The 175346-nt window shown below is 71.8% G+C and carries 144 protein-coding genes, 2 tRNA genes, 1 pseudogene and 1 riboswitch; of the genes and pseudogenes, 94 read left to right on the top strand and 53 right to left on the bottom strand.

The window, feature by feature from the left end; all coding sequences use genetic code 11:
• The first annotated feature begins 293 nt into the window (after window positions 1-293).
• The 3 genes from ACZ4VW_RS21810 (at window position 294) to ACZ4VW_RS21800 (ending at window position 3915) form a co-directional block, all read left to right on the top strand.
• Window positions 294-1064, top strand: coding sequence for a restriction endonuclease (locus tag ACZ4VW_RS21810; RefSeq protein WP_467964795.1), 771 nt, complete (start codon window positions 294-296; stop codon window positions 1062-1064).
• Window positions 1065-1192: 128 nt separating this feature from the next.
• A complete protein-coding gene (locus ACZ4VW_RS21805; RefSeq protein ID WP_467964793.1) occupies window positions 1193-2377 on the top strand; it encodes an FAD-dependent monooxygenase in 1185 nt (394 codons plus the stop codon).
• Window positions 2377-3915, top strand: coding sequence for a hypothetical protein (locus ACZ4VW_RS21800; RefSeq protein ID WP_467964791.1), 1539 nt, complete (start codon window positions 2377-2379; stop codon window positions 3913-3915). The genes ACZ4VW_RS21805 and ACZ4VW_RS21800 overlap by 1 nt, the downstream gene beginning before the upstream one ends.
• A gap of 94 nt (window positions 3916-4009) precedes the next feature.
• Here the strand turns inward: ACZ4VW_RS21800 and ACZ4VW_RS21795 are convergent, their stop codons facing one another.
• Window positions 4010-4990, bottom strand: coding sequence for a TIGR03557 family F420-dependent LLM class oxidoreductase (locus ACZ4VW_RS21795; RefSeq protein WP_467964789.1), 981 nt, complete (start codon window positions 4988-4990; stop codon window positions 4010-4012).
• A gap of 153 nt (window positions 4991-5143) precedes the next feature.
• Between ACZ4VW_RS21795 and ACZ4VW_RS21790 the strand changes: the two genes are divergently transcribed.
• The gene (locus ACZ4VW_RS21790; protein ID WP_467964787.1) at window positions 5144-5905 is read left to right on the top strand and encodes a class I SAM-dependent methyltransferase; all 762 of its coding nucleotides are present in this window, start codon (window positions 5144-5146) and stop codon (window positions 5903-5905) included.
• A 110-nt stretch (window positions 5906-6015) separates the two neighbouring features.
• Here the strand turns inward: ACZ4VW_RS21790 and ACZ4VW_RS21785 are convergent, their stop codons facing one another.
• Complete coding sequence (locus tag ACZ4VW_RS21785; protein ID WP_467964785.1) at window positions 6016-8382, bottom strand: Tex family protein; 2367 nt, start codon at window positions 8380-8382, stop codon at window positions 6016-6018.
• A gap of 204 nt (window positions 8383-8586) precedes the next feature.
• Window positions 8587-9450, bottom strand: coding sequence for an SCO6745 family protein (locus ACZ4VW_RS21780; protein WP_467964784.1), 864 nt, complete (start codon window positions 9448-9450; stop codon window positions 8587-8589).
• A gap of 123 nt (window positions 9451-9573) precedes the next feature.
• On the opposite strand from ACZ4VW_RS21780, the gene ACZ4VW_RS21775 reads away from it, so the two are divergent.
• Complete coding sequence (locus ACZ4VW_RS21775; protein ID WP_467964782.1) at window positions 9574-10542, top strand: GlxA family transcriptional regulator; 969 nt, start codon at window positions 9574-9576, stop codon at window positions 10540-10542.
• A gap of 11 nt (window positions 10543-10553) precedes the next feature.
• A complete protein-coding gene (locus ACZ4VW_RS21770; RefSeq protein ID WP_467964780.1) occupies window positions 10554-11195 on the top strand; it encodes a DJ-1/PfpI family protein in 642 nt (213 codons plus the stop codon).
• Window positions 11196-11213: 18 nt separating this feature from the next.
• On the opposite strand, the gene ACZ4VW_RS21765 is transcribed toward ACZ4VW_RS21770, so the two are convergent.
• Window positions 11214-11957: an enoyl-CoA hydratase/isomerase family protein gene (locus tag ACZ4VW_RS21765; RefSeq protein WP_467964778.1), complete on the bottom strand. Its 744-nt coding sequence runs from the start codon at window positions 11955-11957 to the stop codon at window positions 11214-11216.
• A 63-nt stretch (window positions 11958-12020) separates the two neighbouring features.
• On the opposite strand from ACZ4VW_RS21765, the gene ACZ4VW_RS21760 reads away from it, so the two are divergent.
• Together ACZ4VW_RS21760 and ACZ4VW_RS21755 are read left to right on the top strand one after the other, a co-directional pair.
• Window positions 12021-12680, top strand: coding sequence for an HdeD family acid-resistance protein (locus ACZ4VW_RS21760; protein ID WP_467964776.1), 660 nt, complete (start codon window positions 12021-12023; stop codon window positions 12678-12680).
• 131 nt (window positions 12681-12811) lie between these two features.
• Window positions 12812-13375 (top strand): ATP-binding protein, encoded by a 564-nt coding sequence (locus ACZ4VW_RS21755; protein WP_467964774.1) that lies wholly within the window; start codon window positions 12812-12814, stop codon window positions 13373-13375.
• On the opposite strand, the gene idi is transcribed toward ACZ4VW_RS21755, so the two are convergent.
• The 3 genes and pseudogenes from idi to ACZ4VW_RS21740 all read right to left on the bottom strand — a co-directional run bounded on the left by idi (window position 13341) and on the right by ACZ4VW_RS21740 (window position 16543).
• The gene (gene idi / locus ACZ4VW_RS21750; protein WP_467964772.1) at window positions 13341-13949 is read right to left on the bottom strand and encodes an isopentenyl-diphosphate Delta-isomerase; all 609 of its coding nucleotides are present in this window, start codon (window positions 13947-13949) and stop codon (window positions 13341-13343) included. The genes ACZ4VW_RS21755 and idi overlap by 35 nt on opposite strands.
• A 142-nt stretch (window positions 13950-14091) precedes the next feature.
• Window positions 14092-15361, bottom strand: a pseudogene (locus ACZ4VW_RS21745) (class I SAM-dependent methyltransferase).
• A gap of 240 nt (window positions 15362-15601) precedes the next feature.
• Window positions 15602-16543 (bottom strand): cation diffusion facilitator family transporter, encoded by a 942-nt coding sequence (locus ACZ4VW_RS21740; protein ID WP_467964770.1) that lies wholly within the window; start codon window positions 16541-16543, stop codon window positions 15602-15604.
• Between the two features lie 406 nt (window positions 16544-16949).
• On the opposite strand from ACZ4VW_RS21740, the gene ACZ4VW_RS21735 reads away from it, so the two are divergent.
• From ACZ4VW_RS21735 to ACZ4VW_RS21645, 19 genes are all read left to right on the top strand, one after another.
• Complete coding sequence (locus tag ACZ4VW_RS21735) at window positions 16950-18773, top strand: DUF5941 domain-containing protein (protein WP_467964821.1); 1824 nt, start codon at window positions 16950-16952, stop codon at window positions 18771-18773.
• On the top strand, window positions 18770-19507 hold the full coding sequence (locus tag ACZ4VW_RS21730; RefSeq protein WP_467964768.1) for a phosphocholine cytidylyltransferase family protein: 738 nt from the start codon (window positions 18770-18772) through the stop codon (window positions 19505-19507). The genes ACZ4VW_RS21735 and ACZ4VW_RS21730 overlap by 4 nt, the downstream gene beginning before the upstream one ends.
• The gene (locus ACZ4VW_RS21725) at window positions 19495-20556 is read left to right on the top strand and encodes an iron-containing alcohol dehydrogenase family protein (RefSeq protein WP_467964766.1); all 1062 of its coding nucleotides are present in this window, start codon (window positions 19495-19497) and stop codon (window positions 20554-20556) included. Before ACZ4VW_RS21730 ends, ACZ4VW_RS21725 begins: the two co-directional genes overlap by 13 nt.
• Complete coding sequence (locus ACZ4VW_RS21720; protein WP_389163839.1) at window positions 20534-21313, top strand: CDP-alcohol phosphatidyltransferase family protein; 780 nt, start codon at window positions 20534-20536, stop codon at window positions 21311-21313. The genes ACZ4VW_RS21725 and ACZ4VW_RS21720 overlap by 23 nt, the downstream gene beginning before the upstream one ends.
• Before the next feature lie 20 nt (window positions 21314-21333).
• Window positions 21334-22212 carry a glycosyltransferase family 2 protein gene (locus ACZ4VW_RS21715; protein ID WP_467964819.1) on the top strand — a complete coding sequence of 293 codons (879 nt, stop codon included), beginning with the start codon at window positions 21334-21336 and terminating at the stop codon, window positions 22210-22212.
• Between the two features lie 50 nt (window positions 22213-22262).
• A complete protein-coding gene (locus ACZ4VW_RS21710; RefSeq protein ID WP_467964763.1) occupies window positions 22263-23192 on the top strand; it encodes an ABC transporter permease in 930 nt (309 codons plus the stop codon).
• Window positions 23185-23970: an ABC transporter ATP-binding protein gene (locus ACZ4VW_RS21705; protein WP_467964762.1), complete on the top strand. Its 786-nt coding sequence runs from the start codon at window positions 23185-23187 to the stop codon at window positions 23968-23970. The genes ACZ4VW_RS21710 and ACZ4VW_RS21705 overlap by 8 nt, the downstream gene beginning before the upstream one ends.
• Window positions 23971-24099: 129 nt before the next feature.
• Window positions 24100-24753 carry a TetR/AcrR family transcriptional regulator gene (locus ACZ4VW_RS21700; RefSeq protein WP_467964760.1) on the top strand — a complete coding sequence of 218 codons (654 nt, stop codon included), beginning with the start codon at window positions 24100-24102 and terminating at the stop codon, window positions 24751-24753.
• Between the two features lie 315 nt (window positions 24754-25068).
• The gene (hpnC, locus tag ACZ4VW_RS21695) at window positions 25069-25980 is read left to right on the top strand and encodes a squalene synthase HpnC (RefSeq protein ID WP_467964758.1); all 912 of its coding nucleotides are present in this window, start codon (window positions 25069-25071) and stop codon (window positions 25978-25980) included.
• Entirely contained in the window at window positions 25977-26927 is a 951-nt protein-coding gene (gene hpnD, locus ACZ4VW_RS21690) for a presqualene diphosphate synthase HpnD (protein ID WP_467964756.1), read from the top strand. Before hpnC ends, hpnD begins: the two co-directional genes overlap by 4 nt.
• 82 nt (window positions 26928-27009) lie before the next feature.
• Entirely contained in the window at window positions 27010-28605 is a 1596-nt protein-coding gene (hpnE, locus tag ACZ4VW_RS21685; RefSeq protein WP_467964754.1) for a hydroxysqualene dehydroxylase HpnE, read from the top strand.
• A complete protein-coding gene (locus ACZ4VW_RS21680) occupies window positions 28602-29702 on the top strand; it encodes a polyprenyl synthetase family protein (RefSeq protein WP_467964752.1) in 1101 nt (366 codons plus the stop codon). The genes hpnE and ACZ4VW_RS21680 overlap by 4 nt, the downstream gene beginning before the upstream one ends.
• A 120-nt stretch (window positions 29703-29822) precedes the next feature.
• Window positions 29823-31829, top strand: a complete 2007-nt coding sequence (gene shc, locus ACZ4VW_RS21675; protein ID WP_467964750.1) for a squalene--hopene cyclase — start codon at window positions 29823-29825, stop codon at window positions 31827-31829.
• Entirely contained in the window at window positions 31829-32488 is a 660-nt protein-coding gene (locus tag ACZ4VW_RS21670; RefSeq protein ID WP_467964748.1) for a phosphorylase family protein, read from the top strand. The genes shc and ACZ4VW_RS21670 overlap by 1 nt, the downstream gene beginning before the upstream one ends.
• Before the next feature lie 7 nt (window positions 32489-32495).
• Entirely contained in the window at window positions 32496-33518 is a 1023-nt protein-coding gene (hpnH, locus tag ACZ4VW_RS21665; protein ID WP_467964746.1) for an adenosyl-hopene transferase HpnH, read from the top strand.
• An 80-nt stretch (window positions 33519-33598) separates the two neighbouring features.
• A complete protein-coding gene (dxs, locus tag ACZ4VW_RS21660; RefSeq protein ID WP_467964744.1) occupies window positions 33599-35479 on the top strand; it encodes a 1-deoxy-D-xylulose-5-phosphate synthase in 1881 nt (626 codons plus the stop codon).
• Window positions 35476-36861, top strand: coding sequence for an aspartate aminotransferase family protein (locus ACZ4VW_RS21655; RefSeq protein ID WP_467964742.1), 1386 nt, complete (start codon window positions 35476-35478; stop codon window positions 36859-36861). The genes dxs and ACZ4VW_RS21655 overlap by 4 nt, the downstream gene beginning before the upstream one ends.
• 68 nt (window positions 36862-36929) lie before the next feature.
• Window positions 36930-37565 (top strand): XRE family transcriptional regulator, encoded by a 636-nt coding sequence (locus ACZ4VW_RS21650; protein WP_467964740.1) that lies wholly within the window; start codon window positions 36930-36932, stop codon window positions 37563-37565.
• Window positions 37566-37585: 20 nt separating this feature from the next.
• Window positions 37586-37741: a DUF6126 family protein gene (locus ACZ4VW_RS21645; protein ID WP_467964738.1), complete on the top strand. Its 156-nt coding sequence runs from the start codon at window positions 37586-37588 to the stop codon at window positions 37739-37741.
• A gap of 14 nt (window positions 37742-37755) precedes the next feature.
• Here the strand turns inward: ACZ4VW_RS21645 and ACZ4VW_RS21640 are convergent, their stop codons facing one another.
• On the bottom strand, window positions 37756-38568 hold the full coding sequence (locus ACZ4VW_RS21640; RefSeq protein ID WP_467964736.1) for a tyrosine-protein phosphatase: 813 nt from the start codon (window positions 38566-38568) through the stop codon (window positions 37756-37758).
• Between the two features lie 381 nt (window positions 38569-38949).
• Window positions 38950-39104, top strand: a riboswitch (cyclic di-AMP (ydaO/yuaA leader).
• 4 nt (window positions 39105-39108) lie between these two features.
• Here ACZ4VW_RS21640 and ACZ4VW_RS21635 point away from each other — a divergent pair.
• Both ACZ4VW_RS21635 and ACZ4VW_RS21630 read left to right on the top strand, forming a co-directional pair.
• The gene (locus ACZ4VW_RS21635) at window positions 39109-40080 is read left to right on the top strand and encodes a M23 family metallopeptidase (protein ID WP_467964734.1); all 972 of its coding nucleotides are present in this window, start codon (window positions 39109-39111) and stop codon (window positions 40078-40080) included.
• 149 nt (window positions 40081-40229) lie between these two features.
• On the top strand, window positions 40230-41024 hold the full coding sequence (locus ACZ4VW_RS21630; protein ID WP_467964732.1) for an SGNH/GDSL hydrolase family protein: 795 nt from the start codon (window positions 40230-40232) through the stop codon (window positions 41022-41024).
• Here ACZ4VW_RS21630 and ACZ4VW_RS21625 read toward each other — a convergent pair.
• Genes ACZ4VW_RS21625 through ACZ4VW_RS21605 form a run of 5 tightly spaced genes read right to left on the bottom strand, consistent with a single transcriptional unit; the run spans window position 41011 to window position 46275 of the window.
• Window positions 41011-41901 carry an STM4011 family radical SAM protein gene (locus ACZ4VW_RS21625; RefSeq protein ID WP_467964729.1) on the bottom strand — a complete coding sequence of 297 codons (891 nt, stop codon included), beginning with the start codon at window positions 41899-41901 and terminating at the stop codon, window positions 41011-41013. The two genes, ACZ4VW_RS21630 and ACZ4VW_RS21625, sit on opposite strands and share 14 nt — an antisense overlap.
• Window positions 41902-41913: 12 nt before the next feature.
• Window positions 41914-43272: an STM4012 family radical SAM protein gene (locus tag ACZ4VW_RS21620; protein WP_467964727.1), complete on the bottom strand. Its 1359-nt coding sequence runs from the start codon at window positions 43270-43272 to the stop codon at window positions 41914-41916.
• On the bottom strand, window positions 43269-44090 hold the full coding sequence (locus ACZ4VW_RS21615) for an STM4013/SEN3800 family hydrolase (protein WP_467964817.1): 822 nt from the start codon (window positions 44088-44090) through the stop codon (window positions 43269-43271). Before ACZ4VW_RS21615 ends, ACZ4VW_RS21620 begins: the two co-directional genes overlap by 4 nt.
• A gap of 20 nt (window positions 44091-44110) precedes the next feature.
• Window positions 44111-45319: an STM4014 family protein gene (locus ACZ4VW_RS21610; RefSeq protein ID WP_467964725.1), complete on the bottom strand. Its 1209-nt coding sequence runs from the start codon at window positions 45317-45319 to the stop codon at window positions 44111-44113.
• The gene (locus ACZ4VW_RS21605) at window positions 45316-46275 is read right to left on the bottom strand and encodes an STM4015 family protein (RefSeq protein WP_467964723.1); all 960 of its coding nucleotides are present in this window, start codon (window positions 46273-46275) and stop codon (window positions 45316-45318) included. Before ACZ4VW_RS21605 ends, ACZ4VW_RS21610 begins: the two co-directional genes overlap by 4 nt.
• A 176-nt stretch (window positions 46276-46451) precedes the next feature.
• Between ACZ4VW_RS21605 and ACZ4VW_RS21600 the strand changes: the two genes are divergently transcribed.
• The 3 genes from ACZ4VW_RS21600 to ACZ4VW_RS21590 all read left to right on the top strand — a co-directional run bounded on the left by ACZ4VW_RS21600 (window position 46452) and on the right by ACZ4VW_RS21590 (window position 48818).
• Window positions 46452-46778, top strand: a complete 327-nt coding sequence (locus ACZ4VW_RS21600; RefSeq protein WP_467964721.1) for a hypothetical protein — start codon at window positions 46452-46454, stop codon at window positions 46776-46778.
• Window positions 46779-46789: 11 nt separating this feature from the next.
• Window positions 46790-47818: a DUF6745 domain-containing protein gene (locus ACZ4VW_RS21595; RefSeq protein WP_467964719.1), complete on the top strand. Its 1029-nt coding sequence runs from the start codon at window positions 46790-46792 to the stop codon at window positions 47816-47818.
• Between the two features lie 127 nt (window positions 47819-47945).
• Complete coding sequence (locus ACZ4VW_RS21590; protein WP_467964717.1) at window positions 47946-48818, top strand: SIMPL domain-containing protein; 873 nt, start codon at window positions 47946-47948, stop codon at window positions 48816-48818.
• Window positions 48819-48941: 123 nt separating this feature from the next.
• Here ACZ4VW_RS21590 and ACZ4VW_RS21585 read toward each other — a convergent pair whose 3' ends face one another.
• Together ACZ4VW_RS21585 and ACZ4VW_RS21580 are read right to left on the bottom strand one after the other, a co-directional pair.
• Window positions 48942-49589: a TetR/AcrR family transcriptional regulator gene (locus ACZ4VW_RS21585; RefSeq protein ID WP_467964715.1), complete on the bottom strand. Its 648-nt coding sequence runs from the start codon at window positions 49587-49589 to the stop codon at window positions 48942-48944.
• 107 nt (window positions 49590-49696) lie between these two features.
• Window positions 49697-50875, bottom strand: coding sequence for a Glu/Leu/Phe/Val dehydrogenase dimerization domain-containing protein (locus tag ACZ4VW_RS21580; protein WP_467964714.1), 1179 nt, complete (start codon window positions 50873-50875; stop codon window positions 49697-49699).
• A 151-nt stretch (window positions 50876-51026) separates the two neighbouring features.
• On the opposite strand from ACZ4VW_RS21580, the gene ACZ4VW_RS21575 reads away from it, so the two are divergent.
• From ACZ4VW_RS21575 to ACZ4VW_RS21535, 9 genes are all read left to right on the top strand, one after another.
• Window positions 51027-52226 (top strand): MBL fold metallo-hydrolase, encoded by a 1200-nt coding sequence (locus ACZ4VW_RS21575; RefSeq protein WP_467964712.1) that lies wholly within the window; start codon window positions 51027-51029, stop codon window positions 52224-52226.
• 1176 nt (window positions 52227-53402) lie between these two features.
• On the top strand, window positions 53403-54689 hold the full coding sequence (locus ACZ4VW_RS21570) for a chymotrypsin family serine protease (RefSeq protein ID WP_467964710.1): 1287 nt from the start codon (window positions 53403-53405) through the stop codon (window positions 54687-54689).
• Window positions 54690-54786: 97 nt separating this feature from the next.
• Window positions 54787-55299 (top strand): hypothetical protein, encoded by a 513-nt coding sequence (locus ACZ4VW_RS21565; RefSeq protein WP_467964708.1) that lies wholly within the window; start codon window positions 54787-54789, stop codon window positions 55297-55299.
• 552 nt (window positions 55300-55851) lie between these two features.
• A complete protein-coding gene (locus ACZ4VW_RS21560) occupies window positions 55852-57018 on the top strand; it encodes an ATP-binding protein (protein ID WP_467964706.1) in 1167 nt (388 codons plus the stop codon).
• On the top strand, window positions 57015-57416 hold the full coding sequence (locus ACZ4VW_RS21555; RefSeq protein WP_355115089.1) for a roadblock/LC7 domain-containing protein: 402 nt from the start codon (window positions 57015-57017) through the stop codon (window positions 57414-57416). Before ACZ4VW_RS21560 ends, ACZ4VW_RS21555 begins: the two co-directional genes overlap by 4 nt.
• Window positions 57413-57790 carry a DUF742 domain-containing protein gene (locus ACZ4VW_RS21550; protein ID WP_467964704.1) on the top strand — a complete coding sequence of 126 codons (378 nt, stop codon included), beginning with the start codon at window positions 57413-57415 and terminating at the stop codon, window positions 57788-57790. Before ACZ4VW_RS21555 ends, ACZ4VW_RS21550 begins: the two co-directional genes overlap by 4 nt.
• Window positions 57765-58358, top strand: coding sequence for a GTP-binding protein (locus tag ACZ4VW_RS21545; RefSeq protein ID WP_467964702.1), 594 nt, complete (start codon window positions 57765-57767; stop codon window positions 58356-58358). The genes ACZ4VW_RS21550 and ACZ4VW_RS21545 overlap by 26 nt, the downstream gene beginning before the upstream one ends.
• An 8-nt stretch (window positions 58359-58366) precedes the next feature.
• Window positions 58367-59716, top strand: a complete 1350-nt coding sequence (locus ACZ4VW_RS21540; RefSeq protein ID WP_467964700.1) for a cytochrome P450 — start codon at window positions 58367-58369, stop codon at window positions 59714-59716.
• A gap of 103 nt (window positions 59717-59819) precedes the next feature.
• Complete coding sequence (locus tag ACZ4VW_RS21535) at window positions 59820-61097, top strand: tryptophan dimethylallyltransferase family protein (RefSeq protein ID WP_467964698.1); 1278 nt, start codon at window positions 59820-59822, stop codon at window positions 61095-61097.
• A gap of 39 nt (window positions 61098-61136) precedes the next feature.
• On the opposite strand, the gene ACZ4VW_RS21530 is transcribed toward ACZ4VW_RS21535, so the two are convergent.
• Window positions 61137-62462 carry a flavin-containing monooxygenase gene (locus ACZ4VW_RS21530; RefSeq protein ID WP_467964696.1) on the bottom strand — a complete coding sequence of 442 codons (1326 nt, stop codon included), beginning with the start codon at window positions 62460-62462 and terminating at the stop codon, window positions 61137-61139.
• Between the two features lie 579 nt (window positions 62463-63041).
• Between ACZ4VW_RS21530 and ACZ4VW_RS21525 the strand changes: the two genes are divergently transcribed.
• Genes ACZ4VW_RS21525 through ACZ4VW_RS21505 form a run of 5 tightly spaced genes read left to right on the top strand, consistent with a single transcriptional unit; the run spans window position 63042 to window position 66935 of the window.
• A complete protein-coding gene (locus ACZ4VW_RS21525; RefSeq protein WP_467964694.1) occupies window positions 63042-64952 on the top strand; it encodes a sensor histidine kinase in 1911 nt (636 codons plus the stop codon).
• A gap of 7 nt (window positions 64953-64959) precedes the next feature.
• A complete protein-coding gene (locus ACZ4VW_RS21520; protein WP_467964692.1) occupies window positions 64960-65394 on the top strand; it encodes a roadblock/LC7 domain-containing protein in 435 nt (144 codons plus the stop codon).
• A 2-nt stretch (window positions 65395-65396) separates the two neighbouring features.
• The gene (locus ACZ4VW_RS21515; protein ID WP_355115101.1) at window positions 65397-65768 is read left to right on the top strand and encodes a DUF742 domain-containing protein; all 372 of its coding nucleotides are present in this window, start codon (window positions 65397-65399) and stop codon (window positions 65766-65768) included.
• On the top strand, window positions 65746-66369 hold the full coding sequence (locus ACZ4VW_RS21510) for a GTP-binding protein (RefSeq protein WP_385139232.1): 624 nt from the start codon (window positions 65746-65748) through the stop codon (window positions 66367-66369). Before ACZ4VW_RS21515 ends, ACZ4VW_RS21510 begins: the two co-directional genes overlap by 23 nt.
• On the top strand, window positions 66366-66935 hold the full coding sequence (locus ACZ4VW_RS21505) for a GAF domain-containing protein (RefSeq protein WP_467964688.1): 570 nt from the start codon (window positions 66366-66368) through the stop codon (window positions 66933-66935). Before ACZ4VW_RS21510 ends, ACZ4VW_RS21505 begins: the two co-directional genes overlap by 4 nt.
• An 87-nt stretch (window positions 66936-67022) precedes the next feature.
• Here the strand turns inward: ACZ4VW_RS21505 and ACZ4VW_RS21500 are convergent, their stop codons facing one another.
• The gene (locus ACZ4VW_RS21500) at window positions 67023-68222 is read right to left on the bottom strand and encodes an acyl-CoA dehydrogenase family protein (protein ID WP_467964686.1); all 1200 of its coding nucleotides are present in this window, start codon (window positions 68220-68222) and stop codon (window positions 67023-67025) included.
• Between the two features lie 550 nt (window positions 68223-68772).
• Between ACZ4VW_RS21500 and ACZ4VW_RS21495 the strand changes: the two genes are divergently transcribed.
• Window positions 68773-69141, top strand: a complete 369-nt coding sequence (locus ACZ4VW_RS21495) for an MmcQ/YjbR family DNA-binding protein (RefSeq protein ID WP_467964684.1) — start codon at window positions 68773-68775, stop codon at window positions 69139-69141.
• A gap of 4 nt (window positions 69142-69145) precedes the next feature.
• On the opposite strand, the gene ACZ4VW_RS21490 is transcribed toward ACZ4VW_RS21495, so the two are convergent.
• Both ACZ4VW_RS21490 and ACZ4VW_RS21485 read right to left on the bottom strand, forming a co-directional pair.
• Window positions 69146-70039, bottom strand: a complete 894-nt coding sequence (locus ACZ4VW_RS21490; protein ID WP_467964682.1) for a transketolase family protein — start codon at window positions 70037-70039, stop codon at window positions 69146-69148.
• Window positions 70040-70077: 38 nt separating this feature from the next.
• Entirely contained in the window at window positions 70078-70764 is a 687-nt protein-coding gene (locus ACZ4VW_RS21485) for a transketolase (protein ID WP_467964680.1), read from the bottom strand.
• 127 nt (window positions 70765-70891) lie between these two features.
• Here ACZ4VW_RS21485 and ACZ4VW_RS21480 point away from each other — a divergent pair.
• The 5 genes from ACZ4VW_RS21480 (at window position 70892) to ACZ4VW_RS21460 (ending at window position 77091) form a co-directional block, all read left to right on the top strand.
• Window positions 70892-70965 (top strand) — tRNA-Pro (locus ACZ4VW_RS21480).
• A gap of 299 nt (window positions 70966-71264) precedes the next feature.
• On the top strand, window positions 71265-72773 hold the full coding sequence (locus tag ACZ4VW_RS21475) for a DUF4246 domain-containing protein (protein WP_467964678.1): 1509 nt from the start codon (window positions 71265-71267) through the stop codon (window positions 72771-72773).
• A gap of 412 nt (window positions 72774-73185) precedes the next feature.
• On the top strand, window positions 73186-74046 hold the full coding sequence (locus ACZ4VW_RS21470) for an ABC transporter ATP-binding protein (RefSeq protein ID WP_467964676.1): 861 nt from the start codon (window positions 73186-73188) through the stop codon (window positions 74044-74046).
• The gene (locus ACZ4VW_RS21465; RefSeq protein WP_467964674.1) at window positions 74043-75023 is read left to right on the top strand and encodes an ABC transporter substrate-binding protein; all 981 of its coding nucleotides are present in this window, start codon (window positions 74043-74045) and stop codon (window positions 75021-75023) included. The genes ACZ4VW_RS21470 and ACZ4VW_RS21465 overlap by 4 nt, the downstream gene beginning before the upstream one ends.
• Before the next feature lie 4 nt (window positions 75024-75027).
• Window positions 75028-77091: an iron ABC transporter permease gene (locus ACZ4VW_RS21460; RefSeq protein WP_467964672.1), complete on the top strand. Its 2064-nt coding sequence runs from the start codon at window positions 75028-75030 to the stop codon at window positions 77089-77091.
• Window positions 77092-77139: 48 nt separating this feature from the next.
• Here ACZ4VW_RS21460 and ACZ4VW_RS21455 read toward each other — a convergent pair whose 3' ends face one another.
• From ACZ4VW_RS21455 to ACZ4VW_RS21410, 10 genes are all read right to left on the bottom strand, one after another.
• Window positions 77140-77814 (bottom strand): glycoside hydrolase family 16 protein, encoded by a 675-nt coding sequence (locus ACZ4VW_RS21455; protein ID WP_467964670.1) that lies wholly within the window; start codon window positions 77812-77814, stop codon window positions 77140-77142.
• Window positions 77815-77931: 117 nt separating this feature from the next.
• Window positions 77932-78678, bottom strand: coding sequence for a hypothetical protein (locus ACZ4VW_RS21450; RefSeq protein ID WP_467964668.1), 747 nt, complete (start codon window positions 78676-78678; stop codon window positions 77932-77934).
• Complete coding sequence (locus tag ACZ4VW_RS21445; RefSeq protein WP_467964667.1) at window positions 78671-83299, bottom strand: putative T7SS-secreted protein; 4629 nt, start codon at window positions 83297-83299, stop codon at window positions 78671-78673. Before ACZ4VW_RS21445 ends, ACZ4VW_RS21450 begins: the two co-directional genes overlap by 8 nt.
• Window positions 83299-83856: a hypothetical protein gene (locus tag ACZ4VW_RS21440; RefSeq protein WP_467964665.1), complete on the bottom strand. Its 558-nt coding sequence runs from the start codon at window positions 83854-83856 to the stop codon at window positions 83299-83301. Before ACZ4VW_RS21440 ends, ACZ4VW_RS21445 begins: the two co-directional genes overlap by 1 nt.
• Complete coding sequence (locus ACZ4VW_RS21435; protein ID WP_467964663.1) at window positions 83856-84251, bottom strand: hypothetical protein; 396 nt, start codon at window positions 84249-84251, stop codon at window positions 83856-83858. Before ACZ4VW_RS21435 ends, ACZ4VW_RS21440 begins: the two co-directional genes overlap by 1 nt.
• A gap of 255 nt (window positions 84252-84506) precedes the next feature.
• Window positions 84507-85085, bottom strand: a complete 579-nt coding sequence (locus tag ACZ4VW_RS21430) for a hemerythrin domain-containing protein (protein ID WP_467964661.1) — start codon at window positions 85083-85085, stop codon at window positions 84507-84509.
• 96 nt (window positions 85086-85181) lie between these two features.
• Complete coding sequence (locus ACZ4VW_RS21425) at window positions 85182-86081, bottom strand: oxygenase MpaB family protein (protein WP_467964659.1); 900 nt, start codon at window positions 86079-86081, stop codon at window positions 85182-85184.
• 134 nt (window positions 86082-86215) lie between these two features.
• Complete coding sequence (locus ACZ4VW_RS21420; protein WP_467964657.1) at window positions 86216-86983, bottom strand: DUF6766 family protein; 768 nt, start codon at window positions 86981-86983, stop codon at window positions 86216-86218.
• 82 nt (window positions 86984-87065) lie between these two features.
• The gene (locus ACZ4VW_RS21415) at window positions 87066-87554 is read right to left on the bottom strand and encodes a hypothetical protein (protein ID WP_467964655.1); all 489 of its coding nucleotides are present in this window, start codon (window positions 87552-87554) and stop codon (window positions 87066-87068) included.
• 109 nt (window positions 87555-87663) lie between these two features.
• A complete protein-coding gene (locus ACZ4VW_RS21410) occupies window positions 87664-88110 on the bottom strand; it encodes a DUF6098 family protein (protein WP_467964816.1) in 447 nt (148 codons plus the stop codon).
• A gap of 335 nt (window positions 88111-88445) precedes the next feature.
• Between ACZ4VW_RS21410 and ACZ4VW_RS21405 the strand changes: the two genes are divergently transcribed.
• The 5 genes from ACZ4VW_RS21405 (at window position 88446) to ACZ4VW_RS21385 (ending at window position 95867) form a co-directional block, all read left to right on the top strand.
• Window positions 88446-89768 (top strand): cytochrome P450, encoded by a 1323-nt coding sequence (locus ACZ4VW_RS21405; protein ID WP_467964653.1) that lies wholly within the window; start codon window positions 88446-88448, stop codon window positions 89766-89768.
• 107 nt (window positions 89769-89875) lie between these two features.
• Window positions 89876-91702, top strand: coding sequence for an ABC transporter ATP-binding protein (locus ACZ4VW_RS21400; RefSeq protein WP_467964651.1), 1827 nt, complete (start codon window positions 89876-89878; stop codon window positions 91700-91702).
• Between the two features lie 226 nt (window positions 91703-91928).
• A complete protein-coding gene (locus ACZ4VW_RS21395) occupies window positions 91929-92732 on the top strand; it encodes an ABC transporter ATP-binding protein (protein WP_467964649.1) in 804 nt (267 codons plus the stop codon).
• Between the two features lie 61 nt (window positions 92733-92793).
• Window positions 92794-93789, top strand: a complete 996-nt coding sequence (locus ACZ4VW_RS21390; RefSeq protein ID WP_467964647.1) for an ABC transporter substrate-binding protein — start codon at window positions 92794-92796, stop codon at window positions 93787-93789.
• Window positions 93789-95867, top strand: coding sequence for an iron ABC transporter permease (locus ACZ4VW_RS21385; RefSeq protein ID WP_467964645.1), 2079 nt, complete (start codon window positions 93789-93791; stop codon window positions 95865-95867). The genes ACZ4VW_RS21390 and ACZ4VW_RS21385 overlap by 1 nt, the downstream gene beginning before the upstream one ends.
• A gap of 157 nt (window positions 95868-96024) precedes the next feature.
• On the opposite strand, the gene ACZ4VW_RS21380 is transcribed toward ACZ4VW_RS21385, so the two are convergent.
• Window positions 96025-97560, bottom strand: a complete 1536-nt coding sequence (locus ACZ4VW_RS21380) for an MFS transporter (protein ID WP_467964643.1) — start codon at window positions 97558-97560, stop codon at window positions 96025-96027.
• A 191-nt stretch (window positions 97561-97751) separates the two neighbouring features.
• Here ACZ4VW_RS21380 and ACZ4VW_RS21375 point away from each other — a divergent pair, with 191 nt between their 5' ends.
• From ACZ4VW_RS21375 to ACZ4VW_RS21355, 5 genes are read left to right on the top strand one after another with little or no spacing between them, the layout of a single operon-like run.
• Window positions 97752-99563, top strand: a complete 1812-nt coding sequence (locus tag ACZ4VW_RS21375) for an IucA/IucC family protein (RefSeq protein ID WP_467964641.1) — start codon at window positions 97752-97754, stop codon at window positions 99561-99563.
• 12 nt (window positions 99564-99575) lie between these two features.
• On the top strand, window positions 99576-101114 hold the full coding sequence (locus ACZ4VW_RS21370) for a pyridoxal phosphate-dependent decarboxylase family protein (RefSeq protein ID WP_467964637.1): 1539 nt from the start codon (window positions 99576-99578) through the stop codon (window positions 101112-101114).
• Window positions 101111-102895: an IucA/IucC family protein gene (locus ACZ4VW_RS21365; RefSeq protein ID WP_467964635.1), complete on the top strand. Its 1785-nt coding sequence runs from the start codon at window positions 101111-101113 to the stop codon at window positions 102893-102895. The genes ACZ4VW_RS21370 and ACZ4VW_RS21365 overlap by 4 nt, the downstream gene beginning before the upstream one ends.
• Window positions 102892-103479 (top strand): GNAT family N-acetyltransferase, encoded by a 588-nt coding sequence (locus tag ACZ4VW_RS21360; protein WP_467964633.1) that lies wholly within the window; start codon window positions 102892-102894, stop codon window positions 103477-103479. The genes ACZ4VW_RS21365 and ACZ4VW_RS21360 overlap by 4 nt, the downstream gene beginning before the upstream one ends.
• Window positions 103476-104792, top strand: a complete 1317-nt coding sequence (locus ACZ4VW_RS21355; RefSeq protein ID WP_467964631.1) for a lysine N(6)-hydroxylase/L-ornithine N(5)-oxygenase family protein — start codon at window positions 103476-103478, stop codon at window positions 104790-104792. Before ACZ4VW_RS21360 ends, ACZ4VW_RS21355 begins: the two co-directional genes overlap by 4 nt.
• A gap of 73 nt (window positions 104793-104865) precedes the next feature.
• Here ACZ4VW_RS21355 and ACZ4VW_RS21350 read toward each other — a convergent pair whose 3' ends face one another.
• The 4 genes from ACZ4VW_RS21350 to ACZ4VW_RS21335 form a co-directional block, all read right to left on the bottom strand.
• On the bottom strand, window positions 104866-105150 hold the full coding sequence (locus ACZ4VW_RS21350) for a hypothetical protein (protein WP_467964629.1): 285 nt from the start codon (window positions 105148-105150) through the stop codon (window positions 104866-104868).
• A 240-nt stretch (window positions 105151-105390) separates the two neighbouring features.
• On the bottom strand, window positions 105391-106452 hold the full coding sequence (locus ACZ4VW_RS21345) for a trypsin-like serine peptidase (RefSeq protein WP_467964627.1): 1062 nt from the start codon (window positions 106450-106452) through the stop codon (window positions 105391-105393).
• A 174-nt stretch (window positions 106453-106626) separates the two neighbouring features.
• Entirely contained in the window at window positions 106627-112065 is a 5439-nt protein-coding gene (locus ACZ4VW_RS21340; protein ID WP_467964625.1) for a trypsin-like peptidase domain-containing protein, read from the bottom strand.
• Between the two features lie 198 nt (window positions 112066-112263).
• The gene (locus ACZ4VW_RS21335) at window positions 112264-113160 is read right to left on the bottom strand and encodes a DNA/RNA non-specific endonuclease (protein WP_467964623.1); all 897 of its coding nucleotides are present in this window, start codon (window positions 113158-113160) and stop codon (window positions 112264-112266) included.
• Window positions 113161-113266: 106 nt separating this feature from the next.
• On the opposite strand from ACZ4VW_RS21335, the gene ACZ4VW_RS21330 reads away from it, so the two are divergent.
• The gene (locus ACZ4VW_RS21330; RefSeq protein ID WP_467964621.1) at window positions 113267-114079 is read left to right on the top strand and encodes a caspase family protein; all 813 of its coding nucleotides are present in this window, start codon (window positions 113267-113269) and stop codon (window positions 114077-114079) included.
• Window positions 114080-114155: 76 nt separating this feature from the next.
• Here ACZ4VW_RS21330 and ACZ4VW_RS21325 read toward each other — a convergent pair whose 3' ends face one another.
• The 7 genes from ACZ4VW_RS21325 to ACZ4VW_RS21295 all read right to left on the bottom strand — a co-directional run bounded on the left by ACZ4VW_RS21325 (window position 114156) and on the right by ACZ4VW_RS21295 (window position 124196).
• Entirely contained in the window at window positions 114156-117116 is a 2961-nt protein-coding gene (locus ACZ4VW_RS21325; RefSeq protein WP_467964619.1) for a helix-turn-helix transcriptional regulator, read from the bottom strand.
• 204 nt (window positions 117117-117320) lie between these two features.
• Window positions 117321-119021 (bottom strand): S8 family serine peptidase, encoded by a 1701-nt coding sequence (locus ACZ4VW_RS21320; RefSeq protein WP_467964814.1) that lies wholly within the window; start codon window positions 119019-119021, stop codon window positions 117321-117323.
• A gap of 484 nt (window positions 119022-119505) precedes the next feature.
• Complete coding sequence (locus ACZ4VW_RS21315; protein ID WP_467964617.1) at window positions 119506-120414, bottom strand: hypothetical protein; 909 nt, start codon at window positions 120412-120414, stop codon at window positions 119506-119508.
• Window positions 120411-121418: an SPFH domain-containing protein gene (locus tag ACZ4VW_RS21310; RefSeq protein WP_467964615.1), complete on the bottom strand. Its 1008-nt coding sequence runs from the start codon at window positions 121416-121418 to the stop codon at window positions 120411-120413. The genes ACZ4VW_RS21315 and ACZ4VW_RS21310 overlap by 4 nt, the downstream gene beginning before the upstream one ends.
• A 121-nt stretch (window positions 121419-121539) precedes the next feature.
• A complete protein-coding gene (locus tag ACZ4VW_RS21305; RefSeq protein ID WP_467964613.1) occupies window positions 121540-122223 on the bottom strand; it encodes a MerR family transcriptional regulator in 684 nt (227 codons plus the stop codon).
• A 99-nt stretch (window positions 122224-122322) separates the two neighbouring features.
• A complete protein-coding gene (locus tag ACZ4VW_RS21300) occupies window positions 122323-123393 on the bottom strand; it encodes a DMT family transporter (protein WP_467964611.1) in 1071 nt (356 codons plus the stop codon).
• Window positions 123390-124196, bottom strand: a complete 807-nt coding sequence (locus ACZ4VW_RS21295) for a phosphatase PAP2 family protein (protein ID WP_467964609.1) — start codon at window positions 124194-124196, stop codon at window positions 123390-123392. The genes ACZ4VW_RS21300 and ACZ4VW_RS21295 overlap by 4 nt, the downstream gene beginning before the upstream one ends.
• A gap of 146 nt (window positions 124197-124342) precedes the next feature.
• On the opposite strand from ACZ4VW_RS21295, the gene ACZ4VW_RS21290 reads away from it, so the two are divergent.
• The 3 genes from ACZ4VW_RS21290 to ACZ4VW_RS21280 all read left to right on the top strand — a co-directional run bounded on the left by ACZ4VW_RS21290 (window position 124343) and on the right by ACZ4VW_RS21280 (window position 126740).
• The gene (locus ACZ4VW_RS21290) at window positions 124343-124957 is read left to right on the top strand and encodes a TetR/AcrR family transcriptional regulator (RefSeq protein ID WP_467964607.1); all 615 of its coding nucleotides are present in this window, start codon (window positions 124343-124345) and stop codon (window positions 124955-124957) included.
• Window positions 124958-124986: 29 nt separating this feature from the next.
• On the top strand, window positions 124987-125361 hold the full coding sequence (locus ACZ4VW_RS21285; RefSeq protein WP_467964605.1) for a DUF488 domain-containing protein: 375 nt from the start codon (window positions 124987-124989) through the stop codon (window positions 125359-125361).
• A gap of 128 nt (window positions 125362-125489) precedes the next feature.
• Window positions 125490-126740 carry a cytochrome P450 gene (locus ACZ4VW_RS21280; RefSeq protein WP_467964603.1) on the top strand — a complete coding sequence of 417 codons (1251 nt, stop codon included), beginning with the start codon at window positions 125490-125492 and terminating at the stop codon, window positions 126738-126740.
• 19 nt (window positions 126741-126759) lie between these two features.
• Here the strand turns inward: ACZ4VW_RS21280 and ACZ4VW_RS21275 are convergent, their stop codons facing one another.
• Complete coding sequence (locus ACZ4VW_RS21275) at window positions 126760-127230, bottom strand: DUF309 domain-containing protein (protein ID WP_467964601.1); 471 nt, start codon at window positions 127228-127230, stop codon at window positions 126760-126762.
• A 140-nt stretch (window positions 127231-127370) separates the two neighbouring features.
• Between ACZ4VW_RS21275 and ACZ4VW_RS21270 the strand changes: the two genes are divergently transcribed.
• Window positions 127371-127444 (top strand) — tRNA-Pro (locus ACZ4VW_RS21270).
• 100 nt (window positions 127445-127544) lie between these two features.
• Here the strand turns inward: ACZ4VW_RS21270 and ACZ4VW_RS21265 are convergent.
• From ACZ4VW_RS21265 to ACZ4VW_RS21255, 3 genes are all read right to left on the bottom strand, one after another.
• On the bottom strand, window positions 127545-128987 hold the full coding sequence (locus tag ACZ4VW_RS21265) for an endo-1,4-beta-xylanase (RefSeq protein ID WP_467964599.1): 1443 nt from the start codon (window positions 128985-128987) through the stop codon (window positions 127545-127547).
• Window positions 128988-129629: 642 nt separating this feature from the next.
• Window positions 129630-131849: a glycoside hydrolase family 3 N-terminal domain-containing protein gene (locus ACZ4VW_RS21260; protein ID WP_467964597.1), complete on the bottom strand. Its 2220-nt coding sequence runs from the start codon at window positions 131847-131849 to the stop codon at window positions 129630-129632.
• A gap of 9 nt (window positions 131850-131858) precedes the next feature.
• The gene (locus ACZ4VW_RS21255; protein WP_467964595.1) at window positions 131859-132872 is read right to left on the bottom strand and encodes a LacI family DNA-binding transcriptional regulator; all 1014 of its coding nucleotides are present in this window, start codon (window positions 132870-132872) and stop codon (window positions 131859-131861) included.
• Between the two features lie 232 nt (window positions 132873-133104).
• Here ACZ4VW_RS21255 and ACZ4VW_RS21250 point away from each other — a divergent pair, with 232 nt between their 5' ends.
• The 6 genes from ACZ4VW_RS21250 to ACZ4VW_RS21225 all read left to right on the top strand — a co-directional run bounded on the left by ACZ4VW_RS21250 (window position 133105) and on the right by ACZ4VW_RS21225 (window position 141033).
• On the top strand, window positions 133105-134397 hold the full coding sequence (locus ACZ4VW_RS21250) for an extracellular solute-binding protein (RefSeq protein ID WP_467964593.1): 1293 nt from the start codon (window positions 133105-133107) through the stop codon (window positions 134395-134397).
• A gap of 85 nt (window positions 134398-134482) precedes the next feature.
• Window positions 134483-135379: a carbohydrate ABC transporter permease gene (locus ACZ4VW_RS21245; RefSeq protein WP_467964812.1), complete on the top strand. Its 897-nt coding sequence runs from the start codon at window positions 134483-134485 to the stop codon at window positions 135377-135379.
• Window positions 135376-136206, top strand: a complete 831-nt coding sequence (locus tag ACZ4VW_RS21240) for a carbohydrate ABC transporter permease (RefSeq protein WP_467964591.1) — start codon at window positions 135376-135378, stop codon at window positions 136204-136206. Before ACZ4VW_RS21245 ends, ACZ4VW_RS21240 begins: the two co-directional genes overlap by 4 nt.
• 104 nt (window positions 136207-136310) lie before the next feature.
• On the top strand, window positions 136311-137783 hold the full coding sequence (locus tag ACZ4VW_RS21235) for a non-reducing end alpha-L-arabinofuranosidase family hydrolase (RefSeq protein WP_467964589.1): 1473 nt from the start codon (window positions 136311-136313) through the stop codon (window positions 137781-137783).
• 309 nt (window positions 137784-138092) lie between these two features.
• Window positions 138093-139259 (top strand): aldose epimerase family protein, encoded by a 1167-nt coding sequence (locus ACZ4VW_RS21230; protein ID WP_467964587.1) that lies wholly within the window; start codon window positions 138093-138095, stop codon window positions 139257-139259.
• Window positions 139260-139677: 418 nt separating this feature from the next.
• A complete protein-coding gene (locus ACZ4VW_RS21225) occupies window positions 139678-141033 on the top strand; it encodes a flavin monoamine oxidase family protein (protein WP_467964585.1) in 1356 nt (451 codons plus the stop codon).
• Window positions 141034-141263: 230 nt separating this feature from the next.
• On the opposite strand, the gene ACZ4VW_RS21220 is transcribed toward ACZ4VW_RS21225, so the two are convergent.
• A complete protein-coding gene (locus tag ACZ4VW_RS21220; protein WP_467964583.1) occupies window positions 141264-142616 on the bottom strand; it encodes an acyl-CoA dehydrogenase family protein in 1353 nt (450 codons plus the stop codon).
• A 170-nt stretch (window positions 142617-142786) separates the two neighbouring features.
• Between ACZ4VW_RS21220 and ACZ4VW_RS21215 the strand changes: the two genes are divergently transcribed.
• Entirely contained in the window at window positions 142787-143407 is a 621-nt protein-coding gene (locus ACZ4VW_RS21215) for a TetR/AcrR family transcriptional regulator (RefSeq protein WP_467964581.1), read from the top strand.
• Window positions 143408-143416: 9 nt separating this feature from the next.
• Here the strand turns inward: ACZ4VW_RS21215 and ACZ4VW_RS21210 are convergent, their stop codons facing one another.
• On the bottom strand, window positions 143417-145555 hold the full coding sequence (locus ACZ4VW_RS21210) for an ATP-binding SpoIIE family protein phosphatase (RefSeq protein WP_467964579.1): 2139 nt from the start codon (window positions 145553-145555) through the stop codon (window positions 143417-143419).
• 312 nt (window positions 145556-145867) lie between these two features.
• On the opposite strand from ACZ4VW_RS21210, the gene ACZ4VW_RS21205 reads away from it, so the two are divergent.
• From ACZ4VW_RS21205 to ACZ4VW_RS21190, 4 genes are all read left to right on the top strand, one after another.
• Window positions 145868-146194 carry an enoyl-CoA hydratase-related protein gene (locus ACZ4VW_RS21205; RefSeq protein ID WP_467964577.1) on the top strand — a complete coding sequence of 109 codons (327 nt, stop codon included), beginning with the start codon at window positions 145868-145870 and terminating at the stop codon, window positions 146192-146194.
• A gap of 206 nt (window positions 146195-146400) precedes the next feature.
• Window positions 146401-146715, top strand: coding sequence for a hypothetical protein (locus ACZ4VW_RS21200; RefSeq protein WP_467964575.1), 315 nt, complete (start codon window positions 146401-146403; stop codon window positions 146713-146715).
• A 4-nt stretch (window positions 146716-146719) separates the two neighbouring features.
• Window positions 146720-148324: a sodium/solute symporter gene (locus tag ACZ4VW_RS21195; protein ID WP_467964573.1), complete on the top strand. Its 1605-nt coding sequence runs from the start codon at window positions 146720-146722 to the stop codon at window positions 148322-148324.
• Window positions 148321-148464 carry a DUF6126 family protein gene (locus ACZ4VW_RS21190; protein ID WP_467964571.1) on the top strand — a complete coding sequence of 48 codons (144 nt, stop codon included), beginning with the start codon at window positions 148321-148323 and terminating at the stop codon, window positions 148462-148464. The genes ACZ4VW_RS21195 and ACZ4VW_RS21190 overlap by 4 nt, the downstream gene beginning before the upstream one ends.
• 124 nt (window positions 148465-148588) lie before the next feature.
• On the opposite strand, the gene ACZ4VW_RS21185 is transcribed toward ACZ4VW_RS21190, so the two are convergent.
• From ACZ4VW_RS21185 to ACZ4VW_RS21175, 3 genes are all read right to left on the bottom strand, one after another.
• Window positions 148589-148969 carry a hotdog fold domain-containing protein gene (locus ACZ4VW_RS21185; protein WP_467964569.1) on the bottom strand — a complete coding sequence of 127 codons (381 nt, stop codon included), beginning with the start codon at window positions 148967-148969 and terminating at the stop codon, window positions 148589-148591.
• A complete protein-coding gene (locus ACZ4VW_RS21180; protein ID WP_467964567.1) occupies window positions 148966-150630 on the bottom strand; it encodes a flavin-containing monooxygenase in 1665 nt (554 codons plus the stop codon). The genes ACZ4VW_RS21185 and ACZ4VW_RS21180 overlap by 4 nt, the downstream gene beginning before the upstream one ends.
• Window positions 150631-150802: 172 nt before the next feature.
• On the bottom strand, window positions 150803-151777 hold the full coding sequence (locus tag ACZ4VW_RS21175) for an alpha/beta hydrolase (RefSeq protein ID WP_467964566.1): 975 nt from the start codon (window positions 151775-151777) through the stop codon (window positions 150803-150805).
• A gap of 159 nt (window positions 151778-151936) precedes the next feature.
• Between ACZ4VW_RS21175 and ACZ4VW_RS21170 the strand changes: the two genes are divergently transcribed.
• Genes ACZ4VW_RS21170 through ACZ4VW_RS21160 form a run of 3 tightly spaced genes read left to right on the top strand, consistent with a single transcriptional unit; the run spans window position 151937 to window position 154735 of the window.
• Entirely contained in the window at window positions 151937-152602 is a 666-nt protein-coding gene (locus tag ACZ4VW_RS21170) for a hypothetical protein (protein WP_467964564.1), read from the top strand.
• Window positions 152595-153965, top strand: coding sequence for a glutamine synthetase family protein (locus tag ACZ4VW_RS21165; protein ID WP_467964562.1), 1371 nt, complete (start codon window positions 152595-152597; stop codon window positions 153963-153965). Before ACZ4VW_RS21170 ends, ACZ4VW_RS21165 begins: the two co-directional genes overlap by 8 nt.
• A 26-nt stretch (window positions 153966-153991) precedes the next feature.
• Window positions 153992-154735, top strand: coding sequence for a gamma-glutamyl-gamma-aminobutyrate hydrolase family protein (locus tag ACZ4VW_RS21160; protein ID WP_467964560.1), 744 nt, complete (start codon window positions 153992-153994; stop codon window positions 154733-154735).
• Between the two features lie 126 nt (window positions 154736-154861).
• On the opposite strand, the gene ACZ4VW_RS21155 is transcribed toward ACZ4VW_RS21160, so the two are convergent.
• Entirely contained in the window at window positions 154862-155455 is a 594-nt protein-coding gene (locus tag ACZ4VW_RS21155) for a TetR/AcrR family transcriptional regulator (protein WP_467964558.1), read from the bottom strand.
• A 208-nt stretch (window positions 155456-155663) separates the two neighbouring features.
• Here ACZ4VW_RS21155 and ACZ4VW_RS21150 point away from each other — a divergent pair, with 208 nt between their 5' ends.
• The 9 genes from ACZ4VW_RS21150 to ACZ4VW_RS21110 all read left to right on the top strand — a co-directional run bounded on the left by ACZ4VW_RS21150 (window position 155664) and on the right by ACZ4VW_RS21110 (window position 168390).
• On the top strand, window positions 155664-156362 hold the full coding sequence (locus ACZ4VW_RS21150) for a transporter (RefSeq protein ID WP_467964556.1): 699 nt from the start codon (window positions 155664-155666) through the stop codon (window positions 156360-156362).
• Between the two features lie 135 nt (window positions 156363-156497).
• Complete coding sequence (locus ACZ4VW_RS21145; protein WP_467964554.1) at window positions 156498-158831, top strand: AMP-binding protein; 2334 nt, start codon at window positions 156498-156500, stop codon at window positions 158829-158831.
• 58 nt (window positions 158832-158889) lie between these two features.
• Window positions 158890-159987, top strand: coding sequence for a Zn-dependent alcohol dehydrogenase (locus ACZ4VW_RS21140; RefSeq protein WP_467964552.1), 1098 nt, complete (start codon window positions 158890-158892; stop codon window positions 159985-159987).
• Window positions 159988-160013: 26 nt separating this feature from the next.
• The gene (locus tag ACZ4VW_RS21135; RefSeq protein ID WP_467964550.1) at window positions 160014-161477 is read left to right on the top strand and encodes an aldehyde dehydrogenase family protein; all 1464 of its coding nucleotides are present in this window, start codon (window positions 160014-160016) and stop codon (window positions 161475-161477) included.
• A 63-nt stretch (window positions 161478-161540) separates the two neighbouring features.
• Window positions 161541-163088: a long-chain-fatty-acid--CoA ligase gene (locus ACZ4VW_RS21130; RefSeq protein WP_467964548.1), complete on the top strand. Its 1548-nt coding sequence runs from the start codon at window positions 161541-161543 to the stop codon at window positions 163086-163088.
• A 61-nt stretch (window positions 163089-163149) separates the two neighbouring features.
• Window positions 163150-164496: an NAD(P)/FAD-dependent oxidoreductase gene (locus ACZ4VW_RS21125; protein WP_467964547.1), complete on the top strand. Its 1347-nt coding sequence runs from the start codon at window positions 163150-163152 to the stop codon at window positions 164494-164496.
• A 229-nt stretch (window positions 164497-164725) separates the two neighbouring features.
• The gene (locus ACZ4VW_RS21120; RefSeq protein ID WP_467964545.1) at window positions 164726-166255 is read left to right on the top strand and encodes a Re/Si-specific NAD(P)(+) transhydrogenase subunit alpha; all 1530 of its coding nucleotides are present in this window, start codon (window positions 164726-164728) and stop codon (window positions 166253-166255) included.
• Window position 166256: 1 nt separating this feature from the next.
• Window positions 166257-167675 (top strand): Re/Si-specific NAD(P)(+) transhydrogenase subunit beta, encoded by a 1419-nt coding sequence (gene pntB, locus ACZ4VW_RS21115; RefSeq protein WP_467964543.1) that lies wholly within the window; start codon window positions 166257-166259, stop codon window positions 167673-167675.
• A 148-nt stretch (window positions 167676-167823) separates the two neighbouring features.
• Window positions 167824-168390 carry a HutD/Ves family protein gene (locus ACZ4VW_RS21110; protein WP_467964541.1) on the top strand — a complete coding sequence of 189 codons (567 nt, stop codon included), beginning with the start codon at window positions 167824-167826 and terminating at the stop codon, window positions 168388-168390.
• An 84-nt stretch (window positions 168391-168474) separates the two neighbouring features.
• Here the strand turns inward: ACZ4VW_RS21110 and lepB are convergent, their stop codons facing one another.
• Window positions 168475-169242, bottom strand: a complete 768-nt coding sequence (gene lepB, locus ACZ4VW_RS21105; RefSeq protein ID WP_467964810.1) for a signal peptidase I — start codon at window positions 169240-169242, stop codon at window positions 168475-168477.
• A gap of 123 nt (window positions 169243-169365) precedes the next feature.
• Entirely contained in the window at window positions 169366-170013 is a 648-nt protein-coding gene (locus ACZ4VW_RS21100; RefSeq protein ID WP_467964539.1) for a class I SAM-dependent methyltransferase, read from the bottom strand.
• Between the two features lie 171 nt (window positions 170014-170184).
• Here ACZ4VW_RS21100 and ACZ4VW_RS21095 point away from each other — a divergent pair, with 171 nt between their 5' ends.
• From ACZ4VW_RS21095 to ACZ4VW_RS21080, 4 genes are all read left to right on the top strand, one after another.
• Entirely contained in the window at window positions 170185-170745 is a 561-nt protein-coding gene (locus ACZ4VW_RS21095) for a CchlQ (RefSeq protein WP_467964537.1), read from the top strand.
• A gap of 214 nt (window positions 170746-170959) precedes the next feature.
• Window positions 170960-173095, top strand: a complete 2136-nt coding sequence (locus ACZ4VW_RS21090) for a SpoIIE family protein phosphatase (RefSeq protein WP_467964535.1) — start codon at window positions 170960-170962, stop codon at window positions 173093-173095.
• Between the two features lie 295 nt (window positions 173096-173390).
• Window positions 173391-174473, top strand: a complete 1083-nt coding sequence (locus tag ACZ4VW_RS21085; protein ID WP_467964534.1) for a sugar ABC transporter substrate-binding protein — start codon at window positions 173391-173393, stop codon at window positions 174471-174473.
• A 90-nt stretch (window positions 174474-174563) separates the two neighbouring features.
• Entirely contained in the window at window positions 174564-175343 is a 780-nt protein-coding gene (locus tag ACZ4VW_RS21080; protein ID WP_467964532.1) for an ATP-binding cassette domain-containing protein, read from the top strand.
• Window positions 175344-175346: the final 3 nt, after the last annotated feature.

The raw sequence follows: 175346 nt of genomic DNA, 5'->3' as shown, positions 1-175346 counted from the left end.
GAATCTCAAGGACCGGAGGCGGTGACCAAGCTGCGGCATGGCCACCACCCTCGCACGTGGCCCGATCGACATGAAGTCAAAGAGACAGAACCTAGAGGGGGTCTTGGCGCGCGGCCCTGTCGTCCGGGTCCCCGTCGGCCGGGACCGGGCCACCGAAGCCGGGCGCGGCCGCGCCGACTCCGTACGGGAACCCCTGGGCGCGCGCCGCGCGAAGCTGTTGAAGCCGGGATGCGCGGGAAGAGGGGGTTCATGAATGATCTTGACATCCGTGCCGTAGCCGGAGGACCGCGCCCATGACCGTCCCCCGCAAACGCGTCGGCCGCGCCCGTCCGAGGCCGGCGTTCAGCCTGCGCCAGCTTCTCCTCTTCTTCGGACTGATAGCCATCGCCCTGTCCGCCACAGGGCTTCTGCTGAAGGTGATGGTCAGGACGGCCGATCGGCACCCGGACCAGGTGGTGATCGCGGTGGTGGCCATCGCCCTCGTGGCGGTGACGCTGAGAAGCGTCCGTAACCGCCGCATCGCGAGCCGCAGCGGTACGACACAGGCGGGCGTCCTCTCCCCGGGCGAGGCAACGACAGCGCACCAGGGCCTGTTCGTGGGGGAGCCGCTCGAAGAGGTCGACCCCGCGCCGCCTGCTTTCGAGGCGGACGACTACCTGGCCATGGACGCGGACGCCTTCGAGCAGGCTGTCGCCGCGTTGTGCGCACGTGACGGCTGTCTCGACGTCGAAGTCGTCGGCGGCGCGGGCGATCTGGGCGCCGACGTGACCGCGACCACACCCGACGGACGACACCTGGTCATCCAGTGCAAACGCTACGGGCCGGTCAACAAGGTCGGTTCCCAGGACGTGCAGAGATTCGGCGGCACCTGCTTCGCCGTGCACGAGGCGTCCGTCGCCGCCGTCGTCACCACCGGCGAGTTCACTCAGCCGGCGACGGAGTACGCGGAACAGTGCGGGATCCAGTGCTTCGACCACGCCGCCCTCGTCGCCTGGACGGAGGGCACCGGCCCCGCCCCCTGGGAGGCCGCACCGGTCGCGGCGGCGGGGGAGCCGGTACGTTGACAGGCGTCAGTCGACATGTTGCTATAAGGCGCCGCCCAGCCTGACCCGCACCGCACCGCGTGCCGCTCGGGCACCGGACCGGCCGCCACATGACCGGGGCGGCGCCCCAGAGACCCGAGCGAGGACCCATGCCGCAGCGCGCCGCGACCGTCGTCGGCGGCGGGATCGGCGGGCTCGCGACGGCCATCGCCCTGCACCGCCGCGGCTGGCACGTCGAGGTGCTGGAACGAGCCCCTGAGTTCACCGAGGTCGGCGCCGGCATCTCCCTGTGGCCGAACGCACTGCGCGCGCTCGAAGCGCTCGGCCTCGCCGACACCGTGCGCGCACTCGGTGCCGTCGAGTCCGGCGGCGGCGTACGCGACCGGCAGGGCCGCTGGCTCTCCCGCGCGGACAACGCCGAGTTGACGCGCCGTTACGGCCATCCCCTGGTGGTGCTGCACCGCGCGGACCTGCTGCGGGCGCTCACCGAGGCGCTGCCCGCCGACAGCCTGCGCGCGGGCCGCGAGGTGTCCTCGGTCCGCGAGGGCGGGCGGCACCTGGTCGTCGAGCACCGTGGCGGCGAGTCCCGGCCCGACCTCGTGGTCGGCGCCGACGGCCTGCGCAGCGCGGTCCGCCACGCCCTGTGGCCCGACGCGGCCGGCCCCCGGTACGCCGGCTACACCGCCTGGCGCATGGTCACCGATCCCCTCGCCGAGCCGCCCTCCGAGGGCGCGGCGACCTGGGGCCGCGGGGAGAGATTCGGCTGTACGGCGCTGCCGGGCCGGCGGATGTACTGCTTCGCGACCGCGTCGCTTCCGGCTTCGGGAGCAGGAGCCGGCCCCTCCGAACACGCCGAACTGCTCCGCCGGTTCGCGTCCTGGCCGGACCCGATCCCCGAGCTGCTGACCGCCGTCCCCCCGGACGCGGTACTCCGCCACGACCTGTACGACCTGCCGCCGCTGCCCTCCTTCGTCCGCGGCCGGGTCGCTCTGCTCGGGGACGCGGCCCACGCCATGACCCCCAACCTCGGCCAGGGCGCCTGCCAGGCCCTGGAGGACGCGGTCACCCTCGCCCACTGCCTCGACGGGACCCCGGACGTGGCCGCCGCCCTCCGCTCGTACGACGTGCTGCGCCGCCCCCGCACCCAGGCCGTCACCCGCCGCTCCGCCAGGCTCGGCGCGATCGGACAGCTGTCGTGGCCGCCGGCGGTGCTGCTGCGCGACACGGCGGCCCGACTGACGCCGACCTGGCTGACGCTGCGTTCCATGACACCGGTCCTCGGATGGACCCCGCCCGCTGAGCGAGCGACCGCGACGGAGAACGAGAGTCACTGATGCCGGACTGGACGTATCACCCCCTGCGCGGCCCGGCAGCCGCCGTCCTCGGTCTGCGCCGTTCGCAGCGCACCGCCCTGCGGCTGCTCGCCTCGATCGGATCCCGGCCGGCCGGCGCGCGGCTGATCGCCCGCGGGTTCGGTCACCGTCATCCACCGAAGACGCTCGCCGGCGAGGTCGCCGGCGTTCCCGTCGCCGTACGCCTCGGCATATCCGTCCCGCCCTCGCTCGCCCGCGAAACGGTGCGCGCCATGCACCCGCTGGGGGCCGGTGTCGTCGAGGTGGCGCCCGTCTCGGCGGCCGACGTGGAGACGGTACGGGAGGCCGCCGCCGGCCGCTCGATCCCCCTGGTCGTCCACGCCTGCGACCCGGCGACGAAGGCGGCGCTCGCACCCCATGTCGACGGCTTCACCCACGACGACGACCCCACCGTGCGCCGCCTGTCCCACCCGTCGGTCACCGCCGCCGCCGGCCTGCTCGCGGAGCCGGACGCCGTCGTGCTCGCCCGGCCCGACGTCCTCGTCGCCGCCGGTCCCGGCTGGTTCGCCCGGGTCACCGAGGCGGCCACCCCCACCGCGCCGGCTCCCGCGCTCCGGGACATCGGCCGCGATCCGCGCCGCTGGCCCGCCTGGTGGTGGGCGCTCCTCGTCGGCCTCGGCATGACGGGCGCGGGACTCGGCGCCGCGGTGATCACCCTCGGGCCGGTGCTGCTCTGGTACGACCGCGACTATCTCGGCATGACGCTGCGGGAACTGCACGCTGCCAACCACCACCTCGTGCACTTCCTCCAGCACGACCGGATCACCATGGCCGGCACCATGGTGGCGATCGGCGCCCTCTACACCGGACTCGCCGTGGGCGGCCTCAGACGCGGCTGGCCATGGGCCCGCGAGGTGTACCTGCTCTCCGGGGCGATCGGCTTCCCCACCTTGTTCTACTTCCTGGCCACCGGCTTCGTGGAACCCCTGCACACGGCCACCGCCCTCGTGCTGTTCCCGATGTTCGTGGCCGCGGTCCGCCGCACCGGACACGCACCCCGGTGGCGCCTGGCCTCCGAGGGGCCGGAGCCGGAGCGCCGGCGGGCACTGGTCGGCCAGCTGCTGCTGATCGTCACGGGAGCGGGTCTCTTCGTCGGCGGAGCGGTGATCTCGGTGGTCGGTCTGACCGGCGTCTTCGTACCGACGGACCTCGTCTTCCTGGGCACCAGCGCGCAGACGCTGGAAGCCGTGAATCCCCGGCTGGTTCCGTTCGTCGCCCACGACCGCGCGGGGTTCGGCGGCGCCCTGATGGCCGCCGCGGTGGCCATCACACTGCTCAGCGCGTGGGGCTGGCGACGGGGCGAGAGCTGGGTGTTCTGGAGCCTGGCCGCGGCGGCCGCCGCCGGGTTCCTGCCGGCCGTCGTGGTGCACGGAGCGATCCACTACACCGACTTCCTCCACCTCGCGCCGGTGTACTTCGGCATCGCCACGACCGCCACCGGGCTGCTGCTCGCGCGTCCGTACCTCTGCGCCAGGAAGCCCCCGCGCACGGACGACTGACGGCCCGCCCGCCGAGACCGTGACCGACCGGGGCCCCGCCCATGGAGGACGGGGCCCCGGTCACCCCCCGACGGCGCAAGGCGCGCGGGTGGATTCAGGCTCCCTTGCCGTTCGGCCGCAGCCCACGCATCGACTCGTTCAGCTCACGCTGGAAGAAGTCGATGAAGCCGTCCGGGTCAGGACCGGCGTTCTGCATGACCAGCCGGTCGAAGCCCGCGTCGACGAAACTCTGCGCCACCTCGGTGTACCGCGCGGGGTCGTTGCCGCAGGCGAACTTCTCGAGGATGTCCTCCTCGCGCACGGTGGTCGTCGCCGCCTCGAAGTTGACCGGATTCGGCAGCTCGCTCATGACCTTCCACCCGGTGACCGCCCAACGGGACGTCTCCAGTACGGCCTTCGCCGCGGTCTCCTCGTCGGGCGCCCACGCCATGGGGACTTCGACATAGCCCGGCCCCTTGCCGCCCGCCTCACGGTAGTGCCGGACGATCTCCGGCTTGTCCTCCGTGGCGAACAGCGCGTCACCCAGTTCGGCGGCGATGCGCGAGGACGGCTCGCCGCTCGCCGCCACCGCGATCAGGGGCAGCTCCTCCGGAAGGTCGAAGACCCGGGCGTCCTCCAAGCGCAGGTGCTTCCCCTCGTACGACCGGTACCCGCCGCGCCACAACAGGCGAATGATCTCCAGGGCCTCCCTGAGCATCTCGTGCCGGGTGCGGACGGTGTCGGGGAAGCCGCGGCCGACGACATGCTCGTTGAGCCGCTCGCCGGAGCCGACACCCAGGACGAAGCGCCCGTCCGACAGGAGGGCGAGGGTGGCGGCGGCCTGCGCGATGATGGCGGGGTGATAGCGCACGGTCGGGCAGGTGACGCCGGTGGCCAGCCCGATCCGTGAGGTCTTGGCCGCGATGCTGCCCAGCACCGTCCAGGCGAACGGCGAATGCCCCTGGTTGTCCAGCCAGGGATGGTAATGATCGCTGATCTCGACGAAGTCGAACCCCGCCTGTTCCGCGAGGACCGCCTGGCGTACCAGCTCCGCCGGTCCGAAGGCCTCGGCGGCGAGCTTGTATCCGATCTGCACGAGTCACACCTCTCCTCGTCACGAGACATCACTTTTGTCCGCGCAGAAGTACCCCGGCCCCGGCGGCCTGTAACGGGTGCGCCCGGCGCGCGACACGGCGTCCGAGGGAAAAATGTGTCGCCCGTCCCTCCGCTGAGCTGGAACGATCCAGCCATGGCACGAACGTTTGACGAATTGGTGGCGGAGGCGCAGGCGGTCTCGGTGGCGGGCTGGGACTTCTCCTGGCTGGAGGGCCGCGCCACCGAGCAGCGCCCCTCCTGGGGCTACCAGCGCATGATGGGCGAGCGGATGGCACGGGCCTCGGCCGCGCTGGACATCCAGACCGGGGGCGGGGAGGTGCTGGCGGGAGTGCCGGAGCTGCCACGGCTGACGGTGGCGACGGAGTCCTGGCCGCCGAACGTGGCCAAGGCCACCCGATTGCTGCACCCGCGGGGAGTGGTGGTCGTCGCGGACGAGGACGAGCCACCGCTGCCGTTCGCCGACGAGGCGTTCGACCTGGTGGTCAGCCGGCACCCGGTGACCGTGTGGTGGGAGGACATCGCGCGGGTCCTCGCGCCCGGCGGCACGTACTTCTCCCAGCAGGTGGGCCCGGCCAGCGTCTTCGAGCTGGTCGAGTACTTCCTCGGCCCGCAGCCCGAGGAGGTGCGCCGCGCGCGCCACCCCGACGACGCCCGCCGGGCGGCCGAGGCGGCCGGGCTGGAAATCGTCGACCTGCGCTCGGAGTCGCTGCGCACCGAGTTCTTCGACATCGGCGCGGTGATCTACTTCCTGCGGAAGGTGATCTGGATGGTGCCGGGATTCACCGTCGACCAGTACCGAGACCGGCTGCGGCAGCTCCACGAGCGAATGCGGAGCAAGGGCCCGTTCGTCGCCCACACCACACGCTTCCTGATCGAGGCACGAAAGCCGGCCTGACCCGGCGGCGCCGCGCCGCTCCCCGCGGTGCCACGCGAGAGCGGCCCCGTCACCGTCGGGGCCGCTCTCGCCCGGCACGCGTCCCGGCCGTCAGGCCGGGTCCGTCGCTGTCAGCGGCCGCCGCGTCGCTTGCCGCCGCCGCCCTCGTTCAGCAGGCCCGCCTTGCGCAGGGCGTCCGCCATCGCGCTGTTCGCGGGGGCCGGGGCCGAGCCCTGCGGCTGCGCGCGGCGCTGCTGCGGAGGCCGTCCGCCGCGCTCGCGCCGCTCCCGCTTCGGGGCGGGCGCTCCCGTCGCGTCGGCCGTCGCCTCGTCGTCGAGCCGCAGCGTCAACGAGATCCGCTTGCGCGGGATGTCGACGTCCAGAACCTTCACCCGGACGACGTCAGCCGGCTTCACCACGTCCCGCGGGTCCTTGACGAACGTCTTCGACATCGCCGACACGTGCACGAGGCCGTCCTGGTGCACACCGATGTCCACGAAGGCGCCGAAGGCCGCCACGTTCGTGACGACCCCCTCCAGGACCATCCCCGACACCAGGTCGCCGATCTTCTCGACGCCCTCCTTGAACGTTGCCGTCCGGAAGGCCGGCCGAGGGTCCCGGCCCGGCTTCTCCAGCTCGCGCAGGATGTCCGTGACCGTCGGCAGACCGAAGGTCTCGTCGACGAAGTCGTCCGCCCGCAGCGACCGCAGCACACCCGTGTTGCCGATCAGCGAGGCGACCTCGCCACCCGTCGTCTTCACCATCCGCCGCACCACCGGGTACGCCTCCGGGTGCACCGAGGACGCGTCCAGCGGGTCGTCGCCGCCCCGGATCCGCAGAAAGCCCGCGCACTGCTCGTACGCCTTCGGCCCCAGCCGCGCCACGTCCTTCAGCGCCTTCCGCGAGCGGAACGGCCCGTTGGCGTCCCGGTGCGCCACGATGTTCTCGGCCAGCCCCGCGCCGATGCCCGACACCCGCGACAGCAGCGGCGCCGAGGCGGTGTTGACGTCGACACCCACGCCGTTCACACAGTCCTCGACCACCGCGTCCAGCGAGCGCGACAGCTTCACCTCGGAGAGGTCGTGCTGGTACTGCCCGACGCCGATCGACTTCGGGTCGATCTTCACCAGCTCCGCCAGCGGGTCCTGCAGCCGGCGCGCGATCGAGACGGCGCCGCGCAACGACACGTCCAGCTCGGGAAGTTCTTGCGAGGCGAAGGCCGAGGCCGAGTACACCGAGGCGCCGGCCTCCGAGACCATGACCTTGGTGAGGTTCAACTCCGGGTGCTTCTCGATGAGTTCGGCCGCGAGCTTGTCCGTCTCCCGGGATGCGGTGCCGTTGCCGATGGCGACCAGCTCGACCCCGTGCGCCTTCGCGAGCCGCGCCAGCTTCGCCAGCGACTCGTCCCACTTGTTCGCGGGGACGTGCGGATAGATCGTGTCGGTGGCCACGACCTTGCCCGTCGCGTCGACGACGGCGACCTTCACACCCGTACGGAAACCGGGGTCGAGGCCCAGTGTCGCCCGCGTCCCGGCCGGGGCGGCGAGCAGCAGGTCGCGCAGGTTCGCCGCGAAGACCCGTACCGCCTCGTCCTCCGCCGCCGTCCGCAGCCGCAGCCGCAGGTCGATCCCGAGGTGCACCAGGATCCGGGTCCGCCAGGCCCAGCGGACCGTGTCCTGCAGCCACTTGTCGCCCGGACGCCCGCGGTCGGCGACGCCGAAGCGACGGGCGACCATCGCCTCGTACGAGGAGGGACCGGGCGTCGCGGACGGCTCCTCCGGCTCCAGCTCCAGCGAGAGGACGTCCTCCTTCTCACCGCGCAGCATGGCGAGGATCCGGTGCGAGGGCAGCGCGGTGAACGGCTCGGCGAAGTCGAAGTAGTCGGCGAACTTCGCGCCGGCCTCCTCCTTCCCCTCCCGCACCTTGGCGGCCAGCCGGCCCCGGCCCCACATCCGCTCGCGCAGCTCGCCGATGAGGTCCGCGTCCTCCGAGAACTTCTCGGTGAGGATCGCCCGGGCGCCCTCGAGCGCGGCGGCCGCGTCGGCGACGCCCTTGTCCGCGTCGACGAAGGCCGCGGCGGCGGCCGCCGGCTCCACGGACGGGTCGGCGAGGAGTGACTCGGCCAGGGGCTCGAGACCGGCCTCGCGGGCGATCTGCGCCTTGGTGCGGCGCTTGGGCTTGAAGGGCAGGTAGATGTCCTCCAGGCGCGCCTTGGTGTCGGCGGCCCGGAGCTGGGCCTCCACCTCGGCGGTCAGTTTGCCCTGCTCCCGTACGGAGTCGAGGATGGCGGTCCGCCGGTCCTCCAGCTCCCGCAGATAGCGCAGCCGTTCCTCGAGCGTGCGCAGTTGCGCGTCGTCGAGCATCTCGGTCGCTTCCTTGCGGTAGCGCGCGATGAACGGCACGGTCGACCCGCCGTCGAGCAGCTCGACGGCCGCCCTCACCTGTCGCTCGCGTACGCCGAGTTCCTCGGCGATCCTGCCTTCGATGGACGTCGTCACGGTGTCCCGACTCGCCTTCTCGCGCCTCAAGCTTGCGACTGCATTGTGCCGGGTCGCTCACCGGAATGCCGCACGCGCCCCGCCGCGCCCCGCCGCGGTCGAGGCCACGCCCACCGAAGCCCGGCGTACCGCCGCACACCGCGCAGCGGGCGAGGCCACGCCCACCGAAGGCCCCGCCGCCCCCGGCCTCCCCGCTGTCGGCCGTCAGCCCTTGCCGTTCAGGTCCGCGGGGAACGCCCCCGCGAGGAACGCCGCGTTACGGAAGGACTTGCCCAGCTCCGTCAGGCGCTCGACCCCCGCCGCACCCAGGTGCTCGTACGGAGCCGCGTCCAGGCGGTCCGTGTCCTCCTCCACGGCCTCGCGCAGCGCCGCGCCCTCGGCGGTGAGCTCGCCCTTGTCGTCGACCAGGCCGCGCTCGCGCAGCCGTGCCGCGGCGGCCTCCCAGTCGGCGCGCCGCCAGCCGCGGCTGCCCAGGACCCAGCGCGGGCTCATGCCCATGCCCGTGGCGGTGTGGCTGACCAGCGCCTCCAGGGGGTCGAGGTCCGCGCTGAGCAGCGCCACGAGGTGGCCGTCGCCCCGGTGCTCGCGCAGCAGCGTGGCGGCGTGCCAGTAGCGCAGGTGCGGCTCCTCGGGCACGGGAAGGTCGGCATGGGCCGAGTACAGCGGCCGGGCGTGCCGCGTGCACGCCTCAGTGGCGCGCAGGGCGAGCTCGGCGGCCTCGGCCATCTCGGCGGAGGCGACCGTCTCCTCGCCGAGGAGGCGGCGCAGGGTCGTGTCCACGGCCCGCAGCCGAGCCACCACCGCCTCGGCCGGCGAGGCGATGTCCCAGACGGCCGGCAGGTACCGGGCCAGCAGCTCGACGTTGTAGTTGTAGAAGGTCGCGGCGACGGTGCCGGCCCCGACGGCCCCCATCGCGGCGCTCCGGGCGGCGAGCCGCATGGCCGCCGGGTCCTCGAAGCCGAGGGCCGAGAACTCGCTCTCCAGGTCCGGCGAGAAGTACACCGTGGAGTGCAGCGGGTTCAGCATGTGATGGCAGCGGCGGCCCGCGCGGGGCGGCAGAGAGGTCATGGACGGCACGTTACCGACTGGTCGGTACGACCGGAAGTCCGGGGGCGGCTCCTCGCGGCCGATGGCAGGAAAGGTGGGGTCCTCGTCATTGCGGCCGTCCCCGGGCCCGCCAAGGATGGGTCCATGACGAATCGACCCGTGCTCGTCGTCCTCTTCGACGGCGTGCAGAGCCTGGATGTCACCGGGCCGGTGGAGGTGTTCGCCGGCGCCGGCCGCTGCGGCGGCGGCGCCTACCCGATCGTGACCGCCTCGCTCGACGGCGGCCCGGTCCGTACGCAGAGCGGCCTGCGCCTCCTCCCCGACACGACGCTCGCCGACGCGGGCCGCCCGCACACTCTGCTCGTCCCCGGGGGCGAGGGCACCCGGCGCTCCGACCCCCGGCTGATCGACTGGCTGCGCGAGAACGCCCCGCACGCCGAGCGGCTGGTCTCCGTCTGCACCGGCGCCCTGCTGCTCGCCGAAGCAGGTCTCCTCGACGGCCACCGGGCCACCACCCACTGGAGCGCCTGCGACCACCTCGCCCGCTGTCACCCGGAGGTCGAGGTGGAGGCGGAGCCCATCTTCGTCCGCGACGGCAGGATCTCCACCTCCGCCGGGGTGACGGCGGGCATCGACCTCGCCCTCGCGCTCGTCGAGGAGGACCTGGGCCGCGCCGCCGCCCTCACCGTCGCCCGCCACCTGGTCGTCTTCCTGCGCCGCCCGGGAAACCAGGCGCAGTTCAGCGCCCAGCTCGCCGCTCAGACCGCCCGCCGGGAACCGCTGCGCGAGCTGCAGCACTGGATCACCGAACACCCCGACGCCGACCTCTCCGTCGAGTCGCTGGCCGCCCGCGCCCGGCTCTCGCCCCGCCACTTCGCCCGCGCCTTCCAGGCGGAGACGGGTATCAGCCCGGGCCGGTACGTCGACCGGGTCCGGCTCGAACACGCCCGCAGGCTCCTGGAGGAGACGGCCGACGGCGTCGAGGAGGTCTCCCGGGCGGCCGGCTACGGCACCCCCGAGGCCATGCGCCGGGCCTTCGTCAAAGCCATGGACACCGCGCCGGCGGACTACCGGCGCCGCTTCCACGCCCCTGTTCCCACCACCAGCCGATAGGGATCGCAACCATGCAGATCGCCGTCCTGCTCTACGACCGCTTCACCGCCCTCGACGCCGTCGGCCCCTACGAGCTCCTCGCCCGCCTCCCCGGAGCCGAGACCGTCTTCGTCGCCAAGGAGGCCGGCCCGGTCCGCAACGACCAGGGAAGCCTCGCCCTCGTCGCCGACAAGGCCCTCGCCGAGGTGCCGCACCCGGACATTCTCCTGGTCCCCGGCGGCCCCGACTCCCGTGAGGCGATGAAGGACCCGCAGATCCTCGCCTGGCTCCGTACCGCCGACGCCACCAGCACCTGGACCACCTCCGTCTGCACCGGCTCGCTCGTCCTGGCCGCCGCGGGCCTGCTCACCGGTCGCCGGGCCACCACCCACTGGCTCGCGTACGAGGAACTCAGGGCGCTCGGCGCCGAGCCCACCGGCGAGCGGGTCGTCCTCGACGGCAAGTACGTCACCGCCGCCGGGGTCTCCTCCGGCATCGACATGGCCCTGCACCTGCTCGGCCGCATCGCCGGTGACACCGTGGCGCAGACCGTCCAGCTGCTGACCGAGTACGACCCGCAGCCGCCGTACGACGCGGGCTCCCCGGAGAAGGCCCCGGCCGAGATCGTCGCGCGCTGGCGCGGCACGGCCACGAAGGACCTCGCCGGGGGCTGAGTCCTCCCGGCCGCGGCCTCAGATCCCGTACGTGAAGCGGGGCGCGCGGCGCTCCAGGAAGGCGGCGACCCCTTCCGCAGTGTCGCCGCTGCCGCGCGCCTGCTCCGCCCAGTACGCGTCCCGGTCGGCGCGTCCGTCGGCGAACTCCTTCGCCGCCGCCTGCGTCAGCAGGGAGCGCGAGGCCAGGACGCGGGCGAACTCGCCCACCCGCTTGTCCAGGTCGCCGACCGGGAGCACCTCGTCCACCAGACCGGTGCGCAGTGCCCGCTCCGTGTCGATCAACTCACCCGAGAAGAGGAGGTACTTGGCGGCCGACGGCCCCACCAGCGAGGCCAGGCGGCGGGTCGAGGAGGACGGATAGACGATGCCGAGCTTCGACGGGGTGACCCCGAACCGCGCGCCCTCCTCGGCGAAGCGCAGGTCGCAGGCCGCGGCGAGCTGGCTGCCGCCGCCCACGCAGTACCCGCGCACGGCGGCGAGCGTCGGCTTCGGGAAGGCGGCGAGCGCGTCCTCGGCCCGTACGGCGAGCGACTGCTGCTCGTCGCCCGGCTCCCGCAGCGTCGAGATGTCGGCGCCGGCGCAGAAGGTCTCCCCGTCCCCGGTGAGGACCAGGACGCGGACCCGGGCGTCGGTCGCGAGCGGCGCGAGCAGCTCCGGCAGCGACCGCCACATCGCGGCCGTCATCGCGTTGCGCTTGGCGGGGTTCGAGATGACGACGGTGGCGATCCCGTCGACGACGCTGACGCTCAGCTGCGGCTCCATGCGGCGGATGCTATCCGGGCGGGCCGACCGTACGATCAAGAGGGGGTCGAGGAGGAGGCGCGGATGGCCCAGGGTCCCCAGGACGCGGTACGTGAGGGCAAGAAGCTGCGCCGCAGTTTCGGCTGGCTCGCCCTTCTCGGCGCCCTGCTCGTCCTCGGCGGGATCGTCGGTCTCCTCTACACCGGCCTCGCCACCCTCACCTCGATGCTCCTCTTCGGCTGGCTGCTGCTCATCGGCGGCGTCGTGGGCCTCCTGCACGCCATCGAGTCCCGGGGAACCGCCTACTTCTGGCTCGCCGTGGTGGTGGCGGCCCTGAACATCGCGGCCGGTGTCGTCGTCATCCGGCACCCGGAGGGCTCGGCCGAGGCGCTGACCATGTTCGCGGCGCTGCTCTTCCTGACCGGCGGGGTGTTCCGGCTGGTGGGCAGCGCGGTGGTGCGCGGACCGCAGTTCGGCTGGACGCTCCTCCAGGGAGCCTTCGGGCTGCTGCTCGGACTGCTCGTCCTCTTCGACTGGCCCGACAGCAGCCGCTACGTCCTCGGGGTCTTCTTCTCGCTGGCCCTGCTCTTCGACGGGCTCGGCCTGATCGCCATCGGTATCGGCGGCCGCCAGATCGTCGGCATGGTCGCTCCGGAAGCCGCCTCGGGGCGGACTTCCGCGCGGGGCGCCGCGCAGGCATCACCGAAGCCGTCAGAAGGAGATCAGGAGCAGTCGAACAACTGACGTTGGCATACTCACCCGGTCAGAAGGTGGCCGATAAGCGTCGACTTCTGGTCAGTAGGCCGGTCCGGCCCCACGGATTACCAAGACTCGACTACGTGGCGACAATCGAGCACGAGGGTGGGAGCCGGACTATGGAGAGCCGCGGGAGCGTCCCCGCACGGCCACCGTCCTACGAAGGGGTCTGGCGCTTCACCGCTCCCGCGGTCGACGTCTCCGTTCCGCAGGCCCGGCACGCCGTACGAGACCTGCTGAACCGTCAAGGTGTACCGCTTCACGAGGACACGGTCCAGGGCCTGCTCCTGATCGTCTCGGAGCTGGTCACCAACGCCGTCAAGCACGCGGCGCTGCTCTCCCCCGAAGTGGCGGTGGAGGTGGCGATCGGAGCGGAGTGGATCCGGGTGTCCGTCGAGGACAACCATCCGTACCGCCCCAAGGCCCTGGAGGCGGACTACGCGCAGACGGGCGGCCGCGGGTTGCTGCTGGTGCGGGAGACCGCGCTGGAGGCCGGCGGGGCGTGCGACGTGGAGCACACCGCGAGCGGCGGCAAGATCATCTGGGCCGCGCTGCCCCTCGCACCCCAGGTGGCGGGAGCCGGGGCGGCGCCCGGAATCGGTGCCCAGGCGCCCGCGACGGCGCCCGGCACCCCGACCCTGCCCGGGATCACCAGCCCCCGGACGGACCCGTCAGTTCCCTGACCGCCGGACGCGCCGCGTCCAGGACCGTCATGAACCAGGCGGAGAACGGCGCGGTCGCGTGCCGCTCCGCCAGCTCCTCCGCCGTGACGAAGGCGGTCTCCTCGACCTCTTCCGGGTCCGGTCGCAGCGCGGCCTGCACCAGCCCGACGAAAAGGTGGTTGTACTCCTGTTCCACCAGGCCCGACGCGGGGTCCGGGTGGTTGTAGCGGACGGTGCCCGCCTCGGCGAGCAGCGAGGGCGAGATGCCCAGCTCCTCGTACGTGCGGCGGGCGGCGGCCGCCATGGGCGACTCGGCCGGGTACGGGTGACCGCAGCAGGTGTTCGACCACACACCGGGGGAGTGGTACTTCCCGAGCGCGCGGCGCTGCAGCAGCAGCCGGCCCGACTCGTCGAAGAGGAAGACGGAGAAGGCGCGGTGCAGCTGCCCGGGAGCCTGGTGGGCGGCGAGCTTCTCGGCCGTACCGATGGTGGTGCCGTCCTCGTCGACCAGCTCGAGCATGATCGGATCCGGGACGCCGCCCGAGGAGACTCCGTTCGGCGAGCTGTGTGCCGCGGTGGCTGATGTGGTCGGCATACCCATCCTTCGCTTCGGTCCTCGCCCCTGTGGGGCACCCTCAGTCTGCCGCACAAAAGCGGCTTGTCCGTACTTCGGAGGCCGGACATGGCCGCTCCCACCGCACCGGAGTACACCCCGGCGCGGCGGGAGCGGCCACACGTCAGACCCCGAAGGCCGCCGGAAAGCGGATCATGCCCCGGCGAACCGGGCCGGAACCGTCGAGCGCCGGCACCGTCCTCGCCTCGTCCGGAACCTCGAAACCTGGCCTGATCTCGTATTCCGACGCCTGTGCGAAGCCGGAGCGCGGGTCGTGCGCCGGGTGGCCGAGCGCAGGACGGCCGCTCCCCGCGCAGCCGTACGGCGTCGAGGACGCCCCAAACAGCGGCCTCCCCGGCCCCCGCCGCCGGTGCCCCGGAGCGACGGCGACCGGTGCGAGCGCCGCCGCCGGAGCGCCGCCGGCATGGCTGGGACCGCCCCACCGAAGGCAGGGGCAGGGCGACGAGCGCGTACGCCGCCGCCGAGCCGCCGGCCGCCTCGGCGCCGTACGAGGGGCCGGGCAGCCAGGCACCGGAGACCTTCCGGAGGGTTCGATCAGCGCGGCCTCCTCCTTCGTGGCGAAGGCGGCCGCGTCGATCTCCCGTACGCGGGGGGAAGCCGGCGGCCGTCTCCTCCCGCGGGCGTCACCGCGGATCGGCCGGCCGCAGGACGTAACCGGTGTAGCCGTACTCGCCACCGTGGTCACGGCGCATCGCGAGCTCCTCGCGGGTCGCGGCGAGCGCCTCGGCCATGCCCGGAGCCGTCGGGTCGGCGGCGTCCGCCCGCTCGGCGAGCGGACCGTAGTACTCGTCCCAGTCGCTCTCGGGCTGGGGGACCACCCCGAGGACGTGGTAGCCGCCCTCGACCGCCGCCGCGGTGTTGGCGGCGGTGTTACGCAGGGCGTAGTGGCGGTCCCAGAAGGCGCGGGCCTCCTGGCTCGGGTCGTCCGCCGTCCACTCGCACTCGGTGAGGACGAGGGTCCCGCCGGGAGAGAGCAGCCGGCGCCACGCGCGCAGCGCGGTGTCGAAGCCGAGGGCGTAGGCCGAGCTCTCCGCCCAGACGAGGTCGAAGGACCCGTCGGGGAAGGGCAGGTCGCCCATGTCGGCGCGGAGCGTGCGGACGGAGCCGCCGAGCCCGCGGGCGTCGGCCGCCTGCCGGAGCTCTTCGAGGAACGGCTCATGCAGGTCCACGGCCGTCACCTCCGCCCCGGCCTCGGCGGCCAGGAGCAGGGCGGAGCGGCCGGGTCCGCAGCCGAGGTCGAGCACGCGCGGCCGCACGGGAAGCGGTCCGCAGAGCGCGAGCAGACGACGGGTGGTGGAGTCGGAGCCGGGGCCCTGGCGCGGAAGACCGTGGTGCAGGGCGAAGAAGGCGGTGTGCAGAGCGTTGTCGGACAACGTGGGAAACCCTTGTGTGAGAGGGCCCCGGCCGACGAGAACGTCAGGTCAGCCGGAAACCCGGGAACTGGGGAAGGACCGGGCGCTGCCGCACGGGGCAGCCTCCATCGCGACGGTCATCAACCTCAGCTCCTCTCCACCTCACGTGTGCGCGAAAGGCTAGCAGTCCCCACCCGGCGGTCGCAGCCGCCCGTCGAAGCCACCGGCCCCGGCAGCCGGGCGCACGCAGGTGGCCGGCGGTCACAGGCAGAGCTTCGCCTCGTGCTCGGCGTGACCGGCCGGTTCCAGCTGGAAGGTGCAGTGCTCCACGTCGAAGTGGGACCCCAGGCAGCCCTGCAGGTCGTGCAGCATCTTCTCGTGGCCCACGGAGTCCAGCGCCGCCTGGTCCACCACCACGTGCGCGGAGAGCACCGGCATCCCGGATGTGATCGTCCAGGCGTGCAGGTCGTGGACGTCCTCGACGCCCGGCAGCGCCAGGATGTGCGCGCGGACCTCCGCCATGTCGACGCCCTTGGGGGCCGACTCCAGGAGCACGTCGAGGGTCTCGCGCAGCAGCTTGAGCGTGCGCGGCACGATCATCAGGCCGATCAGGATCGAGGCGATCGGGTCGGCGTACTGCCAGCCGGTGGCCAGGATGATGCCCGCCGAGATCAGCACCGTCACCGAGCCGAGCGCGTCCGCGAGCACCTCCAGGTAGGCGCCGCGCACATTGAGGCTCTCCTTCTGGCCGCGGACGAGCAGCGAGAGCGAGATCATGTTGGCGACCAGACCGATCAGCGCGAAGGCGATGGTGAGCCCGCCCTTGGTCTCGGCCGGCTCGATGAACCGCTGGATCGCCTCGTAGAGCACATAGCCGCCCACGACGAGCAGCAGCAGACAGTTGGCCAGCGCGGCGAGGATCTCGGCCCGGGCGAACCCGTAGGTGCGGGTCTCCGTCGGCGGCCGGTTGGCGAAGTGGATCGCGAGCAGCGCCATCGCCAGGCCGACCGCGTCGGTCGCCATGTGGGCCGCGTCGGCGATCAGCGCGAGCGAGTCCGCGACGATGCCACCGACGATCTCGATCACCATCACGGACAGTGTGATCGCGAGCGCGATCCGCAGCCGGCCCTTGTAGGCCGCCGCCGCCGTCCCCGTGGGCGGCGGCCCCCCGTGGCTGTGCCCGTGGTCGTGTCCAGCCCCCATGACAGAACCTCTCCCTCGCGACGTGTCTGTGGCCCCGGTTCGCAAGTCAACTACGGGTGGGGGGTATCCGCAACACGGTACTGAACACCGTTGTCATATCGTCTGACCTGCGGTTTTCCTGGCCGCTCCCGGCGGTCTGCGGTGGGCGGTCCAGCGGCCCGGGGGGCGCGGTTTGTGGGGCGGGACGTCGATCACCCATGATGATCTCCGCAGGACGGGGCGCGCTCGCGCGGATGCGAGGGGGCCCGGGGGAGTCCGCACCGCAAAGCCTCGATGAACTCCCGCTTTCGTTCATCCGATAGCCTCAGCCGACGTGCTGCCGCCCGATGCCGGGCCGTACCGCCGTGCCCGGGGCCGTGTCATGGGCCCCGCCGGCCCGCCCGTCAGCTCCAAGGAGTGAGTTCGTCTGTCGACCGCCATCCTCACCGGTCCGCCGGTACCCGGATCGTCGCTCGACGGCGATCTGCGGTCGCTGGGCTTCGACGTCAGGGTCGCCTCCGACCCGCGTGACGCCGGCGCGCTGCTCGCCGCCGTACCGGCCGGCGAACGGGTCGCCGTGGTGGACCCCCGCTTCGTCGGACACCTCCACGCGCTGCGGCTCGCCCTCACCGACCCCCGCTTCCCCGCCTCCGCCGTGCCCGGCGCCCTCACCGCGCAGAGCGAGGCCCGCCCGGCGCTCGCCCGCGCGCTGACGGACGTCTCCGCGCCCGTGCCCGGCGCGGACCAGGACGCGGGATCCCTCTCCGTCGACACGGGCGAGGGCCTGCCGGACACGCTCGCCGACGCGCTCACCGCCGACGGCGTCGCGGTGCACCGCCCCGAGCTCGGTTCGCTGGTCGCCGCCGTACCGGCCGACGCGGAGGGCCGCCACCGGGCGCGCGCCGCCGTCGCGGCCGTCGACGACGAGGCCGTACGGCTGCGCTCCGCCGTGAAGGCCCACGACGGCTTCTTCACCACCTTCTTCATCAGCCCGTACTCGCGCCACATCGCCCGCTGGTGCGCGCGGCGCGGGCTCACCCCGAACCAGGTCACCACCGCGTCGCTGCTCACCGCGCTGATCGCGGCCGGCTGCGCCGCGACGGGCGAGCGCGGGGGCTACGTCGCCGCCGGCGTCCTGCTCCTGGTCTCCTTCGTCCTGGACTGCACCGACGGGCAGCTCGCCCGCTACTCCCTGCAGTACTCGACGATGGGCGCCTGGCTCGACGCCACCTTCGACCGCGCCAAGGAGTACGCCTTCTACGCGGGCCTCGCCCTCGGGGCGGCGCGGAACGGCGACGACGTGTGGGCGCTCGCGCTGGGCGCGATGGTCCTGATGACCTGCCGCCATGTCGTGGACTTCTCGTTCAACGAGGCCAACCACGACGCCACGGCCAACACCAGCCCCACCGCCGCCCTCTCCAACCGCCTCGACAGCGTGGGCTGGACCGTCTGGGTCCGCCGGATGATCATCCTGCCGATCGGCGAGCGCTGGGCGATGATCGCGGTCCTCACCGCCGTCACCACCCCGCGGATCGTCTTCTGGGCCCTGATCATCGGCTGCGCCTTCGGCGCCTGCTACACCACCGCGGGCCGCGTCCTGCGGTCGCTGACCCGCAAGGCGAAGAGGACGGACCGCGCCGCGCAGGCGCTCGCGGACCTCGCCGACACCGGCCCGATCGGCGAGCTGGTCGCCCGGGCAGGCCGCCGCCTCGCCCCGCAGCCCCTGCCGCCGGCCGTCGCCGGAGCCGCCCTGCTGATCGCCGTCGCCTGGACGCAGCCGGTCGGCAGCGCGCTCACGGTCGCCGCCGCCCTCGCGTACGCGATCCTGGCCGGTCTCGCCGTCGCCCGCCCCCTCAAGGGCGCCCTCGACTGGCTCGTGCCGCCCGTCCTGCGGGCCGCCGAGTACGGCACGGTCCTGATCCTCGCCGCCCGCTCCGAGGTGAACGGGGCACTGCCCGCGGCCTACGGACTGGTGGCCGCCGTCGCCTACCATCACTACGACACGGTGTACCGCATCCGCGGCGGCACCGGCGCGCCGCCCGCGTGGCTGGTGCGCACCATCGGGGGTCACGAGGGCCGCACGCTCCTCGTGACCGTGCTCGCCGCCCTGCTCGTGAGCCGCGGCACCGATTTCACCCTGGCGCTCACCGCCCTCGCGGTCGCCGTGGCGCTCGTGGTGCTCGTGGAGTCCATCCGTTTCTGGGTGTCCTCCGGAGCACCTGCCGTACATGACGAAGGAGAAACAGCATGATTGGCCTCGTACTGGCAGCCGGTGCCGGACGGCGTCTGCGCCCCTACACCGACACGCTTCCGAAGGCCCTCGTGCCTGTCGACGGTGAGACCACCGTCCTCGACCTGACGCTGAAGAACTTCGCGGAGGTCGGCCTCACCGAGGTCGCCATCGTCGTCGGCTACCGCAAGGAGGCCGTGTACGACCGCAAGGAGGCCCTGGAGGCCACGTACGGCGTCTCGATCACCCTGATCGACAACGACAAGGCCGAGGAGTGGAACAACGCCTACTCCCTGTGGTGCGCCCGTGACGTCCTCAAGCGCGGTGTGATCCTCGCCAACGGCGACACCGTCCACCCCGTCTCCGTCGAGAAGACGCTGCTCGCCGCGCGCGGCGACGGCCAGAAGATCATCCTCGCCCTCGACACGGTGAAGAACCTCGCCGACGAGGAGATGAAGGTCATCACCGCCGAGGGCAAGGGCGTCCAGAAGATCACCAAGCTGATGGACCCGGCCACCGCCACGGGCGAGTACATCGGCGTCACCCTCATCGAGCCCGAGGCCGCCGAGCAGCTCGCCGACGCCCTGAAGGCCACCTTCGAGCGCGACCCCGACCTCTACTACGAGGACGGCTACCAGAAGCTCGTCGACGACGGCTTCACGATCGACGTGGCTCCCATCGGCGACGTCAAGTGGGTCGAGATCGACAACCACGACGACCTCGCGAAGGGCCGTGACATCGCGTGCCAGTACTGACCCGGCTCATCCCCTCGCCGGTCGTCGTCGACATCCGCCGGGGAGCGCTGGAGGACCTCTCCACGCTCCTCGCGGACCAGCGGATCTCCAGCAACGGCCGGATCGCCGTGGCGATCAGCAGCGGCTCGGGCCTGAAGCTGCGTGACCACTTCGCCGCCGAGCTGCCCGGCGCCGACTGGTACCCGGTCGAGGGCGGCACCATCGACGCGGCCGTGAAGCTCGCCGACGCCATGCGCGGCAAGCGGTACGACGCCGTGGTCGCCCTCGGTGGCGGCAAGATCATCGATGTGACCAAGTACGCGGCGGCCCGGGTCGGCCTGCCGCTGGTCGCCATCGCCACGAACCTGTCGCACGACGGCATCTGCTCGCCGGTCTCCACCCTGGACAACGACAACGGGCGCGGCTCCTACGGAGTGCCGACCCCGATCGCGCTGGTCATCGACCTCGACGTGATCCGGGACGCCCCGGTGCGCTTCGTCCGCTCCGGAATCGGCGACGCGATCTCCAACCTCTCCGCCATCGCGGACTGGGAGCTCTCGCACCGCGAGACCGGCGAGCCGGTCGACGGCCTGGCCGCGGCCATGGCCCGCAGCGCCGGGGAGGCCGTGCTCCGCCACCCCGGCGGCGTCGGCGACGACGACTTCCTCGTCACGCTCTCCGAGGGCCTGGTGATGTCCGGCATCGCCATGTCCATCAGTGGCGACACGCGCCCCTCCTCGGGCGCCTGCCACGAGATCAGCCACGCCTTCGACCTGCTCTTCCCGACCCGCGCGGCCAGCCACGGCGAGCAGTGCGGAGTCGGAGCGGCCTTCGCGATGCATCTGCGCGGCGCCGCCGACGCCTCCGGGCTGATGGTCGAGACGCTGCGCCGCCACGGCCTGCCGGTGCTGCCGGAGGAGATGGGCTTCACCGTGGACGAGTTCGTCCGGGCCGTGGAGTTCGCCCCGCAGACCCGACCGGGCCGCTTCACCATCCTCGAGCACCTCGACCTGTCCACAGAAGAGATCAGGGACGCGTACGCCGACTATGCAAAAGCCATCGGTAGCTGAGCTCCGCCCGGTCGTCCACCCCGCGGGTGTGAAGGACCGGCGGAGCGGCGAACACTGGGCGGGCCGCCTGTACATGCGGGAGATCTCGCTGCGGATCACCCGGCACCTGGTGAAGACCCGGATCACGCCGAACCAGCTCACGTACGTGATGACGATCGCGGGCGTGCTCGCCGCCCCGGCCCTGCTGATCCCGGGGATCTGGGGCGCGGCCCTCGGTGTCCTCATGGTCCAGCTCTACCTCCTGCTCGACTGTGTCGACGGCGAGGTGGCCCGCTGGAAGCAGCAGTTCTCGCTGGGCGGCGTGTACCTCGACCGGGTGGGCGCCTATCTGTGCGACGCGGCCGTCCTCGTGGGCTTCGGCCTGCGCGCCGCCGACCTGTGGGGATCGGGGCGGATCGACTGGCTGTGGGCCTTCCTCGGCACCCTCGCCGCCCTCGGCGCGATCCTGATCAAGGCGGAGACCGACCTCGTCGGTGTGGCCCGGCACCAGGGCGGACTGCCGCCGGTCAAGGAGGCCGCGTCCGAGCCGCGCTCCTCCGGCATGGCGCTGGCCCGCAGGGCCGCCGCCGCGCTGAAGTTCCACCGCCTGGTCCTCGGGATCGAGGCGTCCCTGCTGATCCTGGTCCTGGCGATCGTCGACACCGTCAGGGACGACCTGTTCTTCTCGCGGCTCGGTGTCGCCGTGCTGGCCGGCATCGCGCTCCTGCAGACGCTGCTGCACCTGGTGTCGATCCTGGCGTCGAGCCGGCTGAAGTGAGGACACGCGTGAGTACGCCGATGAAGCTGGGCGCCGTCATCATCACCATGGGCAACCGCCCCGACGATCTGCGCGCGCTCCTCGACTCGGTCGCCAAGCAGGACGGCGACCCGATCGAGATCGTCGTGGTCGGCAACGGCGCCCCCGTGACCGGGGTGCCCGAGGGCGTCCACACCATCGACCTGCCCGAGAACCTGGGCATCCCCGGCGGCCGCAACGTCGGCATCGAGGCATTCGGGCCGGGCGGGCCCTGCGGCCCCGTCGACGCGCTGCTCTTCCTGGACGACGACGGGCTGCTCGCCCACTCGGACACCGCCGAGCTCGTCCGCCAGGCGTTCACCGCCGATCCGCGGCTGGGCATCATCAGCTTCCGGATCGCGGACCCCGAGACCGGGCTCACCCAGCGCCGGCACGTCCCGCGGCTGCGCGCGTCCGACCCGATGCGGTCCTCCCGCGTGACCACCTTCCTCGGCGGCGCCAACGCCGTCCGTACGAAGGTGCTCGCCGAAGTCGGTGGTCTGCCGGGCGAGTTCTTCTACGCCCACGAGGAGACCGATCTCGCCTGGCGGGCGCTCGACGCCGACTGGATGATCGACTACCGTTCCGACATGGTGCTGCTGCACCCCACCACACCACCCTCCCGGCACGCGTCGTACCACTTCAACGTGGCCCGCAACCGGGTGTGGCTGGCCCGGCGCAATCTGCCCGCTCCTCTGGTCCCGCTCTATCTCGGTGTCTGGCTGCTGCTGACTCTCGCGCGGCGCCCCTCCGGCCCCGCCGTCAAGGCGTGGATCGGCGGATTCCGGGAGGGCTGGGCCACTCCCTGCGGTCCGCGACGGCCCATGAAATGGCGTACGGTGTGGCGGCTGACCCGACTGGGACGCCCGCCCGTCGTGTGACAACGTGGTACCCGACTTGCCGCGCATCTTGGATACGAAAGTTTCGACTTGTGAGTGACACAACCCACGACGGTGCGGTCGCGACGAGCGCCCCTCCTTCCGTCGACGACGGCCTGACCCCGGCCGAACTGGCCGCCAAGTACGGTCTCGCGGTCAGTGGTGCCCGGCCCGGCGTCCTCGAGTACGTCCGCCAGCTGTGGGGGCGGCGCCACTTCATCCTCGCCTTCTCCCAGGCGAAGCTCACGGCGCAGTACAGCCAGGCCAAGCTCGGTCAGCTCTGGCAGGTGGCGACCCCCCTGCTGAACGCGCTGGTCTACTTCCTGATCTTCGGGCTGATCCTGGACGCCGGCAGGGGGATGACCACCGACGTCTACATCCCCTTCCTGGTGACGGGGATCTTCGTGTTCACCTTCACCCAGAGCTCGGTGATGGCGGGCGTGCGGGCGATCTCGGGCAACCTCGGACTCGTCCGGGCCCTGCACTTCCCGCGCGCCACCCTCCCGATCTCCTTCGCGCTCCAGCAGCTCCAGCAGCTGCTGTTCTCCATGATCGTGCTGGCGGCCGTCGCGATCGGCTTCGGCAGCTACCCCTCGCTGAGCTGGCTGCTGCTGATCCCGGCCCTGTTCCTGCAGTTCGTGTTCAACGTCGGACTGGCCATGATCATGGCGAGGATGGGCGCCAAGACGCCCGACCTCGCCCAGCTGATGCCCTTCGTCATGCGCACCTGGATGTACGCGTCCGGCGTGATGTTCTCCATCCCGGTGATGCTCGCGGACAAGCCGGCCTGGATCGCCGACGTGCTCATGTACAACCCGGCCGCGGTCTACATGGACCTGATCCGATTCGCCCTCATCGACGGCTACGGCTCCCAGAACCTGCCGTCGCACGTCTGGGCCACCGCCGTGGGCTGGGCCCTGGCGATCGGCATCGGCGGCTTCATCTACTTCTGGAAGGCCGAGGAGAGGTACGGCCGTGGCTGATTCCACTCAGGGACGCGTCCCCACCGTCATCGCCGACGAGGTCCACATCGTCTACCGGGTCAACACCGGTGGCGGCGGCAAGGGCAGCGCCACGGCGGCGCTCAGCCGGATCCTCGGACGCGGCAAGGCCGAGGTCACCCGGGGCGTCCGCAAGGTGCACGCCGTGCGCGGTGTCTCCTTCACCGCCTACCGCGGCGAGGCCATCGGCGTCATCGGCTCCAACGGCTCCGGCAAGTCGACGCTGCTGCGCGCCATCGCGGGACTGCTCCCCACGGAGAGCGGTAAGGTCTACACCGACGGTCAGCCCTCGCTGCTCGGCGTCAACGCGGCGCTGATGAACGACCTGACCGGTGAGCGCAACGTGATACTCGGCGGCCTCGCCATGGGCATGAGCAAGGAAGAGATCCGCGAGCGCTACGACGGCATCGTCGATTTCTCGGGCATCAACGAGAAGGGCGACTTCATCAGCCTGCCGATGCGCACGTACTCCTCCGGCATGGGCGCCCGGCTCCGCTTCGCCATCGCGGCCGCCAAGAACCACGACGTTCTCATGATCGACGAGGCCCTCGCGACCGGTGACCGCCGGTTCCAGATCCGCTCCGAGCAGCGCATCCGCGAGCTCCGCAAGGAGGCCGGCACGGTCTTCCTCGTGAGTCACAGCAACAAGTCGATCAGGGACACCTGCGACCGCGTGCTGTGGCTGGAGAAGGGCGAGCTGCTGATGGACGGGCCCACCGAAGAGGTCCTCAAGGCGTACGAGCGCGAGACCGGGAAGTAGTCCCGGCCCCGTGCCCCAGGGCCCCCGCCGCACCGGCGGGGGCCCTGCGCCGTGTCCGGACCCGCTCCGCGGCGCGTCGCGCCCCCCGCCTGGAATGTTCATGCGGTCAACATCGGGCAGGATGAGCGCATGGCAGCGATCTCGGGGGGAAAGTCCTACCACCATGGCGATCTGCGGAACGCGCTGATCTGCGCCGCCGTGGACCTGGCGACCGACGGTGGTCCCGACCGCGTCGTCCTGCGCGAGGCGGCCCGTCGGGTCGGTGTCTCGCCCACCGCCGCCTACCGGCACTTCGACGGCCGTGGAGAGCTCCTGCGCGCCGTCAAGATCCACGCCCAGCGCGCGCTCGCGGAGTCCATGGAGCGCGCCGCCGAGCGGGCCCCCGGAGCCGACGACGCCATCGTCGCCGCGGAGCTGCGCCTCGCCGCCCTCGGCCGCGGCTACATCGGCTTCGCCCTGGAGCAGCCCGGCCTCTACCGGACGGCGTTCTGCACCCCCCGCCCGCCGTGCGGCGAGGAATGGATGCCGGCCGGGCGAGCGCCGGAGCCCGAACCCGAGATCCGGGCGTTCACGCTGCTCACGGACGCGCTGAACGCGCTGGCCCGGGTCGGCCGCATCCCTCGCCCGACCCGCCCGGCCGCCGAGGCCGCCGCGTGGTCCGCGGTACACGGGCTGTCACTCCTGCTGCTCGACGGCCCGCTGCGCCGCCTGCCGGAGCGGCGCCGCGCGGACGTCGTCGAGTCCACCCTCGCCATGGTGGTCTCCGGAGCCCGCGCCGACTGAACGCCGGGTACGCGCGAACTTCCCTGCCCCGCCGAAAAGTTGACACATCCACCGATGTTTTCGCAGCGCGGCGCGTACCCCGACGAGGCGGCGCCCGTTGTACAACGTAAGCTGTACCGGTGCTGATTCGTGGCAAGTGGGGCGATACCCCCTAGGCATCCCGGCCGTCAGGCGGTGAGTCCTCTGGAGAGGCCCCGTGGCGTGTCCGAAATAGGATGGATTGGATCGGCAGTGTAGAACAGGAGATGTGACGGCCATGACGCAGAATCTCCAGCTCCGCGAGGGTGTCGCCGTCCCCGCGTCGGGCAGCCCCCAGTGACGGGTACCCGGCAGGTGCGCCCCGACGCCTCCTCGCGCACCACGCTCGACAAGGCCACGGACGAGAACTTCCCCGTGGCCCCCTTCTTCCTGCCGCGCGCCTGGCGCGAGGACCTCATGGCCGTCTACGGCTACGCCCGCCTGGTCGACGACATCGGCGACGGCGATCTCGCCCCCGGCGGAGCGGACGCCCGCCACCTCGGCCTCGCCCCGGAAAGGGCCGACGACCGGCTTGCCCTGCTGGACGCCTTCGAGGCCGATCTGGCCCGGGTCTTCGACTCCACCCCCCGCCACCCCCTGCTGCGCGCCCTCCAGCCCACGGTACGGCGGTGCGGGCTCACCCCCGATCCCTTCCTCGGCCTGATCGAGGCCAACCGCCAGGACCAGCTGGTACGGCGCTACGAGACCTACGACGACCTCGTCGCGTACTGCGAACTCTCCGCGAACCCCGTCGGCCGGCTCGTGCTCGGAATCACCGGAACGGCCACCCCCGAGCGCCTCCGCCGCTCCGACGCGATCTGCACCGCGCTGCAGATCGTCGAACACCTCCAGGACGTCGCCGAGGACCTCGGCCGCGACCGGATCTATCTGCCCGCCGAGGACATGAAGGCCTTCCACGTCACCGAGGACGACCTCGCCCGGCCCACCGCGGGAGCGTCGGTCCGTGCGCTGATCGCCTTCGAGGCACAGCGCGCCCGCGAGCTGCTGCACGACGGGGCCCCGCTGGTGGGCAGCGTCCACGGCAGGCTGCGCCTGCTGCTCGCCGGCTTCACCGCCGGCGGGCACGCCGCGCTCGACGCGATCGCCGCCGCGGGCTTCGACGTCCTGCCGGGGCCGCCGAAGGCCACCGGACCGAGTCTGATCCGCCAAGCGGGAGCGGTCCTGCTCCGGGCGCGGAGAGAGGGGTGAGCCGGACCGTGGAGGGACAGACGGAGACGTCCGCGCCGGTACAGGCCGCGTACAGCTACTGCGAGGCCGTCACCGGACAGCAGGCGCGCAACTTCGCCTACGGCATCCGACTGCTGCCGACGGAGAAGCGGCAGGCCATGTCGGCGCTGTACGCGTTCTCGCGGCGGGTCGACGACATCGGCGACGGCGCCCTCGCGCCCGAGGCGAAGCGGGACCGGCTGGAATCCACCCGAGCCCTCCTGGAGCGGATCCGGCGGGACGAGGTGGACGAGGACGACACCGACCCCGTCGCCGTGGCCCTCGCCCACGCCTCCCGCCGCTTCCCCATCCCGCTCGGCGGCCTCGACGAACTCATCGACGGCGTCCTCATGGACGTGCACGGCGAGACGTACGAGACCTGGGACGACCTCAAGGTCTACTGCCGGTGCGTCGCAGGCGCCATCGGACGGCTCTCCCTCGGCGTGTTCGGCACCCAGCCGGGCGCACACGGCGCCGAACGCGCCCCCGAGTACGCCGATACGCTCGGACTCGCCCTGCAGCTCACCAACATCCTCCGGGACGTCCGCGAGGACGCCGGGACCGGGCGTACGTACCTGCCCGCCGACGACCTGGCCAAGTTCGGCTGCGGCGACGGCTTCGCGAAGGAGACACCGCCGGAGGGAGCCGACTTCACCGGCCTCGTCCACTTCGAGGTGCGGCGCGCCCGCGCCCTGTTCGCCGAGGGCTACCGCCTCCTGCCCATGCTCGACCGGCGCAGCGGCGCCTGCGTCGCCGCCATGGCCGGGATCTACCGGCGCCTGCTCGACCGGATCGAACGCGACCCGGCGGCGGTGCTGCGCGGCCGCGTCTCGCTGCCCGGCCGGGAGAAGGCGTACGTCGCCGTGCGCGGCCTCTCCGGCCTCGACACCCGCCACGTGTCCCGACGCACCGTCAGGAGGCGTGCGTGAAGCGCCCGTACGAGACCGCGGGCCGGGCAACCCCCCGCCGCGCGGCGGCGTCCCTGACTGCGACGACCCGAGGGGAGGCCGCATGAGCGCGGACGAACTGGGAGCCCCCGCGCCGGCGGCCGACGCCGGTGGCGGCCGGCAGCCGTCGGACGCTACGGACACCTCCTCGGCGCGCGTCGCCCGGCCGCCGCACCTCGGCGCGGTCGGCCGCGGTGAAGACACCGGCGGAGGCCGGCAGCCGCACGCCGTCGTCGTCGGCGGCGGGCTCGCCGGCATCACCGCCGCGCTGCGGCTCGCCGACTCCGGGCTGCGCGTGACCCTCCTCGAAGGACGGCCCCGGCTCGGCGGCCTCGCGTTCTCCTTCCGGCGCGGCGAGCTCACCGTCGACAACGGTCAGCACGTCTACCTGCGCTGCTGCACCGCCTACCGCTGGTTCCTCGACCGCGTCGAGGGCGCCCACCTCGCGCCGGTCCAGGACCGCCTCGACGTCCCCGTCCTCGACGTCGGCCACCCCCGCGGCCCCCGCCTCGGACGGCTGCGCCGCACCGCCCTGCCCGTACCGCTGCACCTCGCCGCGAGCCTCGCGACCTATCCGCACCTCTCTCTCGCCGAGCGCGCGAGCGTCGGGCGGGCCGCGCTCGCCCTCAAGGCGCTCGACCCGGCCGACCCGGCGCTCGACGGCATCGACTTCGCCACCTGGCTCGGCCGCCACGGCCAGTCCCCGCGCGCCGTCGAGGCACTCTGGGACCTGGTCGGCGTCGCCACCCTCAACGCCACGGCGGCGGACGCCTCCATGGGCCTGGCCGCCATGGTCTTCAAGACCGGCCTGCTCTCCGACCCGGGCGCCGCGGACATCGGCTGGGCCCACGTGCCCCTCGGTGAACTCCACGACACCCTCGCCCGCAAGGCCCTCGACTCCCTCGGCGTACGCACCGCACTGCGGACCAAGGCCGAGCGGATCTCCCGCACCGCCGACGGCCGGTGGACCGTCGACGTACCGGGGGAGCGCATCGAGGCGGACACCGTCGTGCTCGCCGTGCCGCAGCGCGAGACCCGCGAGCTGCTGCCCGAGGGCGCCCTCGACGACCCGGACCGGCTGCTCGACATCGGCACCGCACCCATCCTCAACGTGCACGTCGTCTACGACCGCACGGTGCTCCGGCAGCCGTTCTTCACCGCGCTCGGGTCCCCGGTGCAGTGGGTCTTCGACCGCACCGACTCCTCAGGTCTGCTGAGGGGCGGGCCCGAAGGACCCTCGAGCGAGGGCGGTGATGGGCTGGGGGCACCTCCCAGCGGTAGCTGGGGGAAGGTGGGCGGGCAGTACCTGGCCGTCTCCCAGTCCGCCGCACAGGACGAGATCGACACGCCGGTCTCCGTGCTCCGCGAGCGCTACCTCCCCGAGCTGGAGCGGCTGCTGCCCGCGGCCCGCGGCGCCGGGGTCCGGGACTTCTTCGTCACCCGGGAGCGGACCGCGACGTTCGCCCCCGCTCCGGGCGTCGGCCGGCTCCGTCCCGCCGCACGCACCCATGCCCCCGGCCTGTACCTGGCCGGCGCGTGGACCGCCACCGGCTGGCCCGCGACCATGGAGGGCGCCGTACGCAGCGGCTTCAGCGCCGCGGGCGCCGCGCTCTCCGCCCTCGGCCGCCGCCATGAACACCCGCTGCAGGAGGCGGTATGAGTGTGAGTACTGGAACAAGAGGAGAAACCGTGCCGACCGTGCCCCCGGTGAATCCGGCCGTCGACACCGCGGACGTGACCGCTCTGCTGGAGCGCGGGCGGACCCTGTCCACCCCCGTCCTGCGGGCGGCCGTCGACCGCCTCGCACCGCCCATGGACACCGTGGCCGCCTATCACTTCGGCTGGATCGACGCGCAGGGCAACCCGGCCGACGGCGACGGCGGCAAGGCCGTCCGCCCCGCGCTCGCGCTGCTGTCGGCCGAGGCCGCCGGAGCCGCCCCCGAGGTCGGCGTCCCCGGCGCCGTCGCCGTGGAGCTCGTCCACAACTTCTCGCTGCTGCACGACGACCTGATGGACGGCGACGAGCAGCGCCGCCACCGCGACACCGTCTGGAAGGTGCACGGCCCCGCCCAGGCCATCCTCGTCGGCGACGCGCTGTTCGCCCTCGCCAACGAGATCCTTCTCGAACTCGGCACCGTCGAGGCCGGCCGCGCCACCCGCCGGCTCACCACCGCCAGCCGCAAGCTCATCGACGGGCAGGCGCAGGACATCTCCTACGAGCACCGCGAGCGGGTCACCGTCGAGGAATGCCTGGAGATGGAGGGCAACAAGACCGGCGCCCTGCTGGCCTGCGCCGTCTCCATCGGCGCGGTCCTCGGCGGCGCCGACGACCGCACGGCGGACAAGCTGGAGGAGTACGGCTACCACCTGGGCCTCGCCTTCCAGGCCATCGACGATCTGCTCGGCATCTGGGGCGACCCCGTGGCCACCGGCAAGCAGACCTGGAGCGACCTGCGCCAGCGCAAGAAGTCCCTGCCCGTCGTCGCCGCCCTGGCGGCCGGCGGACCGGCCTCGGAGAAGCTCGGCGAACTCCTCGCCGCCGACGCCAAGAGCAGCGACTTCGACTCCTTCTCCGAGGAGGAGTTCGCCACCCGCGCGGCCCTCATCGAGGAGGCCGGCGGCCGGGAGTGGACCTCCCAGGAGGCCCGCCGCCAGCACACCATCGCGGTCCAGGCCCTGCACGAGGTCGACATGCCCGAGCGGGTCAGGGCCCAGCTCGTCGCGCTCGCCGACTTCGTCGTCGTACGGAAGAGATGATCACCATCACCCTGATATGAGTGCGCAGTCGCCGGCCGGTGCCCTCGGGCATCGGCCGACGGCAGACCCGAGTGAAGCAGAAAGTACGCGACAGTACACCGCCTGCACGAAGGGGAAGCCATGACAGCGACGACCGACGGAAGCGCCGGGGCCGTGGGACCCCGGACGGCCGCGGCCAGCGACACCACCGACACCACCACCGACATCACTGCCGCGGCGCCCGCGGCGGCCGGCCTCGACGAGGTCGCGTCCCGCGCAGCCGCACGATCCGTCGAGCATCTGCTCGGCCGCCAGGACGCCGAAGGCTGGTGGAAGGGCGACCTGGAGACCAACGTCACCATGGACGCGGAGGACCTCCTCCTGCGGGAGTTCCTCGACATCCAGGACGACGACACGCTGCGCGCCGCCGCCCTCCACATCCGGGGCGAGCAACGCGAGGACGGCACCTGGGCCACCTTCTACGGCGGCCCCGGCGAACTGTCCACCACCATCGAGGCGTACGTCGCCCTGCGCCTCGCCGGAGACCGGCCCGAGGACCCGCACATGGCCCGCGCCGCCGCCTGGATCCGGGAGCGCGGCGGGATCGCCGCCGCCCGCGTCTTCACCCGGATCTGGCTCGCCCTCTTCGGCTGGTGGAAATGGGACGACCTGCCCGAGCTGCCGCCCGAGCTGATCCTCCTGCCGAAGTGGTTCCCGCTCAACATCTACGACTTCGGCTGCTGGGCCCGGCAGACCATCGTGCCGCTCACCGTGGTCTCCGCCAAGCGGCCGGTGCGGCCCGCGCCCTTCGAGCTGGACGAGCTGCACACCGATCCGTCCCGGCCGAACCCCGGCAAGCCCCTTGCCCCGGTGCTGAGTTGGGACGGCGCCTTCCAGCGGCTCGACAAGGCCATGCACCTGTACCACAGGATCGCCCCCCGCCGGCTGCGCGAGGCGGCCATGAACGTCGCCGCCCGCTGGATCGTCGAACGCCAGGAGAACGACGGCTGCTGGGGCGGCATCCAGCCCCCCGCCGTCTACTCCGTGATCGCCCTGCACCTGCTCGGTTACGACCTGAGGCACCCGGTCATGCGGGCCGGGCTCGAGTCCCTCGACCGCTTCGCGGTGTGGCGCGAGGACGGCGCGCGCATGATCGAGGCCTGCCAGTCGCCCGTCTGGGACACCTGCCTGGCGACCATCGCCCTCGCCGACGCCGGTCTGCCGTCCGACCATCCGGCGCTGGTGAAGGCCGCCGACTGGATGCTCGGCGAGGAGATCGTCAGGCCCGGCGACTGGGCCGTGCGCCGGCCCGGACTCCCGCCCGGCGGCTGGGCGTTCGAGTTCCACAACGACAACTACCCCGACATCGACGACACCGCCGAGGTCATCCTGGCGCTGCGCCGCGTGAAGCACCCCGACCCCGAGACGGTCGAGACCGCCATCGCGCGCGGTGCCCGCTGGACCCTCGGCATGCAGTCGAAGAACGGTGCCTGGGGCGCCTTCGACGCGGACAACACCAGCCCGTTCCCCAACCGCCTGCCGTTCTGCGACTTCGGCGAGGTCATCGACCCGCCCTCGGCCGACGTCACCGCCCATGTGGTGGAGATGCTGGCCTTCGAGGGCAAGACCGACGACCCCCGCACCCGCAGGGGAATCGAGTGGTTGCTCGCCGAACAGGAGCCGAACGGCGCCTGGTTCGGACGCTGGGGCGTCAACTACGTGTACGGGACGGGCTCCGTGGTTCCCGCGCTCACCGCGGCCGGGCTGCCCCGTTCCCACCCCGCGATCCGGCGCGCCGTCGCCTGGCTGGAGTCCGTGCAGAACGAGGACGGCGGCTGGGGCGAGGACCTGCGCTCGTACAAGGAACAGGCATGGATCGGGCACGGAGTCTCGACCGCCTCCCAGACGGCCTGGGCGCTGCTCGCGCTGCTCGCCGCGGGCGGCCGCGAGTCCAAGGCGGTGCGGCGGGGCGTCGCCTGGCTCGCCGAGACGCAGCGCCCTGACGGCTCCTGGGACGAGCCGTACTTCACGGGCACCGGATTCCCCTGGGACTTCTCCATCAACTACCACCTCTACCGGCAGGTGTTCCCGCTCACGGCGCTCGGGCGCTATGTGAACGGCGAGCCGGCCGTCTCCAGGGAACGGTGATGGGCGGCCAGGAGCCGGGCTCCTCGTCCGGCGGTGCGGCGCCGCTGCTGATCGCGTGCGCCCTCGGCATCGAGCAGCTCGCCCTGCGCAGCGGTGAACGGGGCGGCGCGTCCGGTCCGTTCACCGTGGTGCGCACGGGCATGGGCCCGGACCGCGCCCGCCGGGCCGTCGCCCGGACACTCGGCCGGGAGCCCTGGCGGGACGCCGTCGTCATCGCCTCGGGCTTCTGCGCCGGCCTCGCTCCCGGCATGCACCCCGGGGACCTGATCGTCGCCGACGAGACCCGGGGGCCCGCCGGCACCACCCCCTGCACCGGGTCCGACCTGCTGGTGAAGGCGCTGACCCGGGCCGTGCCCGGCAGGACCGTCCACACCGGCCCGCTGACGGGCTCCGGCCACATCGTGCGCGGCCACGAGCGCACCGATCTGCGGGCCACCGGCGCCATCGCGGTGGACATGGAGTCCGCCGCCACGCTCCGCACGGCGCTGGACGCCGGCCCCCGCCCTGTTGCGGCCGTACGGGTGGTCGTGGACGCTCCAGAACATGAACTGGTCCGGATCGGCACGGTACGCGGTGGAATATCGGCTTTCCGTGTTCTTCGTGCCGTCCTTCCCGCATTCTTCGAATGGCACCGTTCTTTGCTGCTCCCCAGGAGGTGAGCGAGTTATGGCCATGCCGCTCCGTCAGTCCATCCGGGTCGGGACCTATCTCATCGAACAGAAGCTCCGCAAGCGGGACAAGTTCCCTCTGATCGTCGAACTCGAGCCGCTGTTCGCCTGCAACCTCAAGTGCGAGGGCTGCGGGAAGATCCAGCACCCGGCGGGTGTCCTCAAGCAGCGGATGCCGGTCGCCCAGGCGGTCGGCGCCGTCCTGGAGTCCGGGGCGCCGATGGTCTCCATCGCGGGCGGCGAGCCCCTGATGCATCCCCAGATCGACGAGATCGTGCGCCAGTTGGTGGCGAAGAAGAAGTACGTCTTCCTCTGCACCAACGCGCTGCTGATGCGCAAGAAGCTGGAGAACTTCACCCCGTCCCGGTACTTCGCCTTCGCGGTGCACATCGACGGGCTGCGTGAGCGGCACGACGAATCCGTCGCCAAGGAGGGAGTGTTCGACGAGGCGGTGGCGGCGATCAAGGAGGCGAAGCGGCGCGGCTTCCGCGTCACCACCAACTCGACCTTCTTCAACACCGACACCCCGCAGACCATCATCGAGGTGCTCAACTATCTCAACGACGACCTCCAGGTCGACGAGATGATGATCTCGCCCGCGTACGCCTACGAGAAGGCACCCGACCAGGAGCACTTCCTCGGCGTCGAGCAGACCCGGGAGCTGTTCAAGAAGGCCTTCGCCGGCGGCAACCGCGCCCGGTGGCGGCTGAACCACTCGCCGCTCTTCCTGGACTTCCTGGAGGGCAAGGCGGACTTCCCGTGCACCGCGTGGGCGATCCCGAACTACTCGCTGTTCGGCTGGCAGCGTCCCTGCTACCTGATGAGCGACGGCTACGTACCCACGTACCGGGAGCTGATCGAGGAGACCGACTGGGACAAGTACGGCCGCGGGAAGGACCCGCGCTGCGCCAACTGCATGGCGCACTGCGGGTACGAGCCCACCGCCGTCCTCGCCACCATGGGCTCCCTCAAGGAGTCGCTGCGGGCCGCCCGCGAGACGGTCTCAGGCAACCGGGGGTGAGCGGAGGCGCCCGGGGGCCCCGTCCAGGGCCCCCGGGCGCGCAGCCGGACGCCGGGTCGACGGGCCGAAGGGGGCCGAGCATGACGATTCTGGAGAACATCCGGGGGCCGCACGACCTCCGGCCGCTGAACGACACCGAGCTCGGTGAACTGGCCGAGGAGATCAGGCGGTTCCTGATCCACGCGGTCGCGCGGACCGGTGGCCATCTCGGGCCCAACCTCGGCGTGGTCGAGCTGACCATCGCCCTGCACCGCGTCTTCGACTCGCCCGCGGACCGCGTCCTGTGGGACACCGGGCACCAGAGCTACGTCCACAAACTCCTCACCGGACGCCAGGACTTCTCCAAACTGCGCAGCAAGGGCGGGCTCTCCGGCTACCCCTCCCGCGAGGAGTCGGAGCACGACGTCATCGAGAACTCGCACGCCTCGACCGTCCTCGGCTGGGCCGACGGCCTGGCCAAGGCCAACGAGGTCCTGAAGAAGGACGACCACGTCGTCGCCGTCATCGGCGACGGAGCCCTCACGGGCGGCATGGCCTGGGAGGCGCTGAACAACATCGCCGCCGCCAAGGACCGCCCGCTGGTCATCGTCGTCAACGACAACGAGCGCTCCTACGCCCCCACGATCGGCGGGCTCGCCGACCACCTGGCCACCCTCCGTACCACCGACGGCTACGAGCGCTTCCTCGCCTGGGGGAAGGACGTCGTCCAGCACACTCCGGTCATCGGGCAGCCGTTGTACGGGTCGCTGCACGGCGCGAAGAAGGGCCTCAAGGAGTTCATCGCCCCGCAGGGCATGTTCGAGGACCTCGGCCTGAAGTACGTCGGCCCGATCGACGGCCACGACATCGGGGCCCTGGAGTCCGCCCTGACGCGGGCCAAGCGCTTCGGCGGTCCGGTGCTCGTCCACTGTCTCACCGAGAAGGGCCGCGGCTACCGCCCGGCCCTGGAGGACGAGGCCGACCGCTTTCACGCCGTCGGTGCCATGGATCCCCGTACCTGCGAGCCGCTGACCCCGCCCGGCGGCCCCTCGTGGACCTCCGTCTTCGGTGACGCGATCGCGGAGATCGGGGCCGAGCGCCCGGAGGTCGTCGCGATCACCGCCGCCATGCTGCACCCCGTCGGCCTGACGGCGTTCGCCGAGCGCTTCCCCGACCGCGTCTGGGACGTCGGGATCGCCGAGCAGCACGCCGTCGTCTCGGCCGCCGGCCTGGCGGCCGGCGGGCTCCATCCGGTCGTCGCCGTCTACGCGACCTTCCTGAACCGCGCCTTCGACCAGCTGCTCATGGACGTGGCCCTGCACAAGTGCGGTGTCACCTTCGTCCTGGACCGGGCCGGCGTCACGGGCACCGACGGCGCCTCCCACAACGGGGTGTGGGACATGTCGGTCCTCCAGGTCGTCCCCGGCCTGCGGCTCGCCGCCCCGCGCGACGCCGAGCAGCTGCGGACCCAGCTGCGCGAGGCCGTCGCGGTCGACGACGCCCCGACCGTGCTGCGGTTCCCCAAGGAGACGGTGGGTCCTCCCGTACCGGCCGTCGGGCGGATCGGTTCCATGGACGTCCTGCGGGCCTCACCGCCGGACGCGGAGGTGCTGCTGGTCGCCGTCGGCGTGATGGCCGACGTCTGCCTGCGGGCGGCCGACCTGCTGGCCGGGCGCGGCATCACGTGCACCGTCGTGGACCCCCGCTGGGTCAAGCCCGTCGACGAGGCGCTCGCCCCCCTCGCGGAGCGGCACCGCCTCGTCGCGGTCGTCGAGGACAACAGCCGTACGGGCGGGGTCGGCGCGGCCGTCGGCCAGGCACTGCGGGACGCGGGGGTCGACGTGCCCCTGCGGACGTACGGGATCCCCGAGCAGTTCCTCGCGCACGCCAAGCGCGGCGAGGTGCTCGCCGATCTGGGCCTCACCCCGGTGGAGATCGCCGGAGACATCAGCGCGGCACTGACCCGGAAGAAGGGGCGATGACCAAGGAGTTCGACCTCGCGGCGCTGCTCGCCGAACGCGGCGCCGAGCGCTACGAGCTGCACACCCGCTACCTCAACCACCAGCTCCCGCGCATGCTGCACACGATCGGCTTCGACAAGGTCTACGAGCGGGCCGAGGGCGCCCACTTCTGGGACGCCGAGGGCGGGGACCACCTCGACATGCTCGCCGGCTTCGGGGTCATGGGCCTCGGCCGGCACCACCCCGTGGTCCGCAAGGCCCTCCACGACGTCCTGGACGCCTCCCTCGCCGACCTCACCCGGTTCGACTGCCAGCCCCTGCCCGGGCTGCTGGCCGAGAAGCTCCTGGCCCGCAGCCCGCACCTCGACCGGGTCTTCTTCGGCAACAGCGGGACGGAAGCGGTGGAGACCGCGCTGAAGTTCGCCCGCTACGCCACCGGCATGCCCAGGGTCCTGTACTGCTCCCACGCCTTCCACGGCCTGACCACCGGCTCCCTCTCGGTCAACGGGGAGAACGGCTTCCGGGACGGCTTCGCCCCGCTGCTGCCCGACACCGCGATCGAGCTGGGGGACCTGGACGCCCTGGACCGGGAGCTGCGCAAGGGGGACGTGGCCGCGTTCGTCGTCGAGCCCATCCAGGGCAAGGGCGTGCACGAGGCGCCGCCCGGCTTCCTGCGCGCGGCCCAGGAGCTGCTGCACGCACGCGGGGCGCTGCTGATCGCCGACGAGGTGCAGACCGGGCTCGGCCGGACCGGGGACTTCTACGCGTACCAGCACGAGGACGGCGTCGAGCCCGACCTGGTGTGCGTCGCGAAGGCGCTCTCGGGCGGCTACGTGCCGGTCGGGGCGACGCTCGGCAAGGACTGGATCTTCAAGAAGGTCTACTCGTCCATGGACCGGGTCCTCGTCCACTCGGCCAGCTTCGGCTCGAACGCGCAGGCCATGGCCGCCGGTCTCGCCGTGCTCTCGGTCATGGAGAGCGAGGGAACGGTGGCGCACGTGCGCCGGGTGGGCGGGCTGCTGGCCGCGCGCCTGAAGGAGCTCGTCCCGCGCTACGAACTGCTGAAGGAGATCCGCGGGCGCGGACTGATGATCGGCATCGAATTCGGGCGGCCGTCCTCGCTCGGTCTGCGGAGCCGGTGGACGATGCTGCAGGCCGCCCGCAAGGGACTCTTCGCCCAGATGGTCGTCGTGCCGCTGCTGCAGCGGCACCGGATCCTCACCCAGGTGTCGGGGGACCATCTCGAGGTGATCAAGCTGATTCCGCCGCTGATCATCGACGAGGCGGACGTGGACCGCTTCATGGCCGCGTTCACGGCCGTGATGGACGATGCCCATGGCGGCGGCGGACTCATGTGGGACTTCGGGAAAACGCTAGTCAAGCAGGCGGTGGCGCAGCGGTGACGGCGGAGCTCTTTTGCCTCTGAGGCAACAAACTTGCCTCAGAGGAAAGATCCTGGCGAAATGGGTGCATGGAGATCCTCCCCGCTGCCGATGCTCCCGACGCGCCGGGCGACGTGCCGGGCGACGTGCCGGACGTCGCGCCCCGACTGCGCGCGCTGCGCCGTCGCCGCGGGCTGACCCTGGAGGCCGCCGCCCAGCGGGCCGGTCTCTCCCCGGCGCACCTCTCCCGGCTCGAGACGGGCCGTCGGCAGCCCTCGCTCCCCATGTTGCTCGCCCTGGCCCGTATCTACGGTACGACGGTCTCCGAGCTTCTCGGCGAGGCTCCGCCCGAGCGGGATCCGATCGTGCGGGCGGGCCGGTCCGAGCCCGTCGAGGCCGACGGCTGGACCTACCGCCAGGCGGGCGGCCCCGGGCGCGCCCTGCAGGCGCTCCGGGTCCACGTGCCGTACGCCACCCGGTCCGACATCGTGCGCGTCCATCCCGGGGAGGAGTGGCTCCACGTCCTGGAAGGACGGGTGCGCCTCGCGCTCGGCGACGCCGTGCATGTGCTCGACCCGGGGGACAGCGCGCACTTCGACTCGCTCACCCCGCACCGCATCGGGGCCGCCGGCCGCGGCGGGGCCGAGCTCCTCTTCGTCCACACGCTGATGCAGAGCCCCGCCGCCGAGCTGTGCCTCGGCGACGGAGCCCCGCATCCGCGCTGAGCCCTCCGAAAGGGGCCGTTATGTCCGAGAAGTCCGCACCGATCACCGGTGAGGAGCGCGACGGGGGCAAGTTCCCCAAGGGGCTCGTGCTCCGGCTCTTCGCGTACCTGGTGGCGGGGCACCTCTTCGCCGGGTTCCTGTACCTGCTGTTCCTGCTGGGCGGGCAGAACCAGTAGCGGACGGGGCGCGGTCACGCCTCGCTGACGAGCCGCTCGCGCAGGCGCTCCCGGGTCTCGGGGCTGAGCTTCAGGCCGTCCGAGAGGTAGTTCTCGACCGTGCCCCAGGTCTGCTCCATCGTCTCCAGCGCCGCCCGCAGGTACTCCACGCGCGCGTCGAAGAGCGGGCTGAGCAGCTCCATCACCTCGGGCGACATCGCGTCCGCGGAGGTGGAGCTGCGGCGCACCTTGTAGCGGCGGTGCGGATCGTTCGACTTCACGTAGTCGGCCTCGACGGCCTCGCGCTCGACGCCCACCGCGAGCAGCGAGATGGCGATGGACAGGCCCGCCCGGTCCTTGCCGGCCGCGCAGTGCATCAGCGCGGGGACGCTGTCCTCGGCCATCGCGTGCAGGACGCGGCTGTGTTCCGCCGTGCGCTCGACAATCATCTTCCGGTACGAATCGGACATGCGGTCCGCCGCCTTGCCGTCGCCGAGGGCGGCGCGGAGCTGGTCCAGATCGCCGCTGCTGACGAGCTTCCAGAACTCCTTGCCGTCGGCCGGGTCGTTGAGCGGTATGTTCACATTTCGTACACCCGGGAGCTCGACGTCCATGCCCTCGACCTTCCTGTCGGCCAGGTTGCGGAAGTCGAAGATCGTGTGCAGCCCGAGGGTGGAGAGGAAGGCGGCGTCCTCCTCGGTGGCGTGCGCGAGGTGGCCGCTGCGGAAGAGGCGTCCGAACCGCACCGATCGGCCGTCCACGGTCGGCAGGCCGCCCACGTCCCGGAAGTTGCGGACCCCGGCCAGCTCGGGTTCGGTCGACGGGACCTGCGGCAGCTGCTGCGTCACGAGTGCTCCTGAAGGTTGGCGGATCGATTCGGTTCCTGGGGCAATCATCCCGGCTGAGGTCGGCTCCGCACACCCCCGGGCAGGGGAATGGGTGTTCTGTCCGAATTGACTCCTTCGGTATAACGCGCCCTGATTGCAGGGGAGATGGGATCCGGCGCGTGAGCAGCGTCATAAAGGTCACGGAACGTGCCTGATCATTGCGGCCAATCCCCTTACCGGAAAAGGTGATCGGGGTTCCGACATCCACGGAGGGTGACCGGAATTCCGGGCGAATTGCGGGGCCGTGAATGCGAAAGAAAAACGGTGGCTTGTTCGTGCCGACCCCGCTCGTCTACGGTCACCGTCAATCCGGTCGGACCGCCGAATCCTGCCACCGTCCGGAATCCGCACCCACCCACGTATGGCAGGAGCGGGGGACCCAGGTAAGTACGCCGAACCGGTCGATCCGGACGGCTCGGGGTGAAGCCGCGTGAGAAGCGGCCGGACATCTCCAGTCCGAACCCGACAGCTCACCTCGCAGGCGACGGAGAGGAATTCGCCATGCCCGCGAAGGGTAAGCATCGCCGTCCCAAGGTCAACCCGATCACGCGCGGATTCGTCGCCGCCGGCACCGGTGGCGCCGTCGTCGCCCTGCCGCTCCTCGGTGCGACCGGAGCCCACGCCGCCGACAAGGGCGCCCCGGCCGTGACGCCCGAGCAGGCCGTCGCCGCCGTCGCCGCGGCTCCGGCCGCCGCCCCGGCGGCTCCCGCCGCCAAGCCGAAGACGTACTCCGTCGTCCCCGGCGACTACCTGTCGAAGATCGCGGCCGAGCACCACCTGGCCGGCGGCTGGAAGAAGCTCTACCAGGACAACCGGCAGATCATCGGCGAGAACCCCTCGCTGATCCTCCCCGGCATGAAGCTCACCCTCGGCGCCAAGTCGACGGCCAAGGCGCCCGCGCCCAAGGCCGCTCCGAAGGCCGCCCCCAAGGCCAAGCCCAAGGCCGCTCCGAAGGCCGCTCCCAAGGCGGAGAAGTCCTCCTCCGCCGCGGCCGAGTCGCGCAGCTCGCGCTCCACCGAGCGCAGCGCGGCGGCGCCCGCCCAGGCCGCCCCGGCGCAGGCCGCGTCCTCCGGCTGGGTCGCGCCGGTCTCCGGCGGTGTCTCCACGCCGTACCGTGCCTCCGGCTCCATGTGGTCCTCCGGCTACCACACCGGTGTCGACTTCATGGCCTCCTCCGGCACCTCGGTGAAGGCCGTCGGCCCCGGCACCGTCCACTCCGCCGGCTGGAGCGGCTCGTACGGCAACGAGGTCGTCATCCAGCACGCGGACGGCACGTACTCCCAGTACGCGCACCTCTCCTCGCTCTCCGTCTCGGCGGGCCAGAGCGTCGGCGGTGGCGACCAGATCGGCCTCTCCGGCTCGACCGGCAACTCCAGCGGTCCGCACCTGCACTTCGAGATGCGCACCGGTCCGAGCTACGGCTCCGACATCGACCCGCTGGCCTACCTGCGCCAGCACGGCGTCGGCGTCTGATCCACGCACGTCAGAGAGGCCCGGCACGCGCGTGCCGGGCCTCGGCGTATTCCGGCTTGGCGGAATCTTGACCGGTGGCATATCTCACCTGCCGTCAACCCCTCCTTACGGTCGCGTAGGTCACACGCGTAAGGGAAAGATGTGCTCCCGTGGCAGACGATTCGAGATCAAGAGACATGGGCGTGTTCGGGTCGTACGCGGCGATCGGTGACAGCTTCACCGAGGGCGTCGGTGACCCCGGGCCCGACGGGAAGTTCGTCGGCTGGGCGGATCGCTTCGCGGTCCTGCTCGCCGACCAGCTGCCGGAGCACGACGCATTCCGTTACGCCAATCTGGCCGTACGCGGCCGCCTCCTCGACCAGATCGTGGAGGAGCAGGTCCCGAGGGCGAAGGAACTCGCCCCGGACCTGGTGAGCTTCTGCGCGGGGGGCAACGACATCATCCGCCCGGGCAGTGACCCCGACGACGTGGCCGAGCGCTTCGAGCGCGCCGTCGCCGAGCTGACCTCCGCCGTCGGCACGGTCATGGTGACGACCGGCTTCGACACCCGGGACGTGCCCGTGCTGCGCCATCTGCGCGGCAAGATCGCCACCTACACGGCCCATGTCCGGGCCATCGCGGACCGCTACGGCTGCCCGGTCCTGGATCTGTGGTCGCTCAAGTCCGTGCAGGACAGGCGGGCTTGGGACGGCGACCGGCTGCACCTGTCGCCCGAGGGGCACACCCGGGTCGCGCTGCGCGCCGCCCAGGTCCTCGGCCTTCCGGTGCCGGCCGACCCGGACCAGCCCTGGCCGCCGCTGCCGCCCCGGGGCACCCTGGAGGTGCGCCGGGACGACATCTACTGGGCCAGGGAGTACCTCGTACCGTGGATCGGCCGCCGGCTGCGCGGAGAGAGCTCCGGCGACCACGTGGCGGCGAAGCGCCCCGACCTCATGCCTCTCTGACCACGAAGGGAAGCCCCTCGGGGAGCCGTGCGGGGATCCGGTCGGGGATGCGCTCCAGGACGCCGCCGGCGAACACGTCGTACAACGGCAGCGTCTCCAGGTGCACGTAGCCGATGTGGCAGTCGCAGACGGCGAGGGGGCAGGCGCGCGGGCGCAGGGCGGCGCGGTACGAACCGTCGTAGAGGCGGCCCAGCTCGGCCTTGACGAAGTGGCAGCGGCGAACCGTGCCGTCGCCGTCCACCGAGATCACCGACTCGCCGGTGCGGCAGGGCAGCCCGCCCGAGCGGTGCGGCCGGCGGCTGTAGGGGAAGAGGGGGTCGAGGGCCGTCCAGCCCTCGGCCTCCTCGTCGGTGTACGTGTGCCCCTCGGCCGCGTTCACCCAGAGGTAGACCTGGGGCGGGAGGTCCGCCCGCAGCCGCCGGGCGTCCTCCCGGTGCTCCGGCAGGCCGACGATCCCCACACTGAACCGGGTGCCGCGATCCACCAGTTCACGGCACTTGCCGAGGAAGCGGTCGTACGGAGTCTGCCCCGGGTGGTAGGTGCACCAGAGGGCGAGGGACGCAGGGTCGGCCTCGGCCAGCCAGTCGGTGCGGCAGCTCAGATTGGTCTGGATCGCCACCCGCTCGATGTGCGGGAGATGTGACAGTTCGACGAGGGCGCGCCGGTACCAGGACCGGACCAGGCCCTCGCCCCACGGGGTGAACAGGATCCTCAGCCGGTCGCCGGTCTGCGCGGCCGCCCAGGCGGAGAACCGCTCCAGCGCCGCCCGGTCGGCGCGCAGCTGCTCACGGCTGTCGCGGCGCTTGGCGAAGGGGCAGTAGGGACAGTCGTAGTCGCAGGAGGCGAGCGGGCCCCGGTAGAGGATCGTCAGGTCCATGCCGTCACTCCGTCACTTCGGCTCGTAGGCGGCCATCGCCGCCCGGACGGCGGGGGAGAACAGCGCGGGACCGAGCGCGTCCGAGTGGGCCAGGCCCTCGGAGGAGAGCCGCAGCAGCCCGGCCGGGGCCGTCGGGTCCAGCCAGCCGAGCGACTCGAACCGGGCCAGTTCGGCCGGGAAGTCCGCGAACGGAGAGGACCCGAACCGTTCCTCGTAACCGGCCGTGGCCATGCCCCGGGCCTGGAGGAGCGACTGGAGCAGATGCCGGCGACGGGCCTCGTCCGCGTCGACCCACCGGCCCACCTGGGCCCGCGTGAAGTCCTCCGCCTCCGTGTAGGTGTCGATGATCGAGCGGATCTCCCTCATGTCGACGGCGTAGTCGAAGGAGTAGTGGAGGGCCGAGGTGTACGAGCGGGCTCCGCAGCCCAGGCCGATCATCCCGTCGGTCTGGCAGGCATAGTCGTCCGCGCCCTGCGGCGGGGCGTCGGCGCGCCGGAACATCCGCATCGACACCTGCTCGTACCCCCGGGAGAGCAGATGGTCCCGGCCGTGGCGGTACAGACGCAGCCGCTGCTCGTCCCATTCCCGGTCCGCGGTGGAAGCGAGCCGGCCGAGGCCGGTGAGCGGGCGGACATAGAGGGGATAGAGATAGAGCTCCTCGGGCGCCCAGGCCAGCGCGGCGTCGAGGGAGCGGGCCCAGGTCCGCTCGGTCTGGCCGTCGATCCCGTAGATCAGGTCGATGTTGAGGACGGGGACGCCGGTGTCGCGGATGCGGGCGAGGGCGGCCTCGACATCGGCGCGGCGCTGGGGACGCACCGCGGCGCGGGCCTCGGCCTCGACGAAGCTCTGCACACCGATGCTGAGCCGGGTGGCTCCCCGCTCGGCCAGGACCGCGAGCCGGTCGGCCGTCGCCGTCGCCGGGGAGGTCTCCACGGAGAGGGGGACGGCCCGCAGGTCCGCGCCCATCCGCTTCTCCGCGATGTCGCAGAGCCGTGCCAGCTCGCCGGCGGTGAGGAAGGTGGGCGTGCCGCCACCGAACGCCGCCGTGGCGAAGCGGACCGGCCCGGCGTCGCCGAGAGCGTCCCGCACCGCGGTCGCCTGACGGTCGAGCGCGTCGAGATAGCGGGTGGTCAGCTCGTCCGGGGCGCCGATCCGGGTGAAGAGGTTGCAGAAGCCGCAGCGGACCTCGCAGAACGGTATGTGCGCGTACAGCGAGAGGGCGTCCTTCGGCTCGTCCGCCCACAGCGCCGCGAGACCGGGCGCGGGGGAGGGCAGCTTCCGGTACGCCGTCTTGTGCGGGTATGCGTAGACATAGCTCTGGTACGGGCGCGGTACCTCGGTCGTGCGCGGGCCTTCCGCCGCGGGGGTCATGCGCACGCCTCCCGCTCCGGGCCGGCCAGGAAGAAGTGCGCGTACGGAACGGTCCACACGACCTCGTGGCCCAGCCGGTGACCGGTGAAGCCGTCCTCCCCGTACGCCGTGCCGTGGTCGGAGCAGACGATCGCGAAGCAGCTCCGCCGGCTGCTCATGGCGGCGAAGAGCCGGCCGATGTGCCGGTCCACGTACTCCAGCGCCGCCGCGTGCGTGGCCCGGCTGTCCCCGGCCTCGCGGGTCGCGCCGGGCAGATGGAACCAGTTGGGCTGGTGCAGCGCGGAGACGTTGACGAAGAGGAACAGGCGCTGCTCGTGCGGGAGCGCGGCGACGATCTCCTCGGCGCGCGTCACCTGCGACTCGAAGGAGGTGGGGGAGGTGACGCCGAAGGACGGCTCCCAGTGGCTCTCCTGGAAGAGGCCGGGCAGGACCGAGCCGAGGGGGGCCTGGCCGTTGAAGAATCCGACACCACCGACGCACGCGGTGCGGTAACCCTCCTTCGCGAGCGCGGAGACGAGATCGGGGGTGTCGTGGACGAACGTGCCGTCGGCCGTGGTCTCGCTGCCCGCGAACCGGGCGGCGAAGAGCCGCGGGTGCGGGCCGGGGGCTGCCGGCGTCGGCAGGAACCCCGCGAAGATCGCCTGGTGGGAGGCGTAGGTGAAGCTCCCCGGGGCGTGCCGGCGCTCCCATTCCCCGCCCGGGAGATGCCGGGCCAGGTTCGGGATGCGACCGGCCGCTGCGAGCTCGGCCGCCACGTCGTGGCGGAGCGTGTCGAGGGTGACGAGCAGCAGGTCGTGACTGCCGACGACGTCGTTCATGTCGGGTGAGGGCGGCGGGATCACGGCGTGCTCGTTCCTGTGGTGCTGATCGTTTCGGTGGTGCGGACAAGGGCGGCGACCTGCGCCGCGTAGGTGTCCAGGCCCTCGGCGCCGCTGCCCGGCAGGCCGGTGAGCCCGGGGAGGAGGTCGCCGAAGGCGTTGACCTCACCGACGGCGAAGCGCCGCCAGCCGACGGCGGGAAGCAGATCGACGCCGACGCACCGCGTGCCGGGGAACGCGGCGGCGGCTCGCTCGCACACCTCGAGCGCGTCCGCCCACCGGCCGCCCGCTCCGGCGACCGCCGCGCGCACGGCACCCAGGTCGCCCCGGCTGCCGCCCAGATGGAGATTGGTCATGGGGGAGCGGCTGGTCCGGACGACGGCGTGCGTCGCCCGCCCGTCGATCACCACCACCCGCAGATCGGCGGCCCTGCCCGCCTGCGCCGCCTTCGGCAGCCAGCGCTCGATGTGCAGTCCGTCGGGGGCGAGCGCGTCCACGATCGCCGCGACCTCGCGCTCCGTCCTGTAGCGGCGGACCCGCAGCGAGTTGAAGAGGCGGCCGTCCGGGGCACGCTCCACGGAGGTGGTGGCCTGCACCCGGCCGGCGCCGGCGGTCTCGACCGCGAGCACACCGGACGCCGAGGAGCCGTGCGCCGGCTTCACGAAGGCCCGGCGCAGCCCCGCGCCCGCCATCAGGGAACGGACGTCGGCCCAGCCCCGTACGGGCGGCGCCTCCGCTCCGGAGGTCGGCGAGTCCGGCACGGGTACCCCCGCCTCGCGCAGCCGTCCGTGCGCGAGGCGCTTGTCGAAGAGCACCGCGAGCTCGGCGGGCTCGTCGACGAGGACCGCCCCCGCCGCGGCGACGGTCCGGGCGAGCTCCGCCGCGGCGGCCGTGAACGCCGCGTACCAGCGGCCCGTCCCCTCGACCCGCGTCGGGTCGTCCGTCCCGCGCAACAGCCGGTCCACGTCCGGGTCCTCCCCCGGCGACTCCAGACGGACCGTCTCGCCCGGCAGGAACCGCCCGCCGCCCCGCAGCACGTCCCGCCACGGCACGACCCGCGCCTCGGGCAGCCCGGCGGCCCGCACCGCGTCACGGAAGAACGCGACCCGGCGGTTGCCCGGATTGCCGACCACGACGAGGCGAGGGCGTGCGAGGGGCGGGTGCGCGGGGGACGGGTCCGCGGAGGGTGGGCGTGCGAGGGGCGGGTCGAGGCGCGGGGAGGGCGTCATTCGGCGACCGCGACGTACCGGTAGACCTCACCGTCGCCGTCGTCCTCCGCCACCTGGGCGTCGTCGATGTCGACCGACACGCCGTGCGGGGTGAGGGCGTCGACGATCCGCTCGCTCATCTTCTCGGAGAGGTAGTGGTGCGAGAGGTCCAGGTGCGAGAGATGTGTCAGGGGCTGGCCGGTGAGCAGGGCCTCGGCCCCCTCGTCGGTGAGCGTGCCCATCGACAGGTCGAGGCGTTCGAGCCGGGCGACCACCGGGGCGCTCGCCAGGGCAGCGGCGATCTCGTCCTGAAGCACGCTGTTGCGCAGCGCGAGGTGGCGCAGGGCGGGAAGACCGGTGCCGGCGAGGATCGGCTCCAGGTCGGTGACCGAGGAGTCGCCCCCGTACTCGTCCGTGCCGAGCCACAGGTCCAGGCTCTCCAGCGCGGGCAGGTCGCTGCCCGCGATGCCGCGCACGACCTCGGCACCGAGGCCGCCGGACTCCACGACGAGCGTGCGCAGCGCGGAGTGACGGATCGCCGGGAAGGCCAGCTCCGAACCTCCCCGCACGCCGAATTCCAGCAGGCGGGGAAAGGCCCTGAGCAGAGGTGTCACGTCGGACTGCTGGATCCACGAGATCTCGCAGTCCTCGAAGTCCATGTCACCGACGAAAAGGGCTTCCAGAGCCGGGAGCCGGTCCCTGGCGGCGACGAGAGCGTCGACGATCTCCGCGGACGAGTTCTCGTACGCCTCGTCCCAGGCGCCGACGATCAGCGCGCGGACCCGCGTGGTGTCGACCGCCGCGAGGAAGCGTTCGAAGATCTGTCCCCACTGCTCGTCGTCCGGGCCGCAGTACGTCGAGCCGGAGAGACGCCAGGCCACGGCGCCGGTGTCCGGGAGTTCGACCGCGGAGTCCGGCTCCGGGAAGTCGAACACAGGCAGACCGTGCAGTTCCTGCAGATGGCCCGAAATGGTCATGAGAGCTCCAGACACCGGACGGCGAAGATCGGCGGACGCGAGCAGTTCTACCAAGCGGCACCGACACCGCCGCGCGCCGGGGGCGGCCCACGGGCGTCGAGGGGCGTTGTCAGTGGCTGCGTCTAGCGTCGAACGGGTGGTCGACACACGGCGTGTTCACCACGGAGGGGAGAGCCATGTACCGGCAGGGAGACGTGCTCGTCGTGCCCGTCGCCGAGAGTGCGGTGCCCGCGCATGTGAAGGGCGCGGTGGGGGAGCCGCGGGACGCCCGGGGCCGGCTGGTCCTCGCGCTCGGCGAGGTCACCGGCCACGCCCACGCGATCCCCGGCCCGGGCCGGCTGGTCCGCGAGCCAGGGCCCTTCGGCCCGCTGCTGCTCGAACTGCCGGAGGGCGGACGGGTGGTGCACGAGGAGCACGCGCCGATCCCGCTGCCGAAGGGCTGGTACCGAGTGGTGCGACAGCGGGAGTACACGCCGGGCGCGTTCCGGATCGTCGCGGACTGACAGGGGGAGAGATGAACGGGAGAGCGACGACGGTGGTGGGGACGTCGGTGGACAGGTGGCGGGCCGCGGCGGCCGCCACGGGGGCGGCCGACCGGCCGGCCGCGGAGGCAGGGGTGCGGCTCGCCTACCGCACGGCCGGCCTCGCCGCGCCGGAGCGGATCGTCTGGGCGGACTCGCCCCGGGCGGCCGTCAGGGCCGTACGCGAACTGGCCGACGCGGGAAGGTCCGTGCGCGAGGAGGTCCGCACCCGGCCGTGGGCCGAGGAGCGGCGCCGGGTCCACGACGAGCTGGGGCCCGGCGGCTGGACAGCCCTGTGGTCGAGCACCGGGGCACGGCTCTGGGACACCACGCGCGCGCTCGCCGACCGGATACGGGCCGCCGTGGTGGACGACCTCGCCCCGGCCCCCGGTGAGGCCGCGGCGGTGCGCCAGGTACTCCTCGACGCCGTCCTGGGTCAGCACGACGCCGCGTGGCTCGCCGCCTTCGACGGCAGGGGGGAACGCCTCGCCGGGCTCGCCGCGGTCGCCGAGCAGGCGGGCTGGTGGTGGCCGTACGAGAAGGTGGTCGTCCTGTGCGAACGCCCCCTCGAGCTGCACCGGGACGAGGCCGGGCGCCTGGACCGGGGCGACGGGCCGGCGCTCGCCTACGGCGACGGTTTCGCGTTGTACGCCTGGCGGGGAATGGCGGTGCGGGCGGAATTCCTCGCCGAGCTCGACGGACTCACCCCGGAGCGGATACGCGCCGAGGAGAACGCCGAACTGCGGCGCGTGATGCTGGAGTCCTTCGGATACGACCGTTACCTGTCCGAGTCCGGTGCCCGGCCGGTGGACCGGGACGACACCGGAGTGCTGTGGCGGATCGAACTGGCCGGCGACGAGGACGTGGCCATGGTCGAGGTGGTCAACGCGACCCCGGAACCGGACGGCACGTTCCGCACGTACTGGCTGCGGGTGCCACCCGAGACCCGGACCGCTCGGGAGGGGGTCGCCTGGACGTTCGGGCTCGCGGCGGAGGTGTACGAACCCCTCGTCCAGACCTGAGCGGGTGACGGGGCAGGAGTGGCGCGCGGGAGGCGGGGCCGTGGGGTGCTGGGATGTGCGCGACGCCGGGCGGCTTTCCGGCCCGGGCCATCGCCCCAAGCCCCGACGACCCTCGAAGGGACCGCCTGTGAGGACCAGTCATCTCCCGAGCAGCCCTCTCCCGGCGCCACCCGCCGGCTCTCCGCTCCTCGTCCGTCCAGGCATCCGTCCAGGCGTCCGGCCGCTCGGCCGGGCGCTCGCCGCGGGCGCGGTGCTCGGCGCCCTGGCCCTGGCCTTGGCCCTGGGCGGCGCGGCGCCCGCCCTCGCACTGACCCCCGGCCCCGTGGCGCCCGCCACCACCGTGCCCGCCGCGATGCCCACCGCCGCGACCGCCACGGCACCGGCGACGATCACGGTGACCGGCACCGGCCGGGCCGCCGCCGCGCCCGACCTCGCGGTCCTCTCGGTCGGCGTCGAGGTGGCACGTAAGACCGCCAAGGAGGCCGTGGCCGCCCAGCGCACCACCGGGGAGGCGCTGCTCGCCGCGCTGCGGCAACAGTCCGTCGCCGACCGCGACATCCGTACCCACAGCCTGTCCCTCTCGCCGGTCTACACCCAGACCGCCGACCCGGAAGCCAAGGTGACGGGTTATCAGGCCGCGCAGTACTTCTCCGTGAAGGTCCGGGACGTCGACAGGGCGGGCCAGGTCATCGGGGCGGTGACCGACGCGACGGGGGACGCCGGCCGGGTCAACGGCGTCTCCTTCGACGTCGCCGACCCGAGCGCGCTGCGTGCCGAGGCGCGCGAGATCGCCCACAAGGACGCGCACGACACGGCGGCTCAGCACGCGCGGCTCAGCGGGCACCGGCTCGGCCGCCTCGTGTCGCTGACCGAGGGCGAGAGCGTACGGCCCGGCCCCGGAACGGCGCCCGGCATGCCGGCCGACTCACCGGCGGCCCCGCTGGCCCCCGGCGAGATCGAGGAGCAGGTGACGGTCACGGCGGTGTACGAGCTGCTCTGACCGACGGCTCACCACCCACGGCCCGACAGCCCAAGGCGTCCGGGACTCGGTAGGACGGGGCGTGCCGGGTTCCGGGACGGTTCCGGCAGATCCCGCCCGGTGCCCCCTGCCGCCGCACCCGCGCTATTTTCCGGTCGCGTCCCCGGGTCGGGTGGCCCGCGACCCGGCGCCGTCCAGGGACGGCAGGCCGAGCTCCCGGGCCAGCGCGGCGTCCGCCCACTCCAGCATGGCGGCCCGCGAGAGCGACCCGGCGTACGCGGTCATCTGCACGGCCAGACCGTCCAGGAAGGCGGTCAGCCGCCAGGCCGCCGCCGCCGGATCCGGGCACGGGAACTCACCCGCCTCCGCCCCCTCGGCGATCACCTGGGTCAACGCCGCCTTCCACTGCTGGTCGAGAGCCCCGGCCACCTCGCGCAGCGCCGGTTCCCGCAGGCAGGCCGCCCAGCCCTCGATCCACAGCCGCCAGCCCTTGGCCTGCCCGGTCGGGGCGTACCAGCGGACGGCGGCGCGGAGCCGGCGCAGGGCCGTGGTCCGCCGCCCGATGAGGCGCCGCAGATGCGCGAGGTCGGCCTCGGCGGCGTAGGCGAAGGCGGCGGCGACGAGCTTCTCCTTGGTCGAGAAGTGGTAGAGCACCAGCGCGTTGCTGACGCCGAGCACGGAGGCCACATCGGCGATCCTGAAGGCCGCCACGCCTCGTTCCTCGATCTGTTCGACGGCGGCCCGGAGCAGTTCCTCCCGCCGTTCCGCCACGCTCAACCGCACTCTCGCCACAGCGGTCAGCGTACACAGCGCCTGACAAGAGCATGATCATCGAAACGGGGCAGAGTGCCAGGTACCGGGAGCCGGCCGTGCGACCGACCCGGGCGGCTTCGGCCGGGTCAGTACCAGCCGTACCGCTCGGCGATCTCCGGCAGCCGCTCCTCCACGAGCGCGTGCGCCGCCGCGCGCGGAGTGCTTCCGTCCGCTTCGGCCCGGTCCAGCATCCGGCCCACCAGGGACCGCATGGCCCGCCGGATGTGCGCGAAGGCCTCGTCGGCGTCCGCCCCGATGTCGCCGAAGAGCGTCCACCACCACCAGGCGTTGGTGCCCGAATTGACGACGACGTCCGGGAGCACGACCACCCCACGGGCGGCGAGCAGCTCCTCGGCCGCCGGAAGGACCGGCATGTTCGCCGCCTCGACGACCCACCGCGCCCGGATCCGCCCCTGGACCCCGGTGTCGATCGCGTACGAGACGGCCGCCGGAACCAGGACGTCCGCGTCCGCCGACAGCCAGGCGTCACCGGCCTCCTCCCGGTCCCCGGGCCGCAGCGCCGCGCGGTCCACGGCCCCGTGCCCGTCACGCGCCGCGAGGAGGGCCTCGACGTCGAGGCCGTCCGGGTTGGCGATCGTGCCCTTCACGTCGGCGACCGCCACCACGGTGAGTCCGGCCCGGTCGAGGAAACGGGCGGTGGCCCCGCCCATGGTGCCGAGCCCCTGCACCGCCACCCGCGTCCCGGCGTACGGCCTGCCCGCCCGGTCCAGCGCCACGAGGACCGACTCCGCGACCCCGCAGCCCCCCACGAGCTCGTCCAGCCCGATCCCGTCCACCTCCACCGCGAAGGCGTCGGCGAGCCGCCTCCGGGCCTCCGCCTCGTCCTCCAGGAGCGGGTACACCGCCTGGACGGAGGAGACGAGCCCCGCCTCCGCCGCCGCCCGGTCGACCAGGTCCTGCGTCAGCCCCAGGTCCTCGCCCGTGGTCCAGAAGCGCTCGATGTACGGCCGCATCGCCCGCAGGTAGCGGACCAGCACGCCGTACGCCTCGGGTGAGCGCGGGTCGCAGTCGATGCCGCCCTTGGCGCCGCCCAGCGGGACGTACCGGCTGCTCGGGTCGTAGTGCAGGGCCTCCTTCATGGTCATGCCCCGGGCGAGGCCCGCGACCTCCTCGGCGGTGCAGCCCTCCCGCATCCGCAGCCCGCCGCTGGCCACCCCGCGCACCAGCCGGTCGACGACCAGATGGCCGCGGCGTCCGGTCACGTGGTCGGTCCAGTCGACGGACAGCAGGGGTGCGGCGCTCATGGGGATACTCCGTGATTCGGCATGACGCGGTGTGACTCGAACGTGACGCGGCGATAGGCGGTACTGAACAGCGGTTCAGTATCACCCATCGCCCCGCCGGGAGCGGGGCGGGCCGCCCATAATGGAACGACATCGACCCTCAGGAGGCCCCGTGACCGGCACCGGCTCCGACCACTCGCTGCGGGCTCGCCTGCGCGCCCTGCGGCCCGAGGCGTTCGGCGCCGACCCGGCCGGGGAGCGCCTGGCGCGCATCCGGCGCTCACCGCACTTCGCCGACGGCGTCTTCCGGAACCCCCAGTCCGCCCGGACCCGGCCGTCCGGCTCCACCGTCGAGTTCGCCAAGATCTACTTCCAGAAGGAGGCGCGGGCACGCCGGGCCCCCACCGGCACGATCCCCGTCCACCCGACCACCGTGGCCGACCTCGCCAAGCCCCCGGTCTCGAGCCTCCGCGTCACCTGGATGGGGCACTCCAGCGTCCTCGCGGAGATCGACGGCCACCGCGTGCTCTTCGACCCCGTATGGGGCGACCGCTGCTCGCCCTTCCCCTTCGCCGGCCCCAAGCGGCTGCACCCCGTGCCGCTGCCGCTCGCCGCGCTCGGCCCGGTCGACGTCGTCGTGATCTCCCACGACCACTACGACCACCTCGATCTGCCCACGATCAAGGCGCTGGCCGCCACGGACACGGTCTTCGCGGTCCCGCTCGGCGTCGGCGCGCACCTGGAGCGCTGGGGCGTGGCCGCCTCACGCCTGCGCGAGCTGGACTGGAACGAGTCCACCGAGATCGGTGACCTGCGGCTCACCGCGACCCCCGCCCGCCACTTCTGCGGCCGCGGTCTGCGCAACACACAGCACACCCTTTGGGCGTCCTGGGTCGTCGCCGGCCCGGACCACCGGATCTACCACAGCGGTGACACGGGCTACTTCCCCGGCTTCGCCGAGATCGGCGCCGCGCACGGTCCCTTCGACGTGACCATGATCCAGATCGGGGCGTACAGCGAGTTCTGGCCCGACATCCACATGACGCCCGCCGAGGGCATGCGCGCCCACCTCGACCTCCAGGGCGGCAGCCCGCACGGAGTGCTCCTGCCGATCCACTGGGGCACCTTCAACCTGGCCCCGCACGCGTGGGCGGAGCCCGGTGAATGGACGAAGGACACGGCCGAGGAGGCCGGCCAGGCGGTGGCGTTCCCTCGTCCTGGCGAGCCGTTCGAGCCGGCGGGGAAGTTGCCCTCCGGCGCCTGGTGGCGCGGGGCGTCCCAACCGGTCGCTCACCCGTGGCGCCGGCCTCAGCCGGCGCAGGCCCCCGCCGAGGCCCCCAGGCACGATCTCGACCTTGCGGGTGATCGGTGACGCCGAGCGAGGATGGCCTCGGCGGGCTCGTGCGCCTGCTGACACGTCTTCCGAGCGAAGAGCGAGACCGCCGGATGCGTGCGCCGACGGCGCGCCCCGCCGGGAGCGTTCGGCAGATGCCCAGCAGTTCAGGTTCTCGCCGACACTGAAGAGACCTCTTCCAGTTGTCGTCCGAACCCGCGTCGTGGGCAGCAGAGCCAGCAGGCGAAGCTGCCGATCATCATGGCTATGCCGGCGGGGTTCTCAGTCTCCTCGGCGGCAGCGAGGACGTGAGCAGGTCGAATTCAACGTTCGCACAGCGGGGCGGAGGAGAGATCCGGCGCGGGGAAGATGGGGAAAGCCCCGGAGGGATGCCGGTGAGTGGGGCCGTCAGCCCTGGTGGGTTTCTCCGAACTCGGCGGCAACGTTCTCCCGCGAGGGGAGCAATATCGGTTTGGCCCGCACACCGGATGCGTGGGTTTCATCCATGGTGTCCGGAGTCCGCCCACACGTGAAGCTGTCGAACCTGTGGAGTGCCTGGCTGATGTGGACCTGCACATCGCGATGGATCCTGATGACCGTCCGTCCGTTCGGCGGCCGGCGCGGAGGCGGGGCGGGTCCGGGGGCCGGTTGACAGGGGGTGCTGACTAACCGCCAGTTCATGTTCATTCCTGCCCCTTGGCGATTCCGGTCAGGGCAATGGCTCCGGACTGGAACAGGCCATGGAAGCGCTGTAATTCCAGTCAGCGCTGCGGATCCAGGACCACGGCACCAGCCCCCACTCTGCGAGGCCGCGACCAGCAGTCGACAGTGTCGAATCCTGAACCTCAGCACGTGCATGCGTACGGGCCGTTCGTGCCGGAAACGAAAGGGCCGTCTCTCGAGCCGTGCAGGCCTGCATCCTGGGCAGATCTCGCCTACGCCCTTCGCCCCGCCGCGTAACGGTGGGACGAAGCGGCCAGGCTCGAATCAACCAGCAGCATCTGTAAGGGGGTTGGAGCCCCCCCGTCGCCGCTGACGGTCAGTCAGCCATGTGCCCGGCCAGTCGTGGTGGTGGCTGAAAAAAACCGGCAGATGTGAACGCATATTCGATGTAGCGTGCCGCAGATCACGCCGGGGGGCGTCGTTCTCCTCGGCCCGTGCTGACCGGGAGAACACGTGAAACGTAGACTCGTATCCTTAGCCCTCGGAGCAACCGTGCTGACGCTCGTGCTGGGGATCACCCCCGGCGCTGCCGCACCTCAGCCCGACGGCCCCACGCCCTCGCAGTCCAGGCAGGAAACGGTCGCCCCGTACACGGCCATCGACCGCTCCGCCTGGACCGTGAAGCCCGGACCGCTTCCCGCCGGACTCGATGCCACCTCCCCGGCCGACGACGTCATACCCGTCGTCGCGGAACGCCTCCACGAGTTGGGGGCGGCCCGCGGATTCGCCCGCCAGGAAACCGACTACCCGGGCCGGGCGATCACCGTCCTGTGGAAGGGCACGCCCCCGGTCGACGTCACCGCCTACGCCGACAGCCGCCCCTACGGCGTCACGGTCACGATCCGCACCGGTGCGAAGTATTCCCGCGCAGAAGCCGAAGCCGCCCGTACGCGGTTGCTCAACCACCCCGCCGCTGCCCGCCTCGGCGTCACCTGGAGCGAGCTGAACGCCGACGGCAGTGGCGTCACGGTGGGCGTCGCCGCCCGTACCCGGGCCGCCGTCGACCCCATGCCCGAGCTGCGCAACGCGGCCCGCATCCCGGACGTCGCGCTGAGGCTCGGCGTCGAGAGGGTCGCCGGCGACGCCCTGTTCTCCCGGGGCAACGACTCCCCGCCGTGGAAGGGCGGTATCCGCACCGTCCACGGCGGCAGCCTGTGTTCCACGGGATTCGCCGTGCTGGCCGGGTCCACGGGAAAACTGCTCAGCGCGAGCCACTGTGACCGCTCCGGAAACCTGGCCGTGCGGGACGGGGCCGGGCAGACCATCGCCCCCGGCGGGGCGTCCGTCGCCACGATCGACAGCATCGACTCGATGCTGATCGACCCGTCCGACTCGCCCGCCACCACGCCGCGCATCTTCCGTGGTGGCCACTCTTCCACCTCCACATCGCTGGTGAAGGGCTGGTACTCCAACTGGCCGGGCGACCCGGTGTGCTCCTCGGGTGCCAGCACGGGCGAGCACTGCGGCACCGTCTATGACGACTCCGACGTCTACGTGGACGAGAACGGGGTGAGGGTCGGCGTCATTCAGGTCGCGGCCCCGGCCGGTCAGATCATGGGCGGCCAGGGCGACAGCGGCGGCCCGATGTTCAAGAACGTGACCGGCGGCGTGCAGGCCCGGGGGATCCTCATCAGTGCGGACACCACGACGGGCCCCATGACCTACTCGTGCGGTTCCGTGGCCCCCGACGCCTCGGGCATCAAGTGCTCGCGGTGGGTCAACTACGTGCCGGTCAGCACCGTTTTGAACACGTGGGGCGTGTCGCTGGAAGTCGGCTGATACGCGGCCGTGCCGCCGTACGGAACCCGTGCGGCAGCAGGGCCGTCCCACTCGGGAGCGCACACCAGTCGTGCGTCTGGCGAACGGACGGGATGCGATGAGAGACCAGCTCGACATGCGGACGAGAAGGACCGCGCACCGTGGCGTAACGGCCGTGGCGGGAATCCTGCTGCTGGCGGGGGTCACCGGCTGCGGGTTGCTCACCGACGAACCTCCGGCGGACCAGACACCGAAGACGGCCCCCGTCAAGGGGAAGACGACCGGCACGGCCAAGAACCCCGAGATGCCGCCCCGGATGATCCTGCGTGGAAAGGACGACCCCACGGCCGGCCTGCTAGCGCTCCTCCCGGGAACGCTGGTGGTCACGGACAAGAACTGCATAGCCGTGAAGTCGGAAACCGACGGAGGAACCGTTGCCCTCAACTGGGGCCACGGATGGACGTCCAGGGTCGAGGACGGCAAGGCCGTCGTCTACGACGGGCGCGGAAAGGTCTTCGCGAGAGAGGGCGACAAGGTGACCCTGGGCGGAGGGGCGTCCTCACGGTTCGCTGACCACCCGTGCGCCGGACACAACATGTTCGCGGTCAACAACGCACCCACCGAGAGGTAAAGCCGCGGCACACCGAGGGCCGCCCTTCTCCTCACGGATGCTGTTGGTTGATTCGGGCCTGGTCGCTTCGCCCCGTCGTCACGCGGCGGGGCGAAAGTGCTTCCAAAGCGCTGGTGCACGTCCATGCGTGGGGTCGGCCGGTGAGTCAGGCGTTGACGCGGCCGAGGTACGACCGTCGTGGTCACGTACGTGACCAGGCGCACGGGCCCGGGGTCGCCTTCGCGCCACCGGGCGCGCCTTCGAGACTCCCCGCACCCCGACCCGTGAGTGCGTGCGGTACAGCCCTGACCCCGGCGTCCGCCTCCTTGGGCGGCCTCCCGTCGGGCCGGTCGAATCGCGCCAATGGCCTCCGTGCGTGCCGACGTTGACGCTCGGTCACCTGTTCGTGCCCTGATACGATCATCGCGCTTGCGGGGGCGGCGGATGGCGCAAGAGGGCATCGACAACCACGACGGCCATCCGGGCGGTGCCCCCCCGGTACGGACGGTTCCGCCGGTCCACCCGCATGGACGGATGTCAGCAGCCGACCGTCAGTCGCCTGAAGAGAGTCTTATGACGCATTACGCACAGAACCCAGTGCTCTGGGCCCTCCTCGTCGCCGTCTGCGGCGCGGTCGCCGTCATCGTTCGCCAGCGCAAGGCGACGCGGGCCCTACGGCGTGAGATCGAAGAGACCAAAGCCCATTACACCGAGCTGGAGAACGGCTTCTCGAAGTCCGTCGAGGCCGAGAAGGAGCGAGCGCAGGACGCGACGAAGTCCGTCCTGAAGTCCGCCATGCGGACACTTCAGGGCCTCGCCGCCGAACAGCAGTCCGTCATCTCCGGACTGCAGAGCAAGTACGGCGAGTCCGTCATCCTCCAGGACCTGCTGGAGATCGACCACACGAACTCCCAGTTCGGACGGCGCGCCCAGTCCATCGCCGTGCTGTGCGACGGCTGGCTGGGTCGCCAGCGTGACGTCGCCTCGATCTACGACGTGGTCCGCAGCGCGCAGGGCAGGATCCGTCACTACCGGCGCGTGGAGATCCTTTCGCAGGTCGACTTCGGCATCACCAGCCGGTCCGTGGAGCCGGTGGCGCTGGCCCTCGCCGAGCTGCTCGACAACGCCACGAGCTACTCCAGCCCGGACACCGTGGTCGAGATCAACATCCGCACCGTGCCCAAGGGTGTCTGCATCGTCGTCGACGACGCCGGTGTCGGCATGAACGACGAGGAGAGGGCCAAGGCCACGAAGCTCCTGTCGACCGAGCGGGTCTCCGGCGTCTCGGGGCTCGGCAGCCCCCCGCAGTTCGGCTTCGCGGTGATCGGCGTGCTCTGCGAGCGCTTCGGCTTCGAGGTGTCCGTGGACTCCACGTCGCCGTACGGAGGCGTCCGCGCGGTTCTCCTCCTGCCGCACGACCTGCTCACGGCCATGCCGGAGAAGAAGGTCCCCGCGGCGCCCGTCCCCGCCGTCTCCGGCACGGACCCGGGCGGCCCCGAACCCGCCGTGAGCACGGCCTCGACCGCCGACGGACTGCCCCAGCGCCGCCGCAAGCGGCCGATGGCCATCGTGCCCGGCGGCACGGCCACGCCCGCCCCGCACCGCTCCGGCGCGGAAGCCGCGGCGATCATGGGCGCCTTCCAGCGAGGCACGCAGTCCGGGCGGGCCACCCGCCCGGACCCGGCGGATCAGACGAGCAGCACACGTGATGCGAGCAGCGAAGGGCATGAGATCTCGTGAACGACGATCTGTCATGGATGCTTGACAGCGCCTTGGAGATACCCGGGGCGCTGCACGCGGTCCTGGTCTCCGCCGACGGTCTGCTGATGGCCCGGACGAAGGACTTCGACAAGGACAACGCGGACACGGTCGCCGCCGCGATGAGCGGTGTGCAGTCCCTCAGCCGCTCGCTCGGGTTCTTCGTCGACGGTGGCCACCTGCGGTGGCGGCAGACGCTGGTCGAGTTCGACGGCGGCTGGGTCTTCCTGATCTCCGCCGGCGAGGGCGCCTACCTCGGTGTCTCGGCCTCGCCGGACGTCGACATGCAGGACATCACCTTCCGGATGCAGCAGCTCGTCGGTCAGCTGGGCAAGGCCCTGACGACGCCGCCGCGCGAGAACCTCGGCGTCCGCTCATGAGCGGCTTCGACGAACTGGAGTCCGAGGCCGCCGCCTTAGTCCGCCCGTACGTCATCACCAAGGGACGCGGCCTGCCCGACGAGGAGCAGCTGTCCCTGATCACCCTGGTCACCGCGGCGGGCGACCACCAGCAGCGCCCGACCCGGCTCTCGCCCGAGGAGCAGGGCCTGCTCGACCTGTGCACGGCCGGCTATCTCTCGGTCGCCGAGATCGCGGGTCACACCCGCCTGCCGATGGGCGTGGTGAAGATCCTCCTCTCCGCGCTCACCGAGGGCGGCTACCTCATCACCCGTCCGCCCGTGCAGCGTGCCCAGCTCGCGGACCGAGACATCCTCGAGGAGGTGCTGAATGGGCTACGCACCAAATTTGGGTGAACAGGCGTACGTCCGTGGCGGAGCGACGCAGATCGCGGTGAAGATCCTGGTCGTCGGCCACTTCGCCGTCGGCAAGACGACCTTCATCGGTGCGATATCGGAGATCCCTCCGCTGTCCACCGAGGAGACGATGACGGCCGCCGGCGAGTCGTTCGACGACCTCAAGGGTGTCCGCGGCAAGACCACCACCACGGTGGCCATGGACTTCGGCCGGCTGACCATCAGCGATCGCGTCGTGCTGTACCTGTTCGGAACGCCCGGTCAGCAGCGCTTCGTCCAGATGTGGGAGGACATGGCGCGCGGCGCCCTCGGCGCGCTGGTCCTCGTCGACCCCGAGCGGCTGGCGGACTCCTTCGCCGTGATCGACCTGATCGAGCAGTACGGACTCGACTACGCGATCGCCGTCAACCGCTTCGACGGCACGGCGGACCGGGAGGAACGGGCGCTGCGCGAGGCGCTGGACCTGCTCGACGACACCCCGGTCGTCGCCTGCGACGCGCGCGACGAGCGGTCGTCCGCCGACGCGCTGATCACCCTTGTCCGGCATCTGCTGGACCGCGCTCACTAGGAACCGACATGGACGCTCAATCCCCCACCCCCGTGCCCCCGCCCGGGTGCCCCGCCCACGCCGACGGCGCCCGGGTACCGCTGTACGGCCCGGAGTTCGCGGCCGACCCGCAGGCGTACTACTCCTATCTGCGTCACTTCGGTCCGACCGCGCCCGTGGAGCTCGCCCCGGGGGTGGAGGCCACCCTCGTCACCGACTACGCGACCGCGCTGCAGCTCCTCCAGGACTCCGGCTCCTTCCGCAAGGACGCGCGCCGCTGGCGGGATCTCAACGAGGGCCGGATCAGCCCGGACAATCCGGTCGTGCCCGCGCTGGCGTACCGGCCGAACAGCATGTTCAGCGACGGCGCCGAGCACCTGCGCCTGCGTCAGGCGATCACGGACAGCATGGCCCGCGTCGACGCGCGGAAACTGACCCGGACCACGGACCAGGTCTCCGAATACCTCATCTCGCAGTTCGGCGCACGCGGCTCCGCCGATCTGCTCGGTGACTACGCCAGGCAGCTGCCGCTCTTCGTGTTCAACGAACTCTTCGGCTGTCCCGCCGACATCGGTGACCGGGTGCTCTTCGGCATCACCGGCATGTTCGACGGCATCAACGCCGAGCGGGCTGTCGAGGTCCTGTTCGGGGCCGTCGGCGAACTGGTCGCCCTCAAGCGGGCCAGGCCGGGCGACGACGTCACCTCGTGGCTGATGCAGCATCAGGCTCAGTTGACCGACGAGGAGATGGTCCATCAGGTGGCCCTGCTCCTGGGTGCGGGCACCGATCCGCTGGGCAACCTCATCGGCAACACCCTGCACCGGCTGCTCACCCACGACCGGTACGCGGACGGGGGCGGTCTGATCGACGAAGCGCTCGACGACACCCTCTGGGACAACCCGCCCATGGCCAACTACGCGGCGCACTACCCCGCCTCCGACCTGGAGTTCGCCGGGCAGAAGTTCCTGGCGGGTGATCTCGTGCTGGTCAGTTTCGCGGCCGCGAACACGGGGCCGAAGCTTTCGGCCGCACGCCAGGCCGGCAGCAACCGGTCCCATCTGGCGTGGAGTGCGGGCCCGCACGCGTGCCCGTCGAAGGAACCCGCGCGGCAGATCACCGTCACCGCCATCGAGAACCTGCTCAACCAGCTCCCCGATGTCGAACTGTCCGTACCCGAGGACAGCCTCGTCTGGCGCCCGGGCCCGTTCAACCGAGGTCTCGCCACGCTGCCCGCCCGGTTCACCCCGGTGGCGGCCGTGCGCCGCACCGGTACGCAGGCACGTAGCGAGGAGTCCGTGCCGGCGCAGGCGGCGGAAGCGGGCCGCAAGCGTGAACGCGGCGGAATGTGGAGCCAGTTCCTCACCTGGCTGGCCAAGTGACGGACGCAACTCCCTCGGCCCCCCGACCCTCGCATGATTGATCAGCCACGGGGGTAGTGAGCATCGCGTTGTTCTGGCGTGCTTACGAGGCGAAGGAGGTGCCGTGGAGCACATATCCACGGATGCCGGTTTCATTCATGCTCCCATCGGGCTCGGCTCCCTCGATACCCGCCCATCCGGGCGGGTATCTTCTTGGGCGCTCAGCCGACGTACGGAGACACTCGGCGGTCACGCGGCGAGACAGGTCCTGCGGCTGTGCGAGGCCGTGGGGCTGAACGGGGCCGACTCCGCCGAGTACGCGCAGACGCTGCTCACCGTGCTGGGCCCCGCCGCCGAGCGGCCGCTCGATGTGCCGCCCGAGGAGACCTTCCTCTCCGACGATCACACACCGGTGGAGTTCTCGCTCGCCTTCGTCCCGCAGGCGGTCCCGACGCTGCGGGTGCTGCTGGAGCCCGGTTACGGCGCGGGCGGCCTGGCGGAGAACGGGCGCGTCGGGCTCCGGGTCGTGCGCGAGATGGCGGGGCGATGGGGGTTCGGCACCGAGCGGCTGGACGAGCTCGAGGACCTGTTCTTCCCTCCCGAGCCCGAGGGGCCGCTGGCTCTCTGGTGCGCGCTGGAGCTGCTGCCCGGCGGGGTCCCCAGGGCCAAGGTGTACCTGAACCCCGCGGCGTCCGGGCAGGAACGTTCCGCCGCCACGGTGCGTGAGGCACTGCGCCGGCTCGGCCACCGCCAGGCGTTCGCGGCGCTGCCCGAGGGCGACCGCCCTCTGTTCTTCGCCCTGGACCTGGGGGACTGGGAAGAACCCCGGGCGAAGGTCTATCTCGCGCACCAGGATCTGTCGGCAGCGGCGGCGGCCGGTCTGACCCGCCTGGGCGGCGGCCGGGGGCGGACGGAGATCAAGCGGTTCTTTCGCACGGCGGCCGGGCACGACCTCGGCCTCGGCGCGGAGGCGTTCGACACCGACGGCTTCGACGAGGACGTACCGCTCGACCGCCGTCCCGGCCTGAGCTGCCATGCCTTCACCGAGAGCGGGACCGGTCTGCCCAGCGGGTTCACCCTGCACATCCCGGTCCGCGACTACGCCCGCCACGACGGGGAGGCCCTCGACCGGGCGACGGCCCTGCTCCGCCGCCACGGCATGGACCCGGCCCCGCTCGTCCGGGCCCTGTCCGCCGTCACCTCACGTCGGCTCCAGGACGGCGTGGGGCTCATCGCGTACCTGGGACTCGTCCAGCAGAGGGGCCGGCCACCGCGGATGAACGTGTACATCTCCTCGGAGGCCTACGAGGTGAGGCCGCCGGTCACCGTGGCCCCGTCGGTCACCGTGGCCCCGTCGGTCACGGTGGCCACGCCGGCCCCTCGGCCGGAAGCCGTCCACTGAGGCTCACGCGCCTCCCGGGGCGAGATCCGAAGGCAGGCCCTACGCGTCCTGCAACTCCCGCAACTCGCGGAGGTACGGGCCGACATCCACCTGGATGGAGGCACCCTCGGTCCGCCCGTAGCGCTCCTCGACACGGCTCAGGTACGCGCTGATCTCCTCGCGCATGGCGTCCGCCGACGGCAGGGCGACGTCGCCGTCGACGATCCGCGCCACCCACCGCGCCTGCGCTTCCACCAGACGCGTGATCGAGCCCACGGGACGGATGAGACCGACGAAGTACAGCCCGGGCCGGTCGGCCGCGACCACACGTCTGTACAGCTCGACCGCCCCCTGCCCCGCCGGACACCCGGCGGGCAGGAAGGGGAAGGCCATGCGGAACCCGGTGCAGAAGACGATGGCGTCCGCCTCCTCGGAGGTCCCGTCGGTGAAGGACACCGTGCCGCCGTCCAGGGCGGCGATCGCGGGCCTCGGGACCACCCCGCCGTGCCGTATGCGGCTGAGGATCTCGTCCGAGATGGTCACCGCCGAGGAGAAGACGGGGTGGTCGGGCTCGGGGAGGCCGTAGTCCGACAGCCGTCCCCGGGCCACGAGCAGCGCCTGTTCGACGAAGCTGCGCTGCTCGGCGAAGGACATCTCGTTCCACCACGGCGCGTCGGCGATCAGGTCGACGGACGTGCCGAAGAGCTGCTTGGGGACGACGTGCAGTCCCCGGCGGACGGAGAGCACGGTGCGCGCGGCGTGCCGGGAGAGATCCACGGCGATGTCCACGCCCGACGCCCCCATCCCCACCACGACGACCCGCTGCCCGGCGAAGTCGCTGCCGTCCTGGAAGTCCATCGAATGAAGAATCCTTCCGGCAAAGGACTCGGCACCGGCGGGGAGCGGATCGGGCAGCGCCGCCTCCGTGTTGTGGCCCGAGGCGACGATCACCTGCGCGAAGCGCCGCTCCCTCTCCACCCCGTGCACGTCCCGGCTGACCACCGTCCAGCTGCCGTCGCCACCCTGCCGTACGGAGAGCACCTCCGTGCGCAGTTCGATGTGCGGCAGCAGTCCGGCCCACTCGGCGAAGGAGCGCAGATAGGCGGCGACATCGCTGTGGCGGGGGTAGAGAGGCAGTTCGTCCGGCATCGGGAAGTCGGCGTAACCGGTGAGCTGCTTGGCGGTGTTCAGATGCAGCGACCGATAGGCCGGCCCCCGCTCGCCCGCTCCCGGCCGGCGCCAGATCCCGCCGACATCCGGTGACTTCTCCAGGCAGACGTAGTCGATTCCCCTGACCGCGAGCGCGTGGGCGCTCGCCAGCCCCGACAGACCCGCACCGATGACGCACACGGTCGCGGCGGGGGGAACGTCACGTGACCCGTCCAAGGAAGCCTCCACAGAACACCATCCGTCCTCGCGCCGGGCGTCGCCCGCAACGGATGTCGCGGCGGTCCCGGCGCACCGGGAGCCTCACGATACCGATCGGCTTTCGCAGGTGGGTGGCGTGGTTCCGGTCGTACGGACAGTCACACCGGCGGTCCGGACGCCGGGGCGAACGCAGCACCCGCGAACGCGAATTCGAAAGCCGAAAAGGTGGCTGGAAAGAGGCGTACGCGAACGGCCCGCGGCGCTCGCGGCGGAGCGCGCACCTCCTCGCGCGGGGCCGCGCCGGCTGATTCCGGTCAGGGGCCGATTCCGTGGCAGGCGGAGGCGTGTACGTGCCTCGATCCTCTTCCGCTCCGGTGGGCCCACACGGCCCCACCGGGTTTCGGCCATGCGTTCTCGGCCGGTCGTGCGAAGGGTGATACCAGAGTCGGGCGCTCTCCGGGTAAGTTTGCCAACTGCGCACCGCACATGAACGGTTGACGACTACAGTGTGTGGTTGGTGATCATCGGTAGGCTCATCAGACCCACGTAGGACACTCCCGTAGTACGCCGATTCCTGGGCACGTACCAAGGACACTCATGTCTCAACTTCGCGCACCCGCCGGGCGGTCCGAACGCCGTGAGGGCGGGCGGCACGGCCGGTCAGGCGCCCGTCCCGTTCCCGCGGGGACTTCCACCCCCGCGCAGAATCCCGCGCCGCTCCTGCCGGAAACGCGCATACGCCCCCTACTCCTGCGTACCTCCGTGCTTCCGGCGATCGCCGTGGCACTCGGCGGCGCGGCCGCCGTCCTCTTCACCATCCGCTCCACCGGAGCCAGCCCCTCACCCGGACTCTGGGCGGCGCTCACGGGCGCCGCCGCCCTCACGGTCGCCTCCGTGACCGCGGCCGCGCTCGGCGCCGACCGGGCGGCCAAGTCCGTGCTCGACCGCTGCAACGCCCTGCGCCGCTCCAGCGCCCGCGGTCAGAGCGAACTGCGGACGGTCGTCGAGCAGCTGCGCCGCGGCGAAGGCGTCCCGGCCCGCCAGGTCACCCCGCCGGCCGGTGCGTCCGGCGACGAGTTCGACCTGCTCGCACAGGAGCTGAACCGCTCCCACGAGGCCGCCGTGGCCGCCGTGGTGCAGGCGTCCCGGCTCTCCAGCAGCGTCGGCAACGAGCAGAAGGTCGAGGTCTTCGTCAACCTCGCCCGCCGTCTCCAGTCCCTCGTGCACCGCGAGATCCAGCTCCTGGACGAGCTGGAGAACGAGGTCGAGGACCCCGAGCTGCTCAAGGGCCTGTTCCACGTCGACCACCTGGCGACCCGCATCCGCCGCCACGCGGAGAACCTCGCGGTCCTGGGCGGCGCCATCTCCCGCCGTCAGTGGTCGAACCCCGTCACGATGACCGAGGTGCTGCGCTCCTCCATTGCCGAGGTCGAGCAGTACCCACGCGTGAAGCTCGTCCCGCCGATCGACGGTACGCTGCGGGGCCATGCCGTGGCCGACGTCATCCACCTCCTCGCCGAACTGGTCGAGAACGCGACGCTGTTCTCCGCTCCGCACACCACGGTGCTGCTGCGCGCCCAGTACGTCACGGCCGGCCTCGCCATCGAGGTCGAGGACCGCGGCCTGGGCATGCCGGTCACCGAGCAGAACAAGATGAACGCCCTGCTCGCCGACCCCGATCAGGTCAACGTCGCCCATCTGCTCCAGGACGGCCGCATCGGCCTCTTCGTGGTCTCCGCGCTCGCCCGGCGCCACGGCATCGCGGTACGCCTCCAGTCGAACATCTACGGCGGTGTCCAGGCCGTGCTCGTGCTGCCGCAGGGACTCCTCGGCGCCGACCCGGAAGGGCTCGCGCGCAGCCAGGGTCAGGCGGGAGCCGCAGCCGCGGGCCAGGCGGCCCCGGCGCCGCAGGTGTCTCAGCAGGCGGCGCCTCCGGCGGTCCACGCGGGCCCCGCGGCCCAGGGGCGCCCGGCCCAGGCTCCCGGGACGCTTACCCCCGGGACGCACTCCACCGGGGCGCCCGCGCCGGTCCCCGCCCCCGTACCGGCGCAGGCGCCCGCGCCCGCCCACGCGTCCGCGCACCCTCCCGTACGGCCGCCGGCCCACGCGCCGGAGCCCGCTGCCGCACCGCAGCACCGGCCGCTGACGTACACCACCTCGGCACCCGCCCTCCCGCTCCAGTCGGCCGAGGCGGGGACACCCGCTCCGGGCGGACCCGCGTACGAGGCGCCCCTCCCCGTACGGGGAGAGCACGCTGAGCGTGCCCGCCCAGGCAACACCCCCCAGGCCCCCCGCCCCGAGGCTCCGGGCCGCCCCCTCCTCCCCAAGCGACGGGCCCAGGAGCACCTCGTCCCGCAGCTGCGCGACGAGCCCGTGGCCCGCCGGGCCGAGGAGCACGCTCTGCACGACCCGGGTCTCATGGCCGCGTTCCAGCGCGGCATCGGACTCGCCGAATCCCAGCCGTCCCCCCATGAACCGCTGCGTCCCGGTGACGCGCACAAGGAGTAGATGCACCATGGCGAGCAATGCGCCGAACGGCCATTCCTCGGATCTCGACTGGCTGCTGAGCGGTCTGGTCCAGCGGGTCCCGTACACCCGCAACGCGGTTCTGCTCTCCTCCGACGGCCTGGTCAAGTCGGTCCACGGCCTCGACACCGACGCGGCCGACCACATGGCCGCGCTGGCCTCCGGGCTGTACTCGCTCGGCCGCAGCGCCGGCGCGCGGTTCGGCGACGGCGGTGAGGTGCGGCAGGTGGTCGTCGAGCTCGACTCCACCCTGCTGTTCGTCTCCACCGCGGGATCGGGCACCTGCCTGGCCGTCCTCGCCGGGCGCGAGGCGGACGCCGCCGTTCTCGGTTACGAGATGGCGATGCTCGTCAAGAGCGTCCGGCCGTATCTGATCACGCCCGCGAGACAAGCGGCGGGCGCGGCGGGCAGCACAGGGCAGTGAGCGTGACGTCCCCTCAGGAGGGGCCCTGGCTCGACGACGCGGCCGGGCGGCTGATCCGCCCCTACACCGTGAGCGGCGGCCGGACCCAGCCCACCACCGCGCTGGACCTCCTCTCCATGGTGATGGCGACCGGCTCCTCACCGCAGCCCCACATGGGTCCGGAGCACAGCCTGGCCCTCGGGCTGTGCGACGGACCCACCTCGGTGGCGGAGATCGCGGCGCACTTACGGCTCCCGGCGGTCGTCACCAAGGTTCTGCTCTCCGACCTCGTGGACTGCGGGGCGCTGACCGCCCGGGCGCCCCGCTTCCATGCCAACCCAACCGACCGTTCCTTGCTGGAGGCAGTGCTCGATGGCCTACGACAACGGCTCTGAGCGCCACGAGAGTTTCGCGACCGACCCGTTCCCCACCGCGCTCAAGATCCTGGTGGCGGGCGGCTTCGGCGTGGGCAAGACGACCTTCGTGGGCGCGGTCAGCGAGATCGAACCGCTGAGCACCGAAGAGCTGCTGACCCAGGTCAGCGCGGCCACCGACAGTCTGGAGGGCGTGGAGTCCAAGACGACGACGACGGTCGCGATGGACTTCGGGCGCATCACGCTCGACGACCGGAACGTCCTGTACCTGTTCGGGACCCCGGGCCAGGAGCGCTTCTGGTTCATGTGGGACGAGCTCTCCGAGGGCGCCCTCGGCGCGGTCGTCCTCGCCGACACCCGGCGCCTCCAGGACTGCTTCTCCGCCGTCGACTTCTTCGAACGGCGCGGCATAGGATTCGTCGTGGCGGTCAACGAGTTCGACGGTGCGTACCGCTATGAGCCGGACGAGGTACGGGCCGCGCTCGACCTCAAGCCCGAGGTGCCGGTCGTGCTGTGCGACGCCCGGATCTCCAGCGCCGGCATCCGCACCCTCCTCACCCTCGTCCAGCATCTGCTCACCACCATCCCGGCCGCCGTGCCGAGCTACGGAGCACCGTCATGACCTACGACCCGACCGGTCATCTGCTGCTGACCCCCGTCGACCGGGAGGCGCCCGCCCGTGTGCGGCGCCTGCGGGAACTGGGGATCGGGGAGCGGCCGGAGGCGGCGTTCGACGAGTTCGCCCACCGGCTGGCGGAGGTGACCGGCGCCCCGTACTCGATGGTCAACTTCATCGACGAGAACCGCCAGTTCTTCGCCGGGCTGCACACCCCGGCCGGCACGCACTCCGGCAGCGACCTGGGCGCGGCGGCGGCGGGCGCGAACGTCGGCCGCTTCATGGCCCGTGACCACGGCTACTGCCCGCACGTGGTGGTGCGCCGCAAGGCGCTCGTCCTGGAGGACGTCTGTGACTACCCGCGGTTCGCGGGGAACCCGGTGGTGGACGAGATCGGCATCCGTTCCTACATGGGCGCGCCGCTGATCGACCGGACGGGCATAGCGCTGGGGACGATCTGTGTCGTCGACACCGATGTACGACCGTGGGGGCGGGCCGGGCTGGAGACGATCAAGACGCTCGCGGCGGAGCTGGTGGAGCAGATCCACCGCCGCGAGGAAGGACTGATCTGACGCACGGGACGCCCCGGGACGGCTGCACGGCCGACCGGGGCGCTTCTGTGTCTGTCGTGTGTGTCTCCGCGTTCCGCCGGGACCGTGTCAGGCGTGGACGGGCTCCAGCTTGACCAGGTCCGAAAGCTTCTCCGACCAACTGCCCTTGTCCTGGCCGAGAGCGACCTCGGCCAGCCGCAGCAGCTGGATGTCGGAGGTGCCCGCCGGGGCGAAGATGTGGTGCGCGTCGCGGAGGTAGCGCTCGATCGGACGGTCCGTGAAGAGACCGGCGGCCGCGTGGATCTCCATGGCGTTGCGACCGGAGTCGATCGCCGACTCCACGTTGACCAGCTTGGCGTTCATGAGCTCGGCGTCGCAGGACATGCCCTGGTCGAGCAGATGCACCGCGTGGTACGCGGCGAGCCGCGCCGTCATCAACCGGGACTGCATCTGCCCCAGCTTCAGCTTGACCGTCGGCAGGTGGTGCAGCGGCTTGCCGTAGCGGTGGCGCTCCGCGCAGAAGCGGGTCGTCTCCTCCAGGATCGCCTGGTGGATGCCGAGCGAGACGGCGGTGAGGTTGGCCCGGCCGTACAGCACGCTCGAGGAGTACGCGACGGACAGACCGTCGCCCTCGTCACCGAGCCGGTTGGACGCCGGGACGCGGCAGTTCTCGAAGATGAGCTCGCCGAAGCTGAAGCCGTGCAGCCCCATGGCCGGCTGCTGGGGGCCGAGCCGGAAGCCCGGGCGGTCGGACTCCACGAGGAAGGCCGTGAGGCCCTTCGACCCGGGGCCGGTCCGTACGACGACACCGTGCAGATCGCCCACGTGGCTGTTGCCGACGAAGACCTTGCTGCCGTTGAGGATGTAGTCGTCGCCGTCGCGGACCGCGTCGGCGGTCATGCCGAGGACGTGCCCGCCCGACTCCGGTTCGGTGACCGCGATGGTCGGCAGGCACTCGCCCGCGGCGATGGCGGGAAGCCACGTCTTGCGCTGCTCGTCGCTGCCGAAGTGCACGATCTTGGCGGTGCCGAGCTGCGAGGCCTGGACCATGGCGCCCATCGCGCCGCTGACCCGGGAGAGCTCCTCGATGATGATGGTTTTGGCCAGATGCCCGGCGCCCATGCCGCCGTACTCCTGGCTGATTGTGGCGCCCAGCCAGCCCTGCTCGCAGATCCGCCGGGACAGTTCGTGGTGCACCGAGCGGGAGGCTTCCATCTCGGCTATGTGTGGCCGGACCTCACTCTCCGCGAAGTTCCTGACCGTTTCCCTGAGCTGATGATGAAGTCGGCTGCTGAAGTAGCCGTCCATACGAGTCCCTCCCCTGCGAAACGCCTGCTCGTTCGGTTGTTCGAGCAGGTGGTGCATCGGCAGTGGCCCCGTCCCGAACAGGCCGACACTCCATGGTGTTGATCTTTCTGAGGCGGATCAATATCGCCACGGAGTTTGTCCGAAACACAGGCGGTTGACGTTTCAATCTGACTGTGTTTGGTGGGGAGTTAGCCTGTTCGAGCGGGCCCTCAGGGCATTCCCCGTGGGCTTCTTTCTGCCACATGCCAACGGCAAACAATTGTCAGGCATATGGCAGCGAGGGGCGCCGGGTCGCCACATACGCCCCCTCTTCCCCAGAGATGCGTCATGCCGGAAGAATCGCCGAGCCCGCGGAGGGCCGGGGGGCGCCGTAACCACGGGGGTGGCGCGCGCTCGAAGCCTCGGAGCGGAGGGCGGCATGGGGCGTGCGGGAGTACGTGGAGGCGCCGGGGTGTGTCACGAGGAGTAACCGGCGTGCGCTCCGGCGCGTGCGCCCCCTCGATACGCCGACGGGGCGGTCGGTGTCGGTGGCGGGCCGTACGGTCGAGGTATGGCCACCGCCGACGACGTACGCAGAATCGCGCTCTCCCTGCCCGGGGCGGTCGAGAAGCTCGCCTGGGGCATGCCCACCTTCCGTGCCGGCCCCGGCGGGAAGATCTTCGCCTCGCTACACGACGACGACCAGGCGATAGGGGTGAAATGCCCCAAGGAGGAGCGTGCGGAACTCATCGCCGCCGAGCCCGCCAAGTTCTTCGTGCGGGAGGGGCACGACGACGGCTATGCCTGGGTACGCGTCCGGATCGGCGCCCTTGACGACGAGGAGGAGCTGCGTGCGATCCTCGCCGACTCCTGGCGTCAGGTGGCTCCGCGCAGGCTCCAGGAGCAGTACCCGCGGTCGGGGCCCGCGGAGGAGACGTGAGCGGTCACCGGCCGAGGAACGTCGTGACGCGCTTCCGCAGTCCGGCCGGGTCGAGCCCCTGGCCCGCCAGGTGCTCGTCGACGCTGCCGTATGTGCGCAGCTCCCGGCGGGAGACCCCGAGACCGCGGACGCGGTGGGGGACATCGGCGAGGGCGTCGTTGGCCGCCGCCGTCGACGTACCGGCGAGGTAGGGCTCGACCAGGACGACGTCCGGGCGTGCCGCGGCCGCCGCCCTGCGCAGGCCCGCCGCGTCGAAGGGGCGGATCGTGGTGGCGTACAGCACCGTCACGTCGAGCCCTTCGGTGGCCGCCAGAACGTTGTCCAGCAGGGGCCCGACCGCGACGACGACGCCCGACCGTCCCTCGCGCACGGTGTGGAAGCCGGGCGAGACCGGGCGGGGCGAAGCGTTGGACTGGAGCGAGAGCCGTACGTAGACGAGATCGTCTCCCGCGACGGCCTGCCGCAGCAGGGCCTCGGCCTCGTCCGGGTGGCCGGGGACGTGGATCGTCCAGCCGTCGAGGGTGTCGAGCAGCGCCACGTCGCCGGGCGACATGTGCGTGAAACCGCCGGCCGGCCAGTCGTACGACGCCCCGGCGCTCACCAGGACGCCCGTCACCCCCTGATGTCCGAAGTCCAGCTTGAGCTGCTCGAAGGGGCGCTCGACCAGGAAGCTCGCGAAGGTGTGCATGACCGGTCGCAGCCCCGTCAGCGCCAGCCCGCCGCCCGCACCGATCAGTAGCTGCTCCCGGATGCCGACGTTGATCACGCGGTCCGGGTGGCGCCGCTCGGCCTCCTGGAATCCGTCCCTGCTGATCTCGGCGAGGACGAGCGCGAGGCGGGGATCCTCGTCGAGCAGGCGGCTGGTGGTCGAGATGAAGCGGTCACGCATGGTGTCCATCGCGGGGCACTCCTCATGGGTCGGGCAGACGGCTCTGATCAGGCGTTCTTGGGCTCGACGCGGGCGACGACGGCGCGCGGCCGGCCCGGGTGCGGGGCGGTGAAGGCGGCGTACAGCGCGTCGTGATCCCGTCCGTCGACGGTCTCGGCGGACCATCCGGCGGCCTCGAAACGGGAGGCGATCCCGCCGGGCCAGCCGTATGTCGCGGATCCGTTGTCGATCACCAGCGTGTGCAGCTGCTCGAGACCGGCGGGGCCCGCGTAGGCGATGGCCTCGTGATTGCTGCCCTCGTCCAGCTCGGCGTCCCCGATGAGGACCCACACCCGCGGCTCGGTCAGCCCCTGGGCGCGCAGCCCGAGCGCGCTCCCCACGGCCAGCGGCAGCCCGTGACCCAGGGACCCGCTCCCGATCTCGGCGCCGGGCACGAGCGTCCGGTCGGGATGGTGCCCGAGCGGCGAGTCGTACGAGCCGAAGCCGGTCAGCAGCTCCTCGGCGAAGAAGCCCTTGTCGGCGAGGACCGCGTAGTAGGCCATGGGTCCGTGCCCCTTCGACAGCAGGAACCGGTCCCGCCCGGGGTCCCCGACCGTATCGGGCGCCACCCGCAGCACGCGGTCGTAGAGCACCCAGAGGGCGTCGAGGGTGGAGGTGGCGGCGGGCGAGTGCTTCTCGTCGCCGGTCATCAGCGCCATCAGGCCGTGGAGCCGGTCGATGTCCGTGTTCGTCATGCCACTCACCGTGCAACCTCAAGCGAGGTCGAGGTCAAGCGGGAAAGCCGTTCGTGATCACCCGGGGAAGTGCGGTATTGTTCTCATGCACGTTCGGCCAGGGGAAACCCCCAGGTCAGACGGGTGCCGGGACGTGGCGCAGCTTGGTAGCGCACTTGACTGGGGGTCAAGGGGTCGCAGGTTCAAATCCTGTCGTCCCGACTGTGCGGAAACGCAGGTCGGAGGCCGTTCTCTCATGATGAGAGGGCGGCCTTTGGTGCGTTCGAGGGGTGTGGTGGTCGCGGCCGCGCCAGTCGCGAGGGTGTGGCTCAGAGCCGGCCGGCGACGAAGGCGGCGATGGGGCGGTGCGCGGGCTGAGGCGCACTCTGCGCCTCTGTCGTGGCCGGCGCGGGGCGAAAGGGCGAGCGACGCGACACCGGCGGACCGGGGTCACGGCTGCGGTGTCGGTCTGCTCGGCTATCGTTCCCGCCACCGCACACCGACCGTGAGGATCACCAGAGTTGACCGGCCTGACCGCTTTCCCGCTGCCCTTTCAAGCCTCGCGTTCCCTGCCGTTCGCGACCCCCCGAACGCTGCGGGAGCTGCAGATGATGCAGTGCAGCGCGCACATCCGGGAGAAGCCGCGGTGGTTCGACAAGATGCACGATGCCGACATCGTCGCCAGGTGGACGCGGGAAGCGGTGGCGCAGGGCCTCACCGACGCGCAGGTTCGGTATGTGCTCGACGAACTCGTGCACTACGCCGCGCTGCGGGACGGACGAACCGGCGTCGAGGTGTCCGCCGTGGACGGGGTGTGGCAGTCGGACACACTGGTCGACGACAAGCTCAGGTCCCGGCTGCGCGAGGCGGTTCGGGTTCTGGAAGAGGTCCCCGAAGCGGAACGGGACTGGCATCCCGGTTCCGACGGTCAGGTTCTGGATCTGGTCCATCCCTCACTGTTCTGCCTGGTGAGAGAGGTGAGCGGCGGGCCCGAGCGGGCTTGGCGGAACCCGACGGACCGCTATTCGACGTACGAGTTCTCGGAGAAGTTCCAGTGGCTGCCCACGGACGTCGACGTCAGTGACGACGGCGATGTCGCCTTCCGTTCGTACGTCAACAACGTCCACCCCGAGACGCATCACGAACTGGCCTCCGTGCTGCCGGACGTGTTCGCGCGCTTCCGCCCGCTGCTGGAGAACGTGCTCACGGATCTGCGCCATCCGCGGCCCCTACGGATCGAGGCCGATCCCTACGGGTGGTACGACTCCGAGCCGGAGTATCCGGACAAGTCCGCCTATGGTGATGAGGGGGCCTACCGGGAAGCCCTCCGTGCCTGGGAAGTGGCCCAGGACGACTGGTGGGAGAACCGCCTCCCCGTCGTCCCGGACGCCCCGGTCTTCACCCCGCCCGAGCGGCCCGACGAAGCCGCCCGGGTCGACCTGCGCGGCCGCGGTCCTCAGGTCATCGTCAAGCTCGCCGCGATCCACCTCACCCCGGACAAGCCCGAGTACCCCGGCGGTTCCTGGCATGTCGAGGGGATGCTGAACGAGCGGATCGTCTCGACCGGCATCTACTACTGGGACAGCGAGAACATCACCGAAAGCCGGCTGAGCTTCCGGGCGGCACTCGACGACCCGTCCTACGAGCAGAACGACGACAACGGTCTGCGCGAGGTCTACGGCCTGGAGGACGAGGACGCGCTGAACCAGGCGCTGGGCTCGGCATCGACGCCGGCCGGTCGCTGCCTGGCGTTCCCGAACATCCTCCAGCACCGCGTCGGCTCCTTCCGCCTCGCGGACCCGGCCCGCCCGGGACACCGCAAGATCCTCGCGTTCTTCCTGGTCGACCCGTCGGAAAAGATCGTCTCGACCTCCGATGTGCCACCGCAGCAGCCGTGGTCCGACACCTCGACCATGACCCTGGAACAGGCGAAGGACTACCGCGAACAGCTCATGAGGGAACGCAAGTTCTTCGTCGACGAACACAACGAGCAGCTCTACGAGCGAGAGTTCTCCCTCTGTGAGCACTGAAGCTCCTCCGTCCTTGGGGCTTTCGGTAGGGAGCGTCACACGTCGGCCGCGGGCACCGAGGTGAGCTTGCAGAAGTCGGCGTAGCGGCCGCCGCGGCGCAGGAGCTCGTCGTTCGGTCTGCCATCAGGCGCTCGACGCCGGCGTGGACGGCCGCCTCGTTGACGGGGTGCGCGGTGGTGACTTCGTCCAGCAGCGCGATCGGGCTCGCGCGGTCGCGCACCGAGGGCTCGACGTCAGGGGGTCGCGTCGCCTAGACCGGGAGGCGGGAGGCGGGAGGCGGGAGGCTGAGGTGGGGAAGCGGGCGGCCGGCCATGGGCGGCTGGAACCGGCTGAGGTCGGCTGATTTTCGTCTTGCGCTCGACAGTCGAGACCCTGTTCCGTCCAGTGCTTAGGTTAGGCTAACCTCTGCTGCGTGCGAGTTGTTGAAGAGACCACCACGGACGTCCGCCCACGCGGTCATGAGCTGTCGGCCACGGGTGTCACCGTGGCGTACGACGGCGTCGACGTCGTCCACCACGCCTCCCTGACCCTGCGGGCCGGCGAAGTGACCGTCCTCGTCGGGCCGAACGGAAGCGGGAAGTCCACGCTGCTGCGCACGGTCGCCCGGCTGCAGCAGCCCCGGACCGCCGCGCTCGTCATCGACGGCGCCACCGACGGCCTCGCCCTGAGCCCCCGTGAGTTCTCCCGGCACGTGGCGCTGCTGACACAAGGCCGCCCCACGCCCAGCGGGCTGACCGTGCGGGACGTGGTCGAGTTCGGCCGCTACCCCTACCGGGGGCGCTGGGGGAAGGCCGACCCCGGAGGGCGGGCGGCCGTGGACCGTGCCCTCGCCCTGACCGGCGCCGTGGAACTCGCCGACCGGGGTGTCGAGCACCTCTCGGGAGGGCAACTCCAGCGCGTCTGGCTCGCCGGCTGCCTCGCCCAGGAGACCGGCGTACTCCTCCTCGACGAGCCGACCACCTATCTCGACCTGCGTTACCAGGTCGAACTGCTCGACCTCGTCCGGGACCTGGCCGACGAGCACGGCATCGCCGTCGGCGTCGTCCTCCACGACCTCGACCAGGCCGCGGCCGTCGCCGACCGGATCGTCCTGCTCCACGCGGGACGCGTCGTCGCCGAGGGCCGCCCCGAGGACGTGCTCACGGCCGAGCGCCTCACCGAGACGTACGGCATCCGTGTCGACGTCGACACCGACCCCCTGACCGGACGGCTCCGCACCCGAGCGGTAGGCCGCCACCACACGCGAAGCGAAAGGCTCAGCCCCACCCCATGAGACGCCTCCTCCTCACCGCCGCCGTCGCCACCACGGCGGCGCTCACTCTGACCGCCTGCGGGACGACCGAACCCGCCAAGGACGACGCCAAGAAGTCCGCGGCGCCCATCACCCTGACCGACGCCTCCGGCGCGAAGGTCGAGCTCGACGGGCCCGCCAAGACGGTCGTCGGCACCGAGTGGAACGTCGTCGAGAGCCTGATCTCGCTCGGCGTCGCCCCGGCCGGCGTCGCGGACGTCAAGGGCTACAAGACCTGGAACTCCGCCGTCCCGCTGAAGAACGACCCGAAGGACATCGGCACGCGCGGCGAGCCGAGCATGGAAACGATCGCCGGCCTGAAGCCCGACCTCATCGTCGCCACCACCGACCTGCCGCCGGCCGCCGTGAAGCAGCTGCGCGGGGTCGCCCCCGTCCTGGCCGTCAAGGCGGCCGACGCCACCGACCCGGTCGGCCAGATGACGAAGAACCTCGACCTCATCGCCCGGGCCACCGGCACCACGGAGAAGGCCGACCTGCTCAAGAAGCAGTTCGAGACGAAGCTGGCCGAAGGCAAAAAGGCCCTGGAAGGCGCCGGTCTGGCCGGGGCGTCGTACGCGTTCGCCGACGGCTACGTCGTCTCGAACCAGGTCTCGATCCGGCCCTACACCGGAGGTTCGCTCATCGGCGGGGTGAACGAGAAGCTCGGCCTGAAGAACGCCTGGACGGTCAAGGGCGACCCGGCCTACGGCCTCGGCGCGACCGACGTCGAGGGCCTCACCAAGCTCGGTGACGTGCACTTCGCCTACATCGGCAACGACGGCGACAAGAACAGCACCCCCTTCACCGGAGTGCTGGCCAAGGACAAGGTGTGGACCTCGCTGCCGTTCGTGAAGAAGGGCCATGTCCACCGACTGTCCGACGGCATCTGGATGTTCGGCGGTCCCGAGTCGATGAGCGCGTACGTCGACTCCGTCGTCGCCGCGCTGACGAAGAAGTAGGACCATGGCCGTCACCGCGACCACTCCCGCCACCCGTCCGTCGACGGCCACGTCCCGGTCGGGCGCGGCCGCGGTGACGGCCGCACTGTTCCTCCTCGTCGCGGGCCTCGCGCTCGTCGACATCACCCAGGGCACCGCCGCCGTCGGCGCGTCCGAGGTCGGGAAAGCCCTCCTCGGTCACGCCGACCCCGACGACGCGTCCGTCGTCATCGCCTCGCGACTGCCGAGGATGGCCGCGGGCCTGCTCGTCGGGGTCGTGCTCGGCATGGCGGGTGCCGCCCTGCAGGCGGTGAGCCGCAACGTCCTGGCCGCGCCCGACACCCTCGCCGTCAACGCCGGCTCGTACTTCGCGCTCGGGCTGACCGCCGCCACCGGCGTCTCGCTCCCGCTGCTCGCCTCCTCCGGCATCGCGTTCGCCGGCGGCCTCACGGCCGCGGCCGTGGTGCTCGGACTGTCCGGGCTCGGCACCGGAACCGTCCGCCTCGTCCTCGCCGGCAGCGCCCTCACCCTCGGCCTCACCGCCGTCACCGAGGGACTTCTGCTGATGTTTCCCCAGCAGACCGAGGGCGTCTACCACTGGAACCAGGGCAGCATCGCCCAGAACGGGTTCGACGGCGTGCTGCAGATGGCGCCCATCGGGGTCATCGGCCTCGTCGGTCTGCTGCTGCTCGCCCGCCGGGTCGACGCCCTGGCTCTCGGCGACGACGCCGCCCGCGGCCTCGGCGTTCCCGTACGCTCCACCCGCGTCACGGCCGTCGTGCTCGCCGCCCTCCTCTCCACGGCCGCCGTCACCCTGGCCGGTCCGGTCGGCTTCGTCGGCCTGTGCGCCCCGGCGCTCGCCCGCGCCCTCGCCCGTCGCTTCCGCGGGTTCACCCGGACCCGCGTCGGCATTCCGGTCGCGGGGCTCGTCGGCGCCGCCCTGGTGCTCGGCTCGGACGTGCTGCTGCGCACCCTCGTACCGGCGGACACGGCGGTCGCGGTGCCGACGGGCGTCGTCACCAGCCTCGTCGGGGCCGTCTTCGTGATCGTCATGGCCACCCGGCTCCGTGACACCGCCGGTGTCGCCGCCGACCGGCTGCGCATCAGGAGCCGGTCCGTCTTCCTCACCGTCACATCCGTCCTGGTCGTCGTGCTCGTCGGCGTGACCATCGCCGCCGTCCTGCTCGGCGACGCCAAGCTGCTGCTGGGCGACGTGACCAACTGGGCGCTGGGACAGGCCGGGCAGACCGTCACCTTCGTCCTGGACACCCGCGTGCCCCGGGTCCTCGCCGCCCTCCTCGCGGGCGCCGCGCTCGCGCTGGCCGGGACACTCGTCCAGGCCGTGACCCGCAATCCGCTCGCGGAGCCCGGCATCATGGGAGTCTCCGGCGGCGCCGCGCTCGGCGCCGTGCTCCTGGTGACGACGGTGCCCCTGGTCGGGGCGTGGAGCGTGGCGGGCGCCGCGTTCGCCGGCGCGGCGGTCGCCTCCGTCATCCTCTTCGGGCTCGCCGCGCGCGGCGGATTCCAACAGACCAGGCTCGTCCTCGTGGGATTCGCGATCCACACAGGGTCGGCCGCCCTGGTCAGCCTGCTCATCATCCTCACCGACCCGTTCAACGCCACCAAGGCCCTCACCTGGCTGTCGGGTTCCACCTACGGGCGCACCCTGCCCGACGTGCTGCCCCTCGCCGTCGCACTCGCCGCGGGCGTGGCCGTCGCGGTGGTACGGCGCACCGAACTCGACCTCGTCTCCCTCGACGAGGACACCCCGAGGCTCCTCGGCCTCGACCTCGGACGCGGCCGCCTCGGCTTCCTCGTCCTGAGCGTGCTGCTCGCCGCCACCGCCGTGGCCGCCGCCGGCACCATCGGCTTCGTGGGACTCGTGGCCCCCCACGCGGCGCGGGCCCTCGTCGGCCGGCAGCACGCTCGTGTGGTGCCGGTCGCGGTGCTCCTCGGGGCGGCGCTCGTCTGCACGGCCGACCTGGTGGGCCGGACCGTCATCGCGCCGGCCCAGTTGGGCGCCGGCCTCATGACGGCGGTGGTCGGCACGCCCTACTTCCTCTACCTGCTCGTGCGCAGCCGCCGGTAGGACGCCCACCGCTCCCCGCCGCCCGCACGGGCCGGCGGGGAGCGCGCGTCACCCGCCGCCCCGGAACACCCGCAGATCACGCACCTCGAACGACATCTCGTTCGTCTCCGCGTCGGGCGCCGGGTGGTAACGGCCGGCGCAGACCGAGAGGTTGACGATCAGATAGGCGTGCCAGGACCGGCCGACCCCGCGACCGTCCGCGAACACCTCGGTGTCGTCGACCCACCACACCACGGAGCGCGCCCCGAACTCGGTGCGCAGATCGACCCAGCCGCCGGGGCGCACGCCGGGGGAGCGGTGGTAGTGGTGGGCGCCGCGCACACGGTTCGACAGTTCGAGCAGGTCCGGGTTGTCGGTGTGGTACTCGAAGACGTCGATCTCCTGCCCGCCGTCGCGCCACGTCCAGATCGCGGGCCAGGCTCCCGTCTCCTCGGGCAGCCTCACCCGCGCCTCGAGAACGTCACCGGCCCGCACCTCGAACCCCTGGGGGCTGCCCTCCGTCGTCAGCAGTCCCGCGTCCCACAGTCCGTCGCGGCGGCGCGTCGCACGGAAGACCCCGGAGCGGCTGTAGTCGGGGTCCTCCACGAGGTGATCCAGCTTGTTGTCCCGCGGGTTGACCGGTCCGCCGTCGGGATAGGCCCACGAGCGGCCGGCGGTCCACTGCTCGGACGAACCGAAGTCGGCGGTGAGGACCGGCCTGCCGGCCGGCGTCGAGTGCGGCATGGTCAACTCCTGGCCGGGTGAGACTTTTCCGTCACCCGACGTTCTGCCCCCGGCCGCTCCGCGCAGACCGAACCCCCGCTCCTTGTCGAGAAGTCGCCACGCCTTCGCCTCGGGCCGTCACGACGCCGATCCGGTGTCCCCCCGTGCGACGCGGTCCAGCAGCGGGGCCGCCCAGCCCGGGAGCGCGGAGGCCGGAGGGCGCTGCGGACGGGGGTCGGCGGTGATGCCGAGGCCCCCCGCGGGGTCGCCGTACACGAATCGCCCCGACCACTCGAGCCACGAACGGACGAACAGGTTCGCGCTCCACGCCAGGGCCAGCGCGCCGCGCCGCTCGGGAACCTCGTACCAGTAGCTGGTGAGCACCACGGCGCGGGAGACCGCCACGTCCGGGTCTCCCGGGCGCGAATCGGCGGTGAGCCCGGCGGCCAGCACCGATGCCGCGAACCGGTTCTCCGTGAGCAGTCCGCCGCTGTCGCACACGACCGCGTCCAGCAGATCCGCCGGCAGGTCCGACGCGGCCCGCTCCAGCCGCGCCAGCAGCTCGGGCAGCCCCGCGTCCCCGGCCGTCTCGAGGCCGGGCACCACCCTCAGGTCCGCCGACAGCCGCTCGTCCGCCGTACGGGTGGCCAGCAGGTGGACGTACGCCAGCGCGCGCAGCGTCTGCCAGCGGCAGAGGGTGTCGAGCAGCGCGGTCCGGGAGGCCCGGAAGGCGAGCCGCACCGGCCAGTCCGCCGCCCGGACCTCGGTCCCGAGGGCCCGCAGTTCCGGCGGCACCGGGGCCGGGAAGACCCGGCTCTGGCCGGGGTCGTAGGACGGCTCGGCACGGTACCCCGGCCAGTCGTCGCGTGTGCCGGGGCTATTCATTCACTTCGTCCGGTTTCGGGGTTCGCCACTTCGCCTCGTCCTTGCCGTCCCGCGGAGTGATGTAGTTGGAGAGGTCCTCCGGATCGATGTGGTACGCGTGGATCATACGGTCCTGGCGGATGATCGCCACCGGCCTGGACGGGTCGAGGCTGTGGTCGATGATGATGCGCGCCCCTGTCGCGTCGTCGACGTAGTTGGCCGGGGACTGCAAGTGGCCCCGCAGGTACTTCTCCAGCTTCACCTCGTCCCCGCCGATGCCCTCCAGGTAGTGGTTCGACTTCCCGCTCTCCGCCTCGTTGAGCTGGTGGTCGACGCCCTGCGCCGCCCTGGTGCTGTCCGAGTAGGGGGCGAGACCGAAGGGGTCGCACCACCCGAGGGGGTTGGAGACGTACGCCACCGGGTTGGGAGCGGCCCTCAGGCCCAGCGGATCCGGGCTCAGGTAGCGGGCGGTCTCGGGGTCGTAGACACGGAAGTAGTTGTGGTGCAGGCCCGATTCCGTGTCGAAGTACTGGCCGGGGAAGCGCAGCGGCGTGTACGCCGTGGCGTCGCGGTTCCAGGCCGTGGAGCCCCAGAGCGTGGACCGGCTGCGCCAGGCCGGCACGCCGTGCTCGTCGACGAGTTCGGTGGGCGCTCCCACCAGGTCGGTGACGATGGCGTAGAACCGCGCGTCCACCACGTCCTGGTCGGCGTCGAGGATCCGCTCCGTCTGCGCGAGCGGCCGCAGACCCCGGTGGTCCCAGGTCACGGCGATCGCCCGGTCGGCCTCCGCCGCGCTGCTGGTCTGCTCGCACAGCACGCTGCCGTCCCAGGTGAAGACCGTCCGCTCGGCGACCTCGCGACCGTCCGGGGACATCCGCTCCTTGGCCGTGCGCCGTCCCAGCGGGTCGTACGTGTACCGCCAGCGCGTCCCGTCCGGGGTGGTGACCGCCGTGACGCGGTCCTCGGCGTCCCACTCGTAGCGCCAGGTGTCGGGCTTGCGGGAGAGCCGGGCCTTCTGGCGGAGCACGACGCGGCCGAGGGCGTCGTACTCGTGCCGGACCCGGCCGGCGCCGATCAGCCGGGTGCCCTCGTAGGTGCGCGGTCCGGTGGCGTCCTGGCCTCCGGGGTGGGAGCCGGGCCAGGACGCGGAGGTCTGGTTGCCCGCCTCGTCGTACGCGTAGCGCTCGGTCCAGTTCTCGGCGTGCACCGCCGTCACCCGGCCGCGCGGGTCGAGTTCGAAGCCGCGCGGTCCGGTCAGCAGATCGTCGATCCCGGTCAGGACGCCGTCGGACCGGTAGCTGTACCCGCGGCGCTGCACCACCTCCTGCCCGGGGCCCGTGAGCCGCTGTTCGACCAGCCGGCCGGCCTCGTCCCACGCGTGGTCGAGGGCGACGGCGTCCCCGTAGGTGCGACGGAGCTCCTGGCCCGCCGCGTCGTGCGTGAAGCCGATCCGCCGGCCGGAGGTGGTCAGGGCCTCGTGGCGGCCCGCCGCGTCGTACGCCCACACGGCGACGGCCCCCGTCGGGGTGGTCCGGCCGGTGCGCCGGCCCGCGGCGTCGTAGGAGTAGGTGAGGGTGCGGCCGTCGACCGTCTCCTGGAGCAGCCGGCCGGCCCGGTCGCGCAGCCGGGTCAGCACACTGTTTCCGCACACCGCTGCGGCCAGCCGGTCGAAGACGTCGTACTCGTACGTCGTCACCGTGCCGCCCGCGTCCTTGCGGACGGTGTGCCCGAGCGCGTCGCGCTCGTACGTGATCCGCTGCCCGAGGGCGTCGGTGCGGGTGCCGAGCCGGCCGGCGGCGTCGTAGGCGTAGTCCAGGGCGCGGCCGTCGAAGTCGGTCTCCCGGACGAGCCGGCCCGCCGGGTCGTAGGCGTACTCCCAGGTCATCCCCTGGGGGTTGCGGACGCGGGTCAGCCGCAACTCGGCGTCGTACGTGTACTCGTGCCGCGTGCCGTCCGCGTCGGTCCGGGCGGCGAGCAGGTCGAAGTGGGTGTACTCGAAGCGCACCGTGCCGCCGTCGGGGCCGTCGGAACGCGTCAGGCAGTTGCCCTCGCCGTCGTACGTCCACGAGCGCCGCACGCCGTCCGGGCCCGTCCGGTGCAGCGGCCTGCCCTCGACCGTCCACTCCGTGCGCGTGACCGCGCCCAGGGGGTCGGTGACCGCCGTGGCCCGCCCGAAGGCGTCCCGCTCGTACGTCGTGGTGGCGCCGAGCCGGTCGGTGACGGCGAGCGGCAGCCCCGCCCGGTCGGTGCGGACGCGCGTGACCGCTCCCATCGGGTCGGTCACGGTGCTGAGATGGCCGCGTTCGTCGTAGCCGAACCGGGTGACCGTCCCGTCCGGGCGGCTGACCGAGGTGCGGTTCCCGCGCTCGTCGTAGGTCTGGCGGACGACCGAGCCGTCCACGGCGACGACCTTGACCGGCCGGCCGTGCTCGTCGTACTCGGCGCGCGCCTCCCGGCCGTCGGGCCGGACGTAGGAGACCAGGCGGCCGGCGTCGTCGTAGGCGGTGCGGGTGGTGTGGCCGAGCGGATCGGTCTGCGCGACACGACGGCCCCGGACGTCGTAGGCGTACCGGGTGACCGCGCCGAGCGGATCGGTCTCGGCCACCACCCGGTACCGCTCGTCGATCAGATAGCGGCGGGTGTGCCCGGCGGCCGTGGTCACCCGCGTCACCCGGTGGCCGGTCCCGGGGTCCGGCTCGTCGTAGCGGAAGGTCAGCGCGATGTGGCCCGCCTCGCCGGCCTCCGCGACGCACCGGTCGAGATCGTCGTAGGCGTACTCGTAACGGCGGTCGTTGGTGTCGGTCCAGGAGGTGATGCGGGCGCGGTCGTCATAGGTGAACCGCAGGGGCAGCCCGGAGGAGTTGGTGACCTCCGTCAGGTTCCCGTCGGTGTAGCCGTACGCGAGGACACGGCCGCCGCCGGTCAGGTGCAGGGCGGTGATCCGGCCCTCGGCGGTCTCGAAGCGCAGCTGATAGCCGCCGGAGTGGGCCAGGCCCAGCGGAGTGCCGTGCTCGTCGTACTCGAAGGTGACATGGTGGCCGCCCGGGCTCTCCAGCTGGACGATCGGCGCGATGCCGTTCTCGGCGCCGCCCGCCGGCGGGGCGAAGCGGCGGACGTGGCCCGTCAGCGGGTCGGTCAGCGTCCAGTCGCCGTCCGGGGTCCGCTCCAGGGCCTGACGGGGCCCCGACGGCGAGACCGGCAGGACCGGCACTCCGGGCGCGGGGTGCGGGTAGCCGACGAGGAGACCGTCCTCGGACACCAGGACGACTCCCTTGGCGTCGATCTCCAGGTGCTGGTCGATCGTGGACGACCAGGTGGGGCCGAACCAGCGGCCCGCCCGGTAGCCCGACTCCGCACGCCGTGTGAACGCGAAGGGGAAGGTGCCGGGGAGGACCACGTCCGTCTGCGGGAGGTACATCCGGCCGGTGGCGAGGTCGACCGGGTCGGTGCCCTCACTGGCCTTCTCCGGGTCGGGCCGCTCGCCGTGGTGCGGGCCGTTCCGGTCCGTGTCCTTGCGGCCCGGCCCGTCAAGGTCGTCCAGGTGCTGGGCGACCGAGCCGCCCTTCTTCGCCGCGCCCAGCCCCTTGGTCCCGAGCAGTTCGGGCAGGAGCTTGCCCACGCCCTCGTTCGGGTCCTTCATGAACTCGTCGAGCATCTGCTTGCCCGCGCCCCACGGGTCGTTGGCCATGGTGACGAGGCCCGCGGCCGTCGAGTTGAGGTTCATCACGTACTCGGCGGGATGGGTCAGGTTGTACGGGTCGGTCGGGTTGAGCGCGCGGGCGAAGTTGACGAGACCGGCCGCGCCCTTGATGACACCGCCCGTCAGATGGGTCTTGGCGAGTTCCAGGTAGTCCAGGCCGTCGACGAGCTGCTCGGCGTACGAGGGTTTGGGCGGGGCCGCGTCACGGGCCGCGCGGACCGCCGTTCGGGCCGTCTCGGCGACCTCGTTGCGCTGCTTGCGCGCGTTGTCGAGCTTGTCCTGGGCTGCCTTGGCCAGCGCGACACCGGGATCGGTGAAGGTCGCGGACGGCCTCGGCGGCAGGGTGTCGCTCTTCGCCTCGACCGCCGCGTTGTAGTCGTCGATCGACTTGTTGTAGGCGTTCCGCGCGTCCTGCGAGACCTTCTTCGCCTTGTTGTACTCCTCCAGGGCCTCCTTCGCCCTGCCCTGCGCCCACTCCACGGTGTCCGCGAACCGGTTGATCGCGTCGGCGGCCTTGCCGAAGGCCTCGGCCGCCTTGAACCACTTCGGCGGCTCCTGCGCGATGGACTCCCGGAAGGCGTCCGCCGACTCGCCCTTCAGACCGTCGCCCTGCAGGGCCTTGATGCCGTTGCCGACGAGGGTGAACGACAGCTCGAAGTCGCTCAGGTGCGAGACCTGCGCGCGGATCTTGGAGGCGCTGCCGTAGACCAGCTTGGCCGGATCCTCCGTCTGCCCCAGCTCCAGTTCCGCGACATCCGCGCCGAGCTGGTTCGCCGCGGACCGGCTCTTGTCGCGGATCCAGTCGCCCGCCCCGTCGAGACCGACGTCCTCCGCCAGGTCGGCGACCTTGTCGCCGGTCCACTCGACGGCGTCGCCGACGTCCTCGGCGCGGTCCTCGACCCAGTCCTCCACCGAGTCCGGTACGAAGTCCCTCCAGCCCATCAGTTACCATCCCCGTCGGCCTGGTCCAGCAGGTCCTTCAGCGAACCGATCTTTCCCGTGGACGACACCTTGTCCGCGGTGTCCGACCAGGTCTGCTCGATGTCCTTCTGGCTCTTCTCGAAGGACTCCAGGCTGTAGTCCGGCTTGTAGACGTCGGCCCGGAAGATGTCCCCCCACGCCTTCTGCTCGATCTCGTCCTCGCTCGCGTGCGGGTTGCCGTACGCGGCGTTGGCCACGACCTTGAACGTGCCCTGGATGTACTGGTCCTCCTCCCACACCTGACCGGCGGCGATGCCGAGGGAGCGGGCGAGGATGCTCGCGTTCTGGACCAGGCTGCGCACCCCCCACTCCCAGCGCTCGCAGAAGTCCTCGAAGTCGGTGGCCAGACCCATGTGCCCGGCCTCCATGCCGGTCATGGACAGGTCGCTGAAACCGGCTCCCTGGGAGGCGCCCGCCGCGTCCGACGACTCGCGCAGCTCCGCCATGGCCGCGCGCAGGCCCTTCTGGATGCCCGCGACGGCCGCGGGCGACAGCCGGAGATCCGGATCGCCGGCCATCAGGCGGCGTCCGTCCGGTCGACGGCGCAGGTCTCGGGCACGATGCCCAGGACCGGCGGGAAGAGCATCGAGCCGTCCTCGTCGGCCACGTTCACCGCGACCCCCGCCGGACCGTCGACCATCGGGACGATCGTGTCGACCAGACGCGCGCCCAGGATCGCGAGGTACTCCCACTCCCGGTCCCCGGCCCCTCGCGCCTGTGCGAAGCGGGCCAGCGCGGCCTCGTCGGTGAACGCGTACAGCCAGCGGATGCCGCCCTGCACGGCGGACATCACGCCGCCTCCGGCCCCGGCCGCCAGCGGGGCGAGCAGCACCGCCCGCCGGAACTCGCCCACCAGTCGGCCGGGTTCCCCCCTGCCACCCCGGAATGCGGCGATTTCTTCGCTCAGTTCCATGGCGCGTCTCCCCTCCGTGCGATGAGTGGCTCCGAGGAGAGACGGTACTCACGCGCCCGGCGGTTCCTCCAGGACGACGCGTGCCCCGGTGACCGCGGAACGGGCACGGCACAGCGCGGAGGCCGTCCTCTCGTCCGAGAGAACGGCCTCCGCGCGTCAGGGGTGCGCCCCGGGCGGGCGTCGAGCGGACCCGGCGGCCGAGGCCGCCTCGTCACAGCGGTCCGGCGGCTCAGCCGGCCCGGTCCGCGGCAGCGCTCACTGCCCCGGCCTGCTGAACGCGTCCTTCGCGCGGTCGAGGAGCGAGGCGAACGGGCCCACCGCCCACTGGGCGGCCGGGGAGCCCGCGGTACCGGGGTGCGGATGGGTGGGCGCGATGCGCTCGGCCATGCGGAGCCGCCGTCCCATCGAGCGCCGGTCCTCGATGTCGCACTCGGCGCGGATGACCGGGAACTCCTCCTGCTCCTCGTGCCGCGCGTGCGCCTCGACCTCCTGCTGGAACGCGAGGAGACGGGCGTCGAAGTCGGCGCTGTGCACGTCGAGTTCCTCGAGCCGGGCGAGCGCCTCGTTGGCCCGGGACTCCTCCTCGTTGCGCGCGTCCGCCTCCTCCTGCCCGGCGACGCGCTTCGCCACGGGCCTCAGGATCATCTCCTCCGCCGTCTCATGGACCGCGAGCAGGGCGCGCAGCTCGTCGAAGCACTGCTGCTTGGTGTCGCCCTCCGAGTCCGCGGTCTCCGCGAACAGCTGTCGGATCTGGTCGTGCTGCTGGATCAACTGCTCCAGGATGTCGTCCTCGGCTTCGGGTGTGTACCGCGATCCGGCGGTCGTGCTGCTCATGATCGTTCCTCCGGTGTCACCTCGCGTGACAGGCGCCGCCGCGCAACCTGTCCGGTCTCCACGGCGCCTAACCCGCCGGGGCGCGGGCAAACACGGTCATCCGGCGGCGGAGACCGGAGGACGGTCCGGTGACGGCGGAGGGGGCGGAGTCACCCACCGGACGGCCGCGGTGATCGCACGGCCCCCGAGCCGTGCCACCGGCAGCATCAGCCGCGTCAGCGGTGGCGGGTCGACCATGGCCCTGGCCCAGGGAGGCAGCAGCTCGACCGCCGCGGCGGCCAGGAACGCGTACGGAAGCCGCGCCGCGGCCGGCAGGGGAGGGTGCGAGAGCAGGTACCGGGCCGTCGCGCGGGACGCGGGAGTGGCACGCAGTTCGGGACGGTACGCGCGAAGGAGCTCCGTCAGCTCGGCGCGGGTCTCGGGCGGCCGCTCGGCGCCCAGCCGCCGCGCGATCCGGGCCATGTCCGCCACGTAGCCGTCCTCGCCGGACGCGTCCAGGGGACGGCGCCCGTACCTTTGGTGCGCCCGCAGGAAGCAGTCCGCCTCGGCGATGTGCACCCAGGTGAGCAGATGGGGGTCCGAGGCGCGGTACGGCACGCCCGTGGACGTCGTCCCGGTGATCCTCCCGTGCACCTGCCGTACCCGCTCCACCGCTCGCGTCGCGTCCGCCTCGACCCCGAACGTCGTGACCGCCAGGAAGGTGCTGGTGCGCTGGAGCCGGCCCCACGGGTCCCCCTGGAACCCGGAGTGTGCCGAGACCGCCGCCATCGCGACCGGGTGCAGCGACTGGAGCAGCAGGGCCGCGAGTCCGCCGATGTACATCGAGGCGTCGGCGTGCACGGTCCGTACGGGCCGTTCCGGACCGAACCAGCGTGGCCCGGGCGTGCCGTGGATGCGGGCCCGCTTCTCGTACGCCGTGGGGCCCGCGACCCGGTGCAGCAGGGCGTCCCCGGCGCGCTTGCGCAGCTCGCCGGCGAGCGGCGGTGGCCAGACCATGAGCCCAGTATCGCCCGCCGGTCCCCGGCCCGAGAAGGCCCGCGACGGTGGTGGCGTCGCTCGCGAGCGGCCGGCGACGGCCGGTGAGCGGGAGCGGACCCGCCGCCCACGAGACAGCCGGGGCGTCGTCGGGGTCAGCCCTCGACGCCGGTGGCGGTGTGGGAGGAACCGACCGGCTTGGACTCCGGTGATCCCCGCTGGCGCAGGTACACGGAGAGAATGACCATGGCCGCCACGGCCAGGAGCTCCGACTGCCAGTTCTGGAGCGTCCGGCTCCAGAAGTCCGGTGAGCCCAGGTACTCGCCCCATCCGATCGGGTCCTGGAGTTGCCGCAGCTGCTGTTCGTCGTAGGCGGCCAGGCCCGAGATCGACTGCGCGAGCCAGGACAGGACGAACACGCCGCTCATGACCAGACCCAGCGAGAGCGAGTACACCCGCTGGCGCCAGTCCTTCGCCGCGGCCCAGCGGGGAGCGTCCTCCCCGGCGTGATCGCCGACGCGCTGGTCGTGGTCGGACTCGGTACCGATCTTGTGGAGTTCCTTGGACTCCGGCGACCCCCGCTGGACCAGCCACACGGTGCCGAAGATGAAGAGGAAGAACTGCAGAAACTCCGACTGCCAGTTCTCGGTGACGTCCACGGCGAAGTCCGAGGACATCATGTACTCGCCCAGGCCGATCCGCTGAAGACCGTCGTCGGTGAGCTGCTCGTTGAACTCGGCGTGCCCGGCCAGGGCCTGGCCGAGGAGGGCGAGGAGGAACGCGGCCCCGAAGGCCAGCGTGAGGCTGTTGTCCCTCCAGAAGCTCCCGCGCTCCTGCTCTCCCTGTCGCCCCTGCTCCTCCTGTGGCCCCGGCTCCTCCTGCCGTCCCTGCTCCTCCTGCGGCTCCCGTTCGTTACGGCTCATCGGTGCATCGCCCCGATCACGATGAAATACCCGAGCCCGCCCAGGATCACGACCAGGCAGGCGACGAAGAGACCGCGCATGGTCAACCGCCCTTCACGACACACTGGTAAGGCTTGTCCTCCTGTGGCGTGCAGCCGGCCGCGACCACGCGCCAGCCCGGGGAGAACTGCGACAGGAACAGCGTCTCCTCACCGGCACGGACCAGGGCCTGTCGCCCGTGGACCTCCGTGTCGTCCACGGTCTGGGACACCGGCAGCTCCTGACCCTCCAGCGCCCGCGCGCACGCCTGCTTCTCGTTCTCCTCCAGCGCCGTACGGGTGTCCGGAGCCAGGAGCCGGCACGCCGCCGCGTAGTCCCGTGCGGCAAGCGCCCGCTCGAAGGCGCGGCCGGCGTCCCGGGCGCCGTTCACCCGCGCTTCGGCCGCGCCGCATCCGGACAGCAGCAGCCCGAGCACACCGGCCAGGGCTCCGGCACCGGCCGCGCGCCCGATGCCCCGGAGGGGGCGGACCACCGAGGGCCACGGCTCTCGGCGAGGGGCGTGACCAGCGGATCGTTCGTCGGCCGCGTTCATGTACGTCCTCCAGGCCATGTCCAGGCGTCTGAATCGGTTCTTTCCGTTCATTCCCTACCCGAAGGGAGCGGTTCACGCCGCCCGGGCGGGTGATTCCGCCCGGGTGGGCCTACGCGGCATGCCCGCCCCGCGGGCTGCGGTCCAGGGGGCCCCAGGGGCCACGCTGCCGCCCGATCTCCTCGGTGGCCTCCTCGATCACCGCGCCGTCGATCCACCCCAGCGGTTCGACGTCGGTGACGAGGGGCTCGTTGTCCGGACCCCGCCCGTTCTCCTTGCCGTGCAGGAGCCAGGGCCGCACCCGGCGGTCCTTGACGTGCGGCAGGTGGGCGTAGTCGTACAGGCGACGGGCCGCCCAGAGCCGGAGCGGGCGCTCGCCCCACCAGGCCTCGACGTCCAGCGGGTTCGCGGAGAGGCCGGGCATCGGGATCCCGGTCAGGTCGTCGCGGCTGGCGAGGTCGGGGAGGTCCGCCGACGGCCCCCGTGACCAGCGGACGTACACGCCCGTGCGCCGGGCGACGAGACCGGTCAGCTCGTCGAGCGACCGGAACACCGGCATGGCCGAGGCGCGGTCCTCGTGGCCGTCGTGGCCCTCGTACGTCGTCCCCGCATGCGTCTCGGGGCCCTCGCGCCGGTCGCGGCTCTCGCGGTTCGCGCGGTACTCGTGGTTCTCGTGGTTCTCGGAGTGCACGAACCGCGCATACCCGGCTCGCGAGCGGTCACTCGGCGCTGTTCGGCAGAGCCTCCCGCCCCGACCTCGCCGCCTGGTGCCTTGATGCCGCGCCACCTCGCGGCCGGATACAGCCTGTCGCCTCTCGTGCCGCCTCCCTTACAGTGCGTGATGACCGCACCGGCCCGATGGCGACGTACCACCGCCGAAGAGGAGCAGACCCCGTGGCCACCGACGCCCGACCCGGCTCCCTCCCGAGCCCGTCCCCGGCAGGCCGCCGGGTCCCCGAGCTGGATCCCGCCCTGGTCGGGCAGTGGCAGGCCGGGGGAGGGGACCTCGTCGACCTCTTCGCCCAGGCACGCGAACGCCTCGGCGGCGTCGCCGCGATCCGGCTCGGCCCCCGCCCTACCGTCCTGGTCACCGGTCCCCAGGCCGTGCAGCACGTCCTCGCGCTCCGCCCCGAGCGGTACGTGAAGCGCTCGCACCGGGCCCGACTGCTGATCGGTGACGGCGTCCTGGCCGCGACGGGCGAGGCATGGCAGCGGCAACGGCGGCTGCTGCAGTCGCAGTTCACCGGCCGGGGAATGCGCCGTTACGAACAGCGGATCACCGGGGCCGCCCGGACCACCGCAGCGCGCTGGGCCGCGTACGCCCGTACCGGGCAGGTCCTCGATGTCGGTGACGAGATGCGCCGCTTCGCCCTGGACACCATCTGGCGGTCCCTGACCGGACACCCTCTCGACGCCGGTACGGAGCGTGAACTGGCCGCCGTCCCCGCCGTGGTGGCCGCGCTGCCCGGCCTGCCGGCCGACGGGAGCGCCGCCCGGGAGGCCGTCGCCGCCGAGCTCGCCCGGATCGACGCCGTGGCGAGCCGCGCCATTGCGGTCGCCCGCGACGCCGGGCCGGGACCGGAAGGACCGGGCCTGCTGCACGTCCTGCTCGACGCGGCCGGCACGAGCCCGGAGTACACCGACCGGCTGATCCGCGACGAGCTGGTCACCCTGCTGGTCGCCGGTCATGAGACCACCGCCACCACCCTCACCTGGCTCCACCTCCTGCTCGAGGGCGCCCCCGAGGCACGGGAGCGGGCCCTCGCCGCGGGCCCCGAGGGCTCGGCGGAACGGCGGCAGGCCGTCCAGGCGCTCGTCCACGAGACGCTGCGCCTCTACCCGTCCGCCTGGATCCTGCCGCGTTCCGCGGCGGAGGACGACGTCCTCGCCGGATACGCCATCGAGGCCGACACCGACGTCATCGTCTGTCCCTACCTCACGCATCGCGACCCCGAGCTCTGGGACGACCCCGAGCGGTTCGATCCGGCGCGCTTCACCACCTCCGGGCGGCGCCCCGCCCACCCCGGGAGTTACCTCCCGTTCGGCATCGGCCCCCGGGCCTGCCTGGGGCTGCGGTTCGCGCTCCTGGAGTCGACCGTCCTCCTCGAACACCTGCTGCCGGCCCACACCCCGCGCTTCCACTCCACGCCGTCCGGGGCGGCCTACGGCATCACCGTCCGCCCCGACGGGCCGACCCCCGCCGTGCTGGTCGGCTGAAACCCGCCTGTCGGTTCACGCCCCGGCGAAAAACGCTTGGACCCTGCGGACACCCCTGCGGGAGACTGCTTTTTCCTGGCTTTCCGGTCCAAAAACACAGGATTGGTATGGACTCGCCTCAATCGCACGATAGTTCGCCGGGCAAAGGCCCGGTCATCCTCGCTCTCCGCTATTACGGCCGGGAGTTGGCCCGGCTTCGCCGGCTGACGGTTCCCGGGATGCTGCTCCCCGCGCTGGGCAACATCGGCATCAGCTACATCGCGCCCCTGGTCGTCGCGAAGCTCGTCGGCCGGATCGCGGGGGACGACGGCACCGGCACCGGCATCGGCTGGGCCCTGCCCTACGTCCTCGCCTTCGCCGGTGTCCTCCTCCTCTCGGAGGCGCTGTGGCGCGTCGGACTGCACTGTCTGAACCGCCTCGACGCGCGGGGCATCGAGCGCCTGTACATCATCGGCATGGACGAGCTGTTCGCGAAGGACGCCGCGTTCTTCCACGACAACTTCGCGGGATCGCTGACCAAGCGGGTCCTGAGCTTCGCCTCCCGCTTCGAGGACTTCGTCGACACCCTGACCTTCTCGGTCATGGGCAGCTTCGTGCCGCTGCTGTTCGCCTCGGTGGTGCTGTGGCAGTACGACCCGATGCTCGTGGTCGGCCTCCTGACGATGATCCTGTTCACGGCGCTGTGCGTGGCACCCCTGATCCGGCGCCGTCAGGCGCTCGTCGCCCGGCGCGAGGCGGCCATCGCCCGGGTGTCGGGCCACGTCGCCGACAGTCTGATGAACATGGACACGGTCCGGTCCTTCGCGGCCGAGGAACGGGAGGCCGCCGAACACCGGTCCCGGGTCGCGGAGTCGCGAAGGTTCACGCTGGCTTCCTGGGACTACGGCAACCTGCGCATCGACACCCTGGTCGCGCCGATGTCCGTGCTGACCAACGTGCTGGGCCTGCTGGTCGCCCTCGCGCTCGGCGGGGGCGGGCTCGGCGTCGAGGCGGTCGTCGTGGCCTTCACGTACTACGCCAACGCGACGCGCATCATGTTCGAGTTCAACCAGATCTACCGGCGGCTGGAGAGCTCGATGACGGAGGCCGCGCAGTTCACCGAACTGCTGCTGGACCCGCCGACCGTGCTCGACCCGGTGACCCCGGAACCGCTGCTGTCCGAAGGCTCCGACGTGCGCTTCGAGAAGGTGACCTTCGCCCACGCGGGCGGGGAGCCGCTCTTCGAGGGCCTCGAACTGACGGTGCCCAGCGGGACGAAGATCGGGCTCGTCGGCCGGTCGGGCGGGGGCAAGACCACGCTCAGCCGGCTGTTGCTGCGGATGACGGACATCGACGGCGGCAGGATCATGATCGGCGGGCAGGACATCAGCCGGCTGCGCCAGGCCGACCTGCGCGGTCTGATCGCCTACGTGCCGCAGGACCCGGCGATGTTCCACCGCACGCTGCGGGAGAACATCGCGTTCGCCCGGCCGGACGCCACCGAGGCCGAGATCCGTCGCGCGGCCGAGGCGGCGCACGTCACGGAGTTCGCCGATGCCCTCCCGGACGGCTTCGACACGATGGTGGGCGAGCGTGGGGTGAAACTGTCCGGAGGGCAGCGCCAGCGAGTGGCACTCGCAAGGGCGATCCTGCGCGACGCGCCGATCCTGCTGCTCGACGAGGCGACCAGCGCCCTCGACTCCGAGAGCGAGATCCTCGTCCAGGACGCGCTCTGGCGTCTCATGGAGGGGCGGACGGCGCTCGTCGTGGCGCACCGTCTGAGCACGGTCGCCACCATGGACCAGCTCGTCGTCCTCGACCACGGACGGATCGTCGAGCAGGGCACCCACCAGGAGTTGCTCGCCACGGACGGCGCCTACGCGAAGCTGTGGCAGCACCAGTCGGGCGGTTTTCTCGACGACGAGCCCCTGCGGGCCGAGGGACGAGCGGGCTGACCGGACCGTCACCCCGAAGGCCGCGTGAGGCTGGGGGCGATCTCGTCCCTAGCCTCAAGTGGGCATCTCCGCAAGGGGGTTCTGCGACTTTCGGGGGCGCATGGTGGTGCGGGAGATCTCGACCTGGTCACAAGCTGCGGTCCGAGCCGCTGAGGTCTAAGGCGTGCCTTACCTAAGTTGTATGGTGGCGCCGTCGGTTCGGCGGTGGTGAAGGGATGTGGTGTCCGTGGGTGATGTCCGCCTGGTGGCGAACGGCCTCGATGTCGGGCATGGCGGCCGTCCGGTGCTGAAGCAGGTGGACGCGTCCTTACGGGCCGGCGGGATCACCGTCCTGGTGGGTCCCAACGGATGTGGGAAATCAACCCTCTTGCGGACGATGGCCGGTCTTCTCCCGCCCCTCGGCGGCGAGGTGAGGATCGACGGAGAGCCGATCGGCTCCCTCGGGCGCCGTGCGCTGTCCCAGCGCCTCGCGTTCCTTCCCCAGTCGTCCCAGGCGCCGGCCGGCGTCACCGTCCGGGAGCTCGTACGACACGGCCGGTACGCTCACCGCGGCGCCCTCGCCCGTCACACCGACGCGGACACGGAGGCGATCGACTGGGCGCTCGACGTCACGGACGCCGCTCCGCTGGTGGAGCGCCGGCTCGACGAGCTGTCCGGAGGCGAGCGCCAACGAGCCTGGCTCGCAATGGTGTTGGCCCAGAAGGCGGGCGTGCTCCTGCTGGACGAGCCCACCACGTACCTCGACATGCGCCACCAGTTCGACGTGCTCGACGTCGTACGGCGCCTGGCCCGTGAGCACGGCATCGCCTGTGGTGTGGTGCTGCACGACCTGATGCAGGCGGCCGCCTACGCCGACGAGGTCGTCGTCGTCGCCGACGGCGGGATCGCGGCCTCCGGAACCCCGGACGAGGTGCTCAACCCCGAGGTCATCCAGCGGGCCTTCGGGCTGCGCGTCAACGTCGTCCGCGACCCCGCGACCGGGTACCTCGCCTGCTTCCCGCAGCGGTCCGAGGCCACCGCCGCGTCCTGACCCAGGGCGCACCCCCGACAGCGGTTTCCCGCACTGCCCCGTACACAAGGAGATGCTCACCATGCAGAGAATGCTGCGCGCCCTCGCGACCGGCGGTACCGCCGTGGCCCTCATGCTGACGGCCGTCGGCTGTGGATCCGGCACGGTCGGCGACACCACCGACGACAAGACGGGCGGCAAGCAAACCACGGGCGGCAAGATCACCGTGGACACGGCACTGGGCAAGGTCAGCCTGGACAAGGCCGCGACGAAGGTCGTGACGCTGGAGTGGACCTACGCCGAGGAACTCGTCGCTCTCGGCGTCGCCCCGGCCGGCAACGCCGACAACAAGGGGTACGGCACCTGGATCACCGCACAGGGCGCGGCCCTGCCGGCCCAGGTCACCGACGTGGGCAGCCGCAACGAGCCCAGCCTGGAGAAGATCAAGGCGCTGCAGCCCGACCTCATCGTCGTCGACAACGAGCGGTCGAAGGCCAACCTCAAGCAGCTCCAGGACATCGCGCCGGTGCTGGCGTTCACGTACACCACCAAGCCGCAGCTCGACACGATGAAGAAGAACTTCACCGAACTGGCGAAGGCGGTCGGCAAGGAGGCGAAGGCCGCCGAGGTGAGCGGGCAGATCGACGCCAAGGCCGCCGATCTCAAGGGCCGTCTGGACAAGGCGGGCAAGGGCGGGATGAAGTACGCCCTCGCCCAGGGCTTCACGGCCAACGGCGCCGCCTCCATCCGCATGCTCACCGACGACGCCATCGCCCCGCAGGTGCTGAACCTGGCCGGGCTGAAGAACGGCTGGAAGGGCCAGGGCGACGCCTGGGGCATGACCACGGTCGGCGTCGAGGGCCTGACCCAGGCGGAGAAGGACTCGACCTTCCTCTACGTGGCCGCGGAGAAGGACAACCCGTTCACCGGTGACCTCGCGGACAACGCGGTGTGGAAGGGCCTGGACTTCGTCAAGAACGACAAGGTCCTGCCGCTCGACCCGGGCACCTGGCTCTTCGGCGGGCCGCTGTCCGCGCTCCACATCCTGGACGAGACCGGCAAGGCCCTGAAGGTCTGATGGCCTCGGAAGGACTGACGGCCGTCCCGGCCCGTCCGCTCGGCAGCCGCCCACGAGCCCTGCTCGTGGGCGGCGCCCTGTCCCTCGTCCTGTGCCTGGTCGGCGTGGTCCACCTCGGTCTCGGCGCGTCCGGGGTCGGCATCGGCGACATCGTGGACCTGCTCCTCGGCCACGGCGACGCCCGGACCGAGGACGTCCTGGTCGGCAGCCGGCTGCCGCGCACCCTGACCGGTCTCGTCGTCGGCATCGCGCTCGGCGTCTCCGGAGCGCTCGTCCAGGGAGCGACCCGCAACCCGCTGGCGGCGCCCGACACGCTCGGTGTGAACGCCGGAGCGTACTTCGCCGTGGTGCTCGTGGCCTTCACCGGCGTGAGCCTGGGCCCGATTCCCGCCGGCGGCGCCGCGTTCCTCGGCGGGCTCCTGGCGGTCGGCCTGGTGTACCTGCTGACCAGCGGCGGTGTCCTGACGCCGGGGCGGGTCCTGCTCGCCGGGGCGACCGTCGCCCTCGCCGCCACCTCGGCGGCCGAGTTCCTGCAGATGCTCGACGTGCAGGCGACCCGCGGCCTGTTCTTCTGGGGCAACGGCACGCTGCTGCAGTCCGGTCTGGAACGGCCGCTCACCCTCGGCGCGGTCGTGGTCGCCGGCGCGCTGCTCGCCCCGCTGCTCGCGCGTCCGCTGGATCTGCTGGCGCTCGGCGACGAGACGGCCCAGGCGATGGGCGTACGGGTCGAGCGGATCCGCCCCGCCGCCTTCCTGCTCGCGGTCCTGCTGTCCGCCGCCGCCGTCTCCCTGGCCGGTCCGATCGGTTTCGTCGGACTGATCGGCCCGGTCATCGTGCGGCAGCTGGGATTCCGCAAGCACGCCCTGCTGATCCCGGCGGCGGCGCTGCTGTCCTGCGCGCTGGTGCTCGGCGCCGACGCCGCGGCCCAGCTGATCGTGTCGCCGTCCGCCACACAGCCCGCGGAGATCCCCGTGGGCGTGGTCACGGCGCTGATCGGCGGCCCCGTCTTCATGGCGCTGGCCCGCCGCGTGAGCACCGGCGACGCCGACACCGGCGCGGCCGTCGTGGTCTCGGACCGGCGCCGGGGCCCCACGTACGCCGTCGCGCTCGGCGGCGGACTGGTCGCCCTGGCCGCCGCGATGGCCGTCTCGCTGCGCCTCGGCGACGTCGAGATCAGCTGGAGCCAGCTCGGCGCGGCGCTGTTCGGATCCGCGGAGCAGATCACCACGGCGGTGGTGGACTTCCGGCTGCCGCGCATTCTGCTCGCGGCCCTGGCCGGCGCCTGCCTGGCCGTCGCCGGCGCGGCCGTGCAGGCGGTGGTACGCAACCCGCTGGCCGAACCGGGGCTCGTCGGTGTCACCGGCGGGGCGTCGCTCGGAGCGATCACCATCATCCTGCTCGTCCCCTCGGCGCCGCTGGCGGCCCTGCCCGCGGCGGCAGCGATCGGCGGTGTGCTGATGCTGGTGCTCGTGGTGTCCGTGGCCCGGGGCACCAGGAGCGGCGGACGGTCGGGCATCGACCCGACCCGGGTGGTGCTCGTCGGCATCGGCGCCGCCGCGACGTCGATGGCGCTGGTCAACATCATGGTCGTGGGCGCACAGATGAACATCGCGTCCGCACTGGGCTGGCTGGCCGGCAGCACGTACGGCCGTGACTTCTCCGCACTCGGCTGGCTCGCCGTTCCCGCCCTGGTCGCGGTGGTGCTGGTGATCGCCGCCCGGCCGGTGAACCTGCTCGCCCTGGGCGAGGAACTGCCGCGTGCCCTCGGGCTCGAACTGGGCCGCGCCCGGCTCCTCGTCCTGGGCGCGGGCGCCGTGCTCGCGGCCGGTACGGCCGCGGCGGTCGGCGCCGTCGGCTTCGTCGGGCTCGTCGCCCCGCACCTGGCCCGGCGCATCGTCGGCAACCACGCCGCGCGCATGGTGCCGATGGCCGCCGTCCTGGGAGCGGTCCTGGTCGTCTCCGCGGACGCCCTCGGCCGCTGGCTGCTCGCCCCGACGGAGATCCCGGTGGGCATCGTGACCGCCCTGCTCGGCGCGCCCTACCTGGTGTGGCTGCTGCGCCGTACGCGTGACGTCTGAGACGCCGGACGACGGAGGGCGCCCGCGCGGTCCGGCCGGCCGTACGCGGCGGGCGCCCGCCGCCGCGAGAGCGACCTGCCGTGGAAGGCGGGGCTCCCGCGGGCGGCTGCCCGCCGGACAGGCCGCGCGCCCCGAACGGCGGCGGCCTGCCGGCGTGTCACGAGGTCTGTGGAGCGTGGGACCTGGGGCGGTCCGCGGCCGCGGTGGCCGGCTCCGGGGCGGGCCTGAGCGTGCGGGCGGTCAGGACGCCGATCAGGCAGACGAGTGCGGAGGCCAGGCACACCGCGCCGAACGCGCCGGAGAACGCCGATCGGGCGAGTGGCTGGAGCGCGGGGGAGAGAAGTTCGAACCTGCCCGTCTCGACCGCCTCCCGCATCGGCGCGCCGGCGGCGGCGTCGCCCAGACCGCTGTCCAGGCGGGCGGCGAACACCGCGCCGAAGAGGGCGACTCCGGTGGCGGTGCCGAGCGGATAACAGGCGTTGGTCAGGCCCGAGGCCATCCCGGCCCGGTCGGCGGGCACGGTGCTCACCGCCACACCCATCAACGGTGGGAAGATGACGGCCCCTCCCGCGCCGAGCAGCACCAGACCGGCGACCGTGGCCGCCTGACCGCCACCGGCGGAGCCCCAGCCGCCACCCCAGCCGGCCGCGGCGGCCAGCCCGACCAGCCCGAGACCCTGCGCGGCGAAGCCCCAGGCCACCAGCACGTCGGCCGCCACCGCCCGCTGCAGCCGGGAGACGAACATCCCGGTCAGCAGCAGACTGCCCGTCAGCGGCAGCAGGTGCACACCGACTTCGAGCGGCGAGTACCCGTGCGTGCTCTGCAGCCACAGGGTGGTGAAGGCGAGCACGCCCAGGCTCGACAGCCGGGCGAGGAAGCCCAGGACCGCCGCCCCCGTGAAGGACCGGATCCGCAGCAGGGCCATGTCGATCAGGCCGCCGCCGCGGCGCTGACTCGCCACCAGGGCCACCGCGAGCACCACGCCGACGGCCGCGGAGACCAGCACGCCCGGCGCCAGCCACCCGGTTTCGGGACCGGTGACCAGCGGGTAGTGCAGCGCCAGGAGGACGCCGACGGCGAGCACCGCCCCCCACGGATCGACGCGCCGCCGAGTGTCGCGGGGCGCGGCGGACTCCGGCATCCGCATCAGCGCGCCGACCACGGTCAGGACGCCGATGGGCACGTTGACCAGGAAGATCCAGCGCCAGCCCAGCAGATGGACGAACACCCCGCCGACGATGGGGCCGAGCGCTCCCGCCGCGGAGGCCACCAGGGCGTACGCCGCGATCGCCGCCTGGCGCCGGGCTCCCTCGTACGCGGCGGCGATGAGGGCGAGGGTCGGCGCGAACACCATGGCGCCGCCCAGTCCTTGGGCGGCGCGGGCGGCGATGAGGGTCGACGCGTCGGGCGCGAGGCCGCACGCGGCCGAGGCGAGGGTGAACAGCGCCATTCCGCCGGTGAAGACCGCTCTGCGGCCGATGCGGTCGGAGAGCGCCCCGGCGGTGAGGAGCAGCGCTCCGAACGCCAGCGAGTACGCCGAGACCGTCCACTGCACCCTGCCCAGCCCGGCGTCCAGGTCACGCGCGATGCCGGAGAGGGCGACGTTCACGACGGTCACGTCCAGCGTCATCATCACGCCGCCGGCGCTGACGAGGGCGAACGTCCATCGAGGGGTACGGGGGCGGGACGGCACCGCTGCTCACCTCCGGGTGAGGTCCGGAAGGACGGCCCTTTTGAGACGGGGGCGATCGCGCCACAGTCGTCAACTGGCCATCCCTGTCCGAAAGTTGACCTTGTTCATTAGGTAAGCCTAACCTAATGTAGCTGCGCTCGGACGTCCAGGCGTTCGAGCGCCCTGATCCAGACAGATATCGGAGCCGCCTGATGCCCCATCACGCCGACCACCCCGTGCCCGCGCTGCCCGACGTGGCCCCCGCGGCCTGGCGTGAAGCCAACCGACGACTTCTCGCCAAAGCGATCGGCGAGTGGTGTTTCGAAGACATGCTCAAAGCGGTCGGGACGGGTGACGGCGGCTATCGCGTCGACCTCGACAGCGGCACGACCTACGCTTTCCAGGCCACGCCCGGCGCCTTCGGCTGGCTGCGTGTCGACCCCGAGTCGATCACCCGCACCGCCACCAGCATGCTCGGCAACGCCATCGCCCAACCCGCTTGGGACGCCCAGCAGTTCCTCATGGAGGCGGCCTCCACGATCGACAGCGACGCGTCCACCGTCGCCACGTACTTCACCGAACTCTCCGCCACCCTGGCCGTCGACGCGGCCCGCCTCACCCACGGCGGCGAAACCGTCGCCGAGCTGCGGGCACTGGGCCACACCGAGCTGGAGTGCCGCATGACCGGGCACAACCTCCTCGTCGCCAACAAGGGCCGGATCGGCTTCTCGGCCACCGACGTACGCCGGTTCGCCCCGGAGTCGGCCCAGCGGGTGAACCTCCTGTGGGTCGCCGTCCACCGCGGACTCGCCGAGTTCCGGGGCACGTCGGAACTGTCCGAGGAGAGCGTCCTCGCGGAGGAGCTCGACGAGGGGACCCGGAGCCGCTTCACCCAGGTCCTGGCCGACGCCGGAGTCGATCCGAGCGGCTACGTCTGGATGCCCGTACACCCCTGGCAGTGGGACCACGCCGTCCAGACCCTGCACGCCGCCGACGTGGCGCAGCGCCGCATCATCCCGCTCGGCGAGAGCCCCGACGCATACCTGCCCGGCCAGTCCATCCGTACGATGGCCAACGTCACCACGCCCGGCCGGTACGACGTCAAACTCCCGCTGAAGATCCTCAACACCCTTGTCTGGCGCGGCATACCGCCGCACTGCACCATGGGCGCCCCCGTCGTCACCCAGTGGCTCCGCGGCCTGGTGGAGCGCGACCCCTTCCTCACCGACGAGTGCCGGACCGTCTTCCTCGGCGAGGTCGCCTCGGTGACCGTGCGCCACCCCTACCTCTCCACACTCGAGGAAGCGCCCTACCAGCACCTGGAGACCCTCGGCTGCATCTGGCGCGAATCGGTGACCTCGCGCAAGGACCCGGACGAGCGGGTCCGCACCTTCGCCTCGCTCCTCCACGTCGACCACACCGGAGACGCCTTCGTCGCCGAGCTCGTCCGCGCCTCCGGCCTGGACCCGCAGGACTGGCTGCGCCGCCTCTTCGACACCCTCCTCGTCCCGGTCCTGCACGTGCTGTACCGGTACGGCGTCACCTTCAACCCCCACGGCCAGAACACTCTCATCGGCTACGACGAGAACGACGTACCCACCCGCCTGTACCTGAAGGACTTCGTCGACGACGTGTGCGTCTCCTTCACCGACGTGCCCGAGCGCGGCCCGGAGCCGGACGGGCACGACCACGTCCTGCCCCGCAAGCACCCGTCGATCATCAAGCAGCACGTCGTCGACCAGGTCTTCGTCGGCCACTTCCGCTACCTCGCGCCGCTCTGCGCGGACCAGCTGGGCGTGCCGGAGAAGACGTTCTGGCGGCTGGTCCGCCGGACGATCCTCGACTTCCAGAAGCGCTTCCCCGAGCTCGCCGACCGGTTCACCGAGTACGACCTGCTCACCCCCGAGATCCCCCGGTACGGCCTCAACCGCGACCGGATCGTCGTCACCCGGTACGGCGACCGCGCCCTGCGCCACGCGCTGTACCCGAACGGCACGCACCCCAACCCGCTCGCCGAAGGCTGAGGAGTACCGGCCGTGACACCGCTGACCCGTACACGCCCTCCGCGCCCCGACTTCCCTCGCTCGCTGCTCGCCGGCTCCCACGACGGACTCGCCGAAGCCCTCGCCGTCCTGACCGAGGCGGTCGACGCCGCGTCGGCCGCCCGCCGCCCCGCCGGCCCCCTGCCGGCGGGCACACCCGCCGAGGTCCTCGCCGCCGCCGCCCGCGCGCTCGGGCCGGCCGAGCTGCCCGCCGAGGGCCTCGGGGCCAAGGCGGCGCTCGAACTCCTCGCCACGGTGCTCGTCGAGCACGGCATCGACCTCTCGCACCCCCGGGCCGCCGCCCATCTGCAACCACCGGCGCTCGCCGTCGCCGTCGCCGCCGACACCCTGGCGAGCGCGGGCAACGCCTCGCTCGACACGTACGACTCGGGCCCCTCGGCCATCGCCGTCGAACGCTGGCTCATCGGCACACTGATCTCCCTCGCCGGACTCGGGGAGCGCGCCGACGGCGTCCTCACGCCCGGTGGTTCCCTCTCCAACCTGATGGGCCTGCTGCTCGCCCGGGACGCCGCCGCCCACCGGCGCGGCATCGACGCCCGCGAACACGGCGTCGCGGCGCTCCCGAGGCCCGTGGTGTTCTGCTCCGAGATCGCCCACTTCTCCACCCACCGGGCCTGCGCCGCGCTCGGGCTCGGCGAGGCCGCCGTCCACGTCGTACCGGCCGACGCGCACCGGCGGATGCGGCCGGAAGCCCTGGCCGCGGCTCTGGACTCCCTCGGTCCCGACCGGACACCGGTCGCCGTGGTCGCCACCGCCGGCACCACGGACTTCGGCTCCATCGACCCGCTCCCGCAGATCGCCGAGATCGCCTCCGGGCACGGCATGTGGATGCACGTCGACGCCGCCTACGGCTTCGGGGCGCTCTTCTCCGAGCGCCTGGCCGGCCGGCTGGCGGGCTTGGAGCTGGCCGACTCGATCACCCTCGACCTGCACAAGATCGGCTGGCAGCCCGCCGCGGCGAGCGTGCTGCTGGTGTCCGACACGACCGCCTTCACCGCCCTCGACCGCGAGGTCGCCTACCTCAACCCGACCGACGACTCCGAGGCCGGCTACGACGGATTGCTCGGCCGCAGCCTCCAGACCACGCGCCGGCCGGACGCGGTGAAGGCCGCCGCCACCTTCCTGACGTACGGCCGAAGCGGCATGGGGCGCATGGTCGACGCCTGCCACGACCTCGCCCGCCACGCCGAGCGCCGCATCCTCGCCGAACCCGAACTCGAGCTGGTCTCCCCGGCGGAGCTGACCACCGTCGTCTTCCGCTTCCGCGGCGCGGACCCCGCGCGCTCCGACGCCCTCAACGGCGCCCTGCGCAGACGCCTCCTGGAGTCCGGCGACGCCCTCATCGGGCGGACGGAGGCCGCGACGGAGGGCCCCGGCTCGCCGAAGCGGGTGTGCCTGAAGTTCACCCTGCTGAACCCCACCACGACCACCGACGACATCGACGGCCTCGTGGACGCCGTCCTCGACGCCGGCCGCACCTGTGAACGCACCATCGAGGAGGACGCCGCATGAGTACGACCACCACGGCGGCAACCACCCGGACCGACCCGCTGCACGACCTGGACGCCCGGGGCGCGGCCGAACACGCCCACATCGAGGCGCTGCTGCGCTGCTGGCTGCGCGAGACCGGCACACCCGTCGTCCCCGGCCCGCTCCGCGTCGAGCTGCCCACCGCCGGCCTCGCCCTCGTCACCGAGGTGACGCACTGTTCGCCCACCGGCTGGCACCGCTTCGCCCCCGCCCGCCTGGAAGGCCCCGGAGGCCCGCTCGGGACGACCGCCGACCCGGTCACGGCCGTCGCGCTGCTCTCCACCGAGGCGGCGGTCAGCGGCGGCAGCCGCCCCGGCGGAGTCCCCGCCGGGGAGGTCGCCGACCTCGTGGAGCGCACCGCCGAGTCCGTACGCCGCGTCGCCGCCTTCGTCTCCGACCGCCGCGCCCACCCGAGTCCGCCCGCCGGAGTGGACGGCTTCCTCGACGCCGAACAGGCTCTGCTGCTCGGGCACCTGAACCACCCGGCGCCCAAGAGCCGCGACGGGATCTCCGACCACGACGCGGCCGCCTTCTCACCCGAACTGCGCGGCTCCTTCCGGCTGCACTGGTTCGCCGCCGACGCGTCGGTCGTCTCCCACGACGCCGTCGAAGGAGCCCCCTCGCTGGCGGGCCGGGACACGGTCGCGCTCCTCGCCGATCTGGCCGGACAGCGCCCGGACGACGGCCGGATCCTCGTCCCCGCCCACCCCTGGCAGGCACGGGACCTGCTGCACCGCCCCCGTATCAAGGCCCTCGTCGACTCCGGCGCGCTGGTGCCGCTCGGCGAACAGGGCCCGGAGTGGTGGCCCACCTCCAGCGTCCGCACCGTGTACCGGCCGGACGCCGACGTGATGCTGAAACTCTCCCTCGGTCTCCGTCTCACCAACTCCCGCCGTGAGTCGACCCGTACGGAACTGCGCCGCGGCCTGGAGATCAACCGGCTGCTCGACGCCGGGTACGCGAAGAGCACCTTCCAGGCCCACCCCGGCTTCGCCATCACCCGCGACCCCGCCTGGATCGCCGTCGACGAGCCGGGCCGGCCCGAAGGCCCGGACGTCACCGGCCTGGACGTCGCCGTACGCGAAGTGCCCGAGGGAATCGCCGACCTGCGCTGCCTCGTGGGCCTCGTCGCGCCGCGCCCCGGCCTCGGCCGCAGCGCCCTGGGCGAACTGGTCGCCCGGCTCGGCCCGGGAGCCGCCGAGCGGTGGACGGCCGACTACACCGACCACGTCCTGGTCCCCATGCTGCACCTGTACGCGGCCACCGGCATCGGCTTGGAGGCACACCAGCAGAACACCCTCGTCCGGCTCGACGAAAGCGGCCGCGTGACCGGCGGCACCTTCCGCGACAACCAGGGCTACTACCTGGCCTCCTCGTACCTCCCGAACCTCCTCGAGCGGCTCGGCGCCGGCTCCTCCACGCTCGCCGTCGTCGACGACGCACTCGTCGACGACCGGCTCTCCTACTACCTCCTGCGCAACCAGGCCCTCTCCGTCGTCGGCTGCCTCGCCGTCGACGGCCTGGCGGACGAACGCGACCTGCTCGCCGTCCTCGCCGACCGGCTGCGCGCGGCCCTCCCCGCCCTCGCCCAGGCGGGCCCCGACGGCGACCGGCTCGCCCGCCGCTGGCTGGAGGCCGACACCCTGCCCTGCAAGGGAAACCTGCTCACCCGCCTCCACGGCATCGACGAGGTCCTCGCCCCGCTCGACGCCCAGTCCGTCTACCTCGACGCCCCCAACCCCCTCCAGGAGGCCGCCTCATGACCTCGGTGGACCACAAGCCCGGCGAGACGATCCCAGGCCCGCCGCTCCCGCTGCTGAGCGGCCGGTGGACGGCCCGGGTCGCCCGGGCCGAGGGCGCCGACCTGGACCTCGTGCACGGCTGGATGCAGTCCCCGCACATCGACGCCTTCTGGCACCAGGCGTGGCCGCGGGAGCGCTGGTACGAGGAGATCGCCGGCCACCTCGCCGGCGACGCGATCCTGCCCGTCCTCGTCGACCTGGACGGCCGGCCGCTGGCGTACATCGAGGTGTACCGGGTGATCCGCGACCGGCTCGCCGGGCACTACCCCGAACTCCCGCGCGACCTGGGCGTCCACATCGCCATCGGGGAGGCCGAGCGCACCGGCAAGGGCCTGGGCCGGACCCTGCTGCGGGCGCTCGCCGAGGGGCTGTTGGCGGCGGACCCGCGGTGCACCCGGGTGGTGGCCGAACCGGACGTCACCAACGGGCCCTCGCTCCGGGCGTTCGAGGCCGCGGGCTTCCGGCCCGCGGGCAAGGTCGTCTTCCCCGACAAGACGGCCGCCCTGATGATCCACCCGCGCCGAGAGGAGGACATGCCCCGATGAGCGACCTCACCACCACCCACGACGTGGTGGCCATCGGCTGCGGCCCCTTCAACCTGGGCCTCGCCGCGCTGGCCTCGACCGTGGACGACCTCGACCTGGTCGTCCTGGAGGAACGCCCCGAACTGACCTGGCACCGCGGCATGATGTTCGGCGACGCCTCGATGCAGGTGAACTTCCTCGCCGACCTCGTCACGCTCGTCTCGCCCAGCCACCCCCTGTCGTTCCTGGAGTACCTCCACGACATGGACCGGCTCTACACCTTCACGGTGCGGGAGAACTTCTTCCCCTCCCGCCGCGAGTACGAGGACTACCTGCGGTGGGCGGCCGCCCGGCTCCCCTCGGTCCGCTTCTCGCACCGCGTCGAGGAGGTCCACTGGGATGCCGGAGCCGAACTCTTCACCCTGCACGTCGTACGCGGCGACGGCACCCGGCTGCGGATGCGCGCCCGCGACCTCGTCCTCGGCATCGGTACCGCGCCGTACGTGCCGGACGCCCTCGCGGGCCTGCCGTCCTCCGCACTGCTGCACACCTCCGACTACCTGTACCGGGCGGACGACGTGGCGGCCGCGGGCAAGGTCACCGTGGTCGGCTCGGGCCAGTCGGGCGCGGAGGTCGCCGTCGACCTCCTCACCCGCAACCTGGACGGCGGGCCCGCCGTGAGCTGGCTGACGCGCACGACCTCTTTCGCGCCGCTCGACTACACCAAGATGGTCCTCGAGATGACCACCCCGGCGTACATGCAGTACTTCCACTCCCTGCCGGAGGACGTACGGGACCGCCTGGTCGGCGAGCAGTGGCAGTTCTACAAGGGCATCTCCACCGACACGCTGGAAGAGGTCCACGAGCTGCTCTACCGGCGCCAGCTGGACCACGGCCTCGCCGATGTGGAACTGCGTTTCGGGATCACGGTCGAGGCGGCCGAGGTGGACGCGGCGGGGCGGACCGTGCTGACGTGCCGGCACCGCGACTCGGGGGAGCGCTTCGAGCACACCACCGACCTCGTCGTGGCCGCCACCGGCTACCGCAACCGCACGCCCGCCTTCCTGGACCCGGTCGACGAACTGTTCCTCCGTGACGGCCGAGGCCGCCCCCGGGTGCGCCTCGACCACTCCGTGGAGCTCGCGGAGGGCGTCGCCGGCCGCGTCTTCGTCGCCAACGCGGAGGTCCACTCCCACGGCGTCTCGGCGCCGAACCTGGACATCGGCGCGATCCGCAACGCCACGATCCTCAACGCGATCACCGGCCGTGAGGTCTACCGCCTGCCCAAGCGGAGCGCCTTCACGAGCTTCGACGTCCCGAGACGGGCCGTGTGACCGAAGAGCGCCGACCGGGGCGCCTCCTGCGCACGAAGGCGGAGGAGGCGCCCCGGTCGCGTACGGCCGTACGTCAGGCCAGGAGCTGACGGACGAGGCGGAGCGGCAGCCCGGACGAAGGAGCCAGGGCGAAGGGGATGCCGAGCGTGCCGCAGAGACGCTCCGTACGCAGCAGGGCGCTGAGGGTGGCGGAGGACGGGGTGGTGTTCGGGGGCAGCTCCATCACGACGCGTGACGGGCGGTGGGCGTACAGCAGGGCCTGGATGTCGAGCACGGCGGCGGCGCGGTTCGTGACATCCAGCTGGCAGCAGACCTTCAGCGACAGGATGCCGCTCTCCATGGTGTGCCTGATGAGCATGACGACCTCCAACCCGCCCCATGGGGCGGCGCCGGTGTCCTGGGGACGCCCGGCGACGTCACCTCTCAGGGGCAGGCGATGCGCGGCGCCATCGGTGCGTCTTCGGGATCAGTGTCCCCCGAGGTCGGACGGCTGTCGCGTCCAGCCGCCCTGACCCCGCCCCACCACGGACCCGGAGGTCTGTCCACCGGACGAGGGCCATGGGCCTCTGTCCACCGGACGAGAGCTGTGGGACATGGGCTAGACCCAGTTCACCTCCGCCCGGGCCAGCAGCGGGTCCTCGACCAGCTCCCACAGCGGAACGGCGAAGTTTCCGAGCCGGTAGCGGCCGCCGAAGTGCAGGCCGAGGACGCGGTGGTCCGTCAGGTCGAACACCGGGGAGCCGCTGTTGCCGCCCAGGGTCGAACAGTCGTGCTTCATCACCAGGTTGCCGGGGGTGAACTCCGTCGCGGTGCCCGGCTGCAGGCGCTTCACGTTGTACACGTCCATGAAGATCCGCCGCATCGACTCGGGCTCGTTGCGGCGGCCGTCCCAGGCCGGGTAGCCGATGACGTACACCGGCCGGCCCGGCAGGCTCGCCGGCGCGTCCGCGGCCAGCGCGAGCGGGGAGGGCAGGGCGCTCCCGGCGGGCGGGGCCACCCGCAGCAGCGCCATGTCGACGTCCGGGTGGATGCCGATCACCTCGGTCACCTCGTACGTGGGCGGGCCGGCGGCCGGCGCGGGGCTCGCGGACAGCTCCTCGCCCGGGTCGACACGGGCGGACATGCCCTGCTGGAAGGACCAGCCGGCGTCCTCGGTACGGCTGAACTCCACGGCCACGTGCCGGTTGGTCATCACCGTCTCCGGACCCACCAGGAACGCGGTGCCGACCCAGTCCAGGCTCGGGTGGCCGGTCACCTCGACCCGCCCGACGCGCGCGATGGACTCGCGGATCGCCGCCCGGCCGGCGTCGAGGACGGACCAGTCGCCGTCCTGCGCGACGAAGTCCTGCCCCTGCACCAGGATCGCCGGCCTGCCCTCCAGGAGGACGATCGCCTCCACCCCGAAGTACTCGTCCTCGTCGATCTCGTCCGCGCGGCCACCGGCCAGCTTCTCCAGACCGGCGACGCCGGCTTCGAGCACCCGGGCCCGTTCCTCCTGCGCGAAGCGGGAGATCTGGCCCGCCGGAGCCTCGCCCGCCGGCAGCTCCTCCACCGACTCGGAGATCTCCGCCTCCAGGTGCGCGCGCACGCGGGCGGCGACGCCCCGCAGGTCGTCGAAGACCTGCTCGGGTCCGGTCGCGACCGGTGATCCGTACCGCATCTCCCGCCACCTCCTCCTCGGTTCCTCGTACGACGGTTCCTCACGCCTCGGTCCTCGCGCGGCCCACGCTCCCGCGGCACAGGCTCGCACGGCCCACGCTCACGCGGCCCACGCTCACGCGGCCCACGCTCACGCGGCCCACGCTTACGCCGCCCACGCTCACGCCGCCCACGCTCACGCCGCCCACGCGTGGTCCCGTGCGGCCGGTGCCGACTGTGCCCGGGTGATCTCCTCGTGCACCGCCGGGCTGTTCTCCCGCAGATGCGCCAGGATGCGGCTCAGCTGCGTGCCCACGTTCACGAACGCCGTCTTCCGCCCCTGGTAGTGGACCTCCTCCATCCGGCGGGTGCCGCGGTGCAGCGCCACCACGGTCCAGTCGTCGGTGAAGACCGGTGAACCGGACGATCCGCTGCGGGTGTCGGTGAAGTACCGGACGTCGCGCTCGTCCGCCTCGAAGACCAGGTTGTTGCGCAGCGCCACGCGCTTGGGCTGCCCACCGGGGTGCTGGATGATGTTCACCGCGACCGGTTCGGTCCCGTTCAGCAGCAGCGGCGCCGTCGCGATCCGCAGCACCGGACGCGGCGCCTGCCCGGCGGAGAGCCGCATCAGCGCGTAGTCGAGCGCCTCGTCCCAGGCGACCAGGTCGCCCGCCGTCAGCTCCTCGGTCTCCGTCTCGTCGGCGCCGTAGTCGAACCGCGAACGGGAGTTGCGTACCTGGAGCCGCAGATCGTCGTCGGCCACCCGCGGCCGCGATCCGGGCGAACGCGTACGGGCGTTCACCACATGGTGGTTGGTGATGAGCAGCCCCGGGGCGATCAGCCAGCCGGTCCCGGCGTGCGGGTAGGCGGGCTGCTGCGGCCGGCCGAACTCGTACGGCGGCACCTTCAGCCGGGCGACCGACGCGCCGGCCAGCACACCGCCGTGCAGGAACTCGAACGGCACGGTGTCGTCCCGGAAGATGATCTCCTCCTTGGTCTCGGCGGGCATCATCTCCAGCGGCAGGTCCGGCTCACCGGCGGCGTCGCGCGCCACGTCGTCCAGGGCGCGCTGCAGGACGGTGAGCGGGCCCGCCTCGACGGTGTGGGCGATGGCGTTGCGCAGCCAGACCTCCAGCGGCACCGTGCCGTCGATCAGCCGGTCCACCTGGTTCATCGTGTGCAGGTCGGAGTGGAGCTGCCGCAGCGGGCTGTCCATCGTCGGCAGGCTCGCCCGGAAGTGCGCGGTGGTGCCCGCGAAGAGCAGCGGACGGACGGTGTTCTCGGCGAGCCCGGCGTCCAGCGCGGCGTTGCGGACCCGTACGACATCCTCGGGGGAGAGGTACGGAACTCCCCGCACCGCTCCCTCGGCCGCGTCCGGCGGCGGCGGCGACCACAGGCCCGCCCCGGCCGGGGGCCCGGCCGTGGCGCCGACCGCGAGCCCCGCCCTGGACACCGGGCCGGCGCCGGCTTCCGGGCCGGGACCGCGTGCGGAGGACCCCACGTCCATGGCGGCCGCCACACCCTCGACCAGATCGCCGCTCCCGTCGCGGAGCGTGAGGGCACGCCAGGCGAGGCTGTCGAGCGTGCCGCGCCTGCGCGCGTCCCACAGGGCCCGCTCCACCGCCGCGTGCGGCATTCCGGGGTTCGCGTCCGGGGCCCCCGTGGCGCCGGGCGCGGCCTCCCGGGCCGGGGCTCCCGCCGCCGACTCCAGGATCCGGGTCAGGGGTTCGCGCAGCTGCGGCTCGTCGGCCATGGCGGTCTCGATCCAGCGGGCGAGCGCGTCGACCACCGCCTCGTCGTCCGCCGGGAGCCCCACCAGCCGCAGGGTGTGCTCCAGGAGCTGCGGATCGACCCGGGAGGCCGTGGCGGCCGCGGCCCGTGCAAGGGCGGGCTGCCGGGCCAGTTCCTCGTCCGGCATGCCGCGCAGCGCCCCGGCCAGGCGGACGTCCGTCTCGGCGGAATCCTCGTCGGAGAGCGCCGCCAGCTGCGACCGGGCCACCAGGACCCCCATCGACTCGTGGGCGAGGCCGAGGGCGGTCGCGAGATCCTCCGCCTCCTGCAGATCGTGGTCGGCGTCCGCGAAGGCGCCCTGGTCCTGAGCGAGCCGGGCGGACAGCTGCAGCAGCTCCAGCTGTGTCTCCGGGCATCCCGCCTCGCCCGCCCGGTCCACCGCCGCCTCGGCGCTCTCGCGTGCCTCGGCGACCCGCCCGGACCTGGCCAGCGTCTCGACCAGGAGCGCGTGCAGTCTGCTGCACGGAGTCCAGGGCCGGCGCTCGGCCAGCCGCTCCGCGGCCGTCTCCACGTATCCCTGGGTGAGCAGGTCCTCGATCTCCCGGGCGGCGATCCGTTCCCAGTCCTCCTGGTCGGCCTCCGCCATGATCCGGTCCGGCACGTGACCGCCGAGCCTCCCGAGCAGGAACGCGGCCGAACGGGCCGGCATGTCTCGGTCGGCGCCGACCAGGTGTCCCGCGACGCCGGACACCCAACGCCGCTCCACCGCCCGGGGGTTCTGGCCGAGACGCAGCCGGTGGTAGATCTCCTCGGCGCGCGCGGCGGAGCCTTCCCGCGCGGCGTAGTGCTCCACCGCCCGCTCGTCGACGGCGCGCATGAGATCCGTGCGCGCGGCGTCGGAGAGCCGCAGCATGATCGTGCGCAGGTCCGCGCGGTGGCGTACGGCCTGGGGCCCGGCCGACTCCATCAGATCGAGCCGTGACACCAGACGTCCGAACAGGGAACGGGCCTCCTGAGGGGAGGCGATGCGCAGCCCGGCCGGCTCGGCGAGGACGTCCTGGATCAGCTCCGGCGTGATGACCCGCAGGGCCAGACCCGCCTGGACGAGGGCACGGACGTCGCCGTCCGCGATGTGCTTGAGGATGCGGTCGTACAGGGTGCCCTGGATGAGCATCTGGTCGACCTGGTGGTGGAACCAGCGCCTGCGGGACGGCAGGCTCGACAGGAGGTCGCCGAGGGACTCGGACCGCGCGCCCAGGACGACGGCGGTCCGGGCCGCCAGTTTCAGGCTGAGCGGATGGCCGCCGACCCGGTCGGCGAGGTCCTGGGCGACCGCCTCGTCCTCCACTCCGCAGGACATCAGCAGGTCGACGGCGGCCTCCCGGTCCAGTTCACCGATCTCCACGGTGCGCAGATCGAGCACCCTGGCGGGGTGGTCGACAGGGGCCCGCCCGGAGACGATGAACCGCAGCCGGGGATAGGCGGCGCGCAGCGCGGTCCAGATCGCCCACATGCGGCCGATCGCCGGCGAACCGCGGTACTGCGCCTCCTCGAAGGAGTCCACGACGATCACCAGCGGCGGGTCCGTCCCGCCCGCCGGGCCGCGCACCGCCTCCGCGGCGAGCTCGGCGACCTGCCCCGCGAGCTCCTGCTCGCGGGCGCTGGCCCGGGAGTGGAACCCGGCGGAGTAGTCGCGGCCGAGGGTCGCACGGGTGGCGGAGAGCTGGAACAGCTCGTCCAGTCGGTTGCGTTCGCCGCGCTGCGCGGCGGCGGTCTCCTCGCACTCGTCGGCGAGGGCGTCGAACGCGGCGCGGTGGCGCGGGTACTGGATGCCGAGCTGGCGGGCCACCTCGGCGATCAGGGTCGACGGTTCGTGGATGGAGAGCGTGGGCCGCTCGAAGTCGATGGAGGCGAAGGGGAATCCGGTGGGCGACGCGTTCAGGCTGTCGACGAGGAACTTCGCGAGAAGGGTGCTCTTGCCGACGCCGCCCACGCCGTGGATGATCACGGGCGGCTCGGCGGGCTCGGCCGGCAGGCCGATGTAGGTACGCAACAGGTCGAGTTCGCGCTGCCGCCCGTGGAAGGTGCCCTGGGTCAGCCGCCGCAGCGGCTGGAGCAGCCGTGCCCGCTCCAGACGGTGCTGTACGTCGTCCACGTCGGGCAGCCCGGTCGTGCCGGGTATCCGGCTCAGCCACAGCACGGCCCGCAGGGTGTCCGCGAGCGCTTCGACCTCCTCCGGCTGCCCCGGAGCGAGCGATACACCGGGAGAGTGCGCGTCAGCGGGGCGCGTGTCGGCGGGGTGCGCGTCAGCGGGGCGAGTGCCGTCGGGGTGTGTGCCGGGCGTGTGCGTGTCGGGCGGGTGCCCGGCAGGGTGCGTGCCGGCCCGGTAAGCACCGGCCGGGTGCGTGTGCGTGTCGGGCGGGGCGCCGGTCAGCAGAAAGAGCGCGGTGCGCTCGGGGCCGGGCCCGTCCGGGACGAGCCCGATGTTGGCTTCCAGGGCGCGCCGGGCCACCTCCGGGCCGGCGAGTCCGCTCAGTGTCCGCTCCCGGACCTCCGGCTTGAGGGACCACGCCTGCGAGGGATGCGGGGGCAGGGCCGTGCAGTCGTCGACGAGCGCGAGGGCGGCCCGCCCCGTCGGCTCGCTCTCGTCGGGCAGCCGCAGCCGGGCGGGGTCGAACTCCTCGAGCAGACAGGCCGCTTCCCGGTACGCCCTGCGCAGGTCGGGGAGGACGGGCGGGGACGCCCCCGTGGTCTCCCGCATGCCCCGGTGGAGCGCTCCGGTCAGATCGCCGTCGGGGGCGAGCGAACGGGAGAGCCGTACCGTCTCCTCCACCGCCGTGCACACCCGGCGCATGTAACTGTCCGTGGAACCCGGGGCGTCGACCGCCCGCAGCACCTCGGCCACCGCCACGTCCACCAGCGCGGGCACCGCGGTGCCGTCCGACGCGGGGTGCTCATGGGCGAAGAACTCGCGGAAGAAGTGCCGCAGATCGTCCTCCCCGACGACGCGGGACGTGTCCCGGCACTGGTTCTTGCGGATGTCGTACGGGAGCTGGCGCATCGTGGGCGAGTAGCCGAGCAGGACGAGTCGCGGCACGGCCTCCCTCCGTACCGGCGTGTGCTCGTAGACGGCGAGGGCCAGCTTTCCGATGCAGTCCCAGACGTCCGCGTTGGGGTCGAGCTTGTCGCACTCGTCGAGCACCAGCCAGAAGCGGTCCTCGGCGGCGGTCGCCCGGCTGACGATGCGGTGCACGGCGTCGTCGATCGCGGGCAGTGGATCGTTCAACTGTGTGGGGTTCAACGGTGTCCGGTCCCCGCCCGGACCCGTCACGAAGTCGTCGAGGCGCTCCACCAGCCGCGCGGCCGTCGAGGTGCGGGAGAGGGTCACCCGTACCGGGCGGAAGCCGCAGTACTGTCCGATATGGCGGATGAGGCGGTACGAGTACGAGCGGCCGCTGTCGGGCTCGCCGTCGACCACCAGCACGGTCTGCTCCGGATCGGCGACGAAGGCGCGCAGCTTCTCCCGCAGCCCCTCGCGGTCGATGAACACCTCGGTTCCGTTGGCGAGGACGAGGGTGCGGAAGGGGTCCTGGGCGGAGTGCAGGGCCGCCTCGTCCTCCCGCAGCCGGGTCAGCAGGATCCTCGCCTCGACGTACCCCCCGCCCGTGAGCGCGTCGAGCCCGGTGAGTACGTCGAGGAGCATGCGCTGGTGGGCGACGTCCCGGCGTGCGGCCCGCACGACCAGCCGCGCGTTCTCGTCGCGGTCCGGGGTGAGCACGAGATCCGCCACGAAGTCCTGCGAGAGTCCACTGTGCCGCAGCCGGGTGAGCGGATCGGGGGTGTCGAGAAGGAACTCCCGCACCCAGCTGGTGACGAGTCCCCATTCCGTTTCGGTGAGCGGCATACGCACCTGCCCGGCCGTCCCGTCGGGGGAGCCGGGACGGACTGACTGAGTGACCGAGTGAGTGAATGTTCGACAGACTCACTGCCTGACCGGCGAGCTGAGTGACGGGCCGGCCGGCTGAAAACCTGCCAGGTCAATCGTTTCACCGGCCAGGGACCGTGGCAAACGGGCGATCCGCGCGCCCGTTCGCCGACGGACTCAGCCCTGCATCACGATGTCGGCGTACGACTCCAGACGTCGCCAGCGGTCCTCCGGCGCCCGCGAGACCGGCATCAGATCCACATCGGGCAGCGGCCCGAACTCCAGCTCGGTGAGCTCCGCGACGTCCGAGACCGGCACCTGGTACGTCCGGAACGGGCCGAGCGGCGGCGGCGCGCCCGCCGTCGCCCCGGCGAGCGCCCGCTCGGCGTCCCGGCTCAGGTCGGGGCTCTGGTCGAGGACGTACGCGGTCGCCGCCAGCGCCCCGTCCTGCATGAACGCCGCCACCTTCCAGAAGCGCAGCGGCACCTGCACCCCCCGGTAGGGCGGGTCCGAGTCGTGCAGCACCGGACCGGTGAGCACCGTCAGCTTCCGGTCGAACTCGGCCGCGTGGTCCAGGAGGTAGTTCTCCAGACCCTGCCAGACCTGTTTGCCCTGGTTGAACACGTCCGACTGGGGCGCGGCGTTCGTGTAGTGGAAGGTGTCGGTGTTGGCCCGGCTCGCCACCGCGGCGGGACCCCACACCGGGTCGAGCCGGCGCACCAGATGCCCCCGGTCGAGGCTGTTGTTCCGGTAGATGTCGTTGCCGGCCTGGTGCTCCACCGGCACGCGCGGGTCGAACTCCCAGACGTCGTCACGCGGTACGTCCTCGGCCAGTTGCGCGCCTTCGATGCACACGGCGGTCGACGCGGCGAGCCGGCGGTCCGGCCGGAAGACGACGGTGAAGTGGGTGTACGGCAGGATCACCGTCTCCACCGAGGCACGGACGGGCATCGGCAGCGGCACGACGGGGCCGAGGAACGCCTCGTCGTAACCGGTCCGGTCGGCGAGCGAGTCACGGCGCGGCCCGCCGGCCCTCGGCGGCGGTGGAACAGGCGGCGGATCGGTGGGTTTCATACGATGTAGGTACCGCGCAGGAAGGGCCGCGCTCGGCACCGGGCCGCAGGCCACTCGATCAGCCGCCCCCCGGAGCCTCCCTCCCTCACTCCCCAGGAGGCACCTCATGGCCGCAGGACTGTCCCTCCACGTAGGACTCAACACGGTGGACCCCGAACGGTACGAGGGCTGGGACGGCGCCCTCGTGGCCTGCGAGAACGACGCCCACGACATGGCCAGGACCGCTCGTGCCGCGGGCTTCTCCGAGACCGTGCTGCTGACCGCCGACTGCACCGTGGACAACGTGACGGCGGCGCTGCGCGAGGCGGCGGGAAAGCTCGTCCCCGACGACATCCTGCTCTTCACCTACTCGGGTCACGGCGGACAGGTCCCCGACGTCACCGGCTCGGACGACGAGCCGGACGCACTCGACGAGACGCTGGTGCTCTACGACCGGCAGTTCCTCGACGACGAGCTGCACCAGGAGTTCCGGGGCTTCGCCGACGGCGTCCGGATCTTCGCCCTGCTCGACTGCTGCCACAGCGGCAGCGGCATCGAGCTGCCCGGCGCGCCCCTGCCCGAGAGCGACGTCCGGCTGATGCCCGTACCGAAGCAGCAGCAGATCTACGAGCGGGACCAGGGGTTCTTCGAGCAGCTGCAGCGCTCCCTGGTGAAGGCGTCGCCCGGCGCGGAGGCGGCGGGCCCGGACGCGATCCTCGTCTCGGCCTGTCAGGACAACCAGGTCGCCTCCGACGGCCCGGTCAACGGCGCCTTCACCGGGGCACTGCTGGAGGTCTGGGACGAAGGGGCCTTCCGTGGCGGATACCGGTCCTTCCACCGCGCGATCCAGCGCCGGCTGCCCGCCACCCAGAGCCCGAACCTCCATCTGACGGGCAGTCCCTCGCCCGCCTTCCTTGGCCAGCGGCCGTTCACCATCTGACCGGCCGTTCACGGTCCGGCCGGCGGTTCATGGTCCGGCCGGGCGTCACGGTCCGACCGCCACCGCCCGGTCCGGCTCAGCCCCGGAGCGCGGTCGCCAGCTGCGCCCGGGAGCGGACGTCCAGCTTCTGGTAGATCCGGGTGAGGCGCGCCTCGACCGTCTTCACACTCAGGTAGAGCTTGGCCGCCGCCTCCTGGTTGCTGGCCCCCTGCCCGACCAGATGCGCCAGCCGCAGCTCCGCGTCCGTCAGCGAGGACAGCGCCGGCAGGGAGTCCTCCCCGGCGGGCGTCTCGCTCGTCAGGGCGAGCCAGGGCGCCGCCCCGGCGCGTTCGAACACGACCGCCGCCGCCTGGAGCGCGCCCTGCGCCGCCGACCGCCGACGGCGCCGCCGCTCCACCCGGGCCAGCGCGATCAGCGCCCGGCCGTGCTCCAGCGGCAACCCCGCGTCGGCGAACCGCTCGGCGGTGCGGGCGAGCAGATCCGCCGCCTCGTCGGTCTTCCCGCAGGCGGCCAGATGGAGGGCGTACGCCCGGTCACAGCCGAGGAGTACGGTCGTACGGCCCAGCCGCTCCGCGACCGGACGCACCTCCGCCAGCAGGTCCGCCGCCTCCCGCGCCGCGTCGTTGGCGAGCAACGCCTCGGCCAGCTCCTCGTGCCAGCGCAGCATCGACGGGTCGACGGTCGACTGCGCCCGCTCGTTGGCCTGCACCCGCCGCAGGGTCTCCAGGGCCGAGGCGACGTCCCCGTTGACCAGCTGGACGCGGCCCAGCGCGTAGAGGCTGCGGGAGAGGAAGACCCGGTCGCCCTCCTCCTCGGACGCCTGGACGCTGCGCCGGGCGTAGCTCGCGGCCCTTCCGAAGCTTCCGCCGGCCGTCTCCGCGAGCGCCAGCGTGTACCAGGCTGGGCCGGGGGAGAGGCCCGCCTCCAGGGTCAGCGCCAGGGACTGGCCCGCGTGGACGAGGGCCGCCGGGCAGGCCCCCATCCGGGACTCGATCGCGGCGAGCGTCGAGAACAGCTCGATGGTGTCCTCGACCGAGCCCCGCCGCTGCACCAGCGGAAGGAGGGCGTTCAGCTGGTCGCGGGCGTCGGTCAGCCGGTCGTCGAAGAGGGCGTGCCGGATCGTCAGGATCTGGGCCGCGTTGCGGATGCCGAGGGGGCGTTCGGCCATCTCCAGGCCGCGCGCCTGGGCGAGCACGGACTCCGCGTCCGACGCGCCGAGCGCCCGGTCCATCCGCGCCTGTACGGTCAGCGCCTGGGCGGCCGTCCGGGGGTCGCCCATGGAGGCGGCCAGCGCGGCGGATTCCACGGCGGCGGCGCGTGAGCGCAGCGGATCACCGTCGGCCAGCACGTACTTGACGGCCAGGCGGAGCAGCACGCCCGACCGCAGCGCGGTGTCGCCCTCGGAGTCCTCCATGGCGTGCACGTACATCTCGTCGAGCCCGGTCAGCCCCTGGCCCGCGGTGTCGAGGACGGCGAGCCGGGCCCGTACCCGGTCGGAGGGGGACGCGTCCCGGGCCAGCAGGTCGGTCGCCGCCCGCATCGCGAGGTCCGCCCGGGCGGCCCGGGCGGCCTCCTCGGCGGCGTCGACGAGCCGTGCGATCCGCTCCGCGCCGTGCTGCACCGGCGTCGACTCGGCGGCCAGCAGTGCCAGTTCGGCGGCGAGCGCGCTGTTGCCGCGGCGCCGCGCGAGATCGGCGGCGGCGGCGACCTCGGCCGCGAGCGCCTCGTCGGGGATGTCGGTGGCGAGCGCCCGGTGCCGTACCGCCTCGACGGGGTCGTCGACGACCTCGGCGAGCGCGGCGTGCCCCGCGCTGCGCTCGGCCCAGCAGGCGTCGTGGACCAGGGTGGAGGGGAGCAGCCCGGCGGTGAACGCGACCGTTCCGTCCTCGGCGAGCGAGACCAGGTCGGCGCGTTCGGCGGCGGCGAGGTCCGCCTCCGCGTTCGGCCGCCCGGCCCGCCGTATCAGGGCGGCGGTCGGGCGCAGCGCGAGCGCGGCGAGGAGCAGTGTCTCCCGGACGTCCGGCGGCGCCGTGCCGAGGAGTTGCCGGGCCAGATCGCGGGCCCGCCCGGACAGGGTGAGCGCCTCGGCGTGGTGCACGGGGGTGCGCGCGTCGGCGAGCGAGCGGCCCACCGCGAGGGCGAGGCGGGGGTTGCCGCCGCTCGCCTTGTGGATGCGGCCGGCCATCCGGGACGGCAGTCTGTGGTGGAAGAGCAGCGCGGCGATCTCGTCGGCCTGCAAGGGCGGAACGAGCAGGATGTCGGCCTCCGACGGCACCCACAGACGCGTGCCGTGGATGTCCTCCGAGCCGTACGCCTCGGGGGTCTCGACGGCCACGACGCGCAGGTCGGGCGGGGCGAGATGCAGGGCGAAGCGCAACAGGTCGGCGCTGTCCGCGTCGATGTGCTGCGCACCGTCGACGACGAGCAGGGCGGGGCCGCGCGCGGTGAGCGCGCGCAGGATCTGGGCGATGCCGAGCCGCAGGGCGATGGGGTCCCATCCGCCGTCGTGCAGCGGCGCCTCGCGGCAGAGCATCGCGACGGCGGTCCGCTGGGGACCCGGCAGCCCGTCGAAGACCCCGGAGGAGGTGACGCCCGTCGGTCTGCCGTCCGGAGCGCCCGCACGGCCCGGGGCCGGGACCGTCGCCGTGGCCGTCGTGGCGGATGCCGGTTCGGAGCCACGGGCCCGGTGCGGTGCCTCGGGATGCGAGGGGTGGGGGATCGCCGGCGCGGCACTCACGCCCGGCCACGTCACCGTCGAGGCGACCGAGGCCACGAGCGCGGCGGCCACAGCGCCCGGAATGTCACGGTCGGCGGGCAGGGTCGGCAGCCACAGAACGGTTTCCCCGCGGGCCTCCGCGCGGGCTGCCTCGGCCAGGGCCACCTCGGTCTTGCCGACGCCGGCGGGGCCGGTGAGCAGGGCGCGCCCCCGGGCGTGCAGGACGCGTTCGAGACGGGAGAGCAGTTCCTCCCGGCCCACCGGGGCCGGGAGACTCCCGACGCCCCCCGGGCGTACGGGAAGGTGCGACGTCGTCGTCACGTGTCCACCACCCTCCCGGCACTCGGGCCCTGCCCGTGAGCCCCGTGGGGCAGAGGATACGGAGCGTACCGGCGCAGTCCAGGCCTCCTGTCCGGCATACGGACAGCGCGTGCCGGTGACCACGCCAGGACGCGCCCGTGGTGTAGACCACGAGCGCGTCGCTGACCAGCAATGATGCTGATGTGGGGGGTGGTTCAGGGGCGATCAGAAGGTCAGGCTCCACGAGTCGATGTAGCCGGTGTCACCCGAGGCCACATCGCGGACCTGCAGCTTCCAGGTGCCGTTGGCGACCTCGCTCGACGCGTCGACCGTGTACGTGGTCAGGACGTTGTCGGCGCTGTCCGAGGAGGAGGACGCCTTCAGGTTGCGCACCGTGCCGTCGGGGGCGATCAGGTCGATGACCAGGTCCCCGCGCCAGGTGTGCTTGATGTCCACGCCGACCTTGAGGGCGGCGGGGGCGTTGCCCGTGCGGCCGGTGACGGCGATCGAGGACGACACGGTGGTGTTGTCGGAGATCGTCACGTTCGTCGCGTTGGTGAACACGGAGCCGGTCGGCGGCGTCGTGGTGCCGGTGACGGCGTTCACCGTCTTCGCCGTGTCGGCGATACCGGTGCCGCAGCCGCCGGTGCAGGTGCCGGGCAGCGGGCGGGCGTTGGTCTTGATCGCCGACTCGATCTCGGCCGGCGTGAGGGTGGTCTTGGCCGACTTGAGCAGCGCGGCGAGGCCGGCGATGTGCGGCGCGGCCATCGAGGTGCCCTGGTAGGGCTTGTAGTTCTCCAGCGACTGGGTGGTCGTGCCCGAGTTGAGCGTGGAGTGGATGCCGTTCTCGGGGGTGGTCACCGTGCCGGGCGTGTCGGTGGCGCGGCGGGTCTCGCCGCCCGGGGCCGCCACGTCCACGATGGTGCCGTAGTTCGAGTAGTACGAACGGTTGCCCTCACGGCTGGTCGACGCCACGGTGATGACGTTCGAGCAGTTCGCGGGGGTGAAGCCGGAGGTGTTGGCGTTGCTGTTGCCCGCGGCGACGACGACGGTGGTACCGCGCTGGACGGCGCCGTTGATCGCGGTCTGGTAGACGCTCGGGCAGGTGGAGCTCGCGCCGCCCAGGCTCAGGTTGATGACCTTCGCCGGGGTGGGGTTGGCCGCGACGCCCGGCACGGTGCCGCCGGACGCCCAGGTGATGGCGTCGGCGATGTCCGCCGAGGAGCCGCCGCACTTGCCGAGGACGCGCACGGGCTGGATCTTCGCGTTGTACGCGATGCCCGCGATGCCCTTGGTGTTGTGGGTGACCGCACCGATGGTGCCGGCCACGTGGGTGCCGTGCCAGGAGGAGTTGGAGGCCCGGGAGCCGGTGCCGCACTCGCCGTCGGTGGCGTTCCAGTCGCCCTCGTCCTTGGCGTCCGCGTCACGGCCGTTGCCGTCGCGGGCGTCGGCCGAGGAGGAGATGAAGTCGTAGCCGGACACGACGTTGGCCGCCAGGTCCGAGTGGGCCGCGTAACCGGTGTCGATCACGGCGACGGTGACGCCGGAGCCGGTCGTCTTGTCCCAGGCGGGCGGAACGTTCATGCCGCCGGTGGCCTCGAAGAGGTCCCACTGCTTGGCGTAGTCCGTGTCGTTCGGGGTGACCGCCATCGCGTACGCGCGGATGTCGGGCTCCACGGAGGCGACCGAGGGGTCGGCGCGGAAGGCGTCCATCACCTCGGTGACGTCCTGCTTCGTGGCGCTGTCGCCCAGGTCGACCAGCGCGGCGCCGCCGGCGAGGCGGCGCTCGAAGGCGAGGCTCTCACCCGTCTGGGCGCCCTTGGCGGCCGCGTCGCTCTTGGCGGCGGCGTTCGAACCGGCCTCGGCGGCCTGGGACTTGTAGGTGACGATGACCTTCTCGACCGGCGCGCTGGGCAGCGTGGTCATCGTCTGGGAAGCCGGAGCCGGCTTCGGGGTCGCGGCGACCGGGGCGGCGGCGAACGCCCCGGTGGAGGTGGCAGCGGCGCCGAGGATCGCGGCGCTCGCGACCACGACGGATATGACTCTCCGCCTGGAACTGTTCAAGGTGTTCCCTTTCAAGCACGACGTAGGTGCGGAGCAGTGGCGGCGGCGCGGGAGCGGGGTGCGATGTGGGGTTGCGGTCCGCCGGTCCCTGGGCTTGGGGGGCCCTTGCGCCGCCACCGGCGCGACGGCCCGGGTCAAGGCCGTCACCGGCGGACACCACCCACCTCTCCACATGCACCTGACAGGCGCGGTTCGGGGGATGGGATCTGCCGGTGCGGCAGACAGTAGGGAAAGGCGAGATGAACCCGATACGGGGAAAACCCTTGTCACCCCCCGAGGGGGGTGGGGGAGGGCGAGGGGTGGCGGCGAGGGTGGCGCGGTCCGGACCCCGTCCGGACCCCGGTTCTCACCCCACCAGCCGGAGCGCCGTGCCCGCCACCCCCACGCGCACGGTCTGGCCCCAGGTCAGCTCCAGCGCGTCCGACTCCATCCCGTCACCGAAGGCGACCAGGCGGTCCGACTCCACCGCGAGGCGGAGGGACTGCCCCGAGCCCAGTACGCCCTCCACGCGCGTCGTGCCCGTGGTCGGCGACGGCCAGGCCTCGCGGACGAACCACGCGAGGCGCGGGTCCGTCGGCGCGGGAAGGCTCAGCCGGCTCGAACGCTGCTGCCACAGCGAACGCAGCCACCCCGTCGCGCCCGTCCCCGTGCCGATCAGGACGCCCGAGGACGCCTGCGGTTCGGGCGCCGGTTCCGGATCCTCCACGGCGAGGGTGTAGCGCGCCGTCTGATGCCCGGGCGGGCCGAGGTAGATCTCGTTGAGAGCGAGGAGCCGCTGCGCGTCGTCGGTGACCGCCTCCACCATCGTGAGCTCCTCCGCCCCGCTCCCCGAGGCCCCGGCCCGTTCCGCCGCCGCCAGCAGCGCCCGGGAGTCCCTCGCCCGGTGGCGCACCAGGACTCCCGCGTTCCGCCCGGGATCGGCGTCGATCCCGATCACGGGCTGCCCGGCCAGGTACTTCGCCACATTGGCCACCAGACCGTCCTGCCCGACCACGACGACCACGTCCTCCGGGCCGAACAGGAAACGGTCCAGGTCCGCCCGCTCCACCCGGGCCTGCCTCCACTGGAGCGGCACCGATGCCGCCACCTCCGCGAGCGCCCGCCTGTTCCGCTCGTACCGTTCCCGTACGTCCTCGATGCCACGGCCCCGGCTGGACAGGAAGAACGCGGCCTGCCCGTGCGTGCCGTGCCGGGCGAGCAGCTCCTCGTACTCCGTGGTGCGGTGCACGAGCACCGCGCGAGGCGCCAGACTCACGACGTCGTGGTCCCGCCGCCGAGCTTCGCCAGAAGCCCGGTCAGTACGTCGGGCGAGAGCGTCAGGTGCTCGACGCGGGGCAGGTTCTCGGCCGCCCGGGTCGCCGCCAGCGCGTGCAGCGTCGCCGTGTCGACCTCCCCGTGCACCCGGAGCCACGCCGCCTGGGCGGCCGCCCGCGCCTCGCCGATCTCCCGCGCCGCCTCCGCCTCGGCCCGTGCCAGCCGGACCTTCCGTACCGCTTCGGCCTCCGCCCGTACGGAGTCGGCGGCGGCGCTCTCCTCGGCCTCACGGCGCGCGTTGGTGCCGCGCTGGTCGACGAGCCGCTCCTCCTGGCGGGCCAGCTCGATCTTGCTGGCCAGCTCGTTCTCGGCGATGGTCCGCTCACGCTCGACGGCCACGGCCCGCCGCTCGTAGGTGGCCCGGTCCGCCTCCTGCTGGATCAGCTCGCGCGCCGGCGTGCGCAGCGCCCGTTCGACCTCCGGCTCCGGACGGATCGCCACCACCCGGACCGCCACCACCTCGATCCCGGTGTCCGGCAGGCGCGGCTCGGCCGCGAGCCCGTCCGCGATGCGGTCCCGTACGGCGGCCACACCGTCCACGAGGGCGGCGGCCAGCGGGGTGCGGGCCAGCACGTCGAGGGCGTGCTGCTGCGCGGTCTCGGTGAGCAGGGTGGCGATCTGCTCCAGCGGGGCGCCGCGCCACGCGCCGGTGTCCGGGTCGATGGAGAAGTCGAGCCGGGTGGCCGCGGCCTCCGGTGCGCCGATCCGGTACGTGACGGTGGACTGGACGCTCACGTCCTGGAAGTCGGCGGTCCGCGCGTGGAAGGCCATCGCCAGCTCCCGGTCGTTCACCGGTACTTCGGAGAGCGCGGCCGAGAGCGAACGGAACCAGAAGCTGAGCCCCGTCCCGTCGTGGACGAGACGTCCGCGACGGTGGTGGCGGATGTGCGAGGTGGGCGCGGAACGCAGATGGCGCCAGCCGGCGCGGCGGGTGATGTCGGCCATGGGAACTCCCCCTTGTCGTCATGATGACGATATCCAGGAGGCTTATTCTCGTCAAGGTGACGAAAGGGGCGGCTTCTGGCTCGGCCCCGGACCTCGGCCCGGGTTGCGGCCACGGGTCCCGCTACGGCCGCGGCTCCGTGGCGGGCTCCGGCTGTCGCGGCGTTCCCGGTGCGTTCAGGCGGGCCGAGACGTCCTCGTGGGCCAGCCGTCGCAGCGCGAGGAGGATCGGCTCGTAGAGCATCGTGTAGGCGACGGTCGCCTCGATCGCCTCCTCCAGGACCGGGTACTCCTCCATCGCGGCGTACTCCTCCGCCGCGATCGGGTGCATCGCCAGCGCGTACCGCCGGATGTGGTCGACGCCGCTCCGGTACCCCAGCTCGCGCAGCGTCACCACGGCCCGGGTCAGCGCGGCGAGCGCGGGCGCCTCCTCGTGGACCTGCCAGCCCAGCTCGGACAGCAGTCCGCGCAGCTCGGCGAAGACCTCGTCCCACAGACGTCGTGCCGGGTCGGACCCCTCCGGCGGTGCGACCCGCGGGCCCAGCATGTACTGGGCGGCGCCCAGCCGTTCATGGCGGCCGAAGGCGGGGTCGTCCGCGACCGCGAGCACGTCCCGCGCCTGCTGGACCGTCATGCCGCCGACCGTCAGCAGCGCGCGGATCAGCCGCAGTCGGCGCAGGTGCTCCTCGCCGTAGTCGGACTGCCGGGCGGTGACGGGGGTGCCCGGCGCCAGGAGCCCTTCGCGGAGGTAGTACTTGACCGTGGCCACGGACACGCCGCCGCGGTCGCTCAGCTCGGAGAGGCGCAAGGAGTCTCACCGTTCCCATCGTCTCGACACGTCACAAACGGGAGTTCTGCTCCGCCCCTCAAGGATAGTTCAGTTATCCATCTATGGAGCGGGGGTGGGTCAGCCGGGGAGCGCGGCGGGTTCCGCCGCGGGCGCGGGGGTGGGGACACCCCCGTCGGTACGTGAGGAGGGGAGCGGTTGCCCGAAGGCGCCCACCGGGGAGGCGGCCGGATACGCGACCGGCGAGGCGACCGGCGCTCGGGGCGGGGAGTCGGAACGGGACGGGAGCGGCGTACTGGTGGCCGTTCCCGCGCCCGTCGTCAGCAGCACGACCCCGCGGGCCGCGACCCCCGACGCGGCGGCCGCGATCAGCCAGCCCCACACCCCCGCACGGAACGTCTCGCCGAGGAGGGCCACGCCGATGACGGCGGCGGCGGCCGGGTTGGAGAGGTTCACCACGGCCAGCGGCGCGGCGAGCCCGCCCCGGTATGCCGTCTGCGAGAGCAGCAGACCGCCGACGGCGAAGGCGGATATCAGCACCGCGATGAGGGCCGTCTGCCACCAGACGGTCGTCCCGCCCGGCCCCTGGCGCGTCATGGCGGCGGTCAGCGTCTGCGTCAGGGCTGACGCCACTCCGGAGGCGATGCCGGACGCCGTCGCATGCCCGAGCCCGAGCCCGAGCCTCGCCCTCCGGCGTGGCGTCCGGACGGGGGAGCCCGCATCCCTTCGCCCTCCCGAGGCGAGGGCCACGATCAGCAGCGCCGTCGACGCCGAGACGATCGCGGCCTCGCGCGGACTGAGCGCGTCGCCCGGTGTCGCCGGGCCCGTGACGGCGATCAGCCCGACGAGGCCCGCCAGCGTCCACAGCGCCCCGCGCCACTCCGCGCGGGTCACCCGGCGCCGGGCGCGGTACGCCCCGAGCGGCAGGGCGGCCACCAGCGTGAGGGCGCCCAGCGGCTGGACGAGCGTCAGCGGTCCGTAGTGCAGCGCGGCCACATGGGCGAGCGCGCCGGCGGCGTTGAGGCCGACCGCCCACCACCACTGACCCCGGGCGAGCAGGGCGCGGAGCGCGCCGCTTCCTCCGTCGGAGGCCGAGGCGAGCCGGGACTGGGCGACGGCGGCGAGCGCGTACCCGGCGGCGGAGACCAGGGACAGGAGCACGGCGAGGAGGAGGCCGTCGGGGGTCGTCATCGCAGCGCTCCTGCCGGGAGGGGCGCGGCGGCGCGCCGGAGCGGGCCGGGTCCTGCGGGACCGGCGCCCGGCGCCCGTACCGCCGTGAGGGCGAGAACGAGGAGCGCACCCGCGGCGAGGGCGTCGAACCAGTAGTGGTTGGCCGTGCCGACGATGACGACGAGCGTCAGCAGGGGGTGGAGCAGCCACAGCCATCGCCACCGGCCGCGGGTGGCGACGATCAGCCCGATCGCGACCATCACCGCCCAGCCGAAGTGCAGCGACGGCATCGCGGCGAACTGGTTGGCCATCGAGTCCGTCTCGGGGCTCGCGCCGTACACCGAGGGGCCGTAGACCCGGGCGGTGTCGACGAGTCCGGTCGCCGCCAGCATCCGCGGCGGGGCCAGCGGCATCAGCAGGTGCAGGGCGAGCGCGGCGGCGGTGAGCAGCGCCAGGACGCGACGAGACCAGAGGTAGTGGTCCGGGCGGCGCCAGTAGAGCCAGGCGAGGAAGGCGATCGTGGCCGGGAAGTGCACGGCCGCGTAGTAGGTGTTGGCGGCCCGGACGAGCGGCTCGCCGTGCAGGAGGAGGGCCTGTACGGACCCCTCGCCCGGCAGATGGACGGCCCGCTCCGCGTTCCATATCCGGTCGGCGTTGTGGAAGGCCCGCAGCTCATGGCCGTTGGCGAACAGCCGCCCGAACTTGTACACGAGGAACAGCGCCGTGACGAGCAGCAACTCGCGCGGCAACGGCGGTCTCGGGGTAGCGGTCGGCCCCGGTCCTGCGGGAGGTGTCCCTCGTGTCCCGCGTATCCCGGCAGCCATGGCGCGGCCCCTTTTTCCGTCAAATCAGCAGCAAACGGAGGAAGCCTAGATCCGATTTTATCGAGACGCAAGCGTCTCGATACGTTTGCGTCTCGATTGTGCGCCCCCTACTCTCGTATGTGCAGAGAGCTGTCCGGGAGGAATGGATGTCCACACAGGCCGCGACCGCCGCCGCCCGCCGCAGCAAGATCACGCCGGAGCGGGAGAGCGAGCTCTACGAGGCCGTTCTCGTCCTGCTCCGGGAGGGCGGCTACGACGCGGTGACCATGGAGGGCGTCGCGGCACGCACCAAGTGCGGCAAGGCGACCCTCTACCGCCAGTGGGGGTCCAAACCGCGGCTCGTCACGGCCGCCCTCGCCAAGCAGCGCTGCACGTTCTTCGCCGGCATCGACACCGGATCGCTCGCCGGCGATCTGCGCGAGGCCGCCCACGTGGCCGCCACCCGCCGCGACCGGGACGCCGAACTGATGGAGGCCGTCAGCCAGGCGTACATCCAGCACCCCGACCTGCGCGAGGCGCTCCGCGAGACCGTCATCAGCCCTGAGGTCGCGGCCCTCGACGAGATCCTGCGGCGGGCGGCCGAGCGCGGCGAGATCGACCCCGACAACCCGGCGATCGGCTTCGTCGCCCCCTGCTTCCTCGGGATGCTCCGCATCGAGCGGCTCTTCGAGGAGCGCTTCGCCGACGCGTCGACAATGCGCGTCTTCGTCGACTCCGTCCTCCTGCCGGCGCTGCTGCCCGCGGGGTGTGTCGAGGTGTGACCCACCGGCCCCTCCGGCACCCTGGACCCATGCCAGCCGCCGCCCCCGACGTCCGCGTCCGCCGGATCTACGAGCCGCCCTCGCCCGACGACGGGGTTCGCGTCCTCGTCGACCGCCTCTGGCCGCGCGGCCTCGCCAAGACCGACGCCCGCGTCGACGAGTGGCCCAAGGCCCTCACCCCCTCCACCGAACTGCGGCGCTGGTACCACGGCCCCGACGGCACGTACGAGGAGTTCCGCCGGCGGTACGAGGAGGAGCTCGCCGCACCGGCGGCCGCCGAGGCCCTCGACCGGCTGCGCGACCTCGCCGCCCACGGCACCGTCACCCTCCTCACCGCCGCGAAGGACCCCTCCGCCGGTCACACCTCCGTCCTCCTCCACGCGCTGCAGACCTCGCGGGCGTAGTCCTCCCCGCAGGGCCCCCGCATCAGTCCTCCCGCAGCCCCTCCAGGCCATAGCCAGGAACCCGCGGCGCCGGTCACCATGACCGGACCGCACGAGTTCCGCACCTTCCCCTGCCCCGGAGACGCCGCGTGGACCCGACAACGTACGCACGTCACGAACTGCTCGACGCCCTGCAGCGCGACCCGTACCCCCTCTACGCACGTGCGCGACAGACCGCCGGTCTGACCTTCGTCCCCGAACTCGACGCCTGGCTGGTCGCCCGCGACGCCGACGTCCGCGAAGTCCTGCTGCGGCCGGAGGACTTCTCCTCCGCCCAGGCCCTGCGGCCCGACGTGATGCCCTCGGCGGCCGCCCTCGGGGTCCTCGCCCGGGGTTTCGGCCCCCGGCCCACCGTCGTCTCCACCGACGGCGCCGCCCACCGCCGCCACCGCGCCCCGATCAACAGCGGCCTCTCCGCGGCGCGCGTCGCCGCCCTCGCCCCGTACACCGCCGAGGTCGCCGCCTCCCTCGTCGACGGCTTCGCCGACGACGGCCGCACCGAGCTGATGTCCTCCTACGCCCGCAGGCTGCCCGGTGCCGTCATCGGCCGGCTCATCGGCTTCGACCCGGCGGACGTACCCGCCGCGGTGCACGGAGGGCACCGCGCCGAGCAGCTTCTCTTCCGGCCCCTGTCCGAGGACGAACAGCTCGCGGCCGCCGAGGACGTCCTCGCCCTCCAGCATCTCCTCGACCGTTACGTCCGCGCCCGGCGCACCCACCCCCGTGACGACCTGTGCTCGGCGATGGTCGCGGCCCTGGCCCCGGACACCGGCCTGGGGCCGGGCGGCCGCGAGCTCACCTCGGACCAGCGCGGCGAACTCGTCTCCAACCTGCAGAACTTCCTCATCGCCGGCCACCTCACCACCACGGCCCTCATCGGCACCGCGTTGTTCCACCTGCTGCGCCGACGCGACCAGTGGGAGCTGCTGTGCGCCCGGCCGGACCTCATACCCGGGGCGGTGGAGGAAGCCGCCCGCTTCGACACCGCCGTCCAGGGATTTCGCCGCACCACGACCCGTCCGGTCGTCCTCGCGGGCACGGAACTGCCCGCGGGGGCCACCCTCTTCGTGGCCTACGGCTCCGCCAACCGCGACGAGGCACGCCACGAGGACGCCGACGTCTTCGACATCACCCGTCCCCCGGCCCCGACCCGCCACGTCAGCTTCGGTCGCGGCTCCCACGGCTGCCCCGGCTCCCGGCTCGCCCGCACCCAACTCCGTCTGACCCTGGAACTGTTCGTCCGCCGCTTCCCCGGGCTGCGGCTGGCCCGGGGCCGGGAGGTGGTGATGCGGCCGACCCTGATCCACCGCTCACCCAGGGAGCTGCACCTCACCTGGTGACCGACCGGAGGCGCCGCGGCTACTCCGGGAGCAGGCGCGGCGCCTCGTCGGCCACGTCCGTCACGCTGTCCGCGCGCGCCGCCAGCCCACGGGCCCACCGGACGAGTCCGACGACGTCGACACCGTACGGATCGGGCTGCCCGGAGATCCGCTCGGCGCCGCGCAGCAACAGCCGCGCCCCGCCCGCCGCGTTGCCCCGCGCGGCATGGGTCAACCCCACCGCCAGCTGGGCGAGGCCCTGCCACAGCTCCCGCTCCTCGGCGGGCCCGCTCTTCCAGGCGTCCTCGAAGACCTCGTGCGCGTGGAACGGCATCCCGGCGTCGAGCAGCCGCTGCGCCTCACGGAGCGTCTGCGCGGGCGTCCGCACCACCCCTTCCGGCTGCCGCGCCACCCCCTCGACCCCGTACGGCAACGGCCGCCCGAGCCCGTCGCGCGGCCGCGCACTGCGCGCCCGCCCCTCCTCGTCCCGGTCCCTCGGCGTCCTGTTCACGTGCCCATTGTCCCCTTCGCCAGCCCGGCCTGCGGATATGCCACACGCCGCAAGGGCGGGGCTGCGTCCACCCGCCCCGCGAAGTGAGGTAATGTTCTCCTGCACGCAGCCGCCGGGGACAAACCCGGGGGAACAGGCATCGGGACGTGGCGCAGCTTGGTAGCGCACTTGACTGGGGGTCAAGGGGTCGCAGGTTCAAATCCTGTCGTCCCGACTCGAAAGAGTCGCAGGTCAGGGGCCGTTTCAGAGCAATCTGAGACGGCCCCTCGACCGTTGTCCCGCCCCGTGCCTCCACGGCCGTTCCGCTGTTGCGGTCAGGCGCGGGCCCAGCGCTGGTTGTCGCCGCCCCAGCAGGAGTAGAGCTGGATCAGCGTGCCGTTGGCGGTGCCGTTCGCGGCGGCGTCCAGGCACAGGCCGGACTGGACGCCGACGATGGATCCGTCGGAGGCGAGGCGCCATTTCTGGTTGTCGCCGCCCCAGCAGCTGTAGATCTGGACTTTGGTGCCGTTGCCGGTGCCGGCCGCGTCCAGGCACTTGTCCCCGTAGACCCGTAGCTCGCCGGCGGCGGTGTGCGTCCACTGCTGGTTGGTGCGGTTGTTGCAGTCCCACAGCTGGAGCTGGGTGCCGTCGGTGGTGCCGGCGCCGGGCACGTCCAGGCAGCGGCCCGAAGCGACGCCCTTGATCGATCCGGAACCGGGCGTCGGGGGCGGAGTGGGGGTGGGGGAGGCGGCGTTGAGCGCGTTGAGGACGGAGGTGTAGGCGGGCTTCTTGCTGCCGTCGCCGTTGAACAGCAGCGGCGTGTGCTCCGCTCGCCAGGAGTCGGTGTCGCGTACACCCCAGACGGTGATGCCGACGCAGCGCGGGACGGCGAGGCAGTCGTTGGTCACGTTGGCGAACGTCGCGGCCGAGGCCCCCTGGATGTCGAGTTCGGTGATGGCCACATCGACGCCGAGGGCGGCGAAGTTCTGCAGGGTGGTGCGGAAGTTGCTGTGGTAGGGGCTGTCGTTGTTGAAGTGCGACTGGAAGCCGACGCAGTCGATGGGCACGCCGCGCTGCTTGAAGTCCCGGACCATGGCGTACATGGCCTGGGTCTTGGCCCAAGTCCAGTTCTCGACGTTGTAGTCGTTGTAGCAGAGCTTGGCCGCCGGGTCGGCGGCGCGTGCGGCGCGGAAGGCGACCTCGATCCAGTCGTTGCCGGTGCGCTGCAGGTTGGAGTCGCGCCGCGCCCCCGAGCTGCCGTCGACGAAGGCCTCGTTCACGACGTCCCACTGGACGATCTTGCCCTTGTAGTGGGCCATCACGCCGTTGATGTGGCTGATCATCGCCTGGCGCAGCGTGTTGCCGCTGAGGCTCTGCATCCAGCCGGGCTGCTGGGAGTGCCAGGCCAGTGTGTGGCCACGCACCTGCTTGCCGTTCTGCACCGCCCAGTTGTAGACGCGGTCACCGGCGGTGAAGTCGAACTGGCCCTGCCGGGGTTCGGTGGCGTCGATCTTCATCTCGTTCTCGGCCGTCACAGAGTTGAACTCGCGGGCCGCGATCGTCGTGTACGCCGAGTCGTTGAGCCTGCCCGACGCGATGGCGGTGCCGAAGTAGCGGCCGCTCTGCGCCGCCGCGCTGCCGAGGGTGTTCTCGGCGGCGTGCGAGGCCGGGGGCGCCACCAGCACGGTGGCCGAGCCGAGGACGCCGACGATCAGCGCCGTACACAGGCCGGTGACCCTCCGGCGGAGGGCGGACGGGGGATGGGCAGGTGAGCGCATGACGGAACCTCCAGGACGGAAATCACGGAAGGATTCGAGCGCGGCAGAATGAATCCGCGTCGGCGAAGTCCGCGTCCTTGCACAGAAGGACGCGCCGCACGTGACGATTCAAGGCCGGCACCCGGCACTCGAGCGGAGGGGCGAAGCCGCCTCGGACTCAGTGTGGAAACCTTGCAGGGGCATGTCAAGAGTTTCGAAGGCTTTCGATGATCCTGCCTTCGATGCGGACCGATAATGGATTTCGGGGGCGATCCTCGTCGAAAGTATTTCGATGAGAGGGGCCTCTGATCTGGGGTTTCGTTATGGCGAAGGCAAGATCAGCCGATGCTGTGACGCCCCCGGTCACCGCATGGTGAATCCTGGACATTCACCACCGGTGGCATTCAGGCACACCGAGAGGAATGTGGCCGGCTTCGAAGGTGGATGCGGAAAAAATGCGCGCTGGAATCTGAGCGGCTACTCCTGAGGAGAGATCCCGCCATAAACGCGACTATTCCTTCGGTTGAATCTCCGGGACGCTGATGTCCGTCGCCCCGGAGCAGCCGCCTCGTGGCTACCTTTTCGCGGGCGGATACGTGAGGGCGAACCAGACGGACGGGTCGGGCCGGAAGCCGGGCGGCACGGGATCACCGGACGACGGAGTCACGGAACCGGGACGATCTCGACCGGCACGGACAGCACCCGGTCGGCCCCGGGGTGACGTACGGGGCCTCGCAGGGTGAAGGAGCCCTGGAGCGGAAGATCGCCGCTGGACCGTCCGACGGCCACGCCGATCTCCCCGGGCTCCACTCTTCTCCGCAGGTCGACCCCGGTGAAAGAGGTCCGGTCGGCGTGGACGGTGAAGGTGATCCGGGCCGCCGCGCCCGGCCGCAGCTCGACCCGGGAGAATCCGGCGAGCCACCGTTGCGGCCGGACGACGGACGCCACGGGGTCCGAGAGGTAGAGCTGCACCACCTCGGTCCCGGCCACCTCGCCGACATTGCGCACGGTGACCGCGACGGAGACGGCTCCGTCCGTCGCGGCGACGGGATCCACCGAGAGCTCCGAGCAGGTGAAGCTGGTCCAGCTCAGTCCGTGCCCGAAAGGGAACAGCGGGGTCGGATCCACCGAACTCCAGTCGGTGTGCCCACCGAGCCTGGAGCGCAGATAGGTGCCGGGCTGTCCGCCGACCTGGCGAGGGATGGAGACGGGCAGCCGCCCGGACGGTTCCGCGGCCCCGCTGATGATCCGGGCGAGCGCCGTCCCGCCCTCCTCGCCGGGGAAGAACGCCTGCAGCACGGCGGACGCGCGCTCGGCCAGCGAGCCGAGCGCGTACGGCCGTCCGGAGACGAGGACCAGGACGGTCGGTACCTCGGAGTCCAGGACGGCGGAGGCGAGCGCGGCCTGGTCACCGGGCAGGTCGAGGGTCTCGGCGTCGCAGCCCTCTCCGGAGGTGCCCCGGCCGAACATGCCGGCCCGGTCCCCGAGCACCAGCACGTTCACGTCCGGATCGTCCGCGGTGACCGTGAACCCGGCAGCGGTGAGCGCCTCGCCGAGCGTGGGGATCTCCAGTCCGAGGTCGCCGGGGAGTGCGACGTGGTTGGGGAAGGAGTAGCAGCCGAGGAAGGACTGAGGGTCGTCGGCGTACGGACCGCTGATCGCGACCCGGCACGGGCGCAGCGGCAGGGTGCCGTCGTTGGCGAGCAGCACGGTGGACCGTTCGGCCAGAACCCTGGCCAGTGCCCGGTTCTCCGGCGGGTCGAGGTCGACCGGCTCGGGCTTGACGGGTTCCCAGTCCGGGTCGAGCAGGCCGAGTTCGGCCTTCTGCGACAGAACGCGCTCCGCGGCCCGGTCGATGAGCTCTTCGGGAACGCTTCCCGCCCGCACGAGTGCGGTCAGCGGCTCGCCGTAACAGCGGGCCGTGGGCAGCTCGACGTCGATTCCGGCGGTCAAGGCCAGCGCGCCGGCCGCGCCGCGTGATCCAGCGACGCCGTGCCGGGTCTCCAGGAAGGAGACGGAGTAGTAGTCGGCGACGACGACACCGCTGAAACCGAGCTCATCCCTGAGCAGTTCCGTCAGCAGCCGTTCGTCGGCGGCCACCGGGACGCCGTCCACGTCGGTGTAGCTGTTCATCACCGACCGGGCGCCTCCCTCGCGCAGTGCCCGGACGAAAGGCTCGACCAGCACGTCGGCGAACTCACGCGGCCCCGAGGCGACGGGAGCCATGTTCCGGCCGCCGAGCGAGGCCGAGTATCCGGCGAAGTGCTTGAGGGTCGCCACGATTCCGGCGCCCTCCAAGCCCTGCACGTAGGCGGTGCCGATCGCTCCGACGAGATAGGGGTCCTCGCCGATGCACTCCTCGGTTCTGCCCCACCGGTAGTCGCGGACCACGTCGAGCACCGGGGCCAGCCCTTGATGGACGCCGACCCGCCGCATCCCCGCGCCGATGGCCGCCGCCATCCGGCGCACGAGCCCGGGATCGAAGGACGCACCCCAGGCCGGCGGCCCGGGGAAGACCGTCGCTCCGAACGTCATGAATCCGGTCAGGCACTCCTCGTGGGCGACCGCCGGGATCCCGAACCGGCCGGATCCGGTCACCTGCCGCTGGAGCGAGGCGAGCCGCTCCATCCCGGCTTCCGCGGTGATCGGCGCGGTGCCGTACACCCGGGTGAGCTGGCCGAGCCCGTGGGCGACGATGTCGTCGAGGCCGGGCGCGGACTCGCCGGAATCGTCCTCCATCGGCGCGACAGGTGCTCCCGGATTCGAGGGCAACGCCCAGAAGCCGGCGAGTTGACCCGCCTTCTCCTCCAGAGTCATCCGTCTCAGCAGATCGGCGACTCGCACGGACGCGGGCAGGAGGGGGTCACGCCAGGGCTCGGTCAAGGGGTTCTCCTACGGACGAGGCGGGGCGGTGGAGAGCCGGACCTTGAGCTCGGTCGAGAGCTCCATCCGGGGGCTGACCAGGGGCTGGTCCTCCAGAAGCTGGAACAGTGTGCGGGCGGCGAGCCGGCCCATCTCCTCCAGCGGCTGACGCACCGTCGTCAGCGGGGGTGACAGCCATTCGCACATCGGCAGGTCGTCGAAGCCGACCACGCTGAGGTCCCGCGGGATGCTCAGCCCGCTCTGCCGGGCGGCTTCGTAGACGCCCATCGCCTGCTGGTCGCTACCGGCGAAGACGGCGGTCGGTGGCTCGGGGAGGGCGAGCAGTTCCTGGGCCCGGCGGAACCCGCCCTCGTGCTGGAAGTCGCCGAACCGGATCAGGTCGCGGTCCACCTCGATCCCGGCCCGCTCCAGCGCGGCCCGGTACCCGTCGATGCGGGCCTGGCTGCAGAGCATCTCCCTGCGCCCGCCGATCGCGGCGATCCGGCGGTGCCCCAGCTCCAGCAGGTGCTCGGTGGCGGCGAGACCGCCCGCCCAGTTGGTCGCGCCGATGCTCGGCACCCCGTTGCCCGGCAGGTCGATCGGGTCGATGACGACCAGCGCCACCCCGGCCCGTTCGACCTGGGCGCGCTGGGCCTGGGTGACCGAGGCGGTGACGAGGATGACGCCGTCGCTGTGGTGCAGGACCGGCAGGGCGGCCCAGCTCGACGGCGTGGCCTCGCCCGGCGGCACGAGCGACACGACGGTGCCGACGCTCCGCTGGGCGCACTCCGCCTCGACCCCGCGCAGTATCTCCACCGCCCACGCGCTGTCCAGACCGCCGATGATCAGGTCGACGAGGCCGGATCTGCGAGCCCTGCCCTGCCGGCCCGGCGGGAGGTAGTTGTGCGATCGCAGCAGGCCCTCGATCCGTTCGCGTGTCGTGGGCGCGACATCGGAGCGGCCGTTGATCACCTTCGAGACGGTGGCCTGGGAGACCCCTGCCTCCGCGGCGATGACGGCCAGGGTCGGACGCTGCTCGCTCAACTGCTCTCCTCTGCGCGGACGCCTGGGACGGCGACATGTATCGCAAACTTTCGAAGAGTTTCTGGTCGCCGCGGTGTGCTTGTCAAGCCTGCTAACAGCCGCTGTTTTCAAATAAGTCGGTGACGGGTCTTGACCGAGAAGCGTCGCGTTCCTAGTTTGTGGCAGCACAGAATTCGAGAGTATTTCGAAATGTTTTCGGGCCAGAACTGGCATTCCCCACCCCGGAGGTCCCATGGCCAGCACCCCCCCGAGCCGACGAAGCTTCCTGGCGCTCTCGGGCTTGACCCTCCTGTCCGTCTCCATGGCCGCGGCCTGCGGATCCGACGGATCCGACAGCAGCCCGGCGGGCGACGGCAAGGTGACCTTCGCGTGGTGGAACATCGCCACGACGGAACCGGGCAAGTCCCTCTTCCCGGAGATCTCCTCGGCGTACACGGCCGCTCACCCGAACATCACCATCAGGACGACCTCGCTGGAGAACGAGGCGTTCAAGTCCAAGCTGACCGCCACCACTTCTTCGGGCAGGCTCCCCGACGTCTTCCAGACCTGGGGCGGTGGCGTGCTGCAGCAGCAGGCCGACGCGGGCCTGGTCGAGGACCTCACCGACGTGCTCGACTGGTCGTCCGAGCTCACCCCCGTCTCCCTGCGGCCCTATCAGTTCGGGGGCCGGACCTACGCGGTGCCGTACGACATCGGCATGGTCGGCTTCTGGTACAACAAGAAGCTCTTCGCCAAGGCCGGGATCACCGCTCCACCGGCCACCTGGGCCGAGCTTCTCGAAGACGTCAGGAAGCTCAAGGCGGCGGGCGTCACCCCGATCGCCCTCGCGGGCAAGGAGAAATGGCCGGGCCACTACTACTGGGCCTACCTCGCGATGCGCGTCGCGGGCCTCCCCGCGCTGCAGCAGGCCGCGACCATCAAGGACTTCACCGGCGCCGGCTTCGTCCAGGCCGGTACCCACCTCAAGGAACTGGTCGACCTCCAGCCGTTCCAGGCGTCCTTCCTCGGCGCCGGCTACGCCACCCCGGGCGGCCAGGCCGCGACCATGGGCAACGGCAAGGCCGCCATGGAGCTGATGGGGCAATGGGCACCATCGGTGCAGAAGGACGCGGGCGCCGATCTCGGAGCGGACCTGGGCTTCTTCCCCTTTCCGACGGTGGACGGCGGAGTCGGCCGGGCCACCGAGGTGTTCGGCGGCGGCGGCGGCTTCGCGCTGCGCAAGGGCGCCCCCAAGGAGGCGCTGGACTTCCTGAGGTTCTTCGTATTGGAGAACGAGTCGAAGCTGCTGGCCTCCAACGGCTACCTGCCGGTGGTCAAGGGCGCGGAGCGGCAGCTCACCGACGCCAACAAGAAGGTGGTGGCCGACAGCCTGGTCAAGGCGACGGGCTTCCAGCTCTTCCTCGACCAGGCATATCCGCCGGCGGTCGGCCAGGAGGTCAACGACAGCGTCGCCGACCTCATCGCGGGCAAGAAGACGCCCGAGCAGGTCACGACGTCGATCACCGAGGCTGCGAAGGGTGCCTAGCGCCGTGCCCACCCTGACCGAGGAGCGGACGGAGGACGCCGTGCCGGTGCGCCCGCCCGCCCCTGCCCGGTCGTTCCCGCGCGAGCTGGGAAGCTGGGCGTCGATCGCCTGGTTCCTCGTCCCGGCTCTGGTCCTCTTCCTCGTCTTCGTCCTCGCCCCGATCGCCGTCGCCGTCCACACCAGCTTCTTCAAGTGGGGCGGAATCGGCCCCATGGACACCTTCGTCGGCTTCGAGAACTACACCAGGCTCTTAGCCGATCAGGTCTTCCTCGGCGATCTGGGGCGCGGGCTGTACCTGATCGTCCTGTCGGTCACGGTGCAGTTGCCCTTCGCGCTGTTCACCGCGGTCCTGCTCAACCAGAGGCTGCGCGGCCGGGCCGTCTACCGGATGCTGTTCTTCGCGCCGTACATCCTGTCCGAGGTGGTCACGGCGGTCCTCTTCACCATGATCTTCCTTCCCGGCGACGGTATGGCCGACCATCTCGCCGGCGTCCTCGGCCTGGAGGGACTGCAGGGCAAGTGGCTCGCCGATCCCTCGACGGTCATGCCGACCCTCTTCGTGGTGATGACCTGGAAGTACTTCGGCTTCCACATGATGCTCTTCCTCGCCGGGCTGCAGAGCATCCCGCGCGAGATCCTCGATGCCGCCGCCATCGACGGCGCCGACGCCTGGCAGCGCTTCCGGTACATGACGCTGCCGCTGCTCGGCCCGACGATCCGGATCAGCGTCTTCCTTTCGGTCATCGGGGCCATCCAGCTCTTCGACCTCGTATGGGTCATGACCGCGGGCGGGCCCAACCACTCCTCCGAGACGATGGCGATCTCGATGTTCCAGTTCGGCTTCAAGCGCTACCAGGTCGGCTACGCCAGCGCGATCAGCGTGGTGCTGTTCATGATCAGTCTGGTCTTCTCCCTCTTCTACCAGCGGTATGTGCTCCGCCGTGACCTGAGCGGGGCCGTCACGACGGGAGGTGGCCGGTGAACGCCCGGCGGACAGTGCGCGGCCTTTCGCTGCACGCCGTGGTCTGGCTGATCGGCGCCTTCGTCGCGGTGCCGCTGATCTACGCGGTGCTCTCAGGGTTCAAGAGCACCGGCGAGCTGACGACGAACCCGTTCGGGCTGCCGAAACAGTGGAGGACCGGCAACTACACCAGCATTCTCGGCGAGGGGATGTTCTGGCGTCAGATCGTCAACAGCGCGGGCGTCGCGATCGGCACGACATGCTGCACGGTGGCGGCCTCGGCGATGGCCGCGTTCGTACTGGCCCGCTACGCCTTCCGCGGCCGGGAACTGTTCTACACCCTGTTCACGATCGGCCTGATGTTCCCGTTCGCGGTGGCCGTCCTGCCGCTGTTCCTGCTGCTGCGCAACGTCGACCTGCTCGACAACCCGCTCGGAGTGATCCTTCCCCAGGCCGCCTTCGGGCTCCCGATGACGATCATCATTCTGCGCGGTTTCTTCCGGACCATCCCGGCGGAGGTCGAGGAGGCGGCCGTCATGGACGGCTGCGGCAAGTTCCGCTTCTTCTGGAAGATCCTGCTCCCGATGGCGCGGCCGGCGCTCGGTACGGTCTCGGTGCTGGCGATCGTCGCGAGCTGGAACAACTTCTTCCTGCCGCTCCTGGTGTTCAACGACCCGAAGTGGCAGACGATCCCCGTCGGTGTCCAGCAGTTCCAGGGTCAGTACTCGACCGACTACGCGCTCGTCCTCGCCTACATCGTGCTCGCCATGGTCCCGGCCCTCGCCTTCTACGCCGTCGCCGAGCGCCAGTTGATCGGCGGCCTCACCGCGGGCGCCACCAAGGGCTGACCCGTCCGCGTCACCTCCACCCCCGAGGAGACCTCGCGAAACGCCCGACCGCACCGACAGCCGTCGGGGTCACCTCACCTCCGTCCCCCAAGGGAGCGCTTCTGATGCGGTTTCGCCGTCCACCCCTGGTCCTGAGTCTCGTCCTCGCGACCCTGTCGTCCCTCCTGCTCGGAGCCACGCTCCTCACCGCCCCGCCCGCCGCCGCGGCGACCGTCGACCCCACCGCCTCGTACGTGCTGGTCAACCGCAACAGCGGCAAGGCCCTGGACGTCCACAACCTGGCGACCGCCGACGGCGCCCGCATCACCCAGTGGACCAGGAACGACCAGAACCAGCAGCGGTGGCAGTTCGTCGACTCCGGCGGCGGCTACTACCGCGTCACGTCCCGCCACTCCGGCAAGGTGCTGGACGTCCACAACCGGTCCACCGCCAACGGCGGCTCGATCGTCCAGTGGACCGACCTGAACGGCACCAACCAGCAGTGGCGGCTGGCCGACAGCTCGGACGGCTACGTGAGGCTCATCGCGCGCCACAGCAACAAGGCCCTGGAGGTACAGGGCGCCTCCACCGCCGACAACGCGAACATCGTCCAGTACGACGACTGGGGCGGCGCCAACCAGCAGTGGCAGCTCGTCAAGGTGGCCGGCGGCAACCCCGGGACGTGCGCTCTTCCCCCGGCATACCGCTGGACGTCGACGGGCGCGCTGGCGCAGCCCAAGCCGGGGTGGGCCTCGCTCAAGGACTTCACCGTCGTCCCCCACGACAGACGGCATCTCGTCTACGCGACGACGCACGGCGCCGCGGGCACGGGAGCGGGCTGGGGTTCGATGAACTTCACCCCGTTCACCAACTGGTCGGAGATGGCCTCGGCCGGCCAGAACACGATGTCGAGTTCCGTCGTCGCGCCCACGCTCTTCCACTTCGCGCCGAAGAACATCTGGGTGCTCGCCTACCAGTGGGGCAGGACCGCCTTCTCCTACCGGACGTCGAGCGACCCGACCCTTCCGAACGGCTGGTCAGCGGAGCAGGAGCTCTTCTCCGGCAGCATCGCCGGCTCGGGAACCGGCCCCATCGACCAGACGCTCATCGGTGACGGGACGAACATGTACCTGTTCTTCGCCGGTGACAACGGCAAGATCTACCGGGCCAGTATGCCGATCGGGAACTTCCCGGGCAGTTTCGGCGCGACCTCCACAGTGATCATGAGCGATACGACGAACAACCTGTTCGAAGCCCCGCAGGTCTACAAGCTCCAGGGCCAGGACCGCTACCTCATGATCGTCGAGGCGATCGGCTCGCAGGGCCGGTACTTCCGCTCGTTCACGGCCACCAGCCTGAACGGCTCCTGGACACCCCAGGCCGCGACCGAGAGCAACCCCTTCGCCGGCAAGGCCAACAGCGGCGCCACCTGGACCAACGACATCAGCCACGGCGAACTGATCCGTACGAGCGCCGATCAGACCTTCACCGTCGATCCCTGCAACCTGCGGTTCCTCTACCAGGGACGCAGCCCCGGCTCCGGCGGTGACTACGGCCTGTGGCCCTACCGGCCGGGGCTGCTGACACTGCAGCGCTGACGCCACGACCGGGTCCGGCTCCGGAGCGGGGGCGGCGGAGTGGCCCGGCGGAAGCCGGGCGCGCTCCGGTCGTGCCGGGTCCGCGACCCTCGAGTGGTTCGAGCTCTCGGACGGCAGGGGGATCTCGCTCACCGAGGAACGCCGACGTCGTCGGCGTTCCTCCAACGTCCGTTGTGCGTACGGCAGATGGGCGGCACACGTGCGATGTGGGGACCCTTGACACGCTCCTCGTGGCGTTACTACGGTCACGCCACAATTTCGAACGTGTGACGAAATATCGAACGTCCTACGTCAAGGAGCCCCATCGACATGACCATCGACAGGCGTACGGTGATGGCGGCGGGCGCCGCCGGAGTGGCGGCAGCGGCTGCGGGGACGGCCCCGGCCTTCGCCGCGAGCGGCACGGAACGGGTGGGCGGCCGGCCGGCGAAGGAGTTCTTCGGGACCTTGCCCGACGGCACACCCGTCCACCGTTGGACGGTGTCCGCGGGCGGCACCCGGCTGAGCGTGCTGTCGTACGGCGGCGTCGTCCAGTCCCTCGAAATTCCCGACCGGCACGGGCGCTACGCGAATGTGTCGCTGGGCTTCGACACCATCGAGGACTACGTGGCGGGCAGCCCGTACTTCGGCGCGATCATCGGCCGCTACGGCAACCGCATCGCGGGCGGCGCCTTCACTCTCGACGGCCGCACGTACCGACTCCCCGTCAACGACGACCCGAACAGCCTGCACGGCGGGGACAAGGGCTTCGACAAGCGGGTGTGGGACGTCGAGCCGTACACGAAGGGGACCGACACCGGCCTCACCCTGCGCTACGTCAGCGCGGACGGCGAGATGGGCTACCCGGGCACCCTGCGCATCCGGGTCGACTACGTCCTCACGCCCCGCGGTGACTTCCGCATCGACTACGAGGCCGTGACGGACAGGGCCACCGTCGTGAACCTCACCAACCACACGTACTTCAACCTCGCGGGCGAGGGCAGTGGCAGCGTCCTCGACCACACCCTCAGGATCGCGGCGTCCCGCTACACCCCCGTCGGCTCGACCCTCATCCCGACCGGCGAATTCGCCAGGGTCGCGCACACCCCCTTCGACTTCCGCAGCGGCAAGCCCATCGGCCGGGACATCCGCGACGCGCACCCGCAGGTCGTCTTCGGTCGCGGCTACGACCACAACTTCGTGCTGGACAAGGGACTCACCGACGCCCCGCGCCATGTCGTCACCGTGACGGAGCCCGTCCACGGCCGCGTGATGAAGATCGCGACCACCGAGCCGGGCGTGCAGTTCTACAGCGGCAACTTCCTCGACGCCACGCTGGCGGGTCCCTCGGGGAAGGTCTACCGACAGGGTGACGGCTTCTGTCTGGAGACCCAGCACTTCCCCGACTCGCCCAACCAGCCGTCCTTCCCGTCGACGGTGCTCCGCCCCGGGCAGACCTACCGCTCGACGACGGTGCACTCCTTCGCCGCCCGCTGATACGGGAGAAGCCGGCGCCCAGGCCGACGACGTACTTCCCCACCCGCGGCGCCGACCCGGGTGCGTGCGTCGTCGGGCGGGCCGAGTGAAAGGCGCCTGACCGGCGAGAGTCCGTGTCAGGCGCTTCTTCGTGTCTCTCCAAGGTGCCGGGTGTGGGGGACGGGGCGCGGTGGAGATGGCTCCTATTCGAAATCGATTCGACTTTTGGTAGTCTCGTTGGCGAGCAGCAGGAAACGCTGTTCGCAGGTCGTACGCGTCGCTCTTCGCGCCCCGGACATCCGGGCGCGCAGTGCCACGGCCTCTCCGATGGGCCGGCTCCCGCGCGCTGCGACGCCCCCTTCACATGGGAGCCGCCGTGGAAGCCGTCGCGAAGCACGCACGCGCGAGCGTGGTGACAAGCCAGAAGGAGTCGCGAGTCATGGTCACAAGGCAACATGCGGACGAGGAGACCTGCGACGTCGTCGTCATCGGCGCGGGCATGTCGGGTCTGATGGCGGCGACAACCCTCGCGGGCAAGGCCGACGTCGTGGTGCTCGAGGCGGAGGATCGGCCGGGCGGACGCGTCGAGACGGTCCGGAAGGGCGACTACTGGATCAACGTCGGGACCCAGTTCACCGAGGGGACCGGGCCGTTGATCGAGGCTCTCGACCGGCACGGTATCGAGAGGGGATCCCTGGCCGACACGAGTGTGGCGCTGGTCCTCAACGGGACATTGGTCGACACGGCCAACGTGTCCGCCCTCCTGTTCCGCACGCGGATGAGTCTCATGGACCGTGTCGGCATGGCGATGGTCGGTGCCCGCATCCTCTCCGCCGTCCCGTTCCTGGAGTCGGACAGCCGCCTGGCGAAGAAGGTGCGGGCCAGCCTCGACAGGCGTCTCGCATCGGACCTCCTGCGCGGTGTCCGCTCCGAGATGACCCGGGCCGTGGTCCGGTCCTGGGCGGGGCAGTGGATGGGGTGCGAGCCGGAAGAGACGGCGGCGACCCAGCTCGTGGTGTCGATCGGACTCGCCCTGGCGGACCCGGCGAAGGTGCCGAACTTCGCCCTGCCGGTCGGCGGCAATCAGGCCCTGACCGACATTCTCGCCGCGGACCTCGGCGAACGCCTTCGGCTCAGATCGCCCGTCCGGTCCGTGGAGAGGAGCGGAGACGGTGTCGTCGTGCACTACGTCGACGCGGGCCGCCCGGTGCGGATACGCGCCCGGCGCGCCATCGTCTCGGTTCCCAGTGACGTCGCGCTGCGAATCCTGCCCGACCTTCCCCAGGCTCACCGTGACGCCTTCGACGACATCCGCTACGGCCGGTACGTGATCGTCGGCTTCTTCACCGAAGAGGAGGGGCCTCAGCCCTGGGACGGGTTCCTCGGCGTGTCCACGCCGCAGCTCTCCTTCCAGGCGATGTTCAACCACGCCGCCGCCCTGCGCAAAGCCGGCCCGCGGAAGCCGGGCGGGGCCCTGGCCTGCTTCGCCGGTGGCGCCTCGGCCGACGTCTTGTTCGAGCTCTCCGACGAGGAGATCGTCGCTCGGTTCTCCAGGGACCTGCTCTCGGTCTACCCCCAGCTCGAAGGCAAGCTCGGGGAGGGGATCGTGCGCCGCCACCATCGCGTGGTGCCGTTCTGGGCGCCCCGGGGGCGGGAGTCGCTGCCGACGCTGCGCGCCCCCCTCGGACCGATCCACCTGGCCGGCGACTACCAGCTCGACATGCCGTCGCTCGCCGACGCGGCGACGTCGGGCGAGAACGCGGCCAGGGCGGTTCTCTCGAGCCTGGGCCGCTGATCCTTCAGCCTGGAGGGACACGCGGCCTCCTCGACGCGATCACCCTGGCGCCCGCGGCTCGCACGGCAGGCCGTTCTCTCGTCCTGAGAGGACGGCCTCCGGTGCGTCCGGGGCCGGCGTGACCGTGCGGGCGCTACGGGGCGCGCGGACCCGGCCGGAACCGGCCGGGTCCGACCTCCGGTCCGATCTCAGGGACCTGGTCCGCGCCGGCCGGCCCCGCCGGGGCCGCGTCAGGGGGTGAGCCCGATCCGGTCCGGCAGGGACGGGGCGCGGCGAACACGCTGACGAGGGCCGAGAGGCCGCGAGGGGTCGGCTCCCACCGTTCGGCCGTCGCCGGTGGCGGCCCGGCGGCTGAGCTCGGCGCGGGCGAGGGCGTCCTTGTGCACCTCGTCGGGACCGTCGGCGAACCGCAGCGCGTGGATGCCGGCGTAGGCACGGGCGAGCGGGAAATCGGGGGAGAGGCCCTCGGCGCCGTGGGTCCGGATCGCCTTGTCGAGGATCCATCGGACCGTGCGGGGCGTGGCGATCCTGATGGCCTGGATCTCGGCGTGGGCGCCCTTGTCGCCGACGGTGTCCATCAGCCAGGCGCACTTGAGCACCAGGAGCCGCAGTTGCTCGATCCGGAGCCGCGACTCCGCGATCCAGTCATGGATCACGCCCTGGCCGGTGGGCGGCTTGCCGAAGGCCACCCGCTCCTCCACGCGGGCGCACATCAGCTCGACGGCCCGCTCGGCGACGCCGATGGAGCGCATGCAGTGGTGGATCCGCTCCGGGCCCGACCGGGCATGGGTGATCGCGAACCCGTCGCCCTCCTCTCCGATGCGGTGCGAGGCCGGGACCCGTACGTCATGGAACACCAGCTCCGCGTGGCCGCCGTGCTCCTGGCCCTCGTACCCGAAGACCTCAACGACGCGCCTGATCTCCACTCCGGGGGTGTCGCGCGGCACGAGGATCAGCGAGTGCCGGCGATGCCGCTCCGCGTCCGGGTCGGTCCTGCCCAGGACGAGGAACACCCGGGCGTTGGGGTTCAGCGCCCCGGTGATCCACCGGGTGCGGCCGTTGATCACGTAATCTCCCCCGGAGGCTTCGCCCTGGGAGGTGCACCCGCCGTCGGGCACGATCGACGTGGCGATGTGCGTGGGGTCGGAGGAGGTGGCGTCGGGTTCCGTCGTCGCGAACGCGGAGCGGATCTCGCCGGCGAGCAGGGGCTCCAGCCACTCCTTGCGCTGGGCCTCGGTGCCGAAGCGGGAGAGGACGTCCATGGTGCCGGTGTCCGGCGCCGCGCAGTTGAGGACGGCGGGCGCGAGTTCCGGCGAGTGTCCGGTGATCTCGGCGAGAGGCGCGTACTGCAGGTGGGTCAGTCCGCCTCCCTGCTCGCCGGGCAGGAAGAGGTTCCAGAGGCCACGTCGGCGGGCCTCGGCCCGGAGGTCGCCGAGGACGGGGACCGAGTCCCAGGCCCATCGATCGTCGAGAGCTCCGAGCTGCTTCCGGAACACGGGCTCTGACGCGTGGATGTGACTCCACATCAGGTCGAGCAGATTCTCGCGGAGCAGTTCGGTGCGGGGGTCGAAGGCGAAGTGCATAGTCGGTGTTCCTCGAGTGCGGCGAGTCCGGCGTCGGCTCGTCAGACCACGGACGATCGGCCGGCGGAGATATTCGATGTCGATTCGTATTCGAGTTTAAGGGGTGTTCGTCGCCCGTCAATGCGCGTCCAGCGGGACGCTCGACGCCTTGGCTGATACGATCTCGAATCGTGTTCGATAGAAAAGCGGCAACTCAGGCACCGGCTCGTCCAGGGGCGCAGCGTCGCGGGCTGGAGCGCAGAAAGGCCATCCTCGACGCCGCCGAGGCCCTGCTCGCCGAGCAGGGGTACGAGGCCGCCACTCTGAAGGCGACGGGTGATCGCGCCGGCATCCCGATCGCCTCCATGTACCACTACTTCGCCGACCGGTACCAGGTCGACGCCGAACTGCTGCAACGGCACCTGGGCAAGCTCGACGAGCTCATCGGCGGCGCCCTGGCCGAACCCAGGGCGCAGACGCTGCGCGAGGCCGTCGACGTCATGATCGACCTGCTCGTCGACTACCTCCGCCGCCACCGCAGCTGCACGGAGCTCTGGTTCGTGGGACGTCACACCCCGCTCGGCGAGCTGGTGCGCGCCTTCGACGAGGTGCAGGCGGAACGGTTCTGGCGCCACCTCGTCGACCGGGGCCTCATCTCCTCCGACACGCCCTTGCTCGCCCTGCTGCTCGCCTTCGAGGTGGGCACCGGGCTTTTCGACATCGCGTTCCGGCGCTCGCCGGCCGGTGACGACGCCACGATCGACGAAGCGCGCCGCCTCGTCACCGCGTACCTGGAGACCTACGCCGCTTGAGAACCAGGATCACGCAAGGGACTGCTCCGCCCAGATGACCTTGCCCTCGCGGCTGTGGCGCGTGCCCCAGCGTTCGGCGAGCTGGGCGACCAGCAGCAGGCCGCGTCCGCCCTCGTCGAAGGTCCGGGCGCGGCGCAGGTGGGGGGAGGTGCTGTTGGTGTCGAAGACTTCGCAGGTCAGTGCGGAGTCGAGGATGAGCCGCAGATGGACGGGGGGCCTGCCGTAGCGGATCGCGTTCGTGGCCAGTTCGCTGACCATCAGCTCCGAGGCGAAGGCGAGCTCGTCCAGTCCCCAGGCGGTCAGCGTCTCGGTCGTGAAGCGGCGGGCGCCGGAGACGGCGGCCGGGTCGGAGGGCAGCTCCAGCGTGGCGACGTGGCGGGGGTCCAGTGCCCGGGTACGTGCGACCAGGAGCGCCACGTCGTCGGCCGGGCGCTCCGGGAGCAGGGCGGTCAGCAGCCGGTCGCAGACCTCGTCCGGCGGCATCGAGGACCGTGACGCCTGCGCGAGGACGTCGCTCAGCAGCGTCAGCGCGGCACCCACGTCACGCGCGCGGCCCTGGATGAGGCCGTCGGTGTGGAGGGCGAGCAGGCTGCCCTCCGGCAGTTCCCACTGCGCCGTCTCGAACGGAAGTCCGCCCAGCCCCAGGGGCGGACCGATCGGCAACTCCGGGAAGTCCCCGTCCTCGGAAGCGGTCGAAGGGGTCGCCACGGCCGGCGGTACGTGCCCGGCGCTGGCGAGGGAGCAGAGGCGGGTGGCGGGGTCGTAGACCGCGTACAGGCAGGTGGCGCTGATCTCGGCGTCCCCGCGGGTCTCCTCCCGCTGGAGCCGGATGACCACGTCGTCCAGGTGGGTGAGCAGTTCGTCCGGCATCAGGTCGATGTCGGCGAAGGCGCGGACGGCGGTGCGCAGCCGGCCCATGGTCGCGGCGGCGTGCAGGCCGCGGCCCACGACGTCACCCACGACGAGGGCGACACGGGCGCCGGACAGCGGGATCACGTCGTACCAGTCACCGCCCACGCCCGCCCGTGACCCGCTCGGAAGGTAGCGGGCGGCGGTGTCGGCGGCGGACTGCTCCACCGGGCCCTGCGGCAGCAGGCTGCGCTGGAGGATGAGCGCGGTGGTGTGCTCATGGGTGTACCGGCGGGCGTTGTCGATGTACACCGCCGCCCGGGCCGCGATCTCCTGCGCCAGCAGAAGATCGTCGTCGTCGAACGGCGCGGCGGTGCGATCGCGGGCGAACTGGGCCAGGCCCAGGGCGGCCCCCCGTGCGTGCAGGGGCAGCAGCAGGACCGAGTGTATGCCGTCGTCGGGCGGGCCCGGCGGCGCCGACGGAGCGGAGGCGTCCGCCGCCGTGACCCGGAGGAGCATGGGGCGTCCCGTGGCCAGTGCCTCCGCCGGCGCCGACTCCGCCGGGTAGGTGTGCGAGCGTCCTGTGCCGACCGGGGAGTCCGAGGAGTCGTCCAGGGCGGAACGCTGGGCGATGCGCCGCAGCACGGGGGCGTCCGTGGGCGGTTGGGGCTCACCGTCGCGCAGGACGGAGTCGAGGAGGTCGACGGTGACGAGGTCGGCGAAGTGGTCGACTCCCACCTCCGCCAGCTCCTCGGCGGTCCGGACCGTGTCGAGCGTGCTCCCGATCCGCCTGCTCGCCTCGTTGGTCAGGGAGAGCCTGCGCTGCATCCGCCGGTCGCGTACCTCTTGGTAGGCGGTGACCACCTGCTCCGAGCTGCGGTCGACGTACGCGAACGCCGTCGCGATCAGCTGCACCGTCGCGGCGTTGGCCAGCCGCTGGTCGTCGGTGAGCCGGGCGGCTTCCTCCTGCAGCCACTGGAGCAGGCTGACGTGCCCGAGCCGGTAGGCGCGGAGGAGATCGCTGATCGGTACGCCGTCCTCGGCGAACCGGCGGGCGAGTTCCAGGGCGGCGGCCGGTACCTCGGCCCGCGTCACGTCGCGGTGGTGCTCCAGGGCCTCGAGGAAGGCAGTCGCGTGGTCGGCCGTCTCCCGCAGCGCTACCGGGGCGAGATCCGCGTGCCGCACCAGCTCCGGAAGCTCGCCGCGCATGCGTTCCATGAGGGCGCCGGCCCACTGGTCCGAGCGTGGCCGCAGCTCCCGCGCCAGGCGGCCGAGGAACGCGGAGACGTCCTTCTCCATGACTGAAACGTATCCAAGGTCCCGGTCGCCCGCCTGTCCGGAGGGCGGTGGCCGAGCGGACGGCGAGGCCACGCGGCGGTACGACGGCCGCTGTGGCCGACGGCCGGGGAACTCTCGCCGTCGAGGGGAGCTTGACAGTTCCTCACCTCACGGCCCTAAACTCAAATACGATTCGAGATCGAGTCTCGCTCTCGGCCCGCCAAGCCGACCGCGACACGGAAGTCGCCGTGGGCGTGCGGCGACGCAGGAGAACGGAGAGGGCCCTGGCCGGCCTCCCTCATGATTTCGACCACCTTCACCGAGTTGTTCGGAGTGGATCATCCGATCGTCTGCGGCGGGATGACCGGCGTCGGCACGGCGGAGCTCATCTCCGCCGTGGCCGAGGCGGGTGCACTCGGGTTCCTGAACGCCTTCACGCCGACGATGGCCGGGGAGTTCGAGCGGACGTTCACCGAGGTGAACGAGAACGACGACGTACGGGCCGTCGTCGTCACCGGTGCGGGCAAGGCGTTCTGTGCCGGCATGGACCTCGGCTCGGACGGCAACGTGTTCGGGCTCGACGAGTCCCGTACGCCCACGCTCGCGTCTGGCATGCCGCCGTTCTACGACGAGTGGATCGCCGCCACCGAGGGCGACTGAGGACGACCGGCAGGCCGTCCCTCCAGCCCTCCGCCCTCCAGCCCTCCGGTATCCGCAGCCGCCCCCGTGCCCCGTGCCCCGCGTTCTCGGGCATGGCGGTGCGGCGGCGGCGCGGTTCCCTCCGCCCCGGACCCCCCGTACGGCGTCCCGGCTCCACCGCGACACCGCTTCGCATGCCGTCATCCCCCTCATCCCCCGGAGGTTTCGTGCGCTCCCTCTCTCTCCCGACTCCGCCCGCCCGACCACCCGCGCCCCCACACGAGGGGCACGCGCAGCGGGCGTTCCTGCTCGTCAACGCGGTGCCGCTCGGCATCGGCGTCGTCCTGTCCTGCTCCTCCTCGCTCACCGGTGTCACCGTGCACGGCCGGCTCACGCTGGGCGTCGTATGGGGCCTGCTGCAACTCGGCGTCTTCCTCGGCAGTGCGTGGTGGTACGAGAACCGGGCCACGAGCCTGTGCGATCCCGGCGCGCGGTCACGGGGCTCCCAACCGCCGTTCACCGGGCCAGAGTCGGGCTGGTGAACCGGTGACGACTCCGCTCCTCCTGAGCTCGGGCGCACTCGACCCCGTCGGCTCGGCCGCCCGTGGCCCCGTGATCAGCGCCTTCCTGATCTTCATCGGACTGTGCCTGCTGTGGACCTTCACCCTCGCGAGCCCGGACGAGCGTCCGGAGAGGCTCTACACCGCGGACCGGTCCCTCTCGCCCGCCTTCAACGGCTTCGCCCTGGCGGGCGAGTACATCACCGTCGTCACCCTGTTCGCCGCCTCGGGGGCGATCGCCCTCTTCGGGTACGACGGACTCGCCTCCGCCGTCGACAGCGTCATCGCGCTCGGTGTCCTGCTCCTGCTCGCCCAGAAGATCCGCGAGAGCGGTCACTACACGCTCGGCGGCCTCTTCTCCCTCCGGGCGTCGGGCCAGGGACCGCGCACGGCGGCGGCCGTGGTGACGCTCGCCATCACGATCCCGCTGCTCATCGTCCAGCTGCGGGCCGCCGGCATCAGCGCGGCCCTCCTGATCGGCATGTCGAGCGACACGGCCCAGGTGGCCTGCACGATCCTGATGGGTTGCCTCGTGGCCTGTTTCGCCGCGGTGGCCGACCTGAGGGGCACCAGCTTCGTCCAGGTCGTCAAGGTGCCCGTCACGCTCGTGACGCTCGCCGTGGTCACCCTGCTCGCCCTGCGGAAGTTCTCCTGGAGCCCCGGCGGCCTGCTCGACGCCGCCGTGGAACGGAGCGCGGCACCGGACGGGTACCTGAGCCGGGGGCTCTGGGCGCACACGGCGGGCCTGGGTCCGCTGAACACGCTCAGCGACCACATCGTGGTGATCCTGGGGATGGCGATGATGCCCCACCTGATCCTCCGGGTCGCCGCGTCGCGCAACGGGCGGTCGGCCCGACGCTCCACGAGCATCGCCGTGGGACTGACGGGCGCCTTCTACCTCCTTCTGATCACGACCGGCTTCGCGGCGGCGGCCGTGGTCGGCGGCGAGACGATCGGCGCGGTCGACGCCAACGGGCAGGCCGCCCCGATCCTCCTCGCCTCCGGAGTCCTCGACCACGGATCCACGGCGCGCGTGCTCCTCATCACCGTCATGGCCTGCGTCGCCTTCCTCGCCGTGCTGACGGCCGTCGCCGGCGTGACCTTCGCCGCCGCGGTCTCCCTCACCCACGACGTCCTCAGCCGGACGAAGCGCCCCCTCACCCCTACGGCCGAGGTGTGGGCCCTTCGTACCGCCGTCGCCGTCCTGTGCGTCGGAGGGGTGACACTGTCGGCCTCCGTCCACCGCTATCCCGTCGAGTTCCTGGTCACCTTCTCGCTGGGCGTCGCGGCGACGTGCGTCTTCCCCGTGCTGATCTACTCCTTCTTCTGGCCGGGGTTCAACCGACGGGGGCTGGTGTGGTCCGTGTACGGGGGCCTGCTCCTCTGCACGAGCCTCACCTTCTTCTCGCCCACCGTCTCCGGGACCGGGTACGCGCTGTGGCCGGACGTGGCCTTCGACTGGTACCCGTTCCACACCACGGGTCTCGTCTCGGTCCCGGCGGCCTTCCTCCTCGGATGGCTCGGCAGCAGGAGGGCGCCGGCGTCGTGTGAAGGAGCATCCGCGAGAAGTCCGGAAGGGCAGCCGTCGTGAGCGGCGGGGACACCGTCACCGGCCGGGCGAACGAGAGGTGGAAGGCGAAGGGCGTCGCGTGGCGGTTCTTCTTCCACGTCGTCGGCACGTACGTCTTCCTCAATGTGGTGGGTCTCCTGGGCGCGCACGCCCAGGGGTAGCGAGCGCCGAGTCCCCCGCGTGTGACCCCCATCCATCGCGAAATCCCCGCCGTGACCTGCACGGCGGGGATTTCGCGATGGATGGGGGGCGACGTACGCGCCGGTCGCGCACCGACGCCGACGGTCAGCGTGCCGTGGTCCCGGCGTCGGCCGGGACGACGGCGGTTCCCCGTGCCCGGGTGGCCACGATGGGCTCTGCCAGCACCTCGGCCCGGCCGGTGTTGTCGACCGTGCGGCAGATGACGCGGAGTTCGAAGTCGACGGTCCGGCTACGGACCCCCTTCGACACCAGGCGTGCCTCGGCCTCGACGACGTCGCCGCCGCGGACCGGGGCGAGGAACTGGACCGACGCGTACCCGGCGAACAGGCTCTCGTGGCCGTCGGCGGTGATCGCCAGGTGCGTTCCGGCGTCTCCGAACAGCTTCAGCCCGTACGCCCCGTCCACAAGGTTCCCCGCGTAGTGCGCCTCGGAGTGGGCGACGTAGCGCTGGTGCACGACCTTCATGCGATCTCCTCGTCGATGCGGCCGATACGGCGGGCGACGGTCACGCCGTCGAGCTCGATGCCCGGGTAGCCGTGCTTGGCGAGCGCGGCGCACATCCGCCGGTACTTGCCGACACCGCCCACATAACCGAGGAACGTCGACGGCTTGCCGGCCACGTTGGATCCCCGGTACCAGGAGTCGGTGGTCGCGTACAGCGTCTGCTCGACCGTGTCCTCGGTGATCTTCACCCAGTCCTCCTGGGCTTCGGCCGTCGGCGCGACGACGTCGGCGCCTCCCGCCCTCGCGTGCCCGATCAGATCGGTGATCCAGTCGACGGCCTGCTCGATGGTGACCACGACATTGCTCGCCAGCGCCGGGCTCTGCGGTCCGCCGATCATGAAGAAGTTCGGGAACCCGGCGGTCATGATGCCCAGGTACGTCCGGACTCCGTCGCTCCACGCGTCCTGGAGCCTGCCGGACTCCGGGGTCGAGATGTTGAGCGCGTACAGCGGGCCGGTGAAGGCGTCGAATCCGATCGCCAGCACGATGGCGTCGACCTCGTAGGAGCCGGCCGTCGTGACGATGCTGTCGCTCGTCATGGTTGTGATCGGCTCGTCGCGCAGGGAGACCGCGGAGACGTTCGGGCGGTTGAAGGTCTCGTAGTAGTCGGTGCCGAAGCAGCTGCGCTTGGCGCCGAGCGCGTGGAAGCGTGGCTCGAGGACGGCGGCGGTCCGGGGGTCCTTGACGATCTGGCGGATCTTCTCGCGCACGAACTCCGCCGCGGTCTCGTTGGCCCTCGCGTCGGTCAGCAGATCGGAGAACTCGCCGCCGACGCCGGTGAATCCGCTGCGCTCGTACGCCTTCTCGTAGCGCTCGCGCCGCTCCTCGTCGGAGACGTCGAACGCCGCGGCGTCCGGGATGCGGTCGGGGATACCGCCGAGCGAGTGGCGGCACTCCTCGCGGATCGCCGCGTAGTTGCTCTTGATCTCGTCGACGAAGTCCGCCGTCAGCGGGGCGTTCCGGGCCGGGAACACATAGTTGGGGGTGCGCTGGAAGACGGTGAGGTGCCCGGCGACCTCGGCGATGAGCGGAATGCACTGCACCGCGGACGATCCGGTGCCGATCACGGCCACGCGCTTGCCGGCCAGATCGCTCAGCGGGATGTCCCACCGGCTCGTCGAGACCGTGGTCCCGGTGAAGTTCTCCAGTCCCGGGACGTCGAAGGTCTTGGGCGTCGAGAGGCCGCCCGAGCCGGCGAGCAGGTGGCGGCCCCGCCGCGTCTCGCCGGAGTCGAGGGCCACCTCCCAGAGCCGCTCGTCCGGGAGCCAGGTCGCCGAGGTCACCCGGGTGTCGAAGCGGAAGTGCCGGCGCAGGTCGAAGCGGTCCGCGACGTGATCGATGTAGCGGAGGATCTCGGCCTGCGGAGCGAAGCGCTCACTCCACGTCCACTCCTGCTGGAGCTCCTCGCTGAAGGAGTACGAGTAGTAGACGCTCTCCACGTCGCACCGCGCGCCGGGGTACGTGTTCCAGTACCAGGTGCCGCCGACGGTGGGCGCGACCTCGAACCCGGCGAACGTCCAGCCCTTCTCGGCGACCTTGTACGCGGCGTAGAGGCCGGAGAATCCCGCACCGACACAGAGGACGTCGACGACGGGGGCGGCGGCTGGGGTCTTGTCAGTCATGCATCTGCCTTCGGGTAGTCGAAACGCGGTGGCATCCGGCCGTCAGGGCTGCGGCGGGGGCCGTTCGCCCACATGCGCCGAGCGGCACCAGTAGGTCATTCGACTTGGTCGTATGACCAAAACAGGCTAGGCACCGGCGCGAGTGGGCGTCAATAGTCGAATACGAATCGAGTTACGTGAGTCCGGCGGCGTCGCGCAGATGGCGGGCGACCCGCGAGATCGCCTCGTCCGTCCTGGCGAACACGCCCACCTCGGTGAAGAAGCCGTGGAACACGCCGGGGCAGCGGGTCAGGGTGACGTCGACGCCGTCCCGCCGCAGCCTCTCGGCGTACGCCTCGGCGTCATCGCGAAGCGGATCGACCGCGGCGGTGAGCACGAGCGCCGGCGGGAGATCGCGCAGTGATGCGGCGCGCATCGGGGCCGCGAGGTGGCCGACCTGGCCCGCATGGCCGGGGCCGATGTACTGCTCCCAGAGCCACCGGGCGTCCGCGCCGGTCAGCACCGGCGCGTCGGCGAACTCGGTCCAGGACGGGGCGGTGAACGAATCGTCGACGGCGGGGTAGACCAGGATCTGGGACACCGGCTGGTCGAGCCCGAGGTCCCGGAGCTTGAGGCAGAGCGCGGCGGCGAGATTGCCGCCCGCGGAATCTCCCCCGACCGCGATCATGTCCGGATCGATGCCGTACCCGGCAGCCGTGCCGCGCAGCCAGGCGAGCGCGTCGAAGCAGTCGTCGAGCGCCGCCGGATAGGGGTTCTCCGGCGCGAGCCGGTACTCCAGGGAGAACACCGCCCACCCGGATCGGGCGGCGATCGCGCGGCAGACCTCGTCGGCTCCGTCGAGGGTGCCGAGCACGAATCCGCCGCCGTGCAGGTACATCAGCGCCGGGCGCGGGTGCCCGGGCGCCGGCGAGGCGTCCGGGTGGTAGAGCCGGGCGCGGAGTTCGCCGGAGGGTGTGGGCAGGGTCAGCCGTTCGACCCGGTCGAGGCGGGTGAGGGGCTGCTCCCGCGGTGCCGTCGCATAGAGCTTCCGCGCGGCCTCCGCGCCGAGTTCGCGTACCGGCCTCGTCAGGGTTTCGGCCAGGAGGCGCGCGACGCCTTGTGCGTCGGCGTCCAGCTGATCCCAGTACGGGGGCTGCTCTTCGTTCACGGCGGGACCTCTCCGAAGTCATTGACATGTGGTAACCCGTGCCCCACCATCCTAGTCATCTGATCGAGTCACTTGACCATGACGATCACTCCCCTGCGAGATCCCGAAGCCGCCGCCGTGCGGGCACGCGAGATCTCCCGAAGTCGAAAGGACTGGAGGATGACCGAGACCACGACGGTCCCTGCGGTGTCCGACGAAGAGGCGGCCCTGGCGGTCGACGTACGGATCGAGGACGACGCGACCCCGCTCGTCCGGTTGATCGGCCGTACCCTGCGGGATTCCGCCCGCGCGGGCCATGCGCTCCCGGCGCTGCGGAAGGCGGCCGCCACAGTGGCGATCCGGTCCCACGACACGCCGCAGGCGGCGACGATCGCCTTCGGCGGCGGCGTCGTCGAGGTGTCGAGCGGAGTCCTCGCCGAACCCGACGCCGCGATCACCGTCGACCTGAACGCCCGGTTCGCGCCCGCTGGGACTCCCTCGGGCGACGCCGAGCTCGCCGCCGACGTACTGCTCGCGCTGTCGCCGCCGGTGCCGGACTGGCAGGCGGCCGCCGAGCACTTCTGGACCGCCGCGCGCTCCGTGCCGGGGATTCCGGACGTGCTCGTCGCCGTCACCGAAGGCCCCGACGGCCTGGAGCAGGTCGTGGTCGGCGAGGGCACGACGCACTACCTGATCGCCGGAGCCCCCGAGACGCTCGCCGGCGTGTTCTCCGGAGCCGACGACCTGCTCGCCGTCCTGTCCACCGGTGCGCTCGGCGTTCAGGGCACCCTCTCTCAGCTGTCGGTCATGGTCGGCGCTTCCTGGAAGGTTCGTTACGATGTCTGAACTCACCCAGTCCGCCACGGGACGTGACGGCCGCGGTGCCGGAACGCGGGCCGTCCGGATCGAGGCGACGAACCACGACGGCTCGTTCCTCGGCAAGACCTTGGCGCCGAAGAAGTTCGCCTCGGGCGTGGACTCGGGGTTCGCCTTCGCCGACCTCCTGTTCGGGCTCGACCTCGGCAACGCCCCGGCCCTCGGTTTCGCCTTCCCCGACTGGCGAGGGCATCTGGACGACGTCTACTTCCGCCCCGACATGTCGACCCTGGTCGAGTGGGAGCCGGGTCTCGACGCCGTGATCGGCGACTACTGGCTGAAGGACGGCACGCCGGTCCCGATCTGTCCGCGCAACCTCACGCGCAAGATGATCGAACGGCTCGCCTCCCTCGGCTTCACCGCGACCGTCGCCGTCGAGATCGAGGCGACCGTCTTCGAGGAGTCCGTCCAGGAGGCGCGCGCCCGCGGATACCGCGACCTGACGCCGCTCGGCGGGAGCGCGGGCACGGCCTACCACCTCGCGAAGTCGAAGGACTGGAGCGGGTACATGAACGCCGTCGCCGACCGGCTCGACGCGGTCGGCATCGAGTGGGAGGCGTGGAGCGACGAGGACGCCGCCGGTCAGATCGAGATCAACCTGGCGCCCGGCGACCCGATCGCGGTCTGTGACGCCTGGGCGCGGACCCGCCAGATCATGCGCGAGGTCGCCTTCGACCGCGGACACACGGTCACCTTCATGGCCAAGCCCACCGCGGGATACGGACAGGCGTCGCACATCAATCTGTCTCTCCAGCGCGAGGGCGGCAACGCCTTCTACGCGCAGGAGGGGCCGTCGGAGACGATGCGCCACGCCATCGGCGGTCTGCTCGCGACGATCGAGGGCAACTGCTCGATCGTGCTCCCGCAGATCACCTCGTACCGGCGCCTGGTGGACCTCAGCGGCCCGCCCGTCACCGTCAGCTGGGGCATCAGCAACAAGACCACCGCGGTCCGGGCGGTCTGCGGACACCCGTCGTACTCCCGCCTGGAGTACCGGGTCCCGGGCGCGGACGCGAACCTGTACCTCGCCCTGGCGGGCGTGCTGGCCGGTGTGATAGCGGGTCTGGAACGCAAGATCGAACCGCCGGAGCCGGTCACCGACATGGCCTGGTGCATGCCGCCCGGGATCATCACCCGCCTGCCGGACACCCTCACGAAGGCCGCCGCCGCGCTCGAAGCCGATCCGATCCTTCGCGACCTCCTCGGTTCCGATTTCGTGGACTACTGGGTCGGGTCGCGCCGTTGGGAGTGGATGCAGTTCCACACCGCGGGCGGCGACCCGTTCGCCGAACTCTCCCCGTGGGAGTCCGACCGCTACTTCGAACTGCCGTGAGGGGGCGGGGCGAAGGGGCGACCGTCGTGCGGCCGCTCATCGGCATCACCGGCCGCCGGATCCGGCTGGACCTCATCAGGGGTGCGGACCCCCGGTACGGGGATCGCTGCGCCGACAGCTACATGTCCGACTACGGGATCCGGATCGCACGGGCCGGCGGCCTGCCGGTGAACCTCTCGTACGAGACGGATCCGGAGGCGGTCTGCCACTGGCTGGCCGGCGTCGTCGTCACCGGCGGGCAGGACGTGCATCCGGCGTGCTGGGGCGGGGACCCGTCCGTGGTCCGCGACGTCGACCCGCGTACGGACCCGATGGCCCACGACCCCGAGCGGGACGCGCACGAGCTCGCACTCGTGCGCGCCGCGCTCGGCCGGGGGATTCCGGTGCTCGCGGTGTGCCGGGGCATGCAGATCCTCAACGTCGCGCTCGGCGGCACGCTCATCGCCGACCTGCCGCCCGGTGAGGTACGGCATCTGTCGCAGGATGCCGCGCTCACCGACGGCACGGCCGATCACCTCGTCACCTTCGAGCCCGGTTCGATCGTGGCGGGACTGTTCGGCGCGCGGGCCGTCACCAACTCGTGGCACCACCAGGCCGTCGATCGCCCCGGCACGGGTCTCGTCGTGACGGGCCGGACGGCGGACGGTGTGATCGAGGTGGTGGAGCTCCCGGACGCCCCGGTGCTGGGTGTCCAGTGGCATCCGGAATGGATGGCGAGCGACGATCCGACGATGACATGGATCGTCGAGGAATCCGTCAAACGTCTGTGACGAGGGGGATACGAGTGCGTCCGCTCGCGGCCGGCGGCAGACGCACTCGGATCCGCCGACCCCCTCCGCCGAGCCGGGCGGACTCGGCGGCGCACCTGACGGACGTGTGCGCGAAGGCGCTCGTGATCAGGCGAGCTTCGCGGCAAGCCACGCGTCGAGGACGTCGATGACGATCTCCGCCTGCTGGGCGGCTTGGGCGCGATCGGCGTACGTCAGCCAGTTCATGACGAAGCCGTCCGACAGGGTGGCGACGACGTAGCCGATCTCGTCGAGCGTCTCCGGCGCGACGTCCTGTGCGGAGGACGCTCCCTCGAGGATCGAGCGCATGACCTTGAACGCCTCGTTGTAGACAGTCTCGGCCGGACGCTCCTTCTGGCGCTGTGCCCAGCTGATCAGCTCGATGGTCGCGGAGGCGAAATCCGAGGACTCGTCGAGATACCAGGTGGTGAGTCCGCGGAGGATCGCACGCGCCGTCGTGGCCACGTCTCCGTGCACGTCGTTCGCGACCAGAACCTCGCGGTACCGCTCCGCCAGTTTCTCGAAGACGGCCGCGAACAGCTGCTCCTTGGACTGGAAGCAGTAGTGCAGCGTCGCCAGCGGAGCGTTGGCCCGCTCGGCGATCCGGCGGGTCGTCGCCCCGTCGACGCCGTGGCTCGCGATCACTTGGATGGCGGCGTTCACCAGGTCGTTGCGCCGCTCGGCCGCCGGTACACGTGCCACTGGTGCCCCCTGCAGAAGTTGGACGATCGATCAAGTCAGCGACCAGGCTAACAGCCGGCTTCCCCGTATCCGCCCAGGCAGGAGCCCTCTCGGGGAATTAGTTGGTCAGATGACTTGATCGAGCGACCATCATGAAGCAGCATGAGCCTCATCCCCGAGGCGACCTCCCTGACGCGCCCCGACGAGGCCTCAAGAAACTGAGGAAAAAATGGAACTCAGAAACGTGCTCTTCCTGCTCGCCGACGTCTGGATGATCGTCGCCGGATTCACCTTCGGATGGAAATTCATCCGGAACCACCGGAACTACCTTCTCGGCCTCGAATGGATCATCGTCGCCACCTCCGGGTCGAACTTCCTCGTCTACGCGCTCCTGGGGGCCGACGAGGAAAGCCCGATGTACACCGCGGCGCATTTCCTCGACGCGTTCTCCCGATCGGTCGGCATCACGCTGATCCTCGTGATGGGCCTGATGGGGGCGACGCACCGGTACAAGCCGTCCGTGGCGACCGATGTCGGGGTGTTCGCGTTCGCCGCCGGGGTCGGGATCGTCCTGCAGCTCTTCGGTGGACAACTGGGTCTGGCCCTGGACATCTTCTATGTCGTCGTCAATGTGCTGACCACCCTGTTCCTCATCTACTTCTCGAAGCGGCTCTGGGCGATCGGCGCGAAGGGAATGGCCATCGGCGCGGGCCTCGCGACCACTGCCGCATTCGTCATCGCCGCGACATACGACTTCGTCCGCATCCCGGGCGACGACGAGGCGCACACCCTCTTCTACACCGCCGCGCTGAGCACCTGGGGATTCCAGATGTGCGTGTACTACGCCGCCTATCGCACCCTGCACGCCCACGACGAGGCGGCCGATGCGGAGCCCGAACGGCGCGAACAGAGTCCCGCCGGTGCCTGAGCGGCCGTCGTGCGAGGCACAGAACCGAGGAGAACGTCCCATGCGGAGGAAGCAGTCGTGGTCGTGAAGGAAACACCTCAGCGAGAGGGAGAAGTGGCCTCGCGCCGCCCGCGACCGGCCGTCAGGCTCGAGCGGATGGGAGACGACCCGCCCACCGCGACGCTGACCGGGCTGCTGTCCGAGCGTGCGCGGCGAACACCGGATCAGGAATTCCTGCGCTTCACGGACGCGTCCTGGACCTTCGCCGAGATCGACGCCTGGACCTCCAGGCTGGCGCACCGGCTGATCGAGGCCGACGGCGTCCGGGCCGGCGACCGCGTCGCGATCATGCTCCCGAACATCGTGCACTGGCCGGTCGTATGGCTGGCCGCACTGAAGGCCCGCGCCGTGGCCGTACCCGTCAACTGCTCCTACAAGCGCGCGGATCTCACCTTCCTCCTGCGGGACTCCGGCGCGCGCGTCGTGTTCACCGACCACGAGCGGGCCGGTCTCCTGAAGGAAGTCGCCGCCGCGGAGCCCGACATGGCGGACCTGCGCATCGTCGACATCGCCGCGGACGGCTCCGCGTCCTTCCCGGCGACCCCTCCGCAGGCGCGCCCCACCGCCGAGACCCTGGCGAACCTGCAGTACACGTCGGGCACCACCGGGTTCCCCAAGGCGTGCATGCTCACCCACGACTACTGGGTGCGGCTGGGCTGGACCTGCGCCGCGGTGACCGGCCTCGGGTCCGAGGACGTCCTGCTCACCGCTCAGCCGTTCTCCTACATGGACCCGCAGTGGAACACCGCGCTCGCCCTGACGGTCGGGGCCCCGCTGGTCGTGCTGCCGCGGTTCTCCGCGTCGGGCTTCTTCGCCGACGTCCGACGCCATCGCGCGACCTTCTTCTACGTGCTCGGGTCCATGCCGACGCTGCTGTTCAAGCAGCCGCCGAGCCCCGACGACCTGGACAACGCGGTGCGCCTGGTCCTCTGTTCGGGCGTTCCGGCCGGGATCCACGCCCAGCTGGAGCAACGCTGGGGCGCGCCCTGGCGGGAGATCTACGGCATGACCGAGTCCGGCGTCGACCTGTTCAGTGCCGTCGACGACGTGACCGCCGTGGGAAGCGGGAGCCTGGGGCATCCGGTGCCGACGAAGCGGGTCCGGGTGCTCGACCCCCGGGGCGCCGATGTACCCGACGGCGAGCCCGGCGAGCTGGTCGTCTCGGGGAAGCCGATGATGCTCGGCTACTGGAACCGTCCGGAGGACACCGCCCGGGTGCTGCGGGACGGCCGGCTCCACACCGGCGACGTCGTCGTCCGCCGGCCGGACGGGGGCATCCAGCTGGTCGGGCGGATCAAGGACATGGTGCGTCGCGGCGGCGAGAACATCGCGAGCGCCGAGGTCGAGGCCGTTCTCGAACGCGACGACGCGGTCGTGGCCGGCGCGGTCGTCGCCGAACCCGACGAGACGTTCGGCGAAGAGGTCAAGGCCTTCATCCAGCTCGCCGCCGGGGTTCCGGCCGACCGTACGACCGCCGAGCGGATCATCGACCGGGCCGGCCGGCAGCTCGCCCGCTTCAAGGTGCCGCGCTACGTCGAGTTCGTCGCCGATTTCCCGCGGACACCGTCCGAGCGCGTGTCCAAGCCGGCCCTCAAGGAGCGCGCCGCCGCCGAGCCCGGCGTCACCTACGACCTGGGCGCCCGGCGCGGAACCCCCGGCGCGCCCGCCGCCCCCGCCACGGACTTCCTCGGCGTCGAAGTCCTCCGCGGTGTGGCGGTGCTGACGCTGCGCCGCCCGGAGAAGCTGAACGCCATGGACGTCGCCACGCGGCTGCGACTGGCGAGCGCCGTCCGGGAGTACGGCGCCGACGACACCGTGCGCGGGATCGTGCTCACCGGCGAGGGGCGGGCGTTCTCGTCCGGTGAGGACCTTCGGTCCGTGCCGACCTCGTACGAGGAGGTCCGCGCGGCGTTCGAGAGCTTCCACGACATCACGCGGGCCGTCGTGGAGACGCCCGTCCCCGTCGTCGCGGCGGTGAACGGTCTCGCGGTGGGCGGCGCCTCGGAGATCACCCTCTGCTGCGACGCCCGGATCGGAACCCCGGCGACCGAGTTCTACCAGCCGGAGAACGGCCGGGGCATCACGATCTCGAACGCCTCGAGCCTGCTGCTGACCCGCCTCGTCAGGAACCACGCGATGCGCATGGTCCTCGGCTCGCCGCGGATCGGCGCCGAGGAGGCTCTGCGGATCGGTCTCCTGGACGAGATCGTCGCGCCGGACGACCTGGTCGACCGGGCCGTCGACCTGGTGACCGAGTGGACCCCGCAGAGCAATACGACGGCGCTCCACCTCGCGCTCCTGCGCCCGCGGCTCGACGAGATCGAGCAGGCGTTCGCCCGTGAGGACGTCGCCGCGCGGAAGGCATGGGAGAGCGGGGTGTTCAGCGCCGGCGTCAAGGGCTTCTGGGCCACCAAGGGCGCCGCCACATAGCTCCCGAACAGGGGCGACACCGCACACGCACACAACGAACGACAGAGGAGACTGGGACGTGATCGACACAGAGGCCGCGGTGCTCACCGCGCTGAACGAGCCGCTCGAGATGACGGCGATCCAGGTGGACGATCCCGAGCCCGACGAGGTGCGCGTCGCGGTCTCCCACGTGGGTCTGTGCCACAGCGACCTGCACTACATGACCGGAACGGTGCCGACCCCCCTGCCGGTGGTCGTGGGCCACGAGGTGGCCGGGGTGGTCGAGGCGATCGGCTCCGCGGTGACCGGGCTTCGCCCGGGCGACCGCGTGGTCGGGGCGCTGACGCCGTCGTGCGGCCGGTGCGTCAACTGCGAGGCCGGCCGGTCGACGCAGTGCGGGCGCACGGAGGAGATCCGGCGTCGCCCGCGGCCCGCCTTCCAGCTCGCGGACGGCCGGCCGGTCGAGCGGCTCGGCGACATCGGCGCGTTCTCCCGGCACACCCTCATGCGGGAGAACGCACTGGTCACGCTCGACGACGCGGTGCCCCTGCACGTGGGATGTCTCCTGGCGTGCTGCGTCATCACCGGCGTGGGCGCCGTCTTCCGCGGCGCGCGCGTGCGTCCGGGCAGCACGGTCGCGGTGATCGGCTGCGGCGGCATCGGGTCGGCCATCATCCAAGGAGCCCGACTCGCGGGAGCGTCGGCCATCGTCGCGATCGACCTGGACGAGGCGCGACTGAAGGCCGCGCGCGGCTACGGCGCGACCCACGTCGTGAACGGGGGAGCCGACGACGTCGCCGCGGAGGTACGGAACCTGCTGGGCGACGGGGTCGACTACTCCTTCGAGGCCGTCGGCTCGGCGCGTACCGCGGCCACGGCCCTGTCTGTCCTGCGGGCGACCGGCACCGCCTGCCTGGTGGGCATCGCCCCGAACGGCACCGAACTCACGCTGCCCGCGTCGGACTTCTTCTTCGGCGAGAAGCGCCTCATCGGCTCGTACATGGGCTCCGGTCAGGTGCGCCAGGACATCACCCAGCTCGCCCGCCTGTACCAGCAGGGGCGGCTGATGCTCGACGAGATGGTCACCCAGGTCATCCCGTTCGGCGAGATCAACGAGGGCTTCGAGGCGATGCGCGGCGGCGACGTGACCCGTGTCGTCGTCGACCTTCGGGCCTGATGAACACGGACGCAAAGGTGACTCACATGTCGAGCGACGAGACGGCGATCCCCCAGCCGGTGAACTACATCGCGGACGCCTGGAGCGACTGCGAAACGATCCCGGACGCATGGAACGTCGACCCCAACACCCGGGAACCGGTCCACCCCATGGTCACGACCGGTGCCGGAGACGTCGAACGGGCGTTGCGGCATGCCGAGCGCGTCTACGGCGACGGCCGGTGGGACGACGAGGCCCGGTTCGAGCGGGCGGACGTCCTCGAACGCGTCGCCGCGCTCATCGAGACCCGGACCGAGGACATCGCCCGCACGGATTCCCTGACCAGCGGCGTGCCGATCGGCGTCACGCGGAAGGTGGCGGCCTTCCTGCCCGCCAGGATCCGGGCGACGGCATCGGACCTGCGCCACATTCCCCGCGTACGGGCGCTGGCGGCCGACGGCCGCGACGTCCGCCTGTACAAGGTCCCGTGGGGACCGGCCGCGATCCTCACCCCGTGGAACGGCCCGAGCTTCATCCCCGCGGCGAAGGTCGTGAGCGCGGTGGCGGCGGGCTGCCCGGTGATCCTCAAGCCGTCGGAGCACGCTCCGGGCAGCGCTCAGATCATCGTCGAGTGCTTCGTCGAGGCCGGACTGCCCGCCGGCGCGCTGCAGCTCGTGCACGGCCGCGGCGAGGTGGGCGCCGCGCTGACCGGTGACCCGCGCGTCAAGATCGTGTCGTTCACAGGCGGTCCGGTCGCCGGCCGTGCGATCGCCCGCGCCGCCGCGGAGGACTTCAAGGTCCTTCAGCTGGAGCTCGGAGGCAACAACCCCGCGCTCGTCCTGGACGACGCCGACGTCGAGGTGGCCGCCGACGGCATCTTCGAGGGAATGACCAAGCTGAACGGTCAGTGGTGCGAGGGGCCGGGCAAGGTGCTCGCCCACCGGAGCCTGGTGGAGCCGCTGGTCGAAGCGCTGACCGAGCGCATCGCCAAGGTCGTGGTCGGCCACTCGCTGGACGAGGGCGTCGAGCTCGGCCCGATCTCGAACGCACCGCACTTCGCGACCCTGCGGAGCCGGGTCGAAGGACTGCGTGCCCTGGGAGCCGTCGTCCACCAGCCGGCCCGGCTGCCGGAACTCGACGGGTTCTTCCTCTCGCCGACCGTCGCCGTCGGTGCCGACCCCGCCAGGGCCACCGCGGAGCTGTTCGGCCCCCTCGTGTCCGTGCACGCCGTCGACTCCGACGAGCAGGCGCTGCGCATCGCGAACGCCCACCCCTCGGGACTCGACGCCTACGTGTTCGGCGGCGATGTCGAGCGGGCGATCGACGTCGGGTCGCGGGTGCTGTCCGGCGAGGTGCGCGTGAACGGCGCGAAGGTCGCCGACCTCGGCGACGGGTCGGCGCAGAGCTTCTGGGGGCCGGCCGGCATCGGCGGTCACGGCCCGGCCGAGTCGGTGCGCGTGTTCTGCGGCGACCGGGTGGTCGGCGTCGACTCGCCGGATCTTCCGCTGTGACCGGACCGACCGACGTGCACCCTGTCGCCCGATGACCGAACCGACCGCCGCTGGAGAACCCCCATGCTGAACCTCTCGATGCTTCTCGAAGACTCCGCCCGCACGTTCCCGGACCGGGACGCGCTCGTACTCGGCTCGAAGCGGCTGACCTACCGCCAGGTCGACGCGGCGGCCAACCAGGTCGCCAACCTGCTGGTGTCCCGTGGCATCCGGCCCGGCGACAAGATCGCACTGAGCTGCCCCAACCTGCCCTGGTTCCCCATCGTCCACTACGGCGCCCTCAAGGCCGGAGCGGTCGTCGTGCCGCTCAACGTCCTGCTCAAGGGCCGTGAGATCGCCTACCACCTCGACGACGCGGACGTCTCGGCGTACTTCTGCTTCGAAGGGTCTCCGGAGCTGGCCATGGCCGCGGAGGGCCATGCCGGATACCGAGAGGTCGAGGCGGTGGAGCACTTCTTCGTCATCACCGCCGACCCGGAGGCTCCCAGCCCGATCGCCGGTACCGAGACCCTCGGTCAGGCACTCGCCGGCATGAGCACCGTGTTCGAGTCGGTGGTCACACAGCCGACCGACACCGCGGTCATCCTGTACACCTCGGGAACGACCGGCCGGCCCAAGGGCGCCGAACTCTCCCACACGAACACGATGATGAACGTGATGGCCTGCAACCGGCTGTTCCGCAACGTTCCCGGCGCCGACAGCCAGCTGGTGTGCCTTCCGTTGTTCCACACCTTCGGCGCGACGGTGCAGATGCACGCGGGGTTCTCGGTCGCCGCGACCCTGCACCTCGTGCCGCGCTTCGTCGCCCGGGACGTGGTCGAGCTGATGAACCGCGAGGTCATCACGTTCTTCGCCGGTGTCCCGACCATGTGGTGGGGGCTGCTGGGCGCCCTCACCGACGACATCGACGTCCACCGGATCGCCGGCAACCTCCGGATCGGCGTCTCCGGTGGAGCGGCCCTGCCGGTCGAGATCATGAGCCAGGTCCGGCAACGCCTCGGCATCACCGTGCTCGAAGGGTACGGACTGTCCGAGACGTCGCCCGTCGCCACGTTCAGCGACCCCCGGCTCGAACCCCGACCGGGCTCGATCGGCGTCCCGATCTGGGGGGTGGAGCTGAAGCTGATCGGGCCGGACTGGACGGAGGTCACCGGGGCGGGGGAGGTCGGCGAGATCGCAATCAGGGGCCACAACGTCATGAAGGGCTACTACAACCGCCCGAAGGAGACGGCCGAGGCGATCCGCGACGGATGGTTCCGCACCGGAGACCTCGCTCGGCGCGACGAGGACGGTTTCTACTACGTGGTCGACCGCGTGAAGGACCTCATCATCCGCGGCGGCTTCAACGTCTACCCCCGCGAGGTCGAGGAGGTCCTGCTCACCCATCCCGCGGTGAGCCTGGCGGCGGTCATCGGTGTTCCGCACGCCAGCCACGGCGAAGAGGTCAAGGCCTTCGTGATCCTGGAGAAGGATGCCGCCGTCACCGCCGAGGAGCTCGTCGCCTGGGGCAAGGAGCAGATGGCCTCCTACAAGTACCCCCGCATCGTCGAGATCGTGCCGAGCCTGCCGATGACCGGCACAGGAAAGATCCTCAAGCGCCAGCTGAGCTGAGACCGGGCACCACCCGAATTCCACCCCACCACCGCGTACGACCGAGACGAGGAACAGCGAGATGCGGACGGACGACGTCGAGTACACCACCTTCAGCGGCTGGGTCGACCCGCCCACCGATGTCCGGCCCGCCCTGCGGGACGGCGTCACCTGTGAGGTCGCGGTCGTCGGCGGCGGCCTGGCGGGCATGTCGACGGCGCTGCGGCTGGCCGAGCGAGGCCGGGACGTGGTGCTGCTGGAGGCCGAGTTCTGCGGCCACGGCTCCGCCTCGCGCAACGCCGGGCAGGTGGCAGGCGCCCCCGGGGGCGACATCCAGCTCCTGAACATGCTCTACCCCCATCGGTTTCCCGGCGTCGTCCGGTTCGCCGAGAACTCCGCGCACTTCCTGGAGCGGCTGATCGAGCGGCTGGACATCGACTGCGACTACGAGGCGACGGGCAACGTCTGCGCCGCCGTGTCCCGGGGACAGATGGGCCGCGTGCGCCGGGTGACGAAGCTCCTGCGGAAGGCCGGTGCGAAGGTCGAGCTGGGCACGAGCGCGGAGCTCGGCATCCCCCGCGGCTTCCCCGGCGGTATGCGCGAGCGCGTCGGCGGGATATTGAACCCCGGCAAGTTCAGCCTGGGCATCCGAAGCGCCGTCCTCGCGTCGAGCGCCCGGGTCTTCGAGCGGACGCGCGTCACCGACGTCACGCGGGACGGCGATCACGTCGTCATCAGGACACCCGGGGGCGAGGTGCGCGCGAACAAGGTCGTGCTCGCGACGAACGCCTTCGGCGGCGAGCTGGCCATCGCTCCCGAGCGGCTCTCCGTGCCGATCTGGGTCACCGAGGTGGAGACCGAGCCGATCGATCCCGCGCGCCTGGCCGCCCTGGGGTGGACCAGCCGGTCGGGGGTGGTCACCCAGCACAACATCATGGAGAACTACCGGCTGACCTCGCGCAACACCATCGTGTTCGGCGTCCGTCGGCTCCAGCGGGGGAAGAACCACCCGCTTCCCCCGAGGGAGCCGGACGAGGCCGTCGTCGCCGATCTCGCACGCGCCTTCGAAAGGCGCTTCCCCGCGCTCGCCGACGTCGCGGCCGCGCGGGCCTGGGGCGGATGGATCGCGATCACCTCGTCGTGGCTTCCGCTCGCCGGCACGATCGGCGACAGCGTCTTCTACTCCGTCGCCTGCAACGGCCACGGCCTGGCCCAGGCGCCGTACATGGGTTCCCTCATCGCCGACCTGATCGTGGACGGGGAACGGCACGAGGACCTGAAGACGCTCTGGGCGAAGAAGCCCCGCTTCCCTCGCCCTTTGATGATGGGCGCTCTGGGACTGCGCACCATCTGGACCGTCGACCGTTTCAACGACCTGGTCAACGGAAGCCGCCGGAACGCCCGTCGCGGCGCGGCTCCGGTGAACTGACCGGATCCCTCCCGACGGATCGGGACAAAGACGGTCAGCGCGCGACGACCTGCCGGGAAGCACGGGATCCCGGCCGTGTCGAGTGTTGCGTGTACCTCACCGGTGGGTGCTGTTCAAGGAGAGCTTTCGGCGGCCAAGCTGAGCCTCGTGCTCCGGATCATTGCGGGTGCACTTCTGATCGTGTGGAGAACTTGCCGGCGACGGCCAGAGCAGCGAACGGAGAACACTCGTGATTGTCGGAGTCCTCAAGGAAGCGCGGGCAGGTGAGAGTCGCGTTGCGGCCACGCCGGCCACGATCGAACAGATCCGCAAACTGGGGTACGACGTGATCGTCGCCCCGGGCGCGGGAGTCGCGGCCGGCTTCACCGACAGTGCCTACGAGGCAGCCGGCGCGACCGTCGGCGACGCGGCGACCGCGGACGTGGTGCTGGGAGTCAACGCCCCGACGCCCTCGCAGCTGGACCGGGTACGCCCGGAGGCGACGGTGATCGCCCTGTTCGCGCCGGCCTTCGACCCGGCCATGGTCGAGGATCTGGGCCGGCGCCCCTTCACGGCGCTGTCGATGGACGCCGTGCCGCGCATCAGCCGGGCGCAGTCGATGGACGTGCTGTCGTCCATGGCGAACATCGCCGGCTACCGGGCCGTCATCGAGGCCGCGCACGAGTTCGGCCGCTTCTTCACCGGCCAGGTGACCGCCGCGGGCAAGGTCCCGCCGGCGAAGGTGCTCGTCGCGGGCGCCGGCGTCGCCGGTCTGGCGGCGATCGGCGCGTCCGGCTCGCTCGGAGCGATCGTACGGGCGACCGACCCGCGACCGGAGGTGGCCGACCAGGTCCGCTCGCTGGGCGGCGAGTACCTGTCGATCGAGTCGCCGGAGGTCGAGGTCTCGAAGACCGGCTACGCCAAGGAGATGGGCGACGACTACAAGGCGCGCGAGGTCGAGCTCTACGCCGCGCAGTGCCGCGAGGTCGACATCGTCATCACCACCGCGCTGATCCCGGGCCGTCCCGCCCCGACGCTGATCACCGCGGAGATGGTGGCGGGCATGAGGCCGGGGTCGGTGATCGTCGACATGGCGGCCGCCAACGGCGGCAACGTCGAGGGCACCGTGAAGGGCGAGAAGACCGTCACGGAGAACGGCGTGACGATCCTCGGATACACCGATCTGGCGGGCCGGCTGCCGGCCCAGGCTTCGCAGCTGTACGGCACGAACCTGGTGAACCTGCTGAAGCTGATGACGCCGGGCAAGGACGGGTCGCTGGTCCTCGACTGGGACGACCCGGTGCAGCGCTCGATCACCGTCGTACGCGGTGGCGAGTCGGCGTGGCCGCCCCCGCCGGTCCAGGTCTCCGCGGCCCCGGCCACCACGCCCGCGGCGGCTTCGACGGAGCCGGCGAAGCCGAAGAAGGCGCCGATGACGGCGCGGCAGAAGTTCGCGGGCGTGGCCCTCGGCGCCCTGGCGCTGTTCCTCACCGCCGCCTTCGCCCCCGCGGCGCTGCTGCCCCACGTGACGGTCTTCATCCTGGCGATCGTGATCGGCTACTACGTGATCGGGCACGTGCACCACGCGCTGCACACCCCGCTGATGTCGGTGACGAACGCGATCTCCGGGATCATCGTCGTCGGCGCGCTCCTGCAGATCGGCCACACGAGCACGGCGGTCACGGTGCTCTCGTTCGTCGCGATCCTTCTGGCCAGTATCAACATCTTCGGCGGCTTCGCGGTGACGCGTCGCATGCTCGCCATGTTCAACCGGAGCTGACATGTCTGCGACCCTCGCCGCGCAAGCGGCCTACCTCGTTGCCGCGCTGCTGTTCATCCTCGCGCTGGCAGGACTCTCCAAGCACGAATCGGCGCGGCTCGGCAACGCGTTCGGCATGCTCGGCATGGGCGTCGCGCTCGTCGCGACGGTCGTGCTCGCCCTGGACGGCGACGTCAGCGGTGCCGGCCTCGGCCTGATGGCCGGCGCCATGCTGATCGGCGCGCTGATCGGCCTGCAGCGGGCTCGCGGTGTCGAGATGACCGGAATGCCCGAACTGATCGCGCTGCTGCACTCCTTCGTCGGTCTGGCGGCCGTGCTGGTCAGCTGGAACGGCTTCCTGAACGTCGAGCACGACCCGAACGGGCACGAGGCGAAGGCCCTGGACGCGCTCGGCACGCTGGGCATCCACCACGCCGAGGTGTTCATCGGCCTGTTCATCGGCGCGGTGACCTTCACCGGCTCCATCGTGGCGTACCTGAAGCTCGCCGCGAAGATCGACTCCAAGCCGTTGGTGCTGCCGGGCAAGAACGCCCTGAACCTCGGCTCGCTGGTCCTGTTCGTCGCCCTCACGGTGTGGTTCGTGATCACGCCGGAGCTGTGGCTGCTGATCACCGTGACGGTCCTGGCGCTGGCCCTCGGCTGGCACCTGGTGGCCTCGATCGGCGGCGGCGACATGCCGGTCGTCGTCTCGATGCTCAACAGCTACTCCGGCTGGGCGGCGGCGGCCTCCGGCTTCCTGCTCGGCAACGACCTGCTGATCATCACCGGTGCGCTCGTCGGCTCCTCGGGTGCCTACCTGTCCTACATCATGTGCAAGGCGATGAACCGCTCGTTCCTCTCCGTGATCGCGGGCGGCTTCGGCATCGAGGCGCCGTCGGGCTCGGACGTCGACTACGGCGAGCACCAGGAGACCACCGCCCAGGGCGCCGCCGAACTCCTGGGCGCAGCCCGGTCCGTGGTCATCACGCCCGGGTACGGCATGGCCGTCGCCCAGGCGCAGTACCCCGTCGCGGAACTCACCTCGAAGCTGCGCGCGAAGGGCGTCGACGTCCGGTTCGGCATCCACCCCGTCGCCGGCCGCCTGCCCGGCCACATGAACGTGCTCCTCGCCGAGGCCAAGGTGCCGTACGACATCGTGCTCGAGATGGACGAGATCAACGACGACTTCGCCAAGACCGACGTCGTGCTCGTGATCGGCGCCAACGACACGGTCAACCCGGCCGGAGCGGAGGACCCCAGCAGCCCGCTCGCCGGCATGCCGGTCCTCAACGTCTGGGAGGCCGGCAAGGTCATCGTCTTCAAGCGCTCGATGGCCTCCGGATACGCGGGCGTGCAGAACCCGCTCTTCTTCAAGGAGAACACCGCGATGCTCTTCGGCGACGCGAAGACCCGGGTCGAGGACATCGTCGGCGCGCTCTGAGCGGTGTGACGGGTGAGGGCCTCCCGGCTCGGCGTGGACGCGGACGTCCACGCCGATGCCGGGAGGCCCTCACCCGTCGGAAACGGTCCCACTATCGTTGTCCGCCCGGGTGATCCGCACCCGTACCGGACGCACCTCAGGAGCCCGCATGCACCCCTACGACGTCGAGACCCTGACGGCGGGCCGGTGGCGCAACGGCGGGGGCGCCACGCGGGAGATCGTCTCGTGGCCGGTGGGCGCCGAGGAGTTCCAGTGGCGTGCGAGCGTCGCCGACATCGACCGGGACGGGCCGTTCTCGGCCTTCCCCGGGGTCGACCGGACGTTCACCCTCCTGGCGGGCGACGGTGTGCGGTTGACGGCCCCAGGGGCGTTCGACCGGACGGTGCGAGCGGGGGAGCCCTTCGGGTTCTCCGGCGAACTTGAGCTGACCGCCGAACCGCGGGGCGGGGCCTGCCGGGTACTCAACATCATGGTGCGGCGCGGCAGCCGGGCTGCTCGGGTGGACCGCGTCACCGGGGCCGTGGTACCGCCCGGCGGCCACGCCGGAGTGCTTCACGTGCTGCGCGGCCACTGGCGGACAGGAGCCGAGGGGCGTCTGTTGGCGGCGGGCCAGGGCGTGTGGTGGGACGAGGACGACTTGGCGCCCGGCCGAACGGTCACCCCCCTCTCACCCGACGCGAGCGCGTTGTGGGCGGACGTCGCGCCTGTGCGTTGAGTACGGCGGACCGCTACGGGAGCCGCACGGTGCCGCCCCCGGCCGGCCCCGGGTGTCCGACCCGCCCGCGGTCCTGAGGGAGCGTCACCGTACCGGTGCCAGGCCCGGCTGCTCGAAGGTGTTCGGGACGGGCAGGGTCGACCAGTGTCCGACCGGCCAGGCGACCACGACGGCGCGGCCGACCACGTCCTCCACGGGCACCATGCCGGCGCGGGGGTCGTTCTGGTGGTAGCGGGAGTCCTGCGAGCTCTGGCGGTGGTCGCCCATCACCCAGAGATGGCCGCGGGGGACCGTGACCTTGAACTGGCCGTCCGCGTCCGTGCTGCAGGCGGTGTTGCCGGGGAAGACGTACGGCTCGGCGAGCGGCTTGCCGTTCACCTTCAGCGGTCCCGTGCCCGCGCATTCGACCGTGTCGCCGGCCACCCCGATGACCCGCTTGATCAGGTGCTGCTCCCCGGCCGCCGGCATCAGCCCGACGAAGCTCAGGAACTTCTGTGCCGCGTTGGGCTCCCGCACCGGTTGGCGCACCAGCCAGTCGCCGGGGTCGCGGAAGACCATGACCTCACCCCGGTCGGGTTCCGAGCCGAACCAGGGTGTGAGCTTGTCGACCAGGACGCGATCGTCCGCCTGCAGCGCGTTCTGCATGGAGCCCGAGGGGATGAGGAACGCCTGGAGCAAGAACGTCTTGATCAGGAAGGCCAGGACCAGCGCGACGGCGGCGAGCAGCGGAAGCTCGACCCAGAAGGGACGAGATCGCTCGGGGCCGCGACCGGAGTCGGCGGCGGCCTCGGCGGAAGGACCGTCCTCCGGGCCCTCCCGATCGGTTCGCGCATCGATCGCCACGTCGCCCACGTCCACTCCCGGCTTCCTCGAATTCCTGCTGTCCGAATGGACCTTATGCCCGTTGATGCCCGACCGGCCGCCGACGGCGCTCCGCACCCACGTACGGGTGACCCGACGGCCCTCTTCGTCCGGCTACGCCTTGCGCGCGAGCAGATGAACCTCCTGGAACTGCCGTCGGTCGGTGGGCTGGGGCTCGCGCACCATCCGGGCCACCTCGATCAGGCCGGACTCGCGCAGCATCCCGGCGAGGTGATCGGGTGACCACCGGTAGGCCAGGGCGACGGTGTGGTCGAAGGTCTGCGTCGGGTGGGACGGATCATCGCTCGCCGAGAAGCCGATCAGAAGGTGACCGCCGGGCGCCAGCACCCGACGGAACTCCGCCAGGATCACCGGGAGTTCCTGCGGCGGCGTGTGGATGACGGACCACCGTGAGAGCACGCCGCCCAGCACACCGTCGGCGAAGTCCAGGGCGGCCATCGAGCCCACGTCGAACCGCAGGCGCGGACAGTCCCGTCGAGCGATCTCGATCATGGCGGGAGAGGCGTCGACACCGCATGCCGCCAGCCCCAGCCCGTCCAGGTGAGCGGTGATGTGGCCGGGCCCGCACCCCAGGTCCGCGACCCGATCGTTCCCACTCGCGCGTACGACCTCGGCGAAGGCACCCAGCATCGCGCGGTCCAGGGGGCTGTCCCGCAGCGAGTCGCGGAACAGCCGCGCATAGGTGGGGGCAGCGGCGTCGTAGGCCTCGCGGGTGGTGGTGAGGGCATCGTGTTCGACCATGCCGGCGACTGTAGTTCCCGGCCCCGACACGAGCCGAGGACATGTCGGTCCTCTCTCCGGCGCCGGTTCGCGCTCCGGACGTACACCCGTCCGCCCCACCCGTGGGGCATGATCAGCGGGAGGGACGGCGCGGGGGAGCGCCCTTCCGGAACACCGACAGGGGGACAGGGCATGGAGTGGGGAACGCTGGTCGCCACACTGGGCGGCGGTCTGATCGCGATAGCCGGTACGGTGCTGGCCGACCGCCTGCGTACGCGCCAGGAGCACCGCCGCGGCCTTCAGGCGCGCCGCCGGGACGTCTACACCGAGTTCATCACGGCGACGGGCGCGGCCCACACCGAACTGCGCCGCCTCGCGCAGCACGGCGCCGGGACGACCGACCTGGACGAAGCGAGCCGCCTGGCGCTGACGGACGCCCGCATCTACGAGGTGCGTGAGCGCCTCTTCCTCGACGCCAGCGCCCGGATCGCGGGAACGGGCCAGACCATGTTCGAACGCCTCCGCGCCCTCCGGAGCGTGGTCGCCGCGGGCGCCGGCATCTCGACCCCCGCGTTCCACGAGGTCTATCACCCCTATCTGGACGCCGTGTGGGCCTACCGCGAGGCCGTCCGCGACGAACTGGAGGGCCACGCCCTCACCCCGACCGACTTCGGCTGGTCCGCCTGGGACGGCCGCGAGCGCTGCCCGCACTGCGTGGAGCGGGATGCGGATCCGATGATCGGGCGGCGCTGACGAGCCCCGCTCTCCAGCCGTCCGGAGCAGGAAGGCGGGGGTTCCGTTCGCGCGTGCCGTCGATGTGGGTGAAGCTCGTGGGGTTCCCACCCCTTCGCCGTCGAGAAGGAAGGCCCGGCGATGTACCACCGCCTGTCCGATCCGGAGATCGCCCGGTCCGCGCTGACGACCGCGTTCGCCTGACGGGCGGTCCGTGACGTACGGGAGTGCATGAGTGAACGCGGACGAGGAGCGCGACGGGCGCACCGCCCACGAGGCGTCGTCCGATCCCGGGCGCTCCGCGCCGGGGGCGGACGCCTCGGACCGCCGCGTCCGGCCGGAAGAGGACGTCCGCGGGCCCGCGCGGCCGGAAGAGGACGTCCGGGGGCCGGAGCCCGACGGGGCCAGGTCGTGGGACGAGGCTGTTCTGGACGCCGTGTTCACCCAGTCCGACGTGGGACTCCACGTCCTGGACACGGACCTGCGCGTCGTCCGCGTGAACAAGGTCGCCGCCCGCTCCCGTGGCATCCCGGCGGAGCGGATCGTGGGCCTGCCGGCGGCGGAGGCGTACGCCTCCGCCGGGGTGCACGTCGACGAGGATCTTCTACGGGGCGTCCTCACCACGGGCCGCCCGGCGATCGATCACCTGCTCACGGGACATCCGCCCGCCGACCCGCGCCGCGCGCGTGTCTTCTCCGCCTCGGCCCACCGCCTTCTGGACAGCGCCGGAGGCGTGCTCGGCGTGGTCGTCACGACCACCGACGTCACCGAACGCGAACGCGCGCACGCCCGGCTCCGCCTCCTGCGCGACGCCTACGAGCGGATCGGCTCCAGCCTCGACGTGGAGCGGACCGCCCAGGAACTGGTGGGTGTGACGGTGCCGAGATTCGCCGCGTCGGTCGTCGTCGCCCTCACCGACGTCGTACTGAAGGGGCAGGACCCTCGCCTCCTGCGCCGGGACGAGATCCCGCTGCTGCGGTGCGCGGCGACCGGCAGGACGGAAGCCGGCCCACAGCTCCCGGAGGCCGGATCGCTCCTGCTCCCGGGGATCTTCGGACCGGAACTGCCCACGACGGCCTCGGTGCTCCCCCGGGAAGGTCCCGGCACGTTCACCGGCACGCGGCTCGTGGCGCCCTTGGCCGTACGAGGGCTGATCCTCGGGGCCGTCGCGTTCCAGCGCGCGGGGGACGCCGAACCGTACGGCCCGGACGACCTCGAACTCGCCGACGGACTCGCTGCCCGCACGGCGACCTGCCTGGAGAACGCCCTGCGCTTCACCCGCGAGCACACCGTCATGGCGGCGCTGCAGAGCTGGCCGCCGCACCAGGAGGAGGCCACACAGGGGGCGGTCGACGTCGCGCAGCGCCATCGGCCCGTCGGCAGCGGCGCCGGCTCCTGGTACGACATCATCCCGCTGCCGGGCGCGCGCGTGGCCCTCGTCGTCGGGCAGGTCGAGCACCCGGGACTGAGCGCCGTCGCCACCATGAGCCGTCTGCGCACCGCCGTGCACAGCCTGACCACACTGGATCTCGACCCGCACGAACTGCTCGCCCGTCTCCACGCCACCACCCTCCGGCTCTCCGCCGAGCACGGGAGCGCACCGGAAGGCGACCATCCGACGGCGAGCTGCACGATCGCCGTCCACGACCCCGTCGGCGGACGTCTCGACATCGCACGCGCCGGCACGTCGCTCTTCGCCGTCGTCCGCCCCGACGGATCGGTCGACACGCAGCCGGTCGACGTCGGGCCCCTCCTCGGCGCGGAGGGCCCGCCCTTCGCCTGCTCCACGCACCACCTGCCCGAGGGCAGCACCCTCTGCATGGCCTCCGCCCCGGCATCCGTCGACGACGGACCGCGCCGGGAAGAACTCCTGCGCGCCCTCGCCCGTCCCGAGCGCGACCCGCAGGAGATGGCGGACGACGTGGAACGGCTTCTGACGCCCGACCGGGTCCTGCTGGTGGCGCGCACCCGACACCTGCCGCCGGACGAACTGGCCGAATGGAACATCCCCTTCGACTTCTCGGCCGTCGCCGTCGCGCGGACGTACGTCGAGGAACGCCTCCGGCAGTGGCGACACCCCGTCGACCCCTTCACCGCGTCGCTCGTCGCCAGTGAACTGGTGACCAACGCCGTCCGCTACGGCGCCGCACCGATCACCCTGCGCCTCATCACCGACTTCGACGGCCTGACCTGCGAGGTCAGTGACGCCGGCCAGGCCGCCCCCCACCTCCGCCACGCCAAGGCGGTCGACGAGGGCGGCCGCGGCCTGCTCATCTGCGCCACCCTCGCCGAGAACTGGGGCGTGCGGCACACCGAGGAGGGCAAGACGGTGTGGGCGCGACTGGGAGCGGACGAGCCCGCCGTTCCGTGACGGTGTCGGGCCCTCGGGCTTCGGTGGCCACGAGGCTTCGGGTGGACCGGCGGCGACCGGCGGCGGACCGGCGTTGTCCAGGCGTCGTAGGGCGGCGGACCGTCGTCGTACCAGGTCGGGGAGCACATCGCCCACCGGCGACGACCGTCCGTGACGGCAGGCCGACGGTGCGTGCGCTCATGTCACCCGCTTGCCGGTCTCCGGGTTGCGGCTAATGTCGTATTAAGGCGATATGTGCACCCTCGTTCCCCGCGCTCTACCGGTGAAGGGAAAGGGGCGTACGGAAGGAGCCCCCATGACCCGCACAGTGCGCGGTGCGATAGCCCTCCTGGGAGCCGCCGCTCTTTCGCTCGGTGCCGTGGCGACCAGTGGCGCGTCCCAGCCGGGCGCCGCACAGGGCGAAGTGAAGATCGGCCTGCTGCTGCCGGAGAGCAAGACCACGCGGTACGAGAAGTTCGACCGGCCGTACATCGAGCAGAAGATCAAGGAGCTGGCCCCCGACGCGCAGATCGACTACTACAACGCCGCCGAGAGCGCCACCACCCAGCAACAGCAGGTGAACACGGCTCTCGCCAAGGGCAACAAGGTGCTGATCCTGGACGCGGTGGACGCCAAGTCCATCCAGTCCTCCGTGCAGAAGGCCCATGACGCCGGTGTGAAGGTCGTCGCGTACGACCGCCTCGCGCAGGGCCCCGTCGACGCCTATGTCTCGTACGACAACCGCAAGGTCGGCGAGTTGCAGGGCCAGGCCCTGCTCGACGCGCTCGGAGACAAGGCCGACACCGGCCAGATCGTGATGCACAACGGCTCGCCGACCGACCCGAACGCGGCCGAGTTCAAGGCCGGCGCCCACTCCGTCCTCGACGGCAAGGTGAAGATCGGCAAGGAGTACGACACCCCCAACTGGGACCCGAACAACGCCAACCAGCAGATGTCCGGTGCCATCAGCGCCCTGGGCAAGGAGAACATCGTCGGCGTCTACTCCGCCAACGACGGCCTGGCGGCAGGCATCGCCACCGCCCTCAAGGCAGCCGGCATCAACGTCCCGCTGACCGGCCAGGACGCCCAGCTCGACGCGATCCAGCGGATCCTTCTCGGCACGCAGACGATCACCGTCGAGAAGCCGTACAAGCCGGAGGCGGACGCGGCCGCCACGATGGCCGTGAACCTCGCCGAGGGCAAGGAGCTGCCCGACTCCCTGACGCCCACCACCGTCACGAGCGGCAGCGGCCAGAAGGTGCCGGCCATGCTGCTGACCCCGGTCGTGGTCGACAAGAACAACATCAAGGACACCGTCGTCAAGGACGGCCTGTACACGGTCCAGGAGATCTGCACGCCCACCTACGCCGCGGCATGCAAGGACGCCGGACTCCAGTAGCCGTGTCCCGTCGGGGCGCCCCGTCCGGGCGTCCCGGCGGAGTGCCCCGGCGGAGCGGTCCGCCGGGGGTGTGCGGAGGAGGCGTTGACGTTGCCGGAAGAACCTGTGCTCACACTGCGGGGCATCTCCAAGCGGTTCGGCGCCGTCCAGGCGCTGTCGGACTTCGACCTGGAGGTCCACCCCGGCGAGGTCGTCGCCCTCGTCGGTGACAACGGCGCCGGGAAGTCCACCGCCGTCAAGGCGATCGCCGGAGTGAACCCGCCCGACGAGGGCGTCATCGCGTGGCAGGGCCGCCGGGTCAGCATCAACCGGCCCCACGACGCCCAGAACCTCGGGATCGCCACCGTCTACCAGGACCTCGCGCTGTGCGACAACCTCGACGTGGTCGGCAATCTCTTCCTCGGCCGCGAACTGCGCCGCTTCGGCGTGCTCGACGAGGTCGGGATGGAGCGGCGCTCGCGCGAGCTGCTCGACACCCTGTCCATCCGCATCCCCAGTGTCCGGATCCCCGTGGCCTCGCTCTCCGGCGGCCAGCGCCAGACCGTCGCGATCGCCCGGTCCCTGATCGGCGAACCCCGGGTCGTCATCCTCGACGAGCCCACCGCCGCCCTGGGCGTGGAGCAGACCGCCGAAGTGCTCGACCTGGTCGAGCGGCTGCGCGACCACGGGCTCGGAACGATCCTGATCAGCCACAACATGGTGGACGTGATGGCGGTCGCCGACCGCATCGCGGTGCTGCGCCTCGGCCGGAACAACGGATTCTTCGACACCCGCTCCACGACCACCGAGGAGATCATCTCCGCCATCACCGGGGCCACCGACAGCGCCGTCACCCGCCGCCAGGCCCGCAAGCGGGAGGAGGAGCGATGAGTG

This window comes from Streptomyces sp. NPDC029139 (genome assembly GCF_055564335.1).
Note: the sequence above shows the minus strand (reverse complement) of the source record. Positions and strands in the feature narration are given on the sequence as shown.

Excerpts from the sequence above, each read along its gene's own strand:
- ACZ4VW_RS21625 (WP_467964729.1), bottom strand. The coding sequence starts at position 41,901 with ATGGACCTGACGATCCTCTACCGGGGCCCGCTCGCCTCCTGCGACTAC.
- hpnH (WP_467964746.1), top strand. The coding sequence starts at position 32,496 with ATGGCCATGCCGCTCCGTCAGTCCATCCGGGTCGGGACCTATCTCATC.
- ACZ4VW_RS21335 (WP_467964623.1), bottom strand. The coding sequence starts at position 113,160 with ATGAAACCCACCGATCCGCCGCCTGTTCCACCGCCGCCGAGGGCCGGC.
- ACZ4VW_RS21285 (WP_467964605.1), top strand. The coding sequence starts at position 124,987 with ATGCCAGCCGCCGCCCCCGACGTCCGCGTCCGCCGGATCTACGAGCCG.
- ACZ4VW_RS21180 (WP_467964567.1), bottom strand. The coding sequence starts at position 150,630 with ATGACTGACAAGACCCCAGCCGCCGCCCCCGTCGTCGACGTCCTCTGT.
- ACZ4VW_RS21210 (WP_467964579.1), bottom strand. The coding sequence starts at position 145,555 with ATGGAGAAGGACGTCTCCGCGTTCCTCGGCCGCCTGGCGCGGGAGCTG.
- ACZ4VW_RS21410 (WP_467964816.1), bottom strand. The coding sequence starts at position 88,110 with ATGCCGGTGTTCCGGTCGCTCGACGAGCTGACCGGTCTCGTCGCCCGG.
- ACZ4VW_RS21650 (WP_467964740.1), top strand. The coding sequence starts at position 36,930 with ATGGAGATCCTCCCCGCTGCCGATGCTCCCGACGCGCCGGGCGACGTG.
- ACZ4VW_RS21320 (WP_467964814.1), bottom strand. The coding sequence starts at position 119,021 with ATGACCACGCTGCCCAGCGCGCCGGTCGAGAAGGTCATCGTCACCTAC.
- ACZ4VW_RS21510 (WP_385139232.1), top strand. The coding sequence starts at position 65,746 with ATGGCCTACGACAACGGCTCTGAGCGCCACGAGAGTTTCGCGACCGAC.
- ACZ4VW_RS21715 (WP_467964819.1), top strand. The coding sequence starts at position 21,334 with ATGAAGCTGGGCGCCGTCATCATCACCATGGGCAACCGCCCCGACGAT.
- ACZ4VW_RS21355 (WP_467964631.1), top strand. The coding sequence starts at position 103,476 with ATGAGCGACCTCACCACCACCCACGACGTGGTGGCCATCGGCTGCGGC.
- ACZ4VW_RS21400 (WP_467964651.1), top strand. The coding sequence starts at position 89,876 with ATGGACTCGCCTCAATCGCACGATAGTTCGCCGGGCAAAGGCCCGGTC.
- ACZ4VW_RS21465 (WP_467964674.1), top strand. The coding sequence starts at position 74,043 with ATGAGACGCCTCCTCCTCACCGCCGCCGTCGCCACCACGGCGGCGCTC.
- ACZ4VW_RS21595 (WP_467964719.1), top strand. The coding sequence starts at position 46,790 with ATGAACGGGAGAGCGACGACGGTGGTGGGGACGTCGGTGGACAGGTGG.
- ACZ4VW_RS21740 (WP_467964770.1), bottom strand. The coding sequence starts at position 16,543 with ATGGGGGCTGGACACGACCACGGGCACAGCCACGGGGGGCCGCCGCCC.
- ACZ4VW_RS21550 (WP_467964704.1), top strand. The coding sequence starts at position 57,413 with ATGAGCGGCTTCGACGAACTGGAGTCCGAGGCCGCCGCCTTAGTCCGC.
- ACZ4VW_RS21330 (WP_467964621.1), top strand. The coding sequence starts at position 113,267 with ATGGCCGCAGGACTGTCCCTCCACGTAGGACTCAACACGGTGGACCCC.
- ACZ4VW_RS21150 (WP_467964556.1), top strand. The coding sequence starts at position 155,664 with ATGGAACTCAGAAACGTGCTCTTCCTGCTCGCCGACGTCTGGATGATC.
- ACZ4VW_RS21415 (WP_467964655.1), bottom strand. The coding sequence starts at position 87,554 with ATGAACGCGGCCGACGAACGATCCGCTGGTCACGCCCCTCGCCGAGAG.
- ACZ4VW_RS21460 (WP_467964672.1), top strand. The coding sequence starts at position 75,028 with ATGGCCGTCACCGCGACCACTCCCGCCACCCGTCCGTCGACGGCCACG.
- ACZ4VW_RS21250 (WP_467964593.1), top strand. The coding sequence starts at position 133,105 with ATGGCCAGCACCCCCCCGAGCCGACGAAGCTTCCTGGCGCTCTCGGGC.
- ACZ4VW_RS21125 (WP_467964547.1), top strand. The coding sequence starts at position 163,150 with ATGCGGACGGACGACGTCGAGTACACCACCTTCAGCGGCTGGGTCGAC.
- ACZ4VW_RS21340 (WP_467964625.1), bottom strand. The coding sequence starts at position 112,065 with ATGCCGCTCACCGAAACGGAATGGGGACTCGTCACCAGCTGGGTGCGG.
- ACZ4VW_RS21700 (WP_467964760.1), top strand. The coding sequence starts at position 24,100 with ATGGCAGCGATCTCGGGGGGAAAGTCCTACCACCATGGCGATCTGCGG.
- ACZ4VW_RS21670 (WP_467964748.1), top strand. The coding sequence starts at position 31,829 with ATGGGCGGCCAGGAGCCGGGCTCCTCGTCCGGCGGTGCGGCGCCGCTG.
- ACZ4VW_RS21600 (WP_467964721.1), top strand. The coding sequence starts at position 46,452 with ATGTACCGGCAGGGAGACGTGCTCGTCGTGCCCGTCGCCGAGAGTGCG.
- ACZ4VW_RS21645 (WP_467964738.1), top strand. The coding sequence starts at position 37,586 with ATGTCCGAGAAGTCCGCACCGATCACCGGTGAGGAGCGCGACGGGGGC.
- ACZ4VW_RS21365 (WP_467964635.1), top strand. The coding sequence starts at position 101,111 with ATGAGTACGACCACCACGGCGGCAACCACCCGGACCGACCCGCTGCAC.
- ACZ4VW_RS21580 (WP_467964714.1), bottom strand. The coding sequence starts at position 50,875 with ATGAGCGCCGCACCCCTGCTGTCCGTCGACTGGACCGACCACGTGACC.
- ACZ4VW_RS21295 (WP_467964609.1), bottom strand. The coding sequence starts at position 124,196 with ATGGCTGCCGGGATACGCGGGACACGAGGGACACCTCCCGCAGGACCG.
- ACZ4VW_RS21790 (WP_467964787.1), top strand. The coding sequence starts at position 5,144 with ATGGCACGAACGTTTGACGAATTGGTGGCGGAGGCGCAGGCGGTCTCG.
- ACZ4VW_RS21390 (WP_467964647.1), top strand. The coding sequence starts at position 92,794 with ATGCAGAGAATGCTGCGCGCCCTCGCGACCGGCGGTACCGCCGTGGCC.
- ACZ4VW_RS21110 (WP_467964541.1), top strand. The coding sequence starts at position 167,824 with ATGCACCCCTACGACGTCGAGACCCTGACGGCGGGCCGGTGGCGCAAC.
- ACZ4VW_RS21780 (WP_467964784.1), bottom strand. The coding sequence starts at position 9,450 with ATGACCTCTCTGCCGCCCCGCGCGGGCCGCCGCTGCCATCACATGCTG.
- ACZ4VW_RS21230 (WP_467964587.1), top strand. The coding sequence starts at position 138,093 with ATGACCATCGACAGGCGTACGGTGATGGCGGCGGGCGCCGCCGGAGTG.
- ACZ4VW_RS21385 (WP_467964645.1), top strand. The coding sequence starts at position 93,789 with ATGGCCTCGGAAGGACTGACGGCCGTCCCGGCCCGTCCGCTCGGCAGC.
- ACZ4VW_RS21490 (WP_467964682.1), bottom strand. The coding sequence starts at position 70,039 with ATGGACACCATGCGTGACCGCTTCATCTCGACCACCAGCCGCCTGCTC.
- ACZ4VW_RS21095 (WP_467964537.1), top strand. The coding sequence starts at position 170,185 with ATGGAGTGGGGAACGCTGGTCGCCACACTGGGCGGCGGTCTGATCGCG.
- ACZ4VW_RS21545 (WP_467964702.1), top strand. The coding sequence starts at position 57,765 with ATGGGCTACGCACCAAATTTGGGTGAACAGGCGTACGTCCGTGGCGGA.
- ACZ4VW_RS21730 (WP_467964768.1), top strand. The coding sequence starts at position 18,770 with ATGATTGGCCTCGTACTGGCAGCCGGTGCCGGACGGCGTCTGCGCCCC.
- shc (WP_467964750.1), top strand. The coding sequence starts at position 29,823 with ATGACAGCGACGACCGACGGAAGCGCCGGGGCCGTGGGACCCCGGACG.
- ACZ4VW_RS21440 (WP_467964665.1), bottom strand. The coding sequence starts at position 83,856 with ATGGCCGGCGATCCGGATCTCCGGCTGTCGCCCGCGGCCGTCGCGGGC.
- ACZ4VW_RS21345 (WP_467964627.1), bottom strand. The coding sequence starts at position 106,452 with ATGCGGTACGGATCACCGGTCGCGACCGGACCCGAGCAGGTCTTCGAC.
- ACZ4VW_RS21130 (WP_467964548.1), top strand. The coding sequence starts at position 161,541 with ATGCTGAACCTCTCGATGCTTCTCGAAGACTCCGCCCGCACGTTCCCG.
- ACZ4VW_RS21310 (WP_467964615.1), bottom strand. The coding sequence starts at position 121,418 with ATGGCCGACATCACCCGCCGCGCCGGCTGGCGCCATCTGCGTTCCGCG.
- ACZ4VW_RS21810 (WP_467964795.1), top strand. The coding sequence starts at position 294 with ATGACCGTCCCCCGCAAACGCGTCGGCCGCGCCCGTCCGAGGCCGGCG.
- ACZ4VW_RS21425 (WP_467964659.1), bottom strand. The coding sequence starts at position 86,081 with ATGGTCTGGCCACCGCCGCTCGCCGGCGAGCTGCGCAAGCGCGCCGGG.
- hpnE (WP_467964754.1), top strand. The coding sequence starts at position 27,010 with ATGAGCGCGGACGAACTGGGAGCCCCCGCGCCGGCGGCCGACGCCGGT.
- ACZ4VW_RS21615 (WP_467964817.1), bottom strand. The coding sequence starts at position 44,090 with ATGAACGACGTCGTCGGCAGTCACGACCTGCTGCTCGTCACCCTCGAC.
- ACZ4VW_RS21185 (WP_467964569.1), bottom strand. The coding sequence starts at position 148,969 with ATGAAGGTCGTGCACCAGCGCTACGTCGCCCACTCCGAGGCGCACTAC.
- ACZ4VW_RS21610 (WP_467964725.1), bottom strand. The coding sequence starts at position 45,319 with ATGACGCCCTCCCCGCGCCTCGACCCGCCCCTCGCACGCCCACCCTCC.
- ACZ4VW_RS21300 (WP_467964611.1), bottom strand. The coding sequence starts at position 123,393 with ATGACGACCCCCGACGGCCTCCTCCTCGCCGTGCTCCTGTCCCTGGTC.
- dxs (WP_467964744.1), top strand. The coding sequence starts at position 33,599 with ATGACGATTCTGGAGAACATCCGGGGGCCGCACGACCTCCGGCCGCTG.
- ACZ4VW_RS21445 (WP_467964667.1), bottom strand. The coding sequence starts at position 83,299 with ATGGGCTGGAGGGACTTCGTACCGGACTCGGTGGAGGACTGGGTCGAG.
- ACZ4VW_RS21565 (WP_467964708.1), top strand. The coding sequence starts at position 54,787 with ATGAGAGACCAGCTCGACATGCGGACGAGAAGGACCGCGCACCGTGGC.
- ACZ4VW_RS21450 (WP_467964668.1), bottom strand. The coding sequence starts at position 78,678 with ATGAATAGCCCCGGCACACGCGACGACTGGCCGGGGTACCGTGCCGAG.
- ACZ4VW_RS21655 (WP_467964742.1), top strand. The coding sequence starts at position 35,476 with ATGACCAAGGAGTTCGACCTCGCGGCGCTGCTCGCCGAACGCGGCGCC.
- ACZ4VW_RS21375 (WP_467964641.1), top strand. The coding sequence starts at position 97,752 with ATGCCCCATCACGCCGACCACCCCGTGCCCGCGCTGCCCGACGTGGCC.
- ACZ4VW_RS21720 (WP_389163839.1), top strand. The coding sequence starts at position 20,534 with ATGCAAAAGCCATCGGTAGCTGAGCTCCGCCCGGTCGTCCACCCCGCG.
- ACZ4VW_RS21290 (WP_467964607.1), top strand. The coding sequence starts at position 124,343 with ATGTCCACACAGGCCGCGACCGCCGCCGCCCGCCGCAGCAAGATCACG.
- ACZ4VW_RS21805 (WP_467964793.1), top strand. The coding sequence starts at position 1,193 with ATGCCGCAGCGCGCCGCGACCGTCGTCGGCGGCGGGATCGGCGGGCTC.
- ACZ4VW_RS21225 (WP_467964585.1), top strand. The coding sequence starts at position 139,678 with ATGGTCACAAGGCAACATGCGGACGAGGAGACCTGCGACGTCGTCGTC.
- ACZ4VW_RS21235 (WP_467964589.1), top strand. The coding sequence starts at position 136,311 with ATGCGGTTTCGCCGTCCACCCCTGGTCCTGAGTCTCGTCCTCGCGACC.
- ACZ4VW_RS21485 (WP_467964680.1), bottom strand. The coding sequence starts at position 70,764 with ATGACGAACACGGACATCGACCGGCTCCACGGCCTGATGGCGCTGATG.
- ACZ4VW_RS21420 (WP_467964657.1), bottom strand. The coding sequence starts at position 86,983 with ATGAGCCGTAACGAACGGGAGCCGCAGGAGGAGCAGGGACGGCAGGAG.
- ACZ4VW_RS21135 (WP_467964550.1), top strand. The coding sequence starts at position 160,014 with ATGTCGAGCGACGAGACGGCGATCCCCCAGCCGGTGAACTACATCGCG.
- ACZ4VW_RS21770 (WP_467964780.1), top strand. The coding sequence starts at position 10,554 with ATGCAGATCGCCGTCCTGCTCTACGACCGCTTCACCGCCCTCGACGCC.
- ACZ4VW_RS21620 (WP_467964727.1), bottom strand. The coding sequence starts at position 43,272 with ATGACCCCCGCGGCGGAAGGCCCGCGCACGACCGAGGTACCGCGCCCG.
- ACZ4VW_RS21775 (WP_467964782.1), top strand. The coding sequence starts at position 9,574 with ATGACGAATCGACCCGTGCTCGTCGTCCTCTTCGACGGCGTGCAGAGC.
- ACZ4VW_RS21265 (WP_467964599.1), bottom strand. The coding sequence starts at position 128,987 with ATGCGCTCACCTGCCCATCCCCCGTCCGCCCTCCGCCGGAGGGTCACC.
- ACZ4VW_RS21505 (WP_467964688.1), top strand. The coding sequence starts at position 66,366 with ATGACCTACGACCCGACCGGTCATCTGCTGCTGACCCCCGTCGACCGG.
- ACZ4VW_RS21495 (WP_467964684.1), top strand. The coding sequence starts at position 68,773 with ATGGCCACCGCCGACGACGTACGCAGAATCGCGCTCTCCCTGCCCGGG.
- idi (WP_467964772.1), bottom strand. The coding sequence starts at position 13,949 with ATGCCGACCACATCAGCCACCGCGGCACACAGCTCGCCGAACGGAGTC.
- ACZ4VW_RS21145 (WP_467964554.1), top strand. The coding sequence starts at position 156,498 with ATGGGAGACGACCCGCCCACCGCGACGCTGACCGGGCTGCTGTCCGAG.
- ACZ4VW_RS21520 (WP_467964692.1), top strand. The coding sequence starts at position 64,960 with ATGGCGAGCAATGCGCCGAACGGCCATTCCTCGGATCTCGACTGGCTG.
- ACZ4VW_RS21680 (WP_467964752.1), top strand. The coding sequence starts at position 28,602 with ATGAGTGTGAGTACTGGAACAAGAGGAGAAACCGTGCCGACCGTGCCC.
- ACZ4VW_RS21760 (WP_467964776.1), top strand. The coding sequence starts at position 12,021 with ATGGCCCAGGGTCCCCAGGACGCGGTACGTGAGGGCAAGAAGCTGCGC.
- ACZ4VW_RS21605 (WP_467964723.1), bottom strand. The coding sequence starts at position 46,275 with ATGACCATTTCGGGCCATCTGCAGGAACTGCACGGTCTGCCTGTGTTC.
- ACZ4VW_RS21430 (WP_467964661.1), bottom strand. The coding sequence starts at position 85,085 with ATGAGCAGCACGACCGCCGGATCGCGGTACACACCCGAAGCCGAGGAC.
- ACZ4VW_RS21100 (WP_467964539.1), bottom strand. The coding sequence starts at position 170,013 with ATGGTCGAACACGATGCCCTCACCACCACCCGCGAGGCCTACGACGCC.
- ACZ4VW_RS21755 (WP_467964774.1), top strand. The coding sequence starts at position 12,812 with ATGGAGAGCCGCGGGAGCGTCCCCGCACGGCCACCGTCCTACGAAGGG.
- ACZ4VW_RS21560 (WP_467964706.1), top strand. The coding sequence starts at position 55,852 with ATGACGCATTACGCACAGAACCCAGTGCTCTGGGCCCTCCTCGTCGCC.
- ACZ4VW_RS21635 (WP_467964734.1), top strand. The coding sequence starts at position 39,109 with ATGCCCGCGAAGGGTAAGCATCGCCGTCCCAAGGTCAACCCGATCACG.
- ACZ4VW_RS21765 (WP_467964778.1), bottom strand. The coding sequence starts at position 11,957 with ATGGAGCCGCAGCTGAGCGTCAGCGTCGTCGACGGGATCGCCACCGTC.
- ACZ4VW_RS21455 (WP_467964670.1), bottom strand. The coding sequence starts at position 77,814 with ATGCCGCACTCGACGCCGGCCGGCAGGCCGGTCCTCACCGCCGACTTC.
- ACZ4VW_RS21220 (WP_467964583.1), bottom strand. The coding sequence starts at position 142,616 with ATGCACTTCGCCTTCGACCCCCGCACCGAACTGCTCCGCGAGAATCTG.
- ACZ4VW_RS21540 (WP_467964700.1), top strand. The coding sequence starts at position 58,367 with ATGGACGCTCAATCCCCCACCCCCGTGCCCCCGCCCGGGTGCCCCGCC.
- ACZ4VW_RS21800 (WP_467964791.1), top strand. The coding sequence starts at position 2,377 with ATGCCGGACTGGACGTATCACCCCCTGCGCGGCCCGGCAGCCGCCGTC.
- ACZ4VW_RS21435 (WP_467964663.1), bottom strand. The coding sequence starts at position 84,251 with ATGGAACTGAGCGAAGAAATCGCCGCATTCCGGGGTGGCAGGGGGGAA.
- ACZ4VW_RS21170 (WP_467964564.1), top strand. The coding sequence starts at position 151,937 with ATGACCGAGACCACGACGGTCCCTGCGGTGTCCGACGAAGAGGCGGCC.
- ACZ4VW_RS21500 (WP_467964686.1), bottom strand. The coding sequence starts at position 68,222 with ATGGACGGCTACTTCAGCAGCCGACTTCATCATCAGCTCAGGGAAACG.
- ACZ4VW_RS21360 (WP_467964633.1), top strand. The coding sequence starts at position 102,892 with ATGACCTCGGTGGACCACAAGCCCGGCGAGACGATCCCAGGCCCGCCG.
- ACZ4VW_RS21085 (WP_467964534.1), top strand. The coding sequence starts at position 173,391 with ATGACCCGCACAGTGCGCGGTGCGATAGCCCTCCTGGGAGCCGCCGCT.
- ACZ4VW_RS21165 (WP_467964562.1), top strand. The coding sequence starts at position 152,595 with ATGTCTGAACTCACCCAGTCCGCCACGGGACGTGACGGCCGCGGTGCC.
- pntB (WP_467964543.1), top strand. The coding sequence starts at position 166,257 with ATGTCTGCGACCCTCGCCGCGCAAGCGGCCTACCTCGTTGCCGCGCTG.
- ACZ4VW_RS21525 (WP_467964694.1), top strand. The coding sequence starts at position 63,042 with ATGTCTCAACTTCGCGCACCCGCCGGGCGGTCCGAACGCCGTGAGGGC.
- ACZ4VW_RS21350 (WP_467964629.1), bottom strand. The coding sequence starts at position 105,150 with ATGCTCATCAGGCACACCATGGAGAGCGGCATCCTGTCGCTGAAGGTC.